Genomic DNA, 230,686 nt, shown 5'->3' with positions numbered 1-230,686 from the left:
CGCCCATTGCGTAGTTACCACGGCCGTCGAACGCTTTAGCGCTCAGACCACGGAAGTCACGAATACGTGGGATTGCGATGTCAACTAAACGCTCTAAGAATTCCCACATACGCTCACCGCGCAGGGTCACTTTACAGCCAATAGGGTAGCCTTCACGGATTTTAAAACCAGCAACTGATTTACGAGCAACAGTCACTACTGGTTTTTGACCAGCGATTGCAGTCATGTCACGAACAGCATGTTCCATAACTTTTTTGTCTGCAACGGCTTCGCCAACACCCATGTTCAGGGTGATTTTCTCAATCCGAGGGACTTGCATGACACTGGTATAACCGAACTTTTTAGTCAGTTCAGCGACAACAGTCTCTTGATATTTATCATGCAGTTTCGCCATCGTTTACTCCAGTTACTTAACGAGTTCACTGTTCGATTTAAAGAAACGAACTTTTTTGCCGTCTTCAAATCGGAAACCAACACGATCCGCCTTGCCAGTGACAGGGTTAAAGATCGCAACATTTGATGCTTGAATCGGTGCTTCTTTCTCAACAATACCACCCGCTACACCCAGTTGTGGGTTTGGCTTTTGGTGTTTCTTGACAAGATTGATGCCTTCAACAATTAACTTACCAGTAGGTAATACTTGAGCAACTTTAGCGCGTTTGCCCTTGTCTTTACCTGCTAATACGATTACTTCGTCTTGACGACGGATTTTAGCTGCCATTTTGAAGCTCCTTACAGTACTTCTGGTGCCAGCGAGACAATCTTCATGAACTGCTCAGAGCGCAATTCACGTGTCACTGGTCCAAAGATACGAGTGCCAATCGGCTGCAGGTTGTTGTTCAGAAGAACTGCTGCATTCCGATCGAAGCGAATGACAGAACCGTCTGGACGACGTACGCCTTTCTTAGTACGGACTACCACCGCGTTATACACATCACCTTTCTTCGCTTTAGCGCGAGGAATTGCTTCTTTAACAGAAACCTTGATGATGTCGCCGATACCGGCATAACGACGATGAGAGCCACCCAAGACCTTAATACACTGAACTCTGCGTGCGCCGCTGTTACATGCGACGTCAAGAGTCGATTGCATTTGGATCATTTTAAGTGCTCCGCTATCGTTACTACACAATTCCCACAATTGGGACTATAAACACCATTTTTGCTTTGAATTTAGTCAAAAATGGCGCGCAAATATAACACCATAAATATGGAATGTATAGTATTAAAAAACAAACGGCCCCAAATACTGGAGCCGTTTACCTAAATACCTAATATAATTAGGCCTTTGATACTACTTCAACCAGAGTCCAAGATTTAGTCTTAGACAGAGGACGACATTCGCGGATCGCTACTACATCGCCTTCGTTGCACTGATTAGCTTCATCGTGTGCATGGATCTTAGTCGTACGCTTAATGTACTTCCCATAGATTGGGTGTTTCACTTGGCGTTCGATAGCTACAGTAATGGTTTTATCCATTTTGTTGCTTGTCACACGACCTTGCAAAGTACGGATTTTATCAGACATTATGCACCCGCCTTAGAAGTAATAATGGTCTTAACGCGCGCAATGTTACGGCGCACTAATTTCAGTTGATGAGTCTGAGTCAACTGACCAGTGGCGTGTTGCATACGCAGGTTGAACTGCTCACGCAGCAGACCAAGTAGTTCAGCGTTCAGTTCTTCAACGCTCTTTTCTCTTAGTTCGCTCGCTTTCATTACATCACCGTCTTAGTTACGAAGGTAGTCTTAATTGGAAGCTTGGCAGCAGCTAAAGCAAACGCTTCACGAGCGATCACTTCAGAAACACCATTCATCTCATAAAGAACCTTACCAGGTTGAATCTGACATACCCAGTATTCAACGTTACCTTTACCTTTACCCATACGCACTTCAAGAGGCTTAGAGGTAATTGGTTTGTCCGGGAAAACTCGAATCCAAATTTGTCCCTGACGCTTAATGTGACGTGTCATGGCACGACGTGCAGATTCGATCTGACGAGCAGTTAAACGACCACGGCCGACTGCTTTCAGACCAAAAGTACCAAAGCTAACTTCGGTACCGTTCGCTAGACCGCGGTTGCGGCCTTTGAACATCTTGCGAAACTTCATACGTTTAGGTTGCAGCATTGCCGGCTCTCCTATTTACCACGAGGCTTGCGCTTAGGTTGCTGCTGTTTCGGCTCTTCAATCTGTGGCAGCATTCCGTCCAGAACTTCACCTTTGAAGATCCAAACTTTAATACCAATCACACCGTATTGAGTGTGACTTTCAGAGGTTGAATAGTCGATATCAGCACGCAGTGTATGCAAAGGTACACGACCTTCACGGTACCACTCAGAGCGCGCAATCTCAGCACCGCCTAAACGGCCACTAACTTCAACTTTGATACCTTGAGCACCAATACGCATTGCGTTTTGTACTGCACGCTTCATAGCGCGACGGAACATAACACGACGCTCTAATTGCTGTGCAATTGAGTCAGCAACTAACTTGGCATCTAGCTCAGGTTTACGGATCTCAGCGATGTTAATTTGAGCAGGAGTGCCAGCCAGTTTTGAAACTGCAGCACGCAATACTTCAACGTCTTCACCTTTCTTACCGATCACAACGCCTGGACGGGCAGTGTGAATAGTAACGCGGATGCTTTTCGCTGGGCGTTCGATAACAATCTTAGATACTGATGCAGCTTGCAGTTTGTCTGCAAGATACTTACGCACTTCCCAGTCGCTGTTCAGGTTATTTGCATAATCTGACTTATCTGCGTACCAGGTAGAGATCCAAGGCTTGGTGATACCCAGACGGATACCATTAGGATGTACTTTCTGTCCCATTGCTCTCTCCTAGCGATCTGATACAACCACAGTGATGTGGCTGGTACGCTTCATGATACGATCAGCGCGGCCTTTAGCACGTGGCATGATACGCTTCATAGTTGGACCCTCGTCAACGAAGACGGCGCCTACTTTTAGCTCATCAATGTCAGCGCCTTCGTTGTGTTCGGCGTTTGCGATAGCTGAGTCAAGTACTTTTTTAACCAGTACGGCGGCTTTCTTTGGGCTGAAAGTCAGAATTTCGAGGGCCTTAGCAACAGGCAAACCACGAATTTGATCAGCAACTAGACGAGCCTTCTGCGCAGACGTACGGGCAAAACGATGTTTAGCTAAAACTTCCATCTTATTCCTCCCGTATTAACGCTTCTTCGCTTTCTTATCAGCAGCATGGCCGCGATAAGTGCGAGTTGGTGAGAATTCACCAAGTTTGTGGCCGATCATTTCGTCAGTTACGAACACAGGAACGTGCTGACGACCATTATGGACAGCGATGGTCAAACCAATCATATTTGGAATGATCATAGAGCGACGTGACCAAGTCTTAATAGGCTTCTTGTCACCTGCTTCCATCGCTTTCTCTACCTTCTTCAGCAAGTGCAGGTCAATGAAGGGACCTTTCTTGAGAGAACGTGGCATGGCGAATCCTCTTACTATTTATTACGACGACGTACGATGTACTTGTCAGTGCGCTTGTTACTACGAGTCTTATAACCCTTAGTTGGCACACCCCATGGAGTCACTGGGTGACGACCACCAGAAGTACGGCCTTCACCACCACCGTGTGGATGGTCTACCGGGTTCATTGCAACACCGCGAACTGTTGGGCGAACGCCTCTCCAGCGCTTAGCACCTGCTTTACCTAACTGGCGTAGCATGTGTTCGGCATTACCAACTTCACCAAATGTTGCGCGGCAATCAACTGGCACTTTGCGCATTTCGCCAGAGCGAAGACGTAAAGTGGCATATGCGCCATCACGAGCAACAACTTGTACATAAGCACCCGCTGAACGCGCGATCTGAGCACCTTTACCAGGCTTCATTTCTACAGCGTGCACAACAGAACCTACTGGAATGTTGCGCAGTGGCATTGCGTTACCGGTTTTGATTTCGGCTTCAACACCAGACTGGATCTTGTCGCCAGCTTGCATGCCTTTAGCAGCAAGGATGTAACGACGCTCACCATCCGCATACAGTACTAAAGCGATGTGCGCAGTACGGTTTGGATCGTATTCCAGACGCTCGATTTTTGCAGGGATACCGTCTTTATCGCGTTTGAAGTCGATTAAACGATAATGCTGCTTGTGACCGCCACCAACGTGACGAACAGTGATACGGCCAGTGTTGTTACGGCCACCACTTTTAGATTTTTTCGCCAACAGGCCAGCAAAAGGTTTACCCTTGTGCAGGTCAGAGTTCACCACTTTAACAACGTGGCGACGACCTGGAGAGGTTGGCTTACACTTAATAACTGCCATGATAATTCTCCTTTGCTTACTCAGCGCCGCCGACGAAATCGATGTCAGCACCAGCAGCTAAAGTCACGTAGGCTTTTTTCCAATCGCTACGACGGCCAGCACGGCCACCAGTACGTTTAGTTTTGCCTTTGCTCACTAAAGTGCGAACTGATTCGACTTCAACTTCAAATAGCTTAGCAACAGCAGCTTTAATTTCAGCTTTAGTTGCATCGATAGCTACGCGGAAAACAACAGTGTTGTGCTTCTCAGCATTCACAGTGCTCTTTTCAGAGATGTGAGGTGCAAGAATTACTTTTAGCAAACGTTCTTCGCGGATCATCATGCTAGCATCTCCTCGATTTGCTTAACTGCATCAGCAGTCACAAGCACTGTGTTGAACGCGATCAGACTTACTGGGTCTAGACCTGCAACGTCACGAACGTCAACCTTGTACAGGTTGCGAGCTGCTAAGAATAAATTCTCGTCAACTTCTGAAGTCACAATTAACACGTCTTCTAAGTTCATTGCTTTCAATTTAGCTTTCAGCTCTTTAGTTTTAGGAGCTTCAACGCTGAATGATTCAACAACAACCAGACGGTCTTGACGTACCAGCTCAGACAGAATGCTTTTCAGCGCGCCGCGGTACATCTTCTTGTTAACTTTTTGGCTGTGATCTTGAGTTTTAGCAGCGAAAGTTACGCCACCGCCACGCCAGATTGGGCCCTTAACACCACCCGCACGAGCGCGGCCAGTGCCTTTTTGGCGCCATGGCTTTTTGCCAGAGCCAGTTACTTCCGCACGAGTCTTTTGAGCACGAGTGCCCTGACGTGCGTTTGCAGCGTATGCTACAACTACCTGATGAACCAGTGCCTCGTTAAAGTCACGGCCGAAGGTAGTTTCGGAAACTTCAAGAGCGCTTTGCGCGTCTTTCAATACCAATTCCATTACTATCTCCTCAGACCTTAAGCTTTAACTGCAGGCTTGATGATCAGGTCGCCGTTAGTTGCGCCCGGAACAGCACCTTTAACCAGTAGCAGGTTACGTTCAACATCTACACGTACAACGTCTAGATTTTGAGTAGTAACGCGCTCGGCACCCATGTGGCCTGACATTTTCTTGCCTTTAAATACGCGACCAGGCGTTTGGTTCTGACCGATAGAACCGTTCGAACGGTGCGACAAAGAGTTACCGTGAGTCATATCTTGAGTACGGAAGTTCCAACGCTTAACGCCGCCTTGGAAGCCTTTACCTTTAGATTGACCAGTAACGTCAACTTTCGCTACATCAGCGAAGATACCTACATTTAGCTCAGCACCAACTTCAATGCCTTCGCCTTCACCGTCTGCCAGACGCAATTCCCACAGTCCACGACCGGCTTCAACACCGCTCTTGGCAAAGTGACCTGCTTCTGGTTTAGTGATGCGATTGGCTTTTTTGGTACCAGTAGTAACTTGAAGCGCGCGGTAGCCGTCAGTTTCTAAAGTTTTCACTTGAGTAACACGGTTGCCAGCAACTTCAATTACTGTAACAGGTATAGAAACACCATCTTCAGTGAAGATGCGAGTCATACCAACTTTACGACCAATAAGACCGATAGCCATCTCTCAAACCTCTTCTAAGGATCTCAATTAACCCAAGCTAATCTGTACGTCGACACCAGCCGCAAGATCTAAACGCATTAGAGCGTCTACAGTCTTTTCAGTTGGCTCTACGATGTCAACCAGGCGCTTGTGAGTACGTAATTCGTACTGGTCACGAGCATCTTTATTAACGTGCGGAGAGATCAAAACGGTATAACGCTCTTTGCGCGTAGGTAGTGGAATTGGACCACGTACTTGGGCGCCTGTACGCTTAGCAGTTTCAACGATTTCCGCTGTAGACTGATCAATTAAGCGATGATCAAATCCTTTTAAGCGGATACGGATTCTTTGGTTCTGCATTGACCAGAGCTCCTAAAATGGACACATAAAAAATCACCCTCTAGCTTCTTCCTAACTGGAAAAGCAGAGCGAGATGATTTAACCGTTCGACTCCCAATCGGAGCCGCTATGATAATGACGAATTCATTGACTCATCATTTAATTCGCTAACCTAGGTTAACGAGGGGGCCATTATACTTATCTAAAATTAGATTTCAAGCCCGCTGTGTAAATAGTCATCAAAAAGACTATTCAACTTCAGAGTGGCGGGCATTTTACACAAATTTCAGAATAACGCCAGCCCAAAATAAAAAAGGAAGCCGAAGCTTCCTTTTTCAGTACTATAACTAATTCGCGATTAAGCGAAAATCTTAGCTACAACACCAGCACCTACTGTACGGCCACCTTCACGGATTGCGAAGCGTAAACCTTCGTCCATCGCGATTGGGCAGATCAGAGTCACTTTCATCTTGATGTTGTCGCCTGGCATTACCATCTCTACGCCTTCTGGCAGTTCGATAGTTCCAGTCACGTCAGTTGTACGGAAGTAGAACTGTGGACGGTAGCCTTTGAAGAATGGAGTGTGACGACCACCTTCTTCTTTTGACAGAACGTAAACTTCTGATTCAAAAGTAGTGTGTGGGTTGATTGAACCTGGCTTAGATAATACTTGACCACGTTCTACGTCATCACGCTTAGTACCACGTAACAGGATACCACAGTTCTCACCTGCACGACCTTCGTCAAGCAGCTTACGGAACATTTCAACACCTGTACAGGTTGTCTTAGTAGTTGCACGGATACCAACGATTTCTACTTCGTCACCAACACGTACAATACCACGCTCAACACGACCAGTTACTACTGTACCACGGCCAGAGATTGAGAATACGTCTTCGATTGGCATCAGGAATGGCTTATCGATATCACGCTCTGGTTCTGGGATGTAAGAATCCAGTGCAGCGGCTAATTCGATGATCTTAGCTTCCCACTCTGGCTCGCCTTCAAGGGCTTTCAGAGCAGAACCTTGGATAACTGGTAAGTCATCACCTGGGAAGTCGTATTCTGATAACAGTTCACGTACTTCCATTTCTACTAATTCTAACAGCTCAGCATCGTCAACCATGTCACATTTGTTCATGAATACGATGATGAATGGTACGCCTACTTGGCGAGACAGCAGGATGTGCTCACGAGTTTGTGGCATTGGGCCGTCAGTAGAAGCTACTACCAGGATCGCGCCGTCCATCTGTGCAGCACCAGTGATCATGTTTTTAACATAGTCAGCGTGGCCTGGGCAGTCTACGTGTGCGTAGTGGCGAGTTGGTGTATCGTATTCGATGTGAGAGGTATTGATGGTAATACCGCGCTCACGCTCTTCTGGAGCGTTATCGATTTGAGAGAAGTCTTTAGCTTCACCACCGTAGGTCTTAGCCAGTACGTGAGAGATAGCTGCAGTCAGAGTGGTTTTACCATGGTCAACGTGACCGATGGTGCCCACGTTAACGTGAGGCTTATTACGTTCAAATTTAGCTTTTGCCACGATATATTCCTTTCTTTTCAGAATAATCCTGTATCAACAGGACCATATTACATTTATGTCGTAACTTAAAATTAGCTACGAGATTCAATAATCGCTTTCGCAATGTTTTGCGGTGCATCAGTGTACTTCAAGAACTCCATGGAGTAGGAAGCACGACCCTGAGTCGCAGAACGCAAATCAGTTGCATAACCAAACATTTCAGAAAGAGGCACTACAGCATGGACTATTTTGATGCCACCGAAGCCATCATCCATACCTTCAATCAAACCACGACGACGGTTTAAGTCACCAACCACATCGCCCATGTAGTTCTCAGGAGTAGTTACTTCTACTTTCATGCAAGGCTCGAGCAACACAGGATTCGCTTCGAGCGCACCCTTTTTGAAGCCCATAGAACCCGCAATTTTGAACGCCATTTCATTCGAGTCCACATCGTGATATGAACCGTCGAACAGAGTGACCTTCACGTCCAACACAGGGAAGCCGGCGAGAACACCGTTCTTCATCTGCTCTTGGATACCTTTATCAACCGCAGGAATGAATTCACGTGGAACTACACCCCCAACGATCGCGTTGATAAATTCGTAACCAGCGCCTTCTTCATTAGGCTCTAGTTTTAACCAAACATGACCGAATTGTCCACGGCCACCTGATTGGCGTACAAATTTACCTTCAGCCTCGACTGATGCGCGAATGGTTTCACGGTAGGCCACTTGTGGCTTACCTACGTTACACTCAACACCAAATTCGCGACGCATACGGTCTACGATAATGTCTAAGTGTAACTCACCCATTCCAGAAATCAGTGTTTGTGATGATTCTTCGTCAGTCTCAACCCGGAAAGATGGATCTTCTGCTGCAAGTTTTTGCAGCGCGATACCCATTTTATCTTGGTCCGCTTTAGACTTAGGCTCAACGGCAATGGTAATTACTGGCTCAGGGAACTCCATGCGTTCCAAGATCACCTTATGATCAGGATCACAAAGTGTATCACCCGTGGTGACTTCTTTCAGACCGATAGCCGCAGCGATATCACCTGCACGTACTTCTTTCAGTTCGGTACGGTCGTTAGCGTGCATTTGCACGATACGGCCGATACGTTCACGTTTCTGTTTAACAGAGTTATAAACGCCAGAACCTGATTCGAGTACGCCAGAGTACACGCGAATAAAGGTCAAAGTGCCCACGAACGGGTCTGTAGCAATCTTAAATGCCAACGCCGCAAAAGGGGCATTGTCATCTGATGGGCGCTCAACTTCTTGCTCATCGTCATCAATGCCCTTAATAGGAGGCACATCGACAGGAGCTGGCAAGAATTCCACAACCGCATCAAGAACCGCTTGAACGCCTTTGTTCTTAAATGCAGAACCACAGGTCGCTAAAACGATTTCATTATTAATAGTACGCTGACGCAGTGCCTTTTTGATCTCGTCTTCTGACAGTGTGCCTTCTTCAAGGTACTTGTCCATCAGTTCATCCGAGGCCTCGGCTGCTGCCTCAACCAGATACTCATGCATCTCAGCCGCTTTATCGGCTAACTCTGCAGGGATCTCTTCATAAGAGAAAGTCATACCCTGGTCCGCTTCGTTCCAGTTAATGGCTTTCATCTTGATTAAGTCGATCACGCCAGTAAAGTTTTCTTCTGCGCCAATATTCAGTTGAATAGGCACACAAGTCGCTCCCAGGCGAGTTCTGATTTGCTTCACTACACGTTCAAAGTCCGCACCTGCGCGGTCCATCTTGTTGACAAACACTAAGCGTGGAACGCGGTATTTGTCAGCTTGACGCCAAACGGTTTCTGATTGAGGTTCAACACCTGAAGAACCACAGAAAACCACGACAGCGCCGTCGAGAACGCGCAAAGAACGTTCAACTTCAATAGTGAAGTCAACGTGACCAGGGGTATCGATGATATTGATGCGGTGTTCAGTGAATTGAGCATCCATACCACGCCAGAATGTGGTTACAGCAGCCGAGGTGATAGTAATACCACGCTCTTGCTCTTGTACCATCCAGTCAGTGGTCGCGGCGCCGTCATGCACCTCACCGATTTTATGAGACAAACCGGTATAGAACAGAACACGTTCTGTTGTGGTGGTTTTACCTGCGTCCACATGAGCACAAATACCGATATTACGATAACGCTCAATTGGGGTTGTACGAGCCACTATTATACCCTCTCCACCAAGACAGGTGCCTTGGCAATATCAACAACAATGGTGTGGGCCTAAGCCCACACCATCAGATTACCAACGGTAATGAGCAAAGGCCTTGTTAGCTTCAGCCATGCGGTGCACGTCTTCACGCTTCTTAACAGCAGTACCTTTGTTTTCAGACGCATCTAGCATTTCACCTGCTAGACGTAAAGCCATAGATTTTTCACCACGCTTACGAGCAGCTTCAACTAACCAGCGCATCGCCAGTGCGTTACGACGCACAGGACGAACTTCACATGGTACCTGGTAAGTAGAACCACCAACGCGACGAGATTTAACTTCGACTGATGGGCGTACGTTGTCCAGGGCTGCTTCAAGAACGTCTAAATGGTTAGCGCCTTTCTTTTCAGCGATAACATCTAGCGCCTTGTAAATGATTTTTTCTGCAGTCGACTTTTTGCCGTCTTGCATAATGACGTTGATGAACTTAGCCAGCAACTCACTGTGAAACTTTGGATCTGGTAGGATTTTACGTTGTCCTACAACGCGACGTCTTGGCATAACAATTCTCCGTATGCTTCAGGGATTTCCAAAACTGGAATTCTCAAAATAAAACTAGCTTGGCCTTACTTAACGGATTGCGTTAAGACTTAGGACGCTTAGCACCGTACTTAGAACGACCTTGGCGACGAGTGTTCACGCCAGCACAGTCTAGGGCGCCACGAACAGTGTGATAGCGCACACCTGGTAAGTCTTTAACACGACCACCACGGATTAAGATCACGCTGTGTTCCTGCAGGTTGTGGCCTTCACCGCCGATGTACGAAGTAACTTCGAAACCGTTAGTTAAGCGCACACGAGCTACTTTACGTAGTGCAGAGTTAGGTTTTTTAGGGGTAGTAGTGTACACACGTGTACATACACCACGTTTTTGTGGGCACGCGTTCAACGCAGGCACGTTAGTCTTGTCGACTTTAGGTGCGCGTGGCTTACGTACCAACTGGTTTACAGTTGCCATGTATAGCTCCGAAACAGTTGAATCAAACTCAACGATAAGGTGTGAAAAATCTATATCCCACAATGGTGGGACGCGGAATTTTAGAAAGGTAATGCCTGACTGTCAAGAAATAGCCAACTTTTGCGGCATTTTACAATAAAAAAGGCGCCATCGGCGCCTTTTTGTTACAAACTGATTACTTAATCTTGGCTACCAGCCAGGTTTAAGAGGTCTGCAAGGTTTTGTTCTGCTTCACTTGCAGTGATCTTATTCACTACAACTGGCTCGTCTTTCTTAGCACGGGCATCGTTACGGGTCTTGTGATAAGCATAACCAGTACCGGCTGGGATCAGACGGCCAACGATTACGTTTTCTTTCAGACCACGTAAGTTATCAGACTTACCACCTACGGCAGCTTCTGTCAGTACGCGCGTGGTTTCTTGGAACGATGCTGCAGAGATAAACGATTCTGTTGCCAGAGACGCTTTGGTAATACCCAGCAGTTCACGTTCGAAGGTCGCAGGTACTTTGCCTTGTTCGATCAGGTCGCGGTTAGCGATCTTCACGCGAGACACTTCGACTTGCTCGCCTTCTAAGAACTCACTGTCACCCGCAGAGGTGATCACGCACTTACGCAGCATTTGACGGATGATCACTTCGATATGCTTATCGTTGATCTTCACGCCTTGTAGACGGTATACGTCTTGTACTTCGTTCACAATGTAGTTTGCTACGTTGTGGATGCCACGTAGACGCAGAATGTCGTGCGCCGCTTCTGGACCGTCAGCAATAACTTCACCACGTTCGACTTTTTCACCTTCGAACACGTTTAAGTTACGCCATTTCGGGATCATCTCTTCGTACTGTTCACCGCCATCCGCTGGTGTAATCACCAGACGACGCTTGCCTTTGGTCTCTTTACCAAACGAGATGGTACCAGAGATTTCCGCCAGAATAGCTGGCTCTTTTGGCTTACGAGCTTCGAACAGGTCAGCAACGCGTGGTAGACCACCCGTGATGTCGCGTGTTTTAGACGATTCTTGTGGAATACGTGCTAACGCGTCACCCACGGCGATTTGCGCGTTGTCGTCGAGGTTAACGATCGCACTGCCTGGTAAGAAGTATTGTGCTGGTACTTCAGTACCTGGGATCATCAGGTCGCTACCATCAGCACCAACCAGACGGATCATTGGGCGCATTTCTTTACCCGCTGAACCACGTTGACCCACGTCGAGGATCACGATTGAAGACAGACCGGTCAGTTCGTCTGTTTGACGAGTCATGGTCACGCCGTCGATCATGTCAACGAACTTAATACTACCCGCCACTTCAGTGATGATTGGGTGAGTATGTGGATCCCAGTTAGCGATGATATCGCCCGCTTCTACCGCAGCTTCTTCTAACTTCTCGAGCACAGTACCGTAAGGCACTTTATAACGCTCTTTCTCACGACCTAATTCGTCGATGATCGCCAGTTCAGAAGAACGAGAAACGATAACCAGCTTGCCGTCAGTGTTAGTTACGTACTTAGCGTTGTGCAGTTTCAACGAACCAGAGTTCTTCACTTGAACGTTGTTTTCTGCCGATGCCCTCGATGCCGCACCACCGATGTGGAACGTACGCATCGTTAACTGTGTACCTGGTTCACCGATTGATTGCGCCGCGACAACACCGATGGCTTCGCCGTGGTTAATCAGGTGACCACGGGCTAAGTCACGGCCATAACATGCCGCACACACACCGAAGTCGGTATCACAGGTAATGACTGAACGTACAATCACTTCGTCGATTGAGTGTTCTTCTAACTTGTCACACCATGCTTCATCGAGCAGAGTGTTACGTGGTGCAAGCACATCTTCAGTACCTGGGTACAGAACATCAACCGCAACCACACGACCCAGTACGCGTTCACGTAATGGCTCAACAACGTCACCACCTTCGATCAGCGGCTTCATTGTCAGACCTTCGTGAGTACCACAATCGTCTTCGATGACCACTAAGTCTTGAGCAACGTCAACCAGACGACGAGTCAGGTAACCCGAGTTCGCTGTCTTCAATGCGGTATCGGCAAGACCTTTACGCGCACCGTGGGTTGAGATGAAGTACTGAAGAACGTTCAGACCTTCACGGAAGTTCGCCACGATTGGGGTTTCGATGATCGAACCGTCTGGTTTCGCCATCAGACCACGCATACCCGCTAACTGACGGATCTGTGCGGCACTACCACGAGCGCCCGAGTCGGCCATCATGTAAATGCTGTTGAACGATGCTTGTTTCTCTTCAACGCCATCACGGTTAATCACTGTCTCAGTTGACAGGTTTTCCATCATCGCTTTAGAAACTTTTTCGTTCGCACTTGCCCAGATGTCGATGACTTTGTTGTAACGCTCACCCGCGGTTACCAGACCTGATTGGAACTGCTCTTGAATTTCGAGCACTTCTGCTTCAGCGTCAGCAACTAAGGTGTACTTCTCAGCTGGGATCACCATGTCGTCGATACCGACAGATGCACCAGAGATAGTGGCGTAACGGAAACCTGTGTACATCAGTTGGTCAGCGAAGATAACAGTATCTTTTAGACCTAATTGACGGTAACAAGTGTTCAATAGTTTAGAAATCTGCTTTTTGCCCATGTTCTGGTTAACCAGATCAAATGACAAACCTGCTGGCAGAATTTGTGACAGCAGAGCACGACCCACAGTTGTATCTACGATACGACGTTGCTCAGTACGCTCACCATTGTCACCGATAACGGTTTCAGTGATACGCACTTTCACGCGGGCATGCAGTTCAGCAGCGCCAGTTGCGTAAGCTTTTTCAACTTCAGCAACAGACATAAAGTACATACCTTCACCACGGCCGTTGATACGCTCACGGCTGGTGTAGTACAGACCTAATACCACGTCTTGAGATGGAGTGATAACAGGCTCGCCGTTCGCAGGTGACAGGATGTTGTTGGTAGACATCATCAAGGCACGAGCTTCAAGCTGCGCTTCCAGTGTTAACGGTACGTGTACCGCCATTTGGTCACCGTCGAAGTCGGCGTTATATGCCGCACAAACGAGTGGGTGTAACTGGATGGCTTTACCTTCAATCAGTACTGGTTCGAATGCTTGGATACCCAGTCTGTGCAGTGTTGGTGCACGGTTAAGCATCACTGGATGTTCGCGGATCACTTCATCTAGAACGTCCCAAACTTCCGCCACTTCACGCTCTACCATCTTCTTAGCAGCTTTAATGGTTGTCGCTAAGCCACGACCTTCCAGCTTGCCATAGATGAATGGCTTGAACAGTTCCAGTGCCATCTTCTTAGGAAGACCACATTGGTGCAGACGTAAAGTAGGACCTACGGTAATTACCGAACGACCTGAGTAGTCAACACGCTTACCTAACAAGTTCTGACGGAAACGACCTTGTTTACCTTTGATCATGTCGGCCAAAGATTTCAGAGGACGTTTGTTAGAACCGGTAATAGCACGACCACGACGACCGTTATCTAATAGCGCATCAACGGACTCTTGTAACATACGCTTTTCGTTGCGTACGATGATGTCCGGCGCAGCTAAATCTAACAGACGCTTCAAACGGTTGTTACGGTTGATCACGCGGCGATACAGATCGTTCAGATCTGAAGTCGCAAAGCGGCCGCCATCGAGCGGTACCAGCGGACGTAAGTCAGGTGGTAACACAGGCAGTACTTTTAAGATCATCCACTCTGGCTTGTTGCCAGAAGTGTGGAACGCTTCCATCAACTTAAGACGTTTAGTCACTTTCTTGCGACGAGTCTCAGAGTTGATTGATGGCAGCTCTTCACGCATTTGTTCGATTTCTTTTTCGAGATCGATTGCGCGCAGCAGTTCTAATACCGCTTCAGCACCCATCTTAGCTTCGAATTCGTCACCGTATTCTTCTAATGCGTCCAGATAGTTTTCTTCTGTCAGCATTTGGCCACGTTCAAGGCTGGTCATGCCAGGCTCGATCACGACGAAAGATTCAAAATACAGTACGCGTTCGATATCACGCAGCGTCATATCCAGCATTAAACCGATACGGGACGGCAGTGATTTCAAGAACCAAATGTGGGCAACTGGGCTAGCCAGTTCAATGTGACCCATACGCTCACGACGTACTTTAGTCTGGGTAACTTCTACACCACACTTTTCACAGATCACACCACGGTGCTTCAAACGTTTGTACTTACCGCACAAACATTCGTAATCTTTGACCGGGCCAAAGATACGCGCACAGAACAGACCTTCACGCTCAGGCTTGAAGGTACGGTAGTTAATGGTTTCTGGCTTCTTAACTTCACCAAAAGACCAAGAACGGATCAGATCAGGCGATGCCAGACCAATTTTGATGCCGTTAAATTCTTCAGTCTTGCTTTGCTGTTTCAGAAACTTTAATAAGTCTTTCACGTTTCTCTCCTGAAGGAGTTAAACCGGGTGCTCCGCTCGCACGGAGCACCATTCTGTTGCCAAACGCGGCTAAATACCTGCGCTTATTCCTGATCCAACTCGATGTTGATACCGAGTGAACGGATCTCCTTCAGTAATACGTTGAAGGACTCTGGCATGCCAGGCTGCATCTGATGGTTACCGTCGACGATGTTCTTATACATCTGAGTACGACCGTTAACGTCATCCGATTTCACGGTGAGCATTTCTTGAAGCGTATAAGCGGCACCGTATGCTTCGAGTGCCCACACTTCCATCTCCCCGAAACGCTGACCACCGAACTGAGCTTTACCGCCCAGTGGTTGTTGAGTCACTAAGCTGTACGAACCGGTAGAACGGGCGTGCATCTTATCGTCAACTAAGTGGTTCAGTTTGAGCATGTACATGTAACCTACAGTTACTGGACGCTCAAATTCGTTACCGGTACGACCATCAAATAATTTCAGCTGACCAGAGGTTGGCAAGCCTGCAAGCTCAAGCATCTGCTTGATCTCTTTCTCTTTAGCACCGTCGAAGGCTGGCGTAGCAACTGGGATACCGCCTTTCAGGTTGTTCGCTAAGCGCAGTAACTCATCGTCAGTGAATGAATCGATGTCAACGCGCTGCTGCACTTCGTCACCTAATTCGTACACTTGTTTGATGTAGTTACGAACTTCTGCAAGTCCCTTCTCGCGCTGATCTTCCAGCATGGCAGCAATCTTGTTACCAATACCTTTAGCAGCAGCACCTAAGTGAACTTCAAGAACCTGACCGATGTTCATACGTGATGGAACGCCTAACGGGTTCAATACGATGTCCACAGGGTTGCCTTGCTCGTCGTACGGCATGTCTTCAATTGGGTTAATCTTAGAGATAACACCCTTGTTACCGTGACGACCCGCCATCTTGTCACCTGGTTGGATTGTACGTTTAACCGCTAAGTAAACCTTAACGATCTTCAGTACGCCTGGTGCCAAGTCATCACCTTGGGTGATCTTGCGACGTTTGATTTCAAACTTCTTATCGAAGTCTGCTTTCAGCTCTTCATGCTGTTCAGCTAATTGCTCAAGCTCAGTTTGTTTGGTTTCATCGTCAATAACTTGAACCAATACATCTTTACGTGGCAATGCTGCGATTTGTGCTTCAGTGAAACCGGCACTTAATAATAAGTTACGCGCACGGCTCAATACGCCTTCTTCAAGGATCTTGAACTCTTCGCCTAAGTCTTTACGAGCTTGGGCAATGTGCATTTCTTCGATTTCAATGGCGCGTTTGTCTTTCTCAACGCCGTCACGGGTAAATACCTGAACGTCGATGATGGTACCTTTAACAGAGTTAGGTACACGCAGTGAGCTGTCTTTCACATCAGACGCTTTCTCACCGAAGATGGCGCGCAGTAACTTCTCTTCTGGCGTCAGTTGAGTCTCGCCTTTTGGCGTCACTTTACCTACCAGAATGTCACCGCCCTTCACTTCTGCACCGATGTAAACGATACCTGACTCGTCGAGTTTCGACAGAGCAGATTCACCTACGTTTGGAATGTCAGCAGTGATTTCTTCGCTACCCAGCTTGGTATCACGAGCGATACAAGACAGCTCTTGAATGTGGATAGTGGTGAAACGGTCTTCCTGTGCAACACGCTCAGAAATTAAGATCGAGTCTTCGAAGTTGTAACCGTTCCAAGGCATGAACGCGATACGCATGTTCTGGCCAAGGGCTAAGTCACCTAAGTCAGTAGACGGACCGTCTGCTAACACGTCACCACGAACCACTGGCTCACCAACTGAACAACATGGACGTTGGTTGATACAAGTGTTTTGGTTAGAACGGGTGTATTTAGTCAGGTTGTAAATGTCGATACCCGCTTCGCCTGGGCGCAGCTCGTCTTCATTTACTTTAACTACGATACGGCTCGCATCAACGTAATCGATCACACCGCCACGTTTAGCGGCGACTACTACGCCTGAGTCCACAGCTAACGTGCGCTCAATACCAGTACCGACCAGAGGCTTCTCTGATTTCAGTGTTGGTACCGCTTGACGTTGCATGTTCGCACCCATCAATGCACGGTTCGCGTCGTCGTGTTCTAAGAACGGGATCAGTGACGCAGCAACAGAGATAATCTGTTGTGGCGATACGTCCATGTATTGAATGTCAGACGCGCGCATAAAGGTAGATTCACCTTTGTGACGACATGCGATCTGCTCTTCAACCATGCGGCCTTCAGAGTCAACTTCGATGTTCGCCTGTGCAATCACATAACGACCTTCTTCAATCGCTGACAAGTATTCCACATCATCAGTGATCACACCGTCTACCACTTTGCGGTATGGTGTTTCTAAGAAGCCGTAAGAGTTAGTACGGGCAAAGCTTGCTAATGAGTTGATCAGACCAATGTTTGGACCTTCAGGGGTCTCAATTGGACATAAACGACCATAGTGCGTTGGGTGTACGTCGCGGACTTCGAAGCCTGCACGTTCACGGGTCAAACCACCTGGGCCTAGAGCAGAAATACGACGCTTATGCGTTACTTCTGACAGCGGGTTGTTTTGGTCCATGAATTGTGACAGCTGAGAAGAACCGAAGAACTCTTTCACTGCAGCAGAGATTGGCTTAGCGTTGATTAAGTCTTGTGGCATCAGCTCGTTCAGATCGCCTAATGACAGACGTTCACGCACGGCGCGCTCAACACGGACCAGACCAACACGGAATTGGTTTTCAGCCATTTCACCCACAGAACGAATACGACGGTTACCTAAGTGGTCGATGTCGTCCACTTCGTCAAAGCCGTTACGGATGTGAATGATGTTCTTCATTACTGCAACGATGTCTTCTTTAGACAGTACGCCGCTACCTTCGTCATCAGGAATGCTGAGACGACGGTTGAACTTCATACGACCTACTTTAGACAGGTCATAACGTTCTTCGCTGAAGAATAAGTTTTGGAACAGGGCTTCTGCTGCATCTTTGGTTGGTGGCTCACCAGGACGCATCATGCGGTAGATCTCAACTAACGCTTCTAAGCGGTTAGTGGTTGGATCGATACGCAGAGTGTCAGAGATGTAAGCACCGTGGTCTAGCTCGTTGATGTACAACGTGCTCAGCTCTTTGATGCCTGCCAGTGATAACTTCGCTAAGTCTTCTAAGCTGATTTCACTGTTAGCAGAAACTAATACTTCGCCCGTGTCCGGATCGATGTAATCTTGGGCTGCATATTTGCCCACGATGTACTCAACTGGTACTTCGAGTTCAGTGGTGTTGGTTTTTTCGAGTTGGCGAATATGACGTGCAGTCACGCGACGGCCCGCTTCTACCAATACAGTACCTTCAGCATCCTTGATGTCGTAGCTGGCGGTTTCGCCACGCAGACGCTCAGGTACTAAGGTCATAACCAGAGTATCTTTCTTGATCTTGAATTCAACGCGTTCGAAGAACAGGTCGAGGATCTCTTGAGTAGAGTACTCTAATGCGCGCAGAATGATGGTCGCAGGTAATTTACGGCGACGGTCAATACGTACGAACAGCGCATCTTTAGGATCGAATTCAAAGTCTAACCATGAACCACGGTAAGGAATGATACGTGCGTTATACAGCACCTTACCTGATGAGTGGGTTTTACCACGGTCGTGATCGAAGAATACGCCTGGGCTGCGGTGTAATTGAGATACGATTACACGCTCAGTACCGTTGATCACAAAGGTACCGTTGTCAGTCATCAATGGGATATCGCCCATGTAGACTTCTTGTTCTTTAATATCTTTTACAGTGCCGGCCGCTGCTTCACGATCATACAACACCATGCGTAATTTAACGCGCAGTGGAGCTGAATATGTAACACCACGGATCTGACACTCTTTCACATCAAAAACAGGCTCGCCAAGCTTATAGCTGACGTATTGCAGTTCTGAATTACCAGAAAAGCTCTTGATGGGAAAAACGCTACGGAAGGCGGCTTCTAGGCCGCGCTCACCGGTAGGATCTTGATCGGTGAACTTCTTAAAAGAGTCTAACTGAATAGACAAAAGGTAAGGAATATCCAACACCTGTGGACGCTTACCAAAGTCTTTGCGAATACGCTTCTTTTCAGAATAGGAGTAAACCATGGGTTTCCTCTGCTTGCGAGATGTGACCAAGACTGAACTTATAACATTCGTCATTAAATTCAGCACGTTTGCCCATCACCGTTGATGGCAAGAACCTAACCAGTAATCTCTGCTAGGGACTGCAAAATTTGGCGATAAACGGTGAAAAAAAATCGCCGACGCATATAGCGCAAAAAAGGCCGACGGTTAAAAAACCGCCAGCCTCCACCCAATTGGCTTGGGTGAGTAAGCTACATAATAGCTTACTTGATCTCTACTGTAGCACCAGCTTCAACCAGTTCTTTCTTCAGAGCTTCAGCTTCTTCTTTAGAAACGCCTTCTTTAACTGCTACTGGAGCAGCTTCAGACATTGCTTTAGCTTCTTTCAGGCCTAAACCAGTTGCGCCACGGATTGCTTTAATAACAGCAACTTTGTTGTCGCCGTGAGCAGTTAACATAACAGTGAATTCTGTTTGTTCTTCAGCAGCAGCACCTGCATCAGCAGCACCGCCAGCAACTACTGCAGCAGCAGCAGAAACGCCGAACTTCTCTTCCATAGCTTCGATCAGTTCAACAACTTCCATTACAGACATAGCTGCAAAGGCTTCTAAGATTTGGTCTTTAGTGATAGACATAACAAATGTTTCCTATTGTTCTGAATTCAATTTTATTAAGCAGCCAGCTTAAAATTAAGCGGCTTCTTGTTTTTGATCGCGCAGGGCGGCCAGAGTACGAACGAACTTGCCAGCAGATGCTTCTTTCATAGTCATCATTAACTGTGCTAGTGCTTCTTCGTATGTTGGCAGTTTCGCCAAACGATCAATTTCAGCTGCAGGGATGAAATTCCCTTCAAAGGCTGCGCCTTTAACTTCGAAGTTAGCTTGCTCTTTAGCAAAGTCTTTTAACAGACGTGCTGCAGCACCTGGGTGCTCGTTAGAGAAAGCAATCAAAGTTGGGCCAGTGAACGTTTCTGCTAGGCACTCAAATGCAGTACCTTCAACAGCACGACGAGCCAGAGTGTTACGTACTACACGTACATAAACACCAGCTTCACGAGCTTTTTTACGCAGACCGGTCATAGCACCTACAGTTACACCGCGTGAATCAGCGGCTACTGCAGATAGCGCACCTTTGGCAGCTTCGTTGACTTCAGCAACAATCGCTTTTTTGTCTTCGAGTCTTAATGCCATTGGCTTTACTCCTGGATTCCACCTAGGGTATTCCCCTAGTATTTACCATACTAAATACTTATGTATTTAGTGACTTACGGTGCAGATTATCCAGTAAAAAAATTTAGCTGGGGCCTGACACCGTCTACGCAGGAAATTAAGTAAACCGATAAGGAAAACACCTGCGGTCTTGGACGGAAGCCCGTTTCACGATGCGTTACACATCAAAAACAGGCTTCAACCCACAAAGTGCGCGCATTATAGACTAATGCGCTCACCTTGTAAAATTAGTTAGCTGTATCGAGAGTCGCTTGGTCGATAGCTACACCTGCACCCATAGTGGTAGAGATGCTAACTTTCTTCACGTATACACCTTTAGCAACTGCAGGCTTAGCCTTTTTCAGTGCAGAGATTAACGCTTCCAAGTTTTCTTTCAATTGAACTGGTGTGAAATCCACTTTACCGATAGTTGTGTGGATAATACCGTTCTTGTCGTTACGGTAACGAACTTGACCAGCTTTAGCGTTCTTAACTGCTTCAGCAACGTTTGGCGTTACTGTGCCAGTTTTTGGGTTAGGCATTAAACCACGTGGGCCTAAGATTTGACCTAACATACCAACAACGCGCATTGCATCTGGAGATGCGATAACTACGTCGAAGTTCATTTCACCGGCTTTGATTTGCTCAGCCAGATCATCCATACCAACGAGTTCTGCACCAGCAGCTTTTGCAGCTTCAGCATTTGCACCTTGTGTAAATACTGCAACGCGAACTTCACGACCAGTACCGTGTGGTAATACAGTAGCACCACGAACGTTTTGGTCTGATTTACGTGGGTCGATACCCAGGTTAACAGCTACGTCAACACTTTCAACGAACTTAGCAGTTGCTAATTCTTTTAACAGAGCAACAGCGTCGTTGATTTCGTATAACTTAGTACCGTCAACTTTCTCGCGGATTACGCGCATGCGTTTAGTTAGTTTTGCCATTATATTAACCCTCTACAACCAAACCCATTGAACGCGCAGTACCTTCGATTGAGCGAGTCATCGCTTCAACATCAGCACCAGTCATATCGGCCGCTTTCAATTCAGCAATTTCTTGAATCTTAGCACGAGCGATAGTACCTACTTTCTGAGTGTTTGGACGTGGAGAACCTGATTTCAGGCCTGCAGCAGTCTTCAGTAAGTAAGAAGCTGGCGGAGTCTTAGTTTCGAAAGTGAATGAACGGTCACTGTACACAGTGATCACGACTGGAATAGGCATGCCTTTTTCCATTTTTTCTGTACGGGCGTTGAACGCTTTACAGAATTCCATGATGTTCACACCTTTCTGACCCAGAGCTGGACCAACTGGTGGTGAAGGGTTCGCAGAACCTGATTTCACTTGTAGCTTAATATAAGCATCAATCTTTTTTGCCATCTGACATTTCCTCAGTTTGGGTTCAAACGCGCATCAGCGACATGCCGACGTGCTCCCCCGAAAACAACGGGTGCGGATTATATAGAAATCCGCACCCGTTGCCAAACGGATTTTTGTATTTAATTTAATCAGCCTTTTTCGACCTGATTAAAATCGAGCTCAACAGGTGTAGAACGACCAAAGATCATTACTGACACTTTTACGCGGCTCTTGTCATAATCCACTTCTTCAACAGTACCGTTAAAGTCAGCAAATGGACCATCACAAACACGCACCACTTCGCCCGGCTCGAAAATAACACGGTGAGTCGGTGAAGCTGTGGTTTCTTGTAAGCGACGCAGAATTGCATCCGCTTCTCTATCTGAAATTGGGGCAGGACGATCAGAAGTTCCGCCAATAAAGCCTAAAACACGCGGGATGCTTTTGACTAAATGCCAGCTGTCATCGTTCATTTCCATCTGGACTAGAACATAACCAGGGAAAAACTTACGCTCGCTCTTACGACGCTGGCCTGCACGCATTTCAATGACTTCTTCAGTCGGAACCAATACTTCGCCGAAGTACTCTTCCATGCCGTGCATTTTAATGTATTCAATCAGTGACTTACAAACTCGGCTTTCATAGCCTGAGAATGCCTGCACTACATACCATCTTTTTTTAGCTTCTTTAGCTTCAGTCATTCGAGGTGCCTATACGCCAGTGATGAAATTGACAATGTGCATTAACACTGCATCTAAACCCCATAAAACAAGGGCTAAAATACCTGTTGCAGCAAGGACAATAAAAGTGGTGTTAAGCGCTTCTTGACGTGTTGGCCATACGACCTTGCGCACTTCAATTTGCGACTCACGAGCGAACGCTAAGGCTTTCTTACCCTTTTCTGTTTGCAGGGCAATAAAACCAGCAATAGCGAATGCAACGATAACAGCCAGTGCACGGATCACGGCACTTGTCTCGCTATACATTTGATTGCCAATAACAGCAGCGGCCAGCAATAGGATCGCTAAACCCCACTTCACGATATCCAGAGAGTTAGTCTGGTTTTCAGTATTTGTTGTCATCGGTTATTCCGTTACTCAATACGGCCTGAGCTTGAGCACAATAATTAGGGACATACGACCCAGTTACAATACGCTTTAGATACTCTGCATTCCGAATACCCTTAGAAACGCATGTTGCATAAGCTCAGGGTCAAAAATCGGCCATAGATTGTATTCTTATTCGACTTTGTTAGCAAGGATGCACAGCCGTTGCAACCCACAAAACCTAGTAAATAATCGACTTAAACAAAAAAGGAAGCCGAAGCTTCCTTTTTCAGTACTATAACTAATTCGCGATTAAGCGAAAATCTTAGCTACAACACCAGCACCTACTGTACGGCCACCTTCACGGATTGCGAAGCGTAAACCTTCATCCATCGCGATTGGGCAGATCAGAGTCACTTTCATCTTGATGTTGTCGCCTGGCATTACCATCTCTACGCCTTCTGGCAGTTCGATAGTTCCAGTCACGTCAGTTGTACGGAAGTAGAACTGTGGACGGTAGCCTTTGAAGAATGGAGTGTGACGACCACCTTCTTCTTTTGACAGAACGTATACTTCTGATTCAAAAGTAGTGTGTGGGTTGATTGAACCTGGCTTAGATAATACTTGACCACGTTCTACGTCATCACGCTTAGTACCACGTAACAGGATACCACAGTTCTCACCTGCACGACCTTCGTCAAGCAGCTTACGGAACATTTCAACACCAGTACAGGTTGTCTTAGTAGTTGCACGGATACCAACGATTTCTACTTCGTCACCAACACGTACGATACCACGCTCAACACGACCAGTTACTACTGTACCACGGCCAGAGATTGAGAATACGTCTTCGATTGGCATCAGGAATGGCTTATCGATATCACGCTCTGGTTCTGGAATGTAAGAATCCAGTGCCGCTGCTAATTCGATGATCTTAGCTTCCCACTCTGGCTCGCCTTCTAGCGCTTTCAGAGCAGAACCTTGGATAACTGGTAAGTCATCACCTGGGAAGTCGTATTCTGATAACAGTTCACGTACTTCCATTTCTACTAATTCTAACAGCTCAGCATCGTCAACCATGTCACACTTGTTCATGAATACGATGATGAATGGTACGCCTACTTGGCGAGACAGCAGGATGTGCTCACGAGTTTGTGGCATTGGACCGTCAGTAGAAGCTACTACCAGGATCGCGCCGTCCATCTGTGCAGCACCAGTGATCATGTTTTTAACATAGTCAGCGTGGCCTGGGCAGTCTACGTGTGCGTAGTGGCGAGTTGGAGTATCGTATTCGATGTGAGAGGTATTGATGGTAATACCGCGCTCACGCTCTTCTGGAGCGTTATCGATTTGAGAGAAGTCTTTAGCTTCACCACCGTAGGTCTTAGCCAGTACGTGAGAGATAGCTGCAGTCAGAGTGGTTTTACCATGGTCAACGTGACCGATGGTGCCCACGTTAACATGGGGCTTATTACGTTCAAATTTAGCTTTTGCCATGGTATTGCCTCAATCCAAGAGTCTTGGTGATGAAAACATACATATAGAAAAAATCCGATGCATATAAATGACATCGAACCGATTATTTAGGTATAGGAGCTTAATATAGAAAGGCTGGTGCTGATAGGCAGATTCGAACTGCCGACCTCACCCTTACCAAGGGTGTGCTCTACCAACTGAGCCATATCAGCAACTAAATTTGGAGCGGGCAGCGGGAATCGAACCCGCGTTATCAGCTTGGAAGGCTGGAGTAATACCATTATACGATGCCCGCGCAACCTAACTAAGGCTACCTAACTACCTAGAAAATGGTGGAGGGAGAAGGATTCGAACCTTCGAAGGCGGAGCCGTCAGATTTACAGTCTGATCCCTTTGGCCACTCGGGAACCCCTCCAGTAAAATGGTGCCGGCACCAAGAGTCGAACTCGGGACCTACTGATTACAAGTCAGTTGCTCTACCAACTGAGCTATGCCGGCAAATCATTTCGGAACGGGATATTAGGTAAATGTGTGCCCAAGTGCAAGCAAAAATCGACGATTTGTTTAAAAAAAGCAATCAAATGATGCTTTTTTACACTTAAACCTAGGCTGTCGTGCAATTATTCTGCGAATACTCAAGCGAGACAAACAAACGGCGCATCGGGAATAGATTTTATATTGTCGATACTTAAGTCATGGTGTACTGTGCGATCCCTAAGCCGAGGAAAGCCAATGACGTCAAAAAATCCAATTCAAAAAGCACTCTATCTTGCCTTTGAGCGCGCGCAATGGTCTGTTTTACGGGACGCAGTGCCAATGACACTGAGTGAACAAGACTTGGAAAATTTGCGCGGTATTAATGAGAAGGTCTCCCTCTCTGAAGTAACCGATATTTACTTGCCTCTAAGTCGGTTACTCAATCTCATCGTAAAATCTAAGCAACAACGTGGCTTAGTCTTGGATGAGTTTCTCGGCCAAAAACCCTCGAGCAGTCCTTATATCATTAGTATTGCTGGTAGCGTTGCAGTGGGCAAAAGTACCACAGCGCGTATTTTACAAGCATTGCTGCGCCATTGGCCTGAGCATCCTAAGGTCGATTTAGTGACTACCGATGGTTTTCTGTATCCTTTGGCCGACTTAAAGCGCAAGGGCCTTTTGCAGCGCAAAGGCTTCCCCGAAAGTTACGACATGAAGATGTTGGTCGAATTTATTTCGGCGGTAAAATCCGGGCAGGCCCATGTTAATGCGCCTATCTATTCCCACGTGACTTATGATCGTATTCGCGGTCAGCATCAAACGGTTTCTCAGCCCGATATTTTGATCCTAGAAGGACTCAATGTACTGCAAACTGGTTTAGATTCACCGGTAGATATACGTCGCCCCTTCGTCTCCGACTTTGTCGACTTCTCTATTTACGTCGATGCCGAAGAGCACTTATTAAAGCAGTGGTATCAGGAGCGCTTTTTGCAATTCCGTAAAGGCGCCTTTAGTGATGAAAAGTCGTATTTCCATCACTACGCCAGCCTAACGGATGATGAGGCGAATGCGATTGCGGCGAAGATTTGGGACACAATCAACGGCCCCAATTTACAACTCAATATCCAGCCGACAAGAGAGCGGGCACATCTGATCCTGCAAAAAGGCCAGGATCACTTGATGTCCCACGTATTGCTGCGCAAATAGCCTATCTCGGCCTTAAACTGATTTCGCCGCCGATGTATGCCTGTGTGCCATCGGCGGTTTCAAGTAGCACTGCGCCCTGTTCGTCGACGCCACGGCAAATACCCTCAACGTGATTTTCACCCATGATTAGACGGATCTCTTTGCCATAGAATAAATCAGCCGCTTGCCAACGCATTTTGAATGCAGCTAATCCTTCGCGTTCAAATAGCTGAATATCTTTCTTAAGCTGCTTTTGCAGCGCAATCACAAGATCCGTTTTATTCGGCATAGTCGCTAAGGCGGATAGATCACTCCAAGGCTGGTCGATACCTTTTCCTTGGTCTTCCGACATGGCCATGTTGACGCCAATACCAATGATCAATTGGCATTCGCTGTCAGCCTGACCTGACATCTCAATTAAAATCCCAGCAAGCTTTTTATAATTAAGGTAAATATCGTTTGGCCATTTCACGCCGATATTATCTACGCCAAATGATTTCAATACCTCAACTAAGCTGCAAGCCACCACTAGGCTTAAGCCCATTGCCTGCGCCATCCCTTGGGGGAATGACCAAAACTGCGAGAAATATAAATGATGCCCATAGGGAGAAACCCAAGTACGGCCACGGCGACCTCGTCCTGCCGACTGGTATTCCGCTACACACAGGTCGCCACTTTTAAGCTCACCCGTATGGCTTAACATAAAGCCGTTGGTGCTTGGGATCTCATCAAAATAAAAGCAGCGATTTTCAATCGACTGAATTAACCGAGCCGAGTCGATAAGGGAGATGGGGTTCGCTAACTTATAACCACGGCCTTTGACACTGTAAATCGCCACGCCATAGTCTTCCAAAGCATCGACATGCTTGCTCACCGCCGCACGAGAAATACCCAGTTGTGTCGCCAACTCTTCACCCGAGACAAAATGTTCGCTCGACAGTAATCCCAGTATTTCGCGTTTTCTCACCCAGTTATCAGACATCGAGACTCGTCTCCCCTGTTAATCCCATAATTCTTGGCTCGGCTTCTAGCTTAACGCCAAAAACCTCATTCACTCGCGCAATAACATGCAATGCTAATCGACAAATATCTTGGCCAGTTGCATGGCCTAAATTGACTAATACTAAGGCTTGCTTCGCATGCACTCCCGCGTTCCCAAGGGCAAAGCCCTTAAGACCCGCGTGCTCAATTAGCCAACCCGCAGCCAGTTTAACCTCTCCATTGGGTTGAGCATAACCGACAATACTCGGGAAACGCGCAGCAAGCTGCATATAAGTCGCCGCGCTTACGATAGGATTCTTAAAGAAGCTACCTGCATTACCAAGTTCTTCAGGGTTGGGTAGCTTTTCGCTCCTCACCTCACAGACACGGTCAAAAATCTCCCTTGGGGTCACCGTCTCAGCGTTAAATGATTGCAACGGACCATAGGCCAATTTCGGTTGCCAGGCTTTAGGGAGGCGCAAACCAACGGCGCTTATCACAGCTTTGTCGCGTAAGCTGCCTTTAAATATCGACTCCCGATAGGCAAACTCACACTCATCGACTGTAAGCCTTAACAAGTTGCCAGACTCGAGATCCATGTATTCGACCCAATCACAAATATCGCAAAGCTCAACGCCATAGGCACCGATGTTTTGGATCGGAGCTGCACCAACAGTACCAGGGATAAGCGCTAAGTTCTCAAGACCTGGCATGTTCTGATTTAAGCTGAACTGAACCAATTCATGCCAGTTCTCACCCGCCTCAACGGCAAGGTAAAAGTGAGTGTCATCTTCAGAGCAGGAAATACCCTTAGTCAACACACGCACTACAGTGCCATTAAAATCATCGGTGAATACGATATTGCTGCCGCCACCGAGGACAAGCATAGGTCGCTTAGACTGATATAAGGATAAGCAGGTCGATTGCAGTTCTGCCTTGGAATGGACTTCAATCATGGATAAACAGGATTGATCCACGCCAAACGTATTAAACGGCTTTAGCGAATATGGAAAAGACATGGTGATGTTCTGCCGCGACAAAAGCGACATTGTAAACGCTTCACCCTAGAATTGCAGCAAACTGAGGTAGATCGGTAAAAGCAGGCAGATTAATACAGTAAGATCTTGAACAAGAGTAAAAACAACAGTGGAAGTGACAGTTAAGAACGCCAAATGCCAAACACAAAAAAGCCAGCTTATTCAGCTGGCTTCATTGTTTAATTAGGCGCTTGGCGATGACCTACTCTCACATGGGGAGACCCCACACTACCATCGGCGCGATTGCGTTTCACTTCTGAGTTCGGGATGGGATCAGGTGGGACCACAATGCTATTGTCACCAAGCAAATTTGGTATTTACTTACCTGTCTTATCTCACGCAGGCAGTAAATGAATTCGGAAAGCTGGATTGAGTTGCACTTCTTAAGTGTTTGTATTCGTCTAAGTATTACTTAGTAAAACCCATCTGGGTTGTATGGTTAAGCCTCTCGAGTCATTAGTATCAGTTAGCTCAACGCCTCACAACGCTTACACACCTGACCTATCAACGTCCTAGTCTCGAACGGCTCTTTAGTGGACTTATAGTCCAAGGGATGACTCATCTTGGGGCTCGCTTCCCGCTTAGATGCTTTCAGCGGTTATCGATTCCGAACATAGCTACCGGGCAATGCCATTGGCATGACAACCCGAACACCAGCGGTTCGTTCACTCCGGTCCTCTCGTACTAGGAGCAACTCCCCTCAATCATCCAACGCCCACGGCAGATAGGGACCGAACTGTCTCACGACGTTCTGAACCCAGCTCGCGTACCACTTTAAATGGCGAACAGCCATACCCTTGGGACCGACTTCAGCCCCAGGATGTGATGAGCCGACATCGAGGTGCCAAACACCGCCGTCGATATGAACTCTTGGGCGGTATCAGCCTGTTATCCCCGGAGTACCTTTTATCCGTTGAGCGATGGCCCTTCCATTCAGAACCACCGGATCACTATGACCTACTTTCGTACCTGCTCGACGTGTCTGTCTCGCAGTTAAGCTGGCTTATGCCATTGCACTAACCGTACGATGTCCGACCGTACTTAGCCAACCTTCGTGCTCCTCCGTTACTCTTTGGGAGGAGACCGCCCCAGTCAAACTACCCACCAGGCACTGTCCTTAACCCCGATTAGGGGCCCAAGTTAGAACATCAACACTACAAGGGTGGTATTTCAAGGACGACTCCACGAGAACTAGCGTTCCCGCTTCAAAGTCTCCCACCTATCCTACACATGTAGGGTCAATGTTCAGTGCCAAGCTATAGTAAAGGTTCACGGGGTCTTTCCGTCTAGCCGCGGGTATACGGCATCTTCACCGCAATTTCAACTTCACTGAGTCTCGGCTGGAGACAGCGTGGCCATCATTACGCCATTCGTGCAGGTCGGAACTTACCCGACAAGGAATTTCGCTACCTTAGGACCGTTATAGTTACGGCCGCCGTTTACCGGGGCTTCGATCATGAGCTTCTCTTGCGATAACCCAATCAATTAACCTTCCGGCACCGGGCAGGCGTCACACCGTATACGTCATCTTGCGATTTTGCACAGTGCTGTGTTTTTGATAAACAGTTGCAGCCACCTGGTATCTGCGACTGCCGTCAGCTTAGGGAGCAAGTCCCATCACCAACAGCAGCGTACCTTCTCCCGAAGTTACGGTACCATTTTGCCTAGTTCCTTCAGCCGAGTTCTCTCAAGCGCCTTGGTATTCTCTACCCGACCACCTGTGTCGGTTTGGGGTACGATTCCCGCTAACCTGAAGCTTAGAAGATTTTCCTGGAAGCATGGCATCAACTACTTCATCCCCTTGGGGACTCGTCATCAGCTCTCAGTGTTAAGAACGCCCGGATTTGCCTAAGCGTTCCACCTACCACCTTAAACGCGGACTACCAACGCCGCGCTAGCCTAGCCTTCTCCGTCTCTCCATCGCAGTTAGCGGAAGTACAGAAATATTAATCTGTTTCCCATCGACTACGCCTTTCGGCCTCGCCTTAGGGGTCGACTCACCCTGCCCCGATTAACGTTGGACAGGAACCCTTGGTCTTTCGGCGAGGGGGTTTTTCACCCCCTTTATCGTTACTCATGTCAGCATTCGCACTTCTGATACCTCCAGCGTGGGTTACCCCTTCACCTTCAACGGCTTACAGAACGCTCCTCTACCGCGCAACCCTAATGGATTGCACCCGTAGCTTCGGTGGTATGTTTAGCCCCGTTACATCTTCCGCGCAGGCCGACTCGACTAGTGAGCTATTACGCTTTCTTTAAATGATGGCTGCTTCTAAGCCAACATCCTAGCTGTCTAAGCCTTCCCACATCGTTTCCCACTTAACATACACTTTGGGACCTTAGCTGACGGTCTGGGTTGTTTCCCTTTTGACGACGGACGTTAGCACCCGCCGTCTGTCTCCCGGATAGCACTCTTTGGTATTCGGAGTTTGCAAAGGGTTGGTAAGTCGGGATGACCCCCTAGCCTTAACAGTGCTCTACCCCCAAAGGTGTTCGTCCGAGGCGCTACCTAAATAGCTTTCGAGGAGAACCAGATATCTCCCGGTTTGATTGGCCTTTCACCCCCAGCCACAAGTCATCCGCTAATTTTTCAACATTAGTCGGTTCGGTCCTCCAGTTGATGTTACTCAACCTTCAACCTGCCCATGGCTAGATCACCGGGTTTCGGGTCTACGCCTTGCAACTAAACGCGCAGTTAACACTCGGTTTCCCTACGGCTCCGCTATTCGCTTAACCTCGCTACAAAACGTAAGTCGCTGACCCATTATACAAAAGGTACGCAGTCACGGTCTCAAGAACCGCTCCCACTGCTTGTACGTATACGGTTTCAGGTTCTATTTCACTCCCCTCACAGGGGTTCTTTTCGCCTTTCCCTCACGGTACTGGTTCACTATCGGTCAGTCAGGAGTATTTAGCCTTGGAGGATGGTCCCCCCATATTCAAACAGGATATCACGTGTCCCGCCTTACTCGTTTTCATCAAAGGTTAGTTTTCGTGTACGGGGCTATCACCCTGTGCCGCTGGACTTTCCAGACCATTCCACTAACACCCCTCTGACTTAAGGGCTAATCCCCGTTCGCTCGCCGCTACTAGGGGAATCTCGGTTGATTTCTTTTCCTAAGGGTACTTAGATGTTTCAGTTCCCCTCGTTTGCCTCACTACACTATGTATTCATGTAGTGATAACAGCTTATGCTGCTGGGTTCCCCCATTCGGACATCGTTAGCTCAAATGCTTGTTACTAGCTCGCCAACGCTTTTCGCAAGTTACTACGTCCTTCATCGCCTCTGACTGCCAAGGCATCCACCGTATACGCTTAGTCGCTTAACCATACAACCCAAATGAGTTTCACTTGAATTGTTGCGACCAGCTGGTTTTACTTGTCTCATCTTCGACCAAGAAGATGGACTCGCCTTAGACTTGAATATTCAAGACACTTAAAAAGTGTTTTAAGAACTCAATTTTTTTCGTATTAACACAACGACAGACATCATTGTATTAATTACTATCAGCTTTCCAAATTGTTAAAGAGCGGGCTTAAAAAAGCCAAAGATAATTTTTCAGTTTATCTTTGGCATCTCTAACCAGATTGCAGTAAGTGGTGGAGCTATGCGGGATCGAACCGCAGACCTCCTGCGTGCAAGGCAGGCGCTCTCCCAGCTGAGCTATAGCCCCATTTACATGCAGTGCGAGTATCAGATGTCCCAACCCTCAAAGGATTGGTGGGTCAGAGTGGACTTGAACCACCGACCTCACCCTTATCAGGGGTGCGCTCTAACCAGCTGAGCTACAGACCCATCTTTTACTCTATCTTCTATCAAGCAAATCTGTGTGAACACTCAACAAACATCGAGTTAGTCGTATAGGTAAGGAGGTGATCCAGCCCCAGGTTCCCCTAGGGCTACCTTGTTACGACTTCACCCCAGTCATGAACCACAAAGTGGTGAGCGCCCTCCCGAAGGTTAAGCTACCCACTTCTTTTGCAGCCCACTCCCATGGTGTGACGGGCGGTGTGTACAAGGCCCGGGAACGTATTCACCGTGGCATTCTGATCCACGATTACTAGCGATTCCGACTTCATGGAGTCGAGTTGCAGACTCCAATCCGGACTACGACGAGCTTTGTGAGATTAGCTCCACCTCGCGGCTTTGCAACCCTCTGTACTCGCCATTGTAGCACGTGTGTAGCCCTACTCGTAAGGGCCATGATGACTTGACGTCGTCCCCACCTTCCTCCGGTTTATCACCGGCAGTCTCCCTAGAGTTCCCACCATTACGTGCTGGCAAATAAGGATAGGGGTTGCGCTCGTTGCGGGACTTAACCCAACATTTCACAACACGAGCTGACGACAGCCATGCAGCACCTGTCTCAGAGTTCCCGAAGGCACTAAGCTATCTCTAGCGAATTCTCTGGATGTCAAGAGTAGGTAAGGTTCTTCGCGTTGCATCGAATTAAACCACATGCTCCACCGCTTGTGCGGGCCCCCGTCAATTCATTTGAGTTTTAACCTTGCGGCCGTACTCCCCAGGCGGTCTACTTAATGCGTTAGCTTGAGAGCCCAGTGTTCAAGACACCAAACTCCGAGTAGACATCGTTTACGGCGTGGACTACCAGGGTATCTAATCCTGTTTGCTCCCCACGCTTTCGTGCCTGAGCGTCAGTCTTTGTCCAGGGGGCCGCCTTCGCCACCGGTATTCCTCCAGATCTCTACGCATTTCACCGCTACACCTGGAATTCTACCCCCCTCTACAAGACTCTAGTTTGCCAGTTCGAAATGCAATTCCCAGGTTGAGCCCGGGGCTTTCACATCTCGCTTAACAAACCGCCTGCGCACGCTTTACGCCCAGTAATTCCGATTAACGCTTGGACCCTCCGTATTACCGCGGCTGCTGGCACGGAGTTAGCCGGTCCTTCTTCTGTAGGTAACGTCACAGCTGCAAGGTATTAACTTACAACCTTTCCTCCCTACTGAAAGTGCTTTACAACCCGAAGGCCTTCTTCACACACGCGGCATGGCTGCATCAGGGTTTCCCCCATTGTGCAATATTCCCCACTGCTGCCTCCCGTAGGAGTCTGGGCCGTGTCTCAGTCCCAGTGTGGCTGATCATCCTCTCAGAACAGCTAGGGATCGTCGCCTTGGTGAGCCATTACCTCACCAACTAGCTAATCCCACCTAGGTTCATCCAATCGCGAGAGGCCCGAAAGTCCCCCTCTTTCCCCCGTAGGGCGTATGCGGTATTAGCAGTCGTTTCCAACTGTTATCCCCCTCGACTGGGCAGATCCCTAGGCATTACTCACCCGTCCGCCGCTCGCCACCTCAGGAGTAAACTCCCTTGTGCTGCCGCTCGACTTGCATGTGTTAGGCCTGCCGCCAGCGTTCAATCTGAGCCATGATCAAACTCTTCAATTAAAAGTTTTTTTGTTTCCGAAGAAACGGCTCAATGAATTCTGAATCGACTTAACTTAATAAGTCGTTGTACATATTGCTATGAACACTCATTCATTGATGTAAATTTTCATTACTCGCCAAATGGCAGAGTAATTTCGATTAACTCAACACCTGTGAGTGTCCACACAGATTTGCTTGATAAATTGTTAAAGAGCGTTGACCATCGCCTTATCACAAGTGATTTCAGCGGGTCAGGGCTGCGTATTCTACGCATTCCCGTTTTTGCGTCAAGTAGTTTTTGCAACTTTCTTTTCGCTCATCAAGGAGTGAATCACTCGATGAACTGGCACTTGAAACTGCGTATCGCTGTCTGCCGTGTCAGTGGATGCGCATTATAGGCAGCAGAACTTTTTACGCAAGGGCTTTTTTCGCTTCTTGAAATCGTACGCCGATATTTTAAACATCATGTCTATTTTTTATCTATTTCTGCTTTGTTATTCGATTTAAAAGCGAATTTTTATCTGAGAAATGATAAATCACGCTCAATTTTTCGGCAGCGGTCTAGTGTAAAAGTAAATAATTCATTACCATATGACTTGCTGTTAACAGTTATTTATCATTTTCTATTTCATTCAGAGAGCATTTATATGCAAAAGTCATTTCTTATTGTTTTGGTTATTGCCATTCTCGGCGCAATCGCGCTATCTCAATTTGCAACTACATTACCTGCGTACATCGCTTTTGTTGCTGGCGTTATCATTACTACTCTCGTTTTTAAATTTGTCCCTGAGACAAACCAAGCTCAAGGTGCTGATGAGCAATATGTTGGCCCGACCATGACACTCTATGTAGGCAACTTGCCTTATCGTGTCCATGAGGGTGAAGTAAAGGTTCTGTTTGGTGAGTTCGGCCCCGTCAACTCAGTACGTTTAGTACGTGATCGTAAAACGGGACGTCGTAAAGGGTTCGGCTTTGTGGAAATGTCCGAAGCGGGAGCTCAAAAGGCGATGGTCAAGTTGAACGATTTTAACTTCCAAGAAAGAACCTTGAAGGTTAGAGAAGCGAAGACTCAAGATTCGGAAGCTGCCGACCGTACAGGTACCGATGAATAATCCGCGTTAATTTATCCGTTTGAGTTGATTGTGGTGATTCGCTCTAGGGTTGAAAAGCCACAATCGACTAACGTAGTCGCTAATCCCTCACTGATTTCTGCTTTAGTATAAAACGCCTGCATAAGTAAATTACTGTGCGCGTCTTCTTCCTGAACTTGCTCATCACTCTTAGTCTCAGCCAACAAGGTTTTGACTCGCTTGGCGATGGCCTCTCCAGAATCGAGCAAGGTGACACCTTGGCCTAATACCTGTTGCAGTTCATCACGCAGCATGGGGAAGTGAGTACATCCAAGCACCAAAACATCTAAGTCCGCTTCGACTATTGGTGATAGCACCTGTGTTAACCGCGCCATATCTAATTGGCCCGTGGCAATCTTCTGTTCGGCCATTAGCACTAATTCGGAAGATCCGAACAGCTCAACGTGGCAATCATCGGCAAATTGGCTGATGAGTTCGTAGGTATAGTGGCGCTTGACCGTACCAGGAGTGGCCAGCAAACCGATACGCTTACTTTTAGATAACTGCGCCGCGGGTTTAATGGCGGGGACAACACCCACCACAGGAATAGATAGAGTGGCACGCAGCGCGGGCAGCACAACAGTACTCGCGGTATTGCAAGCTACGACAACAATGGCGGCGTGGGTACGCTCGACGACTTGGTCGATGAGCGCAACACAACCCGAGATAAGTTCCTGCTCTTCTAATTCGCCATAGGGCAATCTGGCATTATCGAATAAATAGCAGTAATCGTGATGTGGGAGCAGTTTGCGAATTTCGGCCAATACGGATAGACCGCCGATGCCAGAATCGAATACTAATATTGGTTGCGACAAGCCGGTCTCCAGTTAATTCGTTGCCCCATGCGCGGGCGGATTTTCCCACAGCTTTGCTCAAACCGCAAAACCAAGATGCTGGACATTCGTGTCACCTAGTATAAAATTTGCGCCCCAATTTACAGCCACGGTGAATCGACAATGAACTTAGCAGCAATGGATCCCACGACCTATGATGCGCAACTAACGGCAAAGCGTATCAAGCTAGAGCAGGCCTTTGCCCAATTTGAGACACCGAGTGTTGAAGTGTTTGCCTCAGAACCTGCCCACTATCGGATGCGCGCCGAGTTTCGCGTATGGCACGAGGGCGACGATTTATACTATTACATGTTCGATAAAGTATTGAACGACAAAGTTCGTTGCGATCAATACTTACCCGCGAGTGCCTTAATCAATCAGATGATGGCGGCGCTGATCGCCGAGTTAAAACCGAACCACAGCCTACGCCATAAACTCTTTCAGGTTGATTTTTTATCAACGCTCAGTGGTGAGATTCTCGTGTCACTGCTGTATCACAGACAGCTTGATGATCAATGGCGCAGCGAAGCCGCTGCACTTAAAGCCAGATTGAGCAGCCAATTTAAGGTCAATATCATTGGCCGTGCGCGCAAACAGAAAATCGATTTAGATAAAGACTTTGTGGTTGAGTCACTGCAAGTGAATGACAAAGTTTTCCATTACAAACAAATCGAAAACAGCTTTACCCAGCCAAATGCCAAGGTGGCAATCAAGATGCTGGAATGGGCTATTGACGTGACTCAACGCAGCCAAGGCGATTTACTGGAGCTTTACTGTGGTAATGGCAACTTCTCCATCGCGCTGGCACAAAACTTTAATCGCGTGCTCGCGACCGAGTTAGCTAAACCTTCGGTGGATGCTGCCCAGTACAATATCGAAGTCAACAATATCGATAATCTGCAGATTATCCGTATGTCGGCGGAAGAATTTAGCGATGCGATGGCGAAAAAGCGCAGCTTTAGACGCTTAGAAGGCATAGATCTGGATAGCTATGTCTGCAACACCATTTTTGTCGACCCGCCACGAGCAGGTATCGACCCCGCCACGTTGGAGCTAGTGCAAGGTTATGAGCGGATCCTGTATATCTCTTGTAATCCCGACACCTTGAAAGACAATTTGCAGCAATTAAATCAGACCCATAAAGTCACCCGTTTTGCCCTGTTCGATCAGTTCCCTTACACCGACCATATGGAAACAGGTGTACTGCTTGAGCGTCGTTAGGCGACTCTATGTACCTAAAAATAAAGGAGCCATTGGCTCCTTTATTTTTGGACTAAATCACAATCTTACTTAACGATGCTCAACCTTGTGTTGTAAGGCTTCGGCGCCCTTTGCCACCATACGTAATTGCATCACCAGTTGATCGGCAAGCACTTTACGATCGGCGCGCTTCATATCCAGTGCCGACGCTCCGGCGTTAAACACTAAGGTCACTAGCGCTTCAGCCTGTGCTCTGGCGAGCATAGGCGTGCGGCCCGCTGTCGCTTCGGTGTAATGGGCCAGTTCAGAGATAAAATGTTCAATCTCGCGGGCTACCGCGGCGCGGAAGGCCGCCGAAGTACCTGAACGCTCATGTAGTAAGATTCTGAAAACGTTTGGATTAGAATCAAGTACTTCCATAAAGGTATCGACAGAAATGCGGATCACACTGCCCCCGGCTTCGGCACGTTGCCGCCCCTTTCGCATCATCTGCCTTAGAGTCAGCCCGCCTTCGTCGACCATGGTCAACCCAAGCTCATTCATATCCTTAAAATGACGATAAAAGGATGTGGGCGCAATGTTGGCTTCCCTCGCCACCTCACGCAAACTTAAGCTAGAGAAACTTCGCTCAGCACTGAGCTGGTTAAACGCCGCATCGACCAATGCCCGCCGAGTTTTCTCTTTTTGCTGTGCACGAATACCCATTCTTCAATCCGCTAACTGAATGTAATGACGCGATAATACCGCTTTTGCGTCTGAAACACAGCCCCATCCACCTTGACCAAACAAGATTGCTAGGCTAAATTAGCTTACAGTTGTACGCTCAAATGCGGATATTGGAAACTATAATGAATAAACCCCCTATCATCTGGCTAAATGTCATCCTCTTTAGCCTCACCTTCCTCAGTGCAGTTATCCTCGTTCCTTGGTATGGCATAGCCCACGGTTATGGCGCCAGCGAATGGATTGCTTTTGTGGTGTTAGCCTTTGCCAGTGGTCTGTCGATCACAGCGGGTTACCATAGACTCTGGTCGCACAAGGCCTATAAAGCTCACCCTGCGGTACGTTTCCTCTACGCGCTTGGCGGAGCATTAGCATTACAAAACAGTGCATTACATTGGGCATCCGATCATCGTGTGCACCATAAGCATGTCGATGACAATGATAAAGACCCCTACTCGGCTAACATGGGTTTCTGGTACAGCCATATCGGTTGGATGCTGCGCGAATATCAAGCCCAACGTTACCATGACTACCAAAACGTGCGTGATTTGCAGAACGACCGTATTGTTATGTGGCAACACAAGCACTATCTCGCCCTCGTAATTCTGATGAACATTGGTTTGCCCGCGCTACTCGGCTGGTTCACTGGTAATATCGCTGGCATGTTGCTGATGGCAGGATTGCTGCGCTTAGTCGTTGTGCATCACTGCACCTTCTTCATTAACTCCCTCGCCCACGTGTGGGGTAGCCAACCTTATACCGATAAAAACACCGCCCGTGACAACGGTTTTCTAGCGATGTTGACCTACGGTGAGGGTTACCATAATTTCCACCATATCTTCGAAAATGATTACCGTAACGGCATTAAATGGTGGCATTACGATCCGACTAAGTGGTTGATTAAGGCGTTATCTTGGGTTGGCTTAGCCAAAGACCTACGCACCAGTCCACAGGAGCGGATTGAGAGCGCACGCTTGCAGATGCAACTGCTGAATGCCAAAAATAAAGTGATCCATCTGCCCAATGCCGATGAAGTGATTGAGAAAATCCAACAGGAATACGAGTTAATGAAGGAACATTTACTCGAATACTATCAGGCAAAAAAGGCGCTGCTAGAAGCCAAGCGTAAGCAACTGGTCGATCAACAGTTGCTACTGCAAGTCGAAGAATTAAAGACACGATTCCTGACTCAGCAAAAAAGCTGGAAGAGCCTCACGGCAAGTTATAGCTAGACCACAATTCTCGGTAAAAATCATACGGCCGCCTTGCATGGTGGCCGTATCCTATTATGATGATGCCTCAATCACTTTTTACAGGATGTAGGGCTCATGTCGAATTCCGCTGTATCTTCCGCCGATAGCATTAAACTCACAGAATATAGTCATGGTGCCGGCTGCGGCTGTAAAATTTCCCCTAAAGTACTGACCACGATTCTTGCCTCGCAGCTGCCTGTATTTACCGATCCTAACCTGTTGGTCGGCAATCAAAGCCGTGATGATGCAGCCGTTTACAAGCTCAACGATGAAATCGGCATTATCAGCACCACCGACTTTTTTATGCCTATCGTAGATGATCCCTTTACCTTTGGCCGTATCGCCGCCACTAATGCCATTAGTGATATCTATGCCATGGGTGGCACGCCCATGATGGCGATTGCGATTCTAGGCTGGCCAGTGAACAAACTCCCCGCCGAGATTGCACAGCAAGTGGTTGATGGCGGCCGTCAAGCCTGTATGGAAGCTGGGATAATGTTAGCCGGTGGTCACAGTATCGATGCGCCTGAGCCAATCTTTGGCCTTGCGGTCACCGGGCAAATCGCCCTCACAGATTTAAAACAAAACGATACCGCAAAAGCGGACGATCGCTTGTATCTCACTAAACCTATCGGTATTGGCATTCTCACCACGGCACAAAAGCAGAAGAAGCTCAAAGATGAAGATAGCCAAATTGCAGTAAATGCCATGTGCCAGCTCAATAGCATAGGCGCCAAAATCGCTAAGATTAAAGGCGTGAACGCCCTCACAGATGTCACAGGTTTTGGGCTTGCAGGCCATCTACTGGAAGTATGCCAAGGCGCTAAACTCACTGCCAAACTTGACCTCGATGCCGTGCCACTCTTACCGCGCGCCCTCGACTATCTAGCGCAAGGCTGTATTCCCGGTGGCACCCATCGTAACTACGACAGTTATGGCGAACACTTACCCACACTTACCGATCATCAAAAAGCCATTTTGTGTGACCCACAAACCAGTGGTGGCTTGCTAGTGGCAGTGTCGAGTGAGGCCGAAGCGGAACTGGTGGCGCTACTTAATGCCCATCAAATTGAGCCTATCTGTATTGGCTCGCTAGAAACGCCCACCTCCACCGCCAATGTGGTGCTGTGTTAATGACAACTAAGCTCATCCCCGCCCAGCAATATCACGATATCTTTATCGCTGGGCAGCCATTAATCGACTTAAGGGCGCCAATCGAGTTTAACCGCGGCGCTTTTCCTTCCTCGGTAAATCTGCCGTTAATGGTTGATAAGGAAAGGGAAAAGGTCGGCACTTGCTACAAAGCGCAAGGACAGCAAGCCGCGATAGCCTTGGGCCATTCCCTCGTGCATGGCGTGGTAAAACAGCAGCGTATTGATGCTTGGTTAAACTTTTTATCAGCAAACCCCCAAGCTTATCTTTACTGCTTTCGCGGCGGGCTACGCTCACAGTTAACCCAGCAATGGCTGCAAGAGGCAGGCGTTACCGTGCCTTATGTACAGGGCGGCTACAAAGGCATGCGCCAATATTTAATTGGTGTCATTGAGACGGCGCCAAGTCAGCAACCTTTGCTAAGCCTGAGTGGCATGACGGGAAGCGGTAAAACCGATTTTTTAAGACACCGTAAAGAAGCAATCGATCTCGAAGGCATTGCCAATCACAGAGGCTCGAGCTTTGGAAAAAACATCGATCCACAACCAACACAAATTAACTTTGAAAATCGGCTCGCCATTGCCCTGTTACACCATCAATTAGGTAATCACGCCTGTTTGTTGCTCGAGGATGAAAGCTTTTTGATTGGCCGCTCGGCGCTGCCGCAAAGCTTTTATAGCGCCATGCAGACGGCCGATATTGTAGTACTCGAAGAAGATGATGACATCAGGCTCACTCGCTTACTCGATGAATATGTTCATAAAATGCACCGAGGATTTATCGAGCGTCTCGGCTTAGAGGCAGGTTTCGAAGCCTTTAGCCACTACCTATTACAGAGTCTTGGCAGCATTCGCAAACGTCTTGGCGGAAAGCAATATCAAGAGCTGCAAGACATCATGCAACAAGCACTGTCTCAGCAACTTAATCAAAATCAAACCTCACAACATTTGGCTTGGATAAGCCTGCTACTGCACAAGTATTACGACCCCATGTACGAATACCAGTTGCAAAAGAAAGCCGGCAATATTCTGTTTAGGGGAAGTCACCAAGCCACGCATGAGTGGCTGGATAACTATCAGCGGAATAGCTATTAGCGAAATAACGGTCCCTTGGATAACCACCACTCAAAAGGCTAAAAACAAGAAAACCGTGTGCTAACTGCCACGGTTTTCTTTATCCATCTCGTAAACTTAGGACTTATTGAGTAGATTCGCGACACTATCCCTGAGCGAGTGCCGAGTCGCACTTTGCCCATCCACCACATCCGTTAAGCTCACCGATACCTTGGACCAAAAGCGTTTTGGCATTGTGGTCAATGCATGGCCATCTTTATGACTAAAGTAAGAGCCCCACAGTCCATTGAGCGCCATAGGGACCACCGGCACAGGATCGCGAGCGAGGATTTTATCGATACCGGGACGAAACTCGCCGAGTTCACCATCGGGGGTTAAACGACCTTCGGGGAAGATACACACCAACTCGCCATTCGCTAACGCCTCATGAATCGATTCAAAGGCTTGATTGTAAGTGGCCTCACTCTGGCGCGGCGAACAAATCGGGATCACCCCAGCATGGCGGAACAGGTATTTCAGCACAGGGATTTCACTGATAGATTTATCCATCACGAAACGAATCGGCCGGGTCGACGCCCCCATAATGATCAACGCATCCACATAGCTCACATGGTTACAGATTATGATGCCAGCGCCTTCTTTAGGGATTTTTTCTCGCCCAGTCACAGTCACCCGATACATCACATGGCTGAGTAAGTAACTGATAAATCGTTGAGTAAACTCAGGCACTTGCGAATACACATAAAGCGCAACCACAAAGTTCATCACCGCCAGCAGCAGGAACAACTGTGGAATGCTCCAGCCAGCCCCCCCGAGTAACAGCATAGACAACAACGCCGACGCCACCATAAAGAGCGAGTTCATAATGTTATTCGCGGCAATCGCTTGCGCACATTCTCCCTTAGCGGAGCGCGCTTGAATAAAGGCATACAGAGGCACAATAAACAGACCACCGCTGACACCAATCATAAAGAAGTCCAACATCACTCGATAATGCTTCGGCTCGGCAATAAAGGAGTGTAAGCCATAAACAAACTGCGCATCCTCAGGTGCTGGCGGAATCGCCCAAAGCAAGTCCACACCAAACACAGTTAACCCGAGCACCCCAAAGGGCAGCAAACCTAACTCCACATGGCCAAAGGAAAAACGCTCACAGACAAAGGAGCCCACCGCAATCCCGATAGAAAACATCCCCAGTAGAAGCGACACCACAGTCGCGCCAGAGTGCAGGTGCAGCTTGGCAAAGTTAGGGAATTGGGTCAGATATGTGGCACCCAAAAACCAGAACCAGCTAATGGCGAGGATGGCCATCCAAATCGAAGGTGTTTGACGCGCCTTCTTTATGGTGCGCCAAGTGCCTGATAATGGGCGAAATTGGATTTTCTCTACTGTGCCCTGCGGCGGTAAAGCTGGGATCGCGCGGCTAGATAAATATCCCGCCAAGGCAAGGCTCGCGACCGTGATGGCCGACCATAGGGTGGCATTGTTTTCAGACACCAAAATCCCAGCACTCAAGGTACCAATCAAGATAGACAAAAACGTCCCCATCTCAACCCAGGCATTGCCCGTGACTAACTCATCCTCTTTTAAGGCTTGAGGTAGGAGGGAATACTTGACCGGGCCAAAATAGGCTGACTGACTACCGGTTAAAAACAGCAGTAATAACATCATCATGTAATTTTCGCTCACGATGGCCGCGGCGGCGCTGAACATAATGATGACTTCGAGCAGTTTTAAGCGACGGATAAGTTTGGCCTTATCCATATTATCGGCCACCACACCTGCATGGGCCGAAAACAGGAAAAACGGCAGGATAAATACCCCAGCAGCCAAATTGACAAACATGTCGACACTAATAGGTAAATCATTGACTTGGCTGAAGGTGACCAGCAGCAACAACACATTTTTATAGATATTGTCGTTAAGTGCCCCAAGGCATTGAGTAGCAAAATACGGTAAAAAACGTTTTGTTAGCAGCATGATGCTTCCCTCTGATAACCCATTCCCTGTAAATACCCAGTCACATGACTTTCTAACAAAGCGGGTAAAGATGCCGTATCGGCAAACAATTTATTATCCAGTGATAAGGCGGTGAGGCCGTGGATGCCGCCCCAGAGTACTCGGCTCATTTGAAGTTGCTGCTCAGCAGTTTTATGGGGGAATAACAGGGCTAACTCACGCTCAATTAAACTGAATAAACCCGCGATAAGCTGGCCTTGGGATTCGGGCAAAGGTTCACAGTCGAGTAACTGCAGTTCAAATACCAACTTAAAACATTGGCGCTGTGCATGGGCAAACTCAGCGTATTTTTGCGCCATGCTAATGATTTGATTGCGACTATTCTCTGCATTGACCTCGGAGAGCTCATGCATCAGCGCTTGCAACGTTGACTCAGAAACGGCTAATAGAAGGTAGTTATAGCTACCAAAGATATTGATTAAGGTACTCGGCACATAGCCAATCTGGCTAGCAATCTTGCGCAAACTCAGCTCCTGTGTCCCTTGCTGTTGCAGCAGCGCCATTGCCGCTTCTATTGCCATAGCACGAATCTCATCATGACTATGTTCTTTGCGTCTCGCCATAGGTCTCACTCCCTGTTGAATGCAGTGAGATTAACAGCCCAAAAAATAAAAAACAACGTTCAAAATAAGTTTATTTTGCGTACAGCATGAAATAAAAGCCATAAAAATGAGGGAAGAAGGGCTAACTTTGAGGTAATCGCTCGATGGAAACCTTGAAAAAAATTTAACTTTTAACGCATAAAAAACGGCGCCCTCAATCAAGAGCGCCGTTTCGACATTGAACTTTACCTAGCGGCAGTGATAGCTCATCACCACCCTGTCGGCCCCAGCACCAAAATAGTCCGCTTCGAAGGCGGTATCGACAAACCCTAAACGCTGATACAAACCATGGGCAGGATTATGGGGATCGACGGTTAAATCCACCCGCTTAACCTGAGATGGTAGTTGGGTTAAACATTGTTGGATTAATTTTTTACCAATGCCTTGCCCGCGGGCTTGCTCACCCACCGCCACGGAGAGGATCCACATACAGGCGGGGTCGCTACTTTGAGCACAGAGCAAATAGCCTAAAATCTCCCCGCCATCATCTACGGCAACCAGAAACTGCTCAGGCCAACAATCAAATCCCTGGCGGAAGAAAAAATCGGGATAACAATGGTCGCCAAAGATAGCCTGTTCGAGTTGAAAAACATCGGCTAACTCTGACTTTAATACTGGACGGATAGACTGCATGTAAAACTATTCACCAATTAAAATTTTATCCCACTCTAAATTGGGCGCACCAACAACAATAAAGTTAGGATTTTCAAGCGTCTCACGCTCGTTATAGGTTAAAGGTTGCAGTTCGGTATCCATGAGCTGGCCACCTGCTTCCTCAATAATGATCTGCGCGGCGCCGGTATCCCACTCACCCGTCGGCCCGACTCGCACATAACAATCGGCGCGTCCTTCGGCAACCAGACAACTCTTTAAGGCAGCACCGCCCATGACCACCAGCTCACAATGCTTAGGCTGATTAAACAGGGTCAACACGGATTGGGGATCCTGACGACGACTCACAGCTAACCTAAGGGAAACTTGCTCACGGTGCTGAATTTGCCGACTACTGATGCGCACTTCCTGCTTATCGGTGCGTTTATAGGCACCTAAGCCGGCAATGGCGTAATAACACACCTGCGTCATAGGCACATAGACCACGCCCATCACAGGACGATTGTGTTCCACCAGCGCGATGATCACCGAAAAATCACCACTGCCCGCAATAAACTCCCCCGTACCATCGAGAGGGTCGACTAACCAATAACGTTTCCAGCCTTCGCGCACGTTTAGGGGAATATCGGCAGCCTCTTCAGACAGGATAGGAATATCGGGTGTCAATGCGGCTAAGCGTTCACAGATCAGCTGATTCGCCGCTAGGTCCGCCGAGGTGACAGGGGTATTATCAGACTTGGTTTCTCGTTCAAAATTACCCTTGAGGTAAATCTCACGAATAGTGCGACCCGCATCCGTTGCTATCGCAATCACCTCGTCGATTAACTCTTCTGGCTTCATAACCACTCCAATCGCAAACTTCGCGAATGATTTACAAGCACTCAGTTGCTGAACGCTTTAACGAAAAAGATTATTTAAGTTGTAGGTGTTTCTGCGCTAAAAACAATGCGCTCACACTACGAGATTCGGAAAAATCGCTATTATCGAGTAACGCTTCCCACTCGGCCAACGCCCAAGGCACCACATCTATGGGTTCAGGCTCATCGCCTTCGAGGCGGCTTTCATATAAATCTTCTGCGATGAAAATTTGCATCTTGCTAGAGAAATAACCCGGCGCAAGACTAAGTTCTTTCAACAGTGTCAGCTTACGCGCCCCAAAACCGATTTCTTCCTGCAATTCTCGATTGGCCGCCTCGATAGCTTGCTCACCAGGGTCAATTAATCCCTTAGGAAAACCTAGCTCGTAATTATCTGTTCCAGCGGCATATTCTCGAGCTAACAGCATGTTGCCTTGATGAATGGGTACCACCATCACAGCGCCTCGGCTACCACCCTTCATCCGCTCATACTGGCGCTCAACACCATTGGAGAATTTAAGATGAACCTGTTCAATTTGAAACAAGCGGCTCTTAGCGACAACTTCGGTATGTAAGATTTCCGGCTTATGGTGCCGCTGCGACATAACTGCCCCTGGATAAAAATAGCAACAAACTAACTAGGATAAGTGACAATCTTACTATCCTGTCTTTAATCTACAACCTGAATTTAGTGCGGCTATTCCAAAGACCACCATCCAAGCCATGGGATTTAAATCACATACTCAGCAATGACAAAGGAGAAACGGTTAAAACTTTTCGCTTTTTACCGCGAAAAATCACCAACAAAAAGGGGCTAAGCCCCTTTTGATGTCGACATCATTTAAAACTGATAGCGCAAATTGAGCTGATAACTCAATAGATCATTCGGCTCGATATCTATGTATTGATAACCTAACCCCACGGACCAAGCATCACTGAATTGGTAACTAAAACGCACTCCCGCATACCAATCAGTACCATCTAAATCGGTCTTGATCGTTGTATTGCCCATGGTACTGCTGATATCGGCTTGCCAATGGAACAAGCCAACGGGTACTTCAAAGCGCCAACCTTGATGCTGCAAGCCTTCGCCTCCATTAGCATCAGGACAACTCATTACAGGTGTGAAGTAAAGAAATATGGATTTTGACTCAAAACTCCCACAAGTAATGTTGGCCCTGAACGAGGTAAATCAGGAAGAAATGTCATTGAGCCGCCATTCAAATCTCTCGAATTTTGAAATCATTATTTATAGATATATCGAACAGGTTTACTTAGACACTTAATTGTAATCTGGGGAAAAAGTAATTTAGGTGACAAATGTAGTTCTCACCTACGCAATCTAGGACCATTACCCCAAACAGAGTTAATACAAGGCAAATGTGAATATCTGAAAACATATTTTCGTTTGGAATAAATTCACCACTGTTTGTTGGACAAATAGCAACCACACAGGACATCCCATGTTTGATTGGAAGAAGATTGATACTGTACTGCTCGATATGGATGGCACCCTGCTCGACCTGCACTTTGATAACCATTTTTGGTTGAGTCTGGTGCCACAGGAGCTGAGCAAGCAGCGGGGATTAAGCCAGAGCCAGGCACAACAACTGGTGGAAGAAGCCTACGGCAGAGTCGCGGGCACGTTAGACTGGTATTGCCTCGATTATTGGCAATCCGAGTTACAGCTCGACATTATGGGGCTTCACCGCAACTTAGTTGACCGTATTCAGCTGCGCCAAGACAGCATGCCATTTCTCGATGCCCTTGCCGCTGCGGGTAAAAAACGTATCTTAGTCACCAATGCCCATCCTAAGAGTCTTGCGCTTAAGCTGGAACACACTGAACTGGCAAGCGGCTTAGATGCGATGATTTCGAGTCATGAAACGGGTTATCCCAAGGAACACCCACAATTTTGGCAAACGCTATTTGAAAAATTCGCCCTAGTGCCAGAGCGCTGCCTGTTTATCGATGATAGCGAGCCGATTTTGAATGCGGCGCGCTTAGCAGGCGTGGGCCATCAGCTCGGGATCAGCAATCCCGATAGCCAAAAGCCTGCTAAGGCCTTCCATGATTTTCCGGCCATTAGCGACTATCGCCTGCTGTTTGCCGATCTAGCGGGTTAATCCTTTAAAACAAAAGGCACCCTAAGGTGCCTTTATCGAATCATTCTCAAGCTTATCTAAGATTAAAGCCCAGGAATACGACCTTGATAAACCACAGGGAAGTAACCATCGCTGCCACGCTTGCCGAGCATACCGAGGGATTTACGCATATCTTCTGGCTGTTCGTTGGTTTCTTTAATCTTAGCGGCAACCTTAACCATATTGCCTTCATCTAGCTGTAGCGTGCCGATAATCCCCAACTGGTTTTTGCTCTCATCGGTGGCGAGCTGCGCTTTACCCTCGACACAACTTAGCCCCAGTTCGATATTACCCAGTGGATAATTGCCGAATTGGTTCTTCACATTGGTTTGATTTAAAAACAGCTTACCCGATAACTGCTCGCACCAAGGTTTACCTTGTTCTAGAGTTTCCACAAGCAAGCTGACTTCACCGTTAATTTCGGTTCTAAAGGGCAGTTTTGCATTGCCAATCAAGAAGCTATCAGGCGCTTCAAAACGCAATCCTTGAGCGCTGATCCCGCCCATAGACCAAGTGACGACACCTTTGGCACTCACAGGGGTTGCACGGCTACCCACTTGAAAATCTAGCTTCACTTTACCTAAAAACAACGCCCAAGGGCTCAACTCCCAGCGAACTTGTTCCAATTGGCGTTGCTGCAGATTTAAGGTTTCGATGCTGCCAGACCAAATACTGCCACTCACTCCTGAAATTCCCACATTTGCAGGCAGTGGCGTGAGGCGCACAGCGACACTGGCGGGAAATAACGCCAGCAAAAACACTAAATAAACCAGTACACCTATAATGATTTTTTTTATCAAACTCACAGCTACACCTTAACCTATTGCGCTAGTTGGATACGTCTTACTTTGACATAGCCAGGCGCGTCGGCCTCTGCCAAATCAACACTCTCAAGTGATAGGCCTTTTTTCTGCACTAAGTCACTCAAATAATTGAGTAAGGCATCGAATGGCACATCATCCATCCACACTTGGATTTTATCGCCCTGGGGCTGCATACGAGTGATCACTAATCCGTAAGTGCCCGCCGTTTGGTTAACGACCGAGCTTAAGCTGCCTGACATTGTCGGTTTAGCGCCGCTTTGTTTTAAGCCAGCGATTTTATTCGCCGTTTGCTTTACATAGGTCAGGGTCTGCTGCTGCGCCGTTAAGTTGCGAAGTGCATTGGCTTCGGCATTGGCAATGGGTGTCCAGATGCCCCAGTAAAACACGCCGATCACTAAGAAAACGGCGCCGAAGCCGACGATTTGCTGCTCGCGCGATGCAAGCCCTTGCCACCAAGTCCGCAAATTATCCATCTTATTTGCTCCTCAAGGTTAAGGTACTGGTGACCTGATCTTCACCGCTATTCATCGTACCGCCATCCATTTGGAAACGACGGCCGACTATCTCTTTAAACTTCTCAATTTGCGCGTAATTCTTGGCCGTGACTTGCATGCGGATTTCATTACGGGCGCTCTCAAATCTTAAGGTGTTTGGTTTCAGCTCGGGCACTTGTTTAAAGGCGTCCTGTAAACCATCGAGCATCGCAAAAAACTCAGCACCACTGCCTTGGCCCTGGAGTGCGCGCAGTTGGCTTTCCATCTGCGAACGTAAATTCACAATGCGTGAGTTCCCCGGCACCACTTGTTGATAAATGGCTTCACTCTGCGCCTTCAGATCGGCAATCTGGCCATTCACTTGATGAATGGTTAAGCCCTTATTCACTAAGGACAAGGCAATGGCAACGCCTAATACGATTGCGGCATTTTTCCATTGCAACAGATGCTTACTGTATTCGCGCTTCGGCGTATACACACCCGTGAGTAAGTTGATGGGCGCATGTAAAATACCGCGCGCTAGCACCAACATAGGTAAATCGAGCGGCTGCGGCTTAAGCTCAACGCCGTCCAGTTCCATCTCTGTGTAACTGGCGACCGACACTTCGTCGGCCTGCGCCGTCAGTTGCTTCATCGCAACTGGCAGCCAAGGTAAAGGCAGACTGTGGCCAGTTCCTAATCCTGTACGCAGTAATAACTCGTTACCGAAACGCATGGCCGCCCATTGGCATTCCTGCAATGGCAAGGCGAGGCAATCGGGCACGATACGCTTCACTTTTAAACCCGCTTCGGCCAAACAGCTGAGCCAAGTTTGCATTTGCTCATGGGCAACGGCCACCACACTGAGGGCATCGCCATTGCGCGGGCCAACGGTAAAGTGCATCGCATCCACATCGTCGGCGATAGTTTCTTCCAACATAAAAGGCAGGGCTTTTAAGGCTTGGCGTTGGCCTTTTTCGGGCAGATTCACGCTGGTGAGCGTCATGGCGGAGGCTGGCACCAATACATCGATAGGCCGATTTCCCGCGCGCTCGGTTAAGGTTGATAAACCTTGGGCGTTGGCAAGTTCACCAGAGGCGATAATTTCTTGTTCTTGTTCGGACCAAACCAGCCAAGAGCATGCCTGCTCTGCGGTTCTGCCTAAGCGAATAAATAGCCGTTCACTCACAGTTTTTCTCCACCAGCTTCCATCTTAAAAGATTGAGCTTGTTTGCTATTATTTTTGTCCACCAAACTGACGGGTGAGCACATCCATTTTGTTACCGCTGCCCTTTTTGAGCACACTCTCCATCCTAAAAATGGCGTTATCGACCTTAGCGCCCGAGGCGAGGAGGAAGTACTGACTGTCCACCACAAAACTGGACTTCATCGCATCTTCCCACTTAATCGACCCCATTGAGGAGGATTCATAAAAATCATCGATCTTGGCAAAACCATCGCCGGGGCGTTGGTTGATAATGCTTTCGGCCTCACCAACCGAAATCTGATTATCCAGCATGGCCGCCAGCAGCGCCGCTTGCTCGACATCTATGGTGTTCACGTTTAGCAGTTGTCTGTCATTCCCTGGGATCACACAAATATAAGGCAATAATTTCAAATAAATATCTTGGGTGTAACCTATCACCGCCCGCAACTCACTCCTGTGATTCATCAGGGTATTCGCGGCGCGATATGGCACATTTCGCGCCTCGTATTCGGCGTCTTCGGCGCCATAAGGGCTCGCGACTGTGTCCTCGTCGATATAATCCTTTAGGGTTTGGGTTAAATGATCCGCGGTAAAATCATCCATCCCTAAACTCACTAATAAGGCTTTGTATTGCTTTGCCGCTAACGGCAATTTAGGTTGACCGTTTTCCACATCTTTTGTGGTGACGGACAAAGCATTTAAGTTAAAACACGAACGCATATCGGTGATCTTGCCTGCAATCTCACCATATTCCGCCGGGAATACCACGTCGCTCATGGCCCAATATTGTTGCTTGTGTACCCGGCCTTCCGAATCGTCTAAGTCCTGCTTAAGGATTTTCTTCGCCAACTCTTCAGCGGAAATCGCGTACCAATAGGCCTGATCGTACTGGGCTAAGTTTAAGGTGCGGCGCATCGACAACTGATTACGGCTGGTAATATTGGTGGCGATAATCACCACCATGGCCACGATCAGCAACACCACAATCAGCGCGACGCCACGTTGTTTAGTCGGACTTCGCTTTATCATGCGCCATCCTCATTACCTGGGTCACCTTTGCCGGGATCTTCTTCGCCGTTACCCGAGCCATCACCGCTATTGTCTTGGTCGCCGTTGTCGTCTTTATTGTCATCGGCGTTGTCGTTTTTGTTGTCCTCATCATTGGACTTTTCTGGCGCAGCAGCACCCAAGGGCAACATAAACTTACGTTGAATTTTGCCTAAGCCTTCAATCTCAATTTCCATCGCTATGGCTTTGGGTAACTTGGTCGCTTCGACCTTGCGCTCCCATTTGTCCTCCATAAAGAAGGAATACTCGACCGAGAGCACCTTATCGATAATCACAGTCTTCATTGGCTCGGCGCCAAATTCGGGTTCGGGATACGGAAAGTACCAACGCTCTAATTTTCCTTCGCGCACCACGTAGGCAACTGACTGTATGCTGCCACGGGGCAATATGCCGTCGGGGTTGAGCCAGCCTAAGCGGTAGAACACCAAGGCCTCTGATTCCGAATCTAAAATATCGTTACCCGTTTGGAAGACTGTGGTACCACGGCCGCCTTCGAGTAATCTGGGTGTCCGCGCCACCATCTGCCCAAGGTCGCGCTCAATCGCGCCAAAGCCCTGCTGCAATGCCTTTAAACGCACCGAGAAGTTACGGGTCACTTCATCGTTGGTCAGCACAGTGCTTAACACCGCATTGGCGGCTAAACCTAACATGGCAAAAATCGCAATCGCGATCAGCATTTCCAGCAGGGTAAATCCCTTATGAGCCTTAGTTTGTTTTAAGGACATAACTGCTCACTTGTGCTGCAATACGCTGATAACGTTCATCTTCACTGACACTAATGCGGATCATGCGAAAGTTATCATCCGTGGTTTTCACCACTTCTTTACGCCAGTACCAATCCTTACCCGCGAGTTCTACCTGCCCTTCTTTTTTGCCTAATTCGGGAAATTGCGGATCGAGTCTGGCGTCGACCATTTGATTATCCGCCACCCATTGGGCAAGGGTGCGTGACTCCAGAATCGGCATGTTCGCCATCTGCTCACCTAAGCTTTTGGTGATAGAGACGGCGGCGATGGCAAACACCGCCAAGGCCACAATGACTTCGAGTAGGGTCATACCCTTAGCGTATTTCATCGGGTCGCCCTAGGGTTAAACGGCCAAGGGCATCGCCCACCACTAACACATCGAGTGGTCCCTTGTCGGTCTTGGTCATAAAGCTCAGCTCGAAGGCGCTCATTTCACCACTCGGAAACAGCAAAATCTGCGGCTCTGGATGCTTTTTCTTATCTTCCGCAGAAGGCTCGATTAAGGGCTCGTCGAACCACGACTCGTCCTTCTCATCCTCCTGCACTAAGGGTAAACCGTCGAGCACTAGGTTCAACACGACGCCGGGTTCCATTTGCTTTTCAGACAGAATCCTGTCCTTCTCCAATGGATTCCATTTACCATCTTTATAATAAACAAACTGATAGCTGGTCTTTTCCACCACGATACCGATAAATTGACCGCTCAATACGGTTTCATCCAGCACTAGCTCTGTGGCGGCGATAAATTGCTGCGCATTTTTTTCCAGCGCCTGTTGTGGGCCTGAATTGCCAATAGACATAGTCACCGCTGCCGCGGTGAGTCCCATTAACAAAATCACCAGCATCACCTCCATCAAGGTGAAGCCGGCGTGGCGCAGCGTTAACATCTTATTGGAAGTTCTGTAAGTTCCAGTTACCGATATCGTCTTCGGTACCTGGTTGACCATCTGGGCCTGCACTAAAGATATCTAACTTGCTGTTTTCGCCTGGGCTTAACAGTAAGTAGTTATTGCGCCATGGATCCTGTGGCAAACGCTTAACATAGCCTTCTTCACGGTAGTTACGTGGCTCGGGTGAAATTGTTGGTTTTTGCACTAAGGCTTCTAAACCTTGTTCAGTCGTTGGATAAACACCGTTATCTAACTTGTACATATCTAAGGCGTTTTCGAGCGCCACTATGTCAGATACCGCTTTCTGTTGGTCGGCTTTATCTTTGTTGCCCATCAGGTTTGGCACCACCATAGACGCCAAAATACCGAGGATAACGATTACCACCATCACTTCGAGTAAGGTAAAACCCTTGTGCTTTTTGTTCATTTGCATCGACTACATCTCCTAGAAAAACCTGCGCCATCTCTGAGTCCAAAGAGGCAATAATCCATAAATTAAAAACTAGCCACTAATCAAATTGTTCAGTGCCAAAATAGGTTGCAGAATGGCCATCACGATAAAGAGTACAACCCCCGCCATGCTCACCACCAACATGGGCTCGAACACACCCAGCGCCAGTGTAACATTACTCTCAAATTCCCTATCTTGGTTATCCGCAGCACGCTCAAGCATTTCCTCGAGCTGACCACTCTTCTCCCCCGAGGCGATCATATATAACATCATCGCCGGGAATAGCTTAGTGTTAGTCAACGCGGTACTGAGGCTAGTTCCTTCCCGTACGCGCGCCGTTGCATCATCCACCGCCGCCCGTACCCGCATATTTTGCAATACCTCGCTGGCAATGCGCATCCCGTCCAACAAAGGCACCGAACTGGCGGATAAAATACTCAAGGTACGCGCAAAACGCGCAGTATTAAGCCCTTTACTCACTCGGCCAATCACCGGCATTTTCAGCAAAAATGTATGGTATTTCATCTTGAAAATCGGTGATTTGAGTAGACGCTGGAACACTACCAACAGAATACCAATCGCTAAAACAACAAACAGACCATAGTGTTGGACAAAATCCGAGGCAGCAATTAAGAAACGGGTCGTCGCCGGTAACTCGGCGCCCATATGCTCAAATTGGCCAACCACTTTTGGCACCACGGCGGCCAATAACACTGATACCACCCCAATGGCGACAATCGTCAGCATGATGGGATAAATCATCGCCTGTTGCAGTTTAGATTTAAGCTGCTGGCGACGTTCGGTGTAATCGGCTAAGCGATTTAGCACCACTTCCAAGTGGCCTGATTTTTCCCCCGAGGCCACCATAGCGCGGTATAAGTCATCGAAAATATGCGGAAATTCAGCCAAGGAATCGGCCAGACTATAACCCTCAACGACCCGGGAGCGCACCGCCATGATCATACTGGCAAGTCGCGCCTTCTCACATTGCTGGCCTACCGCCTTAAGACATTCCTCGATCGGTAAGCCCGCCGCCACCAGTGTCGCGATTTGACGGGTGATCAGCGCTAATTCCGCCACTGAAATCCCGCGCTTAAAGGGCGAAAATCCCGCACCTTTCGCCTTGGCTTCTTTTTCAGTGACCGGCAGAATATCCAGCGGCATCAAGCGTTGATCGCGCAATTGGCTACGTGCGTGTCTGGCGGTATCCGCTTCGATCACGCCCTTAAGCTGCTTCCCCTTGGCGTCCAGCGCCTTATATTCAAATGCAGGCATAGCTTACTCCTCGCGGGTCACCCTTAGGACTTCTTCCAGAGTGGTGATACCTGAGAGCACCTTGCTCATGCCATCGTGGCGAATGCTTGGTACCGACTGGCGGATATATTTCTCAATCGCCAGTTCGCCACGTCCACCGTGAATAAGCTCGCGCACATTATCGTCGACCAACAATAGTTCGTGAATGCCCGTACGACCACGGTAGCCACTGTTACCACAGGCCTTACAGCCGTTAGCACGATAAATATGGCGTGGATCATCGGCAGTAATACCCAACAGCTCACGTTCACGCTCATCGGGCACATGCTCTGTCTTACATTTTGGACAGAGGGTACGGATCAAGCGCTGAGCCAATACCCCGAGCAAACTTGATGAGACTAAGAAAGGCTCTACGCCCATATCCTGCAAACGGGTAATCGCGCCCGAGGCCGTGTTGGTATGCAGGGTTGAAATCACTAAGTGACCGGTCAAAGATGCCTGCACCGCAATTTGGGCGGTTTCTAGGTCACGGATTTCCCCGATCATCACCACATCCGGGTCTTGACGCAGAATCGCCCGTAGACCACGGGCGAAGGTCATGTCCGCCTTAGTGTTCACTTGGGTTTGACCTATACCTTCTAACTCGTATTCGATCGGGTCTTCAACGGTTAAGATATTGGTATCTTTAGAGTTAATCTCGGTAAGACCCGCATACAGCGTGGTACTCTTACCCGAACCCGTAGGGCCTGTCACCAGAATAATGCCGTGTGGACGACGGATAATCTCGTCGAACTGGGCACGGATACTGTCGGTCATCCCCAGTTGTTTTAAGTCCAAATTGCCAGCATTTTTATCTAACAGACGCAGCACCACACGCTCGCCATGGCTCGATGGCATGGTCGATACCCGCACGTCCACCGCACGACCCGCAATCCGCAGCGAAATACGACCGTCCTGCGGTACACGTTTCTCGGCGATATCGAGGCGCGCCATCACCTTAATCCGCGACACCAACAAAGATGACAGCTTACGATTCGGTTTAAGCACTTCCTTCAACACGCCGTCGATACGGAAACGCACGACCAACTGCTTCTCGTAGGTTTCGATATGGATATCCGAAGCTTCTTCTTTAATCGCTTCAGATAACAAGGCGTTAATCAGCTTGATAATAGGCGCATCGTCATCGCCTTCCAGCAGATCTTCGGTTTGCGGCAGCTCTTCGGCGAGGGTGAATAAATCCATCTCGTTGCCAATATCTTCCATCAGCTGCTGCGCTTCGGAGGAGTTGGCTTGATAGGCCTGGGTTAATTTCGCCTCAAACTTGCCCGGCTCGAGCAAGACCAGCGGCAAATCCGCGCCCGAGTAACGGCGAGCTTCGAGTATGGCCGCTAATGGGGTCTTGGCGGTATAAAACAGGTTCAAGGCGCCATCATCGCCATAGGCTAAAATCACCTCATGGCGGTGGGCAAAGGCAAAGGGTAAACGCTCTTTGCTGCTGGAGCGAAATACCTCATCACCTTCGGCTTCAAGCCCTAGTTCGTTAGAAACTAGGCTTAAATCCTCGACTTGGGTTACTTGTATTTCACTCATTGTGTTTTGTCTTTGTTCTTGTTTTCATCCAGCGACTTGAGGGTCGAGTCCGTTTTACGCATCTGAGTTTCTAACCCTTTGCCTTCTTTGTAACGATCCAAAATATCGTTTACTTCCGGCGGCAGGTATTCAGATTGATTCCACTCATCCAGAATTGGCACTTGAGTATTCGGCATTAAGTTCACGCCGCGCTCTTGCTGCTCAAGTTGTAATGCTCTGAAATAGTTGTATTTACGGCCTGCGATACCTTCCATAGTCACACCATCACGGATAATGGTGGGCTTGATGAAGATCATCAGGTTCTTTTTGGTCTTCTTACTGGAAGACGACTTGAATAAGTGTCCGAGTACCGGAATATCACCGAGGAATGGTACTTTCTGGACACTTTCTTGAACTTCTTCGTTAATCAAACCACCGAGTACCACAATTTGCCCTGAGTCGGCCATCACAGTGGTGGTTAAACGGCGAGTCGCGAAGGAGATATCCACACCCGTGTTACCGTTTACACCAGAAACTTCTTGCTCAATCGCAAGCTTAACCGCGTTGCCTTCGTTGATCTGAGGCACCACTTTTAACTTCACCCCAACCTCTTTACGTTCAACGGTTTGGAATGGGTTGCTGTTGTTTGAGCTGGCGGTAGAACCGGTCAGAATCGGCACTTCATCACCGACAATAAACGAGGCTTCTTGGTTATCCAAAGTCGTAATCGATGGCGTTGCCAGTACGTTTGAGTTGGTATCGGCCGACACAGCTTGTACCAAGGCACCAAAGTCACCCATAGCCACGCCCCACGCCATACCATTCACTTTACCTAAGGCTTGGGCTAATAAAGTCACGTCGCCTTGGGTATCAGGGTTTTTACCTACTACCTCACCCGTGCTTGGGTTGGTGATATAAGTTCCCTCTTTATCCTGTGCCTGCCAAATACCGGCACCAATTTCACCAATGGTTGGACCTAAGTTATTGAACTGAGTACCACCATCCGCTTTAGATGCCCATTGCACACCGAAACCGACGTTATCGCCTTCGGCAACTTCCACGATAATGGCTTCGACTAATACTTGGGCGCGACGAATATCGAGTTGGTTGATCACGCTTTCAATAGTGCGCATTTGATCTGGCTCGGCGCTGATCACTAAGGCGTTGGTATCAGTGTGGGCCATAATATTGATTTCATTACGACGCTTACCGCCAGCCTGGGCGCTAGGGTCTTTTTCACCCTCTAGCTTTTGCGCAAATCCGGTCAGCACTTCAACCAAATCTTCAGCCTTGGCATAACGTAAGTAGCGTACCTTGGTATTACCTGTGCTGGCCTGCTCGGCATCGAGGCGGTGGATAAGCTCAACCACGCGTTGGCGGCTCTTTTCATCACCACTGACCACTACGGCGTTAATCCGCTCGTCGGCAACGACCTTGGGCGCTTGTCCAGGGAGCTGCGCTTGGTTCGCTGTCGCGCGGTAAAGGGTATCGATAATTCGCACCATCTCACCGGCTGAGGCGTATTCGAGTGGCACCACTTGTACCGAGGTATCGCCCTGCTTATCTACACGGCGAACGATTTCGACTAATTTGTTCACCACAGCTGCGCGGCCTGACAACATCAGTACGTTCGATGGGTCGTAGTTCACTACGTTACCGCCACCGGCGTTATCGTTTAACTGGCGTAATAACGGCGCTAACTGCTTGGCTTCAGTGTTATACAACGCCACGATGCGGGTGACCATTTCATCGCCTAAACCTGGGTCGTTGTCGTTGGCAACACGAATCGCCGCGGTTTTCGCATCTTTGTCTTTAATGACCTTGATGACGTTGTTTTCCATCTCGACGATGGCATAACCGTACACTTGCAGCACGTTGAGGAAGAATTGGTAATACTGCTCATCGTTGAGCAGATCATAACTGCGCACGTTGATCTTGCCGCGAATGGTCGGGTCAACAATGATAGTTTTATTCAGGTTTTTACCAACGATGTTGATAAATTCTTGGATATCAGTGCCTTTAAAGTTGGCCGCATATTGTTCAGACCAAACAAATTGCGAGGTCAGCATAGTGGCGCCAGCCACAACTCCAGCAATCAGTTTGCGTCGAATCCGTTTGTTATTCATTATTTTACTTTCCTCTAACGCGTGTTATTGCGGCAAACTAAACATGATTTCAACCAATTGTCCTTCCCGCTCCACCATGATGGAAACTTCAGTCAATTCAGGCAATTGGCTCATCATTTCTAACGCCTGACTCATCACAGTCAGGTCGTATCCATTAATCGATTTAGCAAGGTCATTGGGTTTAAAGCCCGCTTGCTTAAAGAGGTTCACATCTTTACCCGGGTTTAAACGGTAGCCCACGACGCTTTCGCCCTGTCTTACGGGAGAAATCGCGATGTAATCGGTGATTTTGCTGGGGTCGGCTAAGAGTTCGCTGCGGGATTCGGCCAGCTCTTGGGAAATTTCAGCATTTTTGCGCTGATCCACGCGGCTAACGACTTCAGCTTTTCCGCTCTTGGCCTTTTGTAATTGTTGATTCGCTGGGCTTTGACTGGTGTAAACCAAACCATCAAGCATCAAGGTTTCATAGCGACCCGCATTGGTAATGATAATCCGGTCTGCATAGACTTCTTTTAACGAAGCCGAAGTGCCTTTGATCTTATCGCCTAGGCTGTAGGTTTCTTGGCTACCACTGGATTCAATAATCGCCAGACCTTTTTGGTCAGCGGTGGATGCCACCACCCCCGTCAGTTGAATAGAAAGGGAAGTCTTTGGCGCATCGGTTACGGTTTCGACCACTTCGACTTTAGGTTTATCCGCCTTGGCGTCGGCTTTGCCGAAAAGTGCGAGTTGCTGTAATCCTGCCAGATCAATTTGCCCAGCCCCTTTACCCGCCGTGGTCACCGCAGTGGGAGACCATGCTGTAGGAGAAGAGGTGGTAGGCACGAGTTTCCATGTAATTTGCGCGGCTAAGAGTAAACTCAGAATAAAACCAAGCCAGAAAACAACCTGACTCAACGGCTTATGCGGAATACCTGCAGCTTTTGCGATAACGTTATCTAATAAATCCATATTTATGTGGACCCTCAATACAGGTCTCTGTTCTGATTATAAAAATTATCATGTTCGCCACATGCTAACCTAGGCCGCATTTGGCAACAACCCCATAACAGTATTGCAATTGGCGAAAATTCGCCATTTATGCTAACTTTGCCCGCCTCAAAAGGGTGTGAAGCGCACCACCCTTTAACATAATAGCAATGCGGCTTAGGCATTTTATTGTTCAGCATGTGAACTCATCGATCTTTTATCTTGGAGACACTATGACGCAAAGTGTAAGCGACAGTGGCAGCGTTCGACTCGATAAGTGGTTATGGGCCGCACGTTTTTATAAAACCCGTGCCATTGCCAAAGAAATGATCAACGGCGGCAAAGTACATTACAACGGTGCTCGCACCAAATCTAGTAAGAATGCCGAGATAGGTGCCGTCCTTAAGATACGACAGGGATATGACGATAAAGAGATCGTCATAAAAAAATTATCTGAAATGCGCCAAAGTGCATCGATTGCGCAGGAATTGTACGAAGAAACGGCCGCCAGTATAGCCAAGCGTGCGGTAAACGCCGAAGCAAGACGATTGAATATTCTCAATAATCCTGCGCCCGACCATAAACCGGATAAAAAGCAACGACGCCAACTTATCCGTTTTAAAGAATGCTAAGAATTACGTAAAAGTTACCTAACAGCGAGATACAAGATGATACAAGATATTTTAAACCGCTACCTGTTCGACAATGCCGATGTGCGTGGTGAACTCGTACAGTTACAAGACAGCTATCAACAGGTGATTGGCTCACACGCTTACCCACCCGTGTTGCAAATCCTGCTGGGTGAATTGCTGGCAGCGACGTCTCTGTTAACTGCCACCTTAAAATTCAGTGGCGATATCAGCGTGCAGCTGCAGGGTAACGGCCCAGTATCACTGGCGGTGATCAATGGCAATAACCAGCAGCAATTACGCGGTATTGCCCGCTGGGAAGGCGACTTAGCCGATGATGCTAGCCTCGCCGATCTATTTGGCCAAGGTTATATGGTTATCACCCTGACGCCGGATGAAGGCGAGCGTTACCAAGGCGTGGTCGCCCTCGACAAGCCAACCTTAGCCGCCTGTGTCGAAGACTACTTTAACCAGTCAGAGCAATTACCTACCGCACTCTGGTTATTCGCCGACGGTAAGCAAGCTGCGGGTATGTTCCTGCAAGTATTGCCAAGCCAAGAAGACCACAATGCCGACTTCGAGCATTTATGTCAGCTAACTGCGACCATCAAGGCAGAAGAGTTATTCACCTTAGATGCGCAGGACGTATTGCATCGCTTATATCACCAAGAAGAAGTGCGTCTGTTCGATCCTATCGAAGTCAGCTTCAAATGCACTTGCTCACGTGAGCGCAGCGCAGCCGCGATCAAAACCATTGATCAAGCCGAAGTCGAAGCCATTCTGGCCGAAGACGGTAAGGTCGAAATGGGTTGTGAGTACTGCAATGCCAAATACGTATTCGATGGTATTGATATCGCAGCTATTTATGCCAACGGCACAGCTTCAAATACCCAGCAGTAAGTCAAAATTGACTGTTAAAAGGGCACCTTAGGGTGCCCTTTTTTGTACCGCCTCAATGATCCAGCTCACACTTTACCCGCGGATAGGATACAATCGGCACACTTTGTCCCCTAGCACGCCTCGGGCGATAAATAAAAACAAATCGGCAGACGATCGATAAAAAAATAACCTTACAAATACAAGTCAATGGAGACCTCACTATGGCGGATGGATTAAACCGCGTTCATTACAACCCCTCAACAGCACAACTGGTCGAATTTGCCCTGCTACGCGGCGAAGGTGAATTGACTGCAAACGGCGCACTGGTCGCTAAAACCGGTACCCGCACCGGTCGCTCTCCTGGCGATCGTTTTATCGTAAAAGAAGACAGTTCAGCGGCTGACATCGAATGGGGACCCGTCAACCAAGCATTTGAACCCGGTGCTTTTGAAGGATTATGGGCGCGCGTAGAAGCATTCCTCGCCGATAAAGAGTTGTTTGTATCTGACCTCGAAGTCGGTGCAGATCCAGAACATTACCAACCAGTGCGCGTGACGACTCAATACGCTTGGCACCAACTGTTCGCCCGCAACCTTTTTATCATCCCAGAAGAATTTAACCGTCAAGACAAGCCTGTATGGCAAATCATCAACGCGCCAGACTTCGTCTGTGTTCCTGAGCGTGATGGTACCAATTCAGATGCGGCGGTGATCTTAAACTTTGCCGAGCGCAAAGTGTTGCTAGCGGGCCTGAAATACGCTGGCGAAATGAAGAAGTCGATGTTCTCTGTACAAAACTTCCTGCTGCCAGCCCAAGGCGTATTGCCAATGCACTGCTCGGCTAACGTAGGTAAACACGGCGACACTACCCTATTCTTCGGTCTGTCAGGCACGGGTAAAACCACCCTGTCTGCGGATCCAAAACGCTTCCTGATCGGTGACGATGAGCACGGCTGGGCACCAGGCGGCGTATTCAACATCGAAGGCGGCTGCTACGCCAAGTGTATCGACCTGAGCCAAAAGAACGAGCCAGTGATTTGGGATGCGATTCGCTTCGGTACTGTGCTGGAAAACGTGGTCATGGACGAACACCGCGTACCTAACTACAAAGACAGCAGCCTGACGGAAAACACCCGTGCGGCTTACCCACTCGAGCATATCGCTCAGCGTAAAGAAGACAACCGTGGCGCCGAGCCGCACGCAGTGGTGTTCTTAACCTGCGACGTGTCTGGCGTATTGCCACCGGTTTCTATCCTGAGCAAAGAGCAAGCGGCTTACCACTTCCTCTCTGGTTACACCGCTAAAGTCGGTTCGACTGAAATCGGTTCAACCTCGGCGATTCAGTCTACCTTCTCTACTTGCTTCGGCGCGCCTTTCTTCCCACGTCCTGCGGGCGTATATGCTGAGCTGCTGATGAAGCGTATCGAGTCATTCGGTAGCCAAGTGTACTTAGTTAACACTGGCTGGACTGGCGGCCCACACGGTATTGGTAAACGTTTCGACATCCCAACGACCCGCGCCATTGTCGATGCGATTGTCAGCGGTGAGCTGAAAAACGTCGAAACCGTACACTTAGAAACGCTGAATCTGGCCGTGCCTGTCGCGGTACCCGGTGTAGACACTAACCTACTCAACCCAGTGAACACTTGGAGCGATAAGGCACTCTACGCCGAATACGCCCAAAAACTGGCCGAAGCCTTCACTAAGAACTTCGCTAAGTACCAAGTGTCAGATGCCATCCGTAACGCAGGCCCAAAGGCATAAGCGGGTAGCGGACTCATTTAGATAATGTAATCAAATACATTGTTGAGTAAAAAAGCGCGGGTTCAGCGATGAATCCGCGCTTTTTATTTGCCTGTTGATTTTATGGCTAAGAACCAGCCGCACTAAAGTCACTGCGATAGATTTTTATGTGTTTTATTTCTTATCGATTAGTTAAACCAAGCTTAAATTAATGCTGCGTTTTTATAATCACAGATAACAATCATCATTTTTAGGAAGCGGCACCCAAATGGAAAACCATAAACCTGTCACTGGATTCCAGCGATTTCTCAATGGCGTCGAAGTCGTCGGCAATAAACTGCCCGATCCGGCGGTGTTATTTGCGATGTTTCTGGGCCTAGTCTGGCTGATCTCTTGGGGATTATCGGGTGTCAGTTTTGATGAAATCGACCCTCGTACTGGCAACCCCATTCAAGTCGTGAATATGCTCGAAGGTGGCGCACTGACGGCATTTACCTCGAACATAGTCACCACTTTTGTGACTTTTCCACCGCTCGGTGTCGTGCTCGTTGCTATGCTGGGGCTTGGCGTGGCTGAGCATACTGGCTTTATTAATGCTGGCCTGCGCTCGATTTTATCGGTGACCCCCAAGATGTTACTCACTCCGGTATTGATCGCCGTGGGAATCCTGAGCCATGTCGCGGTTGATGCGGGTTATGTACTGGTTATCCCACTCGGCGCGGTGATATTCTATGCCGCGGGTCGTCATCCCCTAGCCGGTATTGCCGCCGCTTTTGCTGGCGTATCCGGCGGTTTTTCTGCGACCGTGGGTGTGCCATCGAGCCTTGACCCTATGTTAGCAGGCTTAACTCAGGCCGCGGCAAGATTATCCGCCGACCCAGCGGCTGCCACATTAACGATTAACCCACTAAATAATATCTTCTTTACGTCGGCTTCAGCCGTGTTAATTATCTTAGTTGGCTGGTTCTTAACGGATAAAGTGATTGAGCCGCGCCTAAAAAGTACCACGGTGAATGGCAATCCCAGCACGCTGCCAACGCTTGATGAGCTGGCGCCCCATGAGCGCCGTGGTCTCAAATTCGCGATGGGCGCCATGTTGTTATGTGCCTTAGGGCTAGTGTTTACCGCCTATGGTGACAACTCTGCCTGGCGTGGTACCGATGGCGCGCTAACCAGTGCCTCGGCTCCCTTAATGCGCTCCATTGTGGCGATTATTTTTGTGTTCTTCCTCGTGCCTGGCATAGTTTATGGCTATGTTGCGGGCACGGCGAATAACCACAGAGCCATTATTCAAGGCATGAGTAAGTCCATGAGCGGCATGGGTTATTACATCGTCATGGCCTTCTTCTGCGCTCAGTTTATTTATGCCTTTGGTCAATCCAATTTAGGCGCATTAATGGCGATTAAAGGCGCGTTAGCGTTGAAAGAATTGGCCCTTCCTATGGGCGTAACATTAGTCGGGATTGTGTTTCTCACCGCGTTCGTCAATCTATTAGTCGGCTCGGCATCGGCCAAATGGGCCTTGATTGGAGCCATCATGGTGCCGATGTTAATGGAGCTGGGCGTATCGCCCGATTTGACTCAAGCCGCTTACCGCGTTGGCGACTCATCGACCAATATCATCACCCCGCTGATGCCTTATTTTCCGTTGATTGTGGTGTTTTGCCAAAAATACGTTAAGGAATCAGGCATTGGCACCTTAGTGGCGCTGATGTTGCCGTTTTCAATCAGTTTTCTGCTGCTTTGGAGCGGTTTCTTACTCGCTTACTGGGCCTTAGGTCTGCCATTAGGAATTGGCAGTTCACTCTCCTTCCCGGCACTATCTTAGTATCTTAGCCTTAGTATGAATATCGCTTGGCAGAGACGTCCGCTGAGCTATCGCAGATAAACAAAAATGGCGCCAACTCGACAAGAGCTGATGCCATTTTTATATCAATTGAATCAAAAGATAGGGCTTACTTCGTATCCGATCTCAATACTAACTCGACACGGCGATTCTGCTGCTGCCCCGCCTCATCACTGTTGCTAGCAACGGGAGCATGTTCACCTATGCCTACGGCTTCCAATTGTTGAGTTTGAATACCATGACTCGTGGTCAATAACTTCACAATCGCCACCGCGCGGCGCTGGGATAGACCTTGGTTATAGGCTTGATTACCTTTGTCATCGGTATGACCCACCACATAAAATGCACGTTTAGGATTTGCCTTTAAGTAACTCGCAAGCACCTCGACAACGGGCTGCGCCTCGGGCAACAACTTGTCGCTATCGAACTCAAATAACAGCCCTTCTAAGGCAACATGCCCCTTGGCTTCGATTTGGTCGGTTAGCGCCTCAAGATTTATCCCCACGCGATCATCCTTAAGCTCAGTCTCCTCTATCACCCGCAGGTCGGTCCATAACCCGCCGATATAACCAATGGTATAAGTGCTCACATGCACATTCCCCTCGGGGCGCGTTAAGGTATACCAAGCATAAAACTGGCTGTCTTCGTTACCAATATTCGCTAGAGAATCGATGGCTTTGATAAACCTATCTTCCCTACCACAGGCCTTTCCCTGACACTCAAATTGCGTCTCGAATCCGAGTTTAGTCAACGCCACCTTGTAGTTAGTGAACACCTCGTAACCCGAATATTCCTTTGGTATTGAATAGCCATTTTGAGTCAACTTACCCGCATGCTCCACCAGCACAGGCTTATTGCTTGCATCCATTGAAGACACAAATACTGTGCTGGCAAAGCCTTGGCGTTTAAAGTCCTGGATATAACTTCCCTTTAGGCGGCTGATAAGCGGATGATCCTCAGCGCCGTTGGTATCCTTCTTTTGATTATCTTTAAACTCGATTTGCTTAGGCGCCTGCTGTAAAAATGCAGCATTAACTGTGACTAAATCTAACGGCTCGGGGATCACCTCGAGCGTCGTAATATGAAGACTCGCAGAATCATCCATAACTGCTGCTTGTATGGCGGTATAAAACTCTTTTTGCTCATTCTTCGCTCGAGCAAACAAGTAACCACTTTCAACACCAATAACGCCATCCAACAGCGCAATTTTCTCTCGTAATAAGCGAGAATCACCACAAGCCTCAAGCAGACACTCGAATAGGACTTCGCCACCAAGCTTTTTAATCTGCTCACGGTAATTGTCGAGAATATGCGCAGGGCTATATTCAGGCGCTAATTTATATTTTTGCTGATGGACCTGACCGAAGATGGGCTTAAAACGATAGTCAGACCTTTGTTCACCCGCGCTGATAATAAAGGGATATTCGGCATAATGGCGCGTCAATTCATCCTTTAATTTCGCCGTAGGAAAAGGCGTAAATAACCCCTCATCCGCCGCCATTAACGACAAAGGCATTAAGCTCGTCGACATAGCCAATAACCCCACTAAATAACTCCGCTTAGAAACACGCATCAATATTTACCCTCCATAGAAATACTGCTGCGAAAAGTAACACTAAACGGATTGCGCAATAACAAATATGAAATAAGTTAATACTTTAGCGTGATTGAGGCGATGGGTTGTACAGGCAAAAATAGCTACCGAAAATGCAGACTGATTTAAAAACAGCCGCATTTTGACCGGAAGGATGCCAAACGTTGTCGTGAAAGGGATTTCACATCAAGCCGCATGTTTTATCACAAGCGGCGTCGATTTTTATCCACCCAGACCGATACTCACTCCCTTCTTAGTCACCTAGGCTCATGCTATTTGGCTTGGCCACGAATAACACTGCAACACGCTGAATACTCGACGTTATCAGATGACTCCACGCTAACTTAGTGCAATGGAAATTGCCGCATTAATGTAAGGACACAAGATGTTTAAACCTAAACTGCTCTCTTTGCTGATCGCCACCAGTTTGCTGACGGCATGTTCTGGCTCAGACGATAAAGATGACACCACCACGACGCCAGAGCCGACGCCACCCACAGAATACGCACATAAAGTCACGGGTCAGGTCACTTATATCGGCGCTATCGCCGGGGCCAACGTGTGCGTCGATCTCAACCAAGACTTAAGCTGCTCAGAGGGTGAACCGAGCACCACTACGGGCACTGACGGTAAGTATCAAATCGATTGGAAAAGCGAGACCGAAAAACCTAACTATTACCTGTTGGCCAATTGGATTGATAACGCGGCGTCATCTGCACGCTCAGCATTGGCGATGAGCTCCGCCGCAGCTAACACCAACGCCACCACAGGCGGCATGAATATCGTTGCCCTGCCCGATCATGCGGGTCATATCAACGCGCTGACCAATATTGAGTTTTCACGCTATCGCAAGATGATTGAGGCCGACTTAACGCCACAGCAAGTGATTGAGTTCCGCGCCAAACTCAAATCCTTATACGCCACTGGATTTAAACAAGTCGAAGCCGATTTATTTAGTCTTTCGCCCGAAATCACCCTGCAACCCACATTTCTCGACACCCTGCTGTTACACGATTATCTGCTAAATCTCACTAATGAGCGCACAGTGGAAATTTTGGCAGCCATCGAAGTGTTAATCGCCGCATTTGAAGCCTTCGAGAATTTAATCCTAGGGTATGGTTTTGGCACTGAGGCTTATCTGCAAACTAATCCCGTTGCCGTCACCAATAAGGTGGAGAGCACCTTAGTATCCTTCGGTTATATGGAAGCGCCGGTTGATGACAAGACGATGAACAGCACTGACTGGGATACAGTGTTTAGCAGCATGCTCAATCAAACCGACGCATCTCATGTGCTCAATATCGCCACCGTTCGCAACAGCCACTTTGTCAGCTTAGATTATGGTACTGCTGACCAAACTCTTACAGGGGTATTTTCAGGTGACGCTGTGATGATCTTCGACAACACGTCGGGAGAGGAAGTCCCTACCGAATGCTGGAATGAGCCAATGAAAAAATGGATCAATGCCTCGCGTAACGACCAAGGGTATGTCCTTAAAGAACCTGTGATTGAAGGCAATCAATTAAAAACCGTTTATGCTGGCACTGAAGTCCCTGTCGAAATGAATTTCCATAAGTATCAGAACACGGCCGCTGACTGGCAGGATTTGCTGGCAAACCTCCCGAGCGATCTTAAACTGGCGTCACTCAGCTGGCCTGCGCAAATATATCGCATGGATATTAAGCAAACGGCCGACGTGTTATGCCGCGAAGAAGATCCCATCACCTATGAAACGGGCGTTGAAACCGCGAGCGAGCTTTCTACTAGCTTGATCGTGGGACTGTTGTGGCCCTTCGCTTACCCCGAGAGTTACGTTGAGGACTCAACGAATAAATTCACCATTCTCGATAGCTTCGGTCAGCCTGAAAGCCAACATGAATGGAGCATTAGCACCAGCCCAAATGGCGGCAAGCTGCTAACTATCACTGAAATTGTGGAGGATCCGATTGCTAGCCAGATGGTGCAACCGAGCTACTACCTTGTGACCTCAAACTTGCTGACTGAAGTTGAGCTAAACACGGCATTTGATACGACTGACAATAAACAGTTATATCGCTTTACCTACGACCAAAGCTTCAGCAATACCCTGCACAACCACTTTAAGTCGCTAGCAAAGTAAAGCTTACTCCATCCGCGCCCCTGAGTTAATTCCTCGGGGGCGCTTGTCTCAACTTAAGTCGCAACGCCCTACAAAGAGCCCATCAGAGGCAGATAAACGCATCTCGCTCATAGTAAAAGATAATAGCTTCAAGCAGTTCCTGTTCACTGGGCTGAGCTGTTTGCTGCTTAAGATTGTCAATCACATCCTCTATTTGATCCGTGTTTAGCAGATAACCATAGTCACTGCGGCCTAAGCCATCCTCAAAGGCATCAATTTCGTCATCCGATAGGTCTCTCATATCAGCCACTATCGGGAACAATAGCGTGGTCAACTGTAGGGATTCACCTTGTTCAAGATCTTGATAAACCAGCCAATAACTTAACCCAGGTTGTTCGATGCACTTTCTTATCCAGCGCTGTAACGACTCGGGCTGACCGAAAAACGAGCTGATATTCATAATGTCCTCGAATGGCGTTGTCATAGTAAAACCGAGTGAGCCACTAAGTTGCATAGTCATAGAAGCTATTCACCACTCCCAAGATGCATACAAGTAACAGATGGGAGTTCTCGCGACTCAACCCGCCCCAAGAATACGAGAGGACATCTGCGTCCATCAAAGCCAAAATCACAATTCATCAATTCGATGGATAAAAAACCAATCAAATTTAAATAAACATTATTTTACGGCGTGTATTTTTAAACATTATTCATTTAGACGTCGCGTTATTTAGATTTTGGTTATTTTCAGACCAAGGTTGGTGATGTTTCACAAAACCCGTAACAGCAACTGTGGTACCTTAAGCGCCCAAAAAACGTGTCAGGGCTGCGCTTTTACGCCAAAAGCGAGGGCAGGCCTGTAAATAGATAACTAGTCTTAAGACACAAAATGCCGCGGTAATTGGGGAGTTTCGCAAGAATGAAGAGCAAGAGTTTATTAGGCAACATTGGTGTGCAAGTGGTTATTGCCATGATTATTGGCGCACTGGTTGGTTTTACCATGGGCGAAAGTGCGAGCATCTTCGCCCCACTGGGTACCATCTTTATCCATTTAATCAAAATGCTAGTGATCCCACTGGTGCTGGTGTCTATCATCAGCGGCGCCGCCAGCTTAGGCGATAGCCCCTCAGCGGGTAAGATTGGTGTCGGCACCTTCGGTTTCTTTATTGTCACCTCGGGGATTGCCGTGGCCTTGGCATTAGTCATGGGCAAGGTGTTTACCCCGGGCGCAGGCGTCGACTTTACCGCCCATAGCAGTAGCGGCCTGATGGAAGTCACCGCCGAACATGGCGCTCTGCCTGGAGTCATGGACACCTTTATTGGCATGATCCCAACCAATGTGTTCGAATCACTAACTGGCGGAAATATCCTTCAAATTCTGGTGTTTAGTATATTTTTCGGTATCGCGCTGACCAAGGTCAAAGGCGATGGCGCTAAGCCCATAATGGCGGCGTTAAATACCGTCGTCGACGCCTTTGTGTGGATGATCAACTGTGTGATGGTGATTGCGCCCATTGGGGTATTTGGTTTGATGGCCGATTCCGTCGGCACTTTTGGTTTTGATGCCTTAGAAGTCGTGTTTAAGCTGTTTGCCGTGTTTGTGGCTGCAATTCTGATCTACGGTTTTGTGTTCTTCCCCTTAGTGGTACAACTGTTTTCTAAGGTATCGGCACGCCAATTTATTTCTGCGATGAAAAAACCTCAGGTGATGGCACTGTCGACAGCATCGTCTATGGCCACGCTGCCGGTGAATATGGAAACCTGTGAAGAAGATCTTAAGGTTTCTAAGGCTACCACCGCCTTTGTGCTGCCTTTAGGTGCCACCATCAATATGAGCGGCAACGCGATTTACTATGGTTTAGTCGCCATGTTTTTCGCGCAAATGTACAACATCGATCTGTCGATGACCGCCTATGCCGCGATTATCTTTACCTCTACCTTAGGCGCCATTGGCCAAGCGGGTGTGCCCGGTCCGTCATTTTTAGTGGTCGCGGTACTACTGGCTGCAGGGATTCCGATTGATGGTTTACCACTGTTATTCGCCCTCGACCGAGTGTTTGACATGATCCGCACCGCGCTCAACATCACGGGTGATGCCGCCTGCGCCATCATTATGGATAAGTACACCGCAGAGCCAAACTCGAACTAACAGCATAAATACATTGATATACCAAGGCTTGAATAGGCTTACTTATTCAAGCCTTTTTTATACCTAAACCCTCGAGATACCGCATCTTATCCCACTGATTTTGTATCACTTAATGCAGATTTATGTGATCTTGGCGACGCCTTGGTCTAAGCTCAAACGGCGCCGCCTCGCAATTCGTATTTCTTTATCCGCCAAGCCACACGGACCAAGTGCCTTTCTGCGATAATGGCTTGGCTACCATCAGTCCAAAGGAGTGTTGCATTATGTCCGTATTTGCCCCTGCAAGCCCTTTTGCCGACTTTATCTATCGTCATTTCCGCGCCATTCACGCCCTTAAACTCGGCCTCGCCCTGCTGATTGCCGTCACCATTAACGCCATTTGGTCGCCGCCGCATTTTATTTGGAGCATGGTGACCATAGTGATCATTATGATGAGTCTGCCACAGGTGGGCGGCGCGATTGAAAAGTCCCTGCAACGGGCGGTAGGCACCTGTTTAGGGTCGGCTTATGGTGTGATGTTAGTGGCCACTATCGACAGTTATTGGCTGATTATGGGGCTGCTGATCTTAGGGGTCACGCTGATCTGCTTTATCTCGGCGGGACGCTACAGCTATGCCTATCTGGTGGCAGGATTCACCATTATTATCGTGGTGGGCGATGCGAACCACGACACCTCAGAGGCACTCTGGCGCACGGCGAATATTCTGCTCGGTTGTGTTATTGCCATTCTGGTGTCGCTGTTTATCTTCCCGATTAAGGCCAAGCAGGACTGGCGCAGCCAGCTCGCCAATGCCATCGACAGTATGGCCAAAGTGCTGACCCAACATCTACAGGCTCCCGCCAACCATGATTTAGACTTTCGCGCCGAACTCGAGGCGGCGATGAAGGCGGTATTAACCCAGAAGAAACTGTTTTTCTCCCTCGAGTGGGAAAGCCAAACCCTGAAAAAACATAAAGTGTTGCTGGCGGAATTAGTGAATAAACAGGTGCGGCTGATCACTCTACTCGAGCTATTACCTTTGAGTCGCTGGCAGGAGGCCGACAAAGAGGCATACCACCAAATCAACCGTGTCGCCGCCGAGCTTACGGCTTATCTTCACAGGCTGAGTGAATTTGTTGCGGGCAAAACAGCCACGTTACCGACCCTGCCCAGCGCCCTAGAGCAAGAGTTGCAGCACAGATTACAACTCAGCTTGGCCGCCCAAACGCCAAATTCGGCCCCTTTAGTAAATGAAGTTGCGCAGGGATTTGCCCTCACGGGATACGGCTGGCTTATCTATCAACTCGCCATTGCCGTCGAAGCGCTCTACGCCGATATCGAGATTATCGAAATCGCCTATAGCGGACAAACCGTGTTACATAAAACCGCTAAACCTTCATAGACTGTTACCACGGGGCATGGCAGCGAAAATCACTCACTCGAACCAAGATAAACCCTTGGCAGCCCTTGCACTCGCAGGGGCTTAATGAAAAGATACCGCCCTAATAAAAATTCGATGTGTGGACTGTTTTCATGCGCTTGTTTTCCCCTTCCGTTATCGCCATTGCCTGCTTATCGGCGGGTTCACTATTCACCGCCCAATTAGCCGTTGCCGCGAATACCGAAGTCGCACAACCCGAAGTGACAACGACTGGAGCTGCCAATGCTGAAGTAGCCAATACTGAAGCCGCTAAAACTGACGCGGTTAACGCCAGCGCCGACAGCAGCGCTTCGCCCGCGGCTGTAGCCATTCCCGAAGCCGCAGTAACAGCGACACCGACTCGCGCCAATACCTTTGTGAATGACGCCATTCTCCCGCCGAGCATCACTTGGCATGGTACCAGTGAGTCATTGTTACTCAGCGCCGATAACGAATGGGCGACGCCCTTCGAGCAAAGCAACGGCAACGAAAGCCCAAGCTATGACGATACCATTACTTGGCTCGACCGATTGGCGGCCGAAACCACCAAATTACAGAAAGTCAGCCTAGGTAAGAGCCCTCAAGGGCGCGACATTTGGATGTATGTCGCCAGCAGTGAAGGCATTAACGAATCGGCACGTTTAAAGCAAAACACTAAGCCAACGATTCTTGTGCAGGCCGGGATCCACGCGGGCGAAATCGACGGTAAAGACGCCGGCATGATGCTACTGCGGGATATCATCAAAGGCGACAAGAGCGACTTGCTCGAAAAGGCCAACTTGCTGTTTGTGCCTATGTTTAGCGTCGATGCCCATGAGCGCAGCGGCGAATTTAACCGCGTTAATCAACGCGGTCCGGTCAATATGGGCTGGCGCACCAATGCCAATAACCTCAACCTGAACCGTGACTACGCCAAGGCCGACACCTTAGAAATGCAGCATATGCTGCGGGCAATCAATGTGTGGCAACCGGATCTGTATATCGATGTGCATGTCACCGACGGTATCGATTACCAGTACGACATCACCTTCGGCTACAACCTCGCCCAAGGCTTGAGTCCCGCCAGTTTCCGCTGGCTCGAAAATAGCTACCGCCCAGCGGTCGAAGCGGCATTAACCGCCCAAGGCCATATCCCAGGTCCGCTGATTTTCGCCGTCGACAATACCGATATCACTAAAGGCATGTCACTGTGGAACCCTAGCCCACGCTTCTCTAATGGTTATGGTGATGCCCGCCATCTGCCCACCATTTTGATTGAGAACCATAGCTTAAAACCCTTTAAGCAGCGCGTACTTGGCACTTATGTGATGCTAGAGCAAACCCTGAAAACTGTTGGCGACCAAGCGACTAAGTTAAAGAGTGCGATTCAAGAGGATAAATACCGCGCCTCGCCACTGATCACATTAACGTGGAAATCGGCGCCACTGGCTAAAGGCTGGGATTTTAAAGGTATAGATTACAAGCTTGAGCAGAGTCCGATTAGCGGCACCGAGGTAGTGCGCTGGACAGGCGAGCCCAAGCTGTACCCGAACCTACCTGTGATTGCCGAAACTGTGCCCGACATTAAAGTCACTCGCCCGAGTGCTTACTATATTCCTGCCCAGTGGACACAAGTGATCGACCGCTTAAATCTACACGGCATTCGGATGACGCGTTTAAGCAAGCCAACAGAACTTAAATTGCAGCAATACAGCTTGAGCAATCCGGTGTTTAATACCAAGGCGTTCGAGGGACGACTCACAGTGAAGGCCGACTCGACACTAGCCAAACTGACCACCACCTTGCCCGCGGGCACAGTGAAAATCAGCACAGATCAACCCTTAGGCGATCTGGCGATTTTACTGCTCGAGCCACAATCACCGGACTCGTTACTGCAATGGGGCTTCTTCAACCCTATCTTTACCCGTACCGAATACATTGAGGACTACGCCGTAGAGCCGCTGGCCGCCAAGATGCTTAAGGAAGATCCTAAGCTGCAGACGGAATTTAACAAAGCGCTGGAAAACCCAGAGTTTGCCGCCGATCCTGAGGCACGCTTACGCTGGTTCTATGAGCGCAGCCCTTACTACGATAATCAATATCTTAAGTATCCGGTCTACCGTAGCCGTTAATCCATGCGTTAAAAACGGCAAGGATTAAGCAGGCTTACGCGCACTAATGCTATACACCAAGGGCACCTGTTGCCCTTGGTGTGTGAGTACATAACGGCCATCGGCTTGCGCCTCTAGCCCTTCGAAACAGTTATAGGGGCTAAACGCAAACTCGTGGAAGAACTCCAACACTAAACCCGCCTGCAATAAGGCATTGATCACCTCAGACAAGCTATGGGACCAACACATTAAGGTCTGCTGCTCATCACCGGCATTCTCGGTATAGGTCCCTTCCTGCTCAATATCTGGCTCACCCCGATTAAAATAGCTATACCCATCAAATAGCTGCTGCGCCGGATGAAACTCAGCCATATAAAACTGTCCGCCGGGCTTTAAACACGCCGCAATGGTCTGCGCCCAGAGTGTTAAGTCAGGCAGCCACACAATCGCGCCATAGGAGGTAAAAACAATATCTTGCGGCTCAACCTTGCCCGCTACGCTGTAGACATCGCTACAGATAAACTCGGCGGACAACTCCGTCTGCAGCGCCAGCTTGCGCGCCTCAGCAATCGCCACCTCGGATAAATCGATCCCAGTCACCTTTGCGCCCATTCGCGCCCACGACAGGGAATCTAAACCAAAATGACATTGCAGATGCAGTAGACTTTTGCCCGCCACCGCAAGCTCACTCAGCTCGATTTCCGTTAAGGATGTGTTGCCACTCAAAAAGCCTTCAACATCATAAAAATCAGAAGTTAAGTGCACTCGAGTGCGGGCATCCCAAGCGATTGTATTGGTCGTTAAGTAATCCATATGAGTCCTTTCTGGTTACGCTTTTTATCAAGCTGGAATGTTGGACACACGCTAACCGAATAAGTGATTAATTTCACCACTCTTTGGGAAAAATCACTCATTCAGCGGACATGTCCGCCCTCGCCCAAACGGACACATTTTATTTATCTGCATGATTATTAATGAATTTTAAAATTGGCATAGGATGTGCAACCTCGACTGATATCAAGCTTATCGCTAATAGCTCAGCACTCAGTCGGTCGTCGAGTGTCGATAACAAGGAAGAAGAAAATGTCACTACGCCCTTTTATATTCACCCTCGGATTTGTCGCCCTCTTTACGGTTGGCGTGTCACTCACTGGCTGCATTATCAATGTGAACGCCGCTGGCATGCCGGACTTAGATCACCAACAACGTGAACTCAACCTCGATGCTCAAGACTTGCAAGAGCTCGTCGCCGAAACAGGTGCGGGCACTCTTGAAATTATCGGTGTTGAAGGCCTGACCCAAATTAAGTTAGTCGCTGATATCTATAGCAATGACGATAGAAAAGTGATTCTCACCCTTGAGAAAAAGGCCAACAAAGCCCAGCTTAAGGCCGACTTTGAATCCCATAGCAGCTTTAGCAATTACTCACCCTATATCGACCTTAAGTTACAAGTGCCCGCCGGATTAGCGCTGGACATTGATGATGGTTCGGGTGCGATTTTGATCAACAAGATGACTGCAGATATTAAGGTCAAGGATGGCTCGGGCGAACTGGCAATCCATGGTGGCAATAATGTCAGTATCGACGATGGTTCTGGCGCGATTGAAGTCAGCCAAGTCAACGGTAATCTGGCGATTGTCGATGGCTCTGGCGGTATCCAAGTTAATGATATTAAAGGCAGCATCACCATCGATGACGGCTCTGGTGAAATCAACGTCGCCAATGTGCAAAACACTGTCACCATCAACGATGGCTCAGGCGATATCAATGTGGTGAACACTAAGGGCTTAACCATTCTCTCGGCAGGTTCAGGGGATGTGAGCTTCGATAAAATCGATGGCCCAGTAAGCAAACACTAAGCCCGTTAGATTAACAGCATTACCGCTCAACCAACTTCCCGGCGTAGAGACTGATGTTGCAGTACCCAACCAAATGTCAGTCTTCTACCCCCCCTTTTGCGTTACCGTTCCATGGACATTCTTATGCACTTTATGCCACTAACCCCTTGTAGTGGCATCTTTTTTTGCGTTTGAGACTTTCTCAGTCTCAATTCAGGTAAGCCTTTGGTAACGTTTTACCTATTTGTTTTTCGGAGCAAAATTTAGCAATGAGTATATAAATAAGGCTTTATTTTGTTTGTTGATATGTTTAAAAAAGTCAAAGTCGTGGGGCTTAACCCCACACCCGACCAAGAAGGACTGCTCGTCCTATCCTCCTTGCTAATGTTTTCACAAGCAGCCAAGACGCCCCTAGCGAAGTTACATGCATTAATTACTGGCTTCGTGCTTATTCGAAAATAGCTAACGCTTCCGATGGGGCATCCCTTCCCCCCGAAAGCTACGCAGACATCCTGTCTGCGTCACGCTATTTTCTTCAACGCCCTTCAGCAACTTCGCAGGGGAGATGAACTTCTGGACCATCTGGGCAAACTGTTAATTCTGAAAGAGTTTTTCCAGTCCTATCATTCCTGTAAGAAAATTTAACAGTGGGTGTCTCGATAAACTTTACTGCTTTGATAACATTACTTTTTATGATTTTTTGAGCAACTAACCTAACATTTCAACTAATTTTACTGTAAATTCTGTATGTCGATGACAGATAAACTTTTGATTTAGGTCTTATTATGAATCTTGTGCAAGAAATTCATCAAGCTCACTTCTTTACTGATAACCAAGATGTCACAGCAAGTCCACCAATTGTGACAGCATTAATGAATTCTATTGGTAAATTCAATTTGATTCCTAATATGGGGCAAGAAATAAACGCGATCACTGGAGAACGAAAACTAATCCCAATGATGGTAAGTCCTGACCAGTCTTTGCACGTTGAATTTCCTAGAAATGAAATTGTGATTATAGGAACAGTTGGATCTCAACATGAGTTTATGGGCAAATCTCTTGGAATTTTCGAAGCTCTCGCATCAGTATTCCCTGAGAAAAAAGGAAACCGACTGTCGATACTAAATAGCAGAATTTTCAAGGCTGAGGAGGATACTTATAGCTGCCTTTATAGACAACTTTTTACTCATCATAAAGCGCAACCCTTTGAGTGGGATAACCGTATAGTAGAAAGACGAACACTTCCTAAATGTGGTGAAACTATAAATAGTATAAGTTCAATTCGTAGATGCGAAATAATGGGACAAGCGCCTAGTCTAGCAGAGCCAATGGATTGTGTTATTTTTGACCTAGATAGCAACACTGTACAACACAACACAAAACTCCGCTTTAGCCTAGAGCAAGCTCATGTGGTTTTTAAAGAGTTACATGAGAATAACTTAGCATTATCTAAACAACTGAAAAGATATACAGAGTAAATTATGGCCATCAACGCAAATTTACGTTCTAGAAGCACCCAGATAATGAATCTAATGGAGCTACTATCAAGTAGTACCTCAAAACCAATAATTACGTCCTCAAGTTCAACATTAGGTATTAGCCAAGTTCGCGATGCAAAAGTTAACCAATGTGCTGAGCTTATTGTTGATTTTGTACTAGATGATGAATACATAGAAGGACAAACAAGTAAATCTCAGTTATATATTGAAAACTTATACTACCAAGATCCTCAAGTTCTCAAGGATAGCTTTCAGAAAGCTTGGTTAAATATTTACTCACATGGTGAACACGCAATGTTCACATTTATAAGTATTGCATCTTCAATTCGTTATGAGTGGTTAGAGGATCGTGCAGACACCTTGATTTTTGCTGGTTACTGTCATGCCAGTGGATTGGTCAATGAAGCAACTATTAGAGCAGTTGAATCTTGGGAGCAACCTGGGCACATAGCTTTATTAAAAGAAATGAAGCCCTTAAACATACTGTGGCTAGAAGAATATAAACAAAATGTAATCAGGTACTTAGAGACTTTGTGATGGCATATTTATTACGAAAATTCTCCCTTAGCAAATGGCAAAATAATCTCGAAAACAACCATGAAAATTATGAAGCAGACGCCATTACAGGCTGCACAAGAACAAAAGGAAATACACTTTCAGTTTGGCAATCTGCCACTACAAACTTTGATGATGATGAGGTAAAAGATCTCATCGTTGCTTTGGCTATTTCAATGGATGAGCCAGCGACTATAGATGTACTTTGGTTAGAAGAAAATTGGCTAGCTGAAAGTGGACTCGAAATTGAGTCCAAGCTTGCAAATACTAAATTTTCACGTATTAATGACAGACATAAAGATTTAGTTAATCTTGATCACAGCAAGCTAGGTATTATGGCTCATCATATTGTGAATCAGGCTAAAGATACTAATAAGCGTAAAAAATTTTTGAAATCAGAAGTTATAGAACTTGTTGCCACATGGTCAATGAAAGAAGATACCTTTCATTTAGAACAACTTAAACCTAAATGGCAAGAAGCAGTAACAGAAAAGATAAAAAGAATGAACGATAAAAAGTAGTATCATATTCTTCGCCCACTACCTTAAGTGATTAATATAAATTGGGTTCTGCTTTGCTCCAGTCAAAATTATATTTGACTACCGTATACTATATCTCATACCACATCATCTGGACGCATAGACAAATTTATCAAGAAACCCACGGTTAAATTCTGCGGTGAAACAACAGAATTGGGGCAGGTAGGGCAAAAAATACTCCGAGGTTAACGGGATTAAGCACTGACATGGAAGTGACCGTCCGTGACATGGATGTCACGGTCGAGCATACAAGGACGTACTTGCTGCGTGTCACTGAAATGATAGTGCTTAATCATTTTACAAGTACATCAAGGATGTGAGTACGGCTCTAGGGAGCTATGCTCGACAGATTCAATCAACGCCAACTTCTGAGCGCGGCTTAACTTTTTAACTGCGATTTCACGCCTTAGCGCATCCCCGTGACTGCCGACGACTTCTTGATACATCAAAGTTAATGGCCCTTTGCCGCGCAGGTACTTTGCCGCTTTGGGGCTGCTTGATTGATGTTCGTTAAAGCGGCGTGCGACATCTGTGGTGATGCCAGTGTATAGGTGGCCATTGGCGCAGCGGATAAGGTACAGATACCATGTCGAGACTTGTTCTATCTCTAACGTCGCACCTTGCTCCGAAGTCACAGCTTGCTCAGCTCCTAGCGCTTCTGACTTACTATAAAGCTGAGTTTGGTTAACAGCTGGCGCTTGGCTAGCCCCTTTTTGGGGGCTAGCCGAGGGAGTTGAATTAGCGGCTTCAATCACTAAATCGGTCACCCGTTGGCGCCTACTTAGTCATGCCTAGCAGACTTAAGAAGAAGGCATATTCCTGCGCTGTGTCTTGGTACTGGCGATAACGACCACTCTTGCCACCGTGTCCTGCATCCATATCGACGTGGAATAACAATACCTTATCGTCGAGTTTGTACCATTTATTTTGCACTTCGCGCAGTTTTGCTACCCATTTAGCAGGCTCGAAATACTGCACCTGTGAATCATGCAAACCCGTGGTGACCAACAGGTGTGGGTACTCATGGTCGGCAACATTGTCATAGGGCGAGTAGCTGAGCATATAGTCGAAATAGGTCTTGTCGTTTGGATTACCCCATTCATCGTACTCGTTGGTAGTGAGCGGAATCGACTCATCGAGCATGGTCGTGACCACATCCACAAAGGGCACGTGTGCTGCAATGGCAAAGTACTTTTCAGGCGCCATATTGGCAATCGCGCCCATTAGCAGCCCACCAGCACTGCCGCCCGAGGCCACCACTTTATTTTTATCACCATAACCTTGCTCGGTTAAGGCCGTAGTGACATCGATAAAGTCATTAAAGGTATTCTTTTTATTCAGTAATTTGCCCGCATCGTACCAAGGGCGGCCTAACATTTCGCTGCCGCGCACATGGGCGATGGCATATACAAAGCCACGGTCGAGCAGACTAATAACCGACGACGAAAAGTCAGGCTCAACAGTGTAACCATATGAACCATAACCATATTGGTACAGAGGGTTGGTGCCGTCTTTCTTGAACTTATCCTTACGATACACCAAGGACACCGGCACCTTAGCGCCATCGCGGGCGGTGACAAATAACCGTTCGGCGCGGTATTGGCTGGCATCGAAGCCGCCGAGCACTTGTTCCTGCTTAAGCAGATCGCGTCTATCAGGATTACTTAAGTGGTACTCATAAATCGTCTCGGGCGTAGTCAGGCTGGAGTAGAAAACCCGTAACTTATTGCTATCTTGCTGGGCATTAACATCTAAACCCAGCACATAGGCGGGCTCATCAAAACTCAGCTCAAAGGGCTTTTGACCATTGAATGGCATCACTTTAATCCGTGTCAGGCCATTTTCACGGGTTTGAATAATCAGGTAATCCTTTAGCACCAGCTCATCTTCAAGCCGCGCATTGGGATTGTGAGCAACTACTTCCTGCCATTTGGATTTATCGGCGGCATCCTTAATCGCCACTTTCATCAAACGGAAGTTAGTCGCCTGCCAGTTGGTGAGAATGTAATAACTATCACCCAGTTTAGAAACGCTATATTCATGGCCTTCTTCCCGCGCAAGCACAGGTTTGAACAGGCTTAAAGGATCGTTTGCATCCAGCACTGACACTTCGCTGGTTGTGGTGCTCTCGTGGAACAGCACAATTTGCGACTCATCTAAACTCTTGCCGAGAGAGATGTAATAAGCATCGTCTTGCTCCTCATACACCAACACATCTCTCGATTGTGGCGTGCCGAGTTCGTGGCGATACACGCGATAGCCCAGCAGGGTTTGCAGATCTTTGGCGATATAAAACACATGGCGATTATCATTGCCCCAAACGATACGACCCTCTGTGTTTTCAAGCACATCGGTGATCATGGCGCCGGATTCAATATCTTTAAAGTAGATGTTATACACGCGGCGGCTTAACACATCTTCACCGAAGGCCAACATGGTTTCATCTGGGCTGACGCTAACGCCACCTAAACCATAAAACTCATGGCCCTTGGCGCGTTCATTCACATCGAGCATCATTTGCTCAACCCCGTCACTGCCTTTGCGGGCGATCAGCGGATATTCGCTGCCCTCTTGGTAGCGGCGGTAATAGCTATGCTGGTGCCATTGGTACGGCACACTCGACTCATCGGCCACTAAACGCCCAGTCAGCTCGTTAAACAACCCGTCTTGCAATGACTTAAGCGGCTTAAAGTAAGCTTGGGTATAACGATTCTCAGCCTTAAGGTGCGCTAATACCTTAGGATCTTGGCGTTTATCGTCGCGCATCCAATAGTAGTCATCGGTGCGTGTGACGCCGTGCAAGGTCATCACATGGGGGATTTTTTCCGCAACGGGCGCAGAGACTTGCCCTTTTGGAGTGGAGCAACCGGGTAATAACATAGCAAGACCTAAAGTAAGCAGCAGAGTGCGCATGTATACGTCCTTGTGACGTTCAAACACCATCGTAAGATACGACGGCAAGCCAATAAGTTGATGTGCCGGATATGATATACCCAAGCTAGCTCAAGTTGCGAGTTTCCTAAAGATTGCGCTTGCTTAAGGATCACAAGGCATTGTGCGCTTGCGCAAACATTGCCCAATTTCCGGCGCGATGTTGTTGCCATCACCAATAATTAGGCGCAACATAACCGCGTTTTTAGGCTAAAGCCTATCAACAATTCTCAGGGCGGGGTGAAACTCCCCACCGGCGGTAAATAGTGAGGTGAATAAATTTCCCCACACTAAAGCCCGCGAGCGCCCGAACGCAATTCGGGGTCAGCAGATCTGGTTCCCTAGCTTGTCTCGTTATGGTTAAGCCTATCGAGCGCTACTATTCCAGAGCCGACGGTAATGGACTGTTTGCCGCAAGCAACAGTACTGAGTCCGGATGGAAGAGAATGTAAGACAACACTTGGATAATTGGCATTAACTTGAGCTAAGTATCCCTGCTGTTAGCCTCATATTTTGCAATCACGTTTTTAAGCCTGCGCTTAAAGCGGGTCGATTGCTACAGCACAATCCCCTTTAGGGTAATGGCTGTATTTCTGCACGCCCTGATTCTGGATATTCCCATGTCGTATTTTTGAAGGATATTAACCATGAATCAGTCTTTACTTGCTCCTTTTGGTACTGCTATCGAACGCGTTGAAGCGGGTCTTGCTGCCCTGCGCCAAGGCCAAGGTGTGTTGGTGGTCGATGACGAAGATCGGGAAAACGAAGGCGACTTAATTTTTGCCGCCGAGTCACTAACCAATGCGCAAATGGCCATGCTCATTCGCGAATGCAGCGGTATCGTGTGTTTGTGTTTACCGGACGAAAAGGTCAAAGCCCTTGAGCTACCACCTATGGTCGAAAACAACTCGAGCCAATATGGCACAGCGTTTACCGTGAGTATCGAGGCCAAAGTGGGCGTCACTACAGGGGTTTCGGCCGCTGACCGTGTCACCACCATTAAAACCGCCATCGCCGACAATGCTAAGCCAAGCGATTTAGCTCGCCCAGGCCATGTGTATCCGCTGCGCGCTCAACCCGGCGGCGTATTAACTCGCCGTGGCCATACCGAAGGCACTATCGATTTAATGCAACTGGCCGGCCTCAAGCCTGCGGGCGTGTTATGTGAAGTCACCAATCCCGATGGCACTATGGCACGTCTGCCAGAAATTATCGCCTTTGGTGCCGAGCACAATATGCCAGTGCTGACGATTGAAGATATCGTTGTTTACCGTAAGTCATTATTAGCCAACGTTGGCTAATTAATCCCCAAAGCGGGATGCCATTTAAAGGACGTCGGCTCTGCCCACGTCCTTTTTTATTTACCAAACATCATGCTAAAAAGCGGGAGAATTTGTATTAAATTAAGCTCCATATCACAGACAAACAAAAGATTCGTTTGCTAGGAGAGCAAATACACTAATAAAAATAGTGTGTTAGTTATATATAATAAATCTCTGAATTTCGTGAGCTAGATTAGATATCCATAAACTAGGGGTCGCGACCCTCTTGCTTCTATGTTAAATATCCACACCCAGTGCCCGGTCTTTTTTCACTTTTAACACATCAAGGTTTTGCCTTGATTTTTTATGTCTCCAACCGGGCAAAAGTAGGAGTAAGTTTACATGCCATCCACGCTACAGCATCTCAGCCTGAAGCAGAAGTTGATTCTGTTTTCACTGCTACCTTTGCTGATGATGAGTATTTTTGTGTTGTCGCGGATGTATGTGCTGGTGAAGGAATATCGCTCCGCCAATCAGAACCATCTGGCAATCCAAGCGACCGCCCAAACCACCGAACTACTCTACCAACTGCATAACGAATACGGCCTCAGTGTCCAGCTTTCTGCCCCCGGTTCCCCCCAAGAAGAAACACGCCTGCTACAGCAACAACAGATAACCTCAGACGCCTTAGATACCCTGCTCAATGGCTCAGCCTTAAGCGCTTTAATGTCTGCCTTGGGTCGCAATCAACTCGCCGCCGCGCAGTTGCAGGAACAGCTCAATACCCTAACCCTGTTAAGTCATAGGCTGGCATCTGGGCGCCAAGAGGCACTCGACCAACATCCTAAGGCCTTTATCGATTTGTATAACCAGTTCAACACGGAATTGGTCAAACTTATCCAGCAATTACAGTTACAAACCAACGATATTGCGCAATCTCGCGCCTACACGGATTTGCTTAACTTATTGATGGTGCAACAACTGGCGGTAAAAGAGCGTAGTGCGATTAATCGAATGCTGCTGTCGCAAACGCTGAACATTAACGACTACCGCGCGATCAGCACTATCATGTATGAATATGGTCAAGCCATAGAACATGCCAGCAACGCCTCGATTTCTGACCGTCAGTCCTTAATCCGCAAGGTGCAAACCTCCCCCGAGAATCTGCGTATCCTCAAGATTAGCCAACAGATCGAACAACAAATCCGCGTCAGTACCTTAGTGCAGAATATCAATGCCCATTTAGGCTACGGTGGCTTGATTGACAGTTTTCAGGATTACCTCATCAAGGGCGATGCTGCCTCGCTAGAGAAATTTACTAAGGCGCAGGCAATTATCCAGCTGAATCTCGATGAACTTAATCATGAGATCCGCAATATTCCCGATCTCAAAGCGGCGGTCAGGACGATTGAAGACAGTGTCGATCAATATCAATTCTGCATGTCTAAACTGCAACAGTTGAAGCAACAGCAACTGTCACTCGAAGAAATCACCGCCCTCGCCCAAGTCAATGATAGCGGCCTGAGCGAGGCCATAGACAAGCTGTTAATGCCACCGCATCCGGTCAGCAGTAAGCACTGGTGGTCGCTCACCAGCGATAGGATCAATAAGCTGCACGCCATCAGTGATGAAATCACCGAAAACATGGCGCATCAGAGTGAAGTTGAGCAAACTAAGTCACTCAGTTTGCTCGGGTTATATTTATTCTCCGCATTTTTTACCGCGGCAATAACCCTCTGGCTGGGGCGAAAAATTATTCGCAGCTTTATGGTGAAAATCACTAAGATTGCCAATGATATGCAGCGAATGGCCGCCGATCCGCAGCTTAATATCAATATCGATGCTTCCGGCTCCGACGAGCTGGCGCGCATGGCGCAGGCGATGAATCGGATGATCAGCGAGCGCCAAAAGGCCAACCACGCCCTAAGCCGCGCCGCCGCCGTGTTTAACTATTCCGCCGAAGGCATTATGGTCACGGATGCCGATAACCATATCGAGCTGATTAACCCCGCCTTTAGCCAGATCACCGGCTATAGCCTCGAAGAAGTTAAAGGCCGCAGCCCCTCGATTTTAAGCTCGAATCGCCACCCGCATCATTACTACACCGCCATGTGGGAAGCGCTGCATAAAGAAGGCAAATGGGAAGGTGAAATCTGGAATAAGCGCAAAGATGGCCAAGTGTATCCCGAGTACCTCGCAATTACTGTGGTGCGCAATGAGCAGGGCGAAATAATCCAACATATTGGTTTATTTATGGATATCAGTAAGCGCAAGCAATACGAACAAGACCTCTGGTATCAAGCCAACTTCGACACGCTAACGGGGCTGCCCAACCGCAAACTGTTTAACGAGCGGCTACAGCATGAAATCCAACTCGCCCAACACGACTCCCGCAAACTAGCGATTCTGCTGATCGACTTAGACCAATTCAAATATATCAATGATGTGCAAGGCCATGCGACGGGCGACCTCTTACTGCAGGATGTGGCCAAACGGTTAGAAAATATTATGGGTAAAAACGATTTTATCGCCCGTATTGGCGGTGATGAGTTTGTGCTTATTTTACCAAGATTAACCAATGAGTTAGCCATCGAGCATATGGCGAGCCGGATCATCGAAACCCTAGCGACTCCCTTTAATTTAAATGAACGGGAAATCCAGATTTCCGCCAGTTTCGGCATTGGCGTCTATCCAGAAGACGGGCTCGATGTCAGTTCGCTGACCCGAAATACCGAAATGGCCATGTATCAAGCCAAGGATGCCGGTCGCAATAACTTTAAATACTTTACCTCTGGCATGAACCAGGCCATGTTTGCCCGCATGGAGCTTGAACAGCGCCTGCGCCGCGCCGTGGCTCAGGATGAATTTACTCTTCACTATCAACCGATTGTGGATATGAAAACGGGTAAAGTGTGTAGCCTTGAGGCTCTGATCCGCTGGCAAGACCCAGACTTAGGCCTGATCCCACCGGATCACTTTATTCGTATCGCCGAAGAGACTGGGCTTATCGAACCTATGGGCGAATGGGTACTTAACCAAGCCATGCACGATTTGAGGCAATGGCAACATATGGGATTCAAACTCAATGTCGCGATTAATGTCTCGAGCCGCCAATGCATCAACACCCGCGGCATAGGTTTCGACCAAGTGCTGCAGGAGTGTTTTAATCGTCACCATATCAACCCGAGAAACGTGCATATCGAGATCACCGAGAGCATGCTGATGGGCGATGCCAGCCACTGCCTAAGCACCCTAGAATCGATTCGCCACTTAGGCTCGCAGATTTATATCGATGACTTTGGCACAGGCTATTCATCCTTGAGTTATCTGAAGAAATTCCCAATTTCCGTTATCAAGATTGACCGCAGTTTTGTCGAAAACGCCCTCGATAACAGCTCGAACGCCAATCTGGTCAAGGCCATTGTGATGATGGGGCAAAGCCTTGAAATGGAACTGGTGGCCGAAGGAATCGAAACAGAGGCGCAGTGGAGGTTTCTGCGTGACCTAGGCTGTCACTATGCCCAAGGCTATTTACTCTCTAAACCGCTACCATTCGATGAGATTACGCCATTACTCAGCCAGACATTGCCGAAGATGTTGCACTTAGAGCAGCGTGAGAAGTGTGTAAACAGTTGATAGATTGACCCTATCGCCACGAATCATAGAGATTAAAAAAAGCAGCCTAAGCTGCTTTTTTATTATCGCGTTGAATATCGCAATGATGCTTAGGCCTGTGGTTGGCTTTGGGGGTTCATAATGCTCTCGCCGCCCTTTGATGCCAACTTAGCTAAATCTTTATCGATAAAGAACAGTGCTTTACCATCTTCGCCCACTAAACGGATCTTATCGACGATCGACTTAAACAGCTTTTCTTCTTCGTGCTGCTCGGCCACATACCATTGCAGGAAGTTGAAGGTCGAATAATCTTGGTTTGAAAAGGCTGCATGGGCCAAGGCATTGATCTTACTGGTGATCAACTGCTCATGCTCATAGGTCAGCTCGAATAACGCCAGCAGAGAGTCAAACTGTGACTGCGGCGCTTCAATGGCCCCCAGTAGAGGTAAGCCGCCGGTTTCGCTCACATAGGTGAACAAACGACGCATATGGCCCATCTCTTCATCCGCATGTTCGCGCATAAATTTTGCTGCGCCTTCAAAGCCTTGATCTTCACACCATGCGCTCATTTGCAGGTATAAATTAGAGGAGAAGAACTCCATATTAATTTGTTCATTCAACTTTTCGATCATGGTTGCAGACAGCATAGTTAATCCTCTTGGGCATTCGAACTGAAATCTTGGCACACATTGTCATGAAGGGCGTCGCCAAAAGCAACAAAATTTACCTTTGTTTATAGAGCTAAGTTAATGATTCATTGATAAAAATGATTTTCATTTGTTCATAGACTCGTATTTGGCAGCATATCCAAGTCGTCGCAAAATGACGTCTTGCTAGCATTTTCTTTAGGCAAGACTTAAGCAAAACTGTCTGACAAATCACATAAACCCCTATGCAGATCATAGCCAAGCAAGCACAGCGTGGCATAATAGCCAGCATATTTGCCCAACCTTTTGCCCATAAGGAAGACCCGATGTCCGTGAAAGCCGATCCTTGTTCGCAACCTAGCTTAATGCATCCAGATCAAGCCATTCCCCTTCTGCTTGAGCAGGTTAGCCCAGTGTCAGACACAGAAGTCGTTACCCTTCCCCATGCGCTTGGCCGCGTCTTGGCCGAGGATTTGGCCTCTTGCATCGATTTGCCGCCCTTCGATAACTCCTCGATGGACGGCTACGCCTTTCGCTTTGCCGACTTAAATAATCAGACCAATCAAACCACATTAACCCTGATTGGTAGCTCCTTTGCAGGCCATGGTTTTGAAGGTGAAATAACCCCTCACTCCTGCGTGCGTATAATGACGGGCGCACCAGTGCCAGCGGGTTATGACACAGTGCAAATGCAGGAAGAAACCCAAGCGCAGGGCAATCAAATCCAAATCAATCACCCTAAGGCTAAGGGTGCCAATGTGCGTTGCCGCGGTGAAGAGCTGCTGCAAGGCACTAAAGTTCTAAAGGCGGGCATCGAAATTAACGCCGCAGAACTCGGCGTATTAGCCACCATTGGCGTGAGTCAGGTGCGGGTTTACCGCCAACTCAAAGTCGCGTTTTTCTCCACTGGGGATGAACTGCGCCCCGTGGGCAGCGACTTAGCACCGGGACAAATTTACGATTCAAATCGTTATTCCATCCAAGGCTTACTCAGCCGCGCCAATGTGGAATGGTTGGATTTAGGCGTGATAGCCGACGACCCAGAGGCCATTCGCCACGCATTTCGCCATGCCGCGAGCCAAGCGGATATGGTGTTAACCTCGGGCGGCGTCTCGGTCGGTGAAGCAGATTTTACTAAGCAAATCCTTGATGAAGAAGGCAAAATCACCTTCTGGAAACTCGCCATTAAACCGGGCAAACCCTTTGCCATGGGACGCATAGGCAAGGCGGTATTCTGCGGCTTACCGGGCAATCCCGTGTCTTCCATGGTGACCTTCTACAAGTTGGTGTGGCCCATTCTGAATAAGATGCAGGGCTTAACCCCGAAGGCGCCACTGATGCTTTCCGCCACTCTGACAACTCCCGTGCGTAAACAGCCCGGCCGTGTCGAATATCAGCGCGGCATTTTATCCCGCAATGCACAGGGCGAGTTGGAAGTGGCCATCACGGGCAGCCAAGGTTCGGGCATGTTGACCTCTATGAGTCTGGCGAATTGTTTCGTACTGCTGGAGCAATTCCAAGGTGACACCCCAGTGGGCACGCAAGTGACGGTTGAACCTTTTAATTCAGTGCTCTGCTAAGGTACGCCTCGATGAATGAACAACTAGAGATCCTCAGCGACGGCGAACTCACCCGCTACAGTCGCCAAATCTCCATCAAGGCGATGGATATCGACGGCCAAGAGCGCTTAAAACTCGCCAGAGTCTTGATGATTGGCGCCGGCGGTTTAGGCTGCGCGGCGGGGCAATATCTCACCGTTGCGGGCATTGGCGAGCTGACTCTAGTGGATTTCGATACGGTCGAACTCTCTAATTTGCAGCGCCAAGTGCTGCATCAGGATGCGACTATCGGCCAACCTAAGGTCGAGTCGGCCAAGCAGAGCCTTAACCGACTCAATCCTCACGTTAAAATCAATACCATCAATGCGGTATTGGATGACCATGAGATCGACGCCTTAGTCGCCAGCCACAGTATCGTGGTGGATTGCACCGATAATGTCAGTGTGCGTGAGCAGTTAAATCAGAGTTGTTTTAAGCACAAGATCCCGCTGGTCTCAGCCGCCGCGATTCGTATGGAAGGCATGGTTACTGTCTTCGACTATCAAGCGCAAACACCTTGTTATCATTGCTTTAGTTCACTTTTTGGTGAGCAGCAACTCAGCTGCGTGGAGTCCGGCATTCTCGCCCCCGTGGTCGGCATGGTCGGCTGCTTACAGGCGGTTGAAGCCATTAAAGTGATTGCGGGTATGGGCAAGACACTCGCAGGACGAATATTGATGATCGATGCCATGACCATGGAATTTCGCGAAATGAAACTCCCTAAACAACCCCGCTGCAAGATTTGTGGTGAATAACAGAGTAACCTTCAGCACTTAGCACGCTTTCTACAATTAAGGATATAAAAATCAATGGATTCTGAAAACAGCGTATTCGACCGCCGCATTACCGATGACACTCTCATTGGCGCGGGTCTTTATAATTTAGTGATTGGCTTAACCCTACTCTGGGGTTTTGCCGTGAACTATATAATGGTCAGCCATATCGACCCCGAAGCAATTGCCAGCGTTAACCCGTGGATTTTCTTTATCGGTTACTTCGCTTCGTGTTTCTTTGGGATTTACTTATTTCAAAGTTCGAGTAACCCCCTCGTCAGCTTTATTGGCTACAACTTTGTGGTCGTGCCCTTTGGCTTGATCATTAATATGGTCGTTAGCCAGTACGACCCCGAGCTGGTGACCGAGGCGATTCGAATCACGAGCTTAGTCACTATCGCCATGATGTGTTTGGGGACTATGTTCCCTGCCTTCTTCCAGAAAATCGCTGGGGTGCTGACTATCGCATTGTTATTAGTGATAGTCGTTGAACTGATTGAAATATTTATCTTTAAAACCCACCACGGCATTTTGGATTGGATAGTTGTGCTCATTTTCTGCGGCTATATTGGCTACGATTGGGGCCGTGCGAATCAAATCCCGAAAACCGTCGATAATGCCGTCGACAGTGCCGCCGCTTTGTATATGGATATCATCAACCTATTTCTGCGTATTTTGCGGATTTTAGGACGTAAATAAGTCACTCAACGACAAGGAAAACAGCATGAAGTTAACATCACCACTGTTGATCGGCCTGATTATGTGCGGCAGCTTAGTCGGCTGCGGCGAGAAGACTGAACCTGCAACTCAGGCGCCCGCCGAAGTAACAACCGAAGCCAAAGCTGGCGCTAAGGTGCAAATCGCCAACCCAGCCGCCGAATATTGCGTCTCACTGGGCGGCACTTCAGAAATCCAGAAGACAGCTGAAGGTGAACATGGCATTTGTACTTTACCAAGCGGTGAAAAAATTGATGAGTGGGCGCTATTTCGTCGCGACCACCCACAGGAAAACGCCCAGTAATTGAGGCTAGTAAAAAAAAACAGGCGCACTCGGCGCCTGTTTTTATGCCCCGCTGATGACCTGATTACGCCACTGCAAACGTTTAGCCTGCGAATGGAAACTCCATGCGAGCACCCGAGTGACCTTATTGCCCTGCTGCATCTCAATGGTTTTTACTGTATCGACACCCAACTTTTCCAAAGCCTGATAACAAGGCTTAAGGTTCTCCTGCTTCGACACTAAGCTGGTAAACCACAAACATTGCTCGGCAAACGCTTGGCTCTCGCGGATCATAGTAGTTAAAAATTGCTTTTCCCCCCCTTGGCACCATAACTCCGCCGCCTGACCACCAAAGTTTAAGGTCGCGCTGGTCGCTTTAGGCTGCTCACCACGATTAAGTTGCAGATTACGCACCTTGCGCAGCGAGCCTTCACTCGCTTCTTTTAACGAGCCATGAAAGGGAGGATTGCACAGAGTTAACTCGAAGCGATCAGAAGCTTTAATAATTCCATTAAAGACCGCCTTGTCATCCTGCTGCCGCCTTAAGGATAAGTGCCCCTGCAAACTCGGGTTATTGTCGATAATCCACTGCACATTGGTGAGCGACTCGGGATTAATATCCGAGGCGACAAACTGCCAGTCATACACTTGATGCCCTAGGATGGCATAAACGCCATTCGCCCCAGTGCCTATATCTAAGGCATGAATCGCCGCAGCGCGTTTAACTTTGCCGCCCTCAAATAACAAATCGGCCAAGTAATGTAGATAGTCAACCCGCCCAGGGATTGGCGGGCACAGCGCGCCCTTGGGGATATCCCAAAACGCCAGCCCATAATGATGATTCAAGAGAGCCGCATTCAGAGTTTTCACCGCTAAGGGATCGGCAAAATCGATAGATAAGGCGCCGTAGGGCGTGGGCCGGACAAAGGCTTTTAGCTTGGGATAACTCGCCATCAGGGCTGGAAAGTCATAACCATTAAGGTGCAAATTACGCGGATGTAAGCGCTTCTTCTCGACGTGCATTACTTTGGGCTTGCTGGCCGTTTTCGGTTTCGCAGTTTTGGGTTTGGCTAGCGATTTTGGCGTGCTTGGCTTACCCCGTTTACCTGCGGATGACATCGCGGGTTTAGCAGCAGTTTTAATGGCGGGTTTAGGCATAATGACTTATCAACAAGGGCGGGCTAATCCAAGGATCAGCCCTCAAACATATTGGCGGAATTAATCGTAAAGATAGGAGGTAAACAGTAGGTTGACCACTAAGGGTTTACCTGCCTCTTTGGTCAGCAGATTATTCACAGTATCGAAGCACTCGCGGCGGATTTCTTCACGGCCAGTGAGGGACTTAATCTTTTCTTCGGCCTGATTACCCAGCACTTCGATAATCGCGGCGCGCAGCAGCGGATCATGGCGCTCAACGATGACGAGATCATCGGGATTTTTGACCATCAGCTCGACACTGATCTTCACAAACCCCAGTTTTTTGCGGTTTGAAATATAGTTAGTCACGATTTCGGGTTCGAAACCGTAGTAAGCATAATCCCCTGCGGGAGTCGCTTCTTTCTCGTCGGCCGCATATGCACTCAATACAACACTGAATAAGATCAGGCAGGCTGATAATAATTTTTTCATCGCGGTTTACAGCTCCCTAAAAACAATAATGGTCAATGGAAGAAACTTCCCAATCTATCTGGTAGACTGCCGACGTTTGCTTATATTGTAACGAGTATTTAATGAATGTGACCAGCTTAAGCTTCCCCTATGGCGAATCTATTCAATGGTTTTGTGCCGATAACGCCAAAAATCTTCCCTCTTCTCCCCTTAAAGAATGGTTACTGGCACCGGGAAGCCTGACACAAAAGCTCAAGGGCTGTTGCGATAAATTCGAAGTCAAAATCCTCGGTGAAGGCCAATGTGCCCCGCTCGAAGGGGAATATCCCAAGCAAAATGCCGTTTGGGTGCGAGAAGTGTTACTCTGCCTCGATTCAGTGCCTTGGGTATTTGCTAGAACCTTGATCCCGCAATCTTTATTATCGACCCGCCAAGCCGATTTTTTAGGCCTAGGTACACGTCCACTGGGCGAATTATTATTTAGCCAAGACAGTTTTGTGCCCGGTCGCATCGAAATTGCACGCTTTACCACCGACAGTCGCCTCGCTCAGCTCGCTCAGAGTTTAGCGCAAAACGTCGAACACGAGCTCTGGGGACGCCGCCGATATTTCCACCATGACGAGGAGGAAATGTTTGTCAGCGAAATGTTCCTCCCGGCCGCGGTGCAGGCGATGGCTAAGCTATAGTCCTAACCTCTACGCTAAAACAAAAATGCCTCTATATCAGAGGCATTTTTCGTTAGCACATCCGCTTATTGACGCTGGCGACGCCACGCAAAGCCACCGAGCAGCATCAGGCTCAGCCAACCTAGACTGCCACCACTCGATGTTTCAGCAGGTGTCGTTGGTGCTGCCACGGTTACGCTTGAACTGCTGCTTGCGCTAGCATTTTGAGTATCTTTCACCGTCAGCGTGACAGTGTAAGTGCCCGCGCGAGTGTAAGTGTGGGTTGGCGATGCCGAAGTGCTTGAGGTGCCATCGCCAAAGTTCCATGTATAGCTTAGGCTACCAACGCCACCTGCCGAGGTGTTGCTAAAGTTCACCGTGAGCTGGTTGGTACTCGCACTAAAGCCAGCGGTTAAGGGAGTTAACGCTGGATCGGCATTCGCATTGGCTAAACGGATCACCGCAGTGCTGTTATCGCTGGCTTGAGAGACCACTTGCATAGTCAAACCAAGTTTTTGCAACACCATACCCGATTGAGGTTGTAGCGGTGCACTATAATCGAAACTATCGTCAAACAGGCTCACAGGCTCGAGGTTATTATCGCCGCTGTAAGCAGTTTGTCTTACCGTACTAAAGGCTGCATCGCGGATTTGTACATCGGTCGAGTTGTTGCCAATCATGTTCTGATCCGCATCTATCACCCCAATCAAACCGTGGCCAGGATGATCAGACACATTGTTATCGTAGTAACTAAAATCCTCTAACCACAGGAGTACACCGGGATCAAAACCTTTACTCTTTAATCCAGCATCGACACCATTATGACTGCGTAACTGGATAAGATAACGGGATGCAGGACCAGGACGAGTGTCGGTAATACGATTGTAACCTGCCAGAGTGGCTTTACCCGCAACCTCGGCATTATCGGCATATAGCTCAGTTGCACCTTGCTTAATGCTGATGTTGTCGATAGTGATACCGGACTCGATAGCGGCTTCATCGGTCACATAGGTAAATTCAATCGTCACAGCTTTACCAGCGTAGGCTGATAAATCATATTCCAATCCTACCCAAGCATCACTGCCTACTGCGGTCGAAATACTCGATGATTTACCCGTAATAATATGTCGAGCACTGTTAATCGCATTGACGGACTTAGTGTAATTGCCCGCCATCGCCACGCCGTTCACTTTGACCTGCATATAGTCGTAGTCGGCTTCAATTTCCCAACTCGCCTGCATCGCAAGCGTGAGTTTTTCACTCGTCGCCGGTAAATTTGCCGTAAAGCTCATGCTATTGCTCAGCATATCGCCTTGGCCAGAGTAATACTGATAACTCCCTTGATAGGGTGCTTTAAAGGCAATCGGAGCTGCAGGGAGAGGAATCGACACCTGATTCACTAGGTCTTGATTTGACGCTTGGTTCAGTGTCACCTCCATGCCAGATTTAGGAATGCTGTCTAAGCTGATTTCACGCTCATTCAGCCATTTACCTTTATATTTTGTCTGCAAATAGGAGCGTGCATAGGGGCTAAAACCGCTAGGCTTAGTTCCCGCAAGAGCGCCGGTCCAGCTACCACCCGACATTAAAGACCAAAAACCGACAGGGGAACCATCTTTGTTGGTGTTATCCGTAGTGTCATATTCATCGGGTAAACCCAGATCATGGCCAAACTCATGGGTACATACCCCGGTTGCCGCATCGATTGGTTGTATGGTGTAACCAAAGAGTTTTTTGGACGACCCAGGTAGGCTATAACCTTGCGTGCTTTGGTCAACGTAGTAACGGTGCGACCAAATCGCGCTATCCCCTAATTTGCCGCCCCCTGTCTCTTCCCCAATACTCGAGTGGAAAATCATCACATGGTCAATTATGCCATCGGGCTCATTTAGATTGCCGTTATCATTAAAATCGTATTGGTCTTCAACATCATAGGTTGCGAGTTCGGCCGCCGACATATTGGCTACCGCTTGGCTGACAGCCTCTTTAACCAGCTCAGTCACATTAGCATCGCTACCTGTATCGGCATCATTCGCGCCATAGTAATCGGCATTTTGGCTCGCGGTGTACCAACCTTTCACATCTCCCGTGAAGAAGAAAGTCTTGCCCGAAACAGCTTGGTAATATTGATAGGCCGAGTCTAAGGTTTGCCCTTGAGGACCATTAAAACCTGTGGTGGAGAAGAGTAAATTTTTATAGTGGGACGCAGGGTAACTGGAGTAATACATGTCGGTATCACTCGCCGTTAAACCATTGTTGTTATATTTTAAATCCGGAAAATCAATCAGTACGGTTAATACTTTCACCGTTTTGGTCACGTCGGCATCCGCTAACACCCGCTGTGCGGGCGCGCGCATCATCGCCGTCGACTTCACTTTTTGTAGCCTGTCATGCTCGGCTTCAACCACCATTCTCGGCTCTTTGGGCTGGGCTAGGCTGGCACGGGCAATATAGGCTTCAACGGCCGCTTGCTTAACGCTGTCGCTGGCATCTGCGGAGACTTCGCCCCGCTTGATCAACCAATAAAGGATCCTTTCTTTATTGATGACCCCTGCATCCGCTGGCGTATGATTGGGCGCCGCAATACTAGCGCCACTCAGCAAGGCCAACATCAATCCTAACGCTGTGATACTTTTTGAACTTCGCATTACTCTTCCTTCCGTCACAATGTGCGCTGTAGCCAAGCTATTTTCTAAGGCTAGTGCCTATTTGCTCTATGGCAAGTTTGTTTTTAGCGGCTCGCTATCTTGAATACCTTCCCCACTTTTCGAGGGATGTAAAAACATATCAGGACTACTTTTGCGTAACAACTTGATACATTCAGGGATGGGATTCTTTTTATGTTTTGTCAGCCGTTATTCAGCAAACAGGCCTCATCGCCCCTTAGGCATAAAAAAACCGCATTAACGGGCGTTAATGCGGTTCTTGCAAAACAGAGCTAGGTTTAGCTGGCGGTTTTCATATAGTTTGAAACCCCATCGAGGAACATTTGCACCGATATCATTACCAGTACCATCCCCATCAAGCGCTCAACTGCCGTTAAGCCTTTTTCACCCAACATGCGGGTAAAGAGCTTATAGAACATTAGGATAACCGCACTCGCCCCCCACGCAGACACTAGCGCTATCGTCCAGTCACCCATGCGAGTGCTGTCGGTGTGCGCGAGTAAAATAAGCGCAGCCAGAATCGATGGCCCTGCCATCAACGGAATCGCCATAGGGACGATAAAGGGTTCCTCTCCCGCCGCAAGACCCACCACGCCACCCGGCTGAGGAAAAATCATTCGAATGGCGATCAGGAACAGGATAATCCCGCCAGCAATACTGACTGACTCGGAACGTAGATTTAAGAAACTGAGGATGGCTTCGCCAGCATACAGAAAGGCCAACATGATCAATAATGCGAAAATCAGCTCGCGAATCAAAACCCTACGACGTTTTTTCGGGTCGATATGCCTTAAAATCGACGCAAAAATCGGTAAATTACCGAGGGGATCCATGATCAAAAACAACATTACCGCAGCAGAAAATATATCCATTTAACGTTATCAACACCCAAGCCAACATGAGCCGATATTGTATAACTTTTTCGCGTTACAGATGTGAAAAATTATCTATAAAATTCCTAATGATGGCCATAAGCCAGCATGCCATTGTCAATTTCCCTCCGACAAATACCAAGCGCACTGAGTTTACGCCCTCGAGCGTTAAAGGGATTTCTGCGCCTGCAATGATAGGTAAATGTCACTTTAGTAAATTGCCAGTAAGTCGCTGCTCATTTTGATTACAACTGGTATACTATGGCGTTTTTTCAGCAAAATTCGTGGAATCCATGCTCTATCTTCTCGCTAGCTGTATCGCACTATTAATCGGACCACTGTTTTATCGCTACTTTTCATCGGGCAGCGGCTTACAGAAGGGACTCGATGGCTTTATCTTCGTCTCTTTAGGCGGGCTAGTGCTGATCCATATTTTGCCTGAATTGCTCGAGCATGGCGGCCTATTGGCCATCGTCTTTGTCGTCCTCGGCCTCTGGGGACCGACCGCCAGCGAACGCTTATTCCATCGCTACTCAGAGATCACCCATAATCTAACCCTGTCACTCGGGATTGGCGGTCTTTTACTGCATACCATCACAGATGGTGGCGCTATGGTGCTGGCGCAGCAAGATGGCAATTCCAGCCTATTGGCGCTCGGGGTGATATTGCACCGACTACCTGTGGGTCTCGCCATTTGGTGGTTACTCAAACCTCAAGTCGGCACCCGTTGGGCGAGTTTAGTATTAGTCGCCATGATGCTGCTCACAGGCGTGGGTTATTTCGCGGGCGAACAATTATTATCCCAACTCAGTTTAGATAATACCGTTTATTTACAAGCCTTTGTGACAGGTTCAATCCTGCACGTCGTGCTGCATCAACCCCATGGTCAACACGACACCGATAAGCAAGGCCAGTATGAATATCAGGCCGGTATCGGCAGTTTACTGGGGATTGGATTATTGATGGTGCTGTTACTGATGGATTCTGGCGGCCATGAACATGCCCACCACGATCACAGCACCGAACAGCTCACCACTTGGTTAATGACCATAGCACCGGTACTTTTACTCAGCTATGCCGCGGCCGCGCTGCGATTCCAACTAGGGTTAACTCCGCAGGATAACAGCCTTGCTCGCCGTTGGTTCCAACGCTTAGCGGGCCCAGAGGCGCTTGTGCTCACCGCGCTACTACTTGGCCCTTGGCTGGCGCTATTCCAACTGCTCGTGGTGTTTATTATGAGTGCTTATCTGGCCCATGCTCGGGTCGAGATAACCGATCCCCACAGCAAGTTGCCCAACAATGCGTTGCGCTTTGGCTTTGCCCATCTGGTTGATCGCAGTGCCCCTTGGGTGCTCCTCAGCCTAGTGCTAGTCAATCTGATAGGCCATCCTTCGGTACCGTTAAGCAATCCTATGTTGCAGATTGCCGTACTCTTGTTGGTCTTTTTACCTATGCGTTTCTGTAACTTAGGCGCAGCAGTACTGTCGATTGCCCTCGCCTACAGCGGCTGGAGCCCTATTGCCATCATACTGCCTCTGATTGCAGCGCCCGTACTGAACATCGCCCAACTTAAACTCATGAGCTGGCCACAGCGCGGTGTTTTACTGGCGATAATTGCCGCCGCCCTCGTTGCCGCCCTCAGGTTACCTATGTGGTTCTCTTTAATCACCTTGCCTGAGGCAATTAACTTGGCCGCCTTGCTGGTTCTATCAGGCTTATTTGCCGCGAGCTTACTGCGCCTAGGGCCACGTAAGTTCTTACGCCGCTTGATGATGTTAAAACCGGCTAGCCATGGTCATAAGCACGGCCATGACCATGCACACGCCTCGGTTGCAGAAAGCGCCCATAGTCACAGCCATACACACTCTCATTCACATCAGAGTGGCGGCCACAGCCATAGCGATGCAAATAAGCACCATCACTAGCACTGTTCATTTGATCACAGACAGGCTAAGTTAATCCTACTCCTAGGATTAATTTAGCCTGTTATGTGCATACTCTTTGTCGCCCTTAAAACACATCCCCAGTATCCGCTGATCATTTGCGCCAATCGGGATGAGTTTCACCACAGACCCACAGCACCAGCACAATTTTGGCCACCGGAGCAGAATATGCTCGCGGGCAAAGATTTGCAGGCAGGGGGCACTTGGCTTGGGGTGAATAAACAGGGGCAAATTGCGGGAGTCACTAACCTAAGGGTGGCGCAAAAGTCCCAAGAGCCGATGCGCAGTCGCGGCGAGCTGATCATTAAAGCCTTAAGCTCGGGTTCGCTCATCTGCCCTAACTGGCTTGAGGAACACGCCGAAGATTATCAGCCATTTAATCTCGTGTTTGGCCAAGGTACTAATCTCTATTGCTTTAACAGTCTTAAGCGGAACACGGTGAAACTCACGGCAGGATTCCACGCCATTAGCAATGGCGCGCTTGATGATATCTGGCCGAAAATGGCTAAAGGCCAACGCTCGCTCGAGGCCCTCATCCAACAATCGGGGCCGCTTGAGCTAGAGTCGCTCATTCAGTTGATGCAGGATGATTCGCGGCCAGAGGATAACGAGCTACCCGACACTGGCGTCGGGCTAGAATGGGAACGCCGACTCGCGGCAATTTATATTCGTCACCCCGACTATGGCACCCGCTCCACCAGCATTTTGCTGCAAAATGCCCAAGGGGAAGTCCAATTTACCGAGGTAAGATACGACGGTAAGGGGCGACGACTAGGGCAGCAGGATTTTCACTTCACCCAGCCGTCACAATTACCTAAAGAGCCGGACTGTCTCGCCCACTTTTAGCTTGCTCGTCCGAGATCAGTGTATCAGTCCGAACTGTGGTCCATAGTGATCACCCAGCGGTCATCAATTTTTTCCACCAGCAGGGTAAACACCCCCGTGGGCGCATCCTTTTGCCGCTTTAAATCCCAGCGCCCAACGACCATAGCGGCGTAGTTACTGAGCATTTTGATTTCTTTGATGGTGAACTTCAGCTCACCTAAAGCCTCTTTATTCGGATAGTTTTTCTTGTAGGCGGCAAGGGTTTCATCCCAGCCATAACGAAACTTTCCATTAGAGACAAATCTAAGCTGTTCGCTCTTCCAATAACCCTGCATGTAAGCGTCAAGATCGCCGCGGTTCCACGCATCTTCCTGACCTTTTAGCATTTGGGCAATGTCATCCGTCGGCACAGCACTCACCTGCCCGACAAACAGCAACATCAGTACCGCGAGGCACTGTAAAATGTGTTTTTTCATCAATCCCTGTCGCAACATAGTATCGCTCCCCAACTATCAGGTTAGACTGTACTATAACCAAATTGGCGCAGACTATCTTGTCAAAGCCGATTTATAATTAAAAAAAGCTGATGATATTATTCATTTTTCGACTCTGAGCACCAAATTATGTTTACACATTTATGCCGCTGGCTACTCAAAATTTCAGGCTGGCAAATCCAAGGGCAGTTACCCTCTCAGGCCAAATACATTGTGATTGTTGCGCCACACACCAGTAATTGGGACTTTATCATCGGCGTGCTCGCCCGCGGCGCCTTAAACACCCGTATACACTTCCTCGGTAAGCATCAGTTGTTTATTCCGCCTTGGGGTTGGTTCTTCCGCGCTATCGGTGGCAGCCCTGTGGATAGGCGTAAAAACAATAATTTAGTCGATGCTGCCGTGCAGTTGTTTGCCACTCAGCCCGACTATAAACTCGCGCTCGCCCCCGAAGGTACTCGCAGCCCAGTGACCCGCTGGAAATGCGGCTTCTACCATATCGCCTCCAAGGCGCAGGTCCCCATAGTGCCAGTGGGCTTAGACTTTGCCCGTAAGGCCGTGGTGATCCAGCCGCCACTGCAACCAAAAGAAATAGAACAAGATATGGCGGAAATCCTCAGTTTTTACCGCAGCATTAAAGGGCGTCATCCCAAAACGATCCCCGACTATACGCCAGACAACAGACGTTAATGACTGAGGAATCACGGAGCGAAATATGCAGACCGAAACTTGGTTACTCTACCTTTTTGCGATTGTGTTGATTGGGATTTCCCCTGGGCCTATTGCCATGTTGTCTATGTCCCACGGCATTCATTTCGGTAAAAAACGTAGCATAGCCACAGGGCTTGGCAGTGTCAGCGCCGCGCTAGTGCTGATGGCAGCTTCGGCGGCAGGATTAGGCGCCATTATCAGCGCCTCGGAATACGGCTTTAGCTTGCTCAAATGGTGCGGCGCCGCCTATCTGGTGTTTTTGGGCATTAAACTCGTGCTCACCAAGTCGCAGGGACAAAAGCTGGAAGTGACGAAAACCGAAGGAAAAGGGACTGCTAAACAACTCTATAAACAGGCATTTTTAGTAGGGATCAGCAATCCTAAAGACCTGCTGTTTTTTGCGGCGTTATTTCCACAATTTATCGATTTAACCGCACCACAAATGCCGCAACTGACGATTCTTGCCCTCACCTGGGCGCTGGTCGATTTTAGTTTTGTGATGCTGTACGCCTCGATGGCGAATGTGCTGGCCCCGAGCCTAAAGGCCAGCAACAAACTGCATTGGTTTGACCGTACCAGCGGCGGCGTATTTCTCACCCTCGCCGCCATCTTAGTCAGTCGGGATTAGATTAGCCCTCGACTTTCACCGATTTTAGACTGCGGATATCGTTGCCTGTCGGCGCTTGGAAGGCCTGTAAACCAAACTCGGGCAATACGGCAAAGATATGGTCGAAGATATCCGCTTGTATCGCCTCATAAAAAGCCCAACGGGTGTCATTGGTAAAGATATAAATCTCTATCGGTAAACCTTCGGTCGTGGGGGCCAGTTGGCGCACCATCAGGGTCATATCCTTATGTACTTTATCGTGGCGTTGCAGGTACTCCTGCAAATAGGCGCGGAAGGTGCCGACGTTGGTCAGATGGCGACCGTTGACCTTCATGTCCAGATCCGACACTTTGGCATTCGACTCTTGAATTTCACTGATCTTGGCGGGGAAATACTCTTTCAAGCAATTGATTTTACTGAGGCGATTTCGCTCTTCCTCAGATAAAAACTTAATGCTGTTGATATCGATATTGACCGCACGCTTGATACGGCGCCCCCCCGATTCCGACATACCGCGCCAGTTACGAAATGCATCCGACACTAAGGCATAGGCGGGGATCATGGTGATGGTCTTGTCCCAGTTACGCACTTTGACCGTAGTTAAGGACACTTCCTCCACCGCACCATCGGCGCCGTACTTGTCCATTTGGATCCAGTCGCCCTTGCTCACCATGCGGTTGGCGGCGAGCTGAATGCCCGCCACAAAGCCCAAAATGGTGTCGCGGAACACTAACATCACAAAACCCGTTGCCACACCTAAACCGCTGAGGAAGTACACGGGGGACTGATCCGCCAGTACGGAAATCGACACGATCAGACCGACGAAGAACAGGAATAGTTTAATCAACTGTACAAAGCTTTTTACCGGCAAGCGGCGGCTGACTAGATTGACATCGGAAATCTCATTAACCGCATCGAGCCCAGCGTAAATAGCGCGGATCATCAGGATAACCAACCAAATACTCAATAGGCGGTCGACTAAACTGCTGAGCACGGGGTGCTCAGTTAAGGTAATGGGCACTAGCAGGTTGAGCACTATCGCAGGGACTAACATCGCCAGCTTTTCGAGCACTTTATAGCGCATAAACACATCGTCCCACGTCGCCTTGGAACGCAGGATCACCATGTTCACCGCGCGGATCACCCCACGGCGCATAATAAAATAGGCAATGGCCGCCACCAGCACACAGGCAAGCAGCATAATGCTCGTTGAAATGCTGTCGGACGGTTGGCTGTCGATCCCGACACTCGATAACCAGCCCGAGATTTCAAGGCGAATTTCTTGATCCACAATCTACTCCTAGAGAAACGGCTGGGTTATCTGCCCAATTAAGCCATCCCAAGATAAAGCCATTAGGTTGCGAGAGCATGGCGCGCTCACGATTGAAGTTAGCAACAACTATTTCACAACCATTTATTTTTCAAACGATTTTAGCATTCGAGGCCAAGAGCTTAAAGCGCATCGCAGTTTAAAATGCCAGATTGAGTCCTGCATCCATAGCGCAGCAGCTAATGGCCTAGCCGCTATTGCTCAAGTTTGGCCTGCGCCTGATCCAGTTCAGCTTGAGCCTCTGCCACCTTTTGGCGTTTTTTATTGATTTTATCCATAGACTTACCCGCAGCTATCGCATCAGTCAGCTCATTTTGACGTTCGACGAGTTTAGCTTCCAAGGCTTCAACCTTGGCTAAGCGCTCTTGGTATAGCTTGTCATCATCACAATGGGTTAGCACAGCTTGGCGCGCCTGCACTAAACCCTCTGCTTTTGCTTGATTACCCGCGGCTTTAGCCTCAACAAGCTGCGCCTCAATTGCAGCTAGCTTTGCAGCACAGCCTTTAGGGAGCTCATCCTGCGCCAATGCCGCGCCACTGCACAACAAGGCTAGCAAGCATCCGTATCGACAAAACATAGGCTCCTCCTTTAGGTGGCAATATTTAATCCTGTTATAGACTTGATAGTGCCATAGCTTATAACCACAAGCTGTATTTGTGCTTAAGTAAAATCGACTTTCTTGGTACAAATGCGACTTAGACAGTGACTTAATAGCAATAAATTGTTTATGTTAGGGCAAAATATTGACTCAGACGGATATCGGAGCCAGAAACCATGCCCAGTTCATTTCGCCTCAGCACGCTCAGCTCATTATTGCTGCTCTCTTCATCTGTGATGGCCGCCGATGTGGCAACTATCACCCTAGAGAATGGCGCTCAGGTCAGACTCAAAGATGACTTCACTTGGGAATATATCATCACGGAAACCAAAGTCGCGGCAGCGCCAGCGGTTGCCACAGTTGCTACCCCAACTACCGCGGTGACATCAACCGCAGCGGCCACAGCAGTAGCCAGCAGCACACCCGCCATTGAAGCAGCCCAACCTGTCACCACACTAACCGCAAACGCCATTGCGCGCCCCGAGCTCTTAGGCTCTACCGCTAAAGATGGCATTAAAGTCACCTTCAACGAGAGCCAATGGAAGGGCGATAAACTCGGCCTGACCTTCGAGCTTGCCAGTACTAGCGGTGAGCACGTGACCTTAGTTGAAGTCGAAGCTAGCTTCTTTGCCGACGATGGCACCTTGCTCAAAACCGAAAAACTGGAAGTCTGGGAAGCCATTTTCCGCATGCCAGAAACCTACCTACGTAAAGGCGAGCAACGTAAGAGCCCAGTGATTTGGGTCGAAGGCGTCGATAAAAACCGTTGGCAGAAACAACTGATTAATCTCAAGATCACTGAGATTAACTCGCGCTAATCCGACGAATGAGGTAAGGAATTGGCGTTAGCTTTCAATTCCTTACAAACACAAACGGGTGTTATCAGACGAATAAGCTACAATTGCCAGCATGCCCTTATTCCCCATATGAGCCAGATGCAAGATGCCCAATAGATATTCATCTCTCGCTCTTACACTCTGGCTCTGTGGTGTTAGTCACCATGCCATTGCCGATACGGTATTTCTGAACAATGGCGATAAAATTACCGGTGAGATTAAAGCGCTAGATGAGCAAAATCTGGTAATCAAACCTAGCTACGCCCCCAAAATCACTATCGAACGCAGCGCGGTTCGCAGCTTTGAAACCCGTGAGCCACAGCCCTGGAGCATCAATCGCTCAATCAAAGAGGTAACGGTTCAAGCTTCTGAATTAGATAGCTTTGTGCTGATAGACGATAAGCAGACCCCAATCAGCGAGTTAATCTATTCGGAACTCCTGAGTGACTCGGACTGGCACTACAGCGGGAGTGTAGAGGCCGCCATTGATGTCACCCATAACAGTAAAAACACTCAAAAGCTGCATGCTAAGGGAGATGTGACCGCCGAAACCTTAAACTGGCGTCATAACCTCAAGAGTGAAGTCCGCTACGAGACCGAAGACAAAACCACTAAGCGTAATACCCTCGAAGCCCATTACAGCCTCGACTATTTGATCAGTGACCATTGGTTCCTGCGGCAAGAGGATTATTATCAGGAGGATAAGCTCAACCTCGATATTCGCAGCTACTACGCCGCATTGGGTCCGGGCTATCGTTTTTGGGGCGTCAACCGCGACAAGCTCGACTTTGTACTCACCTACAACCACTTCTGGCTAGATTATCAAGTATTTACCTATGAGCTAAATGCTTGGGCGGCAACCATCAACTACAAACAATATTGGTTCGACGGTGTGTTAGAGACCTATGCAGATTTGCAAATTGCCTTTCCCGATATTCCTACCATTGAATATATTTCTGACTCGACGTTTGGACTAAAATATCTGCTGACACAACAGATTTATCTCTCATTCAAATACGATATCAATGAGACTAAATCCGCTGTGCAGCATTCGCGGGATATTTCCTACAGCCTAGGTTTAGGGGTTAACTTCTAAATTTACTGAGGTTTTACCACACAGGTCATTTCTGGCGCTTCGTATCCCCAGACAATTTTGGCTTCGCCATGGTGTTCCCACAGACTCTCATTTCGGCCTTGATACTTAGCGCCGCTGCCACTGGGCTGAACAAACATCAAGGACGTTTGATCGCCACGCTCGGCTATCAGAGTGGCAGGCTCAGTCTTAAAGTAACTGACCACGACTTCATTCGCCGGATTACCGTCGCAGACGTAAAATATCGGCCCAGTCATTTCCACGAGACGATACTGCGCCTGTAGCTCGGCAATCCGCGTCTGGTAACTCGACTCAACACAGGCGCGTTTATCTTCGCTCTTCCAACATTCATTACGGCCTTTGACCCAGCCCCGCTGCATGGCTTTTAGCATAGGAGGTTGCTCATTCTTTGCCTTATCAGCAGCTTGAGCGTATACCTCGGCCAGTTGCTGATCGAGCTTAGTCAAGCCCGCATCCTGACACACCTGCTCTTCGATACTGCCTGCCTGAACCTTGCCACAGTCAAAGGAAGGCTTTTCTGCGGCTATAGCAGGAACACTTAAGGCCACGGCTAAAAGCCCCGCCGCTCCTGCGGTTTGCATATTGATTCTCTTGGTAAATGTCATACCCGTGATTCCCTTTATTTATTGCTTATGGCTACCTGTTACCCATAGCTAACGCCACCTTGGCTTAACCTAAGCTGACTTAAGCTCAATCCCCCTCTTTGAGCGAGCAAAAATCAGCACTTAGCCACAAATACCTGCCAATGTTAGCTCTACAAGCTAACGGCTTTGCACAAACTCGAGTAAGTGTAGTGCAGCCACAGACGTTATCCCAAGAGTGTCCACTGAACGGACAATCGCGCGGACACATTTAAAGTCATAATGCGGACACTTTAGACTCTTCACGCGGACACATTTTTTATCGTTCTGATAAATAAAGAATATTTAATTGGCACATATTCTGCCTAGTCAGTGGGTCACCACACTTATCCCTATACAAGGAAGCATTATGAACACTCACACAAAAGTATTCGGCGGTTTATTGATCCTCGCGCTCATCCCCTGTGGGATTTGGGCAGCCCAACAGGTCAGCACTCAGTCATCTAGCGACACCCAAATCTCGATCAATAGCCGTAACTATCCTGACTTTTCGTGGATTTATGTACGCCAAGATGGCGAGCTCACGATTGGCGCGGGTGAGAGCCAAGATTGGAATAAACTCAAACGCCAAAGCAATGCTTATCAAACCGACTATCTGTGGGTCAAAACCGCTGGAAATAGCTATGTGATTACCGATCCGTCCTTAGTCAATCAAGTAAAAGAGGCGGTGCGCCCAATGCAGATCCAAGGCGAGAAGATGCAGCGTCTGGGTGAACAAATGCAGGTTAAGGGTGATGCCATCAGCGCCGAAACCAGCAAACTCTTAATCAATCTCGCCTCAAGTGAAAAAGATACTGAGGTTAACGCGCAAATTGAAAGCCTAGGTGCATCGATGGAAGTAATGGGCAGAGAGATGGAACAACTCAGCGAAGAGCACCAAGCATTAGTCGATGTGGCCGAGAAGCAGGTTTACGAGCTGGCGCAAAACGCGATAAAAAATGGCACCGCAGTACTAACACCTTAAGCCATTTTTAGCACTTAAAGGTAAATTATCGGTTATTCCAGTTATAGAGATTGAATTTCCTAGTGAAATTGACTATTTTCACGCCGCTTTGTTATTTCACTAGGAAAAGGATCAACATGGAACAAGCGATTAGCACAGGGAACGACAACCCCATTCAAATGGCCGATACCGTCTATTCGAAAGAAAAGTCACTGTTTGCAATTTTAGCAATTATTTCGGGACTAATTTGGGCCGTGCTGATCTTAGCCACCAAAGGTCTCGCCCTGATTTATGTGCTGATGTTTTTTATCATTTACCTCTTCACCCACTCGGCGTTTATCAGCTACTTAAAGGGCACGGCGGTTGAAATCAGCCCTGAGCAGTTCCCCGATTTACACAAACAATACCTCGCCTGCTGCGAGCGTTTAGAGATTAAAGAACCGCCCCGCGCCTACCTGTTAGCCGCCGATGGCATGCTAAATGCCCTCGCCACCCGCTTTTTACGCCGTAACTACATAGTGCTGTTCTCATCGATCGTGGATGCACTCGAGTCCGATAAAGATGCCCTTAACTTCTATATCGGCCATGAGTTGGGCCATATTCGCCGTAACCATATTGGTAAAGAGCCGCTGTTAGTGTTCGCCACTTGGCTGCCATTAGTCGGCGCCGCCTATGCCCGCGCCTGCGAGTACACCTGCGACCTGCACGGTCTGCGTTGCTGCAATAGCTTACGTTCGGCCACCAATGCGGTTGCCGTATTAGCCGCTGGGGTTGAGCAGTGGAAGCGGATGAATGTGGATCAATATATTCGCCAAACCCAAGAGTCGAGCGGATTTTGGATGTCCTTCCATGAGCTTAATAGCAGCTATCCATGGCTAACTAAACGTATGGCAAGAGTACAAGCGACCGCACAGGGCAAAATGTATGCAGCGCCTTCTCGCAGCGTATTCGCCTACCTCTTTAGCCTGTTTATGCCACGTATGGGCACAGCGGGCGGCGGGATCATCATCCTTGCGGCCATTATCGGTGTGGCCGCTGCGGTGGCGATTCCCGCATATAAGGAATACCAAGAGAAAGCAGGCGCAGCCAGCATTAACTATGATGATGCCAACTACGCCACCAGCACCCCGCAAATGGACTCTGAGCCCGCTAACGTGCCCGATGCCGCACTGGCTATCGAGCATATCGACCAGTTACATCAATCATTAGCCCCTATTACCGAGGTGCTGACTCAATACTACCAAAGCCATAAAGCTTGGCCGACCGAGTTAGAGCCGCTTGGCTTTACCGATGAGCAGCTAACCACCTTTAACCTTTATTCCGAGGGGATTGTTGGTTTTGTTGCCGGCGAAGCCTTAGGAGATTATCAAGGTTATGAGGTGTATCTGTCGCCCCAAGTTGACGAGCAAGATAATGTCACTTGGGTATGTAGCAGTAACGGTATTCCCGACGAATATCTACCAGCCGATTGCCAAGGCTAAGATCAAAAAGCGCTGCCAATGCAGCGCTTTTTATTTTAGGACAAATTAACCTTTTTGAATCGTCATTGTCCAAGCAGCATCACCCTTCTGCGCAAAGTGAATCACTTCGTGCCCAGCCTCTGCGGCCCAGCGCGGAATATTTTCAGTTGCTTGGCCACAATCGTAATCCAATACCACTTTATCACCAGTCTCAAGATTGGTGATTAAACGTTGCAACTCAATTAAAGGAAAAGGGCATAACTTACCCGTTGTGTCGAGATAGTGTTCCATATACAGCTCCTTTATCGAAATTAAATCTGCGCAAGGCGCATCGGCCTCAGTAGCGCAAAATAGTTAAAGCACCAACTACCCAATAAAATAGCAGGAATAAATAGCCAGCCTTGCCACGACAAATAGGCTGTACCAACCAGTGCGTTACCCAGCATACAGCCACCAGCAAGCCCACTGCCTACTCCCATAAACAAACCACCTACAAACCCAAACAATACGACTTTATGTCCAGGATAGCGCCAGCGCTGCTCAGCACTACCTCGGGCGGCAATGAAGGCACCGGCAAATAGCCCTAAGAGGAAATATCCAGGCCAACTAAAAAACTTAGTGTTGCCTGTGGTGATAAGATCCCATAATTGCGCACTTGGGCCACTGATCCCCACGCTACCAACCCGACCGCTCTCAAGGCTGGCTGGCCAAGCCAGCAGCGCTAGCAAACCAATCATTAGAGCTGTTACAAAAGGATGCCAACGCGCCTCAAACAACCAATGAGCTATCCCCGTTTTACGAGGCGCCATTAGCGCTACCGGACGTTTGCGGCGTTTGAGATAACTCAATGCCAACCATAATGTGAGTGAGACGAGAGCAAGCACGATCACCCAAGGGGAAACACCTAAAGTTTGATAGAGGGTTTGATCCTCAAGTTGATGCTGTTTCAAAGGCTTAAGAAGCCCTTTCATCTCATCAAGGCGCACAAATTTACTGGCAACAATAAAACCAAGCACCGCCATCACACTGGCTGCCAATCCTTCGGCTGCACGGTAATAGGCACCAGTAGAGCAACTTCCCGCTGCAGCCATCCCTACACCAAACAATATTCCACCCACTAAGGTGGCCAACCAGGGAAAATGCCCTTCGGGCAATTTAACCCAGCCCCACTCATAGAACAGTAACAGCCCTAAACTTTGGATGCTGATGGCAATCAAAATCGCGATCACCATGGTAAAGTCACGTTGTAGATAGGTATCGCGGATCCCTCCTGCCATACAGAATCTGCCCCTTTGCATCACAAAGCCCATAGCCAAACCAATCCCTAAGCCACTGATGATAGTTAGCATAGCCCTATCCTCAGCGCTGGATCAGATAACGAATCGTTGGCCCGTTCTGTTCAATCTCTAGCACTTTATAGCCATGATTCTTGGCATCGAGTGGAATATTATTGATTGACTGCGGGCAGTCACTGATCACTTCTAATATCTCCCCCGGCTTCAGTGTCGGCATGGCCTCAAGGGTTGCCACTGCGGGATAAGGACAAGGCTCGCCCACCATATCGAGTTGATAATCTGGAATATATTGACTCATTATGCCGCCTCCGCGATCAATTGTTCATCCCGCTTCGCCTTACGGGCAAAGAAACGTTTCTCCCACAGCAACATGGCCGCAAACGACAGCGCCAGCAGCAGATAGGTCAGCAATAAACCGCCCTTATCGCCAAAGCTAGAGAGCAAGTTAACCTTGTCCCAACTTGTGGCTAATGGCTGGGCTAAATCATCCCAGTAGTAGGCCAGCAGGGTTGAACCCAGTACGTTACCTAAACCAACCCACCAGAAATGCACTTGACCTTCGACGGCGCGATACATCCAACCCGTCTCACAACCACCCGCCAGTACAATGCCAAATCCAAACAGCAGGCCGCCAATCACCGCATTCGGGCCAGCCCACATGATTTTGGGCGGCACACCTAATTGCACATAGCTATAAATCCCGATGGCACTCACCGCCATACCGAGAATAATTGCCTTGGCCATATGGGTGCGCCCGGTGATCCACATATCACGAAATGCCGAGGTAAAGCAGATTTGTGCCCGCTCAATCAACAGACCAAAACCCACACCGCAGAGCATAGCGATACCCAGCTTAGGCGCATTGAACATTGTCAGTAATCCCCAGCCGATAATGGCCGCGAACACTAACATGCCGATACGAAAACGTCGTCTCGCTTGGTTTTCATCCTGTTTAACCGAGGTCGCCTTATCGACTTTCTTCAATTTCACCGGAATGCGAAACATAGGCAGTAGCGTAAAGCGCGCACCAAAGTAAGAACCCGCCGCCGTCGCCAGGGCAAAAAACCACGCATGTAAGGAAAACTGCGGAATCCCAGTGAAGAAGGCTGCTAAGTTACAGCCCATCGCCAAGCGCGCCCCAAAGCCAGCAATAATGCCGCCGATTAACGCCTGAGCGATGCGGATACGGCTCTGTGGCATACGCAGTTTGACGTTATTCGCCCACAGCGCCGCCGCAATACAACCACCAAACATGCCGATGATCATCATGCCGTCGATACGGTCTAAGGGAGAACCCTGTAAACCAATCACCTTGAAATAACCCCAAGTTTCAGGATTTGCACCAACCAGTTGCAGTAAGTGCCCGCCCCAGCGAGTAAATTCCCCCGTAACAGCCCAAAAAGTGCCAGTTAACCCAAAATAGTAAGTAGAAAGGATACCAGCGGCGATAACCGCAGGCATAGGTGCCCAAAAACGGACTAAATATTGTTGTTTAAATTCTTGCCATGTCATGTCATTACCCTAATGAACGAGACTATAAAAAATAAGCACGAGGCTTATACCCGTTGCCACACAAGCAAGGCACAATCCCTTAAAAATAAGGCGCTAAAGAATCTTAATTGTGTGGCGACACGCTTTAGATGGCTTTCGCTAGACAGCCACGATTTACTCCCGATAACCGATAGCTATGGGTGTAGAGCGTGGCTCTGCCATTACGGCAAAAACCGATAAGCGTGATGTTGCTTTTCTCTGCTAATTCCAACGCCAGTGAAGTCACGGCGGACATAGCAAACAGAATTTGGATATTGGCACTGGCGGCCTTTTGCACCATTTCGAAACTGGCGCGGCTAGTGAGCAACACTGCGACAGGTCGCTCTGCCTTACGCATTGAAAATCCACCGATTAATTTATCCAGTGCAATGTGCCGCCCTATGTCCTCAAAGGCGGCGATGATTTGTCCTTCCTCGTCTAAGCCCATGGCGGCGTGGGTTGCCCCCGTGAGCTTAAAGTGATGTTGATTCTCTTTGATCTGCTCAAGGGCGAGCTGCAGATGATCGATATTAAATCTGGCGTCCGAGTCGACGCGGATAACAGGTTTAACCGCCTCTTCTAGCTGCGCTACACCGCAAAGGCCACAGCCAGTGCGCCCCGCCATATTGCGCCGCTGCTGCTTGAGTTCCATAAAGCATCTTTGGGTGATCTCCACCTGAATGAGCACGCCTTCGGGGGTGAACTCCAGATCCACCCCTTTGATTTCATTCACATGGGAAACAATCCGCTCCGACAAGGTAAAGCCAATGGCGAACTCTTCGAGATTTTCTGGGCTGGCGAGCATCACAGTGTGGGCGATGCCGTTATACACCAGCGCCACTCGTACCTCGTTAGCCACATAATCGGTTAACTCGGAGGCCTGTCCCTGCTCTAAAAGGGTCACCTTTCTTTCAGTAACCACGGCGTGTGAATGATATTCCATAGCGACCCTCTAAACTCATTAATTCAAATAAAAACAATTGGTTTGCCAGTAAAGTTCGACTCAAGTCACAAAGCGACTAACGAAATACGAATGCGCTTGATTCATGTTTAAGCATTTTCTACTATCGGTCTGTCTTCGAATGGAAGAACGTCGTCTCCGGTGAGGCGTCCGGATTTCAAATCCGGGTAGGGCTGCCAGCAGTCCTGGGTAGGTTCGACTCCTATGTTCTTCCGCCAATTCTCATGGGAATAAAACAGTTCCCCATCCCGGATCTCCCGACTGTTACTGCGATACTTCCTACGGGTAAAACCACTGCGGTCAAAAAACTCCAACAGCTGAATGCTGACCTTACGGCCTAGGCCAATCAGATCCTTAAACTCTGCGGTTTCGAGCTTGCCGTGGGTTTCCACATGCTCACGCACCAGATTGGCGTAATGGCACAACTGCTCGCTCAGCAGATATCTGTCCTTCACTACGGCGGTAATAAAGCCCTGTTGCACCAGTTGAAAACACAGCAATCTGAGTTTGGCTGGCTCGAGTTCGAGATATTCCCCCATCTCAGTCACCCACACGGGCGAGGTTTGCAGCGCCAACCAAGGGGCCAAGCGCTGCCAGCACTGCTGCGCCTCGCTATCGAGGACAATCCTGTGTTCCGCCAACTGCAGCAGAGCGCCGCGCAGCACCATCTGCCCATCTTGGCAGAGGCTATCGAGCACCTTATTGGCCAGCTCGTTGGGTAATATGCTGTGGCTCATGCGTTGTAGACGATTACGCCCAAGCCCTAGTTGGTCGGGATGCTGTTGGTGATACTCACGTAACAGCTCGATAAACTGCTGTTTTTCTTGCTCAAGTAACTGGGTCGATAGTCCATAGGCGCCGAGACGAGTCAGCCCCGCCTGCGCCAGCATGGCTGCGAGCCCTTCATCGGTTAGCTGCCAGCGCCAATGGATTTCATCAATACTGAGCGCCTCACTCTGGCCGAGTAGCGCCAGCACATTCACCGGATTGGAGAGCTTGGTCAGCTGTTGCAGCTTACTGACACGCTCCGGCGTACGCTTCTTACGATTGGGGACTTTTAATGCCAGCACCCGCCCCGCGCCCAGCGTTTGCTTGCCGCCAATATGCCTGAGCACTATTGGGTCGTCCTGACACAGCAGCAGCGGCTTATCGAGCACAATTTCGGCCAGATAACGCCCCTGCTCATCGGCCTCATCGAGCAAGGAAATCCGCCCCAAGGTGTGGTCGGCTCCGTGGTGACAATGCACATTTTGCCAATGGGTTAAGGGTTCAAAACTGCGAATTTGCACTACAGGTCTAGCGCACAGCTCAGCCTGAGGCAGGCTGCTTAACCAGTCACCGCGGGCAGGCGCCCTATGGTTATCGACCCCGGTAAGATTCAACGCGACCCGAGTGCCACTGAGTGCTCGATGGACTTCCATCCCCTGGCAATGAATGCCGCGCACCCTTAGTTTGGCCTTTTGGCCTGAACTGTAGAGGCTATCGCCGATACACACACTACCGCTAATCACAGTGCCCGTGACCACACAGCCGGCGCCTTTAACGCTAAAGGCGCGATCGAGCGTCATCCTAAAGCTGCTGGCATCTTCCGCTTGGGTCGATTGCTGCTCGGCAATATCCAAAATATGTTGTTTAAGAGTGTCTACTCCCGCATCGCCTGCATCATTCGCGCAGACTTCAAACACGCCACTGGCCTCGATCCCGTATTCGGCAAGCAGCGCCATTCCCTCTAGGGTCAACTTGGCGGCGGTTTGCTCATCGACCAAATCCCGCTTGGTCAACACTAAGGTCAAACTGTTTAGCGGTAAAAGCGCGAGGATTTGCAGATGCTCGCGGGTTTGCGGCATCACGCCGTCGTCACAGGCCAACACCAGCAGCGCGTGGCGCACATGGCTCACGCCCACCAGCATGTTATTGATGAATTTTTCATGGCCGGGCACATCGATAAAGGCTAAACGAGTGCCATCTCGCAGTGGCATAAAGGCGTAGCCGAGATCGATGGTCATGCCACGGCGTTTTTCTTCGGGGAGCCTGTCGGTGTTCATCCCCGTCAAGGCACGGATCAGCGTGCTCTTGCCGTGGTCGACGTGGCCCGCGGTGACCATAATCATAGCTGCACACCTAAGGTGCTGAGTTCGGCCAATAATTCGGCCTCATCATCGATACCGCGCAAGTCGAGGCGAAGTTGATCTTGGGTCATACGGCCAATCACAGGCCGCTGCGCCTGCTTAAAATGCTGCTCGAGCAGCGTGAGACTGCCACCCTCTTGCGCGTTAAAGCACAGGGCGATTGAGGGTAAAAAGGTATCGGGCTGCGAGCCGCTACCGACTTGAGTTTGGCACTCCACTAATTCGATGCCATAGCTCGGGGCAAACAGCGGTGCTAAGGCGCGCTGCAGACGCTCACCGATGTGGCGCAACTCAGCTTGGCTGCGGGCAAATTTAGCCATAATCGGCAGTTCCCGATCCAAGGTTTCTGGGTTGAGATAGTGGATCAGCGTTGCCTCGAGCGCCGCGAGAATCAGCTTATCGCAACGCAATGCACGCTTGAGCGGATGACTTTGAAGCTTACTAATTAGCGCCTGTTTACCGACAATCAAACCCGATTGCGGGCCGCCGAGGAGTTTATCGCCGGAAAAGCTGACCAAATCGACCCCATCTGCCAACATGGCTTGGGGCGTCGGCTCTTGTTTAAGGCCAAAACGGCGTAAGTCGGTGAGTGAACCACTGCCAAGATCCGAGATCAGCGCGACCCCACGATGGCGGCAGAGTTGGCCTAATCTGGCCTCATCCACCGAAGCGGTAAAGCCACTGATATGGTAGTTGCTGGTGTGCACCTTCATGATGGCGGCGGTATTTTCGGTGATCGCCTGCTCATAGTCCTTGAGGTGAGTACGATTAGTGCTGCCGACCTCCACTAAGGTACAGCCCGCTTGGCGCATAATGTCAGGAATACGAAAGGCGCCGCCGATTTCCACCAGCTCGCCGCGGGAGACAATCACTTCTTTGCCCGCCGCGACCGCCGACAACATCAGCAGCACAGCGGCGGCGTTGTTATTCACCACGCAGCAGGCCTCAGCCCCAGTTAAGCGCTGGATTAACCCACTAATAGCATTATCTCGATGGCCGCGCTCACCCGCTGCCAACTCAAATTCCAGCGGCGTGGGGTAACGCATCACAGAGGTCACGGCACGAATGGCCGCCTCAGACTGCTGGGCGCGACCAAGATTGGTATGCAGTATGGTTCCCGTGAGGTTCCACACGGGTTTTAGACTATGGCTATAGTCCTTAGACAATTGATCAACCAAATATCCGTTCAATAATGACGGGTTAGCACACCAAGCGGGTAAACGTCGCTCCTGGGCTATCAGCTCACGCGCCGTGCGTAACTGGCTATCCAGCGCCGCCTTTACCGCCGCTTTACCATAGCTTTGCAGCAGGGGCGCCAATATCGCATCGGCGAGCAGACTGTCCATCGACGGCAGCGCGCGGTACAGGGCTTGGGGTGTATCGGGTACTTGGGTCATCATTTGTATCATCTTGATAAATATAAGGGGAAGGACTCGGTGAGCCCTTCCCGACTTTGGTTATTGCTCAGTTTCGTGGGCCAGTAGCAATGGATTGACCGTGGTCGCCCCAAAGCCCTTGGCATTTAGCTCACTGTCGAGCATCAGGGTCGCTAAGTCGTCGGCCGCCACATCCATCAGCGGTGACTTTTCGACGAACAGCATCTTGGTGTAACCATGGCATTCGTCGCAGCTCTCGATGCGCACCTGCGCCTTAGCATCATCGAATGACCAGAGAGTCGTCCCTTTATCCTGACCACAGCTAGTGCAGTGGGCGCGAATGTAATGCCATTCGCTCTCGCACAAACTGCAATGCAGATAACGTAGACCCGCTCGCGGCTGGTCGACAATCACGCTCGCCACGGGATGACAGCCGCAAATAGGGCATAGGTTCTGCTGCACGACTTTGCGTTGGTCAATCCGTTTAATCACCATAGGTGCCCAATGGGACCAGTAGACCCCCATCGCCGCCCAGATAAACAAACTGAAGCGCGCGGGCACTTCACTCATATGCCCCTGACGCAATGCACTGCCCCAGGAGGTGAGTTGTTCTGGAGATTGCTGCATCAACAACCGCAGCACTCTCGCCATATCCTCATCCACCTGCGGCAGCAGATCGCTTAACAGTTGTTGTAGCAGTCCTTGCCAGTAGCTATCTGCCTCTGAACCCAAGTGGGAAAGCGGAATCGCTTCATCTTTCCCCCAAGCGAGAAGCTGACCGAAGTCAGCCTCCGCCGCCAATCTGGCCTGAATCGCAACCACACGGCGGCATAGCTCAAAGTAGTCGGCCAGCGGCGAGTCCTTGGCCAACGACAACAAACGCTGCGCCCGTCTGTGATACACAGTTTTAGGGTCCACCGCCTTTAAGGGTTTAAGCTCCAGCGGCGATTCGCTGCCGGGGACCATAGGTATCTCGGCTGTATGACTCATTAATGTTTCTCCACGTCCGAATGTTCATCCAACATCAGCGGATGATGTTTACGGCACCAAGCCTTAGAGACCTTGCCGTAAAGCATGCCTGTGATAGAACCTTCCACCCAGGTCGCCATCCAAAAGTGCACCATCACAAACATCAGCATGATCAAGGCACAAATGGCGTGTAGCACGATCGCCCAGCCCACCACAGTGGCCGAGAAGTAAGGTGCAAAGTAGGGTTGCCACATGATGAATCCCGTCACGGTTAAGGTGATGGAAGTCAGTACAAAGGCACGGAACAGCACTTTTTGACCAGGGTTGTAATGGCCGATAGGCGGGATTTTGTCCTCGTTCTCGAACATCACGTCCTTGATGGCGAGCATCCAAGCCAGATCGTGTTTTTCCCATTTGTTGTGGTGGTAATAACGCACCAACATCAACATCAGCGGTAAACACATCATCAGGCCGGCAATTGGGTGAATAAACTTCGCCAATTGCGGTGTGCCCGCTATCGCGCCCAACCATTGGAAGGAGGGATAGAAGAAGGAAAAGCCCGTCAGAAAGGTGACTAGCCCCACGGCCACAATGAACCAATGACAGATGCGGTCGAACAGTTTGTGACGCACTACCATTTCTTGCTTATTATGCTTGCTCATTTCTTGGCCTCCTCTTCCGCTTGCGCCTTGTCCTCTGGCGGCTGATAGCCGGGTTGGTCCTCTTCCACTATGTTGCGACCGACGGTGATCTTATGCAGGCAGGCCACAGCCGCCGTTGCAAGCAGTCCGACAGTACCTAGTGGTTTCACCCAGTCCTGCCACAGGGTGACAGACAATGGGATTTGCGGATCCTTTGGCATTTCGTAGGTTTCAGGCTGAGTGACATCGTGCAATATCATCAGCATGCCTGTGCCACCTACGCCCTCAGGGTTGTAGAGTCCTGCCTTAGCAAAACCACGTTCTTTCAGCTCGTTAACACGCTTTTCTGAATAGAACAGCATGTCTTCGCGCGTGCCAAAACGCAGTGCACCCGTGGTACAGGACTTAACGCAGGAAGGCTCAAGCCCAACTGCCAAGCGGTCAGAGCACATAGTGCACTTGTAGGCTTTGTTGTCGACGGCGCTGATCTTCGGGATATCGAATGGACAGGTACTGGCACAATAACCACAGCCAATACATTTGTCCGAATCGAAATCCACAGTGCCATTGGCATGTTGAATAATCGCGCCAGAGGTAGAACAGGCCTTTAAGCAGGCGGGATCCGCACAGTGCATACAAGCACTGTGGGTAAACTGCCAACGTAATTTGCCTTGGTCTTCGATCTCGTTGTACTTCATCAGGGTCCAGCACTCTGGGGACAGAGATGCTGGGTTTTGATAAGTCCCTTGGAACGAACCCACCTCTTCACGTAGGTCATTCCATTCGGAACAAGCGACCTGACAGGCTTTACAACCATTACACTTAGTCGCGTCAAACAGCTTCGCAATTTGCTTCACGCCACCGACTCTTGCCTGTGCAGGTGGAGTCGCTTGCGAAGTGCCGGAACGTTGAATGATATCTTGAGTCGCCATTATCAGACCTCCGCCTTTTCAACATTCACGAGGAACGCTTTGTACTCAGGCACACCCGTGTTGGCATCACCCATCTCAGTGGTAAGGACGTTACAGCTATAGGCCTTACGTGTGAGCGCGTTATGGCTGCCGTGACGTGGAATACCGAGTGTGTGTACCGTTTGACCATTGACCTGCAATGGGCGCATACGCTTAGTCACTAAGGCTTTGGTGAGAATGTGGCCACGTTTCGAGCTCACTTTCACCCAATCGCCATTCTTAATGCCTTTTTCTGCCGCCAATTGCTCATTCATTTCCACAAAGGTCTCTGGCATGGCAATCGCCGCTAAACGGCAGTGTGTCGTCCAGAAGTTAAAGTGTTCTGTGAGTGAGTAAGTGGTACAGGCGTATGGGTATTCCTCTTTAGTACCTATAGTGTCTTTCACCCCTTCGAACCAACGCAGCACAGGGCTGTGCACCACATTCGGATGCAGAGGGTTGGTGCCGATGGGCGATTCGACAGGCTCGTAATGCTCTGGGAACGGTCCTTCTTTCAGCAGTTTGAGCGCGAAGAAACGACCCACGCCATCAGCCTGCATAATGAAAGGATGCGCACTTTCCTGTGGATTCAACTTGGCATTAAAGTCGGGCACGTCTATCCCTTCCCACTTGCCGTCTTTCCACTCGACAATCTTACGGTGCTCATCCCAAGGTTTACCGTTCACATCGCAAGAGGCACGGTTGTAGAGGACGCGGCGGTTAAGCGGCCATGCAAAGGCCCAGCCCGGCGTAATACCTTTACCCGATGGATCATGGTTATCGCGGCGAGCCATTTGGTTACCGGCTTCGGTCCAAGAACCCGCGTAAATCCAACAGGCACTCGCGGTACTGCCATCGGCCTTCAGTTCAGCAAAGCTGCTGATCTGACGCTTGGTCGCGACATCATAACCATTCAACTCTTTCGTCAGTTCGATAGAGCTTGGGTTGTGCGGATCGATATAGTTCCAGTTAATCGCTTCAATCGGCTCGGGCAGTTTGCCGCCCTCTTCACGATAGAGCTGTTTCAACTCTTGCAGCAGGCCAGAGACAATCTCAGAGTCCGACATCGCTTCGCCTGGAGGATTAGCCCCTTTATAGTGCCATTGCATCCAGCGGCCAGAGTTAACGATCGAACCTTCTTCCTCTGCGAACACGGTCGCAGGTAGGCGGAAGACCTCGGTTTGAATACTGGCGGTATCGACCTCGTTAAAACCGGGTTCGTTTTGCCAGAAGGTGGCGGTTTCCGATGACAAGTTATCAAGCACCACTAAGTACTTAAGGTTACTCAGCGCCTTGATGTTCTTGTTACGGTTAGGCATGGAGTTAATGGCGTTAACCCCTTGCACGATGCAACCGTTCACTTTGCCACGGTACATCATGTCCAGATGCTTACCGAAGTCATACATCTGATCCCACTTAGGTAACCACTGATAACCGAACTCGTTTTCAGGCGTCGCGTTCTCACCCCAGAAGGCTTTGAGCAGGGACACATAAAACTTCGGATAGTTTTGCCAGTAGTTGGTTTGACCTGGGCGCAATGGCTTAGGCGTGTTCGCCGCCAAGTGAGCCGCTAAGGTCGGTTCTTTATCGTTTGGCAGTTTTAGGTAACCGGGTAAACTTTGGGCCAGTAGCCCCATGTCGGTTGAACCTTGCACGTTGGCGTGACCACGTAATGCGTTAACACCACCGCCTAACTGACCAATGTTGCCCAGTAATAACTGGATCATCGCCATAGAACGGATGTTCTGCGCACCTTTACTATGGTGGGTCCAGCCCAGCGCATACATAAAGGTCGCCACACGGTCTTTAGTATGAGTACTCGCAATGGCGTCACAAACCACTTGGTAGTCCGCTGTTGGCGTACCAGTGATATTACTTACCGTTGCAAAATCATAACGTTCTACGTGTTGTTTGAGTAAGTTCCACACACAACGCGGGTGCTCAAGTGTTTCATCCACTTTGGCATAGCCGTCTTCGTCGAGTTGGTAGAACCAGGATTCTTTGTTGTACTCGCCTTTTGCTTCATCAAAGCCTGAGAATAGGCCGTCATGGAAGTCAAAATCATCCCGCACCAGATAACTGGCGTTGGTATAGGCTTTCACATAATCGAAGTTAACTTGATTGGTCGAAATCAAATAGCGAATCACACCCAGAAGGAATGCTATGTCAGTTCCTGATCGGATTGGGGCATAGTGATCTGCCAATGACGCACTGCGGTTGAAACGTGGGTCAACCACAATCAACTTAGCATTGTTATGCTGCATAGCTTCTGTAACCCAGCCGAATCCGACAGGGTGAGCTTCTGCGGCATTACCGCCCATAATAATCACTACGTTAGAATTTTTAATATCGATCCAGTGGTTGGTCATGGCACCGCGCCCAAATGTTGGAGCAAGACTTGCTACCGTTGGGGAGTGTCAGTTACGTGCAATAGTATCGATAGCCACTAGGCCTAAAGCGCGCGCAAATTTTTGGGTCGCTAAGCCACTTTCATTGGCCATACCGGATGAGGTCATCATCCCTGTAGTTAACCAACGGTTAACCGTTACGCCATCGGCGTTTTTCTCAATCAGGTTCGCATCACGGTCATCTTTCATTAAACGAGCAATACGTTTAAAGGCATCATGCCAGCTGATCCGTTCCCACTTGTTGCTGCCGGGGGCGCGATATTCTGGATACTGTAAACGGTGTGGACTGTTAACATAATCCACAAGGCCAGCACCCTTAGAGCACAATGCACCGCGGTTTACTGGATGATCGGCATCACCCTCGATATGGAAAATAGCATGCTCAGAGTTTTTCCCCCCGCTGCCTTGGCTGTACATCAGCAGGCCACAACCGACCGAGCAATACGGACAGTTGTTACGGGTTTCTTTGGCTCCGATCAGCTTAAACTCTCGCACTGCTGCATAGGCCTTTTCGGACATCAATCCCAGCGCTGAAATCGCTGAGGTTGCCGCTCCGGCCGCACACAGTTTAAAAAACTGGCGTCTGTTCATAGCGTTCTCTCACACTTTTGTCGTTATGAGTTGGGTAATTGCAGTGGTAACTCTGCAATCGTTTGAGTGAGTCAATAAAGCCCCCACTTAATTTAAGATTATCCTTAAAGTGAAAATAGATAACAAATAATGACATGAGATCAAGATCTCAATTTACCAGCTACAGAATAAATGACCGTCAACCCGGGTTTAATTGAAAATATTTAGATTTTAACTTCAAAAACAAAGAACAAATAAAGATATAAACCCAAAACACACCAAAAGACATTTTGTCCAACAAGCAAGACCCATTTTGTCTCACATGGGCATGTTGAGGTTATATAAAGCATGAGTTTAAAGCCGAAACGAAATAAAAGATGGTTAAAAACACCTCAGATTTACCAGTTTTGGACGGATAGACAGCGATCAAAGCTGACAATGTAAAGATTGGATAAAAAAGCACTCATCCTGCGGTGTTAAACACACCTAAAGTACAAAGTGCAAAAACAGCGAAATCGCCGCATAGATAGACAAAAGGCATAGCAAATCGCTATGCCTTTCACTTTATTGGTCGTTTGCTTCGGCACTTTTCACCCGCTGATGGGTTATCGGTGCCAAAGACTACGTATTACAGACTCGGCAATACGCCTAGGGGCAAGTAAGCATTAAAGCTGGCGGTATAAAGCAGATCCGTGGCCGCATCGATATCCGGCGCAAAGTATCTGTCTTTATCATAGTAGGCAACCACTTCGCGTAGCTCGGCCTTCGCCTGCGCCACTGCTTTACTTGGCATTAACGGCGCGCGGAAATCCAAACCTTGGGCTGCCGCCAATAACTCAATCGCTAACACGCCACGGGTGTTTTCGCTCATATCCCGTAAACGGCGCGCCGCAAAGGTCGCCATAGACACATGGTCTTCTTGGTTGGCCGAGGTCGGTAAACTGTCGACCGATGCTGGATGGGCATAGGTTTTGTTTTCAGAGGCCAATGCCGCCGCCGTCACTTGGGCAATCATAAAGCCCGAGTTCACCCCACCGTTTTTAACCAGGAAAGGAGGCAGTTTAGACAGGCTAGAATCGATGAGCAGCGCGATACGACGCTCGGCAATCGCGCCTAATTCGGCAATCGCAATCGCCAAGTTATCCGCAGCCATAGCAACAGGCTCGGCGTGGAAGTTACCGCCAGAGATAATGTCGCCAGTATCTTGGAATACCAGCGGGTTATCGGTCACGCCGTTGGCTTCTGTGCCTAACACCTCGGCCGCTTGGCGGATTTGAGTCAAGCACGCACCTAATACCTGTGGTTGGCAGCGCAGTGAGTAAGGGTCTTGCACCTTCTCGCAGTTGAGGTGGCTTAAGCTGATTTCAGACTCTTCGCCCAGCAGATGACGGAACACCATGGCCGCATCGATTTGTCCTTTCTGACCACGGGCCGCATGAATGCGTGGGTCAAACGGGCTGCGGCTACCCATGGCGGCCTCGACGCTCATGGCGCCAATCACTGAGCTGGCAGCAAACAAGTCTTCAGCGTGGAACAGACCTTCCAGCGCCAGTGCGGTAGAAGCCTGAGTACCGTTGAGCAGGGCTAAGCCTTCCTTCGCGGCTAAATCGATTGGCTTGAGGCCTGCGATTTCTAAACCTTCGGCGGCCGAAATAATCTGTCCTTGATAGCTCATCTCGCCTTCACCCAACAGCGGCAAACACATATGGGCTAACGGCGCTAAGTCGCCAGAGGCGCCCACAGAACCTTTTTCAGGCACGCAAGGATAAACCTCGGCATTCACTAAGCTGATAAGGAAGTTAATCACTTCTAAACGGATACCCGAGAAGCCACGGCTTAGGGAGTTGATCTTTAACACCATCATCAGGCGCACTGTGGCATCCTGCATGTATTGGCCCGTGCCCGCTGCGTGGGATAACACGATAGAGCGTTGCAGTAATTGCAGATCTTCCGGGGCAATCTTAGTGTTGGCCAGCAGACCAAAACCCGTGTTGATTCCGTAAACGGTGCGACCTTCATCCAGCACCTTTTGCACGATTTGCGCGCTGGTGTTGATCTCGGTAATCGCCTCTGGTGCCAGTTCGAGTGTCAGCTTATGGCGGCTGATTTCACGCAGTTGCGCCAGACTTAAACTGCCAGGCGTTAATACTAAATGATTGACTGATTTCATTTTTACATCCGTATTCTTGTCGTTGTTTTTCACGGTTTGTTGAATAGTTAGTCTTTAAGCATGGGCAGATCTAAGCCCTGCTCCTTGGCACAGTTTTTCGCGATCTCGTAACCCGCATCCGCATGGCGCATCACGCCTGTCGCTGGGTCGTTCCACAGCACGCGGCCAACACGTTTAGCGGCGGCCTCAGTACCGTCACACACGATCACTACACCCGAGTGTTGGCTAAAGCCCATGCCGACACCACCACCGTGGTGCAGCGATACCCAAGTCGCGCCGCTGGCAGTGTTCAGTAGTGCGTTCAGTAATGGCCAGTCAGAGACTGCATCTGAGCCGTCCATCATAGATTCAGTTTCACGGTTAGGACTGGCGACTGAGCCTGAGTCTAAGTGGTCACGACCAATCACAATTGGCGCCGACAGCTCGCCGTTTTTCACCATCTCGTTAAAGGCTTGAGCTAAACGCGCACGGTCCTTTAAGCCCACCCAGCAGATACGCGCTGGTAGACCTTGGAAGGCGATACGCTCACGGGCCATGTCTAACCAGTTGTGCAGGTGTGGATTGTCGGGGATCAACTCCTTCACTTTGGCGTCGGTCTTGTAGATATCCTCAGGATCGCCAGACAGGGCTACCCAACGGAACGGGCCAATACCTTCGCAGAAGAGTGGACGAATATAAGCAGGCACAAAACCGGGGAAATCAAACGCGTTTTTAACGCCAGTTTCGAAGGCCATTTGGCGAATGTTGTTGCCATAGTCTAAGGTCGCCGCGCCTGCCGCTTGCAGATCCAACATGGCTTGCACTTGTACCGCCATCGAGGCTTTAGCCGCTTTAACAACGGCGGCTTCATCGGTTTTACGCATGTCAGCCGCTTGCGCCATGGTCCAGCCCTGTGGCAGATAGCCGTTCAGCGGATCGTGGGCAGAGGTTTGGTCGGTGACGACATCAGGAGTAATGCCACGCTTCACTAATTCGGCAAAGATATCGGCGGCGTTAGCCAGCAGGCCCACAGATACGGGTTTACCCGAGGCATTGGCATCGTTGATCATAGCCAAGGCTTCGTCTAATGAAGTCGCCTTTTTATCTACATAACGGGTACGCAGACGAAAATCGATACGGGTTTCATCCACTTCACAGGCGAGCACTGAGAAGCCAGCCATAGTACCGGCCAGCGTTTGCGCGCCGCCCATACCACCTAAACCACCGGTGAGGATCCACTTACCGGCAGCCACGCCGCCAAAGTGTTGCTTTGCCACGGCAACGAAGGTTTCGTAGGTGCCTTGGACAATGCCCTGAGTACCGATATAAATCCACGAACCCGCAGTCATCTGGCCATACATGGCCAAACCTTGCTTATCTAACTCGTTGAAGTGTTCCCAGTTTGCCCAATGTGGCACTAGGTTAGAGTTAGCAATCAGCACGCGGGGAGCATCCGCGTGGGTGCGAAATACGCCTACAGGTTTGCCCGATTGCACCATTAAGGTTTCGTCGTCTTCGAGGCGTTTTAGCACTTCGATAATCTTGTCGTAGCAGTCCCAGTCACGGGCCGCGCGGCCGATACCACCGTAAACCACTAAATCCTCTGGGCGCTCGGCCACATCGGGATGTAAGTTGTTCATTAACATACGCATTGGCGCTTCGGTTAACCAGCTTTTGCAGCTTAATTGGCTACCATGGGGCGCAATAATACGGCGGCTTGGGTCGTGTCGCTTGTCCATTGAGATGTCCTCTTTCAACCTGTTGAACTCACTCGCCATTCGGCTAAGTGCTATTGTTTTTATTGTGTTTTTGTCGCTAAACATCGGATGAATGCCATAAGCATCATCTCTGTTTGCGTACGTTATTTATTAAATGTCAGGTGTCCGCCGAGCTTAAAGCGGCTACCCGGGTGTACTAATTTGGCAAAACTCACCACCCCTTGGCGTGACCAAGTGCGGCGTGAAATCTGTAAACAGGGTTCGGTCGCCGGAATGGCTAACCTCTGCTGCAATTCGCTACTGGCAATAATGGCTTCGATGGTGTGGTGCGCCTCGGTCAGCGGCGCCACCTGCGACAGGTATTCATGGGGTGTCTGCTCGCTAAAGTCTTGCGCCAGATAGTCGGGCGCAAAGGCGGGATTCACATAACGCTCCTCAACTTGCAGTGGCACGCCCTGCTCGCAATGCACTAACACCGAATGAAACACCGGACTCCCGAGCTCCAGCGCCAGTGCGATAGCGATAGGCGCGGTGGCATTTACTTGCTCAAGTGCCAACTGCTGCACACTGTAACCATGACCACGGTCTTTGATTTCGTCGGCAATGTTGCGGATCGCCAACATGGAGGATTGCGACTTTCGCCCCGCCACAAAGGTGCCCAGCCCCTGTGAACGCTCAAGCACGCCGTTATCTGTCAGCTCAGTCAGGGCGCGACGCGCCGTCATCCGGCTACAGACAAACAGTTCGGCCAGCTGATTTTCCGAGGGGACACGGGCATTTTCTTCCCACTCACCAGACTCGATACAGCCAATGATATATTGCTTAATTTCTGCAAACTTAGGCGTAGCCAAAACTCTTCCTCAAGATAAAATCTACCTAGGTTTGGGGTGGTAGGTACTCACACACCAAAACACTGAGCCACTTTCAAACGTTCAAAATTGCGGCTACAATCCTAGCTTGTATATACAAGTAAATACAAGCTAGCTCACATAACTTTCGATAATAAAGAGTTTGCGGGGCCAAAAAGCCAACGCAGCGAGGGATAAAATGTCTTGGGATCAGGTTTGGATAGACGTTAACGTAGCAACAATGGACCCTTCCATATCAGCACCTTACGGCGCAATTACCAATGCGGCTATCGCAGTAAAAGACGGTAAAATTGCCTGGTTAGGCCCACGCAGCGAGCTGCCCGCCTTCGATGTGTTGTCCATTCCTGTTTACAGGGGCAAGGGCGGTTGGATCACTCCAGGGCTGATTGATGCCCACACCCATTTAGTGTTTGCCGGTAATCGCGCCAACGAATTCGAGCTACGCCTAAAGGGCGCCACCTACGAGGAAATCGCCCGTGCTGGCGGCGGCATTATTTCCACAGTTAACGCCTGCCGTGAGGCCGACGAAGCCGAACTATTTGACCTCGGGCGCCAGCGTTTAAATGCCTTGGCGAAGGAAGGCGTTACCACGGTTGAGATTAAATCTGGCTATGGCCTAGATACCGAAACTGAACTCAAAATCCTGCGCGTAGCCCGCGAACTCGGCCAGCATCACCATGTGGATGTAAAGACCACTTTCCTCGGTGCCCATGCGGTGCCGCCCGAATTTAAAGACAATAGCGACGGCTATGTCGACTTAATTATCAATAAGATGCTGCCTGCGGTGATCGCCGAAAACCTCGCAGATGCGGTGGATGTATTCTGTGAAAATATCGCCTTTAACCTAGAGCAAACTGAGCGCGTGCTGAGCGCCGCCAAAGCGGCTGGCCTGCAAGTTAAACTGCACGCCGAGCAATTATCCAATATGGGCGGCTCTGCATTAGCCGCACGTTTAGGGGCTAAGTCGGTTGATCATATTGAATATTTGGATGAAGCCGGCGTTAAAGCCCTAAGTGAAAGTGGCACCTGCGCCGTGCTGTTACCGGGCGCGTTTTACTTTTTGCGAGAAACCCAAAAACCGCCTATCGACTTATTGCGTCAATACGGTGTGCCTATGGTGCTCGCCAGCGACTTTAACCCCGGCTCATCGCCCATCTGCTCGACCCTGTTGATGCTAAACATGGGTTGCACCCTGTTCCGCTTAACCCCAGAGGAAGCGCTTGCGGGTTTAACACTCAATGCCGCCAAGGCACTAGGGATTGAAGATAACGTCGGCAGCTTAGTGGTCGGCAAACAAGCCGACTTTTGTCTGTGGGATATCGCCACCCCAGCGCAACTCGCCTATAGCTACGGCGTGAATCCCTGCAAGGATGTAGTGAAAAACGGTAAGTTAATTCATCAATAACCCGCGGTTCAGCTAAACAAGGTCGCCATGGATACTGGCGGCCTTGTTTAGCAATCATATCTGCGGTTATTGAGCGCCATTTTCTAACTGCTCATCTTCTTGTTTTACCAGCTTATGCTCACCCTCATTACAGCCGATTTTCCAGTAACTTGATGTATAAAAATGGCTTTTCGGTAAATCGTATGTCTGCTTAAGCAGCTTTCTTAGGGCGCGCATACTGCTAAACTCGCAGGCGAGCCACACTGCGCCTTGCCCCTCGAGTTTTGGCAACAGAGCAATGCGTTCAGCCAAGGGCTTACCTTCTGGATCGGCCTCTGGATTAATCACCCAATGCAGTTGCAGATTGCTAGGATGCACTAAGGGCTGAATATCGGCCTCACTTAACACCTCAATCACAGAGTAACCCACGGCATTGCTTGGCAATTGCGCCAAGTTCACGCTGATGGCGGGCAAGGCCGTCATATCCCCTGCCAGTAAAAACCATTCGGCATCTAAATTGATCAGTTTTTTCAGTCCGGGGCCACCGATTTGGATGGTATCCCCAATCTCGGTCGACTTAGCCCAACGAGATGCGGGGCCATCGGTGTCGTGCAGCACAAAGTCCACATCGATTTCATTCGCCCGCTGCTGACGAATGGTATAAGTGCGCATTAATGGCCGCTCATCCCCCGGCTGCGGAAACAGTAATTTGATATAGGCGCTTTCTTGATCGGCGGGAAAACCTGCAAAGCCAGCGCCGCCTAAGGTGATACGCAGCATATGTGGCGTGACTTGGGTTTTACCTATCACGGTCAATTCGCGCGGAGCGGGTCTGTTCATACTTAAACTCCAAAAAGATAAATGGCACTCAATTGTTAGCTTTCTGCCACGCTATCGCTGATCTGGTTGGCAATACGGATAAACACCGCAATTTCATCCTGATCGAGTGCTTGGGTCATATGGGCAACCGTGGCTTTTTCGGCGGCAACAATTTGCGTCATCAACTGCTCGCCCTGCACTGTCGGCCTCAACAACTGACTACGGCCATCCTTTGGATTATCGACTTTTAGGATATAACCGCCCTGCTGTAGCTCATTGAGCACCCGCGTAATTTGGGCTTTATCCCGCTGCATACGCAGGGCAATAGATTGCGCCGTGGCCTCGGGATGACGGCAAATCCCCTTGAGCGCCCGAATATGGGTGACAGGCAATTCAATCTGCTGCGCAGCAATATCCGCACGCAGCTGTTTTTTGTAGGCATGCACTAATCTGTGCAAGGTTTCACCGAGGGAAGTGGCTGACATAATGGCATCTCGACATAGTTGACAGTATCAACAATATCGATATTAGTTGATTGTGTCAACTAAATAACCATTGGGTGAATGACTGATTAAGACCAACAAAAACTTACGACCATGAGTCAATCCAATTCATCCACTCAAAACGAGTAACAAAATTCTTGCGGCTTGGATGCAATAAACTGCTAGGATAACCGTTCAAATTTGAGCTTGATCACACAAAACACGGTTTAACACTTGGGGGATAGGTTCGATAACGGATTTGCCTCAATGTCTTTGTATGAGTAACCCGATGAAAAGAATAATAAATGCTTTAATGCTGGCCATGTTAGCAACGGGCTGTAGCGATCCAAACCCAACACAGACCAATCAAACTGCTGAGCAGGCCAAGGCCGAAAAGGCCATCCCAGTATTGAGCCTAAAGCAGCAACTCGCGCCAATCACCCAGCGTTATTTTGCCCTTAGACCCGAAATCGCCACCTATTATGGCGTGGCCGAGGATGAGGCGGGCAAGGATATGCTCTCTAAGCTGACCGATTACAGCCCATCGGGGGAAAATCATCGCCGTAAAGCACTTAAGACCATATTAGCCGAACTCAACGCTATCGATGCCAGCCAGCTTAGCGCCTCGGAGCAAGTGAGTTTAGGCTCGATAAAATCTGAAATCGCCGGTGCCCTGCTGCCTGCCGAAACCGTGGCTTATGGCACTATGCTCGGTGAATACGGCGTTTGGTTTTTACCTTATGTCGTCAACCACTTATCGGGACTGCATGTTGAATTTCCGGGGTATATGGAAGATAAGTTTGCGGTCACCACTCCAGAGCAAGCCAAGGCCTATCTTAACCGCTTAACCATGTACCCTGCCGCCATGGGCACAGTTATCGATAAGCTGGATCAAGATGTGCAAATGGGCGTAATCCCACCCGATTTTATTATTGATAAGACCATAGCGGGTTTGCAGCAACAGTTAGTGCACCATGCAAACGAGCATCCCTTGGTCAGCAGTTTTAAAGCCAAATTAACCGCCGCCCAAGTACCAGAAAGTGAGGCGTTGGCGAACTCAGCCGCCGAACTGGTGGAGACTAAATATTACCCTGCAACGCGTCAGTTGATTTCTGCACTGCAAGCCGTGCGCCTCAAGGCCACCCATGTGGCGGGACTCGGGCACCAACCTCAGGGTGCGAAACTCTACAAGGCGATGATTAAGCACCTCGCCAATTCGGAGATGACCCCAGATGAGATCCACCAACTGGGATTAGACGAAGTCGCCCGCATTACCGCCGAGATGGATGTGTTACTCAAACAAGTGGGTTACCGCAAAGGCACAGTTGGCGAGCGCATGCAGCGATTGCTCAAGGATCCTAAATACATCTACCCCAACACCGCCGAGGGCAAACTGCAGTTAATGTCGGACATTCACGGCTATCTGGCGAAAGTGAATGCCAAATTACCACTGTGGTTTGGGCTGTTACCGAATCAAGAGGTTGCGGTTGAAGCCGTGCCAGACAGTCGCGCCGCCGCAACCAGCGGTGCATTTTACGATGCGCCTTCTCAAGATGGTTCGCGTAAGGGCACCTTCTGGATAAGCCTGTACGATATGGCGGCACTGCCCTCCTATTCGCTGCAAACTTTAACCTATCACGAGACCAATCCCGGCCATCATCTACAGACGCTCATCGGTCTGTCGGATACCTTGCCGCTGCTGAGTACCATTTTTTACTCTAATGCCGCGGGAGAAGGTTGGGCGCTGTACGCCGAGCGTTTAGCCGCCGAGATGGGCATGTATCAGGATAATCCGATTAATGACCTTGGCCGCTTGCAGTCTGAGTTACACCGTGCGGTGCGCTTAGTGGTCGACACGGCTATGCATGCTAAGGATTGGAGTCGTGAGCAAGCCATTGATTATGCAGTGGCGACTGAGGGAATACACCTCTCTGAAGCTACGGGCGAAATCGAGCGCTATGTGGTTTGGCCGGGGCAAGCCTTAGGTTACAAGCTGGGCGAGCTGAAAATTATCGAATTGCGCACTAAGGCCAAAAAAGCCTTGGGCGATAAGTTTGATATTAAAGTCTTCCACGACAGGCTGCTTGAAAATGGCGCCTTGCCCTTAGATTTATTGGAGCAAAAGATGGATCTGTGGCTCGAATCCGCTAAGGCGGCCAATGCCGCCGCCGAGACCAAGGTGTAACTCGGGTAAAACCACTCAAATCATCTCAATATAGGGGCAGCTTAGGCGGCCCCTATGCTTTTAGGGCTCCCTTGGTTTTTACGGCTCCCTTTGTTTTCAGGATTCAGGTTAATCCGCAAAGCGACCTTGATACTTGCCGCTTAAATAGCGGATCACCACAAAACCGACAACACCTGGCAGTGTCCACGACAACAGACGCAAATTGCCATGGTCGATAAACAAACGGCTGCCGCCAAAGGCAAAAAAGGCGGTATAACAGGCGATACCCGAGCCAATCATGGCGCCTAAATGCTCAATCCACCATTCTAATTTGGTCAGAGTCGCCTTAAAGCTATAACGCAGGAATCCCGCCCCAACCGTTGTGCCTAACAGGCCAAAAATCACCGCGAGGATCAGCTTTTCTTGGTATCCCCATAGCGCCATCACAGGGCCAAGTAGCGTTAAGCTCAGCATTAATGACAAATGCAGCGGCGATTTTAATAACTGACGCTGCGCCTTATAACGCAGAACTAACACGCCATGCCTCACGGTCACTAGGGTTAATAAGCTGATATAGATGAGAAATATCCAAGCATTTTGACGATTCGCAATCTGCGCCGCTAAGGCGTCGGCACTGGCCGCAGGCTGTTTAATCACCGCGAGCGAGTCAATGAGGCCCGTCGTTGCCATCGCCACGCCCGTCGCCGCCACTGTGTACATGGCATAGACATAGTAACGGCCAAAACGACTGTGATTCGCGCTGCCCTTTTTCAGCATGGCAGGCATTCAAAATAACACTAATGCCAGTGCGCCCGCGGTGATATGCACAAATTGCGACAGGGTGAAAATCGTGTTCATCATCTTGCTCCATCAAAGTTTGAAGCTTGATAGTAACGAGCACGGGGAGCCACCCATAAGTGCCAAAAGTCATGTTTTAAGCTGTAGCATAAAGCAGCCACAGAATGTGGCTGCAATTGAGTTGACTGTTGCTATAACCCGGTATGTTTATCCAGCCTTAAGGTATCGATGATCGAGAAGGTATAACCTAACTCGGTGAACATCTGCTCGATATTGAGCTTAAAATCGATGGGGCGATCTAAATCGAGTTGATTGATAAAGAAATGGTGTTTTGTCGGGATCTTAATCAGCAATTGCTTTTGATAGAAACAGGCTTCAACCTCGGCATTTAGCTCGCGTCCTAAGGCCAAGAGATTCTCCATCATCAAGGGATTGAGTAAGTAGCGCGCCTCGACTTGGTCGCTGCTATACACCTCAAAATAACGCTCGAAACGAACATCCTCAAGCTTGACCCGCGACAGCTTTGTCTTAAACCCCTCAATTCGATTTTTTAAACTGCCCTTATCCGTGACTAACAAGGTAGTGCCGTTGAATCGCTTAGGAATATTGCACACCAGCAGTACACCATTGAAGATGGTCTCTCGCTCAACCGAGCCATTGTTGTTCGATTTAGTGTTGTAAGCATCGACCTCGTAAAACTGGAACGGCACCTTGTTATAGGTTCCCTTCAGGCAATTTGGCGCATACTGCTTATCGGTTTTAGGCAGCAGCCCCAACTCCAGAAAGGTTGAGAAATCCACCTTAGGCTCCCTCGTTAACACATAATCATTGCCGAAGTACTTGAGACTAATGGGATAGAGTTTTTCAAAAGCGGCATTATAGAGTTCATTGCTTTCCTTTCCCGAGGCAATCGCCACTAACGCTATCACGGGAGTCGGCAGAAACGCGCCAATCATCAAAGGCACAAAATAATCCATAGGCACCAGCATAAACTGGACCCCGAGCAACCCGGCGAAGGCGCCCAAAATCACCGTGATGCATAGGTAGTAGATTGGGGTAGTGAACTTGGCATTTTCACGCAGCCTCTGGTTCACGCCTTCACGTTTTGCTTCAAACGGTGCGCATTTAGGGGCGATTTTTTGTTTGTAATACTTCTGAAAGGGAATACGGTGATCTTCGGGAATATCAAATTCAATCGAACTCATTGGCTCCTACTCTTACGACTCAAATCCATTTAGGCCAATGATTTTACGGATTTTATTCCAGCAAGGCCAGTTTAAGGCCAACCAATGACCGATTAAGCCCGAGCCAGCCTACGACCACGGCGCTGCAATAAGCCAAAAATAATCAGCACTCCAAAGGTGGCACTAAAGAGGGTTAAGGCTCTGGCTACGCCGTAAAAATCCGTGAGATTAAAGGAAACCCCATCCGCCCACAGCACTAAGGAACCTAAGGGTAATTGCATCGCCACCGCTGCGTACCAATCGAATGGCAATCGAGGAAAAAGTCGCTGATAGCTAAATAGCATCAGCCCAGAGAGCAGCAATAATAAGCCCGCATCATGGGCACCTAACCCCAGATAAACCGCGCTAGTGTGGCTAAGGTTATCAACGCTTCCGAGCAAGGCGTACATATAGCCCGCTGTGGCAACCAGTGCAAAACTCACAAAGCTCAATACCGCCAACAGAATACCTAAGCCAAATGCGGGTAAATATTTCATAAACAGTCTCATCAGTGCGGGGCGCGCTCGACCTCATCCCTAAAACCCTAAAGGTGAACAAATTCAGTCGAAAGATAGTAAAGCTACAATAACAGCCAAAATTTCCCTTAGCTATTAAGACCATAGTCTTATGCTGGCAACAAACTGTGGGATCATAAACAGCATAATTCTCCCGACTAAATCCAGTATTTCATCCATATCCACTAGATAAGCCTCTAAAATTCCTCATTTAATTAAGTTTCAGTCGAATAGCTGAGTGATATGGTGCACAATCTCCCACGGTCTAAGGGCGAAATCCACTAGCCAATTACCCCAATAACGCTTAGGATCGGGGTTGCATTTTTTAGCCAACATATTGTGGAGTATCAAAACATTATGGGTATCAGAGCCATAGTCGTAGACACAGCAGGCACCACGACAGACCTAACCTTTATCCAAGATGTGCTATTCCCCTATTCTGTCAAAGCCTTACCAGACTTTTTAGCGCAGAACCAACACAATGTCTTGGTGGAAAACTGTATCTGCGACACCCGAGATATCGCCCTCGAACCCGATGCCGATTTAGCCCGCGTGACTGAAATTTTGCAGCAATGGGTACATGAAGACCGCAAAGCGACCCCACTCAAGACCCTACAGGGTTTGATTTGGAAGCAAGGTTACGCCCATGGCGAATTTACAGGCCATATCTTCCCCGACTTTATCGAAGCGGTTAACCGTTTTAGCGCGCAAAAACTGCGTATTTACAGCTTCTCTTCGGGTTCGGTTGAAGCCCAAAAACTGCTGTTCAGCCACAGTGATGGCGGCGATTTAACCGAAATGTTTAGCGGCCATTTTGATACCCGTACCGGTAACAAATTAGATAAACAAGCCTACGCCAACATACTCAACACCATCAGCCTAAGTCCTAAGCAAGTGCTGTTTGTGTCCGACGTGGTTGAAGAGCTTAAAGCCGCCGAAGCCGCAGGCATGATGACCTGCCAAATGGTGCGCGACAGCAAACAACGCACCGGCGATTTTCGCACTATCAACAGTTTCGATGAGCTAGTGATCGACTAATATCGGCACTGCACACAAAAAGCGACCCAAGGGTCGCTTTTTGTTTATTGGGCAAATCACATCTACCTGTCCGCCGGGTGATTCACCCCATCGCAAACCAGCACATCGCCTAATTCATAGGGATTAACGCCTTCGAGGCAACCAAGGTTATAGCCATATTCATTGGGATTAGAGCGCCTTTGATGATGGGTATAAATGCCGCACACGGAGCAGAAGTAATGTTTGGCCGTTTTGGTATTAAATTCGTAGCACTTTAATACGGTCTCGCCTTTGATAATCTTCAATCCCGCCAGCGGCACTGAGCCGACGATAGCCCCCTTGCGCCGACAGATAGAGCAATCACAACGCCTTGGCTTTTCAATGCCATTGGGCAGCGATAACTCCAACACCACGGCGCCACAGTGGCAACTGGCGAGATGCTTTGCTTGGATCTGAGTATTGCCAACTTGTTTAATCACTTAAGTTCCTTTTGATTAACGCCCCAACCTGCCATGCCGTTCAACTTGCGCTTGCCAGTTTTGTACTTGCTGCGCCTTGGCATTGATCACCGGCCCCAACATTTGACTCTTGGCGCGCTTAAAACCACTAAAGGCTAACGTTGCGATATCTAATTGCTTTAGGGCGGGCGCGCCTTGGAACCACTTGTAATACCAAGGCGGCGTATCCATGGTCATGATAATGCGTGAGGTTCTCCCCTCAAGCAGCCGATTAGGAAAGGTTTTCCCTTGCTGATACTGAAAGGCAAAACCAGGTAAAAATGTTCTATCAATTAACCCTTTAAACTTGGCGGGTACGCTGCCCCACCAAATGGGCACCACAATCACTAGATGCTCGGCCCATAGAATGGCCTGCTGAAAGCGTTGCAAATCCGCCTCTAATGGCTGTTCTTGATGGTATCCCTGCACCAGATTAGGCTCAAACTCCAACTCGCTGAGCTTTAACAGACGCACCGAATGCGACTCGCCCGCAGCCTTGGCGTAAGTGTCGGCTAAATGTTCACACAGGCTATCGGGTTTGGGATGACCAGAAATCACCAGAATCTTTTTTGTCATAGTAAAAACCTTGAGTATTCAATATGACAACAGCTTAAGCTCTGCCCCTAGGGGCAGAGTCAAGCCTGCAATTAGGCGCGGGATTCACAGGTATCCAAACCATCAATACAGGCATCGAGCCTGACTAATTTATCTTCTAATTCGCTAATCTGCCGCTGGAAATCGGCTTTGATATTCAATAAAAACTGCTGCACAGACTCAAGCTGCGCCGCCTGCTCACCCTCGGTAAACAAGTCTTTAAGTTGCGAGAGTTTAATACCTAAGGTTTTGGCCTCTTTGATCAGCAATAACTGCTTTATATCGGTTGCGCTATAAGTACGATAACGCCCCTTACGGATCGGCGCACTGATCAGTCCCCACTCCTCGTAGAGGCGAATCGCCTTGATCGACAGGCCAGTTTGCTTCGCCACAGCACCAATATACATAGTATTTAATCCATTAAAATAATTGAAAAAATCATCATAAACCTCCAAGCCTTAGCCAGCATATCACCGCGCTTTGGGCTTGTCGCTCGCACTTTATACTGCTAGTCTGGCTGCCTTAAACGAGCGTTTTAACTAGAGCTTTTGACTATGAGTAATGCAATGGAAAGTCCAACACTAAGTCCAATGGAAAAGTTTCTCGCACAGCACCCTATAGTGACCGAAATCCCCGTGGCTTGGGGCGAAATGGATGCGCTGCAACACGTCAACAACGTGGTCTATTTCCGCTATTTTGAAACCGCACGTATCGACTTTTTCAACCGCCTCTTTCCACTCGATGCCCTGTATAAATCCGGTGTTGGTCCAGTGATTAGCGAAAATCAGGCCCGCTATAAACGTCCAGTAACCTTCCCCGATACGCTATTGGTCAGCGTGAGTATCAGCGATATTCAAAGCGACAGATTTACCATGCATTATCAGGCCTTTAGTAAGCAGCAACAGGCCATAACGACCTTAGGTACTTCGGTCGCAGTGATGTTTAACTTTAAAACGGGTCAAAAAGCCGAGCTTCCCACGGAATTACTCGCCATTCTTAAACAACACGAGCAAGCTTAAGCTACCGAGTCTATGGCAACATTGCCATAACACTTTAGGCCATATCAGAGGGAGGCTGTATGTCAGAAAAAGCGCCAATAGAAGTCGTTGTTGAGCATCAACAGGATAAACAACGCTTTGTGATCCCCGTTGACGGTCATGAAGCCGTGCTGGAATACCGACTCAATGGCCAGCACATCGACTTTAACCGAACCTTTGTGCCCGACGAGCTGCGCGGCAAAGGCCTTGCCGAACGTTTAGTTCGCCATGGCCTAAAGTGGGCCAAAGCCCAAGATTTTGAGATAGTAGCCAGCTGTTGGTATGTGCAGAAATTTTTGAAATAACTGGCTTCGCAACAGGTAAGCTAAATCCAATAGACTGGATAGTGGCGTTTGGGATCGGTGGAGAGATTATTCACGACCAGCGCCACCAGCAATAGCAGCAGTGAGCCAAGAAAGACCGGCATCAACGCATAGAGAAACCCGAGTTGATGCACGTTCTCGCCGCCTATCACGGCAATTAATGCCGTTGCGCCGCCCGGTGGGTGCAGCGTGCGAGTTAAATACATCAATGCGATGGCTAGTGATACGGCTAACGCACTCGCGAGCACCATATAATCGGCAAACACTTGATAAACAGCCACACCAATCAGTGCCGATAACACACTGCCGCCAATCAAGTTACGTGGCTGAGAAAACTCTGCCAGCGGCGCGCCGTAGACTAATACTGCCGACGCCCCAAATGAGCCAATCACAAACATAGTGCCGAGCAGATTATCGCTCATATAACTGGCGAGACCGGCGACTAAGTAAATGCCGCAAAAGGCCCCTACCCATGACCAAACGATTTTTTTCAGGGGTTGTCGTGGCGGACAGATGTCCTTAGAACGCATTCGGGTGAAGTAAAATCTCATGCTAAATCCGGCCGGAAGGAATAAAGGCGCGGATAAGTGATCCGCATCACATTTGCGGCCGCCACGTTAACGTTTTCACCGCGCAATTGCAATTGTGCGGTGAAAGCGAATATCAGACTTATGCAGCTTCGCCGTTCAGGCTAGCCAGGATTTCACGAATATCTTCGGGGATGGGGCGGCTTTTTTCGCAGCTGTAGTCGTAGTGCACTAAGGTAGTTTTCACTTCGGCGGTTTTATTACCCGCTTGCCAACAGGTTTGAGTCAGCTCGAAGCTGCTATTGCCGATACGACTGACATAGGTTTTCACCGTCACACTCTTGCCGTAATAAGTCGGCGCGATAAAGGCCACGCTAAAGCCTGCCACTATGAGGTTCCACTGATGCAAATCCAACTCGGGATTAAAAATCTCGAAGATTTGCGTGCGCGCCGCCTCGCACCACACGGGGATCACTGTGTTGTTGATATGGCCTAGACCATCGGTTTCGGTAAATCTTGGGTGGATTTCGAGGCTGTATTCGGTGACTGACATGCAAACTTCCCTTTTGTTGTTCTTATACTTTTATGCTGTGAATGGGATAAACGAGGTGCTTGCCCCGTTTATCCCCACCAAGCCTAACAGAAATAAGAAGCGCGATGCTAGAACTGGCAGCTCGCGGTCTCTGGGGTTTGCTTGCCATTGGCATCGTACTTTTTCATACAGCCAGCCTTACCCATATCGAATATTTTTTCGTATTTGAGCTTGCCACTGCTGTCGTAGGACTTAAACACACCATGGCTTTTAGGGTTTTCTAAGTGATAGATTTTGCGCCCCTTAGTCACATGGGAAAAATCCGAGAATCCGGGTTCCTCTTGATAGATAACCCCGTTGATATAGCGCTTATGCACCACATGCTGCTCGTCGATACGCAGCATTTCGCTGGCTAACTTACCATTCTGGTCGTAACAGACTTTATCCACGGCATAATTGCTGTCGAGATCCTCGATACAACTCACGGCACCATTATCAAAATACTCCCGCTGGATACCACAGCGCGCAATGGCGTTATCCCAGAAATAAGGTTCACCGTTCCAGGTTTCGCCTTCTTGCTGGCAATAGTTCCACAAACTCTTTAACTGACCGTTAGGATAGAAAGTGTAATGGGGGCCTGAAAGACGGTTATTGATAAGATGACCATATTGGACGAGCGAATAGCCGCCGTCGGTGGAATAGCGGATGCTTGGGCCATATTCCTGACCCGCTTTATAAGTCTGCAAGGACATTAAGCGACCGTTAGAATCGAATCGATATTCTTTATCGACAGACCCATTAGTGTAATAGCTTAATTCGGATAGGCGGCCGCCACGATATACACGTTGCTCACCGTCTTTAATCGAGCTAGTTTCAGCATTTTTTGAACTTAACACCCCCTCACAATCGCCTGCGTAGGGTTCTTTTCGCATCATGCATTCATCCTGCGAAGGCTTAAGTGTTACGGCGTCATTAAACTTATACTGACTCAACTCATTCAGATCGCCGTTAGACTCGAGCCACATTTGTGCGCCATCCAACTCCCCTTGACGGTAATTGGCAACATTGCTGACGATATTTGGGGCGGAATACCATAGACTTTCACCGTGGAGGCGGCCCTTATCATAATGTTTAAGGGCGAACATAAAATTATTTTTATTGAATAACTTAGCCTCACCTTGGCGTAGGCCATTCTCATAGTTGACTTCGGTCTTGTAGAGATAAGTCACCGATTGCTTAGTGGTAAAAGCATCGTTCTCATCGGGCGTTCGAATATATACCCAAGTGCCTGAACGTTTACCATCGAGATAGCTGCCTTCACCAGTTTGAAACCGATAATCCCCCTGGGTAACCTTTTCCACCCAAGCGCCTTGTTTTACGCCCTTTTGGTATTGGCCTTTGCTGCCATCGGACTCAAGCCACTCGCCATCTTTCACGCCATTGAGATAGATGCCCTTTTCGGACAACTTCTTCGCGCCTTCGGTGCTGGAATCGTAATCTGGGGTATAGATTTCACTCGGGCCATCGGGCACGCCCTTGTTGTAGTGAATAAAGCCGTAGTTATCGGCGTCATCCATCATGGACTGCAACACCCATTTGCCCTGCTTCTTACCGTCGAGGTACTCGCCTTCCCAATAGGTTTCACGGCTGTCGGCTTCAATCCACTTACCCACTTGCTTACCTAGCTTATAGTCACCGGCATACATCACACTGCCATTGCGGGCATCGTAGGCGGCAAAGTGACCATCCAGCTCACCCTGCACATAATGGGCTTCACTGGCAACGCCAGCCCAAGTACTGCCCATGCTCATATATTCATAGAAAGCGCCAGTACGAGGGATTTTTTCGCTGCCATTTTTAAGCCAATCGATGTCATCGGCCTCGTAACCAATGGCCACCAGCATAAAGCTACTATCTTCTTCGACGTAGGCGCTGCGATCAAAGGTTGCCACCAGACTGTATTTTCGTTCACGCCCCTCGGCATCCTTATCGGTGCGAGTCAGGGGATAGCGCAGCTTGTATTCCACTGCGGTTTTTACATCCGTTGCCGTGCCTTCAGAATTGCGATAGCCAATTAAGGTCGGTTTGAGTTTAGAGGTACCATCAAGAATCGCTTTGATGTCAGGATCTTGGACGCCCTCAGCCTCATAGGTCATACGGTACTGCTGCGGTGGCAACTGGCTTAATACTTTGCGAACACCGCCGACGGTAAAGGTGCTAATGGTGGGTGCGACTTCATCGAGCACGGCTTGCAGGCGCAGCAGTTTAGTCAACTCCTCGCCCTCAAAACCATAACCCCGCAGATGCTGGCCATCGGCATCCTTGAGCATGACGATCACCTCTTTAGTGCCGCCCTTGTCGAAATCATAGTAAAACACCGCCACGATTTCGGCGCGGCCGTAATCGTCAATACGTACACCAGGCGCATCGCCATAGAGCATTTCGCCCCATACCTGCTGATCTTTTTGATAAAAATTGAGCCATTGGCCATTGGGAAGATCCACGGGACCGTGAACCATTTTGTCATATTCCGCCGCAAGTGCAGCAGGAATAACCGCAAACGAAGAAAGCAACACCGCACCAGCCGCGGCGCATAGACGACGAATCGAAAGTTCCATTTAACTATCCTTTACACCGACACCTTGCGCCTCGTGCGCACCAGTAAGCGGGGCGAATTTTAAGCGAAGTCCGCTGCTTCAGGAAGTGGCAAACACAAAAAAGGCCGCAAAGCGGCCTTTTAAGATCAAAGATTTAACAATCAATTATTGTACATAGCATTAATTTCATGGGCGTACTTGTGGTAAATCATTTTGCGGCGCAATTTCAGCGTCGGCGTGATTAATCCCGCCTCCATCGAAAAGGCTTCGGGCAGCAGGGTAAACTTTTTGATTTGCTCAAACCCCGCCAGCTCTTGCTGCAAATGCTTTAAACGCTGCTCGAAATGCTCAACCACATGGCTGTGACGCAGCAGCTCGATAGGTGACTCGTATTTCAAGCCCTTATCCTTGGCCCAAGCTTCGAGCGCTTCAAAGGCTGGCACAATCAACGCCGTCACATAATTACGGGCATCGGCAATCACCGCCACTTGCTCGATAAAAGGACAACGGCCCACTGTGCCCTCAACCCGCTGCGGCGCAATGTACTTACCGTTGGAGGTTTTCATTAACTCTTTGATGCGGTCAGTAATAAATAAATTGCCGTGGGCATCAAGTCGTCCCGCATCGCCGGTTTTCAACCAGCCATCTTCGAAGGCTGCAGCGGTATCTTCAGTGCGATTGTAATAACCGCGCATCACAGTATCACCACGGACTAAAATCTCATCGTCCTTACCTAGCTTCACTTCGATTTCGGGCAATACTTTACCGTTCGAACCCGCAACGCGGTTATCTAAAGTATTACAGGTCACAGTCGCGTTCGTTTCCGTCATGCCGTAACCACAAAGTACGGGAATACCAATGGCATGGAAGAAAGACGCTACGTTTAAATCGAGTGCAGCACCACCGCAGGGCATAAACTTTAAGCGGCCACCGAGCACAGCTTGCAACTTGCTGTAAACCAGTTTGTTCGCCAAACGCCATTGCAAGGATAACCACAAACCGCCCTTAGCGCGGCCTTGGCCCACTTCAAACTGACGCTCACCAACACCCATAGCCCAGGCGAACAATTTTTTACGGCCTTCGGCGGATTTAGCGACCTTATCCTGCACGGCGCTGTATACCTTCTCGAGGAAACGCGGCACCACGCACAGGGTATGCGGACGCACGGCGCTGATGGCCTCTTTCACTCTTTGAGTATTTTGCAGATACACATTGTGGCCGCCACGGCACAGCACGTAGAAGCTCCAACCACGCTCAAACACATGGCTGAGCGGTAGGAAAGCCAAAGACACATCGCCGGTTTTGAAAGGCAAAATCAGATCGTGCTGACGCACAGTCGAGGCCATATTGCGGTAATCCAGCATCACGCCCTTAGGGTCGCCGGTGGTGCCGGAGGTATAAATCAGGGTTAACAGGTCGTCGAGATTAGCATCTTTTAAGCGCTGCTCAAGTTCAGCACTCTGGTCATATTCTTTGGCTAACAAGCTGTCTAAATGCTGATGTTGGGCAATGCCTTTCGCCAGATCAACACTCGCGTCAAACACAATCACATACTCTAGGGTCGGGCACTGTTTTTGCAACTCACAGGCCAGCGCATATTGCTTGGCGTCGTCGACAAAAATCACCTTGGCCGCGGCATCATTAATGATAAAGCTGGCTTGCTCTAAGGTGCTGGTTGGGTAGATAGGTACTACAATGGCACGGCTTTTCAGAATGCCGATATCAGCACAGGTCCATTGAGGACAGTTTTGCGACAGGATCACACAACGGTCTTGCACTTGTACGCCAAGTTCAATCAACACCTGTGCAATTTTATGGCTGATTTGATCGAATGCCTGCCAACTGACTTGATGCCAAGGTGCAGCCATTTCAAAACCTTCCAGCGCAATAGCCTCCTTTAATGACTGGCTTTGCTGCTGTAATAGTCGAATTACGTGATATTGTTCCAGCGACATGAATGACTCACCTTTTAGCTTACAAGTGTACCGCTTTTGCGGCATTCTACCTGAAGGCAAGCCAAAAACTAAGAGTTTTTGCTCTAATCTTGTGCAAATGTCGCCCAAATCACGCCATTTCAGCGCAATTAGAGCCCGGTAATGTCGCCCTGCCAGAGCTTTTTACTACCCCAAAACAGTGCCATTTGTCCAAGGATCAGCAGTAACAAGTCACCCAACAACCAATAAAATAAACTGCCATCATGTTGCAGCGCTGCAAGACTAATCGACACCCATAGCGAATGCCCCAGTACCACCAGCATGGTCAGGCTCACCTGTAATACTCGGCGGCATAGGCAGCCTAAACCTAACACTAAAGCGCAGGCCCAATAAGTGCTCATGACTAAGTGTGCCAGCAGAGGCAAGCTCAAATCACCATCGAGCCAAGTAATAAACAGACTACAGCACAAAATGCCTATGCCGATGAAAAACAGTAATCGTTGCTGCCCACGGGCAAAGGCTTTAACTAATCCTGCACGGCCATCGAACCCCGGCAGTAATAAGAGCAATTCTGTCGCCCGAGAGCGCTGTACTCGGCTCCAGTGTACTAGCGAGCAACTAATTACACTAAACTGCGCCAACAGCAGTAATACTGGAAAATCCCAATGCAGCTCGTGGGAGGCGATCCCAAGCCCGATGGTTAACACGGGGAGCAACAGCAGTAATACGGTCAGCATAGGACCGATAAAGAAGTTCACCGGATGCAGGTAGCGCTCTAATCGGCTCAAGATCCGCATCGATTGCAGACTCGGCAACCAAAACCAGCCCATCTCGAGTCCATTGAGGTACACGCTGCGCGCCTCCACCCGCCAAGGTAACACTAGGCATCGGCGCCAAATTAGTACTACAAACACAAACAGCACTATGATGCTCAGCCACAATGGAACTTGCTCCGCCAACTCGTTGGAAAACGGCACTAAGATAAACAGTAAAAATGAGCTGTAAAACCACTGGGTTTGCAACAAACACAACAGAATAAACCCTAGGCTTATCCCTTGCGCAAATACCAGTAATGACAGGCTCGAGGTAAAGTCATACAACACACAAAGTAGCACGGCTAAGCTAAATACACCGATAAGCATCACTTCGCATTGGATAAACACATTCTGTCGATAACGGGGAATTAATATCGAACACTCATTGGCCATCAAACGAATAAGCTGCCAAGCCACGGCAGCCGAAGTCGAGACGATAGCCATGGCAATGAAGATATCGAAACTCTCTTTCTGCCCCGCCCATCCCGCTAAGATACTCAGCACCAAGCCAAATATACCTGTGCCGAGAAAACTCACACTGCCAACATCAAACAACCACAGACGCAGCATGCCGTTAAAGGGATTAATCGAATGGTGCGTCCCCAGTTTTTCAGGTACTTGAACTAAGGGTTTAGCTGAACTCATTTGTGCAACTCCACAAAGAGTTGCTCCAAATTCAGCGCCTCACTGCGCAGCACACCAGGGAAATTAAGCTCAATCTCCCCCCTGTCCACCAGCACAGAATCGCCATCACGGCTCAAAATACGCACCTGTTCAGGCAACTCAGTACCCGCAGCCAGTTTGAGTAGACGCACCTCTTCCCGCAGGGCATCTATCTCCTTAAACAACACTAGCTCGCCCTGTTTAATCAGGGCGACATGGCTTGCGACCCGTTCTAAATCAGAGGTGATATGGGATGAAAACAACACGGCCGAGCCGGATTCGAGGGCCAGGTCGAACAAATCGACCATAAACTTGCGTCTGACTATTGGGTCGAGGCTGGCCACGGGCTCATCGAGGATCAGCAACTCAGGGCGATAAGCCATGGCCATGATCAAGGCTAAGGATTGGCGCTGACCAACGGACAGGCGTTGCACCTGTTGAGTCACATCTAATTCGAAGCGGGCGAGCCAATCCTGCTCTAACTGCATGTCCCAGTGGGGATAAAAACTGCGGTGCAAATCGAGGGCGCGCTCAACAGTAAAACCTTCATAACCAAAGGGTTGCTGCGGCACATAGCCTAGGCGTTCCTTCGCCGCCGAGGAGAGCTGCTCCGGCGTTTCACCTAAGGTGCGGATTTCACCCGAATCCGGCGAGAGGATCCCCAGAGCACAGCGCATTAGGGTCGATTTGCCCGCACCGTTTTGTCCCAATAACCCCACAACCATACCGGCAGATAAACGTAAGGTCAGATCCTTGAGTGCACGTTTTTCACTGGCACCTTTGCCACGAAATACTTTGTTTACATTAGAAAACTCAAGTATTGGGGAAAACTCTTGATCCATCGAATTGCATCCTTTTTATTCTCGTTTTAGCTAGGCTTGCCAACGTTCATTAATCAATTGCAGTAACTCGGGCAGACTCACGCCCAATTGTTTTGCCTGAGTCAGCAAGGCATCTAATTGCGGCTCAAGCAGACTCACGCCCGACTCCATCGCCTCACTACGGGCGGCAACCCGAGTCGCCTGACCACGGCGGCGCTCTAACCAGCCTTGGTCAACAAGTTGCTGAATCGCGCGGGAGACCGTCATGGGGTTAACCGCGAGAAATTCCGCAATTTGACGCACTGAGGGCAATACGTCTTCCTCTTGCAGTTGGCCGCCCACAATCAAGCGCACGATTTGCTCGTGTAATTGCTTGTAAATTGGCTCACCACTGCTGGGGTTGACATTTAAAAGTTCTAACATTAGTCTTTACACACTGTATTAATACATTGATACACCGATACACTGTATTTAAAGTATCACACTCATCCTGAAATGCAAAAAGGAAAGCGCTCATGAGATATAGCATGACCCACAGGAAGTCCCATAATGCCAGCGCTCGCTTTGCGATTAAGCGCTCAGAAAACTGTTGGCTCAAGGGCACACAAGGACACAAGCTCTTAGGCCTGAGTGCACTAATGCTCGCCATCTGCAGTTCTGTTACTTGGGCAAGCGACAATGCTGTTAACCCTATTCCCCCTACAAATACCTGTTATGTAGAAGGTGTATCGGACCGTTTAAACTGCGGCTTTGTGACTGTCCCCGAAAACCCTAACAAGCCGGATGGCAAACAGATCCAAGTGCATTATGTGGTCCTGCCTGCGGTAAAAAACGTCAACCACGAAGAAGCCTTACTAGCGATTGCCGGCGGCCCAGGTCAATCGGCCATCGATAACGCGGCAAGCTTTGATAGCATGCTGAATAAAGTACGTCAGCAGCGGGATATTTTGCTGATTGATCAACGCGGAACGGGGCGCTCCAATGTGCTCAATTGTGACGCTGGCCCACAATCGCCACTGTCCTTCGACGATGATAATGTCGATACCTTGGCCGAAGCGCAAAAATGCCGCGATCAATTCCCCGATACTGATGTCACCCAATACGGCAGTCTCAATGCAGTGCAAGATTTTGAAGCAGTACGCGCCCATTTAGGCTACAAAAAGCTGCACCTCTACGGTATCTCCTACGGCACGCGTATGGCGCAGCTCTATATGCGCTTATATCCAGAGCACTTAGCCACAGTCACCTTAGACGGCATAGTGCCAATGCAGCAGAGCGTATTAGAAATCGGCTCGGCAATTGAGCGCGGCTTTGACTTACTGTTTAAAGATTGCCAAGAAACCGCAGCCTGCCATGCCGAGTTTCCAGAGCTCAAAGCCGAGTTTGACCAAGTGGTTGCAAGACTGACCGAAGGGCCAGTAATGGAGCAAGTACACGAGCCCGTAACGGGTGAAAAGACCTTACTCACGCTCACTCGCGCGAAGTTTTACGGCGCGATCAGAATGGCGTTATATCAAACCAATGTGCGCGCCTTAGTGCCCCATGCAATTCATCAAGCCGCCAAAGAAAACTATCAACCGCTACTCGGATTGTATGCCTTAACTACCGATGGTGCAGGTATGGCAATGGGCATGCACGCCTCCGTGGTTTGTGGTGAAGACATCCATCGCATCACCCCTGCGATGCGTGAACAAGCCAAAACCTCTTATGTCGGTAAAACCATGCTCGATAGCCTCGAAGCATCGTGTTCTGTGTGGAAGGTGCCGCCCGTCGATGCCAGCTTTAGCGAACCTATCAAGAGCGATATCCCAACCCTGTTGCTATCGGGCGAAATTGATCCAGCAACCCCACCGAGCTGGGGAGAACTGGCGATGGAAAAACTCACCAACGCTAAACACTTGGTCGCGCCATACGCCACCCATGGCGTGGCCTATCAGTCCTGTGCCAACAACTTAATCGCCGAATTAGTGCGTACTGGTTCGGTCAAAGATCTCGATGGTGAATGTTTGAAGAAGGATGTGCGCCGTAGCTTCTATTTAAATGCCAGCTCGGTTGAGCCACTCGCGACCGAAGATGCAACCCACTCTTCCCAAGATAAGCCCAAGGATAAGCCCAGCACTGGAGCCAAGGAGTAAGTCATGATCAAAGTATCCCATCTTTCTAAGCGCATCGGCGAAGTGCAGGCCTTAAACGATTTGAGCTTCGTGGCCGAAAACGGCCAGATCACCGGCCTACTCGGCCCTAATGGCGCGGGTAAAACCACCTGTTTACGCACGATTTTCGGTCTGTTAAAACCCGATACTGGCACGGCTGAAATTGAAGGTATCGACGTTGCCATCGACCCGATTGGCGCTAAGCAGCAGTTAGGCTTATTCCCCGACCCGTTCGGTCTATATGAGCGCTTAACGCCGCGGGAATATATCCGTTACTTTGCCGAACTCAGCGGCTTATCCGCGAGTGATGCCAAGGCGGCTACTGATAATGTCATCGCCAAATTGCGCCTCGAAGATATCAGCGATCGCCGCTGTAAAGGCTTCTCCCAAGGGCAAAGAATGAAGACCGCCCTCGCCCAGGCCATAGTCCACAGCCCGAGCAATATTATCCTCGACGAGCCGACCCGTGGACTCGATGTGATGAGCACTCGCTTGCTGCGCGATATTCTTATCGACCTTAAGAATCAAGGGCATTGCGTGCTGTTTTCCAGCCATGTGATGCAGGAAGTCGCGGCCTTGTGCGACCAAGTGATCGTGATGGCGCAGGGCCGAGTGGTCGCCATCGGCAGCCCAGAGCAACTCTGCGCGCAAACGGGTAAGGCCTCACTCGAAGATGCATTTATCCAGCTGATCGGCACCGATGAGGGCATTGCCGCATGATGACTCACAACATTAACGCTCACACAAATTGCGATAACGCCTGCTTCGACCTAATGGCGAACAGACAAACTTGGGATAAGGAATAATCATGAACAAAATCATCGCAATGGTTCGCAAGGAACTGATAGACGCCGCCCGCGATAAACGCTCTGTGATGGCGGGACTCTACTACGCCATTGGTACGCCGCTGATCATGTGTGGCCTGTTTATGGTGCTTATCGGCCAACTGACCAGCCCAGACGATCTTAAAATCAGCATCACTAATCCCGACAAGGCGCCGGACTTAGTGAGATTTTTATCCAACAAGGGGATTACACAAGGCGAAGCAGGCGCTAAGGATCTGAAAGCCATCGAGCTGATTATCAGCCCCGACTATGCCAAGCAGATGAACCAAGGCAAAGGCGCCGAGATCACTATCGTGGCCGATAACTCAGAGGAAAAACTGCAAAACTCGATTCGTCGCTTAGAGAAACAGTTACAGGCCTATAGCGCCGAAATGGGCAGCCTGCGCCTAATCGCCCGTGGCATCGACCCTCGAGTGGTGCAGCCGCTGAAAGTGAATGTGCATGACCAAGCCACAACCGACTCTAAGGGCGGGATGATCTTAGGTATCGCCATTTTCACTATGATTTACTCAGTGTTTATCTCGGGGATGAATCTGGCCATCGACACCAGCGCCGGTGAGCGTGAGCGTAACTCCTTGGCATTGTTGCTCAGCCATCCGCTGACCACGCGCCAATTAGTGCTCTCTAAAATCATTGCCGTCGGCCTATTTGCCCTGCTCGGCCTAGTGTTGATTCTACTCGTGTCTAAGGTCGCCTATACCTTCGTGCCTTGGCAGGAGCTCGGTTTTAGCGTCAGCATCACCAATGAATTTATGGCGCTAATGTTGCTGGTCGGTATTCCCGTCGCCCTGATGGCCGCCTGTCTGCAATTGTTTGTATCCTTTATGGCCAAAACCTTTAAGGAAGCTCAGTCCTATCTAACTATGGTGCTGTTTGTGCCCTTGGCGCTATCCATGGCGGCCAGCTACAACATAGCGCCGGACATACTGCAATGGTTGCCCGTTTCGGGTCAGCAACAGGCGCTGATGGACTTTATCAAAGGTAAGGACATGAACATGCTTCAATTGCTGGTATCGACACTGGGCACCTTAGCCATCGCCCTCATCTTGGCGTTAGGTATGGAAAAATCCTTAAAGAGTGAAAAAGTGGTCTTCGGCTTATAACACTATCGACCCAAGGGCGCACCGCGCCCTTGGGTTAAAGGGGTCAGTTATGGAAAACGAATATGTGCTGATGGTGATCATGGTGACTTTTGTGGTGGGTGTGAGTGCCACAGAAATGTTTAAGCATTACCTGAAAATCCGCCAACTGGGTGGCGGCAATGAGCGACAGCTTGAGGATAAACTCACACAGTTGAGTCTACAGAATCAAGTGCTTACCGAGCGTGTGCAAGTGCTGGAGCGCATAGTGACAGACGCAGAGAACGACACTGCCAAGACATCTCTGGCGCAACAGATTGACGCGCTGAAATAGCCGTTAATGCAGTTCAGCCTCGCAGCAGTTGTCGCTATCAAACTCATATTGCTGAGTATTAAAGCGCTGCCTGTAGGCCCTCGGGGTTAAGCTCGTTAGCTGAATGAATAATTTGCGAAACGAGCTGACATCCTCATAACCCACACGGGTGACCACTTCCTCTAAGCCTAGACTGGTCGTTTCCAATAGGCGTTTTGCCTCATCCACCCGCAGGCGCTGCACATAGCTCGCCGGAGTCTCGTTTAATGCCTTTTTAAAGCGGCGGATAAGAGTGCGCTTACCTAAAGCAAATTTATCAGCGATATCATCCAGTAACAGGGGTTCGGTTAAATGATGTTGCATCCATTGCTGCACATTCCAAATCACCTCGTCCTTATGGCTCGACGTCATCAGATCCATGGTCATAAAGGGTTGTTGGGATTGGCGATTAGGATCAATCAACAGGATTTTTGCCATCTGGCTTGCTAACTGCTCACCCACCAAAATGTGCACTAAATGCAGTGCTAGGCTCATATTCGAGGTTGTCGCCCCCGCGGTATGCAGATGGCCGTCGGACACCACCAGCTTGTCCATCCGCAGGTTCACCTTGGCAAAATGTCGCTGAAACATCTCATTCAGCCACCAGACGGTGGTCGCCTCGCGCCCGTCCAGCAGGCCGGAGGCCGCTAAAATCAAGGTGCCTGAGCAATAGGCCGCCAATGGTTTTCCTGAGACAGCAAACAACCTTAACGGTTCGAATAAGGATTCAAAATCATTGAGATAGGTTTGAAACTCGCTTTTATTGGTCACCATGGCCGAGGCCAAGATCACCGCATCGGAGTGCAGAATATCACTCGGGGTATTAAGCCCAACGGCAGGCACTTTAATACCTTGATTCGTTAGGATATCACCGCCATGACTCGAGACCACTTGGCACTCAAACAGGTCTTGCTCAGCCTGTGGATTGACTCGCCGCCAATAGGTATTGCAGAAACTAAACACATCGAGAAAACCAATAATCCCGCTGGCAACCGTATTGTCCGTCGCCAAAATAGTGATCCTTTTCATTCCAATGCCCTCCCCAGCCTCATCATGTATTGAGTCTAGCTTACTGGCTAAAAATGTCACTACTCACCCTAAAATTGTCAATAACGACACTTCAAGCCCAATACGGGAGTTTTTAGACTGTGCTTAAACCTCCAGCACACAGGACGACACTATGACACAGCGCACCCTCAGCCAGTTTAAACGCCTGCTGGCCTTTGGCTTACTCAGCCTCATTTGGACACTCTTGCTCTGGTTAAACTTCAGCATTGCGCCCAATGCCTTCGCGCACTTTGTGGCTATCCCAGTGCTGTTTATCGCGACGGGCGTGTCGGCGCTGCTGATCACCAGCAAGCCACCAACTCCGAACAAGCCAATAAAAAACCCAAGCTAGGCTTGGGTTTATGTCATCTTGCTGTGCGGCGCGTTATTTTGCCTTAGGCCTAAAAGGCTTAATCACGGCTTCGTTACACTCGAGGTACGGCCCTTCCATCAGGTCGATGCAGTAAGGGATGGCGGGGAACACCGCATCTAAACATTCGCGGATAGATTTTGGCTTGCCCGGCAGGTTCACAATTAATGAATCCCCTCGCAAGCCCGCAGTTTGGCGCGAGAGAATCGCCGTAGGCACAAACTTTAACGACTCGGCGCGCATCAGTTCACCAAAGCCCGGCATCATGCGATCGCACACGGCCTCAGTCGCCTCAGGCGTGACATCGCGCTTGGCTGGACCAGTGCCGCCCGTGGTCACAATCAAGCAGCAATCCTGCTCATCGGCCATCTTGATCAGGGTCGCTTCAATCACATCCTGCTCGTCGGGGATCACTTGATAAATCGGCTCCCACTCGCTGGTGAGGTAATCATTGAGGGTGTCGATAATGGCCTTGCCCGAGATATCCTCATAAATCCCCGCGCTGGCACGATCGCTTACCGTAACAATCCCGATTTTTGCTTTGCTCATAGGAAATCCCCAATCATGTTGAAATAAAACCAATCGACCGAAAGCAGAGGAGAAACCTATGCTCCTTCGACTATAAGCCGCAGCTAAAATAGCATAAATGCTCGACTAATGGGGCAAGTAAAACGTGATGAAGTTCGCGCAATAGGCTCGAAAAAAAGCTAAGGCAAGCAATCACTCACCTCAGCTTGATGGTTTGCAGGAAGAGTTAACTCACCTGTGACAGTGTGGGCAACGCAGGGAAAGCGCCCTTCTGCCCACAGGTTACGGCGCCGCAACGCACCGCAAACTCAATCGCCTTGCGCAACTGTGTCTGACATGCGAGTCGATGTTTTAAGGTTAGATGCTCGAGATCAAACGCCAACTCAGAACCTAGCGCAAACAAAAAACCCGCCATAAAGCTGTCGCCCGCCGCCGTGGTATCAACGGCTTTAATTTGTGGGACTGGCACACTAAATCGTTCATTCACTGTGATGCATTGCACTGGATTGGCGCCGTCAGTAATCAAAATAACTTCAACACCTTGCGCCAAACAAAACTGCAAATAATCTTCGAAACTCTTATTCCGCGTTAATGCTAAATACTCAGCCTCTTCACGGCTCATTTTCAGCACTTGTGTGTAACGAAAACACTGCTCAACCCGCTCAGCAAGCAATGCGGTATCGGGCCAGAGCGATAAGCGCAAATTAACATCAAAACTCACTATCTTATTGAATGAATTCGCACAACGAGCGCCATAGAGACTCGCGTTAAAAATGCTCGCTTCGGTAAAGGTATTGGAGCAGAGATGAAAAATATCCATCTGTTGCCATGGAATGGCATCAAAATGGCGCGGGCTATAGCAAAGGTCGGCAGTCCCTTGGCGGTTAAACTCAAAGGTCCGTTCGCCATGCTCATCCAAATTTACCACCACAGTCGCCGTTGGCGCCTCCGGCACTTGGGTCAAGTAATCCGTTACAACCCCTTCATTCGCTAGGGCTTGTTTTAACATAGCCCCATAATCATCGGTGCTGATGCCGCCGGCAAAGTAACTCTTGCCCCCCAGTTTGGCATAACCCACAGCCACGTTTGCAGGCGCGCCGCCCGCAATGGCTTGATGGGACTTGCCGCTAATATCTGTGGGCAATAAATCCACTAACACCTCACCGAAACTGAGTAATACCGTCATATGGATCCCTTTATGTCTCTAATGGTTAAGCAAAAAGCCCATGCTTGATGGGCCTTTTAAATTGTTGGTTTTAAGCCTCAAACCCGCCGGAGTTAAAACTCGTATCTCAAGGTTGCACTCGTGGTTCTGCCATTAATGGTGCGAGCACGGATAATATTGTTATCAGGAATCGAACCCTCTTCAGCTTCAGTGATACCCGTAGCATCAAACAGGTTGTTGACGTTTAACGAGACGCTTAAGGCCTGAGTCAAGTTGTAGGTTGCAAAGGCATTGACCTGATTGTAACCATCAAACTTGAGATCATTATTATCCTGTGCATAGGAGTCAGTGGTACCAATCAGGTTGATGCCCACTGAGCCTTGGTCAAAGTTATAACGGCCCATCAGCGAGTAGATAAAGTCGGCCTGTCTTCTTGGGGTATTCCCCACAACGTCTGGCGTTAACGCATCCTTGGCAATTTCAGCGTCGGTCCAAGTGACATTGCCCCTAAAATCGAAGTCACCGATAAAATAGGCCGATTCAATTTCAATACCTTTGGCTTTGTACTTACGGTCGAAGAAACGCTGACTGGTCGCCTCGAAGTTTTGCTCTTCGGTCTCTGAATAGAAAGCGGTCGCGAACACCGATAAATCATCGTAACGGTACTTAACGCCTAACTCATATTGATCCACATTATCGACAGCGTCTTCTTTTGCCACTGAACCATCGGCACGAACCTTACCAAATAACAGGCGATCCGCATTGGCGCGGCCACCATGACTCAAGCGACCAAATGCAGCTAAATCACTGTCAAACTGATAGTTTGCTCCGAGTGAATAGGAGGTGTAGCTCCAGTCATAATTCACGGGTTGCGGATTGGCATTATCGATAGAAGAGACGCTCTGCTCAGGAATAGAGATAACGCCATCCAAGTTCATATCCACTTGCGATTGCACATTACCTGCGTAGTAACCACTGGCATCGCCGCTGTCGTACCGCACACTGGCATCCAACGACAAATCCCCAAAACTTGACGCTACCGCAAGATAAGGCGCCTTAATGTTGTATTCGGTATCGTAATTACGTTGGCAACAGTTGCCCCAATAAGGCACACCATAGCCGTAGAGCCCAGCATCAGAATAGGCGGTACCATCGGTGGCCACCACATCGAGCAATGCGGCGTTATCCCCTTTGACTTCCATCAGATAGGAGTTCCACATCCAGGTCATATTGATATTTTGGGTGGCATTGTAATAACCCAGAGTAACGCTGGTATCGTCAAAAGTTTTCGTCAATTTTAAGTCGTTTACGATTGAGCCAAAGTCATTCATCTTGACGTCGAAGGTATGGATACGCATGGCGAGTCCATCCATAGGATTGCCCGCATCGGGACCATTGGCATAAATCAACTTGGCGCCAGTGCCGGCAATACTGGCCGCAATGTCGGCACCATTAGCCACTTCGGCAGGGAATGGCGCCATAAAATTACCGCTCACATCCGAGAAACGGAAACGGTTTTCGACCTGCCAATCATTGCCTAAATCAAAAGACGCCTCTAAACCCACAGAGTTAACCTCAGGGTTCATACCATCGCGCATATCACCGCGACGACGCTCACCATCGGCGCCCAAACTCAGGGTTGAGAGGAAATAAGCTGATTGAATAGCATCGGATTTCGCATTAAAACCTGGGACAGAACTACCGTCCGAATACATTGGCATAGGTAAGTAGCCAATACTCTTATCATCTAAGTGTTTAAAATAAAGACGAACATAGCCACTATCGAACTCTTTGGTAATGTTGGCTTTTACCTGGCCGCCCTTGTTGGCATCATAACCAGCTTGGCGAGGACCTTCGCCAGTCCGCACAAATCCCCCCACATGGAAACGCAGACTGTCATTGATACTCGTGCCATATTCAAAGTCGGTGCGGAAGGTATCGTAGTCCAAGCCAAAGGTGGTAGACACACTGCCAGCATCCGAGCTACCAGTTTTACTGATCACGTTAATAATACCGCCGGGAGCATTACTGGCCGCAGTAGACGCCGAACCACCGCGAATCGATTCAATAGTTTGCACTGTAGAATCTAAGCGTAAGAAGATATCCGCATTACCAAAGGCAATATCGCCAAACTGCAGAATAGGTAATCCATCTTCTTGGATTTGAAGAAACTTAGCACCGCCCGATGCCACAGGTAAGCCACGGACAGCAATGTTAGCGTTACCTTCACCACCCGTTGATTCCACCTTCATCCCCGGAATGATCCGGAATGCTTCGGCAGATGAACGGGGAGTACTAACCTCCAACTCGGCGAGTGATACGCTGCTAACTGACACGCTCGAGTCCATGACGCGGGTACCACGAGCAACGCCCGTAACGGTAATACGCTCGAGGCCTAACGCATCTTTCTTGGTTTCTTCCTGCGCGGGTGCATCGGCAGCCCAAAGCTGAGAACTCACCAAGACGGCGATGGTACTTAACAAGAATTGTTGTGATGTGCGATTTATCATTTTTATGTCCCCACCCATATTTTGAGAAGCTGCCTATATCTCCCCACGGCAACTTCTACTGAATTGTTGTTAATCGATTAGTGAGTCTTGTTTGGTTCCCAAAAACATCTTAATCGATTAAGTTAACAAGTTAGCAACTAAATAACAAAAAGCAAGTGCGTTTTTTGTACAAGCCAACAAACTTAAAGTGGGAACAGCTAGCAATTAATTGATTAATCGAAAAAATGTGACAGAAAAAATTTTTCTGTCACATTTCAATTCAAACGGTTTCACGGCTTAACAGAGCTTGAGAAGGATCTTTAATCAGATTAATCCCCGCTAACAGGCACAACAAAACGGCAAACCCGGTTGCGAGGTAAAAGCCATACTTCACATGGCCGAAAATATCCCCAACTAACCCCATGCACAGGGGAGCCAACGCCGCAGAAACCGCGGTAAAAAACAGGATAACTCCAGCCACAGAGCCGTGCTGTGCCACGGGGAAACAACTGATCCCCTTGGAGTTTAAAGTGGGATACATCATTGACATAAACAGCCCTGAGAGGGGCAAGAGAATAACGGCGGCCTCAACGCCATAGAGCATAGAGCCGAGGTAGCAAAGGCTGATCGCTAAGCTAAACCAGAACATAACCTGTTGCCACGAAAAGTGATTTAATATCCACCCACCCAAAAACCGTCCACCCGCTCGCAGGGTAAAAAAGATGGTCAAGGCATAGGCCGCAAGTACTGTGTAATCCCCCTGATACTCTTGCAGCAAGCTAGGCATCCATACATAAATCGCCACTTCGGTGGCCACATACAAACCAATCGCAAGGGAAAACCCTAATGCATAAGGATTTTTCATCATACTGAAGGTATTCGTCAGATTAATTGTTTCCGTTGAAGATCGCTTAACCTGCGGATAATCGGCCCTAAACGCTAGCCAACAGAGCAGCAGACAAAACACACCCGCCCCAAAATACAAATACTTCCATGACACACCACTGATAAGCAGATAGCTGACGATGGCTGGCCCCACCATGGCGCCGACCCCAAAAAATCCTTCGACCGTATTCATGGTGCTGGAATGCTGTTTTGTCGACCGAGAAATATCACCGATCAGGGCTAAGGCCCCGGTTTTAAATACCCCTATTGCCAAGCCCACCAAGGCCAATAGCAGCAGGAAATAATAAAACGACTCCCCAAGCGCAAATAAAAAACAGGCAATGGCGAACAACAACAGCCCTAATAAAATGGTTAGTTTACGCCCTATTTTATCCGCCAAAAAACCGAGGAATAGACCACTTATTGCAATAAAAATCATCGGCATATAATGAAAGGCGCTCGCCTGTGATAAAGAGAGGCCAAACTCAGAAATCAGCTGAGGAATGATCACGCCCACGGCATCTGAGGTCATAGCGAACATAAAAAACATTAAATACGTCAACACTCTAATTCGAGTGTGATGGCGATTTTCTACAGAATTTGAATCACTTACCATACTGTTTCACCTTATCGTTATCGCGCTAAATCCCCTTTGAAGCTAGCTAAGCCCCAAACAGCTTTAGGCATTATTTATGTACAGCAGTGAGCTAATCCCCCCAAAACCAAGACTAACTCAAAAATCTAACAAACCACTTGAATAATGTTTCACATTGGTTAAATATACAACTTAATCGATTAAGTTTGTTTGTGCAATTTATAAATAACCGCCAGCAAACTTTACTCTGGGAAGGCTACTAAAGCGTGGGCAAAGTATGAAAAATCAAGTGCAATTGATCACCTATGTCGATCGGATAACCGGTGCCGGACTCAAACAACTCAAAGCCTTACTCGATAATGAGTTAGATGGTTTATTTGGGGGCGTTCATCTACTGCCATTTTACTATCCCATCGATGGCAGCGATGCGGGGTTTGATCCCATAGACCATGTACAAGTGGACTCACGCTTAGGTGATTGGGACGATGTCAAAAGCATAGGCGAAGCGTTCGACATCATGGCCGACTTGATCGTTAACCACATGTCCGCAGAATCCCCCGAGTTTAAAGATGTACTCAAACATGGCAAACAATCGGTTTACTGGGATTTATTCCTGACCAAGGACAAGGTATTCCCTGAGGGATTAAGTGAACAGGATCAAAAAGCTATCTATCGCCCCCGCCCAGGGAGCTGCTTTAGCACTTACACCTTAGCGGATGGTTCAACGGAAGAATTTTGGACCACCTTTACCCGTAACCAGATCGATATCGATGTTAACTCAGCTGCAGGTAAGGATTATTTAAACCGCGTATTGGCGCGATTTAACCACAGCAAAGTCAATTTAATCCGCTTAGATGCTGCAGGTTATGCGATAAAAAAACCCGGCACTAGCTGCTTTATGATTGAAGAGTCCTTCGAGTTTGTGGATAAATTAGCGAAGCAGGCCAATGAGTTAGGTATGACAACCCTAGCCGAAATCCACTCCCATCATATGACGCAAATCGATATCGCCAAACGAGTGGACATGGTTTACGACTTCGCCCTGCCACCGCTCATCCTGCACACGCTGTTTAGCCAAGATTGTAGCGCCCTGAGTCACTGGCTAGACATGGCCCCTCGCAACTGCATTACCGTTCTCGATACCCACGATGGCATTGGTATTATCGATGTCGGCCCAATGGATGGCTTACGCGGATTATTGGACGAAAAACAAATCGATAATCTGGTCGAAACCATACACGACAACAGTAAGGGCGAGAGTCTACAAGCCACAGGGGCGGCCGCCAGCAATGTCGATTTGTATCAAATCAACTGCACCTATTACGATGCCCTAGGGCAAAATGACCTTGATTACTTGATGGCGCGAGCAATTCAGTTTTTCGCACCGGGTATTCCTCAGGTCTACTACACAGGCCTGCTTGCCATACCAAACGACATGACGTTGCTGAATCAAACCCACGTCGGCCGAGACATTAATCGCCCCTATTTAAACCGGGAAAAAGTGCAACAAGCCCTGCAAAAACCTGTGGTTAAAGCCCTCATCCAATTGATTAAACTGCGTAATAGTAGCGCAGCATTCAATGGCCGCTTTTCGATGGCAGCAAGTGGAAAAACACTAACTCTCACATGGTCTGCACAAAATGCATCGGCCAGTCTTAGTCTCGACTTTGCCCATAAACAAGGGCTGATCACCCTACTTGATGAGCAAGGCATCGAAACCCAAATCGCATTAGCAGACCTGCTCACTCAAGCACAGGCCTAATGCAGAACAAAAACAAAAGGCGCTTAATTAGCGCCTTTTGCATATAAAACTGATTGTATTAACAGCTTTTGCCTAAACGTAGTTCATACCCTAATACCTGAGCATGCACGGCATCGTCGATAAACATCTGCGCCGCCATTTGGCCTTTTTGTTCCGAGTATTGGTAAACCGTGGTCAGTGGTGGATTCGAGCGAGTCGCCTCATCAATACCATCAAATCCCACGACACGAATATCCTCAGGAATCGCTAATCCCATGGCCTGCGCCTCACCCAGCACACTAAGGGCAATTAAGTCGCTCATACATAAAAATACATTGGGTCTTGGGGTTGAGTTTAATGCCTCCTTGGCCGCAATCCGCGCATACTCCGCATTACTTTCTGGAATATTCCAAATCCGATCATTACCAAGGGTGACACCCGTTTCCTCAATCGCCTGTAAATATCCCTGCAACCTCTGGTGCGCAATCGACATATCGATTTCGAGCAAATTCAAATCGTAAACTCGGCAAGTTAAATGGGTATCGAGTAGCCTCAATCCCAATATTGCAACTTGATCGGAGGGAGATTTTAACGCCAATTTTGCCACCTCATAGGCGGCTAACTTATTGTCAATGCTGACAGAAGCGTTGCGGTGGATATCAAAGTCCACTGTAACCACCTTCTTCTTAACCTGTTTTAATTGCTCGGCGAGCAAGGTATTGCGCGGGCGACCATAACAAATAAACCCATCCACAAAATCGGCCACCGCATTCACACTGTCGGAGCTGCCAGAAAATAGCAGTAAGTTGAGTTTTTCCCGCTCCAATACCGAAGCCACCCCCTTCATAAACTTACTGGCGACAGGATCGGACACCATATATTCAACACTATCGGACAGTACCAGCGCGACGGTATCAAATTTGCCCCTACGTAGGGACTGCGCCGCCTTATTTGGGCCAAAATACCCCAGTTTAGAGCAGGCGGCTAAAATCTCGTTGCGACGTTTTTCCGATAGCTGATCGGGACGATTAAAAGCATTAGAAACAGTGGCGTTAGAGACACCTAGCTCGTTAGCTATGCTCTTTAAAGTCCAGTTTTTAGTTGTCATGCAGAATTCCTGGCAAAGAATGGGGTCACAGCGGAAGCGAACCTACCGCAAATACTACACAGCTTAAATCCGTCGTGCACCAACAAATCTACTCATGATCCCTAAGCGCAGTCGCAGGCGAGAAATAACCCACAATCGCCGAGCTGAGTGCCACCAGAGCCGCCGCGATAAAACCCCATTGGAAGGCGTGATGCACAACCTCTATGGGTAACTGCTTTATTGCCGCAATTCCCACCTGCGCCCCGTCGAGCGGTAATAAGCCATATAGCAACAGACTGAATAAAGCCGTACCAATTGCCGCGCCCATGGAACGACTCAAGGACACCATGGCGGTGATTTGACTTAAACGCGCCTTGCCCGACACGCTCTGCACCACTAGCTGTACGCTGGGCATCACAGTCCCTAAGCCAATGCCCACCAGCACACCTAAAGCGCCGATAAGATTCGCATTCGGCGGCACTAAACCGATTAAGAGCAAACCGATAAAGGCCAAGCTCATGCCGAAGGTCGGCAACCATTTAGGCGCCACATCCCGACTCAACAGCCTGCCAGCGATGGTGGAACCTGTGACAATGCCAAAGGTCATTGGCATCAGCAGCAAGCCCGTTTTGGCCGGATTGGTGTGCAGACCGACCTGCAGGTAAATGGGTAAAAAGAAGATCATCGCAAACAGGCAGGCGGCAAACAGCGCGGCCGTGAAGAGCGGCATATAAATGGCTTTATTGGCGAGTAAATCCAGCGGTAAGAAAGGACTCTCTCGCCGACGCTCCCACCACAAGAGCACTAGGGCGCCCACACAGATAAATCCCATAAAGCCTAAACTTGTGGTCGATAGCCAAGCAAAGTCTTGCCCCGCCACTGACAACCAATACAGCAGCGCCGTGATGATCGTGGGAAATAACAGCACGCCGAGTAAGTCAAACCGCCCTTGCCGCACGGGTTTAATACTCTGTTTATGCAAGCGATTAAGTCGCCAAACCGCCAGCATGACCAAAGGAATATTCGCCCAAAATAACCAGTGCCAAGAATAGGCATGCACCACAAAGCCACCAATCACAGGGCCGCCAACACTGGCGAGGGTAAACATAGCGGCAAAATAGCCCTGAAAACGCGCCCTTTGCCGTATCGGCACCAATTCCCCTACCAGGGATTGGGACAGACTCATCAGCCCGCCACCGCCGAGGCCTTGGAGTATCCGCCCGGCAATCATATGGTCCATAGCCCCAGCACTGGCGGAAACAATTGAACCCAACGCAAACACCACTAAGGCGATCATCAGGATTTTAGCGCGGCCAAAGTTATCCCCTAGCCAGCCGTAAATAGGCACACTGGCCGCCATCGCCAGCATATAACCGATAGTGATCCACGAGGCTTGCCTGAGGCCGCCAAGATCTTCCACTATCGCAGGGGTGGCGGTGGCGAGTAGGGTCTGATCGACCGCCGCCAGAAACATGGGTAAGAATACGGCGGAGAAAATCGCCAGAAAAACCGAGGTGGGCAGAGGCTCATGAGGGGACGAAGCAGACGCTGGGGTCATAGAGTCTCCACCTGTGATTAAGGCTTAAATTCGCCTTGCATTCCAATACTTTGATGCCCAATAACTATTTAGCAGACTCGAAATTTTCACCCCTTGGCTCGTCGAGACATGGAGGAAATTATTCCCGCCCACATAAATGCCGACATGGTGCGTGCTCCAACCCGTTTTGAAAAACACTAAGTCGCCTTTACGCAGTTGGTCCCGCGCCACAGGTTTGCCGAGAGCTTGCTGTTCTTCCACAGTGCGCGGCAGAGTCATGCCCAACATCTTTTGATAAGCGACCGACACAAAGGCCGAGCAATCGATGCCTTTCTTAGTGCCGCCACCTAGGCGATAGGGTACGCCGCGCCATTCGGAATGGAAATCGGCGATATTGCTATCGTTCCAAACGGAGACAGGTTCAACTTGCTTCACCACAGGCTTAGGTTCTGGCGCGCTCGCACAGGCGCCAAGACCTAAGGCTAAGATAACTATCAGTAATCGTTTCATTAGCGTAAAACTCATCGCAGGCAATTCTTGCGTAATATGGGTGCTATCAAAGCGATAACGAAAATATCGTGAAAAAACCGATGGTAACAGCCTAAGCTAATCCCAAGCTTAAAACTATAACGCCGTCCACAATAAACGAATACCCACCAGCACCATTAAAATCAAGATGATGCGTTTAAACAACCTATCGCTGATCTTATCTTGAATCGCCAACCCCAGTTTTACGCCTAACCAAGCCAAAGGCGCAAGTAATAGCGAAATCAGAATGTTACCTTGGTTAATTTGCCCGAGCAGACTATAGGGCACCAACTTAACCAGATTCACCACCGCAAAAAATACCACTGCCGTGGCTAAAAACTCTGGCTTGGCCAAGCGTAACGGCAGCAAATAGGCATTGAGTGGCGGCCCGCCCGCATGGGCCACAAAGCTGGTAAAGCCTGCGGTTAAGCCGCAGAGTCGCCCCACGAGTGGCGAAGGCGTTGCTTGGGTTTTATCCCCTAATATCAAGCCATAAAGACCAAAACCTAAGGACACACAGCCTAAAATCGCCCGTAAGTAATCTTCGTTTAAGCGGTCGAACAACCAATAGGCTATGCCTATGCCCACAATCGCTGAGGGTAAAAGGATCCATAATTGGCGAGGATTATGTTGGCCCCACCAGGAGCGAACACTTAAAAAATCCATATAAATCAGCAATGGCAACATGATTGCCGCCGCGGTTGCCGGGCTAATGGCCAGCGCTAACAGGGGCACGGTCAAGCCACCGACACCGCCGGCAAAACCCGATTTAGAGATCCCAGTGATCAACACCGCAGGAATCGCCACCAGCCAAAAAACAGGGTCTGTTAACATCCCTTATTCCCAATATTGCGTTAAAGTCATTAAGGTCGAGCAACGAGTAACAGACCTTGAGGGCGATAACACGCCTCGCTGCACCAGCATAAATGTTAAGTCTATCCGTGTCTAAATGAAGATAAGGAGTCGATATGAGTCAAATGCAAACATCGCCATTTTACGGCGGCCCAAGGGAATGCCCCGTCGAAGATGGGCGGATCCAAATCCAGCAAATTGCCCCAAAAATCAGTGATGTGGGCGGGATACCCGTGGCGCGGGCGATTCCGCAAAAACCGCGTCGACTCATAGGACCTTGGTGTTTTCTGGATCATATTGGCCCAGTCACCGACGGCCCCTTAATGAATGTGGGCGAGCATCCCCATATCGGCCTTCAAACCTTCACTTGGATGCTGGAGGGGGAAATCATGCACAGGGACAGCCTAGGTAGCGCCCAAGTGATCCGCCCAAAGCAGGTCAATCTGATGACCGCAGGCCATGGTATTGCCCACACCGAAGAGTCCGTCGAAGGTCATCGCACTATGCATGCGGTGCAGTTATGGATTGCGCTGCCGCTGGAACACAAAGACACTGTCCCTAGATTCGACCATTATCCCCAGCTGCCCACTTGGCAGGAAGCGGGCGCCGAATTTACCCTATTGATTGGCTCGTGGAAGGATAAACAAGCGCCCACGCTACACTTTTCACCAATCGTCGCGCTCGATATCTTTGCCGCAGAGGCCACTCAACTGACGCTCAGGCTGGATCCGCGATTTGAATATGGCCTAATGCCACTCGAAGGCAGATTCGATATCGACGACGAGGCCTTTGATAACAATAACCTCGCTTACCTTGGCATGCTGCGCGAGAGTGTGACGCTCGACCTTCACCCTGGCGCACGTTTACTGCTGATTGGCGGCGCCCCCCTCGCCGACACCGTCAGTATTTGGTGGAATTTTGTCGGCCACAGCAAGGAAGATATCGCCAGCGCCCAAGCCGATTGGGAGGCCAAGTCCCCACGTTTTGCCACTGTGCAGGGTTATAACGGCAAACGCTTAATGCCGCCGCCCATCCCTTGGTAGCCCAAGCCTTTCATGCGTTAGCGCGAGGTAACCGAGCTAGATTACCTCGCGTAATGGCGGTATTTGCAGCCACTATCCAATGCAACTTGGCGAGCAGAACCGCCAGCCTGATGTAAATGCCAGACAACATTCACAAGCCAAACCCCAGAAAATTTTACGGATTTTTTACGCGCTATCCCTACAGGCCTTTGCTAGAGTAGCCTTAACTTCAGCAACGCCTTAGCCGTTATGACTTTTGCAAACACAGCCTCCATCAACCAATACTGGCGCACGCACCCCGCGTTATTTACCGCCATGTTGTTAGTGATTGCTCTGCTCACAAGCTATTTGATTGATTACTTTTCAGGCTCGGCCATTGCCGTACTGCTTATCCTGCAATTAGCCGTGGTCGCCGTGGCCCTGCAATGCAGCGCCAACTACGCCTATTTTGTGGCCGTGTTTGGCGCAGTGAGTTTCAATTTTTTATTTACCACCCCGCGCTATTCGTTGCAGATGTTCAACGTCGAAGACATAGTCAATCTAAGCGTGTTTTTGCTGGTCGCCCTCACTAGCAGCAAGTTAGCCGAACATTATCGCCGCCAGCAACAGGCACTCGAACAGGCACAGCTTAGAAATAGCATTTTGCTCTCTGTCTCCCACGATTTACGCACGCCGCTTGCGACCATTATCGGCACCTTAACCACGCTGAAGGAATACCAAGCTAAACTCAGCCCAGAGCAAAACGAGGAGCTTATCGACTCGGCCGCTGCCGAGAGTCATCGCCTGCACCAATATATTGAAAACCTCTTGCAGGCGACCAAGTTACAACATGGCGCGCTCAAATTTAGCCTAGACGAAGCCAATCTACGCGAAGTATTACAGCGCACTATTGCCCGCTTTCAAACCGCGCAACCTAGGATCCAAATTCATAGTGAGCCAGAGCTTCCGCCATTAATGATTTGTAGCTCTTTGATTGAACAGGCGATTTTCAATGTGCTCGACAATGCCCTGCGCTACTCGCCCGCAGAACTGCCTGTTACGGTAAACCTATACCGCCACCAACAGCTGCTACGCATCGATATTCAAGACTTAGGACAGGGCATAGCGCCAGCCGACGCCGAGGCCATTTTCGAGCTGTTCTATCGTCAACATCCCTCGACCGATGGCGGTGCGGGATTAGGCCTTGCGGTCGCTAAAGGCATTATTACCGCCCACAGGGGCAGCATCGGCGCCGAAAGTGTCGCCCAAGGCAGCCTGATCCGCATCGCTTTACCCATAACCACGGAGGCGGCATAAATGGCTTATAAGATATTAGTGGTGGATGATGAGCCGCAAATCCATACCTTTATGCGGATCTCACTCGAAGCGGAAGGCTTTGAATACTTAAGCGCCACCAGCATAGCCACGGCGCTCAAACAATACCAAAGCCACCAACCGCACCTTATCGTGCTCGACCTCGGCCTGCCCGATGGCGATGGTATCGAGTTGCTCCATGGGCTGCGCCAGCAGGATAAGACCCCAGTGCTGGTGCTCACCGCCCGCGATCAGGAGGAAGAAAAAATCCGCCTGCTCGAGGCAGGTGCTAACGATTATCTGAGTAAGCCCTTTGGCATCAGAGAATTAATCGTGCGTATCAAGGTATTAGTCCGCGACCTTGTGGATACCTCAAGCCCCATCGATATGCTGCAATTTGGCCCGCTCACCCTACAAAAGAGCAGCCATCAATGCTGGCTCAATCAACAGGAAGTGGCACTCACTAAAAAGGAATTTGCCCTGCTCGCCCAACTCATGTCCCACCCGGGGCAATTACTGAAACAAAGCGAACTGCTGCGCAATATTTGGGGTGAGACTCACCAAGAAGATAGCCACTATCTACGGATTTTAGTCCGCCAACTGCGTAAAAAGCTCAACGACAGCGACGAACAACAGCTGATCAAAACCGAGCCCGGCTTAGGGTATCGACTCACCGACCTCGGCCCGCCCTAGGCCAACTCGCCTCACTCTTTAGCTCAATCACAAAAGGATATGAAATGGCACATTTTACTGTCATCGGATTAGGCCGCTTCGGCGTTGCCGCGAGCCTCGAACTCATCCACTTAGGCCACACGGTTACCGGTGTCGATAGCGACCCCAAAATCGTTGAAAAATATGTAGAAAGTCTTACCGAAGCGGTGATTTGCGACTGCGCCGATGAGGCGTCGCTGCGCGAACTCGATCTGACCAACTGCGAGGCAGTGCTGGTCGCTATCGGTGAGGATATGCAGTCTAGCCTGCTGTGCACACTGGCACTGAAAAACCTCGGCGTGCAGACGATTTGGGTCAAGGCCAGCACCAAGGCGCACCACACCATAGTGTCGAAACTCGGCGTTGCCCGTATTATTCATCCCGAGGAAGAAATGGGGATCCGCGTCGCCCAGTCGCTTAACTACCCTATGGTGAATAACTTTCTCGCCATCGGCGATGGGCTTTATATTGTTGAAATCCATATTAAAGCCCAGTTGCATCACACCACTGTTGGCCAACTGCTCGGGAGCTTGCAGGAGCACAGCGCCGATGAGCAAACCAATGTCCCACGCAATCCTAAGGGCAAGGTAGCGGCGCTGATGGTTAAGCGTGAGCACAACGTATTTAGCAAGATTGATAGCGACTTTAGCCTGCACACAGAGGATGCCCTATTCCTCTGCGGTAGCCGTGCCGAGTTAAAACAGCTCGCACCAAGGTTGGTGTAACGTGGTTCAATGGCACCCTTCGCTCACCCTAGAGCACACACCTAAAAGCGGTAAAAAACTCTTTGGCGCGCCGCCTTTTATCTTAAGTGTCAGTTTTGCTCTGCTGATCTTAGTTGGCACTTGCTTGCTTAAACTGCCCATCGCCACCGAGTCGCCCATTACTTGGCTGCAAAGCCTCTTTACCGTGACCTCGGCGGTGACGGTCACAGGGCTTGTGGTCGTCGATACAGGCAGTGTGTTCACGCCCTTTGGCCAAGTGATTATCGCGCTGTTAATTCAATGCGGCGGCCTAGGTTTGATGACCTTTGCCATAGTCACGCTAATAGCGCTGGGCGGTAAGATAGGTTTCTTGCAGCAAACAGTGGCGAAAGAAGCGTTTAATCAAACCGATACCTCCACCTTAGTCTCGACCGCTAAGGCCGTGCTGGTGTTTTCACTATTGGTTGAAGCTGTGGGTATGCTGATTTTATCCGTCTACTGGAGCGGCGAGCTGGGCTGGCAAACCAGCCTATTTCATGGCTTCTTTTATACCATTAGCGCCTTTAATAACGCGGGTTTTGCCCTAAGCCCAGATAGCTTAATCCCCTATGTGGCCGACCCAGTCGTTAACCTCACCATCACAGGTTTATTTATTGTGGGCGGCCTTGGGTTTTCGGTGTGGATTGACCTCAAGCGCAATAAACGTTGGTCGAAACTCACCGTCTACAGCCGCATGATGATTACTGGCACCATACTGATCAACGCCGTAGCCGTGATTGCCATTTACTTGATTGAGTACAACAACCCCAACACCCTCGCCCCCTTAAGCGAACTCGGCAAATGGTTAGCCTCTTGGTTTCAAGCCGTGACCCCACGCACCGCAGGCTTTAACACCCTGCCCATAGACCAACTCGAGGATGGTTCCACCCTATTGATTTTAGTGCTGATGTTTATCGGCGGCGGCTCCCTCAGCACCGCCAGCGGCATTAAGGTGGTGACCTTTATGGTGTTAATCCTCGCCACCTACGGCTATTTACGCCGCGATGAAGCAGTGTATGTGTTTAAGCGCGAAATCCCCAAAGATACCATTAGCAAGGCGCTCGCTCTAACGATGATCTCCATCGGCGTCACTTGGCTGGCAATATTCGCCCTCGTGCTTACCGAAAAAGCCCCGATAATGGATATCGCCTTCGAAGCCGTATCCGCCCTCGGCACCGTCGGGCTATCCCGTGGATTAACAGGCAATTTATCCAGCGCAGGCCAAGGCATTATCATCTTTATGATGTTTATGGGACGCCTCGGCCCACTGATGTTGGCCTACTTCCTTGCCAACCCAAGGGTAAAAAAGCTGCGCTATGCAGAAACCAAATTAGCAATTGGCTAAGGATTGGTTGGTGGCACAACAAATTTACTGATAATCAGAGAGTTGTAATCTTGAGCCTGTGGGATGATCGAGTTGTCTATGGAAACGCTGACGGATAGGTGAGCCACGGCATTTGATCGACGACGCGGTGAATAGAACCTTGGGTTTCTAAGCTTATGAACGAGAGCCATGGAAGGCGAACTGGCCGTTAAACACGGATGTTGTTCAAGTCCATCCTTGGATGCCGGGCCGCCCGTCTGATGTAAATGGATTCACGAATGCCACGATGGCATGGATGCCAAAGAGCGGCCATGGGGCGGACGGTCGTCTCGCTAATCACCATGGTTCACCTGTTTAGCATCGGCGTAACCTATTTGTTTTAAAGAAGATATGCGACTCGTTTATGGGACATTTTCGAGTTAAAGCCTTAACTCGAACGTGTCTGTTTTGGATAAGAATATCTATGGGCTAACGCCCGCATAAAATGCGGATAATGCTTGGCTAAAATTAGCGAAGAATGAGCGCCAGCCAAGCGTTTGACGTCATTTTTGATGCGCTTGTTAAGTTACCTATTTAGACGGTATAAGCCACATTCATTAGCCCATTTTTCAATTTTTTCTGCGTGTTTAGGATTACGTAAGTAGAAAACATTAGTGTCGTCCCAGCTTTCAAAATATACAGCCTCCAACTCAGGCAGCACCACTTTATAAAAATGACTACTATCTACATTATGTGGAGCGCACATTAAGTAAGCTTCTTTAGCAGCATCCGAGGTAAATTTTCGAAATTGTGGTTTAGCTGAACTCCAACGACCTTTAAATGTAAAGTTTAGAACCTCAGTGTTATCGATTAATTTTTTCGCAAATTTAACGAATTTTGCATCTCTACTTTGTTGCTCCTCATCAGAAACGTCAGATAAGTATTTAATTGAGTCTTCTTCTCCCAACCAACGGTCGAAAACCGAAACCGCCATGTAAGTATATGCATCTGTATCTTCTACAGCATACAACTTATCAAGATCTGGATACTTTTCTCGCAAGTCTATTTGAGATTTTTTATCCAATGCCAGAAATTTACGCATATCTTCCTTGGTAACTTAACTATCGCCTAAACGGCGAGCAACTTGTTGCGAGTCCAGCGGCCGAAGGCCGCGATGTTTAAGGCACTTGTTAGGGCTGCACACTAAAACGGTGCACATGTTGTCCCTTGATGGTAAATCATTTGCCATTGAGCGCTATTGTTCTGTCGCCAGACTGAACATCTATGCGAATAAATTGGCGATGGATGATCAATTTTTGACATCTTCACTTTGTATAACAACTGAGCACAATCCGGGCCAAACATACGTAACTCGTAATTACTTGCGGTTATTTCAGGCGCAACCTCAGTTGGTAAACGCTCCAATACATTTGCCTTCCCAAATCGCAACCCTGAAGCACCAATTTCAATAAAATCATCAGAAATTAGCTGAGCGAGTTCACTTGAAGAATTTCGAACATCAGGCTGGAAAAGACGCTCCTCCAACTCAATTAATATTCTCTCCAAATCCTCCATGGAACCTCCAAAATGCCCTAACATTTTATTCGTGCGCATGCGCGTTTATCATGTTAGACCAGTGAAAACGCGCACAGTTAACTATCTGTATACAAAGAACTTATCAGCTTTTTGCCTAATATACCATCTGGAAAAACGCGCATGCGCGTTTTCCAAACCTATTAACTAAAATTCAGTTACTATATTCACCTGATTTTATAGTGTTTTATTTATTGCGGATGGAATTAGTGCGCAATGTTCTTGCCTTCAAATCATCCCCAAATACCTAAATTTAAATATGACTGTATACCCATACATTGTTAGTCAATTTCTGGTAAGGCAAAACATAGGCAAATAGATAAAAATTTGTACAGCAGCAGGAGTGGGAATTTTCGGTTGAGCTAACGAGCCGAAACACGTAATGAGGCAAAAGCCTTTAGCCAGATGAATAGTTCAATGGTCGTTAAAATTGCCATTGTTGCAACAGTGTCCGTTGGCGGCATTTACACTTCCATGTATTGCAGATGCCGCCGTCGAGCCTATAGGGATACTTCTTGTAAAATAAAAGGGCGGCGTGTCACTGGCGGTGTTTTTCAAGATAGTTGTCACTCTTTGTTTAAATATTAAGCTGCATTTATTACGCCTTCTTCTGGTGCCTTATCTGGGTTGAGTGTTACAGCGCCAACCGCTTCACAATTTCTGATCTCTGTAGACCAACGCATCGGTTTTCTTTCCTTCGCCGCCTCAAGCACTTTCTTGCGCTTCGCTAAAATAGCGCCATCTTGCAGTGCATGACGTTGCCCTGGTGAGACAAAATTTAGCTGGCTGTGTTTATGCTCATCGTTGTACCAGGTTACAAACTTTTCCACCCATTCTCTTGCTGTTGCTAAGCAGCTAAAACCGTTCTACTATTTGTACCTGTTTGAAGATATTTACAGTAGAAAAATAGTGGGTTACGAAGTTCATGAGCAAGAAAGTGGGGAATATGCCGCTGCGCTAATCCAACGCTGTCTGTTACGCGAGCAATGCTTTAACACGCCATTAGTGCTGCATTCTGATAATGGGGCGCCGATGAAGTCACTGACCATGAAAGCCAAGCTGGAAGAGCTTGGTATTACGGCATCATTAAGTCGGCCGCGGGTGAGTAATGACAACCCCTTTTCAGAGTCGTTATTTAAAACGTTGAAATACCGCCCACAGTGGCCGGCATCAGGTTTTAGCTGCTTAGCAACAGCAAGAGAATGGGTGGAAAAGTTTGTAACCTGGTACAACGATGAGCATAAACACAGCCAGCTAAATTTTGTCTCACCAGGGCAACGTCATGCACTGCAAGATGGCGCTATTTTAGCGAAGCGCAAGAAAGTGCTTGAGGCGGCGAAGGAAAGAAAACCGATGCGTTGGTCTACAGAGATCAGAAATTGTGAAGCGGTTGGCGCTGTAACACTCAACCCAGATAAGGCACCAGAAGAAGGCGTAATAAATGCAGCTTAATATTTAAACAAAGAGTGACAACTATCTTGAAAAACACCGCCTGATGCCGGCCACTGTGGGCGGTATTTCAACGTTTTAAATAACGACTCTGAAAAGGGGTTGTCATTACTCACCCGCGGCCGACTTAATGATGCCGTAATACCAAGCTCTTCCAGCTTGGCTTTCATGGTCAGTGACTTCATCGGCGCCCCATTATCAGAATGCAGCACTAATGGCGTGTTAAAGCATTGCTCGCGTAACAGACAGCGTTGGATTAGCGCAGCGGCATATTCCCCACTTTCTTGCTCATGAACTTCGTAACCCACTATTTTTCTACTGTAAATATCTTCAAACAGGTACAAATAGTAGAACTGGCCTTTGACGATTGAGGCTAAATAAGTGATGTCCCATGACCACACTTGATTCGGCCCATCTGCCCGATAACTCAACGGTTTGCTTCGATTGACCGCAGCCTGAGTGCGGCCACGATGGTTAAGTTGACCATGAGCATTTAACACTCTGTAGAAGCTGGATTCCGAGGCGATATAAATCCCGTTATCTAATAATGTTGGCACAATTTGCGACGGGGGTAAGCTGGCGTACTCCGCTTGATTGCACACACTTAATATCTGTTGTCGCTCATGTTCTTCGAGTTTATTTGCTGGCTCTGGTCGAGCTGCTGTTGGCCTTAAATCAGCTTGCACTTGACCTTCTCGATACCAACGTCGATAGGTACGCTTACTGAGGCCCGTTTCAGCACAAGCCTTATAAAGGCGAGCACCATTGGTATAGGCCTCTTGGATTAAGGCAATCAATGCTATGCGCTCAGGCAAGGGGGTTAGCTCTCCTCGCTGTCGTCCCCCCAGAGCGCATTGAGCTTTTTTCTGAGCACCAGTAACGCAGCAGCTTCAGCCAGCCGGTGTTTTTCAAGATAGTTGTCACTCTTTGTTTAAATATTAAGCTGCATTTATTACGCCTTCTTCTGGTGCCTTATCTGGGTTGAGTGTTACAGCGCCAACCGCTTCACAATTTCTGATCTCTGTAGACCAACGCATCGGTTTTCTTTCCTTCGCCGCCTCAAGCACTTTCTTGCGCTTCGCTAAAATAGCGCCATCTTGCAGTGCATGACGTTGCCCTGGTGAGACAAAATTTAGCTGGCTGTGTTTATGCTCATCGTTGTACCAGGTTACAAACTTTTCCACCCATTCTCTTGCTGTTGCTAAGCAGCTAAAACCTGATGCCGGCCACTGTGGGCGGTATTTCAACGTTTTAAATAACGACTCTGAAAAGGGGTTGTCATTACTCACCCGCGGCCGACTTAATGATGCCGTAATACCAAGCTCTTCCAGCTTGGCTTTCATGGTCAGTGACTTCATCGGCGCCCCATTATCAGAATGCAGCACTAATGGCGTGTTAAAGCATTGCTCGCGTAACAGACAGCGTTGGATTAGCGCAGCGGCATATTCCCCACTTTCTTGCTCATGAACTTCGTAACCCACTATTTTTCTACTGTAAATATCTTCAAACAGGTACAAATAGTAGAACTGGCCTTTGACGATTGAGGCTAAATAAGTGATGTCCCATGACCACACTTGATTCGGCCCATCTGCCCGATAACTCAACGGTTTGCTTCGATTGACCGCAGCCTGAGTGCGGCCACGATGGTTAAGTTGACCATGAGCATTTAACACTCTGTAGAAGCTGGATTCCGAGGCGATATAAATCCCGTTATCTAATAATGTTGGCACAATTTGCGACGGGGGTAAGCTGGCGTACTCCGCTTGATTGCACACACTTAATATCTGTTGTCGCTCATGTTCTTCGAGTTTATTTGCTGGCTCTGGTCGAGCTGCTGTTGGCCTTAAATCAGCTTGCACTTGACCTTCTCGATACCAACGTCGATAGGTACGCTTACTGAGGCCCGTTTCAGCACAAGCCTTATAAAGGCGAGCACCATTGGTATAGGCCTCTTGGATTAAGGCAATCAATGCTATGCGCTCAGGCAAGGGGGTTAGCTCTCCTCGCTGTCGTCCCCCCAGAGCGCATTGAGCTTTTTTCTGAGCACCAGTAACGCAGCAGCTTCAGCCAGCGCTTTCTCCTTATAGCGCAATTCCCGTTGCAGCGATTTGATTTCGGCTTTGTCAGCCTTAGCCTGCTGTTTAATGGTTTTAGTTTGTACTTCTGAGGTTTGAAAACCAGCTAAACAATCCTGTTTCCACTGCTGTACTTGCTCGCGGAACAAGCCCTTTTCACGGCAATACTGGTTTATCTCCGCTTCCGACAGCGGCGCTGTTTCAATAATCACGGCAAGTTTTGCTTCAGCCGACCAATCATCGGCTGTTAATGTTTTACCTGGCACGGGGCGACCTTCTTTTCTGGCAATATCTCGCCAATGATACAAGGTTTGCACCGCGATGCCTTCTTCCCGAGCGACCTCTGCGACCGTTAAGTTGTGAGGAGGTAATAATTTTTTAAGGATCGCTTCTTTACGTTCTGGTGAATACCGAGCCATATCGTTCTCTTTTGCCGCACCCTGTCTTTAAACATAATGATTATTTAGGGGTGACAACAATCCTGACACAGGGGGGAGGTCATCAAAGATTTCTTTGTTGTGCTCTATTACATCTCTGATTAAAAGCGTTGTTATCTCTCGTAACGTATAAATTGCACTTTTTCTAGGGTCAGGACTACCTCTAATTATTTTACCGCCACGACTGCTTCCCAGCAGACGATGGAGCGATTTATCATTCAAGTAGCCAAATCGTCTTTCAACTAAGCTCTTACAATCAGGTCGATAAGGGGGAGCAATTTGTAACTCTGTCAGAGGCACTATGAGCTCTTGTGGTTTCAGCCCAATCATTTCTCCGTTATCACAAATCAATCGCTGTGGCAGGTGTGAACATGGCCAATCGTCTTCACTTATCTCAATTCCAAATTGTTGGCAATATTCAATTTTCGATGAGAACGCATTAACTAAAGCCTGTCGCGCAGCTTTCCATGATGCATGGTACAAAGAAACATGAAACCCAACTATCATTCGGCTGGCACGATCAATAATTGAATAAATAGTTGGCCGACCTATGACATGGTTTCTACGCAACTCAGAAACAATATGGACATCAGCTACAGTTGCATCAATCTCAAAACAACTACCTGGTAAAGGTGTTCTATCTGTGATGCTCGCTTCTACCGCTCTTTTATTTCTTAGATAGTCGGTTTCACTTGTCCTAAATTTAACAATCTCATGCTGGTCGAAGATTTTTTTTGACCAATTTATGAATTGCCTATAGCTAGGAACACCTGGAATCGTATCCAAATAATAAGCATCCAAAATCTCAAACTGGTAGCTCTGTCTTAGTAAATTCTTATATGTTTCTTTTAAGTTGAGTCCATTAGGCTTTAGGTAGTATTTTTTTAAAGCCTTTTCGAATAATTCTCGATCCTTTTCTTTGACAATATATGATTGATGGGAACAGAATTGTCCTGTCCGAGAAACAGGTTTAGTTCCGAGGCTATTGTTTACGGCTTCTCTTATTTTACCTTTGCCCCCGCTTAAACTATATGCTGGAAGTAACGAGTTCTTTGTCTGGCCAAGCCTCCAATATAGGTTGAGAAGCCGATAAATCGTCTTATTGTCAGTTCCACACTTTATGGCTTGAATAGAAACCTCTGGGATTTTTCGCTTTGTTGAAAAATCAAAAAGAAGATCTGGATCTTGAACTAGCTCTTTAATCTTTTTATATCTTTCTTCTCTTAAAGATTTATACTTTACAGGGATTATCTCTTCATCGTGTAGCAAGTAAGGACTCAGCTCATAAATTGTTTTTTGGATCTTTTTCTTCTTGAAACGCACACGAAAGTGTTCAATCTGAAGCAAAGCTGGCCTAACAATTTTGGTAGTGTGTTCAAGGTTAAACACAATGAGTGCAGAGATGTTATCTTCTATTCTAAGTACTCTGTAGATCCCGTCTTTAAAGCCTTCTACATCTCTAAACTCCCAAATGCTATTGATTTCAATCTCCACCAGCAACTCTCCTCGCGTCTAAAGAAATGCTATTAATCGTAATAATTGAAGAAGTTTCAAGTAAAGTAGTCAAATCAACAGTGATGAGTCTTTTAGCAATTATCATCCTTAGGATATTTAAAGCACTTACACTATCAATATAAAAAGTGCTCATAAACATATTACAAATATCTGATTTTAGATACTTACCAGGAGAGAGAAGAGATAATGCAGGTTCAACAAACTTTCCAATTTCATATTGGGTACTGGAACGTAGAGGGTCTGTTACCCATGACAAATTTCGACTTAAAATCTCTGTTCCGTCGTTTCCAGTAAATACCTGAAAGGGTACTCCCAGCAGTTCCCACCAAATTCTTTCAATTTCAATTTTCTCAAGAACCCTAGAATCATTTAATTTCTCTTCAGGCTTAACACAAAAAGCAAGATAAGATTTACCAGTACCACATTTTACGGTCGCTAAAATGTCAGTAGTCATGATAAACGGGATGCCGGTTTTCGTAACCGTAGGGTGCTTAACCCCAAGTGTTCTTGCTATCTTCTGGCTTAACTCCAAAGGAAGTAATGGAAACTGTTCTCGAATATCAATAACGTCATCACGGTGTTCAAGTATGTAGAAGAGCTGAGCTTCTTTGGATGAAAGAAAGTGATGAACCCTTCCAGTTTTCAGGCCAAAGATCTCAGCTCTAAAAGCTTCAGGAGCTTTAACATCCTTAGTCGTAAACCAAGGCTTATATGTTCTCCCTTCACCTTGACCCCATTTATTCCTTAAATGACGTTTGTAATCCTCATAAGTTTCAAAGCTTCGAGCCATAATCGCTCCTGCAATCGTGAATACTGAAAGCGTAGGCCTACCAGTGGATTATGGCAAACTTTATTTTACATGAAGGTTGATTAGGGCAATCATTATTTGATATTGGCAATCTTTATTTTACCTACACAACTAAACCGCCCTTCCTGCTGCCACACCAGACGCCCAGGCCCATTGAAAATTAAACCCGCCTAACCAACCGCTGACATCCATCACTTCGCCGATAAAAAACAGGCCGGGGACTTTTATGGCTTCCATGGTTTTGGAAGACAGTTCATGGGTATCCACGCCGCCGAGGGTCACTTCGGCGGTGCGATAGCCTTCAGTGCCATTCATTAAGACTGTCCAGTGGTGCAAATCGTCGACTAACTTGGCGCGCTCTGCATGAACCAGCTGATTTAAGGCTTTGTTGAGTAAAGCTTCATCGAATAACACTTCCACCAGCCGCTTAGGCAACCACTGGCTTAAGGTATTACGCAGACTCTGTTTAGGATGTGCGGCCAGTTGTTGCTCTAAAGCCTGTGCTGCGTCCATATTGGGTAATAGATTGATTTCTATGGTTTCGCCCGCTTTCCAATAGTTGGAAATCTGCAAAATAGCGGGGCCAGATAAGCCTCTGTGAGTAAAGAGCAGGGCTTCACTAAAGGCGGTGCCATCTTTGGCGGTAATGCGGCTCGGTACGGCAATGCCCGACAACGGTTCGAAGCGAATTTTATCTTCGCTGTGCCAAGTAAAAGGCACCAGACCCGCGTGAGTTGGCAACACCTTAAGCCCAAACTGCTCGGCCAATTGATAGCCGTAAGGCGTGGCGCCAAGTTTTGGCATTGATAAACCGCCGGTGGCGATCACTAAGGAGTCGCAACTTAACTCGCCATTTGAGGTGTTTAGCTCAAAGCGGCCTGCCTCGGTTTTGCTCACAGCCAGAATATCGGTGCGAAGTTTAATGCTCACACCCGCCCACTCACATTCGGTCAGCAGCATAGTAACTATCTCTTTGGCCGAGTCATTACAGAACAGCTGGCCATGGTCACGCTCGTGGTATTCAATGCCGTGGCGCTCAACCAGTTCAATAAACTGCTGCGACGGATAACGCGCCAATGCGGATTTGACAAAGTGTGGGTTGCCACAGATAAAGTTGGCGGGTTCGACTTTAAGGTTGGTAAAGTTACAACGGCCGCCACCGCTGATAAGGATTTTACGCCCAGCCTGCTTGGCATTATCGAGTACCAGTACATCACGACCTCGGTAACCCGCTGTTGCAGCACACATTAATCCTGCGGCGCCGGCTCCGATAATAATTACATCATGATGTTTCACACTTATACTCCAGTCGATAAATTAATTTGGCTATTGCCCATCATCCCAAATAGTTCAAAGACTGGGTTACAGTATTGGTCTTTGATATTGGGGTAGATATTCCGCGTTCAGCATCCAGCCTTGATGGATACAGCCAATACAGACTGCTGCCAGTACATTAAGGCGATGGCGATCGGACATAAAAAAGGGCGCTATTTTAGCACCCTTTATTTTATTCAGCATCATCACGACTCGCGCTTTATTGCGCTGGCGTTTCTGATTTCTTTTCTCTGCTGAGTAGTTCTTTGGCGGCATCCAAGGGCGCTTTGCCTTGGTATAACACTTGGTAGATTTGCTCGGTGATCGGCATTTCGACGCCCATGCGCTTCGCCAGCGTAAACACTTCTTTAGTATTGCGATAACCTTCAACCACTTGGCCGATTTCTGCCTGTGCGGTATCCACATCGCAGCCTTTACCTAAGGCTAAACCAAAGCGGCGGTTACGGGATTGGTTGTCGGTACAAGTCAACACTAGATCGCCTAATCCAGCCATACCCATAAAGGTGGCGGTACTGGCGCCTAAGGCTTCGCCTAAGCGGGTTAACTCGACCAAACCACGGGTAATTAACGCCGTTCTGGCATTAGCACCAAAGCCAATACCGTCTGACATGCCCGCACCAATGGCGATAACGTTCTTCACCGCGCCGCCTAATTGCAGGCCGATAAAGTCGTCGTTAGCATAAACGCGTAAACGTTTAGGGCTGTGCAGCAATTCCACTAGCTCAGCGGTAAATTTGGGACAAGTACCCGCAACCGAAATCGCCGTAGGTAACCCCATAGCTAATTCCTTCGCGAACGTCGGTCCTGACAATACCGCCAGCGGATATTGCTCGCCTAACACATCACGGGCCACATCTTGCAGCAAACGTCCGGTTTCAGGCTCGAGTCCTTTGGTCGCCCATACGATGCGAGCATCTTGGCGTAACAAAGGTTTCGCTTGGGCCAGTACCGAGCCAAACACATGGCTAGGTACCACAACCAGCACATTATTGCTGGCCGCTAAGGCTTTGGCTAAGTCGGCTTCGATATGTAAACACTCGGGGAAGGCAATACCAGGCAAGAAAGCTTGGTTGCATTTGTCCTGAGCGAGCGTTTGCATATGGGCAGGATCGTGCCCCCACAACAAGGTCTTATGACCATTGCTGGCTAGAGAGATGGCAAGGGCGGTGCCATAAGAGCCCGCCCCTAACACCGTGATATCGGCAGAGTTTTTCATGTAATTAAGCGTTAGCTTCTTCGGCTGCTGGTGCAGCTGCTGCGGCTTGACGTTGTTGCACGTATTGTGCGAACAGAGCGTCGAAGTTTACTGGTGCTAAGTTCAGTTGTGGGAAAGTACCACGACCCACTAAGCTACCTACAGCTTCACGCGCATATGGGAATAGGATGTTAGGGCAGTATGCACCTAATGAGTGAGCCAGTTGTGGCTCAGTCAGACCTGCGATTGAGAAGATACCTGCTTGTTGTACTTCACACAGGAATGCAGTTTCGCCAGCGTTTTGTGCAGTCACAGTCAAAGACAGAACCACTTCGTATACGTCATCGGCTAATTTAGCGCTGCGAGTGTCTAAATCTAACTTAACTTCTGGATTCCATTCTTTTTGGAATACAGCTGGGCTGTTAGGTGTTTCGAAAGAAACATCTTTAGTGTAAACACGTTGGATGTTGAATTGTGGGGCTTGTTGTTCGTTGTTTGCTACTTCAGCCATAATTTCCTACCTATCCTATCAATGTTATGCCAACACTTATCTGGTTGGCTTTTTTGTCTATTTAGCTGGGCTTATGCTTTGATGCCTGAATGAGATCTCAGTACCGTCCCAACGTTCCCTTAACGGGGTACTTTTGAAGTCAATCTAAATACTTAATTTAAGCCCTTAGTGACCACAGGATTAGTATGCCAAACAATGATGACGCAACTGCTGCACAATCAATTAACTATGCAGCACAGCGCATAACTGCCGCCGACAACTTATCTTTTGCTTTTTGAAACAGGCATATTCGCTGCCTGCCATTCACCCATACCACCTTTCAAGTTATACAGGTTTTCAAAACCTTGTTTACTTAAAAGCTGAGCCGCTTGAGACGAGGTCATGCCAGCATTGCATACCAGTATAATGGGACTGCCTTTGAACTTTTCAAGGGCTGAAACCTGATTATTTTTGATATCCGCGAGCGTAACGTTAACTGCATCAACAATATGGCCCTTACGGAACTCGTCATTTGAACGCACATCCACGACTTTAGCGTCTTGTCTGTTCACCATAGTGGTGAGTTCTTGATGAGTGACATTTTTGATTTTAGAGAAGCTCGATTTGATCACACTGACCACAAGCATTACAAACAAACCCACCCAAGCCAGACTTAGCATAGTGTGAGCCTTAAAAAATTCGATATATTCTTGCATGGTTACAGCCCGTATAAATGGCGAAAAATTCGATAAGGGCACAGAGTATACCCATTGCCTTGGCAGATTGCAGCTGTTTAGTCACAGTTCTAGAACACAGCTCAGCCCTTGCGCCATCTCGCTTCTCTTGGCGCTCACAGAATCTGCTCAAATAGCGATTCGATGACCTTAATCTAGGTAAAGCGCTTTTTCGTACCCCGCTTACGTAGTAATATTTAACCAATTTCAGATTTCTTTAGCTTCCTTAAACTTTAAAGGTATCACCATGACGACAACTAAACGTCCAATCGCGTTGTTGATCCTCGATGGCTGGGGTTACCGTGAAAATACGCATATGAATGCGATTTATCACGCCAACACACCAGTACTAGACCGTCTCAACGCCCAATATGCCCACGGTTTAATTTCAGGTTCAGGCTTAGATGTAGGCTTGCCCGATGGGCAGATGGGGAACTCTGAAGTAGGCCATATCAACTTAGGTTCTGGCCGAATCGTTTACCAAGAGCTGACTCGTATCAGCAAAGCCATTGCAGATCATGAGTTTGAACAAAACCCAGCCCTTTGCAATGCCGTCGATGCGGCAGTCAAAGCCGGCGGTGCAGTGCACATTATGGGTCTGCTCTCTCCCGGTGGCGTACACAGCCATGAAGAGCATATCGAAGCCATGTGCCGTATGGCAGTGGCGCGCGGTGCCACTAAAGTGTACTTACATGCCTTCTTAGATGGTCGCGATACCCCACCTCGCAGCGCCAAAGGCAGCCTAAGCCACTTTGATGATCTGTTTACTACATTGGGCCATGGCCGTATCGCCTCAATTATTGGCCGTTACTTTGCCATGGACCGTGATAACCGTTGGGACCGTGTGTCTCAGGCTTACGAGCTGATCACTCAAGGCAAGGCGAAGTTCCAATACGATAATGCCGTGACCGCGTTAGAAGCCGCTTACGAGCGTAACGAAAACGATGAATTTGTGTCGTCTTCTGCCATTACCGACAGCGAAGGCAAGGTTGCCAGCTTAAACGATGGCGACGCGCTGATTTTCATGAACTTCCGCGCCGACCGTGCTCGTCAAATCACCCGTAGCTTTATCAATGCCGATTTCGATGGTTTTGAACGTGCAGTGACGCCAAAGGTTAACTTTGTAACGCTGACCGAATACGCAGCAGATATCAAAGCACCTATCGCTTATCCTTCTGAAAACCTAGTGAATACCTTAGGTGAAGTGCTGCAAAACCGTGGCCGTACTCAGTTACGTATCTCCGAAACTGAAAAATACGCCCATGTGACCTTCTTCTTCAACGGCGGTAAGGAAGAGCCATTCAACGGTGAAGATCGTATCCTGATCAACTCACCTAAAGTGGCAACCTACGACTTACAACCTGAGATGAGCTCAACCGAGCTGACGGATAAGTTAGTCGCAGCGATTGAATCCGCTCAATACGATGTGATTATCTGTAACTACCCGAACGGTGATATGGTGGGTCATACTGGCAACTTCGATGCGGCGGTTAAAGCCTGCGAAGCTGTCGATGCCTGTATCGGCCGCGTAGTTGACGCACTGGCGAAAGTGGGCGGCGAATGTATTATTACCGCCGACCACGGCAACGCCGAGCAGATGACCGACGAAACCACTGGCCAAGCCCATACGGCGCATACCAGCGAACTCGTGCCCTTTGTGTTTGTTGGCCGTGACGCCACCATAGATGAAGGTGGTAAACTGAGCGATGTCGCCCCAACGATTCTGCACCTGATGGGTGAAACCATTCCCGCAGAGATGACGGGTAAGCCCTTAATCCACGTAAAAGAGTAGTTGTTACCTAGTGAGCACTCGACTCCCCGTTAAAGCCAGCATTATTGCTGGCTTTATGATGTTATCTTTCTCGGTCTACGCTTCTGATTTGGAGAAGCGTCAGTCCGAGTTGAAATCCATCCAAGCGCAGATCAACCAACAACAAAGTGCGCTCAAAAACACCAGTAAACAGCGGGAAAAGTTACTCGCTCTGCTGCGTAGTGACGAAGAGGCGATTGCGGCGGCAGCCAAAAAGGTCAATAGCACCAGAAACAGTTTGGCGCAGATTGATACTAAGCTCGCCGAACTCAAACAACGCCAAGAAGAGTTAGAAACCCTCAAGGTCAGCCAGCAAAAAACGCTATCAAAACAACTCTCGAGCGCCTATCTTGCCGGTAACCACGATTACACTAAGATGATGCTGAATCAGCAGAGTCCCGCCACGATTGAGCGGATGTTGGCCTATTACCAATACCTCAACAAGGCACGCATGAACTCGATTAACGAGTTAAAGAAAACCATCACCGAACTAGATGAAATTAAAGTCTCGCAAACCAGCAAGCAAAAACAATTAACTAAGCTGATGGCCGAGCAACAAGTGCAATCTAAGCGCTTGAACCAAGAACAAGATCAACGCCAGCTCACCCTAAAAGAATTACAGCGCACCCTGAATACCAAGGGCGCCGAACTCGAACAACTGCAAATTGAAGAAGCCAGCTTAAAACGAGTGGTTGAGCAAGCGCTTAAGGCGATGCGTGATAACCCCTCGATGGAAGGCTTCGATAAACAAGGCGGCAAACTCAAGTGGCCGACCAAAGGTCGTGTCAGTGCCAGCTTTGGCAGCCCGAGATCCGGTCAAGTGGTGTGGAAAGGCACTATGCTCTCAGCACCCGAAGGACAAAATATTCGTGCAGTTTCCGGCGGTAAGGTCATTTATGCCGACTGGCTTAAAGGCTTTGGTATGGTGATGGTGATAGACCATGGTAAAGGTTATATGAGCCTCTACGGCCATGCGCAGGCCCTGTTAAAAAGCCCTGGGGATATGGTCAAAACCGGTGAAGCTATTGCTTTAGTCGGACGTTCGGGTGGACAGACAGAGCCTGGCCTATACTTTGAAATAAGGTATAAGGGGCAAGCGGTCGATCCAGCCAAGTACTGCCGTTAATCAGTACTGTCGCTAAGGTGGCCGTCCCCATCATCACAGGGGACGGCTATGAAACAACTAATCCGCAATATCGTCTGCCTTGGACTCGGCCTAAGCCTAGGCCTGTCCATTAGCCTCTCCAGCCAAGAGAATGCCAAGTCATATCAGAGTGACTTCGACTACCCGCTATTGCAGGATGTATTAGAAACGGTCGAAACCTATTACGTTAAAACCGTTTCCAAAGATGAGCTGGTGCAAGCCGCCATTAAAGGGATTTTTGAGCACTTAGATCCCTATTCCAGCTTTTTAAATCACCAAGAGTTACTCGACTTAAAAGACTCCAATCGCGGCGAATACTTCGGCTTTGGCTTTGAGGTCGCCAGCGATAAAGACCATATCAGCATTATCGCGCCCTTTGCCAATTCCCCCGCCGAACAGGCCGGTATCCAAGCGGGCGATATCATTATCAAGCTGAATGACACCCCAACTACCGAAACCAATCTTGCGGATATCCTCAATCAAATCAAACAACATAGCCTCAGCAATCAAAGTATCCGCCTGACGCTTAAACACCGTAATGATGCCGTGGAATTTGAGGTATCCCTTAAGCCCAGTACAATTACGATTCAATCTGTCGCCAGCAAATTGCTGGATGGTAATATCGGCTACATTAGGCTCAGTAGCTTTCAAGAGAACTCCACCGAAGACATGGTGCGCAGTTTAAGCCAGTGGCAAAACGCGCATCTTACAGGCCTGATTTTAGATTTACGCAATAATCCCGGCGGCTTGCTGGATCAGGCAATCAAGATTGCCGATCTGTTTTTAGCGAAGGGCCGAATCGTCTCAACCTCTGGCCGCTTTTTCGATGCCAACTCCGACTATTACGCCTCACCGCAAACCATGCTGACCAATGTGCCTATGTTAGTACTGATCAATAAAGGCTCTGCCTCCGCCTCCGAAGTCCTCGCAGCCGCCCTGCAGGAAAATGGCCGCGCTAAACTGCTCGGTGAAACGAGCTTTGGCAAAGGCACAGTGCAAAGTCTTATCCCCATACTCAATGACGGCAATGCCATCAAGCTCACCATCGCCCAGTACAACACCCCCAGAGGGGAAAACATTCACGATATCGGCATAGTGCCCGACATTAAAGTTGCAACCGAAACTGGCTCCAATCAAAAGAATATGGCTATAATCGACGCCATCTCAGCACGAACCGATGTTAGCCAAGACAGCCTAGTCACCTCGGCAATCGCTTGGATGCAACATCATGACTAATAAGAAGAAATAGTGCGTCTATTTTACATATTGGCCCTTTGGGCTCTGAGCATTGCGCCAAGCAATGCGGCCCAAATCGCCTTGATCATCGATGATATTGGCTATCGCCACACCGACGAAGCCGTGCTGTCACTCCCAAGCGCAGTCACCTTGTCGGTACTGCCACATACGCCGCTCAGCAATAAATTGGCCAAAGCTGCGCACGCCAAAGGCCACGAGATTATGCTGCACTTACCCATGCAGGCACTCAATGGCAAAGCCTTAGGTGTTGGTGGTTTAACGAATAATATGAGCGAAGCACAGATACGTAGCAGTGTACTTGCCGCCATCGCCAGTGTGCCCTTTGCTAAAGGCGCCAACAATCATATGGGAAGCCTGCTAACGCAGCTCGATGATCCTATGTTGTGGGTGATGGAAACGCTAAAGCAGAAGCAGCTCTACTTTGTCGATAGTATGACAACCAAGTTCACTAAGGCGGGAGATAAGGCAGATTCGCTCGGCGTGCCACTGCTACGACGCCAGCTCTTTCTCGATAATGACGTCAGTGCCGCAGCATTGGAAAAACAGTTTAATTTGATGATAAGTCAGGCTCACTCGCAAGGCAGTTTAGTCGCTATCGCTCATCCTTACCCAGAAACCATTCACTTCTTAAAAACAAACTTAGCGCGCCTAAAGGCGGAAGGGATTGAGCTAGTACCGACGTCAAGCTTGTTGCCCATCGAACTAGCCCATGAGAAAGGCACTAATCCAACTGTAAGACAGAGATAGTCATGTCTGGCAGCAGTGCCAACAACTCATTTCGATTGCTGACAATGTCCTGCAGGCTGTATTGATCGAGTACGTTTAAATACGCCTCAACGGCTTGGGCTAACACGCCCTTCAACTGGCAGGCGGGAGTAAAACGGCAATAGGGTTTGCTGCAATCAATCGGTGCCAGAGAGTTCTCTAACGCACGGATAAGCTGTCCGAGGTTAATCTCGCTCGCTGGTTTCCCTAAACGAAATCCGCCCATTTTACCGCGTATGGTTTCCAGATAACCTAATTTGCCTAAATGATGCACAATCTTCGAGACATGATTTGGCGACAAATCAAATACCTCGGTAATCTCTGCGATCCTGAATAGGGTTGTTCGATCGGGCTGAACCGCCAGATACATCAGCGTGCGAACACCAAAGTCGGTATAGCGTGTTAACTGCATAATTCACCTGTCAGCAATAAACTATTGAGATGTTTGAGTTTCAAGGTTTGTGATCAACCAGAGCGCCTCTTCATTAGAGTGTCCACAGACATCTAAAGAGGCGTCAAAATCACTACAAACCGCGGGACGATCAGGCGAGCCGAAAATCAAACATAAATTATCATCACTGAGCTGCACACAGCGTTCCCCAGCCGCCTTACCATTTGGCATACCTGGGATCCCACTGCTAATAGAAGGTGCAATACAACAAGCACCGCAGCCTAAACGACAATTCATTTTATTACTCGTAAAAGTTGGTAGACATTATAACGTTTAATTGATGTGAAGGCAGAAGCACAGTTCAATACTGCCAAGTGGCGCACAACCGCATTCCCACAAATGAAAAACTAGCCAGCCTCACCATAAAAATGAGCAGTTTATCATAAACAAATCGCTAAGCTCTTTTAATCAAAAACCAAGTAGATAACGACTCGCCAAAAGTAAGCCGTTATCTGTGATATCCCAGTCAACGAATTCGTTGTAAGCGGAAATAGACAAAACGACATAACGAAAAAAGCCTCTGCATTGCTGCAGAGGCTTATCTCTTAATGTTGGCGGAGCGGACGGGACTCGAACCCGCGACCCCCGGCGTGACAGGCCGGTATTCTAACCAACTGAACTACCGCTCCTTTAACTTAACGTTTGCACATTAAGCTAAATTAGGCGCTTGGCGATGACCTACTCTCGCATGGGGAGACCCCACACTACCATCGGCGCGATTGCGTTTCACTTCTGAGTTCGGGATGGGATCAGGTGGGACCACAATGCTATTGTCACCAAGCAAATTTGCTATTTACTTACCCGTCTTATCTCATGCAGGCAGTAAATTAATTCGGAAAGCTGGATTGAGTGCACTTCTTAAGTGTTTCTATTCGTCTAAGTATCACTTAGTAAAACCCATCTGGGTTGTATGGTTAAGCCTCTCGAGTCATTAGTATCAGTTAGCTCAACGCCTCACAACGCTTACACACCTGACCTATCAACGTCCTAGTCTCGAACGGCTCTTTAGTGGACTTATAGTCCAAGGGATGACTCATCTTGGGGCTCGCTTCCCGCTTAGATGCTTTCAGCGGTTATCGATTCCGAACATAGCTACCGGGCAATGCCATTGGCATGACAACCCGAACACCAGCGGTTCGTTCACTCCGGTCCTCTCGTACTAGGAGCAACTCCCCTCAATCATCCAACGCCCACGGCAGATAGGGACCGAACTGTCTCACGACGTTCTGAACCCAGCTCGCGTACCACTTTAAATGGCGAACAGCCATACCCTTGGGACCGACTTCAGCCCCAGGATGTGATGAGCCGACATCGAGGTGCCAAACACCGCCGTCGATATGAACTCTTGGGCGGTATCAGCCTGTTATCCCCGGAGTACCTTTTATCCGTTGAGCGATGGCCCTTCCATTCAGAACCACCGGATCACTATGACCTACTTTCGTACCTGCTCGACGTGTCTGTCTCGCAGTTAAGCTGGCTTATGCCATTGCACTAACCGTACGATGTCCGACCGTACTTAGCCAACCTTCGTGCTCCTCCGTTACTCTTTGGGAGGAGACCGCCCCAGTCAAACTACCCACCAGGCACTGTCCTTAACCCCGATTAGGGGCCCAAGTTAGAACATCAACACTACAAGGGTGGTATTTCAAGGACGACTCCACGAGAACTAGCGTTCCCGCTTCAAAGTCTCCCACCTATCCTACACATGTAGGGTCAATGTTCAGTGCCAAGCTATAGTAAAGGTTCACGGGGTCTTTCCGTCTAGCCGCGGGTATACGGCATCTTCACCGCAATTTCAACTTCACTGAGTCTCGGCTGGAGACAGCGTGGCCATCATTACGCCATTCGTGCAGGTCGGAACTTACCCGACAAGGAATTTCGCTACCTTAGGACCGTTATAGTTACGGCCGCCGTTTACCGGGGCTTCGATCATGAGCTTCTCTTGCGATAACCCAATCAATTAACCTTCCGGCACCGGGCAGGCGTCACACCGTATACGTCATCTTGCGATTTTGCACAGTGCTGTGTTTTTGATAAACAGTTGCAGCCACCTGGTATCTGCGACTGCCGTCAGCTTAGGGAGCAAGTCCCATCACCAACAGCAGCGTACCTTCTCCCGAAGTTACGGTACCATTTTGCCTAGTTCCTTCAGCCGAGTTCTCTCAAGCGCCTTGGTATTCTCTACCCGACCACCTGTGTCGGTTTGGGGTACGATTCCCGCTAACCTGAAGCTTAGAAGATTTTCCTGGAAGCATGGCATCAACTACTTCATCCCCTTGGGGACTCGTCATCAGCTCTCAGTGTTAAGAACGCCCGGATTTGCCTAAGCGTTCCACCTACCACCTTAAACGCGGACTACCAACGCCGCGCTAGCCTAGCCTTCTCCGTCTCTCCATCGCAGTTAGCGGAAGTACAGAAATATTAATCTGTTTCCCATCGACTACGCCTTTCGGCCTCGCCTTAGGGGTCGACTCACCCTGCCCCGATTAACGTTGGACAGGAACCCTTGGTCTTTCGGCGAGGGGGTTTTTCACCCCCTTTATCGTTACTCATGTCAGCATTCGCACTTCTGATACCTCCAGCGTGGGTTACCCCTTCACCTTCAACGGCTTACAGAACGCTCCTCTACCGCGCAACCCTAATGGATTGCACCCGTAGCTTCGGTGGTATGTTTAGCCCCGTTACATCTTCCGCGCAGGCCGACTCGACTAGTGAGCTATTACGCTTTCTTTAAATGATGGCTGCTTCTAAGCCAACATCCTAGCTGTCTAAGCCTTCCCACATCGTTTCCCACTTAACATACACTTTGGGACCTTAGCTGACGGTCTGGGTTGTTTCCCTTTTGACGACGGACGTTAGCACCCGCCGTCTGTCTCCCGGATAGCACTCTTTGGTATTCGGAGTTTGCAAAGGGTTGGTAAGTCGGGATGACCCCCTAGCCTTAACAGTGCTCTACCCCCAAAGGTGTTCGTCCGAGGCGCTACCTAAATAGCTTTCGAGGAGAACCAGATATCTCCCGGTTTGATTGGCCTTTCACCCCCAGCCACAAGTCATCCGCTAATTTTTCAACATTAGTCGGTTCGGTCCTCCAGTTGATGTTACTCAACCTTCAACCTGCCCATGGCTAGATCACCGGGTTTCGGGTCTACGCCTTGCAACTAAACGCGCAGTTAACACTCGGTTTCCCTACGGCTCCGCTATTCGCTTAACCTCGCTACAAAACGTAAGTCGCTGACCCATTATACAAAAGGTACGCAGTCACGGTCTCAAGAACCGCTCCCACTGCTTGTACGTATACGGTTTCAGGTTCTATTTCACTCCCCTCACAGGGGTTCTTTTCGCCTTTCCCTCACGGTACTGGTTCACTATCGGTCAGTCAGGAGTATTTAGCCTTGGAGGATGGTCCCCCCATATTCAAACAGGATATCACGTGTCCCGCCTTACTCGTTTTCATCAAAGGTTAGTTTTCGTGTACGGGGCTATCACCCTGTGCCGCTGGACTTTCCAGACCATTCCACTAACACCCCTCTGACTTAAGGGCTAATCCCCGTTCGCTCGCCGCTACTAGGGGAATCTCGGTTGATTTCTTTTCCTAAGGGTACTTAGATGTTTCAGTTCCCCTCGTTTGCCTCACTACACTATGTATTCATGTAGTGATAACAGCTTATGCTGCTGGGTTCCCCCATTCGGACATCGTTAGCTCAAATGCTTGTTACTAGCTCGCCAACGCTTTTCGCAAGTTACTACGTCCTTCATCGCCTCTGACTGCCAAGGCATCCACCGTATACGCTTAGTCGCTTAACCATACAACCCAAATGAGTTTCACTTGAATTGTTGCGACCAGCTGGTTTTACTTGTCTCATCTTCGACCAAGAAGATGGACTCGCCTTAGACTTGAATATTCAAGACACTTAAAAAGTGTTTTAAGAACTCAATTTTTTTCGTATTAACACAACGACAGATATCATTGTATTAATTACTATCAGCTTTCCAAATTGTTAAAGAACAATGCTTACCGGCTCGCGGTGCATTTCGCTCTCCCTCCTCTTTCGAGAAGTTCAACAAGCCATCTGTGTGAACACTCAACAAACATCGAGTTAGTCGTATAGGTAAGGAGGTGATCCAGCCCCAGGTTCCCCTAGGGCTACCTTGTTACGACTTCACCCCAGTCATGAACCACAAAGTGGTGAGCGCCCTCCCGAAGGTTAAGCTACCCACTTCTTTTGCAGCCCACTCCCATGGTGTGACGGGCGGTGTGTACAAGGCCCGGGAACGTATTCACCGTGGCATTCTGATCCACGATTACTAGCGATTCCGACTTCATGGAGTCGAGTTGCAGACTCCAATCCGGACTACGACGAGCTTTGTGAGATTAGCTCCACCTCGCGGCTTTGCAACCCTCTGTACTCGCCATTGTAGCACGTGTGTAGCCCTACTCGTAAGGGCCATGATGACTTGACGTCGTCCCCACCTTCCTCCGGTTTATCACCGGCAGTCTCCCTAGAGTTCCCACCATTACGTGCTGGCAAATAAGGATAGGGGTTGCGCTCGTTGCGGGACTTAACCCAACATTTCACAACACGAGCTGACGACAGCCATGCAGCACCTGTCTCAGAGTTCCCGAAGGCACTAAGCTATCTCTAGCGAATTCTCTGGATGTCAAGAGTAGGTAAGGTTCTTCGCGTTGCATCGAATTAAACCACATGCTCCACCGCTTGTGCGGGCCCCCGTCAATTCATTTGAGTTTTAACCTTGCGGCCGTACTCCCCAGGCGGTCTACTTAATGCGTTAGCTTGAGAGCCCAGTGTTCAAGACACCAAACTCCGAGTAGACATCGTTTACGGCGTGGACTACCAGGGTATCTAATCCTGTTTGCTCCCCACGCTTTCGTGCCTGAGCGTCAGTCTTTGTCCAGGGGGCCGCCTTCGCCACCGGTATTCCTCCAGATCTCTACGCATTTCACCGCTACACCTGGAATTCTACCCCCCTCTACAAGACTCTAGTTTGCCAGTTCGAAATGCAATTCCCAGGTTGAGCCCGGGGCTTTCACATCTCGCTTAACAAACCGCCTGCGCACGCTTTACGCCCAGTAATTCCGATTAACGCTTGGACCCTCCGTATTACCGCGGCTGCTGGCACGGAGTTAGCCGGTCCTTCTTCTGTAGGTAACGTCACAGCTGCAAGGTATTAACTTACAACCTTTCCTCCCTACTGAAAGTGCTTTACAACCCGAAGGCCTTCTTCACACACGCGGCATGGCTGCATCAGGGTTTCCCCCATTGTGCAATATTCCCCACTGCTGCCTCCCGTAGGAGTCTGGGCCGTGTCTCAGTCCCAGTGTGGCTGATCATCCTCTCAGAACAGCTAGGGATCGTCGCCTTGGTGAGCCATTACCTCACCAACTAGCTAATCCCACCTAGGTTCATCCAATCGCGAGAGGCCCGAAAGTCCCCCTCTTTCCCCCGTAGGGCGTATGCGGTATTAGCAGTCGTTTCCAACTGTTATCCCCCTCGACTGGGCAGATCCCTAGGCATTACTCACCCGTCCGCCGCTCGCCACCTCAGGAGTAAACTCCCTTGTGCTGCCGCTCGACTTGCATGTGTTAGGCCTGCCGCCAGCGTTCAATCTGAGCCATGATCAAACTCTTCAATTAAAAGTTTTGTGAATCCGAAGATTCGACTCAATGAATTCTGAATCGACTTAACTTAATAAGTCGTTGTACATATTGCTATGAACACTCATTCATTGATGTAAATTTTGATTACTCGCCAAACGGCAGAGTAATTTCGATTAACTCAACACCTGTGAGTGCCCACACAGATTTCTTGTTTAGATTGTTAAAGAGCATTTGACCATTCACTTCGCGTTACCGCTCAGCGGGTCAGGGCTGCGTATTCTACGCATTTCCCCTGTCGCGTCAAGGCGTTTTTGCAAACTTCTTGAGGCTTTCGAATCAACTGCACATTTTGCATTCGATTCGCACTGTCACCGCGCTTGCTTTCGCTGTCTGCCGTGTCAGTGGATGCGCATTATAGGCAGCAGAACTTTTTGTGCAACCCCTAAATTGAAGATAATCAGCTTTTTTACGCTGTTCGTTGGATATTTGACCTGACCAGTCAGTTTTTAGCCTTTATAATGCGAAAAACCACTCAATTAGGGACTTTTTTATGTCAGGGCCACTCAGAACTTACCAAGGGATTCATCCACAACTCGGCGATAATGTGTATGTAGACCCAGCTTCGGTACTCGTTGGTGATATCGCTTTAGATACAGACGCCAGTATTTGGCCTATGGTGGCGGCGCGTGGTGACGTAAACCATATTCGTATTGGTAAGCGCTCCAATGTACAGGATGGCAGCATATTGCACGTGACCCGTAAATCCGCCTCTCGTCCAGAGGGTCATCCACTGATCATTGGTGATGATGTGACAATTGGGCATAAGGCGATGTTGCATGGCTGCAAAGTTGGCAATCGTGTATTAGTCGGGATGGGCGCGATTATCCTCGACGGTGCCATATTAGAAGATGATGTGATTTTAGGTGCGGGTTCGTTAGTACCGCCGGGTAAGGTGTTGCAGAGCGGCTACTTATATGTCGGCAGCCCTGCGAAACAGGCGCGACCTTTAACCGAAGCGGAATTGAAGTTTTTACCTGAATCCGCGGATAACTATGTGCGCTTGAAAAACGAATACTTGGCAGAACCTCAGCCAGAGTAGTGTTTCTATTAAATTGGATGGCAGTGTTTACGCTGCCATCTTGTTCATTTTGCTCTTAGCCTAAGTGCACTGCGCCAAACTCATCAAACTCTTCTGCTTCAATTAAGGCTTCTGCCATTTCTTCGGCATCGAATCGCACCGCATCAAATAGCGCTAACATGGCGGCCGCTTCATCGCTATTAGGCTGAGGCGAAAAGTCATTTAACTGCGCCAGCTTCTGCGCGCTGATATAACACTTAATGTTCATGCCCTGCTGCTGGGCAATAAAGCAAATGTGCTTTTGGGTTTCATCCCAATGTTGCAGATCGGGGAATAAAATACTCTGATTCATCTTATCTTCCTCTTGAGCCTCTATTGCGCATCGGCCTGTAGTTTGTCCCTGAGCAATTTAAGCACTCCTGAGGTATCAGGCTCGACGCCACGCCAGAGCGCAAAACTCTTTGCCGCCTGACCGACAAGCATACCCAGTCCATCAATCACTTGCGCTGCGCCCTGTTGCACAGCCCATTGATTAAATGCCGTTGGTTTTGCGCCATACATCATATCGTAGCAAGCCGTTTTGTTGCCGATGATGGACAATGGTAGTGGCGGTAGCTCTCCCGCTAGACTCGCTGAGGTCGAGTTAATCACTAAATCGTACTCCCCCGACAACTCAGGCATCGACATCGCCTGGAGTTTATCGCAGTAGCGCCCTTCTTGTACTTGGCTAAAAATATCCACTAAGGCCTGCGCCTTACTTTGAGTGCGGTTAGTGATGACTAGTTGACCCACTTCAGCCTTAAGCAATGGCAAGATACAGCCGCGCGCCGCGCCACCAGCCCCCACCAAGAGCACCCGCTTATGCTGCAAACTGCCGAGATGGCGAATAAGATCGGCCACCAGCCCCAAACCATCGGTGTTATCACCATAAATAGTGCCATCGGCCAACAAGCTTAGGGTATTGACCGCCCCCGCCAGCGTCGCTTCGGCACTAAGGCTGTCGCAGAGAGCAAAGGCTTGCTCTTTAAAGGGAACTGTCACATTCGCGCCCTTTCCTCCCGCCTGAAAAAATGCTCGTAAACTCGCTTCAAAACCATCGATGGGCGCCAGAATCGCTTCATAACTCAAAGGCTGCTGCGTAAGGGACGCAAACTGTCCATGGATAAAGGGCGATTTACTGTGACCGATCGGATTGCCAAATACGGCATATCGATCAAGCGCTGGCGTAGTTACTGAAGGCATATCTGTCATCTGCGGAATTCTATTGGCTGTGAATGGCTTGCAGTCTAGCGTGCTTTTAGGCGGTAGCACAGCCTAATGGCGAGCCTAAGTTGTTGTACCTGACTTTAGCCTTCAGTTTCACCGTGGCATTCAGGCTATAATGCGCGCATCGATATTGTAGACAGCAATGCAGTTAGACCTATGAACTGGCTTAAAAAGATATTTAGTAAACACACAAGCGTACCGGATGACAGGGATCCGAATCAGTCAAATGCCTATGATTTAATTGGTGGCGACAAAGTGATCCGCGCGATTGCCCATAGTTTCTATCAGAAAATGGCAAGCTCAGAAGAAACGCAAGCCTTATTCGCGATTCACCGTGCGCCGATTGCGGAGTCGGAACAAAAGCTCTATGAATTTTTAAGTGGCTGGCTCGGTGGTCCGCAGTTATATCAGCAAAAGTATGGTCATCCCGCATTGCGCGCTCGGCATATGCCCTTTGCTGTTGATGAGACAATGCGGGATCAATGGCTATTTTGCATGAAGTTTGCCATTGAAGAACATATAAAAAAGCCAGAGCATCGCGCCGCTATTTATGAGGCGATTTCAACTCTGGCTGATCATATGCGTAATCAGTAACGTACTGATTACGCAACTCGTGTTAGCGTGCTTATACCCAATCACGAGGTTTGAGGTAGTTATCGTATAGATCTGCCTCAGGGCTACCCGCCTCTGGCGTATAAGCATATTGCCAGCGTACCAATGGCGGCATTGACATCAAAATAGATTCCGTACGACCACCGGTTTGCAGTCCAAACAAGGTACCTCTGTCGTATACCAGATTGAACTCAACATAACGGCCGCGACGATATAACTGAAACTCACGCTCACGCTCGCCATAAGGCGTCTCTTTACGGCGCTCAACAATCGGCGCATAAGCGGTTAAGAAGCCATTCCCCACTGCCTGCATAAAATCGAAACTCTTATCAAAGCCAGCTTGATTCAAGTCATCGAAAAACAGTCCGCCCACGCCGCGGGTTTCGTTACGATGTGGCAGGAAGAAATACTCATCACACCACTTCTTATATTTAGGATATACGTCGTCGCCAAAGGGCAGACACAGATTTTTAGCGGTTTGATGCCACTCACGCACGTCTTCTTCGAAAGGATAGTAAGGCGTTAAGTCAAAACCACCACCAAACCACCAAACGGGATCCGCACCGTCTTTATGGGCAATAAAGAAACGCACGTTAGCATGGGTAGTTGGAATATAAGGGTTTTTAGGGTGAATCACTAAAGAAACGCCCATGGCCTCAAAACTACGACCCGCCAATTCTGGGCGATGAGCCGTTGCCGATGCGGGCATGGCAGCACCTGTTACATGGGAAAAGTTCACCCCGGCTTGCTCGAATACCGCGCCTTGAGTTAAGACACGACTGGTACCGCCACCGCCTTCGGTGCGTGTCCATGAATCGGCCGCAAAGCTTGCTTGCCCATCCAACTGCTCAAGACCCGCACAAATTCGATTCTGTAGATCGAGTAAAAATGCTTTTACCACTGTCGCATCTGGCACGCTCATCTGCTTTTATCCTTTGCGTTATAAATCAGTTATTGTCCGTTACGTAATATCTTACCGCTGCGGGCATCAATAATGGTGGAGGGTTGACGCTGCTCGCCTAATGCCCCTAACACTAAGGCATCAATCTTACCCTCAAAGGCATTAAGAATTTCATCAGCGCTGAGTGCAGGATCTTCGCCGGCTAAATTGGCGCTAGTCGAAACCAGTGGTTTACCTAATGCTTGGCATAAGGTTCGCACCCCTTCATGGGCGGAGACACGCACGGCGATAGAATCAAACTCACCACATAAATAGCGCGAAACATGCGGTTTAATCGGCATAACAAAGGTAAAGGGGCCTGGCCATTTAGAAAAGGCAAACTCGAGTTGCTCGGCGCTCAACTGTGACTCATCGACATAATCCACTAACTGGGAAAACTCGCTCGCCACTAAGATAAGCCCCTTCTGCCAAGGACGTTGCTTTACCGCGAGTAATTTTTGGATGGCGGTGTCGTTGTCTGGATCGCAGCCCAAACCATAAACGGCTTCAGTGGGATAGGCAATAACGCCGCCGTTAAGCACTATGTCTTTAATTTCAGATGGGTGCAGCTGTAACATCTTAATATCACCTTATGAATTGAATCGATTTCTACAAACACGTTTTGGCTTTTTTAGCGCTTGGCCACCCCATCCGTGGTCGATGGGGGATTATACCCAAGGGTGTTTATACGACCAAATCTTTAGAGCCAGATCACACTAAAGCGCGCGTTTGTATTTACAGCTTTTTTGCGGACATTCTAAACGCATCCCCGCGGCCCCTTTACGCTCGACTAAAATACCAAAGCCACAACTCGGGCAAGTTTCAGCAACGGGGGGATAATTCACGATGAATTTGCATTTGGGATACGCACTGCAGGCATAAAAACTCTTACCAAAACGGCTGGTACGATGCTCAAGCTTGCCAGTTTTGCATTCGGGACATGCCACCTCAGGTTTATCGCTCTCCTGATCTGGCCTTTCTATGTGGGTACAACTGGGATATTGAGTGCAACCGATAAAGATACCAAAACGCCCCGATTTGACCGCCAACTCATGGCCGCACTCGGGACACTTGGAACCTTCAATCACTTGGGTTTCAATCGATTCATGCTGCACTAAGGGACGGGTATATTGGCAGGTGGGATAGTTGTTACAACCAATAAAACTCCCATGTTTGCTATGTTTTACCGACAACTCGCTGCCACACTCTGGGCATAGCTCGAATTCTTTTTCCAGTGCGTGCTCATGGGCACTAAATAGTTGTTCATCGATCTTAGACATAATCATTACCACCAGTCATTGCGTCTAATCCGCAGATAACTCACCACACAGGTATTAACAAGCTTATGGCATCAAAAAAGGAGGGCTAGCCTCCTTTCTCATTATTCATCACATCGCAACGCTTAAGAATGTAGCCGACCTTCTTCAGGCTGCTCAAAAATTAAATCTTCCATTTGCTCATAGGCGGACTCATGGCCGGGCGCATTAAAGAGCACCATCAGAATCACCCACTTGAGATCTTCGAGGATCAAGGCAGGCTCATCGAGCTCCATAACTCTGTCGATTACCATCTCACGGGTTTCGACATTCAGCACTTTCACTTGCTCTAAAAATAGCAGGAATCCACGGCATTCCACGTCCAGCTTTTCCATTTCTTCTTTGGTGTAAATCCGAAATGAATGCTGATCATGATTGCACAGGTAAGGCTTATCCCCTTCCTGCAACTCAGCCAGACGCTCCAACCAAGTTAAGGCTTTCAAAATCTCTGACTGGTGAAAACCAGCACGAGTGAGTTCCTTGGTTAACTCGTCTTCATCCACTAACAGTTCAACTTCACTGTGAACATAGTTTTCAAATAGATACATGAGGATATCAAACATGGCTAGCTCCTCTTTACTCTGACGTAACCACCGGGTACTGCAACAACCCAACCTTGCAACTCAAGTTCAAGCATTTGTTCTAACACCAGATCTATCGTTTTCCCACTATGTTCGACTACAGCATCAATTGTTGTAGTTTCATAACCTACACTAGCTAACAGCGATGAAAATGGCAAATCACAAATCTCACCTTGCTGTATATGGTGGCGAGTGTTGACTTCTTCAAGGTGAAACGCCGTCAAACTTACCAGCTCTTCCACTATATCGGCCGTACTCTCCACAAGTTTTGCCCCATCCCGTAATAAATCATGGCAGCCTTGATGAAAGCCGCCGAGAATCGAGCCCGGAACCGCAAAGACCTCACGCCCCTGCTCCATGGCCAACCTGGCGGTGATGAGCGAACCACTCTTACGGCAAGCTTCAACCACCAGCGTACCTAAAGAAAGACCGCTAATAATGCGGTTTCGTTTCGGGAAATTGCCCGCAAAAGGCCCGATATCCGGCCAAAACTCGCTTATTATACAGCCTTGGTGCTGAATATCCTCATAAAGCTGCTTATGTCGACGCGGATAAATAATATCAATTCCCGTTCCGAGCACCGCAAGCGTTCTTCCTCCATGGTCAACACAGGCTTTATGGGCCGCACCATCTATCCCCATCGCCATGCCACTACAGATACTAAATCCTAGCGCGGACATCTCTCGAGCTAACTGATAAGCAACCTGTAATCCACCGGGAGACGCATTACGGCTCCCCACTATCGCGAGCGATGGGAACAACAGCGCCTCAACACATCCTTTGATAAATAAGACGCTTGGAGGATCGGGTAACTGTTTGAGTAATGGAGGATAGAGGGGATCGGTAAAACAAACGAGGTGGTGTAGTTCAGACTGCTGTTGCCATTCGAGGGCGGCATCGACCCTTTGATAATCAATGACTAAGCTATGGAGTAGATTGTCAGACAAAGGGAGCGAGTGTCTCTCATGCTCCAATCTTTGCCTGAGGTCGTCCACATCCATGTGCGTTAATAATTGTTGTGTCCGAGCGGGTCCTAGCCCAGATACCGCATTAACAATTAACCAATCGACCAAATGTTCAGGGATTATTCACCTCTAAGAGCTAAGGAGTCTGGCGCAATTAATTTATCGTCGACACGTACAGAACGTTCAGTCGAGACAATTAAACCTAAGCTCGCTTTATCAAACACTTTAAAGACTAAGAGCTTGCCATGGTAAATATCGGGCATCTTGATGGCGCGATCTGACGACAGTGACGCCACCACATTGTCATAGGCTGTGCGCTCGGCTGCAGGTACGGGTTGACCATCGTTATTAATCACAATCTCTTCGCCATCGCGGTAAATGGAGAACACTTCACCTGGCTCAACACTATCCTGTGTGCCTTTATCTAGGTACACCACATTGAGCTTACCCGCCTCGCGCATGGTGGATTCAATCGCTAGTACGGTCGCCGGCGTCTTAAGCTCGGCAGGTTTTGGCGTAAAATAGGCCGACATTAAGGCTTCGTCTTCCATAGGCAACGCCCTAAAACCCGCCTTGGTTTCACGGTAGTTGCTGAGGATTTTGACCTTAGACACTTTGCCAGATTCAATCACTTGGCCAGTAGACGCCAGAATCGCTTCTTGTCCTAAGGCTTCACCCGTTTGTTTGTTGAAGAAGTCACGACCGCGTTCATACATACCCAGCTTTTGGTTTAAGGGCAGTTCGCTATCGATATAAATCACATCGCCAACCACATGGTGACGTGAAGGACTCTCACCCGCGAGCACCATAGGTTGCTGTGCAAACCAGTCGGCATCGACCACACGGTTTTGCACCAGATAGTTTTGGATTAACGCTAAATCAACCGCAGGCACCGCATTGCTCTTAGCAATCACGCGTCCCTCAGGGGTTTTGCGAATATGGGGTTTTCCCTCGTTAGCGCCATTACGCACTAATCGGGGTTGACCATCGATAAAGACTAAAGTGAGCTGATCGCCGGGATAAATTAAATGAGGGTTAGCAATCTGGGGGTTAACATCCCATAAACGTGGCCACTTCCAAGGGTCATTTAAAAAGGTGGCCGAGATATCCCAAAGGGTATCGCCCTTCTTTACCACATATGACTCGGGATGCCCTGCTTTCAGCGTGAGAGTATCAGCGGAAACCAACGTGCAATTAAATGTCATTAACGCAAGTAAAATTAGCCGTTTCATGGTGCGGTCCATGTTGTTTAGCTCTTAAATCGAGCTTTTACTGTTATTGATAGGCACTAAAGATTAAAATTAGCCCATTAGCCTCAGTCAGTATAACCAACTGATTGAGATTTGACAGACTTGTTAAGAGTTTAAGTATGGCACTATTAAAAGTTTTACGCTTTCCCGATGAAAGATTGCGAACTCAAGCGACCCCGGTCACAGAGTTTACTACTGAGTTGCAAACGCAAATCGATGATATGTTCGAGACCATGTACCAAGAAAAAGGCATTGGTCTAGCAGCAACCCAGGTTGACTATCATAAACAACTGATCGTGATGGATTTACAAGACGAGGTCGATCGTCCTAAAGTCTTTATCAATCCCGAAATTATTGCCAGTAGCGGTGATTTCTGTAACGAAGAGGGTTGTTTGTCGGTCCCCGGTATCTATGCCAAGGTCGACCGCGCCGAGTTTGTTACCGTCAAAGCACTGGATAGACACGGTAATGAATTCACCGTTAAAGCCGATGAGCTTTTTGCTATTTGTATTCAGCATGAAATGGATCACCTGAAAGGTAAGTTATTTGTCGATTACCTGTCGCCATTGAAGCGCCAACGGATCAAACAGAAACTTGAAAAAGCGGCCAGACAGGACGCCAAATAAGCATTAGGATCAGATTTGAAACCACTCAATATCATCTTCGCCGGAACACCGGATTTTGCCGCTCGCCATTTACAGGCGCTGATTAACTCACATCACAATGTGATTGCCGTCTACACTCAGCCGGACAGACCCGCAGGGCGCGGTAAAAAACTCACCGCCAGCCCAGTTAAAGAACTCGCAGTCAGCCACGATATTCCGGTTTATCAGCCAGGCTCACTACGTAAAGAACCCGCGCAGCAAGCACTTGCCGCCCTCAATGCCGATATTATGGTAGTGGTCGCCTACGGATTGATTCTGCCAAAAGTGGTGCTCGACACGCCGCGTTTAGGCTGTATCAATGTTCACGGTTCTATTCTGCCACGCTGGCGCGGTGCGGCGCCGATTCAACGCGCGTTGTGGGCAGGCGATAAAGAAACCGGCGTGACTATCATGCAAATGGATGTCGGCCTAGATACCGGCGACATGCTGCTGAAAACCTACTTGCCGATTGAAGATGATGATACTTCCGCCACCCTTTACGAGAAGTTAGCTCTGCAAGGGCCAGACGCGCTACTGCAAGCACTCGAAGGCTTAGCCAACGGCACCCTAACAGCTGAAAAACAAGATGAAGCCTTAGCGAACTACGCCGAAAAACTCAGTAAAGAGGAAGCGAGGCTCGATTGGAGCAAATCTGCGACTCAGTTATGGCAAGAAGTCCGCGCCTTCAATCCTTGGCCTGTGAGCTATTTTGAGCACCAAGGCAATACCATCAAGGTGTGGCAGACCCAAGTCAGCACCACCAGCAGCAATGCCGCCCCCGGCACTATTATCAGCGCCAGTAAAAAAGGCATTGAAGTCGCCACCGGCGATGGTGTGTTAACTCTGCTCAACATGCAATTACCCGGTAAAAAACCGCTCAGCGTAGCCGATATACTCAACGCCCGCGGCGACTGGTTTACCCCAAATACTCGTCTAAATAACGAGGCGCAATAATGATGAACTTGCGTGCACTGGCGGCCAAAGCCATCTTCGAAGTCTTAGAGAAAGGCGTGTCACTTTCAGTTGCCCTGCCGGAACAGCAAAAGCATCTAGCCAGTGGTAAAGATAAAGCTCTGCTCGCAGAGCTCTGCTACGGCGTGATGCGCACCTTGCCGCAGATCGAAAAACGCGTGGCTGAGTGTTTGGCTAAGCCGCTGAAAGGTAAGCAAAGGATCATCCACCAGCTATTAATTGTTGGCTGCTATCAACTTTACTTCACCCGCATTCCAAGCCACGCCGCCATCTCCGAAACCGCCGAGGCCTGCCGTCAGTTAAAATTTGAGGGCATGGTAAAGGTCGTCAATGGCGTGCTGCGTAATATTCAGCGCCAATTAACGCCGCTGAGCACAGAGTCAGAGACCCTAAGCTACAACACGCCGGGCTGGTTAATTAAGCGCTTAAAAGCCGCATATCCCGATAATTGGCAAGAGATAATCCAGCAAAGCCATGAGCGTCCACCCATGTGGTTACGTAACAATCGCCTCTCCCAGAGCCGCGATGCATATCTTGCCGCCCTGAGTGAGCTTGAGATAGAAGCCAGTGCTGGCCTGAGTGATGATGCCATTCTACTTGCCCATCCTAAGGATGTGGCGACATTGCCGCGCTTCCACGAAGGTGCGGCATCGGTGCAAGATGGTGCAGCACAATGGGCCGCGACCTTACTGGCTCCGCAAGCCGACGAACTGGTCCTCGATGCCTGCGCGGCACCGGGCGGCAAAAGCTGCCATTTACTCGAACTTGAACCCAGCATCCAACTGGTCGCCGTCGATTTCGATGCTAAACGTCTCGAGCGCGTGCAACAGAACCTTGACCGTTTGTCATTAAAAGCGGAAGTTATTCATGGCGATGCAGCCAACATCGACTCATGGTGGCAGGGTGAACAGTTTGATCGTATCTTACTCGACGCGCCTTGCTCGGCGACGGGTGTTATCCGCCGTCATCCCGATATCAAGTGGTTACGCAAAAACCATGACATCGAAGAACTGGCCGAGCTGCAAAGACAAATTCTCGATCACTGCTGGAAGTGGCTCAAACCCGGTGGCACACTCCTGTATGCAACTTGCTCTATTTTGCCGCAGGAAAATCGAGACCAAATTAGTGCATTTTTAGCCAGAACCGCAGATGCTAAGCTAGACACTCTTGCCCAGCAGGCTTCAAGCCAAGATATAGGTTGGCAAATCACGCCGGGACAACACAACATGGACGGGTTTTATTACGCCCGTTTATTGAAAGCGACCCATTAGGAAGTAAGCAAGGCCATGAAAATTATCATATTAGGTGCGGGTCAAGTCGGGGGAACCTTGGCCGAAAATTTGGTGGGTGAAAACAACGATATCACCATAGTCGATAGCGACAAATCCAGATTACGCGCCCTGCAGGATAAATATGACCTTCGCGTCGTGGCGGGCCATGGTGCCCACCCCGATGTACTCAAAGAAGCAGGCGCCGAAGATGCCGACATGCTGATTGCTGTGACCAACAGCGATGAATGCAACATGGTCGCCTGCCAAATGGCCTACAGCCTATTTGGTACACCGACTAAAATCGCCCGTATTCGCTCTGAACCTTATCTCGCGATGCGCGATAAATTATTTATCGACAGTGAAACCAAAAATAGCGAGGGACGTCCACGCGGTGGTTTTGTGATCGATGAGCTTATCGCACCTGAACAGTTAGTGACCGCTTACATTCAACGCTTGGTTGAATATCCTGGGGCACTGCAAGTGCTCGAATTTGCCGAAGGCCGCTTAAGTTTGGTTGCGGTTCGCGCCTATTACGGCGGCCCTTTGGTCGGCAACGCCTTGGCCGCACTGCGCGAGCATATGCCGAATATTGATACCCGGGTGGCGGCGATTTTCCGCCAAGGTCGCCCGATCATGCCCCGCGGCACCACGATTATCGAAGCCGATGACGAAGTGTTTTTCGTCGCCGACAGTCGCCATATCCGCGCGGTGATGAGTGAGATGCAAAAGCTGGATAACTCCTATCGCAATATCATGATTGCGGGAGGCGGTAACATCGGTTTAGGCCTAGCTAAACGCCTCGAACGCACCCACTCAGTCAAGCTGATTGAGCATAAGTTTGAACGCGCCGAAACACTCTCAGAACAGCTTGAAAACACCACAGTTTTTTGTGGTGACGCCTCAGATCAAGAATTACTGCTCGAAGAACATATCGACCAAACCGACGTATTTATTGCCGTCACCAACGACGATGAAGCCAACATCATGTCTGCCCTGCTCGCTAAACGCATGGGGGCAAAAAAGGTGATGGTACTGATCCAGCGCGAAGCCTATGTGGATATTGTGCAGGAAGCCAATATCGATATCGCAATTTCACCCCAGCAGGCGACGATTTCAGCCTTACTGACCCACATCCGCCAAGGCGATATCTGTAACGTGTATTCCTTACGCCGTGGCGCCGCCGAAGCGATTGAAGCCATTGCCCATGGCGACTCCAGCACCTCTAAGGTCGTTGGCAAGGCGATTGGCGATATCAAGCTGCCGCCGGGAACCACCATTGGCGCCATAGTACGTAATGAAGAAGTGCTGATGGCCCACGACAAGACAGTGATAGAACAAGGGGATCACGTGATTCTGTTCCTCGTGAACAAAAAGTTTGTCGGCGAAGTCGAGAAACTGTTCCAACCTAGCGCCTTCTTCTTCTAAGTCATCATCTTATGCTGAACTTTAGACCGCTATTGTTTATTTTGGGGCTGTTTCTGTCGATGTTAACAGCCTTTATGTTAGCGCCCCTGCTCCTTGCCGTGTTCAACGGTGAGGAAACCGTGGGCGCTTTCATGCTGTCGGCTTTAGTCACTGGGATTTGCGCCAGCCTCTGCTTGCATAACGGCCAAAGCAAAACCATTAACCTCAATATTCGCGATATGTTTCTGCTCACCAGCCTCACCTGGCTGATCGTGAGCCTGTTTGCTGCCATGCCGTTTACCTTATACCACGGCATTGGCTATACGGACGCCTTCTTCGAGACCATGTCCGGCATTACCACCACAGGTTCAACCGTGCTCTCGGGCTTAGATACTATGGACCACAGTATCTTAATCTGGCGCTCGTTGTTGCAATGGCTCGGCGGTATTGGCTTTATCGTGATGGCGGTAGCAATTCTGCCCTTCTTAAACGTCGGTGGTATGCGGCTGTTCCGCACCGAATCATCGGATTGGAGCGATAAGGCGGTGCCACGCACCCAAAACATGGCTAAGCATCTCTTTTTTATCTATATCTTGCTGACCGTGATGTGCTGTGTTGCCTACCATCTTGCTGGCATGACTTGGTTTCAAGCCATTAACCATGCGATGACCACGCTGTCGACGGGCGGCTATTCGACCTCAGATAACTCGATGGCGGCGTTTTCAAATTCGGCACATTGGGTTGGCGTTGTGTTTATGGCGGCAGGAGGCTTACCCCTACTGATGTTTGTGCAGATGATCCAGCAGCGAGACTTCACCGTCTGGAACGATGCACAAGTCAAAGGCTTCTTGTTTTTCCTTACTTTTGTATCTTGTTTTATTGGCTTCTGGCTGTGGCAAACGAGGGATATCGCCCTTATCGACGCGCTGCGCTTATCCAGCTTTAACGTGGTTTCCGTGGTCACCACCACAGGTTATGGTTTAACCGACTACGGCGCTTGGGGCGCGTTTGCGAATATCGCATTTTTATTCTTAATGTTTGTCGGCAGCTGCTCGGGCTCCACCTCTGGCGGGATTAAAATCTTCCGCTTCCAAATTGCCGGCGCCATTATGCGCGAGCAGTTAAAGCAGCAATGCCATCCCAATGGCATCTTCCGGGAGCGCTATAACAACCGTTTGATTAGTGAAGATATTGTGCGCTCACTGATCACCTTTGTGCTGCTGTTTATGTTTGTGATTGTTGGGCTCTCGGTGATTCTTGTGCTAACGGGGTTAGACCCTATGACCAGCTTTACCGGCGCTATTACCGCAGTTACCAACGTTGGCCCAGGGCTTGGCCCCATCATTGGTCCTGCGGGTAACTTCTCGACGCTGCCCGATTTGGCTAAATGGGCGCTTTCTTTGGGTATGTTGCTCGGCCGCTTAGAGATTTTAACTGTAGCCGTACTGTTCCATCCCAGCTTTTGGAAATACTAATCGTATAAATCAAAAACTAAAAATGCGCTCACAGAGCGCATTTTTATTAGGCGGGTTCAGTAACCTCGGCCAAGGTTAGCAGATGGTCGGCATAGACCTTCACATCTTCCCAGTCGGTATAATCGATCACCGCCTTAGGATCCGTTGGTCCTTTGGTGATTTTCATAATCAACTGGATCATCAGTCTGTCGTACCAGGGCCACGAGGGGTAATCTACTTTACCGGCGATAATCTTCAAATCGGCGGGAGTCCAAGGTGATAACGTTATGAATTTTTGCAGGTATTTGTTGTTCTCAGGGATGCGTTTCTCAGGGTTACGCGCCACCACGTTGACGCAGAAGAAACTGTTTGGCAACGCACTTAAAGCCGGAGCATGTTGCTCTATAAACTGAAATACACTCTTATCGTAGGTGCCATAGAGTACACAAGCCCCTAGCGCCACCAGTTGATAATCGGGCCAGTTAATCTTGGTTGCCGCCGCACTATTAATATCCACCAAGTCCACCTTGGCGCCACGCAGCGAGAGTTGTTGCGCTATCGCATTCGCTATCTTGGCCGTATGGCCACCACGGGTAAAATAAAGCACCAGAATGCGTGTCATGGGGTATTCCCGTTCAGTTAAAGTATGTCACCATTGTGGCAATCATTGGTTAAATAAACCCCTGATAGGATCACAAATCAGCGTTGTCTCATATTCTGAAATGCAAAAATTGAGATCTGAATTGCCGAGCAGTATGATTGCGTATAGAAATATCTTCAATTAGAATTATCTAATCAAAAGCGATAAAGTGAGTACCTTATGCAAAATGATATTGATGTAAATGCAATGGTAACTAATGCGGAAAGTGCGGCTAAATGGCTCAAAGCCATAGCGAATCCTTATCGCTTAATGATTTTGTGCCTATTGCTGGATAAAGAGCTGAGCGTAACCGAGCTGAATGCAACTGTGCCCTTGAGCCAGTCGGCGCTATCACAGCATTTGGCGGTGTTACGAGCCGAAGACTTAGTCGATACCCGTAAGAGCTCGCAGATTGTGTATTACAAGCTTAAGAATGAGCAAGTCACCCAAGTGATTTCGATTCTCCACAGCCGTTACTGCGCCGTATAAATCGCGTCAGGCGGTAACAATAAAGCCCTAGCAGAGACTAGGGCTTTATCATTTTTACAGCTTGCTAAAGTGTGCCCCAAAGGCTTCGACTTTATCCCAGTCGGTAAACTCGAAGGTGCCCTTCAGATCAGTCGGTCCCTTAGTCATCCACATGATGAAACGGATCATAGTACGGTCGAATAAACCGTATTTAGGGTAATCAATTTTGCCCGCAAACACCGCCAATTGCTGTGGCTGCCACAGGGATAATTTGAGGAACTTTTGCATGTAAGGATTGGTTTCTGGCGTGTTCTTTAATGGCTTGCGCGCCACCACATTCACGGTAAAGAAGCCGTTGATTTTACTGTCCAGCACCGCATGATTGCGATTCACAAACTGGTAGAGATCGGGCCTATGTTTGCCATAACGAATGCTCGCACCAATCAACACTTTATCGAAATCAGCAAGGCTTAAGGCTTCGGCTTGTTCTAGGGTCACTAAAGACACCTGCTCACCCGCTTGTTCGGCAAGCGTTTTGATTTTGCGGCAGATTTCCAGTGTTTGGCCATCAATTGTCGAATAGATGATTAGTGTCTGCATGTTAATCCCTCCAGAAAGTTGGCGTGAACAAAATCAGCAAGGTAAAGACTTCGAGGCGACCAAATAACATGGCTACCACCAGCACCCATTTAGCACCATCACCAATACTGGCGTAGTTACTCGCAACTTCCCCAAGACCCGGACCGAGGTTATTTAAGCAGGCTGCCGTAGCACTAAAGGCGGTAATATCATCCAGCCCCATAGCCATCAGCGCTAACATACACAGCACGAAGACTAAGGCGTAGGCGGAGAAAAATCCCCACACGGCATCGACAACTCGGTCAGGTAATGCCTTGGAGCCGATACGAATCGAGAACATAGCCTTAGGGTGAACGAGGCGTTTAAGCTCGCGTGAACCTTGCAACAGCAGCAGGATAACCCGGATCACCTTAATCCCGCCCGCAGTTGAACCACCACAACCACCGATAAAGCTTGAGAAGATCAACAGAATCGGCAGGAACAGCGGCCACATATGGAAGCTTTCGGTACCAAAGCCAGCGGTTGTCGCCACCGAAACCGCTTGGAATAAGGCGTGATCTAAGGTTTCCTCTGGCGAATCATAAATCCCTGAGTGATAAAGGGTTAAGAAACAAATCGCCGTCAGCACCAACTGAATCGCCACCAGCATCTTGAACTCGGTATCTCGAAAATAGACTCTAAAATTGATCCCGCGACGCGAAAATGCCGCAAAGTGCACGCTAAAGTTCACCGCCGAGACAATCAAAAAGAACACGCAAATCAGGTTGATCACTGAGCTGTCGAAGTATCCCATACTGGCATCGTGGGTCGAAAAGCCCCCGATAGCGATGGTCGAAAACGAGTGACACACGGCATCGAAAACGCTCATTCCCGCCAGCCAATAAGCGCCAGCACAGGCAATGGTTAGCAATAGATAGATGTACCATAACGCCTTGGCCGTTTCGGCAATCCTCGGCGTCATCTTACTGTCCTTCACAGGGCCAGGAATCTCGGCGCGATACAGCTGCATGCCCCCAACGCCCAGCACAGGCAGAATCGCCACGGCTAAAACGATGATCCCCATACCGCCGAGCCATTGCAGCATATGTCGATAAAACAGAATGGCCTTAGGCAAGGAGTCCAGTCCGACAATAACTGTGGCTCCCGTGGTGGTCAGTGCGGAAAATGATTCGAAAAAACTGTCGGTCCAGCTGAGATCGGGCTGGCTTGAGAAGATAAAAGGTAAAGCACCGATGGAGCCAAGAACGGTCCAGAACAGGACCACAATCAGAAACCCCTCACGGGTTCGCAATTCCTCTTTGCAGCGACGATTAGGATACCAGAGCCAAAAACCGATAAATAAGCTGACAAAAAATGCCTGAATAAACGCAGTACCACCGCCATCGTTATACCAAATGGCGATTAAGGCTGGCGGCAGCATAGTGATGGAGAACAGGCCGATAAGTAGACCTATGATTCTTATTATGGTTTTGTATTGCATTCCGCGTGTTCAATTATTCCATTGGCTGCAAAGGTATTTTCAGCATTTTGCATATTTTGGCATAATTTACGCGGGCATCACAGCTCAAACTCTGCGCGCAGGCTGCCCTGACTCAAAGTTGCCAGCGATTCATTCAATATGCCCTGCTGCTGTTTGCCTATTTCAAAATGGATATCAACGGCTTCGGCAAATTGCTTATCGATGATCACCGCTTCTAACTGCTGCAGTAGATGCTCAACATCCCTTAATTGAGTGTAATCACAATGCAGTTTTGCCGGATAACGTAATTGCTTTACTCGCGTCGGCAATTGCCCTAAACCTTGGCGTAATCCCGAGGTATAGGCACGCACTAAACCGCCCACGCCTAACTTAGTACCGCCATAGAAACGCACGACCACGGCACCGACTTCACCGAGATTCGCGCCTTGTAATACTGCGAGCATTGGACGACCAGCGCTGCCCGCAGGCTCACCATCGTCACTCGAACCGATGGCAATGCTGTCGTTAGGCGCTCCTGCGATAAAGGCATAGCAGTAATGACTGGCGCCGGGATAATCTCGCTTTATGTCAGTAAGTACTAACTTCAGTTGTTCTAAACTCGTGCAATGAAATAGAAAAGAGATAAAGCGGCTATGCTTTATCTCTTCTTCTATCTGCACACTTTCACTCGGTATCAGATAACTTTCGAGCACTCGCTCTCCCTAAAATCACGCTAAGCCCAGTTCGCGGGTCATATTTTCGTTTCGATCTTGATGCACAATCACATTATCCTCGATACGAATACCACCGAAAGGTCGCAGCTCATCAACGGTGCGCCAATTGATCTGCTGACCACGGCTATCTTGTTTTAGCTCATTGAGTAAAGTGTCGATAATGTACAAACCTGGCTCCATCGTAAGCACTTGGTTTGGCGCTAAAATGCGGGTGCAACGCAGGAACGGATGGGCTTCTGGTGCAGGAATATGGGTACCACGCTCATCGAAGGAAAAACCTCCCACATCATGTACTTGCAAACCTAACATATGGCCGAGTCCGTGGGGGAAGAAGGCGCTGGTTATGCCTTGATCGACTAAGCCTTGGGCATCGCCCGTGGCTAACTCAAAATCCAACAGCATTTGCGCGACTTTGCCATGGGTCGCCAAGTGTAAATCGGGATAACGCACACCTGGGCGCATCATATCGATCAGTTCGAGCTGCGCCTTGTTCATAGCAGTGATTAATTCATCAAAGCGATTCTTCTCAAACGCATAGGTACGAGTAATATCCGACGCATAGCCAAAATAACTGGCTCCCGCATCGATTAAAAAAGATAAACGCCGCGCCGGATTTTGATGCTCGAGCGCGGTGTAATGCAAAATCGCCGCATTTTGATTTAAGGCAATGATATTACCGTAGGGCACTTCGTTCTCGCCCTGTCCCACAGCAGATAAATACTGCTGCTGAATTTCAAACTCGCTCGCACCGTTATAGAAGGCATTTTTAGCCGCTAAATGCCCTTGCACCGCGATCTGGTTCGCACGGCGCATACATTCGAGTTCATATTCGGTTTTAGTAGTGCGATGGAAATGCAGATAGCTCATCACAGAGTCAGGATTGCGACTGGTGAAACCCAGTACCTCAGCCACATCTAAATGCTCACCCAAATAAGCCCAGTTGGTGATATCGCTAGGCAATAGCTCGGCAACCTTATCGGCCTTAGTGAGTAACTTGATCTCAAAATGCTCGGTCCAGAACATCTCCGGCACGTCCGACACCTTATGCCAAAAATCCACTGGGCGATAAAAAATCAGTTGTGGCTTATCGCGACCATTCACCACTAACCAGCAGTTAGGGTTATCCAACACAGGTAACCAAGCCTTGAAGTGGGGATTGGCTTTAAAAGGATAATTAATGTCGTCCAAAAACATTCGATGTGGCTGACCCGAGTGGATCACTAAACCTGATAATGCTTCTCGCGATACAATTTCAGCGACTCGACGATTAAGCTCGGCGATGTGGGCATGATAGTGATGAGCCAAGTGATCCATGTGTCATATCCTGTAATGAACGATAGTTAATAAAAAAACCGAAAATCTGACTAAGCCATATAGGCTCAGTGTTTTCCTTCGCTAACGCCCTGTGATTTCACAGGTTAGCAAATTCTCGATTTAAGCCTATGCTTTTAATTCTAAAAATAAAATTATCCATTTAGCCAGCGAGCAATACCGCTAAAGTACAAATTCCCACCACGTACTCTTTGGCGTAATCTGGCACTTCTACACTTTGTGCAGTGTATCACAAAGCTGAAAATTCACTCTAGCCGATAAGAAATTAAACAGTCGTTTAAATTGGGTGTTGTAATTTATCGAATTTCGAAGCACACTGGCACACAACTGGTCAAATGATGGCCGAAGCTGCTGTGAGATAGAGAGTCGTACTAACACCAACAGATAATGGTGGGTATCACTTTTAAGCCAAAAGGAAGCAAGCAATGATCTACCAAAGTCCTACAATTCAGGTTGAGTTACTCGAGGATAATATTGCCAAGCTGTGCTTTAACGCACCCGGTTCGGTGAACAAATTCGACAGAGAAACACTCGCCTCACTCGATGCCGCATTAGACAGCATTAAACAACAATCAAACATTCAGGCTTTAGTGCTGACCTCAGGTAAAGATACCTTTATCGTGGGTGCCGACATTACTGAATTTTTAGGCTTATTCGCACAGGATGATGCGGTACTGCTCTCTTGGATTGAACAGGCCAACGCCGTATTCAACAAGCTCGAAGATTTACCTTTCCCAACCGCTTCAGCGATTAAAGGTTTCGCCCTAGGCGGCGGTTGTGAAACTATTCTGGCAACGGATTTCCGTATCGCCGACACCACAGCCAAAATCGGCCTACCTGAAACCAAACTGGGCATTATCCCAGGCTTTGGTGGCACAGTGCGTTTACCTCGTGTGATTGGTGCGGATAACGCCCTTGAGTGGATCACCACGGGTAAAGATCAGCGTCCAGAAGATGCCTTAAAAGTCGGTGCTGTCGATGCCGTTGTTGCGCCAGAGGCTTTAGAAGCCGCCGCCATTCAAATGCTAAAAGATGCAGTAGCAGAAAAGCTTGATTGGCAAGCCCGTCGCCAACGTAAGATGTCACCACTGACCTTACCAAAACTCGAAGCCATGATGTCTTTTACTACCGCTAAAGGCATGGTGTTTGCGGTTGCGGGTAAACACTACCCTGCACCAATGGCGGCAGTCAGCGTTGTTGAACAAGCTGCGACCAAAGGCCGCAGCGACGCACTGCAAATTGAACATCAAGCGTTTATCAAGTTAGCGAAAACCGATGTAGCCAAGGCGTTGATCGGTATCTTCTTGAATGACCAATTAGTCAAAGGCAAAGCTAAAAAAGCAGGCAAACTCGCCAAAGATGTGAAAAGCGCCGCCGTATTAGGTGCTGGCATCATGGGTGGCGGTATCGCTTACCAAAGCGCCAGCAAAGGCACGCCAATAGTAATGAAGGATATCGCTCAACCTGCATTAGATTTAGGTTTAGGCGAAGCCGCTAAACTGTTATCTGCGCAAGTTGCTCGCGGCCGCTCTACCCCAGAAAAAATGGCTAAGGTGCTGAACAACATCACTCCAGCCTTAGACTATGCTCCAGTTAAACATGCTGACGTGGTTGTCGAAGCCGTAGTTGAGCATCCAAAAGTGAAGGCACAAGTACTGGCGGAAGTTGAACAATACGTGAGTGAAGATGCGATTATCGCCTCTAACACGTCAACCATTTCAATCAACCTGCTCGCGAAAAGCATGAAGAAGCCTGAGCGTTTCTGCGGTATGCACTTCTTTAACCCTGTGCACAAAATGCCATTGGTTGAAGTTATTCGTGGCGAGCACAGCTCAGAAGAAACCATCGCATCTGTTGTTGCCTACGCCAGCAAAATGGGTAAAACCCCAATCGTTGTTAACGATTGCCCGGGTTTCTTCGTTAACCGCGTACTCTTCCCTTACTTTGCAGGCTTTAACGGCCTGCTCGCCGAAGGTGGCGACTTTGCCGCTATCGATAAAGTGATGGAAAAACAATTCGGCTGGCCAATGGGCCCAGCTTACCTGCTAGACGTTGTCGGCCTAGACACGGGTCACCACGCGCAAGCGGTAATGGCCGAAGGCTTCCCCGATCGTATGGGCAAATCTGGCAATGACGCGATTGACGTGATGTTTGAGAACAAGCGTCTCGGTCAGAAGAATGGTAAAGGTTTCTACGCTTACTCTGTAGATAGCCGTGGTAAACCAAAGAAAGATGTCGACCCAACCAGCTACGAGCTGCTGAAGGCCGCCTTTGGTGAGCAAAAAGCATTCGATGCGGATGAAATCATCGCCCGCACTATGATCCCAATGATTATCGAAACCGTTCGCTGTTTAGAAGAAGGCATTGTGGCATCACCTGCCGAAGCAGATATGGGCTTGGTCTATGGTTTAGGTTTCCCTCCATTCCGTGGTGGTGTATTCCGTTACTTAGATACTATGGGCGTAGCGAACTTTGTCGCCTTAGCTGACAAATACGCTCACTTAGGTGGTTTGTATCAAGTCACCGACGCCATGCGCGCCCTTGCAGCCAACAACGGTAGCTACTACCAAGCCTAATTAGCGGGAAAGGAATTTAATTATGAAACAAGCTGTTATCGTAGATTGCATTCGTACTCCTATGGGCCGTTCTAAGGCTGGGGTGTTTCGTAATGTACGTGCAGAAACACTCTCTGCCGAATTAATGAAAGGTCTATTACTGCGTAACCCGCAATTAGATCCCAATACTATTGAAGATGTGATTTGGGGCTGCGTGCAGCAAACCCTAGAGCAAGGCTTCAACATTGCCCGTAACGCATCATTGCTGGCAGGTATCCCGAAGACGGCTGGCGCTGTGACAGTCAACCGCTTATGTGGTTCTTCGATGGAAGCCATTCATCAAGCCGCTCGTGCAATCATGACTGGCATGGGCGACACCTTTATCATCGGTGGTGTTGAACACATGGGCCACGTGCCAATGAACCACGGTGTGGACTTCCACCCAGGTTTAGCCAATAACGTCGCTAAAGCGTCTGGCATGATGGGTTTAACCGCTGAGATGTTGGGTAAGCTTCACGGTATTACCCGTGAGCAGCAAGATGCCTTTGCAGTGCGTTCACACCAACGCGCTCACGCAGCGACAGTTGAAGGCCGCTTTGCCAAGGAAATCTATGGCATCGAAGGCCATGATGCTAACGGCGCGCTAATTAAAGTGCTGCACGACGAAGTGATTCGTCCAGAAACCTCAATGGAATCATTAGCGGCGCTGCGCCCAGTATTCGACCCAGCAAACGGTACAGTAACAGCTGGTACCTCTTCAGCATTATCTGACGGCGCTTCGGCTATGTTAGTCATGGAAGAATCTAAAGCGCGCGCTTTAGGTCTACCAATCCGTGCCCGTATCCGCTCAATGGCGGTTGCAGGTTGTGACGCGGCAATCATGGGTTACGGTCCAGTACCTGCTACTCAAAAAGCTCTGGCTCGCGCAGGCATCACTGTTAATGATTTAGATGTTATCGAACTGAACGAAGCCTTTGCCGCGCAATCTTTACCCTGCGTGAAAGATTTGGGTCTGCTGGATGTGGTCGATGAGAAGATTAACCTCAATGGTGGCGCTATCGCGCTTGGCCATCCACTGGGTTGCTCTGGTGCGCGTATTTCAACGACGCTGATCAACCTGATGGAACACAAAGATGCGACCTTAGGTTTAGCGACTATGTGTATCGGTTTAGGCCAAGGTATTGCGACCGTTTTCGAACGCGTTTAATCCCTAACCCCCACTCTTTAAAAGCCGGACTCAGTTCCGGCTTTTTTATTGCTCTCTGTCCCGTCCTGAAATACGTTGACATAAAGAGGATTTCTTTATGACAACATTAATTAACTCAAGCCGTAAGCGCACACAACGAGATTACACCTTAGCCTTTAAATTAGGCGTTGTAGAGCGTGTTGAAAAAGGCGAAATGACGTACAAACAAGCCCAAGCCCATTTTGGTATTCAAGGCCGTTCAACGGTACTCGTCTGGCTTAGAAAACATGGTAGACTCGATTGGTCGAAACCTTTTCAGCATCCCCTTATGACTAAGTCAAAAGAAACACCTGCCGAAACGATCAAGCGCCTTGAACGTGAGTTAGCAGAAGAGAAACTGCGTAACCAAATCCTCAATGGCATGGTTGATATCATGGACAATGAATATGGAGCAGGCCTCAGAAAAAAGTACTTATCCGGTACGTCTGGCAAGCAAAAGGCAACGGAGAAATAAACCTCGCTGCCGCATGTCGTGCTGCGGGTATGTCGAGGCAAGGTATTTATCAGGCAGTTGCTCGAATGGAAAGTCGTAGAGCTGAGCTATCGGTTATCAAAGACTGGGTCCAGTACTGGCGTAAATATATGCCAAGGTTAGGGGCCCGTAAGCTCTACACGTTGATAAAATCCAAGCTGGTTGAGCACGATATTAAGCTCGGGCGAGATGGGTTCTTTACCTATTTGAGAAGTGAAGGTTTACTGGTTAAACCGAAGAAAAGCTACACAAAAACCACGTTCAGCAAACACTGGATGAAGAAGCATCCTAATCTGCTGAAAGAGGAGGGACTGCACGATGCAGGGCATGTACTGGTCAGCGATATCACCTATCTTGAGTCAGACCAAGGTGTGCACTACCTGTCACTGATCACCGATGCCAGTTCTCGTAAAATAGTCGGTCATCACGTGAGTAAAGACATGAAAGCCGAGAGTGTGGTGAAAGCGTTAAAAATGGCCATCAAAGATAAGCGCTATATCGGCAACGCGGTGCATCACTCAGACAGAGGCTTACAGTACTGCTCAGCCGTTTATCAGAATGCGCTTCAGGCGAGCCAAATCCAGCCGTCAATGACGGATGGTTATGATTGCTACCAAAATGCATTAGCAGAAAGAGTGAATGGCATACTGAAGCAGGAGTTTTTACTGCACCGATGTAGGACATTTGCGGAGCTGAAGATACTTGTTAGAGAATCGATAGCAATATACAACGATATGAGACCGCATCTGAGTTTGAATATGGACTCCCCTAATCAGGTGCACAATAGAAAAGGCCAGCTACTGGAGCTGGCCTAAAACTGTCAACCTATCTTAGGACGAGACACTCATTTCATCTCGCACTATTAATAATCTTACTCACACCGCCTCATCAATTTGAAAATCGGGTAGTTTTCGACTTAACTTGGTAAATATCCTTAGTGCACTTATCCGCGTTTAACCGTCATAACACGGCGTAACCAAAGGCAAGGATGCTTTTCATCATTTACGCGATGAGGGAGTTATTATGCTGCAAACGGAACAAACGCTTTTTGAACAAATGCGGATCACTGAGCTTGAGATTGATTTTCGCAAATCCTTATTCTCTTTTACCTTGGCGGATGTCAGAGCGCTTCAATCCTTCAAGCCTGTAATTGAAGCGAACATAGATAAAATCGTTGATGACTTCTATGGCCTGCAAACCAGTGTATCTGAAATTGCATTGTTGATTGGCGACTCCGACACACTGGCTCGTTTGCGTACCGCCCAGAGACGCTATGTGCTCGACCTATTTAATGGTGTGTACGATTTAGAATATGTAAACAACCGCCTAAGGATTGGCTTAGTACACAAACGTATCGGCGTCGAACCCAAACTCTACCTCTCTGCCGTTCATACCCTAAAAGAGCTGATTTATGCGGAAATTAATAACTCGGTTAAAGACGCAGCTCAAAATGAACGCATTAGAATCGCCATCGACAAGCTAGTGCTTTTCGATGTTACCTTAGTGTTTGATACTTATATTCGCAGCTTGGTTTCTGAAATTGAGAACGCCAAAGACAAGGCGGAACGTTACGCTCAAAGCATGGAGAGCAAAGTCAAAGAGCGTACTCAACAACTCGAAGAATTATCTCAAACTGATCCATTAACCGGCTTACTAAACGTGCGTCACTTGCAGGAATTTGCCACGCGTATCCTAAGAGCCGCGCAAAGACGTGCCGAACCCGTAAGCGTTATTTATCTAGATGTGGATGACTTTAAACACTTTAATGATAGTCAAGGCCATAGAGCGGGAGATGAAGTACTCAGAGCCGTCGCCCAATCAATAAAGGAAAGTACCCGAGCGGAAGATCATTGTTTTCGCTATGGTGGTGATGAGTTTTGTATCATCATGCCCAACTGCCGTGAGGAACAAGCCAGAGATCATTTTATCGAACGCTTTAACCAGAATATCAAGCGACACCTGAATAACATCTCATTAAGCTTTGGCATCGTGGATACTGGCCCCTACGACTACGATGATGCCAATACCCTAATCCATAAAGCCGATCAAAAAATGTATAGCTACAAACGCGCACGAGCTGCTAAATCACAGTTACCAGCGACGGCGGCCAATGATTTAAAAACCGAGATGAATAACATAGAGACTCTGAACCTCGACGACGCAGAGTCTTGTCCCCTTGAATCAGCTGCACCAATCATAGATAAAATCGCCGAATAATGATGTTGTTCCACGTGGAACATTTCGATGGTTACGAGCAAACACCTGTTTGGCTGGAGCAATTCCAGCCCCATCACAAATTCAGGCCATCAACTTGGTTTATCCAAATCACTGGAGTAACATTAGCCAATTCTGTTTAACCGTTCACTCGAGGTCACATGAACGACGTTTTCTCAACCGCACAACACAAACTGGATGCTCTTGGTTTACGCTGCCCAGAACCGGTAATGATGGTGCGCAAAACGGTAAGACAAATGGCACAAGGTGAAACCCTGCTTATCATCGCAGATGATCCAGCCACCACACGTGATATTCCCAGCTTTTGCGAATTTATGGACCACACACTGATCGCCAGTGAAACCAGCCAAACACCCTATCAATATCTAATTAAAAAGGGACTCTAAGTCTCTGCATCGACATTAGGATAAGGACATCAAACATGCCGAAACTAGTTGCTATCGCCTACAAAACGGTTAAACGCGGGCCAATGAACGAAGTGCTATGCGCGAATGTCACCCAGCACAGCGGCGTCGAAAAAGATGTTTTTGGTCGCCCGGGTAAACGGCAAGTCACGGTACTGTCGCTGCAGCAGTGGCGAATAGCTTGTCAGAGCATAGATGCAAATTTACCTTGGACGACTCGCCGAGCAAACCTATTAATCGATGGATATAGTTTTGGGGCGGCTGATGTGGGCAAGCAGCTGCGCATTGGGGATCTCTGCCTCGAAGTGACTGGTGAAACCGATCCCTGCAAGAAGATGGAACAGGCTCATGCTGGCTTGGAATCCGCGCTTACTCCCGATTGGCGTGGTGGCGTCACCTGCCGTGTCATCAATGACGCCATGATCCATATCGGCGATCCCGTTACATTAGACTAATCACCACTCGTGGAGAGTAAGCCACATTACTCTCCCACAGCTTCCCCCCTCAGCTTCTGCCCCTCGGTCATTAATTGAAACAGTATTTCCGTTTTCCTTACAGGGTATTTGTGCGATAAATTAGCGCAGTATTAACAAAAGTTTATCTAATCCGATAACAGCAAAGCCCTAGAATAACGATAACAGGACATAACATGTTGAAACCTAAGCTGACACCGCTTTATATCGCCCTGATGCTTGGCCTTAGTTCCCATGCCGTACAGGCAACAGACGCCCAAAAAACCAGTTGGGACGTCAATGCACCAGCCAATGCTCCACTAGAAAAAGTGACCATAGATGTAACCGAAGGCACTTGGATGAACATCAGTGTCAGCCCAGATGGTAAACATTTAGTGTTTGATTTGCTTGGCGATATTTATCAAATCCCCGTAACGGGTGGAGAGGCAAAGCCATTAGCTCAAGGCATAGCTTGGCAAATGCAGCCCGTGTACAGCCCTGATGGTAAGCACATTGCCTTCACCTCAGATGCAGATGGTGGCGACAATATTTGGATTATGGACGCCGATGGCAGCAATCCACGCACAGTCACGACGGAAACCTTTCGTTTACTCAACAGTCCCGCGTGGAGCCCTGATTCACAATATTTAGTTGGTCGTAAGCATTTTACCGCCAGTCGAAGCTTAGGCGCCGGTGAAGTCTGGCTCTACCATGTCGCAGGTGGCGAAGGCGTTAAACTGACCGAACGTCCTAACGATGAAAAGGATTTAGGCGAACCTGCCTATTCACCCGATGGCCGCTATATCTATTTCAGTCAGGATGACACTCCGGGGAAAACCTTCCACTATTCCAAAGACTCAGTTAACGGCATCTATAAAATCAAGCGTTACGATACCCAAACGGGTGATATTGAAATCTTGATCGAAGGAACCGGTGGCGCCATTCGCCCAACACCAAGTCCTGACGGCACCAAACTAGCATATATCAAGCGAGATGATTTCCAATCCTCTTTGTATTTACTCGATTTGAAATCCGGCGAAACGACTAAGCTGTACGGCGATTTAGACCGCGATATGCAAGAGACTTGGGCAATCCACGGTGTCTATCCCACCATGGCTTGGACTCGAGATAACAAAGATATTTTTTTCTGGGCTAAAGGCAAAATCAATCGCCTGAATGTGGCCAATAAGACGGTCACCAACATTCCCTTCAGCGTCAAAACCCAGCTAGACGTGCAGCCTTCAGTACGCTTTAAACAAGATATTGATAAGGATGTATTCGACGTAAAAATGCTGCGCATGGCGCAAGTTTCACCGGATGGTAGCAAGGTCGCCTTCGAAGCTTTAGGGAAAATCTGGTTGAAAACACTTCTCGACGGCAAGATGTCACGCTTAACCGAGTTAGGTAACGACATTGAAGAACTCTACCCGCAGTGGTCGCGTGATGGCAAAAATATTGTCTTCACGACTTGGAATGACCAAGACCAAGGCACAGTACAAGTGATCAGTGCAAAAGGTGGCAAAGCGAAACAACTTACCACAGAACCAGGCAAATACGTTGAGCCCACCTTTTCTCCCGATGGTGAACTGGTGGTGTATCGTAAAATCCAAGGTGGACATCTAACACCTCGCACTTGGTCGCAGGAACCGGGCCTGTACAAGGTTGATTTAAAAACCAAACAAAATAAGAAAATCACTGCAGAGGGATATCAAGCACAATTCGGCGCTTCGGCAGACCGCATTTTCTTTATGAACACTGGTGAAAACGACACGCCACAGCTTGCCTCAATTAACCTAGATGGTTTTGATAAGCGCGTTCACTACAGTAGTAAGCATGCAACCGAATTTAGAGTTTCACCCGACGGCGAACAACTGGCCTTTGCCGAACGTTTTAAAGTTTGGGTTACCCCCTTTGCTAAACATGGTGAAACGGTTGAAATCGGCCCTAATGCCAGCAATCTTCCCATCACACAGTTAAGTGTGCGAGCTGGCGAAAGCATCAGCTGGAATAGCAAGAGTAACCAACTCTATTGGACTCTTGGCCCAGAACTGTACCAAGCCGATGTTGATTCTCAGTATATCAAAAAGGACGAGCAAGCTAAGCCAAGCATTATTAACTTAGGCTTTACCGAAAAGGCAGATGTTCCACGTGGAACAATCGCCTTTGTCGGCGGCAAAGTGATCACTATGGAAAATGACCAAGTCATCGATAAGGGTGTAGTGATCGTCAAAGACAATCATATTCTAGCCGTTGGCGATGCAAACACTGCGATTCCAAAGGATGCACAAGTCATCAATATAAGTGGTAAATCCATTATGCCTGGCTTGTTTGATGCGCATACCCATGGTGCCCAGGCCGATGATGAAATCGTGCCACAACAAAACTGGGCACTCTACTCTGGATTATCCTTAGGCGTGACAACTATTCATGATCCGTCAAACGATACCACTGAGATTTTTGCCGCCTCGGAACAGCAAAAGGCTGGTCACATTGTTGGTCCACGGATTTTCTCGACTGGAACAATTCTCTATGGCGCAAATGCTCCCGGATATACCTCACATATCGACTCACTCGATGATGCGAAATTCCATTTAGAGCGACTGAAAAAAGTTGGTGCCTTTAGCGTTAAGAGCTACAACCAACCGCGTCGCAATCAAAGACAGCAGGTTATCGCCGCTGCTCGCGAACTCGAAATGATGGTCGTGCCAGAGGGTGGCAGCTTGCTACAACATAACCTCACCATGGTTGCCGATGGCCATACCACCGTAGAGCACTCATTACCCGTAGCAAATATTTATAACGATATTAAACAATTCTGGAGCCAAACTAAGGTCGGTTACACTCCAACCTTAGTCGTTGCCTACGGCGGCATCTCGGGTGAAAACTATTGGTATGATAAGACCGATGTGTGGGCACATCCGCGCCTGTCGATGTATGTTCCAAGCGACATCTTGCAGGCTCGCTCAATGCGTCGGCCCCACGCCCCAGACAGTCACTACAACCATTTTAATGTTGCGAAAGTAGCAAATGAGTTCAATAAGTTAGGAGTGCATTCCAATATTGGCGCCCACGGTCAGCGTGAAGGGTTAGCCGCACATTGGGAAATGTGGATGTTCGCCCAAGGCGGCATGAGCAATATGGATGTGCTCAAAACAGCGACCATCAACCCAGCCACTACCTTCGGTCTAGAGCATCAACTTGGCTCAATTAAAGCAGGTAAGCTTGCAGACTTAATCGTAATCGATGGCGACCCATTAGCGGATATTCGAGTCACAGATAAAGTCACTTACACCATGATCAATGGTAAGTTGTTTGATGCTGAGTCGATGAACCAGCTCAATGGTAACAAACGACAGCGTAAGCCTTTCTTCTTCGAGAAAATCTAATCTCAACAAGGTGAAATAACAAAAGGCATGTTCCACGTGGAACATGCCTTTTTATTTTGGATGTTAACTCAATTAGATTAGTGACTTATTTGCCACCACAACAAGCATCATAGGCAATGCAATCAACTAGATGATCGTTCACCATTCCCACCGCCTGCATAAAAGCATAACAAATCGTTGGGCCAACAAAGTTAAAGCCGAGCTTTTTTAATGCCTTAGACATTGCCTCTGATTCAGGTGTTTGCGCAGGCACCTGCGACATGGAAGTAAATTGATTCACCAATGGCTTGCCACCAACGAAGCTCCATAGAAATTCAGAAAAATCTTTGCCATCCGCAGTGTAGGCTAAGTAACCTTTTGCATTACGAATAATCGAATGGATCTTAAGGCGATTACGCACAATGCCTGGGTTAGCCATCAACTCCTCGACTTTAGCGTCGTCGAAAGTTGCAATCACAGCCGGCTCAAAATCCGCAAAGGCTTGTTCGTAGTTTTGCTGCTTCTTTAAGATAGTAATCCAAGACAACCCAGCTTGTTGCCCATCTAAACAGAGCTTGGCAAACAACTCCTTCGAATCATAAACTGGGCGCCCCCACACCTTATCGTGGTACTCGCGATACAAGGGATCATCACTGACCCAATTACAGCGGATTTCTTCCATGGCCTATCTACCTTAACGTTTTAACGAAGAAGGTAAAAAATAACCTACATAAGCAGAGATCTACAAGGTATAATCGAAACCATTTTCTATTAAAGCTGACGGCAGTAGACAAGTAGACATGATGACGAAACACGACGTAAAAACATTTCAGGGTTTCATTCTAACCCTGCAGGAATATTGGGCGCAGCAAGGCTGTGCAATCGTTCAACCTCTAGATATGGAAGTCGGTGCGGGTACATTCCACCCACAAACGTTCCTACGCTCTTTAGGGCCTGAGCCAATGAGCAGTGCCTATGTGCAGCCATCGCGCCGCCCTACCGACGGCCGTTACGGTGAAAACCCAAACCGTCTGCAGCACTACTACCAATTCCAAGTCGTGTTAAAACCGTCACCGGATAATATCCAAGAACTCTATTTAGGTTCTCTGCAAGCCCTTGGTATTGATACACAAATCCATGATATCCGTTTTGTGGAAGACAACTGGGAATCACCAACATTAGGCGCATGGGGCCTAGGCTGGGAAGTCTGGTTAAACGGCATGGAAGTGACTCAGTTTACTTACTTCCAACAAGTCGGTGGTCTAGAGTGTAGCCCAGTGACGGGTGAAATCACCTACGGTTTAGAACGTCTCGCCATGTATATCCAAGGTGTGGATAGCGTGTACGACCTAGTATGGACCGATGGCCCCATGGGTCGCATCACCTACGGCGATGTGTTCCACCAAAACGAAGTTGAGCAATCGACCTATAACTTTGAACACGCAGACGTCGACTTTATGTTTGCCCTGTTCGATCAATGCGAAAAGATGTGTCAGCATTTATTGTCGCTTGAAAAACCATTACCTCTACCCGCCTATGAGCAAGTGATGAAAGCCTCTCACGCCTTCAACCTGCTCGATGCACGCCACGCCATTTCAGTGACTGAACGTCAACGTTATATCCTGCGCGTTCGTACCATGGCTAAAGCCGTTGCTGAATCCTATTATCAGGCACGCGAAGCGCTTGGCTTCCCAATGTGTAAGTAGAGGTAACACATGAATTTTGAAAACTTACTCATCGAGTTAGGCACTGAAGAACTGCCGCCAAAGGCGCTGCGAAAACTGGCTGAGTCTTTCTTAGCTAACTTTACCGAAGAATTAACTAAAGCCGATTTAGCTTTTAAATCAGCTGTTTGGTATGCAGCCCCCCGTCGCCTAGCCATTAATGTGACAGAACTGGCGATTGCTCAAGCGGACAAAATCGTTGAAAAACGCGGCCCAGCTGTCAGCTCAGCCTTTGATGCCGAAGGTAAACCAACGAAAGCCGCAGAAGGCTGGGCACGTGGTAACGGTATTACCGTTGACCAAGCTGAGCGTTTGGTGACCGACAAAGGCGAATGGCTGGTTTATAACGCCAAAGTAGAAGGCGTTGAAACTAAGAGCTTAATCGCAGCTATGGCGCAACGTGCGCTGGATAAGTTACCGATTCCTAAGCCAATGCGCTGGGGAAGTAGCAAGACACAATTCATTCGCCCTGTTCACACCGCCACTATGCTGTTAGGCAGCGAGTTAATCGAAGGTGAATTACTCGGCATTAAATCGGCACGCAATGTTCGTGGCCATCGCTTTATGGGTACAGGCTTCGAGCTTGACCATGCAGACAACTACCTGACGCTACTGAAAGAAGAAGGTAAAGTCATCGCCGATTACGAAAGCCGTAAAGCCTTAATCAAAGCCGATGCCGAAAAAGCGGCCGCTAAGATTGGTGGCACCGCCGATATCGAAGATGACCTGCTTGAAGAAGTCACCTCTTTGGTTGAATGGCCAGTCGTATTAACCGCAAGCTTTGAAAAGAAGTTCTTAAACGTACCTTCAGAAGCCTTGGTTTATACGATGAAGGGCGATCAGAAATACTTCCCTGTATTCGATGATGCTGGCAAATTACTGCCAAACTTCATCTTTGTCGCGAATATAGAATCAAAAGATCCGGCACAAATCATTGCGGGTAACGAGAAGGTGGTTCGTCCACGCTTGGCCGATGCCGAGTTCTTCTTCAATACCGACAAAAAGCACACGCTCGAATCACGTTTACCGAGTCTTGAGACCGTCTTGTTCCAACAACAACTCGGTACTTTAAAAGACAAAGTCACTCGTATCTCTGCCCTAGCCGCCTTTATTGCCGAGCAAACTGGCGCTAACGCCGTTGATGCAGCGCGCGCTGGTTTATTGTCTAAAACTGACTTAATGACCAATATGGTGATGGAGTTTACCGATACTCAAGGCACTATGGGCATGCATTACGCCCGCCTAGACGGTGAAACAGAAGCCGTCGCCTTAGCCATGGAAGAGCAATACAAGCCCAAATTCTCTGGCGATACAGTTCCGACTGCAGCAGTATCTTGCGCGGTAGCTTTAGCGGATAAACTCGATACCTTAGTCGGTATCTTCGGTATTGGTCAGGCACCTAAGGGCGCTGCCGACCCATTCGCACTGCGCCGCGCCGCTATCGGTGTGTTACGCATTATCGTTGAGAACAAGTTGCCACTGGACTTAGTGACCCTGATTGCTAAGGCTCAAGAACTCCATGGCACGAACTTAAGCAACGCGAATGCAAGCGATGAAGTGCTTGAGTTCCTAATGGCGCGTTTCCGTGCTTGGTACCAAGATAAAGGTATCGAGGTTGACGTGATCCTCGCCGTATTAGCACGTCGCCCAACTCGCCCTGCTGATTTTGATAGCCGTATCAATGCGGTATCACACTTCAGAAGCTTAGAAGCCTCTAGCGCTCTGGCAGCGGCTAATAAGCGTGTGTCTAACATTCTGGCGAAAGTGGAAGGTGAATTACCCACCGCGATTAACTCAGCTCTGTTAGCCGAAGCAGCAGAACAAGCATTAGCCGCTAAGCTTGCCGAACTGCAGCCTCAACTCGCTCCGCTGTTCGCTAATGCTGATTACCAACAGGCATTAACACTGCTGGCGAGCTTACGTGAGAGTGTTGACCAGTTCTTCGAAGACGTGATGGTTATGGCGGATGACGAAGCATTGAAAAACAACCGCTTAGCACTGCTTAATAACCTACGTGAACAGTTCTTACATGTTGCGGATATTTCTCTGCTTCAGTAAGTCGCACGTTAGTTAGTGCCAATAAAAAACGCGCTTATAGCGCGTTTTTTATTGGCTGCAATATATTAAAACTGCTGAAGTTTTTCGTGCAACGCTTCGAATTGAGCGGGCTCGAGTCCAACCAAGGCTAACAAGTTGCTCAGCATGTCAGCAGGCAATTTACCCGCTTGCTGCAGCATCGAAATCTCACTGATGATATTGGCGCGCCAAACCACAGAGGCAATTCCCTCATGCGGCCGAGTATGGACATGGGCTAATTTATCCAGCTCGGTTTCAAAGGTGCTTGGCAATTGCCAGTGCTTTGCTAGCAAAGCACTTAAGGTGAGTGATTTTGCCGTCATCACTTGTCGGAATAACCAAGAGTTTGGCTGCTCCCCAGGCTCTGCTTGCACAAAGGCATCGAGCAACATTTTAAAGATGGCGAGCTTACCCACATCATGCAGTAATCCTAATAGGAATGCCGTGTCTCTATCTTCTTCACTCAGTTCACTGGTTAAAAAGGCCACCTGCATCGAATGACGCCAAATTTCGGCACCAAAGCGCCGAAAATAAATGGGTTTAATATCGAGCATTTCACGCACTAGGCAGCTCGTCACAAAGCGGCGTAACTGTTCACGGCCGAGCTGCACTAAAGCCTGCTGCAGGCTTGTGACCTCTCTATCTCCACGCTTAAAGGCTGGTGAGTTACACAACTTAAGCACTTCGACGCTCAGTAAGGGATCTTTCTCGATTAACGCCAACAAGTCCTTAGTATCAAACTGTGGCTCAGCTAATTTACGGTCTAATTCTAAAACCTTTGAGGGAAGCTTAAGCACCTTTTCTGCTATCACTTGTGGCGATGCTAAGGCGAGCTCTATTTCAGCCATGACGCGCCGCTCAAGGTTATTGGCAACGCCACCAGCATCTTTGGTTCTAGCCGGAAATAACAGGCTGTAAAACAGTGCCGCGAGGTCAATACTCACCACGGTATCAACGGGTTCTTCTTGGCGTTTAGGGGCTGAAACTTTGTCCAACGATTTACTGAGATCGGTTTGACTAAAGCTTTTAGGTCGCTCCAGTGTTGTCTCTTCGCGGATATTAAAAATTTTATTAAATATGGACTTAATCAAGACGTTCCAACCTATAAGAGCTGAGTTAACTGACCCTGCATAATTATCAGTCCATTGTAGTTCATATACTAGTGGTCGCATCATGTATTACGCGCAGCTTTACTATATGTACCTAGGCTTAAGGCTGCATTATCAAATCAAATGTTTCACGTGAAACCTTATTCCAAGTAGCCTTGATAGGCCCGCGCAATTTGCTTGGCCAACTCCGCATTGATTGGTGAATAAGCTTTAGCGGAAATAACCAGTGCGACGGCGACCACAGGCAAGGCTGGAAGAGTTTCAGAATCGATAATATTCAGCGGTGCCGATACACTGCATTCGGCCATAGCACTAATAGCCAAATCCTTAGCCACTATCGCGTTAAGAGCCGCAGCACTGCTGCTACAGGCTAACAACTGATAATGCCTATCTTGCTTCATCAATCCATCTAACGCCGCGATATGGAATTTACAATCCTTTTGGAATAGCGCTATAGGTAAAGGATCGGCATCACTCAAGCTCGAACCACTCGCGCTTACCCAAACGCCTTTCGAGGTTTGTAATAAGTAGCCTTCATCGGACTCGGGCAAACGAGTCACTATCGCCGCATCAAGCTGCCCAGAATCCAGCATGATCCGCAGCTTTTGGCTCGAGGCGCAGGTAATTTGAAGATCGAGTTGCTTAATGTGACCATGTAACAACGCCACTATCCGCGGCAACACGGATTCGGCATAGTCATCTGGACAGCCTAAATGCAATTGCGTACCGACTTGGGTCTGCTTAATGGTTGTGACAGTCTCATCATGCAATTGCAGTAATTGCTTAGCGTACAAACCAAAACGTTGGCCTTCTGTAGATAAGACTAAGTTTCGCCCCTCTTTTACAAAGAGCGTTTTTCCCAACTCTTGCTCTAAGCGCTTCATTTGCATACTGACGGCAGATTGAGTCTTATAGGTTTGCATTGCCGCACGGGTAAAACTCCCGGTATCGACAAAAGCCACAAAGCTGCGCAGCGCTTCTATTTCCATAATATTTCCTATCTGATGTCAGTCTATCTATTCATTTTGCTGATAGATGACATCAAATCTATTCGTTAGTCATGCAAAGTACAAGCGCCTATATTGATAAGCACAACCCCAAACAGGAAGGTGAAAATGGAACTCTACATTGGCAATAAAAACTACTCTAGTTGGTCGCTCCGAGCTTGGTTAATGGCAGCAAAATCAGGTATTCAGTTCGATGAAATCCTACTTCAGCTCGATACCGAGAGCTTTTATCAGCGGCTCAAATCTATTTCGCCTACCCTAAAAGTTCCAACACTCATCGATGGAAATATCACGGTTTGGGATTCGTTGTCGATTTGCGAATATATCAACGATACTTATCTTTCAGGCTCAGCCTGGCCGCAAGACCCAAAACAAAAGGCCAAGGCTCGCTCCTTCGCCTGTGAAATGCATTCGGGCTTTCATGCCCTGAGAAATGCCCTGCCGATGAATATCCGTGCCCATCGTTATGTCGAATTAAGCCCTGCCGTGTTGCAGGATATTGCCCGCATCGACAGTATCTGGTCACAGCAAATGGCAGAGTTTGCCACCGCCCAAGGCACTTGGTTATTTGGCAAGTGGTCGATAGCCGATATGATGTTTGCGCCGGTGGTGATGCGCTTCTTCACCTATGAGATTGAAGTCTCCCAAGCGAGTCGAGCCTATATGGAATTTATCGTCAGCCAGCCAGAAATGCAGGCCTGGATACAAGCCGCTAAAGCCGAAACTGAAATAGTAGACGCCGACGAAGCAGGTGTTGATAGATAATTTTCTACCAAACAAAAAGGGAAAGCTAAGCTTTCCCTTTTTTATCAATCGCTAACGATATAGATCGTTAAACGTCTAAGTTAGCCACGTTAAGCGCGTTGGCTTCGATAAAGTCACGGCGTGGTTCAACTTGGTCGCCCATCAAACAAGTAAACAGCTGATCCGCACCAACGGCATCATCAATAGTCACTTGCAGCATGCGGCGAGATTCAGGATCCATCGTGGTTTCCCACAATTGCTCAGGGTTCATCTCACCCAATCCTTTATAGCGTTGGATGTAGAGGCCACGCTTGGCTTCGCCGATGGTCCAATCTAACGCTTCAATGAAGCTACCCACTTCCTTCACACGGTCGCCACGTTGTACATAACCACCTACTTCAATCAGGCCTTCGAGCGCCGCACCTAACTTACCAATGCGTTGGTAGTCAGTTGATTGGAAGAAGTCGTAGCTGAACAAGTAGTGTGTATCGATACCGTGTTTACGGATAGTGATCTTCGGCAGATACACTTTGCGCTCAGGATCGAGTACAGGCTCACCAGAATACAACACACCGCTGTTTTCTAATTCCACCAGCTCATGGATAAAGGCGTCGATCCATTCCTTCATCTTGCCCTCATCCGCCAACATCTCGTTGTTGATCATTGGATGATAAAGCATGCGGTTGGTGATCTGCGTTGGGTAACGTTGCTCTAAACGAGCCACAATCGCTTCCACTTCACGGTATTGAGTCACTAAACGCTCTAATGGCTCACCCGACATGCCTGGCGCACCTTGAGATGGATAAATGCTAGTACCATCTAACGCTTGAGTAGTTAAATACTGAGTCAGTGCCGCTTCGTCTTTGAGATATTGTTCTTGCTTGCCTTTCTTCACTTTAAATAAAGGCGGCTGAGCAATATACACATAACCACGTTCAATCAGCTCAGGCATTTGGCGGAAGAAGAAGGTCAACAGCAAGGTACGAATGTGCGAGCCGTCGACGTCAGCATCCGTCATGATGATGATGTTGTGGTAACGCGTCTTATCCGGGTTGTATTCGTCACGACCAATACCACAGCCAAGCGCGGTAATTAGCGTGGCAACCTCTTGAGAAGAAAGCATTTTATCGAAACGCGCTTTCTCAACGTTTAAGATTTTACCTTTCAGTGGCAGAATCGCTTGGTTCTTACGGTTACGTCCCTGCTTAGCGCTACCGCCAGCAGAGTCCCCTTCCACTATGTAGATTTCAGAAAGACCAGGGTCTTTTTCTTGGCAATCCGCCAGCTTACCTGGCAAACCACCTAAATCGAGTGCGCCTTTACGACGGGTCATTTCACGGGCTTTACGCGCCGCTTCACGGGCACGGGCCGCATCGACAATCTTACCAACGATTAACTTAGCATCGGCAGGGTTTTCCAGCAGATAGTCGTTTAGCTTTTCACCCATGGTTTGTTCAACAGCGGCTTTCACTTCGCTAGACACTAACTTGTCTTTGGTTTGCGAGCTGAACTTAGGATCAGGCACTTTAACTGAAATCACGGCCGTTAAACCTTCGCGGGCGTCATCACCAGTCGCGTTAGTTTTGCCTTTCTTGTTATAGCCTTCGTTTTCCATGTAGTTGTTGAGGTTACGTGTCAACGCACTACGGAAACCCGCTAAGTGAGTACCACCATCACGCTGTGGAATGTTGTTGGTAAAACAGAAAATGCTTTCTTGGTAACCATCGTTCCACTGCATCGCCACTTCAACGGTAATGCCATCTTCACGCTCTTGCATAAAGTGGAATACGTCTTTGTTTACTGGCGTTTTATTACGGTTCAGGTAATCAACGAATGCGCTGATACCGCCTTCGTATTTAAAGAATTCATTCTTATTGTCACGCTCGTCGACTAAGCGGATACCCACGCCTGAGTTGAGGAATGACAGTTCGCGCACGCGCTTGGCCAGAATCTCGAAGTGGAACTCAACATCGCTGAAGGTTTCTTCACTTGGCCAGAAACGGATTTCGGTACCGGTTTTAGTCGCATCGCCGATCACTTTGATTGGCTCGTCAGGTACACCGTGGGTATAAAACTGCTCGTGGACTTTACCTTCGCGGCGAATGGTTAACTGCAGCTTTTTAGACAGCGCGTTAACTACCGACACACCCACGCCGTGCAGGCCACCTGACACTTTATAAGAGTTATCGTCGAACTTACCGCCCGCGTGCAATACCGTCATGATCACCTCGGCGGCAGACACGCCTTCTTCCGGGTGAATAGCCACAGGAATACCACGGCCGTCGTCGCGAACGGAGACAGAACCATCCACATGGATAGTAATAGTGATATCAGTACAATGGCCGGCTAAGGCTTCATCGATAGAGTTATCGACTACTTCGAACACCATATGATGTAGACCCGTACCGTCGTCGGTGTCACCAATATACATCCCAGGTCTCTTACGTACTGCATCAAGGCCCTTAAGGACCTTAATACTCGAAGAATCGTAACTATTCTCTGACATATTATTCTCTCAATGGTTATTCAATTACCGTTACACGTCCCTGTTCCACATGGAACATCCTACTGGGAGGCGTGTGTAACGAATCGACTATTGCTGCAGGCTCAATGGCAGTGACAAACACTTGCGCACCAGTGTCCACTAGCTGCTTAAGCAATAGCTGCCTATGCTGTGCATCCAACTCGGATGGAAGATCATCCACAAGATAAATACTGTGTTTATCTATTTGTTGTTTGAGCAACTTTCCCTGTGCAATACGCAGTGCACAGACTAATAATTTCAATTGACCACGGGACAGGGCATCCTGCGCTGGTAAACTACCTACACGAAGTCTGAGGTCAGCTTTATGGGGACCGCTGACGGTATGACCCGTAGCCAAATCTCTGGGATATTGGGATTCGAGAAGTTGTGCAAAATCCGTTTTGCTATCCCAGCCGCGGGTAAATGAAACCTTAACATCTACCAGCGGTAAAAACTCCCCGATTATACCCTTAAGTAGCTCATTTAACGAGTCTACATAACGGTTTCGTATTTCTGTGACCTGCTCGGTGTAACGGACAAACTCCCTATCCCAATATTGGATTTGATCATAGGAAGAATCATTTCTAAGCAATTGATTTCGTTGCTTTAGAACCCGTCTTACGTTCACCCATGCCGCATAAAACTGTGGGTCAGAATGAAAGGCGCCCCAATCGATAAACTGTCGACGGGATTTGGGACCTTCAAACAGGAGCGAAAAGCTTTCTGGCGTGATCACTTGGATAGGTAAAGTTTCGGCTAAGGTCGATAGCCGTTTCACCTTTTCCCCGTCGATTTTGACTTCGGTTTCGCCACTACGGAAACGTCGCAAGCCGATTTTACTGTCGCCACGGGGTAAATTTAAGGTCGCAAACAGGGTTAACTTATCCTGTTCGTTATTGATCACCCGTTGGGATAAATGACTGCGAAACGAACGCCCCATGCCGAGAAAGTAAATAGCCTCGAGTATGCTGGTTTTGCCGCTGCCGTTTTGACCGTAAATTAGATTAATCCCTTCAGTCGGGCTCAGCTGCGCCAATTGAATATTGCGAAAAGAATCAATATTAAGACGGATAAGACTCATGCGTTACTCATCAAACCGCATCGACGGCTTAGGCCAAGACTCAGAACAGTCATCATACCGCAATTCACATCCATCCGAGTAAATAAGGCAACAAAGGATAAAGGCTTGAAGACATATACGCCGCTAAAAAGCGGCGTATGGCACAAAGTAGGCAATGGAATACTATAAGCGCATCGGCATAACCACATACATGGAATCTTCTTCCAGGTGGTTTTCCAATAAAGCACTCGAGTTACCATCGATTAAGGTTATACGCACATCATCGGACTTAAGGTTGTTTAGCACATCCAATAAGTAACTGACGTTGAAACCAATTTCGAGTGGCTGATTGTTGTAATCCACATCGATGATTTCTTCCGCTTCTTCCTGCTCAGGGTTATTGGCGGTGATTTTCAGTAATCCCGCTTCTAACTGAATGCGTACACCGCGGAACTTCTCATTCGATAGAATAGAAGCACGGGTTAAGGCTTGTTTGAAGTGGTTACGGCTGGCGATAACGATTTTATCACCGCCCTTAGGTAACACACGGCGATAATCGGGAAAACGACCATCGACTAATTTACTGGTAAAGACAGTGGTGCTGGTGGTCGCGCGAATAGCATTATCACCAATGGCAATTGCGATATCTAAATCATCGGCTTCCAACAAACGCGCCATTTCCATCACACCTTTACGGGGCACAATCACTTGCTTTTCAGGTAATTGCGCATCAATAGTTCTGTGACTTAAGGCTAAGCGGTGACCGTCGGTAGCAATAGCGCGCAGCACATTGCCTTCGGTTTCGAGCAATAAACCATTCAGATAGTAACGAACATCTTGGTTCGCCATCGAAAACTGAGTCGCATCAATCAGTGACTTCAGCACGCCTTGCTTAAGGGTAAATTCGATTTCCGCCTGAAAGGCTTCCACATTGGGGTATTCTTCTGCAGGCAGGGTTGCCAGCGAGAAACGGCTACGGCCAGAGCGTAACAACCACTTGTTATCTTGTTGCTCGACCTTAAGCTCGCTTTGCTCGGGTAAGGATTTAACTATGTCTAACAGCTTCTTGGCTGGAACTGTTGTACGACCTTCTTCGATATCACCATGAATGACCGCCTGGCCCACTAACTCAACTTCGAGGTCGGTACCTGTCATTTTGAGTGAGTGCCCACTAACCTCTACAAGGAGATTTGCCAAGATAGGCAAGTTATGGCGTCTTTCTACCGCACCACAAACCAATTGAAGCGGCTTTAATAGGGCATCCCTATCAATTGAAAATTTCATAGTGTCCAAATTCCTTGATTTTAAGAAGATAAGGTTCTAATCAAGTTAGCATAATCTTCTTTAATGTCGTGACTCTCTTCCCGTAGCTGAGCAATCTTACGACAGGCATGTAACACTGTGGTGTGATCTCGACCACCAAAGGCATCACCAATTTCCGGCAAGCTCTGGTTAGTTAATTCTTTGGATAACGCCATGGCCACTTGTCTAGGGCGCGCAACACTGCGCGAACGACGCTTAGACAACATATCAGCCATCTTGATTTTGTAGTATTCAGCTACGGTTTTCTGAATGTTGTCTATAGTGACTAATTTTTCCTGCAGTGCCAAGAGGTCACGCAGGGCTTCACGCACAAAATCAATTGTAATTGGGCGGCCAGTAAAGTTAGCGTTGGCAATAACGCGGTTTAACGCCCCTTCTAATTCGCGAACGTTCGAACGTAAGCGTTTAGCAATAAAGAAGGCAACTTCGTCGGGAAGATTGATGCCGCTCTCCTGAGCTTTACGCATCAAAATCGCCACTCGGGTTTCAAGCTCTGGTGGTTCAATCGCAACCGTTAAGCCCCAACCAAAGCGAGATTTTAATCTGTCCTCTACCCCGTCGATCTCTTTAGGATAACGATCCGATGTCAGGATGATCTGATGATTACCTTCAAGCAGCGCGTTAAAGGTATGGAAAAATTCTTCCTGCGATCTGTCTTTATTGGCGAAGAATTGAATATCGTCGATAAACAGGGCATCGACACTGCGGTAGTAACGTTTGAACTCTTCGATCGCATTGTTTTGTAGCGCTTTCACCATGTCTTGCACAAAACGCTCGGAGTGCATGTACACGACTTTCGCATCAGGATTATTTTTGATGATGCCGTTACCCACTGCATGTAATAAGTGGGTCTTACCTAAACCCGTACCACCATAAAGGAACAGCGGGTTATAGGCACCCCCCGGATTTTCAGCAACCTGGAGTGCGGCCGCTTTACCGAGTTGGTTAGACTTACCCTCAACGAAGTTGTCGAATTGGTAAGTGGGATTGATATTGCTGCGATGATTAGCGTTAGCAACAGGCTCAGTGGTATTAAATGAAGTCCCTACTGAAGCTTTAGTTTGGGGATTAGGCACACGCACAGCCGCAACTGGAGCTGGCTCAGGCTTTTTCGCTGACGGACGGCTACCGATATCGAAGCGTAACTTAGGTGCATCATTACCCATTTGCTCAGTAAAAAACTGATTAATGATATTGATGTACTTATCCCTAACCCAATCGAGCACGAAGCGGTTAGGCGCATAAAGCACCAAAGTATCTCCATCCATTTCGGCTTGTAACGGTCTGATCCACATACTGAACTGCTGAGCAGAAAGCTCGTCTTGCAGTCTTCCGATACATTGTTGCCAAAGTGAAACCGCCAC

The 230,686-nt window shown here is 48.6% G+C and carries 205 protein-coding genes, 8 tRNA genes, 6 rRNA genes, 3 pseudogenes and 1 riboswitch (1 of these 223 cut by a window edge); of the genes and pseudogenes, 76 read left to right on the top strand and 146 right to left on the bottom strand.

Annotated features, from left to right (window positions below; all coding sequences use genetic code 11):
* The 31 genes from rplE to N5E87_RS00960 all read right to left on the bottom strand — a co-directional run.
* Nucleotides 1–394, bottom strand: partial view of a 50S ribosomal protein L5 gene (gene rplE, locus N5E87_RS01110; RefSeq protein WP_011715464.1) — the 5' portion only. 146 nt of this gene lie to the left of the window's left edge; 394 of the gene's 540 nt are visible here — the first part of the coding sequence; the start codon lies at nucleotides 392–394; its stop codon lies beyond the left edge, outside the window.
* Nucleotides 395–406: 12 nt separating this feature from the next.
* Nucleotides 407–721 (bottom strand): 50S ribosomal protein L24, encoded by a 315-nt coding sequence (gene rplX / locus N5E87_RS01105; protein ID WP_011070623.1) that lies wholly within the window; start codon nucleotides 719–721, stop codon nucleotides 407–409.
* A gap of 11 nt (nucleotides 722–732) precedes the next feature.
* Complete coding sequence (rplN, locus tag N5E87_RS01100) at nucleotides 733–1,101, bottom strand: 50S ribosomal protein L14 (protein ID WP_011715463.1); 369 nt, start codon at nucleotides 1,099–1,101, stop codon at nucleotides 733–735.
* A gap of 178 nt (nucleotides 1,102–1,279) precedes the next feature.
* Complete coding sequence (gene rpsQ / locus N5E87_RS01095) at nucleotides 1,280–1,528, bottom strand: 30S ribosomal protein S17 (protein WP_011070622.1); 249 nt, start codon at nucleotides 1,526–1,528, stop codon at nucleotides 1,280–1,282.
* Nucleotides 1,528–1,719 carry a 50S ribosomal protein L29 gene (rpmC, locus tag N5E87_RS01090; RefSeq protein WP_007644429.1) on the bottom strand — a complete coding sequence of 64 codons (192 nt, stop codon included), beginning with the start codon at nucleotides 1,717–1,719 and terminating at the stop codon, nucleotides 1,528–1,530. Before rpmC ends, rpsQ begins: the two co-directional genes overlap by 1 nt.
* Nucleotides 1,719–2,129, bottom strand: coding sequence for a 50S ribosomal protein L16 (gene rplP, locus N5E87_RS01085; RefSeq protein WP_006083593.1), 411 nt, complete (start codon nucleotides 2,127–2,129; stop codon nucleotides 1,719–1,721). Before rplP ends, rpmC begins: the two co-directional genes overlap by 1 nt.
* An 11-nt stretch (nucleotides 2,130–2,140) precedes the next feature.
* A complete protein-coding gene (gene rpsC, locus N5E87_RS01080; protein WP_011070621.1) occupies nucleotides 2,141–2,833 on the bottom strand; it encodes a 30S ribosomal protein S3 in 693 nt (230 codons plus the stop codon).
* 9 nt (nucleotides 2,834–2,842) lie between these two features.
* Complete coding sequence (gene rplV, locus N5E87_RS01075; protein WP_006083595.1) at nucleotides 2,843–3,175, bottom strand: 50S ribosomal protein L22; 333 nt, start codon at nucleotides 3,173–3,175, stop codon at nucleotides 2,843–2,845.
* 15 nt (nucleotides 3,176–3,190) lie between these two features.
* Nucleotides 3,191–3,469 carry a 30S ribosomal protein S19 gene (gene rpsS / locus N5E87_RS01070; RefSeq protein ID WP_006083596.1) on the bottom strand — a complete coding sequence of 93 codons (279 nt, stop codon included), beginning with the start codon at nucleotides 3,467–3,469 and terminating at the stop codon, nucleotides 3,191–3,193.
* 14 nt (nucleotides 3,470–3,483) lie between these two features.
* Nucleotides 3,484–4,308 (bottom strand): 50S ribosomal protein L2, encoded by an 825-nt coding sequence (gene rplB, locus N5E87_RS01065; protein ID WP_011621028.1) that lies wholly within the window; start codon nucleotides 4,306–4,308, stop codon nucleotides 3,484–3,486.
* A gap of 16 nt (nucleotides 4,309–4,324) precedes the next feature.
* The gene (gene rplW, locus N5E87_RS01060) at nucleotides 4,325–4,627 is read right to left on the bottom strand and encodes a 50S ribosomal protein L23 (RefSeq protein ID WP_039977607.1); all 303 of its coding nucleotides are present in this window, start codon (nucleotides 4,625–4,627) and stop codon (nucleotides 4,325–4,327) included.
* Complete coding sequence (gene rplD / locus N5E87_RS01055; protein WP_011070618.1) at nucleotides 4,627–5,232, bottom strand: 50S ribosomal protein L4; 606 nt, start codon at nucleotides 5,230–5,232, stop codon at nucleotides 4,627–4,629. Before rplD ends, rplW begins: the two co-directional genes overlap by 1 nt.
* A 17-nt stretch (nucleotides 5,233–5,249) precedes the next feature.
* Nucleotides 5,250–5,888 carry a 50S ribosomal protein L3 gene (gene rplC / locus N5E87_RS01050; RefSeq protein WP_011070617.1) on the bottom strand — a complete coding sequence of 213 codons (639 nt, stop codon included), beginning with the start codon at nucleotides 5,886–5,888 and terminating at the stop codon, nucleotides 5,250–5,252.
* 27 nt (nucleotides 5,889–5,915) lie between these two features.
* Nucleotides 5,916–6,227, bottom strand: a complete 312-nt coding sequence (gene rpsJ / locus N5E87_RS01045) for a 30S ribosomal protein S10 (RefSeq protein ID WP_011070616.1) — start codon at nucleotides 6,225–6,227, stop codon at nucleotides 5,916–5,918.
* A 337-nt stretch (nucleotides 6,228–6,564) separates the two neighbouring features.
* Complete coding sequence (gene tuf, locus N5E87_RS01040) at nucleotides 6,565–7,749, bottom strand: elongation factor Tu (protein WP_011715454.1); 1,185 nt, start codon at nucleotides 7,747–7,749, stop codon at nucleotides 6,565–6,567.
* Nucleotides 7,750–7,820: 71 nt separating this feature from the next.
* Nucleotides 7,821–9,917: an elongation factor G gene (fusA, locus tag N5E87_RS01035; RefSeq protein ID WP_086904167.1), complete on the bottom strand. Its 2,097-nt coding sequence runs from the start codon at nucleotides 9,915–9,917 to the stop codon at nucleotides 7,821–7,823.
* 78 nt (nucleotides 9,918–9,995) lie between these two features.
* Entirely contained in the window at nucleotides 9,996–10,466 is a 471-nt protein-coding gene (gene rpsG, locus N5E87_RS01030) for a 30S ribosomal protein S7 (protein WP_011715460.1), read from the bottom strand.
* A gap of 82 nt (nucleotides 10,467–10,548) precedes the next feature.
* On the bottom strand, nucleotides 10,549–10,923 hold the full coding sequence (gene rpsL / locus N5E87_RS01025; RefSeq protein WP_011715459.1) for a 30S ribosomal protein S12: 375 nt from the start codon (nucleotides 10,921–10,923) through the stop codon (nucleotides 10,549–10,551).
* Nucleotides 10,924–11,102: 179 nt separating this feature from the next.
* Nucleotides 11,103–15,320, bottom strand: a complete 4,218-nt coding sequence (rpoC, locus tag N5E87_RS01020) for a DNA-directed RNA polymerase subunit beta' (protein ID WP_011715458.1) — start codon at nucleotides 15,318–15,320, stop codon at nucleotides 11,103–11,105.
* Nucleotides 15,321–15,403: 83 nt separating this feature from the next.
* The gene (gene rpoB / locus N5E87_RS01015) at nucleotides 15,404–19,441 is read right to left on the bottom strand and encodes a DNA-directed RNA polymerase subunit beta (protein ID WP_011715457.1); all 4,038 of its coding nucleotides are present in this window, start codon (nucleotides 19,439–19,441) and stop codon (nucleotides 15,404–15,406) included.
* A 242-nt stretch (nucleotides 19,442–19,683) separates the two neighbouring features.
* A complete protein-coding gene (gene rplL, locus N5E87_RS01010; RefSeq protein ID WP_011624800.1) occupies nucleotides 19,684–20,055 on the bottom strand; it encodes a 50S ribosomal protein L7/L12 in 372 nt (123 codons plus the stop codon).
* A gap of 54 nt (nucleotides 20,056–20,109) precedes the next feature.
* Entirely contained in the window at nucleotides 20,110–20,610 is a 501-nt protein-coding gene (gene rplJ, locus N5E87_RS01005; RefSeq protein WP_023265431.1) for a 50S ribosomal protein L10, read from the bottom strand.
* A gap of 266 nt (nucleotides 20,611–20,876) precedes the next feature.
* Complete coding sequence (gene rplA, locus N5E87_RS01000) at nucleotides 20,877–21,578, bottom strand: 50S ribosomal protein L1 (protein WP_011715456.1); 702 nt, start codon at nucleotides 21,576–21,578, stop codon at nucleotides 20,877–20,879.
* Between the two features lie 4 nt (nucleotides 21,579–21,582).
* Nucleotides 21,583–22,011 (bottom strand): 50S ribosomal protein L11, encoded by a 429-nt coding sequence (gene rplK, locus N5E87_RS00995; protein WP_011621019.1) that lies wholly within the window; start codon nucleotides 22,009–22,011, stop codon nucleotides 21,583–21,585.
* A 128-nt stretch (nucleotides 22,012–22,139) separates the two neighbouring features.
* Entirely contained in the window at nucleotides 22,140–22,691 is a 552-nt protein-coding gene (nusG, locus tag N5E87_RS00990; RefSeq protein WP_088213140.1) for a transcription termination/antitermination protein NusG, read from the bottom strand.
* A 9-nt stretch (nucleotides 22,692–22,700) separates the two neighbouring features.
* Nucleotides 22,701–23,072, bottom strand: a complete 372-nt coding sequence (secE, locus tag N5E87_RS00985; protein WP_011621018.1) for a preprotein translocase subunit SecE — start codon at nucleotides 23,070–23,072, stop codon at nucleotides 22,701–22,703.
* Nucleotides 23,073–23,348: 276 nt separating this feature from the next.
* A complete protein-coding gene (gene tuf, locus N5E87_RS00980) occupies nucleotides 23,349–24,533 on the bottom strand; it encodes an elongation factor Tu (RefSeq protein WP_011715454.1) in 1,185 nt (394 codons plus the stop codon).
* 115 nt (nucleotides 24,534–24,648) lie between these two features.
* Nucleotides 24,649–24,724, bottom strand: a tRNA-Thr gene (locus N5E87_RS00975).
* A 9-nt stretch (nucleotides 24,725–24,733) separates the two neighbouring features.
* Nucleotides 24,734–24,807, bottom strand: a tRNA-Gly gene (locus N5E87_RS00970).
* A 35-nt stretch (nucleotides 24,808–24,842) separates the two neighbouring features.
* A tRNA-Tyr gene (locus tag N5E87_RS00965) sits at nucleotides 24,843–24,927 on the bottom strand.
* Between the two features lie 7 nt (nucleotides 24,928–24,934).
* A tRNA-Thr gene (locus N5E87_RS00960) sits at nucleotides 24,935–25,010 on the bottom strand.
* Nucleotides 25,011–25,244: 234 nt separating this feature from the next.
* Here N5E87_RS00960 and coaA point away from each other — a divergent pair.
* A complete protein-coding gene (coaA, locus tag N5E87_RS00955; RefSeq protein WP_011715453.1) occupies nucleotides 25,245–26,195 on the top strand; it encodes a type I pantothenate kinase in 951 nt (316 codons plus the stop codon).
* A 1-nt stretch (nucleotide 26,196) separates the two neighbouring features.
* On the opposite strand, the gene birA is transcribed toward coaA, so the two are convergent.
* The 7 genes from birA to N5E87_RS00920 all read right to left on the bottom strand — a co-directional run bounded on the left by birA (nucleotide 26,197) and on the right by N5E87_RS00920 (nucleotide 33,601).
* The gene (gene birA / locus N5E87_RS00950; RefSeq protein WP_279774924.1) at nucleotides 26,197–27,156 is read right to left on the bottom strand and encodes a bifunctional biotin--[acetyl-CoA-carboxylase] ligase/biotin operon repressor BirA; all 960 of its coding nucleotides are present in this window, start codon (nucleotides 27,154–27,156) and stop codon (nucleotides 26,197–26,199) included.
* Complete coding sequence (murB, locus tag N5E87_RS00945) at nucleotides 27,149–28,174, bottom strand: UDP-N-acetylmuramate dehydrogenase (RefSeq protein ID WP_279774923.1); 1,026 nt, start codon at nucleotides 28,172–28,174, stop codon at nucleotides 27,149–27,151. Before murB ends, birA begins: the two co-directional genes overlap by 8 nt.
* 207 nt (nucleotides 28,175–28,381) lie before the next feature.
* Nucleotides 28,382–28,497, bottom strand: a 5S ribosomal RNA gene (gene rrf, locus N5E87_RS00940).
* A gap of 130 nt (nucleotides 28,498–28,627) precedes the next feature.
* Nucleotides 28,628–31,521, bottom strand: a 23S ribosomal RNA gene (locus tag N5E87_RS00935).
* Nucleotides 31,522–31,790: 269 nt separating this feature from the next.
* A tRNA-Ala gene (locus N5E87_RS00930) sits at nucleotides 31,791–31,866 on the bottom strand.
* A 45-nt stretch (nucleotides 31,867–31,911) separates the two neighbouring features.
* Nucleotides 31,912–31,988, bottom strand: a tRNA-Ile gene (locus N5E87_RS00925).
* Between the two features lie 70 nt (nucleotides 31,989–32,058).
* Nucleotides 32,059–33,601: ribosomal RNA gene (locus tag N5E87_RS00920) — 16S ribosomal RNA — on the bottom strand.
* The 16S, 23S and 5S rRNA genes sit together here with 2 tRNA genes alongside, the layout of an rRNA operon.
* A 626-nt stretch (nucleotides 33,602–34,227) precedes the next feature.
* Between N5E87_RS00920 and N5E87_RS00915 the strand changes: the two genes are divergently transcribed.
* On the top strand, nucleotides 34,228–34,692 hold the full coding sequence (locus tag N5E87_RS00915) for an RNA-binding protein (protein ID WP_011715450.1): 465 nt from the start codon (nucleotides 34,228–34,230) through the stop codon (nucleotides 34,690–34,692).
* A gap of 11 nt (nucleotides 34,693–34,703) precedes the next feature.
* Here N5E87_RS00915 and murI read toward each other — a convergent pair whose 3' ends face one another.
* On the bottom strand, nucleotides 34,704–35,525 hold the full coding sequence (murI, locus tag N5E87_RS00910; RefSeq protein WP_279774922.1) for a glutamate racemase: 822 nt from the start codon (nucleotides 35,523–35,525) through the stop codon (nucleotides 34,704–34,706).
* Between the two features lie 141 nt (nucleotides 35,526–35,666).
* Here murI and trmA point away from each other — a divergent pair, with 141 nt between their 5' ends.
* Complete coding sequence (trmA, locus tag N5E87_RS00905; protein WP_086902844.1) at nucleotides 35,667–36,764, top strand: tRNA (uridine(54)-C5)-methyltransferase TrmA; 1,098 nt, start codon at nucleotides 35,667–35,669, stop codon at nucleotides 36,762–36,764.
* Nucleotides 36,765–36,833: 69 nt separating this feature from the next.
* On the opposite strand, the gene fabR is transcribed toward trmA, so the two are convergent.
* Nucleotides 36,834–37,448 (bottom strand): HTH-type transcriptional repressor FabR, encoded by a 615-nt coding sequence (gene fabR, locus N5E87_RS00900; protein ID WP_011070594.1) that lies wholly within the window; start codon nucleotides 37,446–37,448, stop codon nucleotides 36,834–36,836.
* A gap of 143 nt (nucleotides 37,449–37,591) precedes the next feature.
* On the opposite strand from fabR, the gene N5E87_RS00895 reads away from it, so the two are divergent.
* The 3 genes from N5E87_RS00895 (at nucleotide 37,592) to mnmH (ending at nucleotide 40,965) form a co-directional block, all read left to right on the top strand.
* Nucleotides 37,592–38,698 (top strand): fatty acid desaturase, encoded by a 1,107-nt coding sequence (locus N5E87_RS00895; protein ID WP_279774921.1) that lies wholly within the window; start codon nucleotides 37,592–37,594, stop codon nucleotides 38,696–38,698.
* Between the two features lie 96 nt (nucleotides 38,699–38,794).
* Nucleotides 38,795–39,853, top strand: coding sequence for a selenide, water dikinase SelD (gene selD / locus N5E87_RS00890; RefSeq protein WP_086902846.1), 1,059 nt, complete (start codon nucleotides 38,795–38,797; stop codon nucleotides 39,851–39,853).
* On the top strand, nucleotides 39,853–40,965 hold the full coding sequence (gene mnmH, locus N5E87_RS00885; RefSeq protein ID WP_086902847.1) for a tRNA 2-selenouridine(34) synthase MnmH: 1,113 nt from the start codon (nucleotides 39,853–39,855) through the stop codon (nucleotides 40,963–40,965). The genes selD and mnmH overlap by 1 nt, the downstream gene beginning before the upstream one ends.
* A gap of 96 nt (nucleotides 40,966–41,061) precedes the next feature.
* Here mnmH and N5E87_RS00880 read toward each other — a convergent pair whose 3' ends face one another.
* From N5E87_RS00880 to N5E87_RS00855, 6 genes are all read right to left on the bottom strand, one after another.
* Nucleotides 41,062–42,924 (bottom strand): MFS transporter, encoded by a 1,863-nt coding sequence (locus N5E87_RS00880; RefSeq protein WP_086902848.1) that lies wholly within the window; start codon nucleotides 42,922–42,924, stop codon nucleotides 41,062–41,064.
* Nucleotides 42,915–43,526: a TetR/AcrR family transcriptional regulator gene (locus N5E87_RS00875; protein WP_086902849.1), complete on the bottom strand. Its 612-nt coding sequence runs from the start codon at nucleotides 43,524–43,526 to the stop codon at nucleotides 42,915–42,917. The genes N5E87_RS00880 and N5E87_RS00875 overlap by 10 nt, the downstream gene beginning before the upstream one ends.
* Nucleotides 43,527–43,754: 228 nt before the next feature.
* Entirely contained in the window at nucleotides 43,755–44,198 is a 444-nt protein-coding gene (locus tag N5E87_RS00870) for an N-acetyltransferase (protein WP_086902850.1), read from the bottom strand.
* 6 nt (nucleotides 44,199–44,204) lie between these two features.
* The gene (gene cysQ, locus N5E87_RS00865) at nucleotides 44,205–45,017 is read right to left on the bottom strand and encodes a 3'(2'),5'-bisphosphate nucleotidase CysQ (protein ID WP_086902851.1); all 813 of its coding nucleotides are present in this window, start codon (nucleotides 45,015–45,017) and stop codon (nucleotides 44,205–44,207) included.
* 70 nt (nucleotides 45,018–45,087) lie between these two features.
* Complete coding sequence (gene nudE / locus N5E87_RS00860; RefSeq protein ID WP_011621002.1) at nucleotides 45,088–45,639, bottom strand: ADP compounds hydrolase NudE; 552 nt, start codon at nucleotides 45,637–45,639, stop codon at nucleotides 45,088–45,090.
* 236 nt (nucleotides 45,640–45,875) lie between these two features.
* Nucleotides 45,876–46,118 (bottom strand): porin family protein, encoded by a 243-nt coding sequence (locus N5E87_RS00855; protein ID WP_256657238.1) that lies wholly within the window; start codon nucleotides 46,116–46,118, stop codon nucleotides 45,876–45,878.
* A 379-nt stretch (nucleotides 46,119–46,497) separates the two neighbouring features.
* Here N5E87_RS00855 and yrfG point away from each other — a divergent pair, with 379 nt between their 5' ends.
* Nucleotides 46,498–47,160 carry a GMP/IMP nucleotidase gene (gene yrfG, locus N5E87_RS00850; RefSeq protein WP_011624784.1) on the top strand — a complete coding sequence of 221 codons (663 nt, stop codon included), beginning with the start codon at nucleotides 46,498–46,500 and terminating at the stop codon, nucleotides 47,158–47,160.
* Nucleotides 47,161–47,222: 62 nt separating this feature from the next.
* On the opposite strand, the gene N5E87_RS00845 is transcribed toward yrfG, so the two are convergent.
* The 12 genes from N5E87_RS00845 to gspC form a co-directional block, all read right to left on the bottom strand.
* Nucleotides 47,223–47,984, bottom strand: coding sequence for a type II secretion system protein N (locus N5E87_RS00845; RefSeq protein WP_279774920.1), 762 nt, complete (start codon nucleotides 47,982–47,984; stop codon nucleotides 47,223–47,225).
* 14 nt (nucleotides 47,985–47,998) lie between these two features.
* A complete protein-coding gene (locus N5E87_RS00840; RefSeq protein ID WP_011715431.1) occupies nucleotides 47,999–48,475 on the bottom strand; it encodes a type II secretion system protein M in 477 nt (158 codons plus the stop codon).
* A 1-nt stretch (nucleotide 48,476) separates the two neighbouring features.
* Nucleotides 48,477–49,664: a type II secretion system protein GspL gene (gene gspL, locus N5E87_RS00835; protein WP_208661083.1), complete on the bottom strand. Its 1,188-nt coding sequence runs from the start codon at nucleotides 49,662–49,664 to the stop codon at nucleotides 48,477–48,479.
* Nucleotides 49,665–49,712: 48 nt separating this feature from the next.
* Nucleotides 49,713–50,711, bottom strand: coding sequence for a type II secretion system minor pseudopilin GspK (gspK, locus tag N5E87_RS00830; protein ID WP_279774919.1), 999 nt, complete (start codon nucleotides 50,709–50,711; stop codon nucleotides 49,713–49,715).
* The gene (gene gspJ / locus N5E87_RS00825) at nucleotides 50,708–51,475 is read right to left on the bottom strand and encodes a type II secretion system minor pseudopilin GspJ (protein ID WP_279774918.1); all 768 of its coding nucleotides are present in this window, start codon (nucleotides 51,473–51,475) and stop codon (nucleotides 50,708–50,710) included. The genes gspK and gspJ overlap by 4 nt, the downstream gene beginning before the upstream one ends.
* Nucleotides 51,456–51,824: a type II secretion system minor pseudopilin GspI gene (gspI, locus tag N5E87_RS00820; protein WP_011715428.1), complete on the bottom strand. Its 369-nt coding sequence runs from the start codon at nucleotides 51,822–51,824 to the stop codon at nucleotides 51,456–51,458. The genes gspJ and gspI overlap by 20 nt, the downstream gene beginning before the upstream one ends.
* On the bottom strand, nucleotides 51,811–52,383 hold the full coding sequence (gspH, locus tag N5E87_RS00815) for a type II secretion system minor pseudopilin GspH (protein ID WP_089066681.1): 573 nt from the start codon (nucleotides 52,381–52,383) through the stop codon (nucleotides 51,811–51,813). The genes gspI and gspH overlap by 14 nt, the downstream gene beginning before the upstream one ends.
* A 1-nt stretch (nucleotide 52,384) precedes the next feature.
* A complete protein-coding gene (gene gspG / locus N5E87_RS00810) occupies nucleotides 52,385–52,819 on the bottom strand; it encodes a type II secretion system major pseudopilin GspG (protein WP_011715426.1) in 435 nt (144 codons plus the stop codon).
* 69 nt (nucleotides 52,820–52,888) lie between these two features.
* Nucleotides 52,889–54,112, bottom strand: coding sequence for a type II secretion system inner membrane protein GspF (gspF, locus tag N5E87_RS00805; RefSeq protein ID WP_279774917.1), 1,224 nt, complete (start codon nucleotides 54,110–54,112; stop codon nucleotides 52,889–52,891).
* Nucleotides 54,113–54,115: 3 nt separating this feature from the next.
* Nucleotides 54,116–55,681, bottom strand: coding sequence for a type II secretion system ATPase GspE (gspE, locus tag N5E87_RS00800; RefSeq protein WP_279774916.1), 1,566 nt, complete (start codon nucleotides 55,679–55,681; stop codon nucleotides 54,116–54,118).
* Complete coding sequence (gene gspD, locus N5E87_RS00795) at nucleotides 55,678–57,786, bottom strand: type II secretion system secretin GspD (RefSeq protein WP_279774915.1); 2,109 nt, start codon at nucleotides 57,784–57,786, stop codon at nucleotides 55,678–55,680. Before gspD ends, gspE begins: the two co-directional genes overlap by 4 nt.
* A 24-nt stretch (nucleotides 57,787–57,810) precedes the next feature.
* On the bottom strand, nucleotides 57,811–58,737 hold the full coding sequence (gene gspC, locus N5E87_RS00790; protein ID WP_279774914.1) for a type II secretion system protein GspC: 927 nt from the start codon (nucleotides 58,735–58,737) through the stop codon (nucleotides 57,811–57,813).
* A gap of 251 nt (nucleotides 58,738–58,988) precedes the next feature.
* Between gspC and hslR the strand changes: the two genes are divergently transcribed.
* The 4 genes from hslR to N5E87_RS00770 all read left to right on the top strand — a co-directional run bounded on the left by hslR (nucleotide 58,989) and on the right by N5E87_RS00770 (nucleotide 63,833).
* Entirely contained in the window at nucleotides 58,989–59,387 is a 399-nt protein-coding gene (gene hslR, locus N5E87_RS00785) for a ribosome-associated heat shock protein Hsp15 (protein WP_088213082.1), read from the top strand.
* A gap of 36 nt (nucleotides 59,388–59,423) precedes the next feature.
* Nucleotides 59,424–60,284: an Hsp33 family molecular chaperone HslO gene (hslO, locus tag N5E87_RS00780; RefSeq protein WP_279774913.1), complete on the top strand. Its 861-nt coding sequence runs from the start codon at nucleotides 59,424–59,426 to the stop codon at nucleotides 60,282–60,284.
* Between the two features lie 200 nt (nucleotides 60,285–60,484).
* Complete coding sequence (locus N5E87_RS00775) at nucleotides 60,485–62,026, top strand: phosphoenolpyruvate carboxykinase (RefSeq protein WP_279774912.1); 1,542 nt, start codon at nucleotides 60,485–60,487, stop codon at nucleotides 62,024–62,026.
* A gap of 247 nt (nucleotides 62,027–62,273) precedes the next feature.
* Nucleotides 62,274–63,833: an AbgT family transporter gene (locus tag N5E87_RS00770; protein WP_279774910.1), complete on the top strand. Its 1,560-nt coding sequence runs from the start codon at nucleotides 62,274–62,276 to the stop codon at nucleotides 63,831–63,833.
* 127 nt (nucleotides 63,834–63,960) lie between these two features.
* Here the strand turns inward: N5E87_RS00770 and N5E87_RS00765 are convergent, their stop codons facing one another.
* The gene (locus N5E87_RS00765) at nucleotides 63,961–65,424 is read right to left on the bottom strand and encodes an OmpA family protein (RefSeq protein ID WP_279774909.1); all 1,464 of its coding nucleotides are present in this window, start codon (nucleotides 65,422–65,424) and stop codon (nucleotides 63,961–63,963) included.
* Between the two features lie 406 nt (nucleotides 65,425–65,830).
* Between N5E87_RS00765 and N5E87_RS00760 the strand changes: the two genes are divergently transcribed.
* Nucleotides 65,831–67,564, top strand: coding sequence for a hypothetical protein (locus N5E87_RS00760; RefSeq protein WP_279774908.1), 1,734 nt, complete (start codon nucleotides 65,831–65,833; stop codon nucleotides 67,562–67,564).
* Between the two features lie 82 nt (nucleotides 67,565–67,646).
* Here the strand turns inward: N5E87_RS00760 and N5E87_RS00755 are convergent, their stop codons facing one another.
* The gene (locus tag N5E87_RS00755; RefSeq protein WP_279774907.1) at nucleotides 67,647–68,063 is read right to left on the bottom strand and encodes a hypothetical protein; all 417 of its coding nucleotides are present in this window, start codon (nucleotides 68,061–68,063) and stop codon (nucleotides 67,647–67,649) included.
* Nucleotides 68,064–68,462: 399 nt separating this feature from the next.
* On the opposite strand from N5E87_RS00755, the gene N5E87_RS00750 reads away from it, so the two are divergent.
* The 3 genes from N5E87_RS00750 to N5E87_RS00740 all read left to right on the top strand — a co-directional run bounded on the left by N5E87_RS00750 (nucleotide 68,463) and on the right by N5E87_RS00740 (nucleotide 73,203).
* The gene (locus tag N5E87_RS00750) at nucleotides 68,463–69,692 is read left to right on the top strand and encodes a dicarboxylate/amino acid:cation symporter (protein WP_279774906.1); all 1,230 of its coding nucleotides are present in this window, start codon (nucleotides 68,463–68,465) and stop codon (nucleotides 69,690–69,692) included.
* Nucleotides 69,693–69,955: 263 nt separating this feature from the next.
* Nucleotides 69,956–71,074 carry an FUSC family protein gene (locus N5E87_RS00745; RefSeq protein ID WP_279774905.1) on the top strand — a complete coding sequence of 373 codons (1,119 nt, stop codon included), beginning with the start codon at nucleotides 69,956–69,958 and terminating at the stop codon, nucleotides 71,072–71,074.
* A 131-nt stretch (nucleotides 71,075–71,205) separates the two neighbouring features.
* Complete coding sequence (locus tag N5E87_RS00740; RefSeq protein WP_279774904.1) at nucleotides 71,206–73,203, top strand: M14 family metallopeptidase; 1,998 nt, start codon at nucleotides 71,206–71,208, stop codon at nucleotides 73,201–73,203.
* Nucleotides 73,204–73,227: 24 nt separating this feature from the next.
* Here the strand turns inward: N5E87_RS00740 and N5E87_RS00735 are convergent, their stop codons facing one another.
* Nucleotides 73,228–73,995 carry a class I SAM-dependent methyltransferase gene (locus N5E87_RS00735; RefSeq protein WP_279774903.1) on the bottom strand — a complete coding sequence of 256 codons (768 nt, stop codon included), beginning with the start codon at nucleotides 73,993–73,995 and terminating at the stop codon, nucleotides 73,228–73,230.
* Between the two features lie 270 nt (nucleotides 73,996–74,265).
* On the opposite strand from N5E87_RS00735, the gene N5E87_RS00730 reads away from it, so the two are divergent.
* The 4 genes from N5E87_RS00730 (at nucleotide 74,266) to N5E87_RS00715 (ending at nucleotide 77,596) form a co-directional block, all read left to right on the top strand.
* The gene (locus tag N5E87_RS00730) at nucleotides 74,266–75,042 is read left to right on the top strand and encodes a hypothetical protein (protein WP_279774902.1); all 777 of its coding nucleotides are present in this window, start codon (nucleotides 74,266–74,268) and stop codon (nucleotides 75,040–75,042) included.
* 764 nt (nucleotides 75,043–75,806) lie between these two features.
* Nucleotides 75,807–76,499, top strand: a complete 693-nt coding sequence (locus tag N5E87_RS00725) for a hypothetical protein (RefSeq protein WP_055647600.1) — start codon at nucleotides 75,807–75,809, stop codon at nucleotides 76,497–76,499.
* 3 nt (nucleotides 76,500–76,502) lie between these two features.
* Complete coding sequence (locus tag N5E87_RS00720; protein ID WP_055647601.1) at nucleotides 76,503–77,057, top strand: hypothetical protein; 555 nt, start codon at nucleotides 76,503–76,505, stop codon at nucleotides 77,055–77,057.
* The gene (locus N5E87_RS00715) at nucleotides 77,057–77,596 is read left to right on the top strand and encodes a hypothetical protein (protein ID WP_055647602.1); all 540 of its coding nucleotides are present in this window, start codon (nucleotides 77,057–77,059) and stop codon (nucleotides 77,594–77,596) included. The genes N5E87_RS00720 and N5E87_RS00715 overlap by 1 nt, the downstream gene beginning before the upstream one ends.
* 326 nt (nucleotides 77,597–77,922) lie before the next feature.
* On the opposite strand, the gene N5E87_RS00710 is transcribed toward N5E87_RS00715, so the two are convergent.
* Nucleotides 77,923–78,381, bottom strand: a complete 459-nt coding sequence (locus tag N5E87_RS00710) for a GIY-YIG nuclease family protein (RefSeq protein WP_139122605.1) — start codon at nucleotides 78,379–78,381, stop codon at nucleotides 77,923–77,925.
* 10 nt (nucleotides 78,382–78,391) lie between these two features.
* Complete coding sequence (locus N5E87_RS00705) at nucleotides 78,392–80,527, bottom strand: S9 family peptidase (RefSeq protein WP_069453833.1); 2,136 nt, start codon at nucleotides 80,525–80,527, stop codon at nucleotides 78,392–78,394.
* Between the two features lie 240 nt (nucleotides 80,528–80,767).
* Nucleotides 80,768–80,997: riboswitch (FMN riboswitch) on the top strand.
* A gap of 195 nt (nucleotides 80,998–81,192) precedes the next feature.
* On the opposite strand from N5E87_RS00705, the gene ribB reads away from it, so the two are divergent.
* Together ribB and N5E87_RS00695 are read left to right on the top strand one after the other, a co-directional pair.
* Nucleotides 81,193–81,846 (top strand): 3,4-dihydroxy-2-butanone-4-phosphate synthase, encoded by a 654-nt coding sequence (ribB, locus tag N5E87_RS00700; RefSeq protein ID WP_279774901.1) that lies wholly within the window; start codon nucleotides 81,193–81,195, stop codon nucleotides 81,844–81,846.
* Nucleotides 81,847–82,209: 363 nt separating this feature from the next.
* Entirely contained in the window at nucleotides 82,210–85,443 is a 3,234-nt protein-coding gene (locus N5E87_RS00695) for an EAL domain-containing protein (protein ID WP_086902875.1), read from the top strand.
* Nucleotides 85,444–85,532: 89 nt separating this feature from the next.
* On the opposite strand, the gene ftnA is transcribed toward N5E87_RS00695, so the two are convergent.
* A complete protein-coding gene (gene ftnA, locus N5E87_RS00690) occupies nucleotides 85,533–86,069 on the bottom strand; it encodes a non-heme ferritin (protein WP_011620966.1) in 537 nt (178 codons plus the stop codon).
* 326 nt (nucleotides 86,070–86,395) lie between these two features.
* On the opposite strand from ftnA, the gene moeA reads away from it, so the two are divergent.
* From moeA to N5E87_RS00670, 4 genes are read left to right on the top strand one after another with little or no spacing between them, the layout of a single operon-like run.
* On the top strand, nucleotides 86,396–87,649 hold the full coding sequence (moeA, locus tag N5E87_RS00685) for a molybdopterin molybdotransferase MoeA (protein WP_279774899.1): 1,254 nt from the start codon (nucleotides 86,396–86,398) through the stop codon (nucleotides 87,647–87,649).
* 11 nt (nucleotides 87,650–87,660) lie between these two features.
* Nucleotides 87,661–88,422: a molybdopterin-synthase adenylyltransferase MoeB gene (moeB, locus tag N5E87_RS00680; protein ID WP_220056987.1), complete on the top strand. Its 762-nt coding sequence runs from the start codon at nucleotides 87,661–87,663 to the stop codon at nucleotides 88,420–88,422.
* Between the two features lie 54 nt (nucleotides 88,423–88,476).
* Nucleotides 88,477–89,139, top strand: coding sequence for a Bax inhibitor-1 family protein (locus N5E87_RS00675; RefSeq protein WP_279774898.1), 663 nt, complete (start codon nucleotides 88,477–88,479; stop codon nucleotides 89,137–89,139).
* Between the two features lie 25 nt (nucleotides 89,140–89,164).
* Complete coding sequence (locus N5E87_RS00670; protein ID WP_086902879.1) at nucleotides 89,165–89,461, top strand: DUF333 domain-containing protein; 297 nt, start codon at nucleotides 89,165–89,167, stop codon at nucleotides 89,459–89,461.
* Between the two features lie 42 nt (nucleotides 89,462–89,503).
* Here the strand turns inward: N5E87_RS00670 and rlmF are convergent, their stop codons facing one another.
* Both rlmF and N5E87_RS00660 read right to left on the bottom strand, forming a co-directional pair.
* Nucleotides 89,504–90,598: a 23S rRNA (adenine(1618)-N(6))-methyltransferase RlmF gene (rlmF, locus tag N5E87_RS00665; protein ID WP_279774897.1), complete on the bottom strand. Its 1,095-nt coding sequence runs from the start codon at nucleotides 90,596–90,598 to the stop codon at nucleotides 89,504–89,506.
* Nucleotides 90,599–90,658: 60 nt separating this feature from the next.
* Nucleotides 90,659–91,069 (bottom strand): flagellar basal body-associated protein FliL, encoded by a 411-nt coding sequence (locus tag N5E87_RS00660; RefSeq protein WP_011715399.1) that lies wholly within the window; start codon nucleotides 91,067–91,069, stop codon nucleotides 90,659–90,661.
* A 101-nt stretch (nucleotides 91,070–91,170) separates the two neighbouring features.
* On the opposite strand from N5E87_RS00660, the gene N5E87_RS00655 reads away from it, so the two are divergent.
* A complete protein-coding gene (locus N5E87_RS00655; protein WP_279774896.1) occupies nucleotides 91,171–91,734 on the top strand; it encodes a chorismate lyase in 564 nt (187 codons plus the stop codon).
* 65 nt (nucleotides 91,735–91,799) lie between these two features.
* On the opposite strand, the gene N5E87_RS00650 is transcribed toward N5E87_RS00655, so the two are convergent.
* Entirely contained in the window at nucleotides 91,800–94,361 is a 2,562-nt protein-coding gene (locus N5E87_RS00650; protein WP_279774895.1) for an immune inhibitor A domain-containing protein, read from the bottom strand.
* Between the two features lie 296 nt (nucleotides 94,362–94,657).
* Complete coding sequence (locus N5E87_RS00645) at nucleotides 94,658–95,251, bottom strand: YhgN family NAAT transporter (protein WP_089066652.1); 594 nt, start codon at nucleotides 95,249–95,251, stop codon at nucleotides 94,658–94,660.
* A gap of 293 nt (nucleotides 95,252–95,544) precedes the next feature.
* On the opposite strand from N5E87_RS00645, the gene N5E87_RS00640 reads away from it, so the two are divergent.
* Both N5E87_RS00640 and N5E87_RS00635 read left to right on the top strand, forming a co-directional pair.
* A complete protein-coding gene (locus N5E87_RS00640) occupies nucleotides 95,545–97,176 on the top strand; it encodes a metal transporter (RefSeq protein WP_279774894.1) in 1,632 nt (543 codons plus the stop codon).
* A 63-nt stretch (nucleotides 97,177–97,239) separates the two neighbouring features.
* Nucleotides 97,240–98,040 (top strand): NRDE family protein, encoded by an 801-nt coding sequence (locus tag N5E87_RS00635; RefSeq protein WP_279774893.1) that lies wholly within the window; start codon nucleotides 97,240–97,242, stop codon nucleotides 98,038–98,040.
* A gap of 23 nt (nucleotides 98,041–98,063) precedes the next feature.
* Here N5E87_RS00635 and N5E87_RS00630 read toward each other — a convergent pair whose 3' ends face one another.
* A complete protein-coding gene (locus N5E87_RS00630) occupies nucleotides 98,064–98,513 on the bottom strand; it encodes a nuclear transport factor 2 family protein (protein ID WP_086902886.1) in 450 nt (149 codons plus the stop codon).
* A 129-nt stretch (nucleotides 98,514–98,642) separates the two neighbouring features.
* Here N5E87_RS00630 and N5E87_RS00625 point away from each other — a divergent pair, with 129 nt between their 5' ends.
* Nucleotides 98,643–99,203, top strand: a complete 561-nt coding sequence (locus tag N5E87_RS00625) for a lysophospholipid acyltransferase family protein (RefSeq protein WP_279774892.1) — start codon at nucleotides 98,643–98,645, stop codon at nucleotides 99,201–99,203.
* 25 nt (nucleotides 99,204–99,228) lie between these two features.
* The gene (locus N5E87_RS00620) at nucleotides 99,229–99,852 is read left to right on the top strand and encodes a LysE family translocator (RefSeq protein WP_089066649.1); all 624 of its coding nucleotides are present in this window, start codon (nucleotides 99,229–99,231) and stop codon (nucleotides 99,850–99,852) included.
* A gap of 1 nt (nucleotide 99,853) precedes the next feature.
* Here the strand turns inward: N5E87_RS00620 and N5E87_RS00615 are convergent, their stop codons facing one another.
* Both N5E87_RS00615 and N5E87_RS00610 read right to left on the bottom strand, forming a co-directional pair.
* Complete coding sequence (locus tag N5E87_RS00615) at nucleotides 99,854–101,122, bottom strand: mechanosensitive ion channel domain-containing protein (protein ID WP_011715390.1); 1,269 nt, start codon at nucleotides 101,120–101,122, stop codon at nucleotides 99,854–99,856.
* Nucleotides 101,123–101,355: 233 nt separating this feature from the next.
* On the bottom strand, nucleotides 101,356–101,739 hold the full coding sequence (locus N5E87_RS00610; RefSeq protein ID WP_086902889.1) for a DUF1090 domain-containing protein: 384 nt from the start codon (nucleotides 101,737–101,739) through the stop codon (nucleotides 101,356–101,358).
* A gap of 197 nt (nucleotides 101,740–101,936) precedes the next feature.
* Between N5E87_RS00610 and N5E87_RS00605 the strand changes: the two genes are divergently transcribed.
* Nucleotides 101,937–102,578: a DUF3157 family protein gene (locus tag N5E87_RS00605; RefSeq protein ID WP_086902890.1), complete on the top strand. Its 642-nt coding sequence runs from the start codon at nucleotides 101,937–101,939 to the stop codon at nucleotides 102,576–102,578.
* Nucleotides 102,579–102,702: 124 nt separating this feature from the next.
* Entirely contained in the window at nucleotides 102,703–103,692 is a 990-nt protein-coding gene (locus N5E87_RS00600; protein WP_086902891.1) for a DUF481 domain-containing protein, read from the top strand.
* Between the two features lie 2 nt (nucleotides 103,693–103,694).
* Here the strand turns inward: N5E87_RS00600 and N5E87_RS00595 are convergent, their stop codons facing one another.
* Nucleotides 103,695–104,315 (bottom strand): MliC family protein, encoded by a 621-nt coding sequence (locus N5E87_RS00595; RefSeq protein ID WP_086902892.1) that lies wholly within the window; start codon nucleotides 104,313–104,315, stop codon nucleotides 103,695–103,697.
* Between the two features lie 385 nt (nucleotides 104,316–104,700).
* Here N5E87_RS00595 and N5E87_RS00590 point away from each other — a divergent pair, with 385 nt between their 5' ends.
* Nucleotides 104,701–105,315, top strand: coding sequence for a hypothetical protein (locus tag N5E87_RS00590; protein ID WP_086902893.1), 615 nt, complete (start codon nucleotides 104,701–104,703; stop codon nucleotides 105,313–105,315).
* Nucleotides 105,316–105,431: 116 nt separating this feature from the next.
* Nucleotides 105,432–106,775 (top strand): M48 family metallopeptidase, encoded by a 1,344-nt coding sequence (locus tag N5E87_RS00585; protein WP_086902894.1) that lies wholly within the window; start codon nucleotides 105,432–105,434, stop codon nucleotides 106,773–106,775.
* A 45-nt stretch (nucleotides 106,776–106,820) separates the two neighbouring features.
* Here the strand turns inward: N5E87_RS00585 and N5E87_RS00580 are convergent, their stop codons facing one another.
* From N5E87_RS00580 to fdhD, 5 genes are all read right to left on the bottom strand, one after another.
* Complete coding sequence (locus tag N5E87_RS00580; RefSeq protein ID WP_086902895.1) at nucleotides 106,821–107,045, bottom strand: sulfurtransferase TusA family protein; 225 nt, start codon at nucleotides 107,043–107,045, stop codon at nucleotides 106,821–106,823.
* Nucleotides 107,046–107,065: 20 nt separating this feature from the next.
* Nucleotides 107,066–108,103 (bottom strand): YeeE/YedE family protein, encoded by a 1,038-nt coding sequence (locus N5E87_RS00575; RefSeq protein ID WP_217895400.1) that lies wholly within the window; start codon nucleotides 108,101–108,103, stop codon nucleotides 107,066–107,068.
* 10 nt (nucleotides 108,104–108,113) lie between these two features.
* Nucleotides 108,114–108,347 (bottom strand): sulfurtransferase-like selenium metabolism protein YedF, encoded by a 234-nt coding sequence (gene yedF / locus N5E87_RS00570; protein ID WP_011070517.1) that lies wholly within the window; start codon nucleotides 108,345–108,347, stop codon nucleotides 108,114–108,116.
* Entirely contained in the window at nucleotides 108,347–109,561 is a 1,215-nt protein-coding gene (gene yedE, locus N5E87_RS00565; protein WP_011715383.1) for a selenium metabolism membrane protein YedE/FdhT, read from the bottom strand. The genes yedF and yedE overlap by 1 nt, the downstream gene beginning before the upstream one ends.
* A 124-nt stretch (nucleotides 109,562–109,685) precedes the next feature.
* Complete coding sequence (gene fdhD, locus N5E87_RS00560; protein ID WP_086902896.1) at nucleotides 109,686–110,522, bottom strand: formate dehydrogenase accessory sulfurtransferase FdhD; 837 nt, start codon at nucleotides 110,520–110,522, stop codon at nucleotides 109,686–109,688.
* Nucleotides 110,523–110,663: 141 nt separating this feature from the next.
* On the opposite strand from fdhD, the gene N5E87_RS00555 reads away from it, so the two are divergent.
* The 3 genes from N5E87_RS00555 (at nucleotide 110,664) to N5E87_RS00545 (ending at nucleotide 112,495) form a co-directional block, all read left to right on the top strand.
* Nucleotides 110,664–110,758: transfer RNA gene (locus N5E87_RS00555), tRNA-Sec, on the top strand.
* Between the two features lie 174 nt (nucleotides 110,759–110,932).
* Nucleotides 110,933–111,262 (top strand): hypothetical protein, encoded by a 330-nt coding sequence (locus N5E87_RS00550; RefSeq protein WP_256657237.1) that lies wholly within the window; start codon nucleotides 110,933–110,935, stop codon nucleotides 111,260–111,262.
* Between the two features lie 1,104 nt (nucleotides 111,263–112,366).
* A complete protein-coding gene (locus N5E87_RS00545; protein ID WP_262251546.1) occupies nucleotides 112,367–112,495 on the top strand; it encodes a hypothetical protein in 129 nt (42 codons plus the stop codon).
* Nucleotides 112,496–112,647: 152 nt separating this feature from the next.
* Here the strand turns inward: N5E87_RS00545 and selA are convergent, their stop codons facing one another.
* The 8 genes from selA to hutC form a co-directional block, all read right to left on the bottom strand.
* Nucleotides 112,648–114,069, bottom strand: a complete 1,422-nt coding sequence (gene selA, locus N5E87_RS00540) for an L-seryl-tRNA(Sec) selenium transferase (RefSeq protein WP_086902897.1) — start codon at nucleotides 114,067–114,069, stop codon at nucleotides 112,648–112,650.
* 57 nt (nucleotides 114,070–114,126) lie between these two features.
* Nucleotides 114,127–115,035: a formate dehydrogenase accessory protein FdhE gene (fdhE, locus tag N5E87_RS00535; RefSeq protein ID WP_011620939.1), complete on the bottom strand. Its 909-nt coding sequence runs from the start codon at nucleotides 115,033–115,035 to the stop codon at nucleotides 114,127–114,129.
* Nucleotides 115,035–115,676 carry a formate dehydrogenase subunit gamma gene (locus N5E87_RS00530; protein ID WP_011620938.1) on the bottom strand — a complete coding sequence of 214 codons (642 nt, stop codon included), beginning with the start codon at nucleotides 115,674–115,676 and terminating at the stop codon, nucleotides 115,035–115,037. The genes fdhE and N5E87_RS00530 overlap by 1 nt, the downstream gene beginning before the upstream one ends.
* Nucleotides 115,673–116,587 (bottom strand): formate dehydrogenase subunit beta, encoded by a 915-nt coding sequence (gene fdxH / locus N5E87_RS00525; protein WP_086902898.1) that lies wholly within the window; start codon nucleotides 116,585–116,587, stop codon nucleotides 115,673–115,675. The genes N5E87_RS00530 and fdxH overlap by 4 nt, the downstream gene beginning before the upstream one ends.
* A 2-nt stretch (nucleotides 116,588–116,589) precedes the next feature.
* Nucleotides 116,590–119,604 (bottom strand): formate dehydrogenase-N subunit alpha, encoded by a 3,015-nt coding sequence (fdnG, locus tag N5E87_RS00520; protein WP_086902899.1) that lies wholly within the window; start codon nucleotides 119,602–119,604, stop codon nucleotides 116,590–116,592.
* A gap of 607 nt (nucleotides 119,605–120,211) precedes the next feature.
* On the bottom strand, nucleotides 120,212–121,753 hold the full coding sequence (hutH, locus tag N5E87_RS00515; RefSeq protein WP_086902900.1) for a histidine ammonia-lyase: 1,542 nt from the start codon (nucleotides 121,751–121,753) through the stop codon (nucleotides 120,212–120,214).
* A 47-nt stretch (nucleotides 121,754–121,800) separates the two neighbouring features.
* Nucleotides 121,801–123,471 (bottom strand): urocanate hydratase, encoded by a 1,671-nt coding sequence (hutU, locus tag N5E87_RS00510; RefSeq protein WP_011620933.1) that lies wholly within the window; start codon nucleotides 123,469–123,471, stop codon nucleotides 121,801–121,803.
* Between the two features lie 122 nt (nucleotides 123,472–123,593).
* Nucleotides 123,594–124,301 (bottom strand): histidine utilization repressor, encoded by a 708-nt coding sequence (hutC, locus tag N5E87_RS00505; protein WP_086902901.1) that lies wholly within the window; start codon nucleotides 124,299–124,301, stop codon nucleotides 123,594–123,596.
* A 196-nt stretch (nucleotides 124,302–124,497) separates the two neighbouring features.
* On the opposite strand from hutC, the gene hutI reads away from it, so the two are divergent.
* Nucleotides 124,498–125,724 carry an imidazolonepropionase gene (hutI, locus tag N5E87_RS00500; protein WP_086902902.1) on the top strand — a complete coding sequence of 409 codons (1,227 nt, stop codon included), beginning with the start codon at nucleotides 124,498–124,500 and terminating at the stop codon, nucleotides 125,722–125,724.
* Between the two features lie 66 nt (nucleotides 125,725–125,790).
* Here the strand turns inward: hutI and N5E87_RS00495 are convergent, their stop codons facing one another.
* A complete protein-coding gene (locus tag N5E87_RS00495) occupies nucleotides 125,791–126,543 on the bottom strand; it encodes a siderophore-interacting protein (RefSeq protein ID WP_086902903.1) in 753 nt (250 codons plus the stop codon).
* Between the two features lie 35 nt (nucleotides 126,544–126,578).
* Nucleotides 126,579–127,007 carry a MarR family winged helix-turn-helix transcriptional regulator gene (locus N5E87_RS00490; protein WP_086902904.1) on the bottom strand — a complete coding sequence of 143 codons (429 nt, stop codon included), beginning with the start codon at nucleotides 127,005–127,007 and terminating at the stop codon, nucleotides 126,579–126,581.
* A 286-nt stretch (nucleotides 127,008–127,293) separates the two neighbouring features.
* On the opposite strand from N5E87_RS00490, the gene N5E87_RS00485 reads away from it, so the two are divergent.
* A complete protein-coding gene (locus tag N5E87_RS00485) occupies nucleotides 127,294–129,189 on the top strand; it encodes a DUF885 domain-containing protein (RefSeq protein WP_256657236.1) in 1,896 nt (631 codons plus the stop codon).
* A gap of 108 nt (nucleotides 129,190–129,297) precedes the next feature.
* On the opposite strand, the gene N5E87_RS00480 is transcribed toward N5E87_RS00485, so the two are convergent.
* The 3 genes from N5E87_RS00480 to N5E87_RS00470 form a co-directional block, all read right to left on the bottom strand.
* Nucleotides 129,298–129,954 carry a hypothetical protein gene (locus tag N5E87_RS00480; RefSeq protein ID WP_256657235.1) on the bottom strand — a complete coding sequence of 219 codons (657 nt, stop codon included), beginning with the start codon at nucleotides 129,952–129,954 and terminating at the stop codon, nucleotides 129,298–129,300.
* A 203-nt stretch (nucleotides 129,955–130,157) separates the two neighbouring features.
* A complete protein-coding gene (locus tag N5E87_RS00475) occupies nucleotides 130,158–131,171 on the bottom strand; it encodes a DUF3137 domain-containing protein (protein WP_279774890.1) in 1,014 nt (337 codons plus the stop codon).
* A 92-nt stretch (nucleotides 131,172–131,263) separates the two neighbouring features.
* Complete coding sequence (locus N5E87_RS00470) at nucleotides 131,264–131,686, bottom strand: hypothetical protein (RefSeq protein ID WP_256657234.1); 423 nt, start codon at nucleotides 131,684–131,686, stop codon at nucleotides 131,264–131,266.
* Nucleotides 131,687–132,061: 375 nt separating this feature from the next.
* Here N5E87_RS00470 and mtnC point away from each other — a divergent pair, with 375 nt between their 5' ends.
* The gene (gene mtnC / locus N5E87_RS00465) at nucleotides 132,062–132,742 is read left to right on the top strand and encodes an acireductone synthase (protein ID WP_011620924.1); all 681 of its coding nucleotides are present in this window, start codon (nucleotides 132,062–132,064) and stop codon (nucleotides 132,740–132,742) included.
* 62 nt (nucleotides 132,743–132,804) lie between these two features.
* Here mtnC and N5E87_RS00460 read toward each other — a convergent pair whose 3' ends face one another.
* The 3 genes from N5E87_RS00460 to N5E87_RS00450 all read right to left on the bottom strand — a co-directional run bounded on the left by N5E87_RS00460 (nucleotide 132,805) and on the right by N5E87_RS00450 (nucleotide 134,219).
* Entirely contained in the window at nucleotides 132,805–133,200 is a 396-nt protein-coding gene (locus N5E87_RS00460) for a GFA family protein (protein WP_086902908.1), read from the bottom strand.
* Nucleotides 133,201–133,215: 15 nt separating this feature from the next.
* Complete coding sequence (locus N5E87_RS00455) at nucleotides 133,216–133,794, bottom strand: NAD(P)H-dependent oxidoreductase (RefSeq protein WP_086902909.1); 579 nt, start codon at nucleotides 133,792–133,794, stop codon at nucleotides 133,216–133,218.
* A gap of 71 nt (nucleotides 133,795–133,865) precedes the next feature.
* On the bottom strand, nucleotides 133,866–134,219 hold the full coding sequence (locus N5E87_RS00450; RefSeq protein WP_011624722.1) for a MerR family transcriptional regulator: 354 nt from the start codon (nucleotides 134,217–134,219) through the stop codon (nucleotides 133,866–133,868).
* 183 nt (nucleotides 134,220–134,402) lie between these two features.
* Here N5E87_RS00450 and N5E87_RS00445 point away from each other — a divergent pair, with 183 nt between their 5' ends.
* Both N5E87_RS00445 and N5E87_RS00440 read left to right on the top strand, forming a co-directional pair.
* Nucleotides 134,403–134,831: a thioesterase family protein gene (locus N5E87_RS00445; RefSeq protein ID WP_041416664.1), complete on the top strand. Its 429-nt coding sequence runs from the start codon at nucleotides 134,403–134,405 to the stop codon at nucleotides 134,829–134,831.
* 59 nt (nucleotides 134,832–134,890) lie between these two features.
* Complete coding sequence (locus N5E87_RS00440; protein ID WP_086902911.1) at nucleotides 134,891–135,154, top strand: GNAT family N-acetyltransferase; 264 nt, start codon at nucleotides 134,891–134,893, stop codon at nucleotides 135,152–135,154.
* Nucleotides 135,155–135,174: 20 nt separating this feature from the next.
* Here N5E87_RS00440 and N5E87_RS00435 read toward each other — a convergent pair whose 3' ends face one another.
* From N5E87_RS00435 to N5E87_RS00405, 7 genes are all read right to left on the bottom strand, one after another.
* On the bottom strand, nucleotides 135,175–135,723 hold the full coding sequence (locus N5E87_RS00435; protein ID WP_086902912.1) for an HPP family protein: 549 nt from the start codon (nucleotides 135,721–135,723) through the stop codon (nucleotides 135,175–135,177).
* Nucleotides 135,724–135,841: 118 nt separating this feature from the next.
* Nucleotides 135,842–136,252 (bottom strand): thioesterase family protein, encoded by a 411-nt coding sequence (locus N5E87_RS00430; protein WP_086902913.1) that lies wholly within the window; start codon nucleotides 136,250–136,252, stop codon nucleotides 135,842–135,844.
* Nucleotides 136,253–136,359: 107 nt separating this feature from the next.
* A complete protein-coding gene (locus tag N5E87_RS00425) occupies nucleotides 136,360–138,849 on the bottom strand; it encodes a hypothetical protein (protein ID WP_086902914.1) in 2,490 nt (829 codons plus the stop codon).
* A gap of 140 nt (nucleotides 138,850–138,989) precedes the next feature.
* A complete protein-coding gene (locus N5E87_RS00420; RefSeq protein ID WP_086902915.1) occupies nucleotides 138,990–140,783 on the bottom strand; it encodes a long-chain fatty acid--CoA ligase in 1,794 nt (597 codons plus the stop codon).
* A gap of 128 nt (nucleotides 140,784–140,911) precedes the next feature.
* Nucleotides 140,912–142,222 carry an ABC transporter permease gene (locus N5E87_RS00415; protein WP_086902916.1) on the bottom strand — a complete coding sequence of 437 codons (1,311 nt, stop codon included), beginning with the start codon at nucleotides 142,220–142,222 and terminating at the stop codon, nucleotides 140,912–140,914.
* Nucleotides 142,219–143,082 carry an ABC transporter ATP-binding protein gene (locus N5E87_RS00410; protein ID WP_086902917.1) on the bottom strand — a complete coding sequence of 288 codons (864 nt, stop codon included), beginning with the start codon at nucleotides 143,080–143,082 and terminating at the stop codon, nucleotides 142,219–142,221. Before N5E87_RS00410 ends, N5E87_RS00415 begins: the two co-directional genes overlap by 4 nt.
* A 30-nt stretch (nucleotides 143,083–143,112) precedes the next feature.
* Nucleotides 143,113–143,484 (bottom strand): GntR family transcriptional regulator, encoded by a 372-nt coding sequence (locus tag N5E87_RS00405; protein ID WP_023265911.1) that lies wholly within the window; start codon nucleotides 143,482–143,484, stop codon nucleotides 143,113–143,115.
* A 92-nt stretch (nucleotides 143,485–143,576) separates the two neighbouring features.
* Here N5E87_RS00405 and N5E87_RS00400 point away from each other — a divergent pair, with 92 nt between their 5' ends.
* From N5E87_RS00400 to N5E87_RS00385, 4 genes are all read left to right on the top strand, one after another.
* On the top strand, nucleotides 143,577–145,196 hold the full coding sequence (locus N5E87_RS00400) for an alpha/beta hydrolase (RefSeq protein WP_086902918.1): 1,620 nt from the start codon (nucleotides 143,577–143,579) through the stop codon (nucleotides 145,194–145,196).
* Between the two features lie 3 nt (nucleotides 145,197–145,199).
* A complete protein-coding gene (locus N5E87_RS00395) occupies nucleotides 145,200–145,934 on the top strand; it encodes an ATP-binding cassette domain-containing protein (RefSeq protein WP_023265913.1) in 735 nt (244 codons plus the stop codon).
* 88 nt (nucleotides 145,935–146,022) lie between these two features.
* Entirely contained in the window at nucleotides 146,023–147,162 is a 1,140-nt protein-coding gene (locus tag N5E87_RS00390; protein ID WP_086902919.1) for an ABC transporter permease, read from the top strand.
* 49 nt (nucleotides 147,163–147,211) lie between these two features.
* Nucleotides 147,212–147,472, top strand: a complete 261-nt coding sequence (locus tag N5E87_RS00385; RefSeq protein ID WP_011624712.1) for a hypothetical protein — start codon at nucleotides 147,212–147,214, stop codon at nucleotides 147,470–147,472.
* 3 nt (nucleotides 147,473–147,475) lie between these two features.
* On the opposite strand, the gene N5E87_RS00380 is transcribed toward N5E87_RS00385, so the two are convergent.
* The gene (locus N5E87_RS00380) at nucleotides 147,476–148,519 is read right to left on the bottom strand and encodes a helix-turn-helix domain-containing protein (protein ID WP_086902920.1); all 1,044 of its coding nucleotides are present in this window, start codon (nucleotides 148,517–148,519) and stop codon (nucleotides 147,476–147,478) included.
* Between the two features lie 151 nt (nucleotides 148,520–148,670).
* Here N5E87_RS00380 and N5E87_RS00375 point away from each other — a divergent pair, with 151 nt between their 5' ends.
* Nucleotides 148,671–148,889 carry a hypothetical protein gene (locus N5E87_RS00375; RefSeq protein WP_086902921.1) on the top strand — a complete coding sequence of 73 codons (219 nt, stop codon included), beginning with the start codon at nucleotides 148,671–148,673 and terminating at the stop codon, nucleotides 148,887–148,889.
* A 33-nt stretch (nucleotides 148,890–148,922) separates the two neighbouring features.
* Here the strand turns inward: N5E87_RS00375 and mog are convergent, their stop codons facing one another.
* The 4 genes from mog to N5E87_RS00355 all read right to left on the bottom strand — a co-directional run bounded on the left by mog (nucleotide 148,923) and on the right by N5E87_RS00355 (nucleotide 154,590).
* Nucleotides 148,923–149,456, bottom strand: coding sequence for a molybdopterin adenylyltransferase (mog, locus tag N5E87_RS00370; protein WP_006083754.1), 534 nt, complete (start codon nucleotides 149,454–149,456; stop codon nucleotides 148,923–148,925).
* 205 nt (nucleotides 149,457–149,661) lie between these two features.
* Complete coding sequence (locus tag N5E87_RS00365; RefSeq protein ID WP_086902922.1) at nucleotides 149,662–150,621, bottom strand: carbohydrate kinase; 960 nt, start codon at nucleotides 150,619–150,621, stop codon at nucleotides 149,662–149,664.
* Nucleotides 150,622–150,713: 92 nt separating this feature from the next.
* Nucleotides 150,714–153,110 carry a TonB-dependent receptor gene (locus tag N5E87_RS00360; RefSeq protein ID WP_086902923.1) on the bottom strand — a complete coding sequence of 799 codons (2,397 nt, stop codon included), beginning with the start codon at nucleotides 153,108–153,110 and terminating at the stop codon, nucleotides 150,714–150,716.
* A 259-nt stretch (nucleotides 153,111–153,369) separates the two neighbouring features.
* Nucleotides 153,370–154,590 (bottom strand): MFS transporter, encoded by a 1,221-nt coding sequence (locus N5E87_RS00355; RefSeq protein ID WP_086902924.1) that lies wholly within the window; start codon nucleotides 154,588–154,590, stop codon nucleotides 153,370–153,372.
* A 256-nt stretch (nucleotides 154,591–154,846) separates the two neighbouring features.
* Here N5E87_RS00355 and gtfA point away from each other — a divergent pair, with 256 nt between their 5' ends.
* Nucleotides 154,847–156,331 (top strand): sucrose phosphorylase, encoded by a 1,485-nt coding sequence (gene gtfA, locus N5E87_RS00350; protein ID WP_086902925.1) that lies wholly within the window; start codon nucleotides 154,847–154,849, stop codon nucleotides 156,329–156,331.
* Nucleotides 156,332–156,389: 58 nt separating this feature from the next.
* Here the strand turns inward: gtfA and N5E87_RS00345 are convergent, their stop codons facing one another.
* The 4 genes from N5E87_RS00345 to N5E87_RS00330 form a co-directional block, all read right to left on the bottom strand.
* Nucleotides 156,390–157,418 carry a LacI family DNA-binding transcriptional regulator gene (locus N5E87_RS00345; protein ID WP_086902926.1) on the bottom strand — a complete coding sequence of 343 codons (1,029 nt, stop codon included), beginning with the start codon at nucleotides 157,416–157,418 and terminating at the stop codon, nucleotides 156,390–156,392.
* Nucleotides 157,419–157,506: 88 nt separating this feature from the next.
* A complete protein-coding gene (locus N5E87_RS00340) occupies nucleotides 157,507–158,955 on the bottom strand; it encodes an MFS transporter (protein ID WP_279766722.1) in 1,449 nt (482 codons plus the stop codon).
* 24 nt (nucleotides 158,956–158,979) lie between these two features.
* Entirely contained in the window at nucleotides 158,980–159,444 is a 465-nt protein-coding gene (locus N5E87_RS00335; protein ID WP_041408656.1) for an NlpC/P60 family protein, read from the bottom strand.
* 114 nt (nucleotides 159,445–159,558) lie between these two features.
* Nucleotides 159,559–160,296: a sulfite exporter TauE/SafE family protein gene (locus N5E87_RS00330; protein ID WP_279766721.1), complete on the bottom strand. Its 738-nt coding sequence runs from the start codon at nucleotides 160,294–160,296 to the stop codon at nucleotides 159,559–159,561.
* 134 nt (nucleotides 160,297–160,430) lie between these two features.
* Between N5E87_RS00330 and N5E87_RS00325 the strand changes: the two genes are divergently transcribed.
* From N5E87_RS00325 to N5E87_RS00305, 5 genes are all read left to right on the top strand, one after another.
* Complete coding sequence (locus tag N5E87_RS00325; RefSeq protein WP_086902929.1) at nucleotides 160,431–161,357, top strand: pirin family protein; 927 nt, start codon at nucleotides 160,431–160,433, stop codon at nucleotides 161,355–161,357.
* 228 nt (nucleotides 161,358–161,585) lie between these two features.
* Entirely contained in the window at nucleotides 161,586–162,632 is a 1,047-nt protein-coding gene (locus N5E87_RS00320; RefSeq protein ID WP_011624701.1) for a DUF4118 domain-containing protein, read from the top strand.
* Nucleotides 162,633–163,322: a response regulator transcription factor gene (locus N5E87_RS00315; RefSeq protein WP_086902930.1), complete on the top strand. Its 690-nt coding sequence runs from the start codon at nucleotides 162,633–162,635 to the stop codon at nucleotides 163,320–163,322.
* Between the two features lie 44 nt (nucleotides 163,323–163,366).
* Complete coding sequence (locus N5E87_RS00310; RefSeq protein WP_011624699.1) at nucleotides 163,367–164,065, top strand: TrkA family potassium uptake protein; 699 nt, start codon at nucleotides 163,367–163,369, stop codon at nucleotides 164,063–164,065.
* Between the two features lies 1 nt (nucleotide 164,066).
* Entirely contained in the window at nucleotides 164,067–165,428 is a 1,362-nt protein-coding gene (locus N5E87_RS00305; RefSeq protein WP_126512211.1) for a TrkH family potassium uptake protein, read from the top strand.
* A gap of 544 nt (nucleotides 165,429–165,972) precedes the next feature.
* On the opposite strand, the gene N5E87_RS00300 is transcribed toward N5E87_RS00305, so the two are convergent.
* The 3 genes and pseudogenes from N5E87_RS00300 to N5E87_RS00290 form a co-directional block, all read right to left on the bottom strand.
* Nucleotides 165,973–166,488: a hypothetical protein gene (locus N5E87_RS00300; RefSeq protein ID WP_086904958.1), complete on the bottom strand. Its 516-nt coding sequence runs from the start codon at nucleotides 166,486–166,488 to the stop codon at nucleotides 165,973–165,975.
* 101 nt (nucleotides 166,489–166,589) lie between these two features.
* Nucleotides 166,590–166,961 carry a DUF4440 domain-containing protein gene (locus tag N5E87_RS00295; protein ID WP_086904959.1) on the bottom strand — a complete coding sequence of 124 codons (372 nt, stop codon included), beginning with the start codon at nucleotides 166,959–166,961 and terminating at the stop codon, nucleotides 166,590–166,592.
* Between the two features lie 602 nt (nucleotides 166,962–167,563).
* Nucleotides 167,564–167,845: pseudogene (locus tag N5E87_RS00290) on the bottom strand (IS3 family transposase); the annotation flags it as partial.
* Here N5E87_RS00290 and N5E87_RS00285 point away from each other — a divergent pair.
* Nucleotides 167,844–168,431: pseudogene (locus tag N5E87_RS00285) on the top strand (integrase core domain-containing protein); the annotation flags it as partial. The pseudogenes N5E87_RS00290 and N5E87_RS00285 sit on opposite strands and share 2 nt — an antisense overlap.
* A gap of 38 nt (nucleotides 168,432–168,469) precedes the next feature.
* On the opposite strand, the pseudogene N5E87_RS00280 reads toward N5E87_RS00285, so the two are convergent.
* From N5E87_RS00280 to N5E87_RS00245, 8 genes and pseudogenes are all read right to left on the bottom strand, one after another.
* Nucleotides 168,470–169,326, bottom strand: a pseudogene (locus N5E87_RS00280) (IS3-like element ISSpu6 family transposase); the annotation flags it as partial.
* A 40-nt stretch (nucleotides 169,327–169,366) separates the two neighbouring features.
* Nucleotides 169,367–170,922, bottom strand: a protein-coding gene (locus N5E87_RS00275) for an IS3-like element ISSpu6 family transposase (RefSeq protein WP_086937296.1) whose coding sequence is annotated in 2 segments (ribosomal slippage) — nucleotides 169,367–170,460 and nucleotides 170,460–170,922 — 1,557 coding nt in all. Because the reading frame shifts where the segments join, the coding sequence is not laid out codon by codon here.
* Nucleotides 170,923–170,949: 27 nt separating this feature from the next.
* Nucleotides 170,950–172,434 carry a transposase gene (locus tag N5E87_RS00270; RefSeq protein ID WP_279774888.1) on the bottom strand — a complete coding sequence of 495 codons (1,485 nt, stop codon included), beginning with the start codon at nucleotides 172,432–172,434 and terminating at the stop codon, nucleotides 170,950–170,952.
* Nucleotides 172,424–173,245, bottom strand: coding sequence for a TnsA endonuclease N-terminal domain-containing protein (locus N5E87_RS00265; RefSeq protein ID WP_032470400.1), 822 nt, complete (start codon nucleotides 173,243–173,245; stop codon nucleotides 172,424–172,426). The genes N5E87_RS00270 and N5E87_RS00265 overlap by 11 nt, the downstream gene beginning before the upstream one ends.
* Nucleotides 173,246–173,374: 129 nt before the next feature.
* Entirely contained in the window at nucleotides 173,375–174,559 is a 1,185-nt protein-coding gene (locus N5E87_RS00260) for an NAD(P)/FAD-dependent oxidoreductase (RefSeq protein WP_126512208.1), read from the bottom strand.
* Between the two features lie 238 nt (nucleotides 174,560–174,797).
* Nucleotides 174,798–175,814 (bottom strand): NAD(P)H-dependent glycerol-3-phosphate dehydrogenase, encoded by a 1,017-nt coding sequence (gene gpsA / locus N5E87_RS00255; protein WP_011620883.1) that lies wholly within the window; start codon nucleotides 175,812–175,814, stop codon nucleotides 174,798–174,800.
* A 4-nt stretch (nucleotides 175,815–175,818) separates the two neighbouring features.
* Entirely contained in the window at nucleotides 175,819–176,304 is a 486-nt protein-coding gene (secB, locus tag N5E87_RS00250; protein WP_011620882.1) for a protein-export chaperone SecB, read from the bottom strand.
* Between the two features lie 260 nt (nucleotides 176,305–176,564).
* A complete protein-coding gene (locus tag N5E87_RS00245; protein ID WP_011620881.1) occupies nucleotides 176,565–176,999 on the bottom strand; it encodes a rhodanese-like domain-containing protein in 435 nt (144 codons plus the stop codon).
* A 265-nt stretch (nucleotides 177,000–177,264) separates the two neighbouring features.
* Here N5E87_RS00245 and gpmM point away from each other — a divergent pair, with 265 nt between their 5' ends.
* The 4 genes from gpmM to N5E87_RS00225 are packed head-to-tail and all read left to right on the top strand — an operon-like array spanning nucleotide 177,265 to nucleotide 181,975.
* Entirely contained in the window at nucleotides 177,265–178,809 is a 1,545-nt protein-coding gene (gene gpmM, locus N5E87_RS00240; RefSeq protein ID WP_126512207.1) for a 2,3-bisphosphoglycerate-independent phosphoglycerate mutase, read from the top strand.
* Nucleotides 178,810–178,819: 10 nt separating this feature from the next.
* Nucleotides 178,820–179,953: a peptidoglycan DD-metalloendopeptidase family protein gene (locus tag N5E87_RS00235; protein ID WP_126512206.1), complete on the top strand. Its 1,134-nt coding sequence runs from the start codon at nucleotides 178,820–178,822 to the stop codon at nucleotides 179,951–179,953.
* A gap of 48 nt (nucleotides 179,954–180,001) precedes the next feature.
* Complete coding sequence (locus N5E87_RS00230) at nucleotides 180,002–181,207, top strand: S41 family peptidase (protein ID WP_126512205.1); 1,206 nt, start codon at nucleotides 180,002–180,004, stop codon at nucleotides 181,205–181,207.
* A gap of 12 nt (nucleotides 181,208–181,219) precedes the next feature.
* Entirely contained in the window at nucleotides 181,220–181,975 is a 756-nt protein-coding gene (locus tag N5E87_RS00225) for a divergent polysaccharide deacetylase family protein (protein ID WP_126512204.1), read from the top strand.
* On the opposite strand, the gene N5E87_RS00220 is transcribed toward N5E87_RS00225, so the two are convergent.
* The 6 genes from N5E87_RS00220 to N5E87_RS00195 all read right to left on the bottom strand — a co-directional run bounded on the left by N5E87_RS00220 (nucleotide 181,950) and on the right by N5E87_RS00195 (nucleotide 188,097).
* Nucleotides 181,950–182,405 carry an Rrf2 family transcriptional regulator gene (locus N5E87_RS00220; protein ID WP_011620877.1) on the bottom strand — a complete coding sequence of 152 codons (456 nt, stop codon included), beginning with the start codon at nucleotides 182,403–182,405 and terminating at the stop codon, nucleotides 181,950–181,952. The genes N5E87_RS00225 and N5E87_RS00220 overlap by 26 nt on opposite strands.
* 21 nt (nucleotides 182,406–182,426) lie before the next feature.
* Nucleotides 182,427–182,681 (bottom strand): YkgJ family cysteine cluster protein, encoded by a 255-nt coding sequence (locus N5E87_RS00215; RefSeq protein WP_011715336.1) that lies wholly within the window; start codon nucleotides 182,679–182,681, stop codon nucleotides 182,427–182,429.
* Nucleotides 182,682–182,996: 315 nt separating this feature from the next.
* Nucleotides 182,997–183,073 (bottom strand) — tRNA-Asp (locus N5E87_RS00210).
* A gap of 36 nt (nucleotides 183,074–183,109) precedes the next feature.
* Nucleotides 183,110–183,225: ribosomal RNA gene (gene rrf / locus N5E87_RS00205) — 5S ribosomal RNA — on the bottom strand.
* Nucleotides 183,226–183,354: 129 nt separating this feature from the next.
* Nucleotides 183,355–186,248 (bottom strand): 23S ribosomal RNA (locus N5E87_RS00200).
* A gap of 306 nt (nucleotides 186,249–186,554) precedes the next feature.
* Nucleotides 186,555–188,097 (bottom strand): 16S ribosomal RNA (locus N5E87_RS00195).
* A 514-nt stretch (nucleotides 188,098–188,611) separates the two neighbouring features.
* On the opposite strand from N5E87_RS00195, the gene N5E87_RS00190 reads away from it, so the two are divergent.
* Complete coding sequence (locus N5E87_RS00190; RefSeq protein WP_086904512.1) at nucleotides 188,612–189,160, top strand: gamma carbonic anhydrase family protein; 549 nt, start codon at nucleotides 188,612–188,614, stop codon at nucleotides 189,158–189,160.
* A gap of 55 nt (nucleotides 189,161–189,215) precedes the next feature.
* On the opposite strand, the gene N5E87_RS00185 is transcribed toward N5E87_RS00190, so the two are convergent.
* Nucleotides 189,216–189,491, bottom strand: coding sequence for a DUF1488 domain-containing protein (locus N5E87_RS00185; RefSeq protein ID WP_011620874.1), 276 nt, complete (start codon nucleotides 189,489–189,491; stop codon nucleotides 189,216–189,218).
* Nucleotides 189,492–189,511: 20 nt separating this feature from the next.
* Nucleotides 189,512–190,390, bottom strand: a complete 879-nt coding sequence (gene aroE / locus N5E87_RS00180) for a shikimate dehydrogenase (RefSeq protein ID WP_086904513.1) — start codon at nucleotides 190,388–190,390, stop codon at nucleotides 189,512–189,514.
* Nucleotides 190,391–190,561: 171 nt separating this feature from the next.
* Between aroE and N5E87_RS00175 the strand changes: the two genes are divergently transcribed.
* Nucleotides 190,562–190,999, top strand: a complete 438-nt coding sequence (locus tag N5E87_RS00175; protein WP_011624685.1) for a group II truncated hemoglobin — start codon at nucleotides 190,562–190,564, stop codon at nucleotides 190,997–190,999.
* A gap of 31 nt (nucleotides 191,000–191,030) precedes the next feature.
* On the opposite strand, the gene hemF is transcribed toward N5E87_RS00175, so the two are convergent.
* From hemF to N5E87_RS00145, 6 genes are all read right to left on the bottom strand, one after another.
* Nucleotides 191,031–191,939, bottom strand: a complete 909-nt coding sequence (gene hemF, locus N5E87_RS00170) for an oxygen-dependent coproporphyrinogen oxidase (protein ID WP_086904514.1) — start codon at nucleotides 191,937–191,939, stop codon at nucleotides 191,031–191,033.
* 29 nt (nucleotides 191,940–191,968) lie between these two features.
* Nucleotides 191,969–192,535, bottom strand: coding sequence for an L-threonylcarbamoyladenylate synthase (locus N5E87_RS00165; RefSeq protein ID WP_086904515.1), 567 nt, complete (start codon nucleotides 192,533–192,535; stop codon nucleotides 191,969–191,971).
* 138 nt (nucleotides 192,536–192,673) lie between these two features.
* Nucleotides 192,674–193,237 (bottom strand): type I DNA topoisomerase, encoded by a 564-nt coding sequence (locus N5E87_RS00160; RefSeq protein WP_011620869.1) that lies wholly within the window; start codon nucleotides 193,235–193,237, stop codon nucleotides 192,674–192,676.
* 122 nt (nucleotides 193,238–193,359) lie between these two features.
* On the bottom strand, nucleotides 193,360–193,836 hold the full coding sequence (locus tag N5E87_RS00155) for a DUF494 family protein (RefSeq protein ID WP_011620868.1): 477 nt from the start codon (nucleotides 193,834–193,836) through the stop codon (nucleotides 193,360–193,362).
* A gap of 2 nt (nucleotides 193,837–193,838) precedes the next feature.
* Nucleotides 193,839–194,855 (bottom strand): DNA-processing protein DprA, encoded by a 1,017-nt coding sequence (gene dprA, locus N5E87_RS00150; RefSeq protein WP_164717907.1) that lies wholly within the window; start codon nucleotides 194,853–194,855, stop codon nucleotides 193,839–193,841.
* A gap of 83 nt (nucleotides 194,856–194,938) precedes the next feature.
* The gene (locus N5E87_RS00145; RefSeq protein ID WP_279774887.1) at nucleotides 194,939–196,063 is read right to left on the bottom strand and encodes a LysM domain-containing protein; all 1,125 of its coding nucleotides are present in this window, start codon (nucleotides 196,061–196,063) and stop codon (nucleotides 194,939–194,941) included.
* Between the two features lie 125 nt (nucleotides 196,064–196,188).
* Between N5E87_RS00145 and def the strand changes: the two genes are divergently transcribed.
* From def to N5E87_RS00120, 5 genes are read left to right on the top strand one after another with little or no spacing between them, the layout of a single operon-like run.
* The gene (gene def, locus N5E87_RS00140; protein WP_086904518.1) at nucleotides 196,189–196,695 is read left to right on the top strand and encodes a peptide deformylase; all 507 of its coding nucleotides are present in this window, start codon (nucleotides 196,189–196,191) and stop codon (nucleotides 196,693–196,695) included.
* A gap of 15 nt (nucleotides 196,696–196,710) precedes the next feature.
* A complete protein-coding gene (gene fmt, locus N5E87_RS00135) occupies nucleotides 196,711–197,667 on the top strand; it encodes a methionyl-tRNA formyltransferase (RefSeq protein ID WP_086904519.1) in 957 nt (318 codons plus the stop codon).
* Nucleotides 197,668–197,669: 2 nt separating this feature from the next.
* Entirely contained in the window at nucleotides 197,670–198,956 is a 1,287-nt protein-coding gene (gene rsmB / locus N5E87_RS00130; RefSeq protein WP_086904524.1) for a 16S rRNA (cytosine(967)-C(5))-methyltransferase RsmB, read from the top strand.
* Between the two features lie 15 nt (nucleotides 198,957–198,971).
* Nucleotides 198,972–200,381, top strand: a complete 1,410-nt coding sequence (gene trkA, locus N5E87_RS00125; protein ID WP_011620862.1) for a Trk system potassium transporter TrkA — start codon at nucleotides 198,972–198,974, stop codon at nucleotides 200,379–200,381.
* Nucleotides 200,382–200,392: 11 nt separating this feature from the next.
* On the top strand, nucleotides 200,393–201,835 hold the full coding sequence (locus N5E87_RS00120) for a TrkH family potassium uptake protein (RefSeq protein ID WP_086904520.1): 1,443 nt from the start codon (nucleotides 200,393–200,395) through the stop codon (nucleotides 201,833–201,835).
* 46 nt (nucleotides 201,836–201,881) lie between these two features.
* Here the strand turns inward: N5E87_RS00120 and hemG (N5E87_RS00115) are convergent, their stop codons facing one another.
* Nucleotides 201,882–202,436 (bottom strand): menaquinone-dependent protoporphyrinogen IX dehydrogenase, encoded by a 555-nt coding sequence (gene hemG / locus N5E87_RS00115; protein WP_086904521.1) that lies wholly within the window; start codon nucleotides 202,434–202,436, stop codon nucleotides 201,882–201,884.
* A 198-nt stretch (nucleotides 202,437–202,634) separates the two neighbouring features.
* Between hemG (N5E87_RS00115) and N5E87_RS00110 the strand changes: the two genes are divergently transcribed.
* Nucleotides 202,635–202,943, top strand: a complete 309-nt coding sequence (locus N5E87_RS00110) for a metalloregulator ArsR/SmtB family transcription factor (protein WP_011715321.1) — start codon at nucleotides 202,635–202,637, stop codon at nucleotides 202,941–202,943.
* Between the two features lie 54 nt (nucleotides 202,944–202,997).
* Here the strand turns inward: N5E87_RS00110 and hemG (N5E87_RS00105) are convergent, their stop codons facing one another.
* From hemG (N5E87_RS00105) to pepQ, 4 genes are all read right to left on the bottom strand, one after another.
* Nucleotides 202,998–203,522 carry a menaquinone-dependent protoporphyrinogen IX dehydrogenase gene (hemG, locus tag N5E87_RS00105; protein ID WP_086904522.1) on the bottom strand — a complete coding sequence of 175 codons (525 nt, stop codon included), beginning with the start codon at nucleotides 203,520–203,522 and terminating at the stop codon, nucleotides 202,998–203,000.
* A gap of 1 nt (nucleotide 203,523) precedes the next feature.
* A complete protein-coding gene (locus N5E87_RS00100) occupies nucleotides 203,524–204,981 on the bottom strand; it encodes a TrkH family potassium uptake protein (RefSeq protein ID WP_011620857.1) in 1,458 nt (485 codons plus the stop codon).
* A 77-nt stretch (nucleotides 204,982–205,058) separates the two neighbouring features.
* A complete protein-coding gene (locus tag N5E87_RS00095; protein WP_086904523.1) occupies nucleotides 205,059–205,673 on the bottom strand; it encodes a YigZ family protein in 615 nt (204 codons plus the stop codon).
* Nucleotides 205,674–205,688: 15 nt separating this feature from the next.
* Nucleotides 205,689–207,008, bottom strand: coding sequence for a Xaa-Pro dipeptidase (gene pepQ, locus N5E87_RS00090; protein WP_011715318.1), 1,320 nt, complete (start codon nucleotides 207,006–207,008; stop codon nucleotides 205,689–205,691).
* A 443-nt stretch (nucleotides 207,009–207,451) separates the two neighbouring features.
* Between pepQ and fadB the strand changes: the two genes are divergently transcribed.
* From fadB to N5E87_RS00055, 7 genes are all read left to right on the top strand, one after another.
* On the top strand, nucleotides 207,452–209,602 hold the full coding sequence (fadB, locus tag N5E87_RS00085) for a fatty acid oxidation complex subunit alpha FadB (protein ID WP_011715317.1): 2,151 nt from the start codon (nucleotides 207,452–207,454) through the stop codon (nucleotides 209,600–209,602).
* Between the two features lie 22 nt (nucleotides 209,603–209,624).
* Nucleotides 209,625–210,788 carry an acetyl-CoA C-acyltransferase FadA gene (gene fadA / locus N5E87_RS00080; RefSeq protein ID WP_011620853.1) on the top strand — a complete coding sequence of 388 codons (1,164 nt, stop codon included), beginning with the start codon at nucleotides 209,625–209,627 and terminating at the stop codon, nucleotides 210,786–210,788.
* Nucleotides 210,789–210,885: 97 nt separating this feature from the next.
* Nucleotides 210,886–212,114, top strand: a protein-coding gene (locus N5E87_RS00075; RefSeq protein ID WP_086937298.1) for an IS3-like element ISShes2 family transposase whose coding sequence is annotated in 2 segments (ribosomal slippage) — nucleotides 210,886–211,237 and nucleotides 211,237–212,114 — 1,230 coding nt in all. Because the reading frame shifts where the segments join, the coding sequence is not laid out codon by codon here.
* 208 nt (nucleotides 212,115–212,322) lie between these two features.
* A complete protein-coding gene (locus N5E87_RS00070) occupies nucleotides 212,323–213,516 on the top strand; it encodes a diguanylate cyclase (RefSeq protein ID WP_086903535.1) in 1,194 nt (397 codons plus the stop codon).
* 158 nt (nucleotides 213,517–213,674) lie between these two features.
* A complete protein-coding gene (gene tusA, locus N5E87_RS00065) occupies nucleotides 213,675–213,920 on the top strand; it encodes a sulfurtransferase TusA (RefSeq protein WP_011620849.1) in 246 nt (81 codons plus the stop codon).
* Between the two features lie 35 nt (nucleotides 213,921–213,955).
* Nucleotides 213,956–214,393, top strand: coding sequence for an MOSC domain-containing protein (locus N5E87_RS00060; protein WP_086903534.1), 438 nt, complete (start codon nucleotides 213,956–213,958; stop codon nucleotides 214,391–214,393).
* A 194-nt stretch (nucleotides 214,394–214,587) separates the two neighbouring features.
* Nucleotides 214,588–217,776, top strand: a complete 3,189-nt coding sequence (locus N5E87_RS00055; protein WP_086903533.1) for an amidohydrolase family protein — start codon at nucleotides 214,588–214,590, stop codon at nucleotides 217,774–217,776.
* A gap of 85 nt (nucleotides 217,777–217,861) precedes the next feature.
* Here N5E87_RS00055 and N5E87_RS00050 read toward each other — a convergent pair whose 3' ends face one another.
* On the bottom strand, nucleotides 217,862–218,437 hold the full coding sequence (locus N5E87_RS00050) for a DNA-3-methyladenine glycosylase I (RefSeq protein WP_023266039.1): 576 nt from the start codon (nucleotides 218,435–218,437) through the stop codon (nucleotides 217,862–217,864).
* A 118-nt stretch (nucleotides 218,438–218,555) separates the two neighbouring features.
* Here N5E87_RS00050 and glyQ point away from each other — a divergent pair, with 118 nt between their 5' ends.
* A complete protein-coding gene (gene glyQ / locus N5E87_RS00045; RefSeq protein ID WP_086903532.1) occupies nucleotides 218,556–219,461 on the top strand; it encodes a glycine--tRNA ligase subunit alpha in 906 nt (301 codons plus the stop codon).
* Between the two features lie 9 nt (nucleotides 219,462–219,470).
* Nucleotides 219,471–221,537 (top strand): glycine--tRNA ligase subunit beta, encoded by a 2,067-nt coding sequence (gene glyS, locus N5E87_RS00040; RefSeq protein WP_086903531.1) that lies wholly within the window; start codon nucleotides 219,471–219,473, stop codon nucleotides 221,535–221,537.
* A 65-nt stretch (nucleotides 221,538–221,602) separates the two neighbouring features.
* Here the strand turns inward: glyS and N5E87_RS00035 are convergent, their stop codons facing one another.
* Nucleotides 221,603–222,646, bottom strand: a complete 1,044-nt coding sequence (locus tag N5E87_RS00035) for an HDOD domain-containing protein (protein WP_279774885.1) — start codon at nucleotides 222,644–222,646, stop codon at nucleotides 221,603–221,605.
* A gap of 158 nt (nucleotides 222,647–222,804) precedes the next feature.
* Nucleotides 222,805–223,653 carry a LysR family transcriptional regulator gene (locus N5E87_RS00030; RefSeq protein WP_279774884.1) on the bottom strand — a complete coding sequence of 283 codons (849 nt, stop codon included), beginning with the start codon at nucleotides 223,651–223,653 and terminating at the stop codon, nucleotides 222,805–222,807.
* A 126-nt stretch (nucleotides 223,654–223,779) separates the two neighbouring features.
* Here N5E87_RS00030 and N5E87_RS00025 point away from each other — a divergent pair, with 126 nt between their 5' ends.
* Complete coding sequence (locus N5E87_RS00025; protein ID WP_279774883.1) at nucleotides 223,780–224,436, top strand: glutathione S-transferase family protein; 657 nt, start codon at nucleotides 223,780–223,782, stop codon at nucleotides 224,434–224,436.
* A 67-nt stretch (nucleotides 224,437–224,503) separates the two neighbouring features.
* Here the strand turns inward: N5E87_RS00025 and gyrB are convergent, their stop codons facing one another.
* The 4 genes from gyrB to dnaA form a co-directional block, all read right to left on the bottom strand.
* Complete coding sequence (gyrB, locus tag N5E87_RS00020; protein WP_011620841.1) at nucleotides 224,504–226,921, bottom strand: DNA topoisomerase (ATP-hydrolyzing) subunit B; 2,418 nt, start codon at nucleotides 226,919–226,921, stop codon at nucleotides 224,504–224,506.
* Nucleotides 226,922–226,937: 16 nt separating this feature from the next.
* Nucleotides 226,938–228,020: a DNA replication/repair protein RecF gene (gene recF / locus N5E87_RS00015; protein WP_279774882.1), complete on the bottom strand. Its 1,083-nt coding sequence runs from the start codon at nucleotides 228,018–228,020 to the stop codon at nucleotides 226,938–226,940.
* A 162-nt stretch (nucleotides 228,021–228,182) separates the two neighbouring features.
* Nucleotides 228,183–229,283 (bottom strand): DNA polymerase III subunit beta, encoded by a 1,101-nt coding sequence (gene dnaN, locus N5E87_RS00010; protein WP_011620839.1) that lies wholly within the window; start codon nucleotides 229,281–229,283, stop codon nucleotides 228,183–228,185.
* A 20-nt stretch (nucleotides 229,284–229,303) separates the two neighbouring features.
* A partial coding sequence (dnaA, locus tag N5E87_RS00005) for a chromosomal replication initiator protein DnaA (protein ID WP_279766682.1) occupies nucleotides 229,304–230,686 on the bottom strand: 1,383 nt, incomplete at its 5' end.

Source organism: Shewanella sp. GD03713 (assembly GCF_029843705.1).
In the GTDB taxonomy this organism is placed as follows: Bacteria; Pseudomonadota; Gammaproteobacteria; order Enterobacterales; family Shewanellaceae; genus Shewanella.
Note: the sequence above shows the minus strand (reverse complement) of the source record. Positions and strands in the feature narration are given on the sequence as shown.

Coding starts and splice junctions, on each gene's coding strand:
- rplX (WP_011070623.1), bottom strand. CDS start 721: ATGGCAGCTAAAATCCGTCGTCAAGACGAAGTAATCGTATTAGCAGGT.
- rplN (WP_011715463.1), bottom strand. CDS start 1,101: ATGATCCAAATGCAATCGACTCTTGACGTCGCATGTAACAGCGGCGCA.
- rpsQ (WP_011070622.1), bottom strand. CDS start 1,528: ATGTCTGATAAAATCCGTACTTTGCAAGGTCGTGTGACAAGCAACAAA.
- rpmC (WP_007644429.1), bottom strand. CDS start 1,719: ATGAAAGCGAGCGAACTAAGAGAAAAGAGCGTTGAAGAACTGAACGCT.
- rplP (WP_006083593.1), bottom strand. CDS start 2,129: ATGCTGCAACCTAAACGTATGAAGTTTCGCAAGATGTTCAAAGGCCGC.
- rpsC (WP_011070621.1), bottom strand. CDS start 2,833: ATGGGACAGAAAGTACATCCTAATGGTATCCGTCTGGGTATCACCAAG.
- rplV (WP_006083595.1), bottom strand. CDS start 3,175: ATGGAAGTTTTAGCTAAACATCGTTTTGCCCGTACGTCTGCGCAGAAG.
- rpsS (WP_006083596.1), bottom strand. CDS start 3,469: ATGCCACGTTCTCTCAAGAAAGGTCCCTTCATTGACCTGCACTTGCTG.
- rplB (WP_011621028.1), bottom strand. CDS start 4,308: ATGGCAGTTATTAAGTGTAAGCCAACCTCTCCAGGTCGTCGCCACGTT.
- rplW (WP_039977607.1), bottom strand. CDS start 4,627: ATGATCCGCGAAGAACGTTTGCTAAAAGTAATTCTTGCACCTCACATC.
- rplD (WP_011070618.1), bottom strand. CDS start 5,232: ATGGAATTGGTATTGAAAGACGCGCAAAGCGCTCTTGAAGTTTCCGAA.
- rplC (WP_011070617.1), bottom strand. CDS start 5,888: ATGGCTATCGGTCTTATTGGTCGTAAAGTTGGTATGACTCGCATCTTC.
- rpsJ (WP_011070616.1), bottom strand. CDS start 6,227: ATGCAGAACCAAAGAATCCGTATCCGCTTAAAAGGATTTGATCATCGC.
- rpsG (WP_011715460.1), bottom strand. CDS start 10,466: ATGCCAAGACGTCGCGTTGTAGGACAACGTAAAATCCTACCAGATCCA.
- rpsL (WP_011715459.1), bottom strand. CDS start 10,923: ATGGCAACTGTAAACCAGTTGGTACGTAAGCCACGCGCACCTAAAGTC.
- rpoB (WP_011715457.1), bottom strand. CDS start 19,441: ATGGTTTACTCCTATTCTGAAAAGAAGCGTATTCGCAAAGACTTTGGT.
- rplL (WP_011624800.1), bottom strand. CDS start 20,055: ATGTCTATCACTAAAGACCAAATCTTAGAAGCCTTTGCAGCTATGTCT.
- rplJ (WP_023265431.1), bottom strand. CDS start 20,610: ATGGCATTAAGACTCGAAGACAAAAAAGCGATTGTTGCTGAAGTCAAC.
- rplA (WP_011715456.1), bottom strand. CDS start 21,578: ATGGCAAAACTAACTAAACGCATGCGCGTAATCCGCGAGAAAGTTGAC.
- rplK (WP_011621019.1), bottom strand. CDS start 22,011: ATGGCAAAAAAGATTGATGCTTATATTAAGCTACAAGTGAAATCAGGT.
- nusG (WP_088213140.1), bottom strand. CDS start 22,691: ATGACTGAAGCTAAAGAAGCTAAAAAAAGATGGTATGTAGTGCAGGCA.
- secE (WP_011621018.1), bottom strand. CDS start 23,072: ATGACAACAAATACTGAAAACCAGACTAACTCTCTGGATATCGTGAAG.
- tuf (WP_011715454.1), bottom strand. CDS start 24,533: ATGGCAAAAGCTAAATTTGAACGTAATAAGCCCCATGTTAACGTGGGC.
- coaA (WP_011715453.1), top strand. CDS start 25,245: ATGACGTCAAAAAATCCAATTCAAAAAGCACTCTATCTTGCCTTTGAG.
- birA (WP_279774924.1), bottom strand. CDS start 27,156: ATGTCTGATAACTGGGTGAGAAAACGCGAAATACTGGGATTACTGTCG.
- murB (WP_279774923.1), bottom strand. CDS start 28,174: ATGTCTTTTCCATATTCGCTAAAGCCGTTTAATACGTTTGGCGTGGAT.
- N5E87_RS00915 (WP_011715450.1), top strand. CDS start 34,228: ATGCAAAAGTCATTTCTTATTGTTTTGGTTATTGCCATTCTCGGCGCA.
- trmA (WP_086902844.1), top strand. CDS start 35,667: ATGAACTTAGCAGCAATGGATCCCACGACCTATGATGCGCAACTAACG.
- fabR (WP_011070594.1), bottom strand. CDS start 37,448: ATGGGTATTCGTGCACAGCAAAAAGAGAAAACTCGGCGGGCATTGGTC.
- N5E87_RS00895 (WP_279774921.1), top strand. CDS start 37,592: ATGAATAAACCCCCTATCATCTGGCTAAATGTCATCCTCTTTAGCCTC.
- selD (WP_086902846.1), top strand. CDS start 38,795: ATGTCGAATTCCGCTGTATCTTCCGCCGATAGCATTAAACTCACAGAA.
- mnmH (WP_086902847.1), top strand. CDS start 39,853: ATGACAACTAAGCTCATCCCCGCCCAGCAATATCACGATATCTTTATC.
- N5E87_RS00880 (WP_086902848.1), bottom strand. CDS start 42,924: ATGCTGCTAACAAAACGTTTTTTACCGTATTTTGCTACTCAATGCCTT.
- N5E87_RS00875 (WP_086902849.1), bottom strand. CDS start 43,526: ATGGCGAGACGCAAAGAACATAGTCATGATGAGATTCGTGCTATGGCA.
- N5E87_RS00870 (WP_086902850.1), bottom strand. CDS start 44,198: ATGCAGTCTATCCGTCCAGTATTAAAGTCAGAGTTAGCCGATGTTTTT.
- cysQ (WP_086902851.1), bottom strand. CDS start 45,017: ATGAAGCCAGAAGAGTTAATCGACGAGGTGATTGCGATAGCAACGGAT.
- nudE (WP_011621002.1), bottom strand. CDS start 45,639: ATGTCGCAGCGGCACCATAAGCCGGAAATCTTACATACCGAAGTTGTC.
- yrfG (WP_011624784.1), top strand. CDS start 46,498: ATGTTTGATTGGAAGAAGATTGATACTGTACTGCTCGATATGGATGGC.
- N5E87_RS00840 (WP_011715431.1), bottom strand. CDS start 48,475: ATGGATAATTTGCGGACTTGGTGGCAAGGGCTTGCATCGCGCGAGCAG.
- gspK (WP_279774919.1), bottom strand. CDS start 50,711: ATGATAAAGCGAAGTCCGACTAAACAACGTGGCGTCGCGCTGATTGTG.
- gspJ (WP_279774918.1), bottom strand. CDS start 51,475: ATGTCCTTAAAACAAACTAAGGCTCATAAGGGATTTACCCTGCTGGAA.
- gspI (WP_011715428.1), bottom strand. CDS start 51,824: ATGAAATACGCTAAGGGTATGACCCTACTCGAAGTCATTGTGGCCTTG.
- gspH (WP_089066681.1), bottom strand. CDS start 52,383: ATGTTAACGCTGCGCCACGCCGGCTTCACCTTGATGGAGGTGATGCTG.
- gspG (WP_011715426.1), bottom strand. CDS start 52,819: ATGCAAATGAACAAAAAGCACAAGGGTTTTACCTTACTCGAAGTGATG.
- gspF (WP_279774917.1), bottom strand. CDS start 54,112: ATGCCTGCATTTGAATATAAGGCGCTGGACGCCAAGGGGAAGCAGCTT.
- gspE (WP_279774916.1), bottom strand. CDS start 55,681: ATGAGTGAAATACAAGTAACCCAAGTCGAGGATTTAAGCCTAGTTTCT.
- gspD (WP_279774915.1), bottom strand. CDS start 57,786: ATGAATAACAAACGGATTCGACGCAAACTGATTGCTGGAGTTGTGGCT.
- gspC (WP_279774914.1), bottom strand. CDS start 58,737: ATGGATTTATTAGATAACGTTATCGCAAAAGCTGCAGGTATTCCGCAT.
- hslR (WP_088213082.1), top strand. CDS start 58,989: ATGACGCAAAGTGTAAGCGACAGTGGCAGCGTTCGACTCGATAAGTGG.
- hslO (WP_279774913.1), top strand. CDS start 59,424: ATGATACAAGATATTTTAAACCGCTACCTGTTCGACAATGCCGATGTG.
- N5E87_RS00775 (WP_279774912.1), top strand. CDS start 60,485: ATGGCGGATGGATTAAACCGCGTTCATTACAACCCCTCAACAGCACAA.
- N5E87_RS00770 (WP_279774910.1), top strand. CDS start 62,274: ATGGAAAACCATAAACCTGTCACTGGATTCCAGCGATTTCTCAATGGC.
- N5E87_RS00765 (WP_279774909.1), bottom strand. CDS start 65,424: ATGCGTGTTTCTAAGCGGAGTTATTTAGTGGGGTTATTGGCTATGTCG.
- N5E87_RS00760 (WP_279774908.1), top strand. CDS start 65,831: ATGTTTAAACCTAAACTGCTCTCTTTGCTGATCGCCACCAGTTTGCTG.
- N5E87_RS00755 (WP_279774907.1), bottom strand. CDS start 68,063: ATGACTATGCAACTTAGTGGCTCACTCGGTTTTACTATGACAACGCCA.
- N5E87_RS00750 (WP_279774906.1), top strand. CDS start 68,463: ATGAAGAGCAAGAGTTTATTAGGCAACATTGGTGTGCAAGTGGTTATT.
- N5E87_RS00745 (WP_279774905.1), top strand. CDS start 69,956: ATGTCCGTATTTGCCCCTGCAAGCCCTTTTGCCGACTTTATCTATCGT.
- N5E87_RS00740 (WP_279774904.1), top strand. CDS start 71,206: ATGCGCTTGTTTTCCCCTTCCGTTATCGCCATTGCCTGCTTATCGGCG.
- N5E87_RS00735 (WP_279774903.1), bottom strand. CDS start 73,995: ATGGATTACTTAACGACCAATACAATCGCTTGGGATGCCCGCACTCGA.
- N5E87_RS00730 (WP_279774902.1), top strand. CDS start 74,266: ATGTCACTACGCCCTTTTATATTCACCCTCGGATTTGTCGCCCTCTTT.
- N5E87_RS00725 (WP_055647600.1), top strand. CDS start 75,807: ATGAATCTTGTGCAAGAAATTCATCAAGCTCACTTCTTTACTGATAAC.
- N5E87_RS00720 (WP_055647601.1), top strand. CDS start 76,503: ATGGCCATCAACGCAAATTTACGTTCTAGAAGCACCCAGATAATGAAT.
- N5E87_RS00715 (WP_055647602.1), top strand. CDS start 77,057: ATGGCATATTTATTACGAAAATTCTCCCTTAGCAAATGGCAAAATAAT.
- N5E87_RS00705 (WP_069453833.1), bottom strand. CDS start 80,527: ATGCGCACTCTGCTGCTTACTTTAGGTCTTGCTATGTTATTACCCGGT.
- ribB (WP_279774901.1), top strand. CDS start 81,193: ATGAATCAGTCTTTACTTGCTCCTTTTGGTACTGCTATCGAACGCGTT.
- N5E87_RS00695 (WP_086902875.1), top strand. CDS start 82,210: ATGCCATCCACGCTACAGCATCTCAGCCTGAAGCAGAAGTTGATTCTG.
- ftnA (WP_011620966.1), bottom strand. CDS start 86,069: ATGCTGTCTGCAACCATGATCGAAAAGTTGAATGAACAAATTAATATG.
- moeA (WP_279774899.1), top strand. CDS start 86,396: ATGTCCGTGAAAGCCGATCCTTGTTCGCAACCTAGCTTAATGCATCCA.
- moeB (WP_220056987.1), top strand. CDS start 87,661: ATGAATGAACAACTAGAGATCCTCAGCGACGGCGAACTCACCCGCTAC.
- N5E87_RS00675 (WP_279774898.1), top strand. CDS start 88,477: ATGGATTCTGAAAACAGCGTATTCGACCGCCGCATTACCGATGACACT.
- N5E87_RS00670 (WP_086902879.1), top strand. CDS start 89,165: ATGAAGTTAACATCACCACTGTTGATCGGCCTGATTATGTGCGGCAGC.
- rlmF (WP_279774897.1), bottom strand. CDS start 90,598: ATGCCTAAACCCGCCATTAAAACTGCTGCTAAACCCGCGATGTCATCC.
- N5E87_RS00660 (WP_011715399.1), bottom strand. CDS start 91,069: ATGAAAAAATTATTATCAGCCTGCCTGATCTTATTCAGTGTTGTATTG.
- N5E87_RS00655 (WP_279774896.1), top strand. CDS start 91,171: ATGAATGTGACCAGCTTAAGCTTCCCCTATGGCGAATCTATTCAATGG.
- N5E87_RS00650 (WP_279774895.1), bottom strand. CDS start 94,361: ATGCGAAGTTCAAAAAGTATCACAGCGTTAGGATTGATGTTGGCCTTG.
- N5E87_RS00645 (WP_089066652.1), bottom strand. CDS start 95,251: ATGGATATATTTTCTGCTGCGGTAATGTTGTTTTTGATCATGGATCCC.
- N5E87_RS00640 (WP_279774894.1), top strand. CDS start 95,545: ATGCTCTATCTTCTCGCTAGCTGTATCGCACTATTAATCGGACCACTG.
- N5E87_RS00635 (WP_279774893.1), top strand. CDS start 97,240: ATGTGCATACTCTTTGTCGCCCTTAAAACACATCCCCAGTATCCGCTG.
- N5E87_RS00630 (WP_086902886.1), bottom strand. CDS start 98,513: ATGTTGCGACAGGGATTGATGAAAAAACACATTTTACAGTGCCTCGCG.
- N5E87_RS00625 (WP_279774892.1), top strand. CDS start 98,643: ATGTTTACACATTTATGCCGCTGGCTACTCAAAATTTCAGGCTGGCAA.
- N5E87_RS00620 (WP_089066649.1), top strand. CDS start 99,229: ATGCAGACCGAAACTTGGTTACTCTACCTTTTTGCGATTGTGTTGATT.
- N5E87_RS00610 (WP_086902889.1), bottom strand. CDS start 101,739: ATGTTTTGTCGATACGGATGCTTGCTAGCCTTGTTGTGCAGTGGCGCG.
- N5E87_RS00605 (WP_086902890.1), top strand. CDS start 101,937: ATGCCCAGTTCATTTCGCCTCAGCACGCTCAGCTCATTATTGCTGCTC.
- N5E87_RS00600 (WP_086902891.1), top strand. CDS start 102,703: ATGCCCAATAGATATTCATCTCTCGCTCTTACACTCTGGCTCTGTGGT.
- N5E87_RS00595 (WP_086902892.1), bottom strand. CDS start 104,315: ATGACATTTACCAAGAGAATCAATATGCAAACCGCAGGAGCGGCGGGG.
- N5E87_RS00590 (WP_086902893.1), top strand. CDS start 104,701: ATGAACACTCACACAAAAGTATTCGGCGGTTTATTGATCCTCGCGCTC.
- N5E87_RS00585 (WP_086902894.1), top strand. CDS start 105,432: ATGGAACAAGCGATTAGCACAGGGAACGACAACCCCATTCAAATGGCC.
- N5E87_RS00580 (WP_086902895.1), bottom strand. CDS start 107,045: ATGGAACACTATCTCGACACAACGGGTAAGTTATGCCCTTTTCCTTTA.
- N5E87_RS00575 (WP_217895400.1), bottom strand. CDS start 108,103: ATGCTAACTATCATCAGTGGCTTAGGGATTGGTTTGGCTATGGGCTTT.
- yedF (WP_011070517.1), bottom strand. CDS start 108,347: ATGAGTCAATATATTCCAGATTATCAACTCGATATGGTGGGCGAGCCT.
- yedE (WP_011715383.1), bottom strand. CDS start 109,561: ATGACATGGCAAGAATTTAAACAACAATATTTAGTCCGTTTTTGGGCA.
- fdhD (WP_086902896.1), bottom strand. CDS start 110,522: ATGGAATATCATTCACACGCCGTGGTTACTGAAAGAAAGGTGACCCTT.
- N5E87_RS00550 (WP_256657237.1), top strand. CDS start 110,933: ATGCTCACGCACCAGATTGGCGTAATGGCACAACTGCTCGCTCAGCAG.
- N5E87_RS00545 (WP_262251546.1), top strand. CDS start 112,367: ATGCTCGCGGGTTTGCGGCATCACGCCGTCGTCACAGGCCAACACCAG.
- selA (WP_086902897.1), bottom strand. CDS start 114,069: ATGATGACCCAAGTACCCGATACACCCCAAGCCCTGTACCGCGCGCTG.
- fdhE (WP_011620939.1), bottom strand. CDS start 115,035: ATGAGTCATACAGCCGAGATACCTATGGTCCCCGGCAGCGAATCGCCG.
- N5E87_RS00530 (WP_011620938.1), bottom strand. CDS start 115,676: ATGAGCAAGCATAATAAGCAAGAAATGGTAGTGCGTCACAAACTGTTC.
- fdxH (WP_086902898.1), bottom strand. CDS start 116,587: ATGGCGACTCAAGATATCATTCAACGTTCCGGCACTTCGCAAGCGACT.
- hutH (WP_086902900.1), bottom strand. CDS start 121,753: ATGAAATCAGTCAATCATTTAGTATTAACGCCTGGCAGTTTAAGTCTG.
- hutU (WP_011620933.1), bottom strand. CDS start 123,471: ATGGACAAGCGACACGACCCAAGCCGCCGTATTATTGCGCCCCATGGT.
- hutI (WP_086902902.1), top strand. CDS start 124,498: ATGTCTTGGGATCAGGTTTGGATAGACGTTAACGTAGCAACAATGGAC.
- N5E87_RS00495 (WP_086902903.1), bottom strand. CDS start 126,543: ATGAACAGACCCGCTCCGCGCGAATTGACCGTGATAGGTAAAACCCAA.
- N5E87_RS00490 (WP_086902904.1), bottom strand. CDS start 127,007: ATGTCAGCCACTTCCCTCGGTGAAACCTTGCACAGATTAGTGCATGCC.
- N5E87_RS00485 (WP_256657236.1), top strand. CDS start 127,294: ATGAAAAGAATAATAAATGCTTTAATGCTGGCCATGTTAGCAACGGGC.
- N5E87_RS00480 (WP_256657235.1), bottom strand. CDS start 129,954: ATGCCTGCCATGCTGAAAAAGGGCAGCGCGAATCACAGTCGTTTTGGC.
- N5E87_RS00475 (WP_279774890.1), bottom strand. CDS start 131,171: ATGAGTTCGATTGAATTTGATATTCCCGAAGATCACCGTATTCCCTTT.
- N5E87_RS00470 (WP_256657234.1), bottom strand. CDS start 131,686: ATGAAATATTTACCCGCATTTGGCTTAGGTATTCTGTTGGCGGTATTG.
- mtnC (WP_011620924.1), top strand. CDS start 132,062: ATGGGTATCAGAGCCATAGTCGTAGACACAGCAGGCACCACGACAGAC.
- N5E87_RS00455 (WP_086902909.1), bottom strand. CDS start 133,794: ATGACAAAAAAGATTCTGGTGATTTCTGGTCATCCCAAACCCGATAGC.
- N5E87_RS00450 (WP_011624722.1), bottom strand. CDS start 134,219: ATGTATATTGGTGCTGTGGCGAAGCAAACTGGCCTGTCGATCAAGGCG.
- N5E87_RS00445 (WP_041416664.1), top strand. CDS start 134,403: ATGGAAAAGTTTCTCGCACAGCACCCTATAGTGACCGAAATCCCCGTG.
- N5E87_RS00440 (WP_086902911.1), top strand. CDS start 134,891: ATGTCAGAAAAAGCGCCAATAGAAGTCGTTGTTGAGCATCAACAGGAT.
- N5E87_RS00435 (WP_086902912.1), bottom strand. CDS start 135,723: ATGAGATTTTACTTCACCCGAATGCGTTCTAAGGACATCTGTCCGCCA.
- N5E87_RS00430 (WP_086902913.1), bottom strand. CDS start 136,252: ATGTCAGTCACCGAATACAGCCTCGAAATCCACCCAAGATTTACCGAA.
- N5E87_RS00425 (WP_086902914.1), bottom strand. CDS start 138,849: ATGGAACTTTCGATTCGTCGTCTATGCGCCGCGGCTGGTGCGGTGTTG.
- N5E87_RS00420 (WP_086902915.1), bottom strand. CDS start 140,783: ATGTCGCTGGAACAATATCACGTAATTCGACTATTACAGCAGCAAAGC.
- N5E87_RS00415 (WP_086902916.1), bottom strand. CDS start 142,222: ATGAGTTCAGCTAAACCCTTAGTTCAAGTACCTGAAAAACTGGGGACG.
- N5E87_RS00410 (WP_086902917.1), bottom strand. CDS start 143,082: ATGGATCAAGAGTTTTCCCCAATACTTGAGTTTTCTAATGTAAACAAA.
- N5E87_RS00405 (WP_023265911.1), bottom strand. CDS start 143,484: ATGTTAGAACTTTTAAATGTCAACCCCAGCAGTGGTGAGCCAATTTAC.
- N5E87_RS00400 (WP_086902918.1), top strand. CDS start 143,577: ATGAGATATAGCATGACCCACAGGAAGTCCCATAATGCCAGCGCTCGC.
- N5E87_RS00395 (WP_023265913.1), top strand. CDS start 145,200: ATGATCAAAGTATCCCATCTTTCTAAGCGCATCGGCGAAGTGCAGGCC.
- N5E87_RS00390 (WP_086902919.1), top strand. CDS start 146,023: ATGAACAAAATCATCGCAATGGTTCGCAAGGAACTGATAGACGCCGCC.
- N5E87_RS00385 (WP_011624712.1), top strand. CDS start 147,212: ATGGAAAACGAATATGTGCTGATGGTGATCATGGTGACTTTTGTGGTG.
- N5E87_RS00380 (WP_086902920.1), bottom strand. CDS start 148,519: ATGAAAAGGATCACTATTTTGGCGACGGACAATACGGTTGCCAGCGGG.
- N5E87_RS00375 (WP_086902921.1), top strand. CDS start 148,671: ATGACACAGCGCACCCTCAGCCAGTTTAAACGCCTGCTGGCCTTTGGC.
- mog (WP_006083754.1), bottom strand. CDS start 149,456: ATGAGCAAAGCAAAAATCGGGATTGTTACGGTAAGCGATCGTGCCAGC.
- N5E87_RS00365 (WP_086902922.1), bottom strand. CDS start 150,621: ATGACGGTATTACTCAGTTTCGGTGAGGTGTTAGTGGATTTATTGCCC.
- N5E87_RS00360 (WP_086902923.1), bottom strand. CDS start 153,110: ATGATAAATCGCACATCACAACAATTCTTGTTAAGTACCATCGCCGTC.
- N5E87_RS00355 (WP_086902924.1), bottom strand. CDS start 154,590: ATGGTAAGTGATTCAAATTCTGTAGAAAATCGCCATCACACTCGAATT.
- gtfA (WP_086902925.1), top strand. CDS start 154,847: ATGAAAAATCAAGTGCAATTGATCACCTATGTCGATCGGATAACCGGT.
- N5E87_RS00345 (WP_086902926.1), bottom strand. CDS start 157,418: ATGACAACTAAAAACTGGACTTTAAAGAGCATAGCTAACGAGCTAGGT.
- N5E87_RS00340 (WP_279766722.1), bottom strand. CDS start 158,955: ATGACCCCAGCGTCTGCTTCGTCCCCTCATGAGCCTCTGCCCACCTCG.
- N5E87_RS00335 (WP_041408656.1), bottom strand. CDS start 159,444: ATGAAACGATTACTGATAGTTATCTTAGCCTTAGGTCTTGGCGCCTGT.
- N5E87_RS00330 (WP_279766721.1), bottom strand. CDS start 160,296: ATGTTAACAGACCCTGTTTTTTGGCTGGTGGCGATTCCTGCGGTGTTG.
- N5E87_RS00325 (WP_086902929.1), top strand. CDS start 160,431: ATGAGTCAAATGCAAACATCGCCATTTTACGGCGGCCCAAGGGAATGC.
- N5E87_RS00320 (WP_011624701.1), top strand. CDS start 161,586: ATGACTTTTGCAAACACAGCCTCCATCAACCAATACTGGCGCACGCAC.
- N5E87_RS00315 (WP_086902930.1), top strand. CDS start 162,633: ATGGCTTATAAGATATTAGTGGTGGATGATGAGCCGCAAATCCATACC.
- N5E87_RS00310 (WP_011624699.1), top strand. CDS start 163,367: ATGGCACATTTTACTGTCATCGGATTAGGCCGCTTCGGCGTTGCCGCG.
- N5E87_RS00300 (WP_086904958.1), bottom strand. CDS start 166,488: ATGCGTAAATTTCTGGCATTGGATAAAAAATCTCAAATAGACTTGCGA.
- N5E87_RS00295 (WP_086904959.1), bottom strand. CDS start 166,961: ATGGAGGATTTGGAGAGAATATTAATTGAGTTGGAGGAGCGTCTTTTC.
- N5E87_RS00265 (WP_032470400.1), bottom strand. CDS start 173,245: ATGGCTCGAAGCTTTGAAACTTATGAGGATTACAAACGTCATTTAAGG.
- gpsA (WP_011620883.1), bottom strand. CDS start 175,814: ATGAAAAACTCTGCCGATATCACGGTGTTAGGGGCGGGCTCTTATGGC.
- secB (WP_011620882.1), bottom strand. CDS start 176,304: ATGGCTGAAGTAGCAAACAACGAACAACAAGCCCCACAATTCAACATC.
- N5E87_RS00245 (WP_011620881.1), bottom strand. CDS start 176,999: ATGCAAGAATATATCGAATTTTTTAAGGCTCACACTATGCTAAGTCTG.
- gpmM (WP_126512207.1), top strand. CDS start 177,265: ATGACGACAACTAAACGTCCAATCGCGTTGTTGATCCTCGATGGCTGG.
- N5E87_RS00230 (WP_126512205.1), top strand. CDS start 180,002: ATGAAACAACTAATCCGCAATATCGTCTGCCTTGGACTCGGCCTAAGC.
- N5E87_RS00220 (WP_011620877.1), bottom strand. CDS start 182,405: ATGCAGTTAACACGCTATACCGACTTTGGTGTTCGCACGCTGATGTAT.
- N5E87_RS00215 (WP_011715336.1), bottom strand. CDS start 182,681: ATGAATTGTCGTTTAGGCTGCGGTGCTTGTTGTATTGCACCTTCTATT.
- N5E87_RS00190 (WP_086904512.1), top strand. CDS start 188,612: ATGTCAGGGCCACTCAGAACTTACCAAGGGATTCATCCACAACTCGGC.
- N5E87_RS00185 (WP_011620874.1), bottom strand. CDS start 189,491: ATGAATCAGAGTATTTTATTCCCCGATCTGCAACATTGGGATGAAACC.
- aroE (WP_086904513.1), bottom strand. CDS start 190,390: ATGACAGATATGCCTTCAGTAACTACGCCAGCGCTTGATCGATATGCC.
- N5E87_RS00175 (WP_011624685.1), top strand. CDS start 190,562: ATGAACTGGCTTAAAAAGATATTTAGTAAACACACAAGCGTACCGGAT.
- hemF (WP_086904514.1), bottom strand. CDS start 191,939: ATGAGCGTGCCAGATGCGACAGTGGTAAAAGCATTTTTACTCGATCTA.
- N5E87_RS00165 (WP_086904515.1), bottom strand. CDS start 192,535: ATGTTACAGCTGCACCCATCTGAAATTAAAGACATAGTGCTTAACGGC.
- N5E87_RS00160 (WP_011620869.1), bottom strand. CDS start 193,237: ATGTCTAAGATCGATGAACAACTATTTAGTGCCCATGAGCACGCACTG.
- N5E87_RS00155 (WP_011620868.1), bottom strand. CDS start 193,836: ATGTTTGATATCCTCATGTATCTATTTGAAAACTATGTTCACAGTGAA.
- dprA (WP_164717907.1), bottom strand. CDS start 194,855: ATGGATGTGGACGACCTCAGGCAAAGATTGGAGCATGAGAGACACTCG.
- N5E87_RS00145 (WP_279774887.1), bottom strand. CDS start 196,063: ATGGACCGCACCATGAAACGGCTAATTTTACTTGCGTTAATGACATTT.
- def (WP_086904518.1), top strand. CDS start 196,189: ATGGCACTATTAAAAGTTTTACGCTTTCCCGATGAAAGATTGCGAACT.
- rsmB (WP_086904524.1), top strand. CDS start 197,670: ATGAACTTGCGTGCACTGGCGGCCAAAGCCATCTTCGAAGTCTTAGAG.
- trkA (WP_011620862.1), top strand. CDS start 198,972: ATGAAAATTATCATATTAGGTGCGGGTCAAGTCGGGGGAACCTTGGCC.
- N5E87_RS00120 (WP_086904520.1), top strand. CDS start 200,393: ATGCTGAACTTTAGACCGCTATTGTTTATTTTGGGGCTGTTTCTGTCG.
- hemG (WP_086904521.1), bottom strand. CDS start 202,436: ATGACACGCATTCTGGTGCTTTATTTTACCCGTGGTGGCCATACGGCC.
- N5E87_RS00110 (WP_011715321.1), top strand. CDS start 202,635: ATGCAAAATGATATTGATGTAAATGCAATGGTAACTAATGCGGAAAGT.
- hemG (WP_086904522.1), bottom strand. CDS start 203,522: ATGCAGACACTAATCATCTATTCGACAATTGATGGCCAAACACTGGAA.
- N5E87_RS00100 (WP_011620857.1), bottom strand. CDS start 204,981: ATGCAATACAAAACCATAATAAGAATCATAGGTCTACTTATCGGCCTG.
- pepQ (WP_011715318.1), bottom strand. CDS start 207,008: ATGGATCACTTGGCTCATCACTATCATGCCCACATCGCCGAGCTTAAT.
- fadB (WP_011715317.1), top strand. CDS start 207,452: ATGATCTACCAAAGTCCTACAATTCAGGTTGAGTTACTCGAGGATAAT.
- fadA (WP_011620853.1), top strand. CDS start 209,625: ATGAAACAAGCTGTTATCGTAGATTGCATTCGTACTCCTATGGGCCGT.
- N5E87_RS00070 (WP_086903535.1), top strand. CDS start 212,323: ATGCTGCAAACGGAACAAACGCTTTTTGAACAAATGCGGATCACTGAG.
- tusA (WP_011620849.1), top strand. CDS start 213,675: ATGAACGACGTTTTCTCAACCGCACAACACAAACTGGATGCTCTTGGT.
- N5E87_RS00060 (WP_086903534.1), top strand. CDS start 213,956: ATGCCGAAACTAGTTGCTATCGCCTACAAAACGGTTAAACGCGGGCCA.
- N5E87_RS00055 (WP_086903533.1), top strand. CDS start 214,588: ATGTTGAAACCTAAGCTGACACCGCTTTATATCGCCCTGATGCTTGGC.
- N5E87_RS00050 (WP_023266039.1), bottom strand. CDS start 218,437: ATGGAAGAAATCCGCTGTAATTGGGTCAGTGATGATCCCTTGTATCGC.
- glyQ (WP_086903532.1), top strand. CDS start 218,556: ATGATGACGAAACACGACGTAAAAACATTTCAGGGTTTCATTCTAACC.
- glyS (WP_086903531.1), top strand. CDS start 219,471: ATGAATTTTGAAAACTTACTCATCGAGTTAGGCACTGAAGAACTGCCG.
- N5E87_RS00030 (WP_279774884.1), bottom strand. CDS start 223,653: ATGGAAATAGAAGCGCTGCGCAGCTTTGTGGCTTTTGTCGATACCGGG.
- N5E87_RS00025 (WP_279774883.1), top strand. CDS start 223,780: ATGGAACTCTACATTGGCAATAAAAACTACTCTAGTTGGTCGCTCCGA.
- gyrB (WP_011620841.1), bottom strand. CDS start 226,921: ATGTCAGAGAATAGTTACGATTCTTCGAGTATTAAGGTCCTTAAGGGC.
- recF (WP_279774882.1), bottom strand. CDS start 228,020: ATGAGTCTTATCCGTCTTAATATTGATTCTTTTCGCAATATTCAATTG.
- dnaN (WP_011620839.1), bottom strand. CDS start 229,283: ATGAAATTTTCAATTGATAGGGATGCCCTATTAAAGCCGCTTCAATTG.